This window comes from Floridaenema flaviceps BLCC-F50 (assembly GCF_041929275.2).
GTDB classification, from domain to species: Bacteria; Cyanobacteriota; Cyanobacteriia; order Cyanobacteriales; family Aerosakkonemataceae; genus Floridanema; species Floridanema flaviceps.
In genome coordinates, this window is sequence record NZ_JBHFNR020000001.1 from 2833358 (window position 1) to 3064043 (window position 230686).

General features: G+C 40.6%; 222 protein-coding genes, 1 tRNA gene, 3 pseudogenes and 2 CRISPR repeat arrays (2 of these 228 cut by a window edge). Of the genes and pseudogenes, 127 read left to right on the top strand and 99 right to left on the bottom strand.

Annotated elements, in window-relative coordinates; all coding sequences use genetic code 11:
* Positions 1-1261, bottom strand: partial view of an RNA-guided endonuclease InsQ/TnpB family protein gene (locus tag ACE1CI_RS13635; protein ID WP_413266059.1) — the 5' portion only. It extends 26 nt beyond the left edge of the window; only the first 1261 of its 1287 coding nucleotides appear in the window; its start codon is at positions 1259-1261; the stop codon falls past the left edge of the window.
* Positions 1262-1519: 258 nt separating this feature from the next.
* On the opposite strand from ACE1CI_RS13635, the gene ACE1CI_RS13640 reads away from it, so the two are divergent.
* A complete protein-coding gene (locus ACE1CI_RS13640) occupies positions 1520-1936 on the top strand; it encodes a secondary thiamine-phosphate synthase enzyme YjbQ (protein ID WP_413266060.1) in 417 nt (138 codons plus the stop codon).
* Positions 1937-1948: 12 nt separating this feature from the next.
* Positions 1949-2656, top strand: a complete 708-nt coding sequence (locus tag ACE1CI_RS13645; protein ID WP_413266061.1) for a hypothetical protein — start codon at positions 1949-1951, stop codon at positions 2654-2656.
* Here ACE1CI_RS13645 and ACE1CI_RS13650 read toward each other — a convergent pair whose 3' ends face one another.
* The 8 genes from ACE1CI_RS13650 to ACE1CI_RS13685 form a co-directional block, all read right to left on the bottom strand.
* On the bottom strand, positions 2657-3205 hold the full coding sequence (locus tag ACE1CI_RS13650) for a general stress protein (RefSeq protein WP_413266062.1): 549 nt from the start codon (positions 3203-3205) through the stop codon (positions 2657-2659).
* Between the two features lie 42 nt (positions 3206-3247).
* Positions 3248-3865, bottom strand: coding sequence for a DedA family protein (locus ACE1CI_RS13655; RefSeq protein ID WP_413266063.1), 618 nt, complete (start codon positions 3863-3865; stop codon positions 3248-3250).
* 22 nt (positions 3866-3887) lie between these two features.
* The gene (locus ACE1CI_RS13660; protein ID WP_413266064.1) at positions 3888-4301 is read right to left on the bottom strand and encodes a hypothetical protein; all 414 of its coding nucleotides are present in this window, start codon (positions 4299-4301) and stop codon (positions 3888-3890) included.
* Positions 4302-4328: 27 nt separating this feature from the next.
* Positions 4329-4550: a hypothetical protein gene (locus ACE1CI_RS13665; RefSeq protein ID WP_413266065.1), complete on the bottom strand. Its 222-nt coding sequence runs from the start codon at positions 4548-4550 to the stop codon at positions 4329-4331.
* Positions 4551-4715: 165 nt separating this feature from the next.
* On the bottom strand, positions 4716-5600 hold the full coding sequence (locus ACE1CI_RS13670; RefSeq protein WP_413266066.1) for a sterol desaturase family protein: 885 nt from the start codon (positions 5598-5600) through the stop codon (positions 4716-4718).
* An 11-nt stretch (positions 5601-5611) separates the two neighbouring features.
* Positions 5612-6247: a carboxylesterase family protein gene (locus ACE1CI_RS13675; protein WP_413266067.1), complete on the bottom strand. Its 636-nt coding sequence runs from the start codon at positions 6245-6247 to the stop codon at positions 5612-5614.
* A gap of 17 nt (positions 6248-6264) precedes the next feature.
* Complete coding sequence (locus ACE1CI_RS13680; RefSeq protein ID WP_413266068.1) at positions 6265-6933, bottom strand: dienelactone hydrolase family protein; 669 nt, start codon at positions 6931-6933, stop codon at positions 6265-6267.
* Positions 6934-6968: 35 nt separating this feature from the next.
* On the bottom strand, positions 6969-8315 hold the full coding sequence (locus tag ACE1CI_RS13685) for an erythromycin esterase family protein (protein ID WP_413266069.1): 1347 nt from the start codon (positions 8313-8315) through the stop codon (positions 6969-6971).
* Positions 8316-8668: 353 nt separating this feature from the next.
* Here ACE1CI_RS13685 and ACE1CI_RS13690 point away from each other — a divergent pair, with 353 nt between their 5' ends.
* A complete protein-coding gene (locus ACE1CI_RS13690; RefSeq protein WP_413266070.1) occupies positions 8669-9880 on the top strand; it encodes a GGDEF domain-containing protein in 1212 nt (403 codons plus the stop codon).
* Between the two features lie 27 nt (positions 9881-9907).
* Here ACE1CI_RS13690 and ACE1CI_RS13695 read toward each other — a convergent pair whose 3' ends face one another.
* A complete protein-coding gene (locus ACE1CI_RS13695) occupies positions 9908-10390 on the bottom strand; it encodes a CYTH domain-containing protein (protein ID WP_413266071.1) in 483 nt (160 codons plus the stop codon).
* A gap of 529 nt (positions 10391-10919) precedes the next feature.
* Between ACE1CI_RS13695 and ACE1CI_RS13700 the strand changes: the two genes are divergently transcribed.
* A complete protein-coding gene (locus ACE1CI_RS13700) occupies positions 10920-11189 on the top strand; it encodes a hypothetical protein (RefSeq protein WP_413266072.1) in 270 nt (89 codons plus the stop codon).
* 254 nt (positions 11190-11443) lie between these two features.
* Here the strand turns inward: ACE1CI_RS13700 and ACE1CI_RS13705 are convergent, their stop codons facing one another.
* Together ACE1CI_RS13705 and ACE1CI_RS13710 are read right to left on the bottom strand one after the other, a co-directional pair.
* A complete protein-coding gene (locus ACE1CI_RS13705) occupies positions 11444-12184 on the bottom strand; it encodes a hypothetical protein (RefSeq protein WP_413266073.1) in 741 nt (246 codons plus the stop codon).
* A 70-nt stretch (positions 12185-12254) separates the two neighbouring features.
* The gene (locus tag ACE1CI_RS13710) at positions 12255-13334 is read right to left on the bottom strand and encodes a YihY/virulence factor BrkB family protein (protein WP_413266074.1); all 1080 of its coding nucleotides are present in this window, start codon (positions 13332-13334) and stop codon (positions 12255-12257) included.
* Positions 13335-13589: 255 nt separating this feature from the next.
* Between ACE1CI_RS13710 and ACE1CI_RS13715 the strand changes: the two genes are divergently transcribed.
* Positions 13590-14372, top strand: a complete 783-nt coding sequence (locus ACE1CI_RS13715; protein ID WP_459564104.1) for an SDR family oxidoreductase — start codon at positions 13590-13592, stop codon at positions 14370-14372.
* A 5-nt stretch (positions 14373-14377) separates the two neighbouring features.
* Here ACE1CI_RS13715 and ACE1CI_RS13720 read toward each other — a convergent pair whose 3' ends face one another.
* The 3 genes from ACE1CI_RS13720 to petJ all read right to left on the bottom strand — a co-directional run bounded on the left by ACE1CI_RS13720 (position 14378) and on the right by petJ (position 17800).
* Positions 14378-16171, bottom strand: coding sequence for a sensor histidine kinase (locus ACE1CI_RS13720; RefSeq protein WP_413266076.1), 1794 nt, complete (start codon positions 16169-16171; stop codon positions 14378-14380).
* A 311-nt stretch (positions 16172-16482) separates the two neighbouring features.
* On the bottom strand, positions 16483-17397 hold the full coding sequence (locus ACE1CI_RS13725) for a tetratricopeptide repeat protein (RefSeq protein ID WP_413266077.1): 915 nt from the start codon (positions 17395-17397) through the stop codon (positions 16483-16485).
* Positions 17398-17464: 67 nt separating this feature from the next.
* Positions 17465-17800: a cytochrome c6 PetJ gene (gene petJ / locus ACE1CI_RS13730; protein WP_413266078.1), complete on the bottom strand. Its 336-nt coding sequence runs from the start codon at positions 17798-17800 to the stop codon at positions 17465-17467.
* 198 nt (positions 17801-17998) lie between these two features.
* On the opposite strand from petJ, the gene ACE1CI_RS13735 reads away from it, so the two are divergent.
* A complete protein-coding gene (locus ACE1CI_RS13735) occupies positions 17999-18418 on the top strand; it encodes a BlaI/MecI/CopY family transcriptional regulator (RefSeq protein WP_413266079.1) in 420 nt (139 codons plus the stop codon).
* Entirely contained in the window at positions 18418-19260 is an 843-nt protein-coding gene (locus tag ACE1CI_RS13740; RefSeq protein WP_413266080.1) for a M56 family metallopeptidase, read from the top strand. Before ACE1CI_RS13735 ends, ACE1CI_RS13740 begins: the two co-directional genes overlap by 1 nt.
* 100 nt (positions 19261-19360) lie before the next feature.
* Here ACE1CI_RS13740 and ACE1CI_RS13745 read toward each other — a convergent pair whose 3' ends face one another.
* Both ACE1CI_RS13745 and ACE1CI_RS13750 read right to left on the bottom strand, forming a co-directional pair.
* Entirely contained in the window at positions 19361-19654 is a 294-nt protein-coding gene (locus tag ACE1CI_RS13745; protein ID WP_413266081.1) for a DUF8820 family protein, read from the bottom strand.
* A gap of 58 nt (positions 19655-19712) precedes the next feature.
* The gene (locus tag ACE1CI_RS13750; RefSeq protein ID WP_413266082.1) at positions 19713-20543 is read right to left on the bottom strand and encodes a leucine-rich repeat domain-containing protein; all 831 of its coding nucleotides are present in this window, start codon (positions 20541-20543) and stop codon (positions 19713-19715) included.
* A gap of 230 nt (positions 20544-20773) precedes the next feature.
* On the opposite strand from ACE1CI_RS13750, the gene vapB reads away from it, so the two are divergent.
* Both vapB and ACE1CI_RS13760 read left to right on the top strand, forming a co-directional pair.
* Complete coding sequence (vapB, locus tag ACE1CI_RS13755; protein WP_413266083.1) at positions 20774-21004, top strand: type II toxin-antitoxin system VapB family antitoxin; 231 nt, start codon at positions 20774-20776, stop codon at positions 21002-21004.
* A complete protein-coding gene (locus tag ACE1CI_RS13760; protein WP_413266084.1) occupies positions 21001-21387 on the top strand; it encodes a type II toxin-antitoxin system VapC family toxin in 387 nt (128 codons plus the stop codon). Before vapB ends, ACE1CI_RS13760 begins: the two co-directional genes overlap by 4 nt.
* Positions 21388-21517: 130 nt before the next feature.
* On the opposite strand, the gene ACE1CI_RS13765 is transcribed toward ACE1CI_RS13760, so the two are convergent.
* From ACE1CI_RS13765 to ACE1CI_RS13805, 9 genes are all read right to left on the bottom strand, one after another.
* Positions 21518-22966: a leucine-rich repeat domain-containing protein gene (locus ACE1CI_RS13765; RefSeq protein ID WP_413266085.1), complete on the bottom strand. Its 1449-nt coding sequence runs from the start codon at positions 22964-22966 to the stop codon at positions 21518-21520.
* Positions 22967-23047: 81 nt separating this feature from the next.
* On the bottom strand, positions 23048-24472 hold the full coding sequence (locus tag ACE1CI_RS13770; protein WP_496615456.1) for a leucine-rich repeat domain-containing protein: 1425 nt from the start codon (positions 24470-24472) through the stop codon (positions 23048-23050).
* Between the two features lie 329 nt (positions 24473-24801).
* Positions 24802-26277: a glycogen synthase GlgA gene (glgA, locus tag ACE1CI_RS13775; protein ID WP_413266087.1), complete on the bottom strand. Its 1476-nt coding sequence runs from the start codon at positions 26275-26277 to the stop codon at positions 24802-24804.
* Positions 26278-26550: 273 nt separating this feature from the next.
* On the bottom strand, positions 26551-28272 hold the full coding sequence (locus ACE1CI_RS13780; RefSeq protein ID WP_413266088.1) for a hybrid sensor histidine kinase/response regulator: 1722 nt from the start codon (positions 28270-28272) through the stop codon (positions 26551-26553).
* Between the two features lie 82 nt (positions 28273-28354).
* Positions 28355-28930, bottom strand: a complete 576-nt coding sequence (locus ACE1CI_RS13785) for a chemotaxis protein CheB (RefSeq protein ID WP_413266089.1) — start codon at positions 28928-28930, stop codon at positions 28355-28357.
* On the bottom strand, positions 28930-29763 hold the full coding sequence (locus ACE1CI_RS13790; RefSeq protein ID WP_413266090.1) for a CheR family methyltransferase: 834 nt from the start codon (positions 29761-29763) through the stop codon (positions 28930-28932). The genes ACE1CI_RS13785 and ACE1CI_RS13790 overlap by 1 nt, the downstream gene beginning before the upstream one ends.
* Positions 29764-29836: 73 nt before the next feature.
* Positions 29837-34540, bottom strand: a complete 4704-nt coding sequence (locus ACE1CI_RS13795) for a HAMP domain-containing protein (RefSeq protein ID WP_496615612.1) — start codon at positions 34538-34540, stop codon at positions 29837-29839.
* A 46-nt stretch (positions 34541-34586) separates the two neighbouring features.
* Positions 34587-35957, bottom strand: a complete 1371-nt coding sequence (locus tag ACE1CI_RS13800) for a HAMP domain-containing protein (protein ID WP_496615457.1) — start codon at positions 35955-35957, stop codon at positions 34587-34589.
* Between the two features lie 205 nt (positions 35958-36162).
* On the bottom strand, positions 36163-37266 hold the full coding sequence (locus ACE1CI_RS13805; RefSeq protein WP_413266092.1) for a glycosyltransferase family 9 protein: 1104 nt from the start codon (positions 37264-37266) through the stop codon (positions 36163-36165).
* Between the two features lie 174 nt (positions 37267-37440).
* On the opposite strand from ACE1CI_RS13805, the gene ACE1CI_RS13810 reads away from it, so the two are divergent.
* From ACE1CI_RS13810 to ACE1CI_RS13830, 5 genes are all read left to right on the top strand, one after another.
* Positions 37441-37995, top strand: coding sequence for a general stress protein (locus ACE1CI_RS13810; RefSeq protein ID WP_413266093.1), 555 nt, complete (start codon positions 37441-37443; stop codon positions 37993-37995).
* Between the two features lie 199 nt (positions 37996-38194).
* Positions 38195-38689, top strand: a complete 495-nt coding sequence (locus tag ACE1CI_RS13815) for a GAF domain-containing protein (protein WP_413266094.1) — start codon at positions 38195-38197, stop codon at positions 38687-38689.
* A gap of 133 nt (positions 38690-38822) precedes the next feature.
* Positions 38823-38981, top strand: coding sequence for a hypothetical protein (locus ACE1CI_RS13820; RefSeq protein WP_496615458.1), 159 nt, complete (start codon positions 38823-38825; stop codon positions 38979-38981).
* Between the two features lie 101 nt (positions 38982-39082).
* Positions 39083-40561 carry a WD40 domain-containing protein gene (locus ACE1CI_RS13825; protein WP_413268231.1) on the top strand — a complete coding sequence of 493 codons (1479 nt, stop codon included), beginning with the start codon at positions 39083-39085 and terminating at the stop codon, positions 40559-40561.
* 127 nt (positions 40562-40688) lie between these two features.
* Positions 40689-41147, top strand: coding sequence for a DUF29 domain-containing protein (locus ACE1CI_RS13830; RefSeq protein ID WP_413268232.1), 459 nt, complete (start codon positions 40689-40691; stop codon positions 41145-41147).
* 317 nt (positions 41148-41464) lie between these two features.
* Here the strand turns inward: ACE1CI_RS13830 and ACE1CI_RS13835 are convergent, their stop codons facing one another.
* The 5 genes from ACE1CI_RS13835 to ACE1CI_RS13855 all read right to left on the bottom strand — a co-directional run bounded on the left by ACE1CI_RS13835 (position 41465) and on the right by ACE1CI_RS13855 (position 44834).
* Positions 41465-42016, bottom strand: a complete 552-nt coding sequence (locus ACE1CI_RS13835; protein ID WP_413262688.1) for an REP-associated tyrosine transposase — start codon at positions 42014-42016, stop codon at positions 41465-41467.
* Between the two features lie 463 nt (positions 42017-42479).
* Positions 42480-42953, bottom strand: coding sequence for a DoxX family protein (locus ACE1CI_RS13840; protein ID WP_413262690.1), 474 nt, complete (start codon positions 42951-42953; stop codon positions 42480-42482).
* A gap of 241 nt (positions 42954-43194) precedes the next feature.
* Positions 43195-44037, bottom strand: a complete 843-nt coding sequence (locus tag ACE1CI_RS13845; RefSeq protein WP_413262691.1) for a glycosyltransferase family 2 protein — start codon at positions 44035-44037, stop codon at positions 43195-43197.
* Between the two features lie 19 nt (positions 44038-44056).
* Entirely contained in the window at positions 44057-44665 is a 609-nt protein-coding gene (locus tag ACE1CI_RS13850) for a methyltransferase domain-containing protein (RefSeq protein WP_496615459.1), read from the bottom strand.
* 16 nt (positions 44666-44681) lie between these two features.
* Entirely contained in the window at positions 44682-44834 is a 153-nt protein-coding gene (locus tag ACE1CI_RS13855) for a hypothetical protein (protein WP_496615460.1), read from the bottom strand.
* Positions 44835-45286: 452 nt separating this feature from the next.
* On the opposite strand from ACE1CI_RS13855, the gene ACE1CI_RS13860 reads away from it, so the two are divergent.
* On the top strand, positions 45287-45595 hold the full coding sequence (locus ACE1CI_RS13860) for a cyclic di-GMP-binding domain-containing protein, MshE-related (RefSeq protein ID WP_413262693.1): 309 nt from the start codon (positions 45287-45289) through the stop codon (positions 45593-45595).
* An 18-nt stretch (positions 45596-45613) separates the two neighbouring features.
* Here the strand turns inward: ACE1CI_RS13860 and ACE1CI_RS13865 are convergent, their stop codons facing one another.
* A complete protein-coding gene (locus ACE1CI_RS13865) occupies positions 45614-45910 on the bottom strand; it encodes a type II toxin-antitoxin system Phd/YefM family antitoxin (RefSeq protein WP_413262694.1) in 297 nt (98 codons plus the stop codon).
* A gap of 121 nt (positions 45911-46031) precedes the next feature.
* On the opposite strand from ACE1CI_RS13865, the gene ACE1CI_RS13870 reads away from it, so the two are divergent.
* The gene (locus ACE1CI_RS13870; RefSeq protein ID WP_413262695.1) at positions 46032-46226 is read left to right on the top strand and encodes a hypothetical protein; all 195 of its coding nucleotides are present in this window, start codon (positions 46032-46034) and stop codon (positions 46224-46226) included.
* A 14-nt stretch (positions 46227-46240) separates the two neighbouring features.
* Here the strand turns inward: ACE1CI_RS13870 and ACE1CI_RS13875 are convergent, their stop codons facing one another.
* The 12 genes from ACE1CI_RS13875 to ACE1CI_RS13930 all read right to left on the bottom strand — a co-directional run bounded on the left by ACE1CI_RS13875 (position 46241) and on the right by ACE1CI_RS13930 (position 59187).
* Complete coding sequence (locus ACE1CI_RS13875; protein ID WP_413262696.1) at positions 46241-47239, bottom strand: radical SAM protein; 999 nt, start codon at positions 47237-47239, stop codon at positions 46241-46243.
* A 13-nt stretch (positions 47240-47252) separates the two neighbouring features.
* Entirely contained in the window at positions 47253-47771 is a 519-nt protein-coding gene (locus tag ACE1CI_RS13880; protein ID WP_413262697.1) for a DUF1622 domain-containing protein, read from the bottom strand.
* A 62-nt stretch (positions 47772-47833) separates the two neighbouring features.
* Positions 47834-48826, bottom strand: coding sequence for a glycosyltransferase family 2 protein (locus tag ACE1CI_RS13885; protein WP_413262698.1), 993 nt, complete (start codon positions 48824-48826; stop codon positions 47834-47836).
* A 26-nt stretch (positions 48827-48852) separates the two neighbouring features.
* Positions 48853-50568, bottom strand: coding sequence for a carbamoyltransferase family protein (locus ACE1CI_RS13890; RefSeq protein WP_413262699.1), 1716 nt, complete (start codon positions 50566-50568; stop codon positions 48853-48855).
* Positions 50556-51662, bottom strand: coding sequence for a glycosyltransferase family 9 protein (locus tag ACE1CI_RS13895; RefSeq protein WP_413262700.1), 1107 nt, complete (start codon positions 51660-51662; stop codon positions 50556-50558). Before ACE1CI_RS13895 ends, ACE1CI_RS13890 begins: the two co-directional genes overlap by 13 nt.
* Positions 51659-52849, bottom strand: coding sequence for a lipopolysaccharide heptosyltransferase II (waaF, locus tag ACE1CI_RS13900; protein WP_413262701.1), 1191 nt, complete (start codon positions 52847-52849; stop codon positions 51659-51661). The genes ACE1CI_RS13895 and waaF overlap by 4 nt, the downstream gene beginning before the upstream one ends.
* Complete coding sequence (locus tag ACE1CI_RS13905) at positions 52846-53859, bottom strand: bifunctional heptose 7-phosphate kinase/heptose 1-phosphate adenyltransferase (protein WP_413262702.1); 1014 nt, start codon at positions 53857-53859, stop codon at positions 52846-52848. Before ACE1CI_RS13905 ends, waaF begins: the two co-directional genes overlap by 4 nt.
* Positions 53837-54448 (bottom strand): D-glycero-alpha-D-manno-heptose-1,7-bisphosphate 7-phosphatase, encoded by a 612-nt coding sequence (locus tag ACE1CI_RS13910; protein WP_413262703.1) that lies wholly within the window; start codon positions 54446-54448, stop codon positions 53837-53839. Before ACE1CI_RS13910 ends, ACE1CI_RS13905 begins: the two co-directional genes overlap by 23 nt.
* A gap of 23 nt (positions 54449-54471) precedes the next feature.
* Complete coding sequence (locus tag ACE1CI_RS13915; protein WP_413262704.1) at positions 54472-55197, bottom strand: SDR family oxidoreductase; 726 nt, start codon at positions 55195-55197, stop codon at positions 54472-54474.
* Between the two features lie 15 nt (positions 55198-55212).
* Positions 55213-57126, bottom strand: coding sequence for a D-sedoheptulose 7-phosphate isomerase (gene gmhA, locus ACE1CI_RS13920; RefSeq protein ID WP_496615461.1), 1914 nt, complete (start codon positions 57124-57126; stop codon positions 55213-55215).
* The gene (locus ACE1CI_RS13925; protein ID WP_413262706.1) at positions 57123-58118 is read right to left on the bottom strand and encodes a glycosyltransferase; all 996 of its coding nucleotides are present in this window, start codon (positions 58116-58118) and stop codon (positions 57123-57125) included. The genes gmhA and ACE1CI_RS13925 overlap by 4 nt, the downstream gene beginning before the upstream one ends.
* A gap of 244 nt (positions 58119-58362) precedes the next feature.
* Positions 58363-59187 (bottom strand): hypothetical protein, encoded by an 825-nt coding sequence (locus ACE1CI_RS13930; RefSeq protein ID WP_413262707.1) that lies wholly within the window; start codon positions 59185-59187, stop codon positions 58363-58365.
* Positions 59188-59546: 359 nt separating this feature from the next.
* On the opposite strand from ACE1CI_RS13930, the gene ACE1CI_RS13935 reads away from it, so the two are divergent.
* From ACE1CI_RS13935 to ACE1CI_RS13950, 4 genes are read left to right on the top strand one after another with little or no spacing between them, the layout of a single operon-like run.
* Positions 59547-60290, top strand: a complete 744-nt coding sequence (locus ACE1CI_RS13935; RefSeq protein ID WP_496615462.1) for a hypothetical protein — start codon at positions 59547-59549, stop codon at positions 60288-60290.
* Position 60291: 1 nt separating this feature from the next.
* On the top strand, positions 60292-61740 hold the full coding sequence (locus ACE1CI_RS13940; protein ID WP_496615463.1) for a 7-cyano-7-deazaguanine synthase: 1449 nt from the start codon (positions 60292-60294) through the stop codon (positions 61738-61740).
* Between the two features lie 18 nt (positions 61741-61758).
* A complete protein-coding gene (locus ACE1CI_RS13945; RefSeq protein ID WP_496615464.1) occupies positions 61759-62952 on the top strand; it encodes an ImmA/IrrE family metallo-endopeptidase in 1194 nt (397 codons plus the stop codon).
* A 19-nt stretch (positions 62953-62971) separates the two neighbouring features.
* Positions 62972-63523: a hypothetical protein gene (locus ACE1CI_RS13950; RefSeq protein WP_413262711.1), complete on the top strand. Its 552-nt coding sequence runs from the start codon at positions 62972-62974 to the stop codon at positions 63521-63523.
* Between the two features lie 189 nt (positions 63524-63712).
* Here ACE1CI_RS13950 and ACE1CI_RS13955 read toward each other — a convergent pair whose 3' ends face one another.
* The 8 genes and pseudogenes from ACE1CI_RS13955 to ACE1CI_RS13990 form a co-directional block, all read right to left on the bottom strand.
* A complete protein-coding gene (locus ACE1CI_RS13955; protein ID WP_413262712.1) occupies positions 63713-63997 on the bottom strand; it encodes a hypothetical protein in 285 nt (94 codons plus the stop codon).
* Positions 63987-64283 (bottom strand): BrnT family toxin, encoded by a 297-nt coding sequence (locus tag ACE1CI_RS13960; protein ID WP_413262713.1) that lies wholly within the window; start codon positions 64281-64283, stop codon positions 63987-63989. Before ACE1CI_RS13960 ends, ACE1CI_RS13955 begins: the two co-directional genes overlap by 11 nt.
* A 31-nt stretch (positions 64284-64314) precedes the next feature.
* Positions 64315-64542: pseudogene (locus tag ACE1CI_RS13965) on the bottom strand (hypothetical protein); the annotation flags it as partial.
* Positions 64543-64639: 97 nt separating this feature from the next.
* On the bottom strand, positions 64640-66274 hold the full coding sequence (locus ACE1CI_RS13970) for a lipoxygenase family protein (protein ID WP_413262715.1): 1635 nt from the start codon (positions 66272-66274) through the stop codon (positions 64640-64642).
* A gap of 242 nt (positions 66275-66516) precedes the next feature.
* On the bottom strand, positions 66517-67725 hold the full coding sequence (locus tag ACE1CI_RS13975) for a PucR family transcriptional regulator (protein ID WP_459564013.1): 1209 nt from the start codon (positions 67723-67725) through the stop codon (positions 66517-66519).
* Positions 67726-67754: 29 nt separating this feature from the next.
* Positions 67755-68855: a glycosyltransferase family 9 protein gene (locus tag ACE1CI_RS13980; protein WP_413262717.1), complete on the bottom strand. Its 1101-nt coding sequence runs from the start codon at positions 68853-68855 to the stop codon at positions 67755-67757.
* 37 nt (positions 68856-68892) lie between these two features.
* The gene (locus ACE1CI_RS13985; protein WP_496615465.1) at positions 68893-69969 is read right to left on the bottom strand and encodes a glycosyltransferase family 9 protein; all 1077 of its coding nucleotides are present in this window, start codon (positions 69967-69969) and stop codon (positions 68893-68895) included.
* Positions 69970-70072: 103 nt separating this feature from the next.
* Positions 70073-70243, bottom strand: a complete 171-nt coding sequence (locus ACE1CI_RS13990) for a hypothetical protein (RefSeq protein WP_413262719.1) — start codon at positions 70241-70243, stop codon at positions 70073-70075.
* Between the two features lie 120 nt (positions 70244-70363).
* On the opposite strand from ACE1CI_RS13990, the gene ACE1CI_RS13995 reads away from it, so the two are divergent.
* Together ACE1CI_RS13995 and ACE1CI_RS14000 are read left to right on the top strand one after the other, a co-directional pair.
* Positions 70364-71938 (top strand): metallophosphoesterase family protein, encoded by a 1575-nt coding sequence (locus ACE1CI_RS13995; RefSeq protein ID WP_413262720.1) that lies wholly within the window; start codon positions 70364-70366, stop codon positions 71936-71938.
* 218 nt (positions 71939-72156) lie between these two features.
* On the top strand, positions 72157-72702 hold the full coding sequence (locus tag ACE1CI_RS14000; RefSeq protein ID WP_413262721.1) for a Dps family protein: 546 nt from the start codon (positions 72157-72159) through the stop codon (positions 72700-72702).
* 44 nt (positions 72703-72746) lie between these two features.
* On the opposite strand, the gene ACE1CI_RS14005 is transcribed toward ACE1CI_RS14000, so the two are convergent.
* Positions 72747-73202: a regulatory protein RecX gene (locus tag ACE1CI_RS14005; RefSeq protein WP_413262722.1), complete on the bottom strand. Its 456-nt coding sequence runs from the start codon at positions 73200-73202 to the stop codon at positions 72747-72749.
* A 135-nt stretch (positions 73203-73337) separates the two neighbouring features.
* Between ACE1CI_RS14005 and ACE1CI_RS14010 the strand changes: the two genes are divergently transcribed.
* Complete coding sequence (locus ACE1CI_RS14010; RefSeq protein WP_413262723.1) at positions 73338-74126, top strand: SAM hydrolase/SAM-dependent halogenase family protein; 789 nt, start codon at positions 73338-73340, stop codon at positions 74124-74126.
* Between the two features lie 73 nt (positions 74127-74199).
* On the opposite strand, the gene ACE1CI_RS14015 is transcribed toward ACE1CI_RS14010, so the two are convergent.
* Together ACE1CI_RS14015 and ACE1CI_RS14020 are read right to left on the bottom strand one after the other, a co-directional pair.
* Positions 74200-74562 (bottom strand): DUF5615 family PIN-like protein, encoded by a 363-nt coding sequence (locus ACE1CI_RS14015; RefSeq protein ID WP_413262724.1) that lies wholly within the window; start codon positions 74560-74562, stop codon positions 74200-74202.
* Positions 74537-74890, bottom strand: a complete 354-nt coding sequence (locus ACE1CI_RS14020; RefSeq protein ID WP_413262725.1) for a DUF433 domain-containing protein — start codon at positions 74888-74890, stop codon at positions 74537-74539. Before ACE1CI_RS14020 ends, ACE1CI_RS14015 begins: the two co-directional genes overlap by 26 nt.
* Before the next feature lie 141 nt (positions 74891-75031).
* On the opposite strand from ACE1CI_RS14020, the gene ACE1CI_RS14025 reads away from it, so the two are divergent.
* Positions 75032-75640 carry a hypothetical protein gene (locus tag ACE1CI_RS14025; protein ID WP_413262726.1) on the top strand — a complete coding sequence of 203 codons (609 nt, stop codon included), beginning with the start codon at positions 75032-75034 and terminating at the stop codon, positions 75638-75640.
* Positions 75641-75792: 152 nt separating this feature from the next.
* On the opposite strand, the gene ACE1CI_RS14030 is transcribed toward ACE1CI_RS14025, so the two are convergent.
* Together ACE1CI_RS14030 and ACE1CI_RS14035 are read right to left on the bottom strand one after the other, a co-directional pair.
* On the bottom strand, positions 75793-76800 hold the full coding sequence (locus ACE1CI_RS14030) for an aldo/keto reductase (protein WP_413262727.1): 1008 nt from the start codon (positions 76798-76800) through the stop codon (positions 75793-75795).
* A 15-nt stretch (positions 76801-76815) separates the two neighbouring features.
* Positions 76816-77877: a zinc-binding dehydrogenase gene (locus ACE1CI_RS14035; protein ID WP_496615466.1), complete on the bottom strand. Its 1062-nt coding sequence runs from the start codon at positions 77875-77877 to the stop codon at positions 76816-76818.
* 303 nt (positions 77878-78180) lie between these two features.
* Between ACE1CI_RS14035 and ACE1CI_RS14040 the strand changes: the two genes are divergently transcribed.
* Positions 78181-79158 (top strand): AraC family transcriptional regulator, encoded by a 978-nt coding sequence (locus tag ACE1CI_RS14040; protein WP_413262729.1) that lies wholly within the window; start codon positions 78181-78183, stop codon positions 79156-79158.
* Positions 79159-79417: 259 nt separating this feature from the next.
* Here the strand turns inward: ACE1CI_RS14040 and ACE1CI_RS14045 are convergent, their stop codons facing one another.
* A complete protein-coding gene (locus tag ACE1CI_RS14045; RefSeq protein ID WP_496615467.1) occupies positions 79418-81241 on the bottom strand; it encodes an alpha-amylase family glycosyl hydrolase in 1824 nt (607 codons plus the stop codon).
* A 94-nt stretch (positions 81242-81335) separates the two neighbouring features.
* Here ACE1CI_RS14045 and ACE1CI_RS14050 point away from each other — a divergent pair, with 94 nt between their 5' ends.
* Together ACE1CI_RS14050 and ACE1CI_RS14055 are read left to right on the top strand one after the other, a co-directional pair.
* Positions 81336-83789: a glycoside hydrolase family 31 protein gene (locus tag ACE1CI_RS14050; RefSeq protein ID WP_413262731.1), complete on the top strand. Its 2454-nt coding sequence runs from the start codon at positions 81336-81338 to the stop codon at positions 83787-83789.
* Between the two features lie 105 nt (positions 83790-83894).
* Positions 83895-84749, top strand: a complete 855-nt coding sequence (locus tag ACE1CI_RS14055) for a DUF72 domain-containing protein (protein WP_413262732.1) — start codon at positions 83895-83897, stop codon at positions 84747-84749.
* Positions 84750-84783: 34 nt separating this feature from the next.
* On the opposite strand, the gene ACE1CI_RS14060 is transcribed toward ACE1CI_RS14055, so the two are convergent.
* Entirely contained in the window at positions 84784-85194 is a 411-nt protein-coding gene (locus ACE1CI_RS14060; protein WP_413262733.1) for a DUF6335 family protein, read from the bottom strand.
* 219 nt (positions 85195-85413) lie between these two features.
* Here ACE1CI_RS14060 and ACE1CI_RS14065 point away from each other — a divergent pair, with 219 nt between their 5' ends.
* The 12 genes and pseudogenes from ACE1CI_RS14065 (at position 85414) to ACE1CI_RS14120 (ending at position 96422) form a co-directional block, all read left to right on the top strand.
* On the top strand, positions 85414-85824 hold the full coding sequence (locus ACE1CI_RS14065; RefSeq protein WP_413262734.1) for a DUF2267 domain-containing protein: 411 nt from the start codon (positions 85414-85416) through the stop codon (positions 85822-85824).
* Positions 85825-85860: 36 nt separating this feature from the next.
* Positions 85861-86958 carry a DJ-1/PfpI/YhbO family deglycase/protease gene (locus tag ACE1CI_RS14070; RefSeq protein ID WP_413262735.1) on the top strand — a complete coding sequence of 366 codons (1098 nt, stop codon included), beginning with the start codon at positions 85861-85863 and terminating at the stop codon, positions 86956-86958.
* A 91-nt stretch (positions 86959-87049) separates the two neighbouring features.
* Positions 87050-87928, top strand: coding sequence for an SDR family NAD(P)-dependent oxidoreductase (locus ACE1CI_RS14075; protein WP_413262736.1), 879 nt, complete (start codon positions 87050-87052; stop codon positions 87926-87928).
* Between the two features lie 17 nt (positions 87929-87945).
* Positions 87946-88602 carry a phosphoribosyltransferase gene (locus tag ACE1CI_RS14080; RefSeq protein WP_413262737.1) on the top strand — a complete coding sequence of 219 codons (657 nt, stop codon included), beginning with the start codon at positions 87946-87948 and terminating at the stop codon, positions 88600-88602.
* 21 nt (positions 88603-88623) lie between these two features.
* Positions 88624-88986 (top strand): hypothetical protein, encoded by a 363-nt coding sequence (locus ACE1CI_RS14085; protein WP_413262738.1) that lies wholly within the window; start codon positions 88624-88626, stop codon positions 88984-88986.
* A gap of 49 nt (positions 88987-89035) precedes the next feature.
* Positions 89036-90205 carry a zinc-dependent alcohol dehydrogenase gene (locus ACE1CI_RS14090; protein ID WP_413262739.1) on the top strand — a complete coding sequence of 390 codons (1170 nt, stop codon included), beginning with the start codon at positions 89036-89038 and terminating at the stop codon, positions 90203-90205.
* 13 nt (positions 90206-90218) lie between these two features.
* Positions 90219-90428 (top strand): acetyltransferase, encoded by a 210-nt coding sequence (locus ACE1CI_RS14095; RefSeq protein ID WP_413262740.1) that lies wholly within the window; start codon positions 90219-90221, stop codon positions 90426-90428.
* Between the two features lie 94 nt (positions 90429-90522).
* Positions 90523-90861 (top strand): cupin domain-containing protein, encoded by a 339-nt coding sequence (locus ACE1CI_RS14100; RefSeq protein ID WP_413262741.1) that lies wholly within the window; start codon positions 90523-90525, stop codon positions 90859-90861.
* Positions 90862-91118: 257 nt separating this feature from the next.
* The gene (locus ACE1CI_RS14105) at positions 91119-91976 is read left to right on the top strand and encodes a manganese catalase family protein (RefSeq protein ID WP_413262742.1); all 858 of its coding nucleotides are present in this window, start codon (positions 91119-91121) and stop codon (positions 91974-91976) included.
* A 184-nt stretch (positions 91977-92160) separates the two neighbouring features.
* Positions 92161-94893 carry a tetratricopeptide repeat protein gene (locus tag ACE1CI_RS14110; protein ID WP_496615468.1) on the top strand — a complete coding sequence of 911 codons (2733 nt, stop codon included), beginning with the start codon at positions 92161-92163 and terminating at the stop codon, positions 94891-94893.
* A 149-nt stretch (positions 94894-95042) separates the two neighbouring features.
* A pseudogene (locus tag ACE1CI_RS14115) lies at positions 95043-95627 on the top strand (Uma2 family endonuclease).
* Between the two features lie 48 nt (positions 95628-95675).
* Entirely contained in the window at positions 95676-96422 is a 747-nt protein-coding gene (locus ACE1CI_RS14120) for a metallophosphoesterase (RefSeq protein ID WP_413262744.1), read from the top strand.
* Positions 96423-96510: 88 nt separating this feature from the next.
* On the opposite strand, the gene ACE1CI_RS14125 is transcribed toward ACE1CI_RS14120, so the two are convergent.
* Positions 96511-97317, bottom strand: coding sequence for an alpha/beta fold hydrolase (locus ACE1CI_RS14125; RefSeq protein WP_413262745.1), 807 nt, complete (start codon positions 97315-97317; stop codon positions 96511-96513).
* A gap of 64 nt (positions 97318-97381) precedes the next feature.
* Between ACE1CI_RS14125 and ACE1CI_RS14130 the strand changes: the two genes are divergently transcribed.
* Positions 97382-97654, top strand: a complete 273-nt coding sequence (locus tag ACE1CI_RS14130) for a hypothetical protein (RefSeq protein ID WP_413262746.1) — start codon at positions 97382-97384, stop codon at positions 97652-97654.
* 123 nt (positions 97655-97777) lie between these two features.
* On the top strand, positions 97778-98323 hold the full coding sequence (locus ACE1CI_RS14135; RefSeq protein WP_413262747.1) for a protein-tyrosine phosphatase family protein: 546 nt from the start codon (positions 97778-97780) through the stop codon (positions 98321-98323).
* Here ACE1CI_RS14135 and ACE1CI_RS14140 read toward each other — a convergent pair.
* Positions 98320-99177: an NAD(P)-dependent oxidoreductase gene (locus tag ACE1CI_RS14140; RefSeq protein WP_413262748.1), complete on the bottom strand. Its 858-nt coding sequence runs from the start codon at positions 99175-99177 to the stop codon at positions 98320-98322. The two genes, ACE1CI_RS14135 and ACE1CI_RS14140, sit on opposite strands and share 4 nt — an antisense overlap.
* Positions 99178-99360: 183 nt before the next feature.
* On the opposite strand from ACE1CI_RS14140, the gene ACE1CI_RS14145 reads away from it, so the two are divergent.
* The 4 genes and pseudogenes from ACE1CI_RS14145 to ACE1CI_RS14160 all read left to right on the top strand — a co-directional run bounded on the left by ACE1CI_RS14145 (position 99361) and on the right by ACE1CI_RS14160 (position 104026).
* Complete coding sequence (locus ACE1CI_RS14145) at positions 99361-99672, top strand: DUF5132 domain-containing protein (RefSeq protein WP_413262749.1); 312 nt, start codon at positions 99361-99363, stop codon at positions 99670-99672.
* 36 nt (positions 99673-99708) lie between these two features.
* On the top strand, positions 99709-100224 hold the full coding sequence (locus ACE1CI_RS14150) for an HMA2 domain-containing protein (RefSeq protein WP_413262750.1): 516 nt from the start codon (positions 99709-99711) through the stop codon (positions 100222-100224).
* A gap of 713 nt (positions 100225-100937) precedes the next feature.
* Positions 100938-103178: pseudogene (locus ACE1CI_RS14155) on the top strand (heavy metal translocating P-type ATPase); the annotation flags it as partial.
* Between the two features lie 542 nt (positions 103179-103720).
* Complete coding sequence (locus ACE1CI_RS14160; protein ID WP_496615469.1) at positions 103721-104026, top strand: hypothetical protein; 306 nt, start codon at positions 103721-103723, stop codon at positions 104024-104026.
* A gap of 64 nt (positions 104027-104090) precedes the next feature.
* On the opposite strand, the gene ACE1CI_RS14165 is transcribed toward ACE1CI_RS14160, so the two are convergent.
* The 9 genes from ACE1CI_RS14165 to ACE1CI_RS14205 all read right to left on the bottom strand — a co-directional run bounded on the left by ACE1CI_RS14165 (position 104091) and on the right by ACE1CI_RS14205 (position 114585).
* A complete protein-coding gene (locus ACE1CI_RS14165; protein WP_413262753.1) occupies positions 104091-104675 on the bottom strand; it encodes a nucleotidyltransferase family protein in 585 nt (194 codons plus the stop codon).
* Positions 104654-105802, bottom strand: a complete 1149-nt coding sequence (locus ACE1CI_RS14170) for an XdhC family protein (protein ID WP_413262754.1) — start codon at positions 105800-105802, stop codon at positions 104654-104656. The genes ACE1CI_RS14165 and ACE1CI_RS14170 overlap by 22 nt, the downstream gene beginning before the upstream one ends.
* A gap of 339 nt (positions 105803-106141) precedes the next feature.
* Positions 106142-108265, bottom strand: a complete 2124-nt coding sequence (locus tag ACE1CI_RS14175) for a xanthine dehydrogenase family protein molybdopterin-binding subunit (protein ID WP_413262755.1) — start codon at positions 108263-108265, stop codon at positions 106142-106144.
* Positions 108262-109257 carry an FAD binding domain-containing protein gene (locus ACE1CI_RS14180; protein ID WP_413262756.1) on the bottom strand — a complete coding sequence of 332 codons (996 nt, stop codon included), beginning with the start codon at positions 109255-109257 and terminating at the stop codon, positions 108262-108264. The genes ACE1CI_RS14175 and ACE1CI_RS14180 overlap by 4 nt, the downstream gene beginning before the upstream one ends.
* Entirely contained in the window at positions 109254-109922 is a 669-nt protein-coding gene (locus ACE1CI_RS14185) for a (2Fe-2S)-binding protein (RefSeq protein WP_459564014.1), read from the bottom strand. The genes ACE1CI_RS14180 and ACE1CI_RS14185 overlap by 4 nt, the downstream gene beginning before the upstream one ends.
* Before the next feature lie 117 nt (positions 109923-110039).
* The gene (locus ACE1CI_RS14190; RefSeq protein ID WP_413262758.1) at positions 110040-110651 is read right to left on the bottom strand and encodes a hypothetical protein; all 612 of its coding nucleotides are present in this window, start codon (positions 110649-110651) and stop codon (positions 110040-110042) included.
* 14 nt (positions 110652-110665) lie between these two features.
* Complete coding sequence (locus ACE1CI_RS14195) at positions 110666-113071, bottom strand: WD40 repeat domain-containing protein (protein ID WP_413262759.1); 2406 nt, start codon at positions 113069-113071, stop codon at positions 110666-110668.
* 169 nt (positions 113072-113240) lie between these two features.
* Positions 113241-113690, bottom strand: coding sequence for a hypothetical protein (locus ACE1CI_RS14200; RefSeq protein WP_413262760.1), 450 nt, complete (start codon positions 113688-113690; stop codon positions 113241-113243).
* A 154-nt stretch (positions 113691-113844) separates the two neighbouring features.
* The gene (locus ACE1CI_RS14205; RefSeq protein ID WP_496615470.1) at positions 113845-114585 is read right to left on the bottom strand and encodes a redoxin family protein; all 741 of its coding nucleotides are present in this window, start codon (positions 114583-114585) and stop codon (positions 113845-113847) included.
* Between the two features lie 222 nt (positions 114586-114807).
* Here ACE1CI_RS14205 and ACE1CI_RS14210 point away from each other — a divergent pair, with 222 nt between their 5' ends.
* A complete protein-coding gene (locus tag ACE1CI_RS14210) occupies positions 114808-115491 on the top strand; it encodes a lecithin retinol acyltransferase family protein (RefSeq protein ID WP_413262762.1) in 684 nt (227 codons plus the stop codon).
* A 93-nt stretch (positions 115492-115584) separates the two neighbouring features.
* On the opposite strand, the gene ACE1CI_RS14215 is transcribed toward ACE1CI_RS14210, so the two are convergent.
* The gene (locus tag ACE1CI_RS14215; protein WP_413262763.1) at positions 115585-115947 is read right to left on the bottom strand and encodes an S-adenosylmethionine decarboxylase; all 363 of its coding nucleotides are present in this window, start codon (positions 115945-115947) and stop codon (positions 115585-115587) included.
* A 151-nt stretch (positions 115948-116098) separates the two neighbouring features.
* Entirely contained in the window at positions 116099-117409 is a 1311-nt protein-coding gene (locus ACE1CI_RS14220) for a PQQ-dependent sugar dehydrogenase (RefSeq protein ID WP_459564015.1), read from the bottom strand.
* 112 nt (positions 117410-117521) lie between these two features.
* Here ACE1CI_RS14220 and ACE1CI_RS14225 point away from each other — a divergent pair, with 112 nt between their 5' ends.
* Positions 117522-118631, top strand: coding sequence for an acyltransferase family protein (locus tag ACE1CI_RS14225; RefSeq protein WP_413262765.1), 1110 nt, complete (start codon positions 117522-117524; stop codon positions 118629-118631).
* A 93-nt stretch (positions 118632-118724) separates the two neighbouring features.
* On the opposite strand, the gene ACE1CI_RS14230 is transcribed toward ACE1CI_RS14225, so the two are convergent.
* Both ACE1CI_RS14230 and ACE1CI_RS14235 read right to left on the bottom strand, forming a co-directional pair.
* The gene (locus ACE1CI_RS14230) at positions 118725-120578 is read right to left on the bottom strand and encodes a two-component system response regulator (protein WP_413262766.1); all 1854 of its coding nucleotides are present in this window, start codon (positions 120576-120578) and stop codon (positions 118725-118727) included.
* Positions 120579-120658: 80 nt separating this feature from the next.
* The gene (locus ACE1CI_RS14235) at positions 120659-124021 is read right to left on the bottom strand and encodes a PAS domain S-box protein (protein WP_413262767.1); all 3363 of its coding nucleotides are present in this window, start codon (positions 124019-124021) and stop codon (positions 120659-120661) included.
* A gap of 351 nt (positions 124022-124372) precedes the next feature.
* Here ACE1CI_RS14235 and ACE1CI_RS14240 point away from each other — a divergent pair, with 351 nt between their 5' ends.
* The 5 genes from ACE1CI_RS14240 to ACE1CI_RS14260 all read left to right on the top strand — a co-directional run bounded on the left by ACE1CI_RS14240 (position 124373) and on the right by ACE1CI_RS14260 (position 128847).
* Positions 124373-125239 (top strand): tRNA (5-methylaminomethyl-2-thiouridine)(34)-methyltransferase MnmD, encoded by an 867-nt coding sequence (locus ACE1CI_RS14240; RefSeq protein WP_413262768.1) that lies wholly within the window; start codon positions 124373-124375, stop codon positions 125237-125239.
* A 284-nt stretch (positions 125240-125523) separates the two neighbouring features.
* The gene (locus ACE1CI_RS14245; RefSeq protein WP_459564016.1) at positions 125524-126570 is read left to right on the top strand and encodes an HD-GYP domain-containing protein; all 1047 of its coding nucleotides are present in this window, start codon (positions 125524-125526) and stop codon (positions 126568-126570) included.
* Positions 126571-126649: 79 nt separating this feature from the next.
* Positions 126650-128020 carry a bifunctional UDP-N-acetylglucosamine diphosphorylase/glucosamine-1-phosphate N-acetyltransferase GlmU gene (glmU, locus tag ACE1CI_RS14250; RefSeq protein WP_413262770.1) on the top strand — a complete coding sequence of 457 codons (1371 nt, stop codon included), beginning with the start codon at positions 126650-126652 and terminating at the stop codon, positions 128018-128020.
* Positions 128021-128173: 153 nt separating this feature from the next.
* The gene (locus ACE1CI_RS14255; protein ID WP_413262771.1) at positions 128174-128428 is read left to right on the top strand and encodes a FitA-like ribbon-helix-helix domain-containing protein; all 255 of its coding nucleotides are present in this window, start codon (positions 128174-128176) and stop codon (positions 128426-128428) included.
* Positions 128425-128847 (top strand): type II toxin-antitoxin system VapC family toxin, encoded by a 423-nt coding sequence (locus ACE1CI_RS14260; RefSeq protein ID WP_413262772.1) that lies wholly within the window; start codon positions 128425-128427, stop codon positions 128845-128847. Before ACE1CI_RS14255 ends, ACE1CI_RS14260 begins: the two co-directional genes overlap by 4 nt.
* A 57-nt stretch (positions 128848-128904) precedes the next feature.
* Here ACE1CI_RS14260 and ACE1CI_RS14265 read toward each other — a convergent pair whose 3' ends face one another.
* Together ACE1CI_RS14265 and ACE1CI_RS14270 are read right to left on the bottom strand one after the other, a co-directional pair.
* The gene (locus ACE1CI_RS14265) at positions 128905-129861 is read right to left on the bottom strand and encodes an isoaspartyl peptidase/L-asparaginase (RefSeq protein ID WP_413262773.1); all 957 of its coding nucleotides are present in this window, start codon (positions 129859-129861) and stop codon (positions 128905-128907) included.
* A gap of 59 nt (positions 129862-129920) precedes the next feature.
* Positions 129921-130073, bottom strand: coding sequence for a DUF2256 domain-containing protein (locus ACE1CI_RS14270; protein WP_413262774.1), 153 nt, complete (start codon positions 130071-130073; stop codon positions 129921-129923).
* A 137-nt stretch (positions 130074-130210) separates the two neighbouring features.
* On the opposite strand from ACE1CI_RS14270, the gene ACE1CI_RS14275 reads away from it, so the two are divergent.
* Positions 130211-131014: an RNA methyltransferase gene (locus ACE1CI_RS14275; RefSeq protein WP_413262775.1), complete on the top strand. Its 804-nt coding sequence runs from the start codon at positions 130211-130213 to the stop codon at positions 131012-131014.
* 448 nt (positions 131015-131462) lie between these two features.
* A complete protein-coding gene (locus ACE1CI_RS14280; RefSeq protein ID WP_413262776.1) occupies positions 131463-133067 on the top strand; it encodes a serine hydrolase in 1605 nt (534 codons plus the stop codon).
* A gap of 212 nt (positions 133068-133279) precedes the next feature.
* Here the strand turns inward: ACE1CI_RS14280 and ACE1CI_RS14285 are convergent, their stop codons facing one another.
* Positions 133280-133483 (bottom strand): hypothetical protein, encoded by a 204-nt coding sequence (locus ACE1CI_RS14285; RefSeq protein WP_413262777.1) that lies wholly within the window; start codon positions 133481-133483, stop codon positions 133280-133282.
* A 139-nt stretch (positions 133484-133622) separates the two neighbouring features.
* Between ACE1CI_RS14285 and ACE1CI_RS14290 the strand changes: the two genes are divergently transcribed.
* The 5 genes from ACE1CI_RS14290 (at position 133623) to ACE1CI_RS14310 (ending at position 141786) form a co-directional block, all read left to right on the top strand.
* Positions 133623-133754: a hypothetical protein gene (locus tag ACE1CI_RS14290; RefSeq protein ID WP_413262778.1), complete on the top strand. Its 132-nt coding sequence runs from the start codon at positions 133623-133625 to the stop codon at positions 133752-133754.
* Between the two features lie 229 nt (positions 133755-133983).
* A complete protein-coding gene (locus ACE1CI_RS14295; protein ID WP_413262779.1) occupies positions 133984-135753 on the top strand; it encodes an ABC transporter ATP-binding protein in 1770 nt (589 codons plus the stop codon).
* Positions 135754-135804: 51 nt separating this feature from the next.
* Positions 135805-137613 (top strand): ABC transporter ATP-binding protein, encoded by a 1809-nt coding sequence (locus ACE1CI_RS14300; RefSeq protein WP_413262780.1) that lies wholly within the window; start codon positions 135805-135807, stop codon positions 137611-137613.
* A 283-nt stretch (positions 137614-137896) separates the two neighbouring features.
* Positions 137897-140845, top strand: a complete 2949-nt coding sequence (locus tag ACE1CI_RS14305; protein ID WP_413262781.1) for an ATP-binding protein — start codon at positions 137897-137899, stop codon at positions 140843-140845.
* Positions 140846-140991: 146 nt separating this feature from the next.
* Positions 140992-141786: a class I SAM-dependent methyltransferase gene (locus ACE1CI_RS14310; RefSeq protein ID WP_413262782.1), complete on the top strand. Its 795-nt coding sequence runs from the start codon at positions 140992-140994 to the stop codon at positions 141784-141786.
* A 126-nt stretch (positions 141787-141912) separates the two neighbouring features.
* Here the strand turns inward: ACE1CI_RS14310 and ACE1CI_RS14315 are convergent, their stop codons facing one another.
* The 3 genes from ACE1CI_RS14315 to ACE1CI_RS14325 all read right to left on the bottom strand — a co-directional run bounded on the left by ACE1CI_RS14315 (position 141913) and on the right by ACE1CI_RS14325 (position 144688).
* On the bottom strand, positions 141913-142878 hold the full coding sequence (locus tag ACE1CI_RS14315; RefSeq protein WP_413262783.1) for a protochlorophyllide reductase: 966 nt from the start codon (positions 142876-142878) through the stop codon (positions 141913-141915).
* A 287-nt stretch (positions 142879-143165) separates the two neighbouring features.
* Entirely contained in the window at positions 143166-143681 is a 516-nt protein-coding gene (locus ACE1CI_RS14320) for a hypothetical protein (RefSeq protein ID WP_413262784.1), read from the bottom strand.
* Positions 143682-143824: 143 nt separating this feature from the next.
* Entirely contained in the window at positions 143825-144688 is an 864-nt protein-coding gene (locus tag ACE1CI_RS14325; RefSeq protein ID WP_496615471.1) for a Uma2 family endonuclease, read from the bottom strand.
* A gap of 101 nt (positions 144689-144789) precedes the next feature.
* On the opposite strand from ACE1CI_RS14325, the gene ACE1CI_RS14330 reads away from it, so the two are divergent.
* On the top strand, positions 144790-145338 hold the full coding sequence (locus ACE1CI_RS14330) for a pentapeptide repeat-containing protein (protein WP_413267680.1): 549 nt from the start codon (positions 144790-144792) through the stop codon (positions 145336-145338).
* Here ACE1CI_RS14330 and ACE1CI_RS14335 read toward each other — a convergent pair.
* Positions 145309-146019 carry a GDSL-type esterase/lipase family protein gene (locus ACE1CI_RS14335; protein ID WP_413267681.1) on the bottom strand — a complete coding sequence of 237 codons (711 nt, stop codon included), beginning with the start codon at positions 146017-146019 and terminating at the stop codon, positions 145309-145311. The two genes, ACE1CI_RS14330 and ACE1CI_RS14335, sit on opposite strands and share 30 nt — an antisense overlap.
* 316 nt (positions 146020-146335) lie before the next feature.
* Here ACE1CI_RS14335 and ACE1CI_RS14340 point away from each other — a divergent pair, with 316 nt between their 5' ends.
* The 5 genes from ACE1CI_RS14340 (at position 146336) to ACE1CI_RS14360 (ending at position 149041) form a co-directional block, all read left to right on the top strand.
* Positions 146336-146569 carry a DNA-directed RNA polymerase subunit omega gene (locus tag ACE1CI_RS14340; protein ID WP_073592500.1) on the top strand — a complete coding sequence of 78 codons (234 nt, stop codon included), beginning with the start codon at positions 146336-146338 and terminating at the stop codon, positions 146567-146569.
* 75 nt (positions 146570-146644) lie between these two features.
* The gene (locus ACE1CI_RS14345) at positions 146645-147274 is read left to right on the top strand and encodes a hypothetical protein (protein WP_413267009.1); all 630 of its coding nucleotides are present in this window, start codon (positions 146645-146647) and stop codon (positions 147272-147274) included.
* A gap of 23 nt (positions 147275-147297) precedes the next feature.
* Positions 147298-147669: a DUF1818 family protein gene (locus ACE1CI_RS14350; protein ID WP_413267010.1), complete on the top strand. Its 372-nt coding sequence runs from the start codon at positions 147298-147300 to the stop codon at positions 147667-147669.
* 46 nt (positions 147670-147715) lie between these two features.
* Positions 147716-147789 (top strand) — tRNA-Pro (locus ACE1CI_RS14355).
* A 148-nt stretch (positions 147790-147937) separates the two neighbouring features.
* Positions 147938-149041 (top strand): tyrosine-type recombinase/integrase, encoded by a 1104-nt coding sequence (locus tag ACE1CI_RS14360; RefSeq protein ID WP_413267011.1) that lies wholly within the window; start codon positions 147938-147940, stop codon positions 149039-149041.
* Here ACE1CI_RS14360 and ACE1CI_RS14365 read toward each other — a convergent pair.
* The gene (locus ACE1CI_RS14365; protein ID WP_413267012.1) at positions 149007-149279 is read right to left on the bottom strand and encodes a helix-turn-helix domain-containing protein; all 273 of its coding nucleotides are present in this window, start codon (positions 149277-149279) and stop codon (positions 149007-149009) included. The genes ACE1CI_RS14360 and ACE1CI_RS14365 overlap by 35 nt on opposite strands.
* A 30-nt stretch (positions 149280-149309) precedes the next feature.
* Complete coding sequence (locus ACE1CI_RS14370; RefSeq protein WP_413267013.1) at positions 149310-149477, bottom strand: hypothetical protein; 168 nt, start codon at positions 149475-149477, stop codon at positions 149310-149312.
* Between the two features lie 74 nt (positions 149478-149551).
* Between ACE1CI_RS14370 and ACE1CI_RS14375 the strand changes: the two genes are divergently transcribed.
* Positions 149552-150040: a hypothetical protein gene (locus ACE1CI_RS14375; protein WP_413267014.1), complete on the top strand. Its 489-nt coding sequence runs from the start codon at positions 149552-149554 to the stop codon at positions 150038-150040.
* Between the two features lie 94 nt (positions 150041-150134).
* A complete protein-coding gene (locus ACE1CI_RS14380; RefSeq protein ID WP_413267015.1) occupies positions 150135-150473 on the top strand; it encodes a hypothetical protein in 339 nt (112 codons plus the stop codon).
* Between the two features lie 303 nt (positions 150474-150776).
* Here ACE1CI_RS14380 and ACE1CI_RS14385 read toward each other — a convergent pair whose 3' ends face one another.
* Positions 150777-153068 carry a PriCT-2 domain-containing protein gene (locus ACE1CI_RS14385; RefSeq protein WP_413267016.1) on the bottom strand — a complete coding sequence of 764 codons (2292 nt, stop codon included), beginning with the start codon at positions 153066-153068 and terminating at the stop codon, positions 150777-150779.
* Between the two features lie 209 nt (positions 153069-153277).
* On the opposite strand from ACE1CI_RS14385, the gene ACE1CI_RS14390 reads away from it, so the two are divergent.
* The 7 genes from ACE1CI_RS14390 to ACE1CI_RS14420 all read left to right on the top strand — a co-directional run bounded on the left by ACE1CI_RS14390 (position 153278) and on the right by ACE1CI_RS14420 (position 162739).
* On the top strand, positions 153278-153805 hold the full coding sequence (locus ACE1CI_RS14390) for a hypothetical protein (protein ID WP_413267017.1): 528 nt from the start codon (positions 153278-153280) through the stop codon (positions 153803-153805).
* A gap of 97 nt (positions 153806-153902) precedes the next feature.
* Positions 153903-154358: a pentapeptide repeat-containing protein gene (locus tag ACE1CI_RS14395; protein ID WP_413267018.1), complete on the top strand. Its 456-nt coding sequence runs from the start codon at positions 153903-153905 to the stop codon at positions 154356-154358.
* A gap of 44 nt (positions 154359-154402) precedes the next feature.
* Positions 154403-157369 carry a tetratricopeptide repeat protein gene (locus ACE1CI_RS14400; RefSeq protein WP_496615472.1) on the top strand — a complete coding sequence of 989 codons (2967 nt, stop codon included), beginning with the start codon at positions 154403-154405 and terminating at the stop codon, positions 157367-157369.
* A gap of 214 nt (positions 157370-157583) precedes the next feature.
* Positions 157584-158537: a competence protein CoiA family protein gene (locus ACE1CI_RS14405; protein ID WP_496615473.1), complete on the top strand. Its 954-nt coding sequence runs from the start codon at positions 157584-157586 to the stop codon at positions 158535-158537.
* Positions 158538-158625: 88 nt separating this feature from the next.
* Positions 158626-158874, top strand: a complete 249-nt coding sequence (locus ACE1CI_RS14410; RefSeq protein WP_413267021.1) for a DUF4926 domain-containing protein — start codon at positions 158626-158628, stop codon at positions 158872-158874.
* Positions 158875-159468: 594 nt separating this feature from the next.
* Positions 159469-159708 carry a hypothetical protein gene (locus ACE1CI_RS14415; protein ID WP_413267022.1) on the top strand — a complete coding sequence of 80 codons (240 nt, stop codon included), beginning with the start codon at positions 159469-159471 and terminating at the stop codon, positions 159706-159708.
* Positions 159709-159760: 52 nt separating this feature from the next.
* Positions 159761-162739, top strand: coding sequence for a DNA cytosine methyltransferase (locus ACE1CI_RS14420; RefSeq protein WP_496615474.1), 2979 nt, complete (start codon positions 159761-159763; stop codon positions 162737-162739).
* A gap of 67 nt (positions 162740-162806) precedes the next feature.
* Here ACE1CI_RS14420 and ACE1CI_RS14425 read toward each other — a convergent pair whose 3' ends face one another.
* Positions 162807-163157, bottom strand: a complete 351-nt coding sequence (locus ACE1CI_RS14425; protein WP_413267024.1) for a hypothetical protein — start codon at positions 163155-163157, stop codon at positions 162807-162809.
* A 997-nt stretch (positions 163158-164154) separates the two neighbouring features.
* Here ACE1CI_RS14425 and ACE1CI_RS14430 point away from each other — a divergent pair.
* From ACE1CI_RS14430 to ACE1CI_RS14485, 12 genes are all read left to right on the top strand, one after another.
* On the top strand, positions 164155-166464 hold the full coding sequence (locus ACE1CI_RS14430) for a PAS domain S-box protein (RefSeq protein WP_413267025.1): 2310 nt from the start codon (positions 164155-164157) through the stop codon (positions 166462-166464).
* A gap of 491 nt (positions 166465-166955) precedes the next feature.
* Positions 166956-170243 carry a GAF domain-containing protein gene (locus ACE1CI_RS14435; RefSeq protein WP_413267044.1) on the top strand — a complete coding sequence of 1096 codons (3288 nt, stop codon included), beginning with the start codon at positions 166956-166958 and terminating at the stop codon, positions 170241-170243.
* Between the two features lie 12 nt (positions 170244-170255).
* Positions 170256-171236: a hybrid sensor histidine kinase/response regulator gene (locus ACE1CI_RS14440; RefSeq protein WP_413267026.1), complete on the top strand. Its 981-nt coding sequence runs from the start codon at positions 170256-170258 to the stop codon at positions 171234-171236.
* Positions 171237-171435: 199 nt separating this feature from the next.
* On the top strand, positions 171436-175635 hold the full coding sequence (locus ACE1CI_RS14445) for a PAS domain-containing protein (protein ID WP_413267027.1): 4200 nt from the start codon (positions 171436-171438) through the stop codon (positions 175633-175635).
* A gap of 692 nt (positions 175636-176327) precedes the next feature.
* On the top strand, positions 176328-177146 hold the full coding sequence (locus tag ACE1CI_RS14450) for a glycosyltransferase family 2 protein (RefSeq protein ID WP_413267029.1): 819 nt from the start codon (positions 176328-176330) through the stop codon (positions 177144-177146).
* Between the two features lie 111 nt (positions 177147-177257).
* Complete coding sequence (locus ACE1CI_RS14455; protein WP_413267030.1) at positions 177258-178508, top strand: glycosyltransferase family 4 protein; 1251 nt, start codon at positions 177258-177260, stop codon at positions 178506-178508.
* The gene (locus ACE1CI_RS14460; protein ID WP_413267031.1) at positions 178495-180054 is read left to right on the top strand and encodes an efflux RND transporter periplasmic adaptor subunit; all 1560 of its coding nucleotides are present in this window, start codon (positions 178495-178497) and stop codon (positions 180052-180054) included. Before ACE1CI_RS14455 ends, ACE1CI_RS14460 begins: the two co-directional genes overlap by 14 nt.
* Positions 180055-180060: 6 nt before the next feature.
* Entirely contained in the window at positions 180061-181413 is a 1353-nt protein-coding gene (locus ACE1CI_RS14465; RefSeq protein WP_413267032.1) for a tetratricopeptide repeat protein, read from the top strand.
* Complete coding sequence (locus ACE1CI_RS14470) at positions 181410-182393, top strand: FkbM family methyltransferase (RefSeq protein ID WP_413267033.1); 984 nt, start codon at positions 181410-181412, stop codon at positions 182391-182393. The genes ACE1CI_RS14465 and ACE1CI_RS14470 overlap by 4 nt, the downstream gene beginning before the upstream one ends.
* 36 nt (positions 182394-182429) lie before the next feature.
* Positions 182430-185699: an ArnT family glycosyltransferase gene (locus tag ACE1CI_RS14475; protein WP_413267034.1), complete on the top strand. Its 3270-nt coding sequence runs from the start codon at positions 182430-182432 to the stop codon at positions 185697-185699.
* 36 nt (positions 185700-185735) lie between these two features.
* On the top strand, positions 185736-186704 hold the full coding sequence (locus ACE1CI_RS14480) for a flippase-like domain-containing protein (RefSeq protein WP_496615475.1): 969 nt from the start codon (positions 185736-185738) through the stop codon (positions 186702-186704).
* Positions 186705-186716: 12 nt separating this feature from the next.
* Complete coding sequence (locus ACE1CI_RS14485; RefSeq protein ID WP_413267036.1) at positions 186717-187811, top strand: hypothetical protein; 1095 nt, start codon at positions 186717-186719, stop codon at positions 187809-187811.
* Here the strand turns inward: ACE1CI_RS14485 and ACE1CI_RS14490 are convergent.
* From ACE1CI_RS14490 to cas6, 8 genes are all read right to left on the bottom strand, one after another.
* Entirely contained in the window at positions 187796-187969 is a 174-nt protein-coding gene (locus ACE1CI_RS14490) for a hypothetical protein (protein WP_413267037.1), read from the bottom strand. The genes ACE1CI_RS14485 and ACE1CI_RS14490 overlap by 16 nt on opposite strands.
* A gap of 489 nt (positions 187970-188458) precedes the next feature.
* Positions 188459-193287: direct repeats of the CRISPR family, unit length 36 nt; unit sequence GTGATCAACGCCTAATGGCATCAAAGGTTATTAAAT.
* A 261-nt stretch (positions 193288-193548) separates the two neighbouring features.
* The gene (cas2, locus tag ACE1CI_RS14495) at positions 193549-193842 is read right to left on the bottom strand and encodes a CRISPR-associated endonuclease Cas2 (protein ID WP_413261675.1); all 294 of its coding nucleotides are present in this window, start codon (positions 193840-193842) and stop codon (positions 193549-193551) included.
* Between the two features lie 9 nt (positions 193843-193851).
* The gene (cas1, locus tag ACE1CI_RS14500) at positions 193852-195540 is read right to left on the bottom strand and encodes a type I-MYXAN CRISPR-associated endonuclease Cas1 (protein WP_413261674.1); all 1689 of its coding nucleotides are present in this window, start codon (positions 195538-195540) and stop codon (positions 193852-193854) included.
* A 320-nt stretch (positions 195541-195860) separates the two neighbouring features.
* Positions 195861-196454, bottom strand: a complete 594-nt coding sequence (gene cas5 / locus ACE1CI_RS14505; RefSeq protein WP_413261673.1) for a type I-MYXAN CRISPR-associated protein Cas5/Cmx5/DevS — start codon at positions 196452-196454, stop codon at positions 195861-195863.
* 67 nt (positions 196455-196521) lie between these two features.
* Positions 196522-197439 carry a type I-B CRISPR-associated protein Cas7/Cst2/DevR gene (cas7i, locus tag ACE1CI_RS14510; protein WP_413261672.1) on the bottom strand — a complete coding sequence of 306 codons (918 nt, stop codon included), beginning with the start codon at positions 197437-197439 and terminating at the stop codon, positions 196522-196524.
* A 59-nt stretch (positions 197440-197498) separates the two neighbouring features.
* On the bottom strand, positions 197499-199133 hold the full coding sequence (gene cas8a1, locus ACE1CI_RS14515; RefSeq protein ID WP_413261671.1) for a type I-MYXAN CRISPR-associated Cas8a1/Cmx1: 1635 nt from the start codon (positions 199131-199133) through the stop codon (positions 197499-197501).
* Between the two features lie 126 nt (positions 199134-199259).
* Entirely contained in the window at positions 199260-201683 is a 2424-nt protein-coding gene (gene cas3, locus ACE1CI_RS14520) for a CRISPR-associated helicase Cas3' (protein ID WP_413261670.1), read from the bottom strand.
* Positions 201676-202341: a type I-MYXAN CRISPR-associated protein Cas6/Cmx6 gene (cas6, locus tag ACE1CI_RS14525; RefSeq protein WP_496615476.1), complete on the bottom strand. Its 666-nt coding sequence runs from the start codon at positions 202339-202341 to the stop codon at positions 201676-201678. The genes cas3 and cas6 overlap by 8 nt, the downstream gene beginning before the upstream one ends.
* A 479-nt stretch (positions 202342-202820) precedes the next feature.
* A CRISPR array of direct repeats spans positions 202821-204217; the repeat unit is 36 nt; unit sequence ATTCCTAAACCTTAGATGCCATCAGGCGTTGATCAC.
* 69 nt (positions 204218-204286) lie between these two features.
* Here cas6 and ACE1CI_RS14530 point away from each other — a divergent pair.
* The 15 genes from ACE1CI_RS14530 (at position 204287) to ACE1CI_RS14600 (ending at position 210870) form a co-directional block, all read left to right on the top strand.
* Positions 204287-204487, top strand: a complete 201-nt coding sequence (locus tag ACE1CI_RS14530; protein ID WP_413261668.1) for a hypothetical protein — start codon at positions 204287-204289, stop codon at positions 204485-204487.
* A 416-nt stretch (positions 204488-204903) separates the two neighbouring features.
* Positions 204904-205317, top strand: coding sequence for a hypothetical protein (locus ACE1CI_RS14535; RefSeq protein ID WP_413261667.1), 414 nt, complete (start codon positions 204904-204906; stop codon positions 205315-205317).
* 59 nt (positions 205318-205376) lie between these two features.
* Positions 205377-205781, top strand: a complete 405-nt coding sequence (locus ACE1CI_RS14540) for a DUF7694 domain-containing protein (RefSeq protein ID WP_413261666.1) — start codon at positions 205377-205379, stop codon at positions 205779-205781.
* Positions 205782-205821: 40 nt separating this feature from the next.
* A complete protein-coding gene (locus tag ACE1CI_RS14545; protein WP_413261665.1) occupies positions 205822-205986 on the top strand; it encodes a hypothetical protein in 165 nt (54 codons plus the stop codon).
* Between the two features lie 62 nt (positions 205987-206048).
* Entirely contained in the window at positions 206049-206228 is a 180-nt protein-coding gene (locus tag ACE1CI_RS14550; protein ID WP_413261664.1) for a hypothetical protein, read from the top strand.
* A 49-nt stretch (positions 206229-206277) separates the two neighbouring features.
* Entirely contained in the window at positions 206278-206910 is a 633-nt protein-coding gene (locus ACE1CI_RS14555) for an MT-A70 family methyltransferase (protein WP_413261663.1), read from the top strand.
* A 37-nt stretch (positions 206911-206947) separates the two neighbouring features.
* Positions 206948-207115: a hypothetical protein gene (locus ACE1CI_RS14560; protein WP_413261662.1), complete on the top strand. Its 168-nt coding sequence runs from the start codon at positions 206948-206950 to the stop codon at positions 207113-207115.
* A 60-nt stretch (positions 207116-207175) separates the two neighbouring features.
* The gene (locus ACE1CI_RS14565) at positions 207176-207448 is read left to right on the top strand and encodes a helix-turn-helix domain-containing protein (RefSeq protein ID WP_413261661.1); all 273 of its coding nucleotides are present in this window, start codon (positions 207176-207178) and stop codon (positions 207446-207448) included.
* 58 nt (positions 207449-207506) lie between these two features.
* Positions 207507-207794, top strand: coding sequence for a hypothetical protein (locus tag ACE1CI_RS14570; RefSeq protein WP_413261660.1), 288 nt, complete (start codon positions 207507-207509; stop codon positions 207792-207794).
* Between the two features lie 38 nt (positions 207795-207832).
* Positions 207833-208015: a hypothetical protein gene (locus ACE1CI_RS14575; protein ID WP_413261659.1), complete on the top strand. Its 183-nt coding sequence runs from the start codon at positions 207833-207835 to the stop codon at positions 208013-208015.
* Positions 208016-208282: 267 nt separating this feature from the next.
* Positions 208283-208636 carry a helix-turn-helix domain-containing protein gene (locus ACE1CI_RS14580; RefSeq protein WP_413261657.1) on the top strand — a complete coding sequence of 118 codons (354 nt, stop codon included), beginning with the start codon at positions 208283-208285 and terminating at the stop codon, positions 208634-208636.
* A 6-nt stretch (positions 208637-208642) separates the two neighbouring features.
* Positions 208643-208924: a hypothetical protein gene (locus tag ACE1CI_RS14585; protein WP_413261656.1), complete on the top strand. Its 282-nt coding sequence runs from the start codon at positions 208643-208645 to the stop codon at positions 208922-208924.
* A 39-nt stretch (positions 208925-208963) separates the two neighbouring features.
* Positions 208964-209632 carry a GIY-YIG nuclease family protein gene (locus ACE1CI_RS14590; protein WP_413261655.1) on the top strand — a complete coding sequence of 223 codons (669 nt, stop codon included), beginning with the start codon at positions 208964-208966 and terminating at the stop codon, positions 209630-209632.
* Positions 209599-210000 carry a DUF6876 family protein gene (locus ACE1CI_RS14595; protein ID WP_413261654.1) on the top strand — a complete coding sequence of 134 codons (402 nt, stop codon included), beginning with the start codon at positions 209599-209601 and terminating at the stop codon, positions 209998-210000. Before ACE1CI_RS14590 ends, ACE1CI_RS14595 begins: the two co-directional genes overlap by 34 nt.
* 366 nt (positions 210001-210366) lie before the next feature.
* On the top strand, positions 210367-210870 hold the full coding sequence (locus ACE1CI_RS14600; protein WP_413261653.1) for a hypothetical protein: 504 nt from the start codon (positions 210367-210369) through the stop codon (positions 210868-210870).
* Between the two features lie 166 nt (positions 210871-211036).
* Here ACE1CI_RS14600 and ACE1CI_RS14605 read toward each other — a convergent pair whose 3' ends face one another.
* The 6 genes from ACE1CI_RS14605 to ACE1CI_RS14630 all read right to left on the bottom strand — a co-directional run bounded on the left by ACE1CI_RS14605 (position 211037) and on the right by ACE1CI_RS14630 (position 217804).
* A complete protein-coding gene (locus tag ACE1CI_RS14605; protein ID WP_413261652.1) occupies positions 211037-211570 on the bottom strand; it encodes an HU family DNA-binding protein in 534 nt (177 codons plus the stop codon).
* 110 nt (positions 211571-211680) lie between these two features.
* A complete protein-coding gene (locus ACE1CI_RS14610) occupies positions 211681-214374 on the bottom strand; it encodes a hypothetical protein (protein ID WP_413261651.1) in 2694 nt (897 codons plus the stop codon).
* Positions 214371-215723: a hypothetical protein gene (locus ACE1CI_RS14615; RefSeq protein WP_413261650.1), complete on the bottom strand. Its 1353-nt coding sequence runs from the start codon at positions 215721-215723 to the stop codon at positions 214371-214373. The genes ACE1CI_RS14610 and ACE1CI_RS14615 overlap by 4 nt, the downstream gene beginning before the upstream one ends.
* Positions 215724-215840: 117 nt before the next feature.
* The gene (locus ACE1CI_RS14620) at positions 215841-216044 is read right to left on the bottom strand and encodes a hypothetical protein (RefSeq protein WP_413261649.1); all 204 of its coding nucleotides are present in this window, start codon (positions 216042-216044) and stop codon (positions 215841-215843) included.
* 9 nt (positions 216045-216053) lie between these two features.
* Positions 216054-216836 (bottom strand): hypothetical protein, encoded by a 783-nt coding sequence (locus tag ACE1CI_RS14625; RefSeq protein WP_413261648.1) that lies wholly within the window; start codon positions 216834-216836, stop codon positions 216054-216056.
* Between the two features lie 53 nt (positions 216837-216889).
* Complete coding sequence (locus tag ACE1CI_RS14630; protein ID WP_496615477.1) at positions 216890-217804, bottom strand: hypothetical protein; 915 nt, start codon at positions 217802-217804, stop codon at positions 216890-216892.
* Positions 217805-217886: 82 nt separating this feature from the next.
* On the opposite strand from ACE1CI_RS14630, the gene ACE1CI_RS14635 reads away from it, so the two are divergent.
* The 26 genes from ACE1CI_RS14635 to ACE1CI_RS14760 all read left to right on the top strand — a co-directional run.
* A complete protein-coding gene (locus tag ACE1CI_RS14635; RefSeq protein WP_496615478.1) occupies positions 217887-218261 on the top strand; it encodes a Calx-beta domain-containing protein in 375 nt (124 codons plus the stop codon).
* A gap of 119 nt (positions 218262-218380) precedes the next feature.
* A complete protein-coding gene (locus ACE1CI_RS14640) occupies positions 218381-218974 on the top strand; it encodes a hypothetical protein (RefSeq protein ID WP_496615479.1) in 594 nt (197 codons plus the stop codon).
* Positions 218975-219024: 50 nt separating this feature from the next.
* Entirely contained in the window at positions 219025-219219 is a 195-nt protein-coding gene (locus ACE1CI_RS14645; protein WP_413261645.1) for a hypothetical protein, read from the top strand.
* A gap of 64 nt (positions 219220-219283) precedes the next feature.
* Positions 219284-219643 (top strand): hypothetical protein, encoded by a 360-nt coding sequence (locus ACE1CI_RS14650; protein WP_413261644.1) that lies wholly within the window; start codon positions 219284-219286, stop codon positions 219641-219643.
* A 120-nt stretch (positions 219644-219763) separates the two neighbouring features.
* On the top strand, positions 219764-220147 hold the full coding sequence (locus tag ACE1CI_RS14655; RefSeq protein ID WP_413261643.1) for a hypothetical protein: 384 nt from the start codon (positions 219764-219766) through the stop codon (positions 220145-220147).
* 115 nt (positions 220148-220262) lie between these two features.
* On the top strand, positions 220263-220502 hold the full coding sequence (locus ACE1CI_RS14660) for a hypothetical protein (protein ID WP_413261642.1): 240 nt from the start codon (positions 220263-220265) through the stop codon (positions 220500-220502).
* Positions 220503-220606: 104 nt separating this feature from the next.
* The gene (locus tag ACE1CI_RS14665) at positions 220607-220861 is read left to right on the top strand and encodes a hypothetical protein (RefSeq protein ID WP_413261641.1); all 255 of its coding nucleotides are present in this window, start codon (positions 220607-220609) and stop codon (positions 220859-220861) included.
* Positions 220862-220952: 91 nt separating this feature from the next.
* Positions 220953-221222, top strand: coding sequence for a hypothetical protein (locus tag ACE1CI_RS14670; protein WP_413261640.1), 270 nt, complete (start codon positions 220953-220955; stop codon positions 221220-221222).
* Between the two features lie 94 nt (positions 221223-221316).
* Entirely contained in the window at positions 221317-221976 is a 660-nt protein-coding gene (locus ACE1CI_RS14675) for a hypothetical protein (protein WP_413261639.1), read from the top strand.
* 116 nt (positions 221977-222092) lie between these two features.
* Positions 222093-222287 (top strand): hypothetical protein, encoded by a 195-nt coding sequence (locus ACE1CI_RS14680; RefSeq protein WP_413261638.1) that lies wholly within the window; start codon positions 222093-222095, stop codon positions 222285-222287.
* 97 nt (positions 222288-222384) lie between these two features.
* Complete coding sequence (locus ACE1CI_RS14685; RefSeq protein WP_413261637.1) at positions 222385-222744, top strand: DUF4326 domain-containing protein; 360 nt, start codon at positions 222385-222387, stop codon at positions 222742-222744.
* A gap of 165 nt (positions 222745-222909) precedes the next feature.
* Complete coding sequence (locus ACE1CI_RS14690; RefSeq protein ID WP_413261636.1) at positions 222910-223323, top strand: hypothetical protein; 414 nt, start codon at positions 222910-222912, stop codon at positions 223321-223323.
* A gap of 128 nt (positions 223324-223451) precedes the next feature.
* Entirely contained in the window at positions 223452-223709 is a 258-nt protein-coding gene (locus tag ACE1CI_RS14695) for a hypothetical protein (RefSeq protein ID WP_413261635.1), read from the top strand.
* 140 nt (positions 223710-223849) lie between these two features.
* On the top strand, positions 223850-224389 hold the full coding sequence (locus ACE1CI_RS14700; protein WP_413261634.1) for a hypothetical protein: 540 nt from the start codon (positions 223850-223852) through the stop codon (positions 224387-224389).
* A 134-nt stretch (positions 224390-224523) separates the two neighbouring features.
* Complete coding sequence (locus ACE1CI_RS14705; protein WP_413261633.1) at positions 224524-224901, top strand: hypothetical protein; 378 nt, start codon at positions 224524-224526, stop codon at positions 224899-224901.
* A gap of 41 nt (positions 224902-224942) precedes the next feature.
* Complete coding sequence (locus tag ACE1CI_RS14710; protein WP_496615480.1) at positions 224943-225257, top strand: hypothetical protein; 315 nt, start codon at positions 224943-224945, stop codon at positions 225255-225257.
* Positions 225258-225330: 73 nt separating this feature from the next.
* On the top strand, positions 225331-225828 hold the full coding sequence (locus ACE1CI_RS14715) for an SLOG family protein (protein WP_496615481.1): 498 nt from the start codon (positions 225331-225333) through the stop codon (positions 225826-225828).
* 40 nt (positions 225829-225868) lie between these two features.
* Positions 225869-226234, top strand: coding sequence for a DUF6943 family protein (locus tag ACE1CI_RS14720; RefSeq protein WP_413261630.1), 366 nt, complete (start codon positions 225869-225871; stop codon positions 226232-226234).
* Positions 226212-226631, top strand: coding sequence for a hypothetical protein (locus ACE1CI_RS14725; protein WP_413261629.1), 420 nt, complete (start codon positions 226212-226214; stop codon positions 226629-226631). Before ACE1CI_RS14720 ends, ACE1CI_RS14725 begins: the two co-directional genes overlap by 23 nt.
* A 94-nt stretch (positions 226632-226725) precedes the next feature.
* Positions 226726-226926 (top strand): hypothetical protein, encoded by a 201-nt coding sequence (locus tag ACE1CI_RS14730; protein WP_413261628.1) that lies wholly within the window; start codon positions 226726-226728, stop codon positions 226924-226926.
* 74 nt (positions 226927-227000) lie between these two features.
* Positions 227001-227453, top strand: a complete 453-nt coding sequence (locus ACE1CI_RS14735) for a hypothetical protein (protein WP_413261627.1) — start codon at positions 227001-227003, stop codon at positions 227451-227453.
* An 88-nt stretch (positions 227454-227541) separates the two neighbouring features.
* Complete coding sequence (locus ACE1CI_RS14740) at positions 227542-228003, top strand: hypothetical protein (RefSeq protein ID WP_413261626.1); 462 nt, start codon at positions 227542-227544, stop codon at positions 228001-228003.
* Between the two features lie 121 nt (positions 228004-228124).
* Complete coding sequence (locus tag ACE1CI_RS14745; protein ID WP_413261625.1) at positions 228125-229087, top strand: DUF5895 domain-containing protein; 963 nt, start codon at positions 228125-228127, stop codon at positions 229085-229087.
* Positions 229088-229134: 47 nt separating this feature from the next.
* On the top strand, positions 229135-229473 hold the full coding sequence (locus tag ACE1CI_RS14750) for a hypothetical protein (RefSeq protein WP_413261624.1): 339 nt from the start codon (positions 229135-229137) through the stop codon (positions 229471-229473).
* Between the two features lie 9 nt (positions 229474-229482).
* On the top strand, positions 229483-229725 hold the full coding sequence (locus ACE1CI_RS14755; RefSeq protein WP_413261623.1) for a hypothetical protein: 243 nt from the start codon (positions 229483-229485) through the stop codon (positions 229723-229725).
* Between the two features lie 60 nt (positions 229726-229785).
* Positions 229786-230686, top strand: the 5' portion of a protein-coding gene (locus tag ACE1CI_RS14760; protein ID WP_413261622.1) for an AcrVA2 family anti-CRISPR protein. The gene runs 89 nt beyond the window's last position; the window shows 901 of its 990 coding nt (coding positions 1-901); it begins with the start codon at positions 229786-229788; its stop codon lies beyond the right edge, outside the window.

A 230686-nucleotide genomic window follows, 5' to 3' on the forward strand; every position in this document is an offset into this window, starting at 1 on the left:
TCCCAGAATCACTTCTTGAGATTACTGGCTCAACGAGACGACTTAAATCATCAACATCTCTGTTGATGATCCAGAGGCCGGACTCTCCCCAGTCGTTTGGGTCGGTTCCTGTTTGCCCAGCAGTACCGTTGAGATATTCTCCCAAATATTTCAACCCTTTTTTAAGAATGTTAATCGCTGCGTTAAAGTCACGATCTAAAACTGTTTTACAGTGGGGACATTGGTGAGTTCTAGTACTCAATGTCTTGTGAACTTTTGCCCCACAAACCGAACAATCAATAGTCGTGAATTGTGGCGGTACAGCAATGCAAGTTATCTTGTGAATCTTGGCAAAATAATTCACCCATTGCGTGAATTGATACCAAGAAGCATCGCTAATACTTTTCGCCAACTTATGGTTTTTTACTAAGTTAGACACCTTCAAAGCTTCGTAGACTACCAAATCGTGAGATTGGACTAACGCCAGAGCATCTTTAATGGCTCTGTCTTTACGTTGTCGCGAAACTTTTAGATGCAATAAGCCAACTTTCCGCCGTTGTTTGTGATAGTTGGCTGATTGTTTTTGACCTCTTTTATGGCGCAAAGAAAGTCTCCTTTGAGCTTTTCTTAAGCGCCTTTCTGTTTTTCTGAGGAAACACGGATTTTCTACTGTCTTGCCGTTGGAATCGGTGTAGAATTCTTTTAATCCTAAGTCTATTCCAACTACAGAGCCAGTGAATTTATGCTTCTCTTCCCGTTCATAGTCAATTATAAATTGACAGTAGTAGCCATCGGCGCGTCTAACTATTCTTACTCGCTTGATTTGCTCAGAAGAGTAGTATACTAAAGTTTTTTGACTGCACCACAGGTCAAAAGTACCTGCTTTGAATCCATCAGTAAAGGTGATTTGTTTCCTGTCGTCGGAAAGTTTATATCCAGTGATCTTATATTCCACTGACCGACTATACTTTTTGAACTTAGGAAAGCCTTTCTTCTTGACTGATGAATCTCGGCAGTGAGCATAAAACAGAGCAATGGACTGCCACGCTCGGTCTGCACTTGATTGTCGCGCTTGCGAATTTAATTTGTCTACCCAAGGTGTTGTAGAGTCTTTCGCTAAAACGGCACAAAGTTTCTGCAAGTCATTTCTTGTAGTTCCTTTGTTATCCATCCAATATCTGACGCATTTGTTTCTCACAAACTGCGCTGTTCTGATGGCTTCATCTAGCTTTTGATATTGTTCTGGAGTGCCGTTTTTCAACTTGGCTTCTACAACTAACATAATTTTCCCTCGACCTGGGGTTGGTTTCAGTTTAACATATTTTACCCACGAAAGTTACAATTAAATCGTTGCTGCGCTTTTGGAGGGGTGGGTTTATCCAAATGCTTTGCTAATATGCTTTTGTTAGATTATGAAAAACTCGCCCCTACAGTCGGATTTCATCCCCTAACGGGGGCATTCATCCGACATTATCATTGAGAACTGCTATCTAATATGTATAAATTATAAGTATAAAATCAAAATGTTTGAGGTTAATCTATGGTTCATCAAGAGCAAATCAATATTTCAACTAAGGGAAATGGCGATATGCACGACTTGACGGAAAAAGTAAATCAGGTTGTGAAAAATTCGGGAATTCAACAGGGAATTGTCAATGTATTTAATGTTGGTAGTACGGGGGCAATTGGGGCAATTGAATTTGAACCGGGATTGCAAAGAGATTTACCAGAAATTCTTAATAAATTGATTCCTCCCAGTCGAGATTATTTTCACGAACAAACGTGGCATGATGGCAATGGACATTCTCATTTACAAGCAACTTGGCTTGGCCCTTCTTTGACTGTGCCGATCGCTAATGGTAAATTAGTTTTGGGAACTTGGCAACAAATTTTTCACATTGATTGTGATAATAAAGCACGTCAACGAAAGGTTATGATTACTGTTTATGGAGAATAATTTGTATTTAAAATGAATTTAACAGAGCGATATCAACAAATAAAAAGCAGATTGGATGTTTTGACTGATTTTCCCGAAGAGGAATTGGCTAAGTCGCGATCGCTTTTTCACTTAGATCGAGTTCCACTAATTCCTAAACATTTTGTTGTCTGGACTTGTTTGGTAGGGTTGCCTTTACCGGAAGTTTTGACTAATAAATTCCAACAAATTGTTGAAACTGTAGCCGAAATATTACCACCGAAAACAAGATTTTACAAAGTGATTCCGGCGAATTATCATTGGGAAGTTTTCATTATTAAACGACCTAATGAATCGGTAGATATTGACCAACTTAACGAAGCCGCAATCCTGTTTCGCCAAATATTCAGTCAACATCCACCTTTTACGATTAAATACCAAGGTTTTTTGGTAACAACTGAGGGGACAATCATAGTTAAAGGTTTCGGTAATTTTGACCATTTGCGTCAGGAATTAAAAGAAAAGATCCCCTTCGCTTCTAGCCAACAATCACCGTTAGGTCATGTGTCTCTTGGTCGCATACTTGATCCAGTTGGAAAAGACAATTTTGCCAAATTAAAACAGCTAGTTGATAGCAGCCAGAATCAATTTTTTGGAGAGTTAAAGGTCAGTGAAGCAAAGTATGTTCATGAAACACAATGGTACATGGAAGAAAGAGAAGTTGTTGCCACACTGCCTTTTTTGAAAAGTAGTTTGTTATAGTTAATCTTTTGGCGTGTTGTAAACACCCCAATCTTCGATTCCTTGAGATTTTAGGATTGACTCGGCGCGATCGATCTCCGACAAATCGCCATCTAATACAACCAAATAGTTGTCTTGGGAAAGGCGATCGCTATAAATATTCGCTTGTTCGTTAGAAACTCCATTTCCCAATACACCGCCAATAATTGTACCACCAACAGCACCGTAAAAGCTGCCAGCTAATGTGCCAAAAATTGCCGCTTGAGAACCTGCAAAAAATATTGGCCCAAATCCGGGAATTACCAAAGTACTTAAGCCTAATAATAAACCACCAAGACCACCTACAGCAGCACCAGTAAGGGCACCTTTTCCAACACCTTCAGTCGTTTTATCGCGTACATATTTATTGGGATCTTCCGTCAGTTCTTGACCTTCGCTAGAATCACGTCCGATGACAGAAATTTTCTCGATCGGGAAGTCAGCTTTTTTTAATTCGTTAAGTGCTGCTTCGACCTTTTCTCGATTAGGAAATACCCCAACAGCACGCTTTTCTTCTGTACTTACAGCCATGTTTTTTGCTCCTTGCTTTACTTACTTGGTTGTTATTTATGATTAATGATTTTTAGCTTTGAAACGTTTTCTTTTACGCTTCACGAGCCAGAAGACAAATGCCACAATTAAGGCAATTAATACGAAGCTCGAAATCGGACTAAGATATTTCTCGATTAACTGATAGTTTTGCCCCAGAAAATATCCAGCAAATGTTAACAAAGCTACCCACAAAGCACTGCCAATAGTTGAGTAAAATAAAAATGGTACAATAGGCATATTATTTAGACCAGCAGGCACCGAAATAAAAGTGCGAATTCCTGGTATAATCCGACCTAACAATACAGCTAATCCGCCATATTTGTAGAACCATTTTTTTGATTTATCAATATCCTCGCTGGATATACTCAACCACTTTCCATATCTATCAGCTAATCTTTTTAAACGTTTTTCCCCAACAGTTATACCGATGTAATACCAGAACAAAGCACCTAGCAAAGAACCTAGCGTTCCCGCTAATATTACAAAAGTAATATTTAGCTTTCCTTGGGTAGTTGTAAACCCTGCCAAAGGCATGATTACTTCTGAAGGGATAGGAGGGAATAAGTTCTCTAAAAACATTAAGAAAACTATTCCCCAATATCCTAAATAGTTGATGCTACTTACAATCCAATCGAGCATTTATTAAGTGATGAAGAGTTAGTTATGACTCGTTTGCTTTGTCTAAACGTTCTGGGTTTTCCACACCGATCAATTTGTTCCAAAGTGGATAGGCAACCTCTGTTTTGGGAACGTAATAATTATCAGTTCCAGCCTCCATATTAGCCATAGCTGTAAACTCTTCCCATACTGGATCGTTGAGGTCAATATATTTCGCACCTTGTTGCAAACGAGTACCAGGTTCCAGCACAATTATTTGTTTTAATTCATTGCTGGAAAAATCTTGCATTCTGTTATGCAATTCTTTAATTTCAAAAGCATTCAAAGCTGATGTTACTGGTGGGTGTGCCCCAGCCATTCCGTGATTTTTACCCGCTTCTCTGTTGGGATGTAAATCTTTATCCCACTCATCTGCTTTGGCATCATTTGGTGTGCCGACTTTCTGTTGTTGTGCCATTTTTGTTTCTCCCAATTTTTAGAGTTTTTATCCCTGTTCACCTTCGATCGCAGTTTTCTCTTGAGGACGTTCCAGTGCAGGCGGAAAATCTACATATTCTTCGGCTCTATGCACTTCACTATTAAGAACTTCTTCCCGTAAAATATCTTCAGGATCTACTGAATCGTCAGCAGCAGAAACAAACACATCATTTGCATTGGTGTTGGGTTTATTACTACTGCCTTTATGACTTGCATGACCACCGGGCATAATTTTTACCTCTACTAGTGATAAGTGAATATACGATCACGGTAAAGATAAAAATTGTGCGATTAAACTATCTTAGGGTGTAGGGAATAGTAATTTTTTAAACCGCTCCAGGCGCTCCAGGACGCTCCAGGGAAGAGAAGCAGGGATTTACTAAGTTAAAAAACTTTAATTTGTGGTTAAAGTTAGCTTTTCTGTATCTACCATAAGGGTTAAATTTTCGCCTAAGTCGGAAGGGTTTCTTTTGACTGGTGTTTCGTCAGGTTTGCGCCAGTAATTTCGCTGTTTTTGAAACGGCATGGAGAGGATGTTTAGTATTTTGTTATCTTCAGGTTTGGTGTAAGCAGGAACTCCGATCGCAATTTCTGAAGCAGGCACATTTAACCGTAATGTTTGATGCAGTCGATCCCACCAAGGAAATACTACCGAGTAATTAGAATTGGTTTCTTCTTGCACTTGGGAATGATGGATTCCGTGCATTCTAGGAGTAACTAAAATCATGTTTAACCAGCGTTCTAATTGCAGTGGTAGTTGTACATTACTATGGTGAAATAAAGTATTTGCCTGAAAAATTAACTCATAAATGGCAAATGTTGTGAAAGAAACCCCAATTAAACCAACTTGGACAATGCGGAAAATTGCGGAGAAAGCTATTTCGACAAAGTGAAAGCGAAACCCAGTGGAAACGTCCAAATCTGGGTCTATATGATGGGCATTGTGGAACCGCCAAAGCAAGGGAAATCTGTGATTGGCGCGATGCCAATAATAGAAGGTTAAATCTAGTAGTAAAAAAGCGATCGCAAACTTTACCAAACTCGGCAATTCTACCAAATGCACTAAACCGAAAGATTGCTGCTTTGTCCAATGCAACATAAACTTTGCCGCAGGTTGCACTAAAGCTGCATTTGCAGCAAAAGCCAAAGCAGTTACACAAAAATTTATTGTCAATCTTCCCATCAGCGAATCTGTTCTTTCTCTTAAAGGGAAAAACTTTTCCAACAGTAAGAGAAGGAGAAAAATTCCTAAGACGATCGCCGGAGTATAAGCCAACATTTCCTCAACCTTTAATGCACTAACGCAGCCCGCTGATGTTGTAAAAACCACTCATATAAAGCGGGATTATTATAAGTTTCTGTCCAAGAATCATGCCCAGCTTCCGGGTAAACAGTAAACTTAACATCGCCCCCAAATTTTCTGACAGCCTCTACCATTTTTTCCGATTCACTAAGGGCAACTATGTTATCTTTTGCTCCATGAAATGCCCACACAGGTAGATTTTTGAAATAAAAAGCTGCACCTACATCTCCACCACCACAAATGGGTGCAATGGCAGCAAAAAGATCGGGTTTAGCAGCTGCTAAATGCCAAGTACCATAACCGCCCATACTTAAACCAGTTAAGTAAATTCTTTCGGGGTCAATTTTGTAATTGGCGATCGCCTCATCCAGTAATCTAATCAATAACGGTATTGCCCAATATTGCTGATGAGGACATTGGGGCGAAATCACAATAAAAGGAAAATCTGGCTGTTCTTCTACTACTCTGGGAACGCCATTTCTTTTTAGGAATTCCAGGTTACTTCCCAGTTCACCCGCCCCATGTAAAAACAGAATAAACGGCCATTTTTCTTGGTTTTCGTAACCTTTAGGTAGAAACAGTAAATAGTTGTAAGTTCGATTGCCAATTATTTGTTGTTGCATCACTTCCACTCTAAAATTTAACTTTTTACTAAATATTGCTCAAACCACTGACGCGACATTTTTGCTACTTCTTCCAGCGCCCCAGGTTCTTCAAAAAGATGGCTTGCACCGGGAACAATTTCTAACTTTTTCTCTCCTGATAATTGCGCCAATGCTTGCTCGTTCATTTCAATTATAGCACTATCTTTTCCTCCTACAATTAGTAAAGTTGGTGCTTGTACATTTGCTAGCGATGATTGGGCTAAATCAGGTCTGCCACCCCGCGAAACTACGGCACCCACAGCATCAGGAAATTGAGCCGCTGCGACTAATGCTGCTGCTGCGCCAGTACTAGCCCCAAAATAACCAATTTTGAGATTTTGTATATGCAAATTTTGGGCAACCCATTGCGTTGCACCTATCAATCTTTCCGCTAAAAAAGTAATATTAAAACGGTGTTTCGCGTCTTCTCGATCGCTTGCTTCTTCATCTGGTGTTAATAAGTCAAATAGCAGTGTAGAAAACCCCGCCTTATTTAACTCTTCTGCCACATATTGATTGCGGGGACTATTACGACTGCTACTGCTACCATGAGCAAATAAAATGATGCCACGAGGAGTTTCCGGTTGAGTTAAATTACCTTCTAAATTAAAGGCACCTGATGCAATCCAAACTTTTTGATTGTTGTATTCCAGTGTTTTATTCATATTTATTCCTGTTCATCTGAGGTAAAGAAATTGATTTAAAAACCAGAAGGAAAAGTTTCTGGCGCTTCGCTAGTTTCCCCTTGGGCGGTACGTTCTAAAGGTTCTACTGCCCTGGTTTGGTCAATATGAATTACGGCATCAAATTGTTGGGGTAATTGGGCGAAAAAGTAATGGATCGATCGCTCAGTATTCGGGCGATAAATTACGCCGATCGCTCTTTCCAAACGCCTTGTATTTAACTCGGTCAAACTATCATCAATATCTTGCAAAGTTAACAGAAAACTGGGCAAACCTACTTCATGAAATAAAGCTTCGTAACTATCAGGTAAAGCGGGGCGAACTTGCTTTAATTCCGCTGGTGCATCCCATCGAGAAGCAGCTGTCACTGTGCCACTATAAGTAGTAAAACCAATTAATACAGCGTTGCGATCGTACTTTTGGCGCACTAATTGTCCCACGTTCCATTCTCCCTCATCCCCCATATCCGTCGCCCTGGCATCGCCCAAATGGGAATTATGTTCCCAAACCACAACTTTAGTACCTCCTTCTTGACGATCTAAATGATTAACTAAACTGTCTAAAGTTTCTGCCATGTGGCGATCGCGCAAATTCCACGACGACACGCGATCGCTAAACATAGAACGATAATATTCCTCAGCATTTTTCACCAAACGGGCATTTTGTTCCGCATAGAAAAACTCATCTTCCGCTACTCTTCCATCTCTTTGGGCATATTCGGAAGCGCGACGTTGTAATTCAATTAATTGATTAACTACTTCACCTTCACAAGATTCAGTTAATCCAAAATTAGCCGCATAACCATAAGATTGAGAATCTTCGCCAAAATGTTCTAAGCAACTATAGCGATAACGCGCCCTTTTTGCTGCTTCTGGATCGATTTTTTCTAGATAGCCTAAAACTGCATCGATCGACTGGTACAAACTGTAAAGATCGAGTCCATAAAAACCCGTTTTTTTTACATTTTTTGGCTGTGATTCATTGTAGTTCCGTAACCAATTTATAAACTCAACTACTACCGTATTTCGCCACATCCAAGTCGGAAATCTTTGAAAACCCGAAAGTGCCTCTAAACTATCAGCATCATCATTAATACCTCTAACATAACGATTAACTCGATAAGCATCAGGCCAATCAGCCTCAACTGCAACCGCAGAAAAACCTTTTTCTTGAATTAATCGTTTCGTAATTTCGGCTCTTTCTCGGTAAAATTCATGGGTGCCATGAGTTGCTTCTCCTATTAACACAAACCTAGCATCGCCAATAAATTCTATTAAAGTGTCATAGTCGGAAGCTTCACCCGTTAAAGGATGAGCAAGCTCCCGAATATTATCAGTTAACCGATTTGTGGTGAAGTTGGGCATAATTTTACCCTGCCTTTTCTGCGTCTTGTTTCCAAAAATGGGAAACAGTTCTCAAACAGCAACAAGCTTTAACGGATGGGTTTTTCCGCTAGGTTGCTGTTATCTCCAAGCTATCGACTACGATTTTTTTACTCTTCTATCTAATGAGAGGGATCGACAGGGGGGCAGACAGGCAAGAGGGGCTGCGGCTACTTTTTTCAATTAAGGTAAGCTACTTAAAATACAGGGACGAGGTTGTTAAGACTTGGTAATGAAACGGTAGATATACGGTGGTATTGTTAATTTGTTTCGGTGTAGTCTGATAGATACGATGTCTTTTGGCAGTATTAACTATTACCTAATTCAAGTAATTGATGGTTGAGCTTGCTGCTAAATCTGGGAAGGTGGCTTTTGTGGTAACTGTACAATCTGAAAATTTGGTAATTCCATGTAAATTAAGCAATTGCGTTGTTATTTCTACAGACAGTGCAGATACTACTATTGAACATAATCGGGCGATGGAACAATTGATTTTGGTAGTGCAAGAATTATCTTTAGCCCGAAATTTAGAAGCTATTATGGCGATCGTCCGGGTAGCTGCACGTTTGCTCACGGGTGCGGATGGTGCTAACTTTGTATTAAGGGATGAAGAGCAATGTTTTTATGCTGATGAAGATTCAATTGCTCCTCTTTGGAAAGGGCAAAGATTCCCCATGAAAACTTGTCTTGGGGGTTGGGTAATGAACAATCGTCAGCCAGCTATTATTGCAGATATTTATAAAGATGGGCGAATTTCTGAAGTTGCTTATCAACCAACTTTTGTCAAAAGTTTGGCAATGGTACCCATTCGGAAGTTAGATCCGATCGGTGCAATTGGTGTTTATTGGGCAAAGTTACATCAACCGACAGTTCAAGAGGTGAAGTTTTTACAAGCATTGGCGGATACAGCAGCTGTAGCAATAGAAAATGTTCAACTTTACACGCAATTGGAAGTAAGAGTGCAACAACGCACGGCAGAGTTAGAAGCTATTAATGCTAAATTGCGACAAGAGGTTCAAGAACGGCAACAAGCGGAAGCACGAGTATGGCAATTATCGTTAACGGATGAATTAACAAATTTGCATAATCGGCGAGGATTTTTTGTCTTTGCAGAACAGCAATTAAAAGTAGTACATCGTTTAAATAGTCGTTATTGTTTGTTGTTTATTGATTTGGATGAATTGAAGCAAATTAATGATAATTTTGGTCATAAAATGGGCGATCGCGCAATTGTAGATGCCGCCCGAATTTTACAACAATCTTTTCGGGAAGCAGATGTTGTGGCGCGTCTTGGTGGCGATGAATTTGTGATTCTTGCCACAAGTGATTTAGATAATGCAGAAAAAATTCACGATCGCTTACAAACTAATATTGCCCTGTTTAACCAAAAGAGCGATCGCCCTTATCAAGTTTCAATGAGTATTGGCATTCAGTGCTGTTTACCCCAAGATAATGTTGCCTTGGAAACTTTACTCGCTCAAGCTGACGAAGTAATGTATACCCAAAAGCGCCATAAAAAAGTTACTAATTCTTTATCAAATGCTTGATTTACAAGAAATCCCAGTCCCCAGTCCCTAGTCCCCAGTCCCTAATGTCCATTTACTAAACGGATATTTAATCAAGTTGGCGTTGAAGTATCTCGGATCGTGGGAAACTTCCATGCCTACCCATTCTGGCAATTCTATCTCTTGATCTTCTGCTTTCAGTTCTACCTCAGCAATAATTAATCCGGCATTCTCCCCAAAAAATTCGTCTACTTCCCAGGTTAATTCCCCATGTTTAATTAAGTATCGAGTTTTTTCAATCAATGGCTGTTCACACATTGTTTCTATCATGGTTTGAGCGTCGCTCAGTGGAATTTGGTATTCAAACTCGGCTCTAGAATTACCAATACTTAAACCCTTAATTGTTATGTAACCTCGATCGCCTGCAACCCGTACCCTAACCACAGCTTCTTTCTTAGTACAAATATATCCTTGGCGGTAGGTGATGCCCTCAGCAAGCGATCGCCATTTGTCGCCATTTACAAGGAATTTTCGCTCAATTTCAATAGCCATGACTGATAAATTTAATCAAACCTTAATGGCAGTAACTTTTACTTAATTGTAGCGGTTTATATCTGTAAAACATTAAACCTCTAGTTAAATACTCATAAATGGCAAAAGTTATGAAAAGTTGACAAAATTAACCAATAATGTATACTGAATAACTGATTTTCCAGTAGATTCAACATAGTGGTTTAGAAAAATCATGCTAGAATATAGAAATAAAGTAAACGGCTATACATTTATACTGGTTTAAATAAGTTGTATCTTTGTCTAATTGGAAATGGATACAGACCGCATCTGCGAGTTAATCTTTAGCAAATACGATCGAAGAGGACACCGACTTGAAAAGATTATAAAAACGCTCTGGCTGAAAGTAAAAGATAGCATTCTTTCTAAAATAATGGGCAAACCTAACCTCTGTAACTCTGTCTAAATGCAGAATGGCAGAGTTGCCAAATTTTACCTCCTTGAGGGAATGTGTATCAGTCTAAATTTTCCTATTTTTATAGTGTTACTATTCTATCATTGTTGAATTTTTATGGGCGCAAACATTTCTCAACATTACCGAAAATCCTTACAACCCTTCGTCGATCCAGAAATCCTAGAAGGAGTAGATTATCTACCCGAAATACCGGAAACTACAGTAAACGCACCGGGCGCTGCTGCAAGTAAAGATCGGCAAGGAGAAAAGTTTTTGGTTTTAGTATTAGCAGGCTTGTGCTTATTTGGAGTAACCTACAATCACGCAGTTAACTGGGTACAAAACCTGCCTTTGTTTCCGATAATGAGTCATTCGGCTAGCGAGTAAGCAATTGAGAATTAATGCAAAATTTTAAATTGAATCGAGAGGATATCCTGGGATAGCAAGATCTGAGAAAGTGGGGCAAAATAGAGCGGCGCAATAGTTTTGAGTCGCTGAGTGACAGGGAATTTTTGAGCATAGAGAATCCTGATGTAATTAAGTTTTTAGAACTAATAGTAAAGACGATCGCGGCTTGCATAATTTTAGGCACTTTAAATATAAAGCCGTCGATCATCCGATAAAGTTTTAAGTTTTTTAAGTTATTGAAATTGGACTTGTCCAGCTTGTAAATAAAGGGCTTGGTTTTGCAATGTTTTGGCTTCAGCAGGACTCAACCCCCATTGTTGCTGTGCTTGTTGCGTGCTAGGTACTGGTCTTAATACACCAGTTAAATTAAGGGTTTGTCCGCGTTTAATTACAATTTTATTTTCTGCACTTCCGTTATCTAATTTTGGTTCAAGAACGACAAAAACTGGCTGACCATTTGGTTGTCCGATCCAAAAAGTGCGATCGCCATTCACATTTTGAACTCTTACATTTGTTAACTGAACTTGCCTATTTAGAATCGATTGTCTATCTGATGTATTAGCAATTACAGCTACATCAGTAATTGGTTCACTGGGAGCAGCAGCCGGGTTAGCAGTAGGTGAAATTTGGGTATCAGGAGTAGTAACAGCACTGCGAGAAGCAGCTGTTGGCGACTGAGGTACGGGAGTAGCAACAATTGTGTTAGCGGGAACGGGAGAGGGAGTAACAACCACAGTTGTGGGTGCGGGAGTTGGGCTAACAACTACAGTTGGTGTTGCGGTTGGGGTAACAACTACAGTTGGTGTTGGGGTTGGGGTAACAACTACTGTGGGAGTTGCTTGGGGAGTGGCATTAACGTTGGGATTTTCCGCAGTTCGATTTTCGCAAGCAGCGATCGTACTTGTTAAGAGTAATAAACAAGTTGCTTTACCGAGCCAATTGCTTTTTTGTCTTAAACTATTATTGACTTGCATCTTCGTTAACATCCTCCAAATTATGTTTTTTTGAAATCAGAATTAATCAGATAATAGGCAGAAAAGCTGACTAACGACTTCTTCTTTTACCACCTAAACGTCTGATAAAACCTTGTAATCCTGATTTTCTCGAACGCCGTCGATCCACCCTGTTACTACCTTCTGATTGAACAGCTGCATCTACATCTTCTTGGCGGGGAATTCCTTGCTGAATACGAGCCTTATCAGTAAGAGGAACAGCATATTCATCAGGCATAATTTGCGAACCATATTGTCTGGCATAAACTTGGGTAAACTCTGCGCCAAAAAATAATATTTGAGCCGCATAATAAACCCAAGCCAGGATAATGATTAGTGAACCTGCTGCACCATAAGTTGAACCAAAGCTGCCATTTCCCAAATACCAACCCAGTAAAAATCTGCCAATACTGAATAGTAGAGAAGTAATTACCGCCCCAATCAAAACATCTCCCCAAGTGATGTGTACATTTGGGAGAAATTTGAAAATCATGGCAAACAAAAAGGTAGTTATGCCAAAAGAAATGAGAAAATTAACTACTTGCCAAAGTACGTCAAAACCTGGTACTAAGTGACTAAAATAACTACTAATTGCTGATAAAGTAGCGCTAATAATCAGAGATACCAGCAATAAAAACCCAATCCCTAACACCATTGTAAAAGATAAAACGTTGCGCCGGACAAAACCTTTAACAGGACGATCGGGTTTTGGTTGCACTTCCCAAATAGTATTTAAAGCATCTTGGAGTTGAGCAAATACCCCAATAGCACCAAATAATAAAGCACCGATACTAATAATAGAAGCGATAGTTCCTGTGGCTGGTTGATTAGCATTTTGAATTGCGGTTTCAATTACTTCTGCACCACTTCTGCCAACTAAACCTTGAATTTGGTTAACAATTTCCCCTCTGGCGGCTTCTTCTCCGAATACAAGACCTGCGATCGCAATTGCAATTACCAATAAAGGTGCTAAAGAAAAAATCGTATAATAAGCTAAAGCCGCTGCCAAACGCGAAGCTTTATCTTCATTCCATTCATCAAAAGTTTGTTTCAGTAATTGCCAAATCGTCCGTAAATTTAGCGGCTTTAATTTAGACCTCGAACGTGGTTTTTCATTAACAGTTTGTGACATTCTAAATAGATAATTTATGGGATTAACTACATTAATCTATATTAAGTAGCTATTCAGAGGAGCTTGCATCTATCCAACGAGTTAAATTACTTTTAAATTTATAGTGGGATGGTGCGTTACGTTAGCACTAACGCACCCTACAAAAAAGACTGCGGAACCTCTGCTCCTTCTGCCTTCTTTTCGGCTTCTATCTTTAGGCTGAGTGACAATATTATGAGTTTGGAGTTTACTAAAAATAGAGCTAAAAATGGGAATATGCAACTTACAGAAAGAGTGGCGCTAATTACAGGCGCGGGATCAGGAATTGGTAAAGCTGCCGCCCATTTGCTGGCAAAAGAAGGCGCTAAAATTGCCGCATTAGGTGTAACTGAAGAAGAGGTAGCCGAAACTGTTAGCAAAATCCAAAGCAATGGTGGGGAAGCAATTAGTTTAATTGCTGATATTTCTCAACCTGAACCAATGCAAAAAGCAATTCAACAAATTGGGGATAAATGGGGGAGAATTGATATTGTTTTTGCCAATGCGGGGATTAATGGAGTTTGGGCACCAATTGAAGAATTAGAACCGGAAGAGTGGGATAAAACTTTAAATGTTAATTTGAAAGGAACTTTTTTAACAGTTAAATATGCTGTTCCTTATTTAAAAAAACAAGGCGGTTCTGTAATTATTACTTCCTCTGTTAATGGTACAAGAATTTTTAGTAATACTGGTGCAACGGCTTATTCTTGTTCTAAAGCGGCGCAAGTTGCCTTTACTAAAATGATCGCTTTGGAATTAGCAGAACAGCGCGTGCGGGTAAATGTAATTTGTCCGGGAGCAATTGAAACTAACATTAATGAAAGCACCCAAAAACGTCATTTAGAACAGGTGAAAGAACCTGTAGAATTTCCTGAAGGAGAGATTCCTTTAACCGATGGCGCACCTGGAAAATCAGAACAAGTAGCGCAGTTGGTGTTATTTTTAGCTAGTGATGCTTCTAACCATATTAGCGGCACAGAAATTTGGATTGATGGAGCACAATCTTTGTTACAAGGGTAGTTGAGTTACACTTTTACTGCTTGTTTGATAGGAATTTCAATTATAAATTTAGTACCTTTACCAGCAATGGAGTCAAAGTATAATTTCCCTCCATGTTTTTCGGTGATAATTTGATAGCTAATTGACATTACCATGCCAGTACCTTTGCCAGTGGGTTTGGTAGTGAAGAATGGATCGAATATGCGAGTTTGAAAGGCTTCTGGAATACCATTACCATTATCTGCAATTATTATTCTTACCGACTGAGGGTTAATTAATTCAGTTATAATGCAGATTTGTCCAACAGAGGAAGTGGCTATTTCTTCTAAGGCATCAATAGCATTGCTGAGAATGTTCATCAAGACTTGATTTAGTTGTCCTGCGTAGCATTCAATAAGGGGAATTTTGCCGTATTCTTTTACTATGTCGATCGCAGGTCGATCGCTCTTTGCTTTCAATCGATGCTGCAAAATTACTAAGGTACTATCAATACCTTCATGAATATCAACAGTTTTAATTTCTGCTTCATCCAAACGAGAAAAGTTACGCAAGGATAAAACTATTTGACGAATGCGATCGGTTCCTAATCGCATTGAGCAAACAATCTTATTGATATCTTCGGTAATAAAGTCAATTTCCACGTCTTCTAATAGTTCTTTTAAAGTTTGTGGCGGATGCGGATAATGTTGTTGATATGTTTGAATAACAGTTACTAAATCTTGACTGTATTGATTCAAGTGGCTAAGATTACCGTAAATAAAATTGACAGGATTATTGATTTCGTGAGCAATGCCCGCTACTAGTTGTCCTAAGCTGGACATTTTTTCCGATTGCAGCATTTGTTGTTGAGTTTTTTGCAATTTTTGCAACGCCTTTGTTAATTCAAAAGTTCGTTCTTCGACTCGATCTTCTAGTTCTTCATTTGCTTGTTTAAGTTGCGATGTCGCTTGTCGATTTTCGTGCAATACTGCTGACAAAACAAGACTGGTAAGGGCGATAACTCCTACGAAAGATTGCAGAAGTACGAGTGATTCACTCGAAGACGATCGAACAAATGAACCAAATCCATTTTTAGTTCCCCAAATGGCGATCGCACTGACAATTAAAATTAGCAAAGTTGTTTCCCGCAAACTAAACCGAAATACTGACCAAACGAGTAGAGGTAATAGAAGATATTCCAGGGGATAGCCGCCCGTAAAAGCGATCGCAGCGATCGCTAATATTAATAGTAGAAGTAATGTTAATTCAAAAATCCAGTAATGCGGACGGATTGGGGGTGGCGAAAATTTTGGACTCCAAACTAATAAGGCAGGAGTGGCAATGAGTAAACCAATGAAAATTGATAGCCACCAAGATTCCCAAGCTTCTGCATAAGCACTCCAAGGCGTTACTCCACCTAAGCAAAAGGCAGTTACGCCAAGGGTACTGGTTAACACTGGTTCAACTAAAATTATCCCCATGAATTTGAAGACATTTTGCGATCGTAAAAACAAAGATGAGCCTTTGCACATACGATGAATCAAAAAAGCTACTAATAGTGGATCGATTAGGTCTACGAATGATATGACTATGCTCAGCCAATTAAATCCAAAAATTGTGCTGTTGCCAATCAGTTCACTCAACAATATCGCAGGCCAAACACGATAACCAAACACTAACACGGTTGCCAAGTAAATCCCTACTGAAGGCCAAACGACAATGACAGCATTTTCAAATGACAGCGATTGTGCAACTTTGATTACACAAAGGTGAATTACAGGCAGAGTCACTATTAAGAAGAGAACGATCGGTTGTAAAGACAAAGAGAGTTTTTTGAACATATCCTAATCAAAATTCCCACTATCTGGCATTGTCTATTAAATTATTCCCTTTGACAGATGTTTTCTCTCTATTTGGTTACTAAATTCGGATATATTTAGCTGTATCTACCTAAAGATAGATTTTTTAATTTTTTCTATAAGTTTAATTTATATTTTTATATCTTAGAAAACAATGTACCTATCTTTAGATATATTTTTAAGAAACGATCTAAATTATCAGGACTTACGCAAGTGTCACAAGACTTAAGAAACGTACCTATTTGAATGTGCCAATTGTGTAAGTCCTGTTATGCTAAAGTTCTCTCGGTTAATTAAGCAATCACCGTTTCTTCTCCTTTTAACTGTTTGAGTAAATCTAATGTTTGCTGATAAGCAGTGATGTTATCTTGAAAAAGGAAGTTATGCGCGGCTTTTCGTAAGTCGAATAATGCTTGCCGTTCATTTCCTAAGTTATAGTAAGCTATACCTCGGTTAGCGTAAGCTTCGGCATAATTTGGGTTAAGTTTTAAGGCTACAGTTAGGTCTGCAATAGCTGCGATATAATTTGAAATACGTTGATTGGCACAAGCCCGATTAAAGTAAGTTCGGTAGTCTTGTTGATTTAAGTGAATAGCTTGGTTAAAATCTGCGATCGCTCCCAGATTATCATTTAACATTAAGCGAGTTGTACCGCGATCGTTATAAACTTGTGCTAATTGGAAGGTGTCTTGTACAGGCATTAAACTTAAAGTTTGATTATAATCGCTAATCGCTTCTTGATAATGCTGTAAATCACTTTTAGCTAAAGCGCGATTGTAATAAGCGCGAAAATCTATTGGTTTTAATTTTATTACTTGGTTATAATCTGCGATCGCACCCTGATAATTTCCTTGTTTATAATAAGCCAAACCTCGATTCAAAAAAGATTCTGTATTTTGCGAATTTAAATCTACTGCTTGCGTACAATCTTGAATTGCACTTTCATATTCTTCTAATTGTAAATAAGCCAAACAGCGATTACTCAAAGCCGCTGAAAAATCATGCTTTAACTCAATTGCCTTGGTAAAATCTTGCACAGCTTCCGAGTAATTTTGGCTTTGCATTTGCTCAACACCTGCGCGAAAAAACTCCTGTGCGCTCATCTGCACAGAAGAATTTGCTAGACTGAGCGCTGTAGCAGGAGGTGAGTAAATTATTAGAGCTAAAGTGATGCACAAGCTGACCAATAATTGAACTAAGTAACTCATAATTCCGATCTCCTTGAGCATCTCTCTTAGCAAAATTTACAGCAAAAGTTTTTCCCGAAGGTTAAACTTATTTTTTCCAACCTTTTTCGGAACTTTCTAACACATAAGTAGCAACATCTGCGATTTGTTGATCGGTGAGTTGACCTTTAAAAGCAGGCATAGCACCTTTACCTTTTGTTACCTGAGTGGTAATCGCTTCCAGGGAATTCATGCCATACTTTTCTAAATCAGCCTTTGCCAAAGTTTTCTGAGGATTAACTAGATTTTTTCCCCCAGCATGACAAGCAGCACACTTGGCGCTAAAAATTTTCGCACCGCTAGCAACATCAGCGAGAACGGGACGGACAAATGTAAAATTGAATACTATACTCAACAGCAAAACGATAGACAAAATTTTTCTCACAGTGTTCTCCTCTTCTAGGTTCTTGCATTTAGCAGACATATTCCGACAATTGTGAAGAAAGCCGCTTTCTTTGTCAAAAGACAGGCTGTAAAACTTCCCAGAAAACACTTATAATCAGCAAAACTGGAATTTTACGACGTTAGTCAAAACTCCAGATGTATCTGTGGTATCAATCCAAAATCTAAAATCTAAAATCAAATGACAGCTTTACCAAATTATCGTCCTAAACATTTATCCCTTGGCCCTTTAGAAAGGGAAATTTTGCAGATTATTTGGGAATTAGGAGAAGTTACTGTTAAGGATGTCCACGATCGCATTTTAGCCGATCCCGATCGAGAGTTAGCTTATGCTTCGGTGACGACTGTGTTACGTCGTTTAACCGAAAAAGGTTGGTTAACTTGTGATAAACAAGGCAAAATATACTTGTGGCAACCTTTAGTTTCCCAATCTCAGGCTCAGGCGATCGAAGCTTACGAAAAATTACAAGGTTTTTTAGCAGTAGGAAATCCCGATATTGTGGCAGCATTTGCTGATAGCTTAGATACTGCCAGTGTAGAACAATTAAAAGCGATCGCCCAAAGAATTCAAGCAGCACGTCGCGCCAGGGAGGAAAAATAATGCACTTAATTATGATTTTATTAGTCTTAGCTTTTGCTTGGTTGCTGCGAACAATTGACCTACCAAAAACCGGAAGTTGGACAACTCGCACCTACCAAACTTTACTATTATTTTTGTTTCCTCCCTTACTCTTGCTAACTACCTCATTCGCCCTTATTTGTATGGGTTCATCAGGACAAATGATGGGGTTACAAGTTGGCTGGTTGGGTTATTTGTTAGCGTTAAGTTTTTTGGTTTTTTCTGGGTTAAAATTTTGGCAGTTAGTTGGCGAAGGTTTGCATACTATAAGTCAGATTCGCAGCTATCCTGTGCAAAAACTCAAAGGGAAAAATTGCCGGATTTTTGATACTGATATTCCTTACAGTGCCTTAATCGGTTTTTGGCAACCGGAATTAGTAATAAGTCAGGGTTTATTAGATAGTTTGGAACCGGAGCAATTAGATGCGGTAATTGCTCATGAAGAGGCACATTATTATTATCGAGATACTTTTTGGTTTTTTTGGTTGGGGTGGTTGCGATCGATCGCCTTTTGGTTGCCCAACACCGAAAAATTGTGGCAAGAATTGTTAATCTTGCGCGAACTCCGGGCGGATAATTGGGCAGCGAAAATTGTCGATCCTTTAACCTTAGCTGAATCTTTATTACTAGTAGTCAGTCAGCCTGTTTTTTCCCTGAATAGTTTCGCCGCAGAATTCAGCGCCATAGCACCTTTAAATCGTTTAAATGAGCGAATTGAAGCATTGTTAACCACCGAGCAAATCAAATATAAAATTAATTGGTGGTCTTGGACTTGGTTAGTTTTTGTGTTGCTACCTTTAGCAGTAATTCCTTTGCATAATTGATGGATTGGGGACTGGGGATTGGGTACTGGGTACTAGGTACTGGGAAGAGAGTTTTAAATTCTCTCCTCTGCCCCTGGAACCCCTGGAGCCCCCTGCCTCCTCAATCCGTGACGTAGCGCCACCCTTCTGGCTCATATTCGCGTTGAATGCGAATCACCCAATTACCTTGAGGAATAGCGATTTGTTTGTGTTCTTCATGAGTTAGCAATGCTGTGGGTGACAATACTTTTAAGTACAGTGTTCCATCCCGTTCATATAATTCTGCTTCCCCTTCGCTAATGCGGTGTTTGTGTCCGGTGACTTCTCCTTCTGCAAGCGTCAAGTGAGGCAGTTGGTTTCCTTCAATAGATTGAGTAGGAATTAAAATTACATCGCCTTGTCTGATTGGTTGCATAGCAAATTTCCTCCTTATAAATATCTCTAAACTACAGTTATTTTTCGTTCAATTCCAGCTAAGTCTCCACCGCAAAAGCTTCTGGGTCAATATCCCAGTTTACCCAGCGAATCGCCTCTCTTGCAGAAGTGAGATTAGGTGGTACGCGCAAGACGTGAATGTTTCCAGTACTCGGACAAGTCATTGAGAGCAAATGGATCGGTTCGATGTCGATATTTGCATCTATCTTTAGTAGGGTGTATTCGCGGTAATGATCGATCGCACTTGCCCCCAACTCTTGGATAATGCGATCGTACCCAATCTGTTGAATCAATAATCGCCGCACTTCTGCATTTTCTTGTGTCAGTAACCATTCGGTTTTCCACTGATTCAAATGTGTCCAATAACGTCGCGGAAGTATAATGCCAAAACAGTAAACCTTCAAATTCTGATTGGGATGATTGGCTAACATCGATAAATCTTGAATCGGATTGTTGCTCAGATCGAGGTGTGTCAAAGAATGCAGTTGTCCAATGAATGCTGGCAGATTTGTCAGTTGGTTGTCGTCCAGAACGAGCGATGTCAAAGAATGCAGTTGTACTATCTGAGCTGGCAAATTTGTTAGTTGGTTCCTGCTCAGATAGAGGTGTGTCAAAGAATGCAGTTGTCCGATCTCTGCTGGTAAACTTGTCAGTCGGTTGTTTCTCAGATCGAGCCATGTCAAAGAATGTAGTTGTCCGATCTCTGCTGGTAAACTTGTCAGTCGGTTGCCCCTCAGATAGAGGTCTGTCAAAGAATGCAGTTGTCCGATCTCTGCTGGCAGACTTGTCAGTTGGTTGCCGTTCAGATAGAGCGATGTTTCTCCTAGTGAATTGAGAATTTCCTGTCGCACTTGTTTAAAGTTTAACATCGTTTCTTCCTTTGCCTCTTGCAGACTGGGGAAGTTTTAGCAGCGATCGCCAAACAACCCAAACATTTATGTAATACTAATATACTACATTTGCAGTATGGATCTGGGATCGATCGCCCCCAAAACACCACAAACTAACAACCGTTCAAGTCTCGACAGCAAAAGCTTCTGGGTCAACTATCAAAAAATTAATATACAATCAGAAAATTGAGCAAATATGTATACACTCTATGACTTCTAAATCTTCATATTCAGCCAGAAACTTTCTCATCAAGCTACAAACCCTGCCACCAGAGCAACAACAGCAAGTAGCTGATTTTGTGGAATTTCTCGTCCAAAAGTATAACTATACTCCTCAACAAAAATCAGGTCGTGTGCTGGGCTTACACAAGGATATGGGTTGGATGAGCGAGGACTTCAATGCTCCCTTAGCAGACGAATTTTGGCTTGGGGAACCATGAATCTGCTATTAGACACGCACGTTTTTATCTGGCTGTCGCTCACTCCAGAGCGGCTTTCAGAACGAGTTACAGATTTGTTGATGGATGAAACGAACCTCTGGTTTTTGAGTCTTGTCAGTGTCTGGGAAATGCAAATCAAACGACAACTGGGTAAGTTATCGCTCAATCTTCCACTTCCAGAACTGATTGCAAGTCAACAACAAACAAATAGCTTGCAGCTTCTTCCAATCGAGTTAAATCACATCTTTACCCTAGAAAATCTTCCTCAATTTCATCGAGACCCTTTCGATCGATTGCTCATTGCTCAAGCAATCACTGAACAGATACCCCTCTTGAGTATTGATACAATCTTTGACCATTACCCCGTCCAGAGACTTTGGTAAGCAATACAAGCGAACACCTCTGATAGTTCGTCGCCAAACTACCCAAAACTTCACATAATACTAATATACTACATTTGAAGTATGGATGTCGAATCGATCGCCCCCCAAAACACCACAAACTAACAACCTTTCAAGTCTCGACAGCAAAAGCTTCCGGGTCAACATCCCAATTTACCCAGCGAATCGCATCTCTGGCAGATGTGAAATTAGGTGGTACGCGCAAGACGTGAATGTTTCTAGTACTCGGACAAGTCATTGAGAGCAAATGGATCGGTTCGATGTCGATATCTGCATCTATCTTTAGTAAGGTGTATTCGCGGTAGTGATCGATCGCACTTGCCCCCAACTCTTGGATAATGCGATCGTACCCAATCTGTTGAATCAATAATCGTCGAATCTCTGCATTTTCTTCTGTGAGTAACCATTCGGCTTTCCACTGACTAAAGTCTGTCCAATAGCGGCGCGGAAGGTAAACTCCGAAACATTCAACTGTCAGATTTTCATTAGGATGATTGGCTAAAGCAGATAAGTCTTGAATCGGATTATCGTTCAGATAAATTCCTTTCAATGAGCTTAGTTGTGCCATTTCTACTGGCAGACTTTTCAGTTGGTTATGTTCCAGAGAGAGTTGTGTCAAAGAGTGTAATTGTCCCATCTCTGCTGGCAGATTTGTCAATTTGTTGTTATTCACATAGAATTCAATCAAAGAATGCAGTTGCCCAATTTCTGTTGGCAGACTTGTCAGGTTATTGTTGTTTAGAGAAAGTTTTTTCAAAGAACGCAATCCCCCAATTTCTGAGGGCAACCTTTTCAGTTTATTATTGTAAAGATTGAGTTCTGTCAAAGAATTTAATTGTCCAATTTGTGCGGGCAAATATCTCAATCTATTATTGTATAGAGTGAGTTTTTCCAAAGAATGCAAATCCCCAATCTCTGCGGGTAAACTTCTCAGTTTGTTTTTGCTCAGATCGAGCCATTTTAAAGAATGCAGTTGCCCAATCTCTGCGGGCAGACTTGTTAAACTACCGCACAAATCAAGCCTTGTCAAGGAATGCAGTTTTCCAATTTCTGCGGGCAAAAATCTCAATTTATTGTTGTACAGATTGAGTTCTGTCAAGGAGTGCAGTTGTCCAATGGATGCTGGCAAACTTCTCAGCTTATTGTTGAATAGATAAAGTTCTGTTAAAGAATGCAAGTTTCCAATTTCTGCTGGCAAACTTGTCAGGTTATTAGTGCTTATATCGAGCCATTGCAAAGAATGAAGTTGTCCAATTTCTGCTGGCAAACTTGTCAGTTTATTATCGCTCAGATTGAGGAATATCAAAGAATGAAGTTGTCCAATTTCTGCTGGCAAACTTGTCAGTTCGTTGTTGTATAGAGAGAGTACTTGCAAAGAATGTAGTTGCCCAATCTCTGTTGGCAAATCTGTCAAGTAGTTGATGTAAAGGTCGAGTTCAGTTAAAGATTGTAGTTGCCCAATCTCTGCTGGTAAAACTGTTATTTGGCTATCAGTTAGATCGAGTTTTGTCGCATCTAAGGAATTAAGAATGTACTTTCGCAATTCTTCAATATCTGACATCTTTTCTTCCTTTGCTTTAGCAGATTGGGTGAGTTTTTGATATTAGCGATCGCCCTTTCCAAACCACAAACTAACAACCGTTCAAGTCTCGACAGCAAAAGCTTCCGGGTCAACATCCCAGTTTACCCAGCGAATCGCATCTCTGGCAGAAGTGAGATCGGGTGGTACGCGCAAGACGTGAATGTGTCCAGTACTCGGACAAGTCATTGAGAGCAAATGGATCGGTTCGATGTCGATATCTGCATCTATCTTTAGTAAGGTGTATTCGCGATATCGATCGATCGCACTCGCCCCCAACTCTTGGATAATGCGATCGTACCCAATTTGCTCAATCAAAACTCGCCGCACTTCCGCATTTTCTTCCGTCAATAACCATTCAGCTTTCCACTGACTCAAATGTCTCCAATAACGGCGCGGAAGTTCAATTGCAAAACAATAAACCTGCAAATTTTGATTAGGATGGTTGGCTAAAGCAGATAAATCTTGAATCGGATTGCCGTTCAGATTGAGATCTGTCAAAGAAAGCAAATTCCCAATCTCTGCTGGCAGATTTGTCAGTTTGTTGCCGCTCAGATAGAGTTCTGTCAAAGAAAGCAAATTCCCAATCTCTGCTGGCAGATTTGTCAGTTTGTTGCCGCTCAGATAGAGCTTTGTCAAAGAAAGCAAATTCCCAATCTCTGCTGGCAGATTTGTCAGTTTGTTGCCGCTCAGATAGAGTTCTGTCAAAGAAAGCAAATTCCCAATCTCTGCTGGCAGATTTGTCAGTTTGTTGCCGCTCAGATAGAGCTTTGTCAAAGAATGTAGTTGTCCAATCTCTGCTGGCAGATTTGTCAGTTTGTTGCCGCTCAAATATAGTTGTCCAATCTCTGCTGGCTTTGTCAGGTTGTTGAAATTTAGTTCTGTCAAAGAAAGTAAATTCCCAATCTCTGCTGGCAGATTTGTCAGTTGGTTGTGGCTCAGATCGAGACTTGTCAAAGAAAGCAAATTCCCAATCTCTGCTGGCAGATTTGTCAGTTTGTTGTTGAACAGATCGAGACTTGTCAAAGAAAGCAAATTCCCAATCTCTGCTGGCAGATTTGTCAGTTTGTTGTTCCTCGGATAGAGTTCTGTCAAAGAATGCAGTTGTCCGATCTCTGCTGGCAGATTTGTCAGTATGTTGTGGCTCAGATTGAGCTTTGTCAAAGAATGTAGTTGTCCGATCTCTGCTGGCAGATTTGTCAGGTTGTTGAGGCTCAGATTGAGTGATGTCAAAGAATGTAGTTGTCCAATCTCTGCTGGCAGATTTGTCAGTTTGTTGCCGTTCAGCTGGAGCGATGTCAAAGAAAGCAAATTCCCAATCTCTGCTGGTAAACTTGTCAGTTTGTTGCGGCTCAGATTGAGCGATGTCAAAGAATGTAGTTGTCCAATCTCTGCTGGCAAACTTGTCAGTTGGTTGCCGCTCAGATTGAGTTCTTTCGCATTTAGCGAATTAAGAATTTTCTGTCGCACTTTTTCAATGTCTGACATCGTTTCTTCCTTTGCCTGAGCAGATTGGGAAGGAGAAAAGGACACAAGAGGAAATTGATGTGGGAGCGGGTTTAACAGATAACCTTTGTCACTTACAAACAATCTCTGGACAAAACCCGTCCTTATCTCTGCAAGAATTAGTTTTGTTATTAATTCTACTGTAATTACAGAATTAGCTGCGATCGCCAATTCTCACAAACTCTGGAAGGGCGGGTTTTGTTGTTAATTATTCTGCTGTGATTTCAGAATTATCTGCTAAACCCGCCCCTAGAAACTCAAAACTTTCCCAGTCCCCAGTCCCCAGTCCCCAGTCCCCAGTCCCCAGTCCCCTACTTATGCCGAATATGATCGTAAATCCCTACATATTGAGCGCCGGGATGATTCCATGAGTAGTCACATTCCATGCCTTGAATCATCAATTGGCGGAACAATTTTGGAGATTTATACCATAAGTCAATAGCGCGATCGATCGCAGATTCGATCGCGCTATTGTCTGTCTGATAAAACACAAAACCATTGCGTTCTTCTTGGGGTTTATTTTCATCATAATCCCAATCAAAAACTGTGTTTACCAATCCGCCAACGCCGCGAACAATCGGCACTGTGCCATATTTTAAACCAATCATTTGCGTTAGTCCGCAGGGTTCGTAATTGCTAGGCACGACAATCATATCCGCACCAGCATAAATTAAATGGGATAATTCCTCATTAAAACCCAGTTCTATGTGACAATCGGGATTAGTATTGAGGTGATTTTTTTCGTGAGAAAACCAAGAATTAATTCCCGGTTCTGTAGCTGCTCCCAGTAACACGAATTGCGCCTTTTTATGCAAAGCGTAATAAATCGCATGATGGACTAAATGCACGCCTTTTTGGTCGTCTAATCTGCCGATGTAACAAATAATTGGTTTGTCACTATGATTGAGCCAAAGTCTTTCCCGGAGGGCTTTTTTATTCAGGCTTTTGCTTTTCAAATCATCGCTGCTGTAGTGATAGGGGATGTAGCGATCGACCACCGGATTCCACACCTCATAATCAATCCCATTGAGCACCCCACCAAATTTATGTTGATGATCGTACAAAGTTTTACCTAAACCGCAACCAACCTCAGTAAATCTTGCTTCCCAAGCATGGTGTGGCGAAACTGTATTCACAAAATTGGAGTAAACAATTCCCCCTTTCATAAAATTGATTGCCGTTGGATGGGTATTATCCATTAAGCGATCTTCAGTAAAATAGTAAGGCTCATTATTTAATCCCGTTGCCCAAAGAACATTAGCACCTGCTACTCCTTGATGTTTAAAATTGTGAATTGTGTAGGATACTCGTTGATTTTCCATCCCATGATATTTGTAAATTTCAAATAGCATGACTGGCACTAAACCAGTTTGCCAATCGTGGCAATGAATCACATCGGGGCGTTTATTAGTCATTAAGAGAAATTCTAAAGCCGCCTTGCTGAAAAAGGCAAAGCGCAAATGATCGTCTAAACAGCCGTAATAGCAACCCCGGTTAAAGAAATTATCCTCAGAGAGAGGTTCGATAAAGAAGCATAACCGCCCATGTACCCAACCACAATCGACATTGCAGCGAATAGCGCCATCAAACCAAGGCACCATTAGATCGCGGTAGGCTTCATGGAGTCCCCAAATATGGTCATACCGCATACAATCGTACTTTGGCAGAATTAATTCTACCCCATGCCCCCGAATCTCTAGCTCTCGACTGAGCCCATAAACTACATCGCCCAAACCTCCTGCTTTAATTACAGGAGCGCATTCAGAGGCAATTTGTACAATGTACATCGTTAATCCTCACAGACTACAATCCCCGTCCTTAGAAAAGGATAATCTGTTTTGAGTGCAGGAGAAAGTTTATAGGACTTACGCACTGAAGCTTGAAACCTAGATCCCCCCTAGCCCCCCTTAAAAAAGGGGGGAACCTCTAAAGCCCCCTTTTTAAGGGGGTTGGGGGATCTGAGTGCGTAAGTCCTAGTTTAGTGAGTTTTGAGTTTTGAGTTGAGTTAATCAACATCCCCCCATCTCCCCATCCCCCCATCTCCCCATCTCCTCTACAGCTTATTCGCTACTGCTGGCATGATTTTCCACTAATAAAAGTTGAGTACGATCGCGCTTTACCTGACAATCTAATTCTTCATTTTCATATTCATTAGTCGGAGGTTTCATTATTTTTTTTTGATCTATTTCAGTTTCAGGAGTGCAACCGATCAAGGGTAGATCGATCGTAAAAGTTGCGCCTCTCCCTTCGCCTTCGCTTTCGGCTCTAATAGTTCCGCCATGTAATTCTACTAGGTGACGAGCGATCGCTAATCCTAAACCTAATCCTCCGTAAGGTCGGTTAATACTGCTATTTCCTTGCCGGAAGCTATCAAAAACATGAGGTAAAAAATCTGGATTTATGCCAATACCTTGGTCAATTACTTGTAACTGAGCGTATTGATTACCTATTGATGTTTCTGTAGTTTCTCGTAATTTCAACCAGATTTCTATTAGTCCTGATTCGGGAGTAAATTTAATCGCATTAGAAAGCAAATTTGTCAAAATTTGTTTTAATCGTTCGGCATCTCCAGTAACTCTAAGTGCATCTGGATATAAATATGTTTTAATCTCGATTGATTTTTCTTCAGCTTGGGGACGTGCTGTTTCTACAGTTACTTCAATTAAATTCTGTAAATTAACTGGTTGAATACTTAACCGTAAGTTGCCTTGTATAATTTGCGAAACATCGAGAATATCATTAACTAATCTAGCTTGCGATCGCGCATTGCGTTCAATTGTTTCTAAAGCTTTTGTTCTGGTTTTCTCATCAAATTTTTTCGTAACTAACAACCGCGACCAACCTAAAATTGAGTTTAATGGTGTCCGCAGTTCATGAGAAAGAATTGCTAAAAATTCGTCTTTCATCCGGTTAGCTTCTTCCGCTTGCTGTCTCGCAGCGTGTTCCCGGATAAATTGTTCCCGTACTGCTTCCGCTTGTTTGCGTTCTGTAATGTCTTCAATTGTGCCAACATGACCTAACAAGGTGCCATTATCGGAAAGCATTGGTGCGGTGCGAATGTGTACCCAACGCAGGGATTTATCGTGTTGATAAATGCGAAATTCCCCAGAATAAGGTTGTCCTTGGTGAATGGAATTAGGCCATTCAATTAATAATAGATCCCGGTCTTCTGGTAAAGTCAGCTTGGCAAATTCCCCGTACCAACTTTCCGCAGTAATAAAACCACAAATTGCTTGAAATCGAGGGTTAGTATAAGTACATCTCCCGAAGGTATCGGTGAGAAATATGCCTACTGGAGAACAAGCACTCAAGGTACGAAATCTTTCTTCGCTTTGTTTAAGTTCGGCATTCATTGCTGCTAGTTGTGCAGCTTGGTGTTGGACTTCTAGATTTTTTTTGAATAGGTCAACAAATACGGATACTTTGGAATTTAATATAACTGGATCGATCGGCTTTAATAAATAATCTACTGCGCCTAAAGAATAACCTTTAAACATTAAGTTATCGCTAGTACTAAAAGCTGTCAGAAAAATAATTGGTGTGTTGCGTGACCTTTCCCTTTGGCGAATCAAAGTAGCAGTTTCAAACCCATCCATTCCGGGCATTTGCACGTCTAATAAAATTACTGCAAAATCTTGATTTAGTAAACATCGTAAAGCTTCTGCTCCCGAACCTGCTTTGACTAAATTTTGTCCAAGTCCATCTAAAATTGCTTCTAAAGCAATTAAGTTTTCTGGGTGATCGTCTACTAACAGGACATTAACTTTGGGTTGAGATTGCATATACTTATTTCAACTTGGTAGAGATGGCATAAATTATCACTGGAAAAGACGAAATTTGAGCGATCGGCAATTAATTTCCCATTCAAATTAAAACCTGACATTTGATCTGGGAAGTCAGAAAAGGAACTATTTCAGCCAAAGGTAAAATTTGCGGTTTTTTAACTGCTTTAATTGCTGCTTCCGGCATGACTGGACATTCGGCTGTATCTGGTTTTTGGACAATTGCTGTTCCTCCATAAGCTTGAATTTTGGCTAATCCTTTAGCACCATCATTGCTAGCTCCTGTTAGAATTATACCGATAACTTGCTCCTCATAAGCATCAGCAGCCGACTCAAATAAAACATCAATTGATGGTCTTGCATAAGTGACGGGTGCATCTTTAGAAAGAGCAAAATACCCTGGTTCTATTAATAAATGATAGTCGGCTGGTGCCAAGAAAACTATTCCGGGAATTATGGGTTGTTTGTCTTCTGCTTCTCTCACTGGTAATGTACTTGTTTCTTGTAAGTAGTTAATTAATTCACCATCGGAAGATCTATGACGATGTTGGGCGATCGCAACTGCCACAGGCAAATTTTTTGGTAATTGTGCTAAAATTACCTGCAAAGCATTAAATCCGCCCAAAGATGCACCTATAACTACTATTTTAAAATCCATTAAGCAATCCTCCGATAAATTTTTTCCTGACTATCCAACTCTTCATAATAGTTTTCGTAAGCGGTTATTTTCAGTGTTTCATGTTTCCCCAGTCCTAAAATACCAAACATTCGTAAGCTTTCATATAGTAACTTATGGACTCGTTCTTGGAGCGTGCGATCGAAGTAAATTAAAACATTCCGACAGAGAATCACATTGAATTCATTAAAAGAGGCATCTGTCACTAAGTTATGGGGAGAAAAGATAATGTTTTCTCTCAGGAAAGAGCGAATAATTGCGCCATTATAAGCTGCGGTATAATACTCGGAAAACTCACTTTTGCCACCTGCCTGAAGATAGAGTTGGGTGTATTCTTGCATTAAATCCAAGGGGAAAATACCCGCTTTAGCTTGACGCAGCACAGCTTCATTGATGTCTGTAGCGTAAAAGCGACAACGATGATATAAACCTTCTTCAAACATCAGTATTGCGAGAGAATAAACCTCCTCACCTGTAGAACAACCAGCGTGCCAAATCCGAATAAAAGGATAGGTACGTAGTAAAGGAATTGCTTTATCTCTAAAGGCGACATAAAAACTCGGATCGCGGAACATTGAGGTCACATTTACCGACAAACCTAATAGAAACCGTTCCATACAAGCGGGATCGTGTAACACCTTTTCTTGTAATCCTGAGACGGTGTTAAGGTTTTCAGCCTGAATTATGTTCCAGATTCGACGTTTTAAGGATGCCATAGCGTAGTTACGAAAATCAAAACCATAGTAGAGATAAATGCCTTCGAGTAGTAATTTAATTTCGATTTCTTCCAATTCATTTCGGTGTCTAGAGGACATAAAACTGGGGCAAGAGATAAAGTATGAAATTTTCTATCTACTTTTCATACTTTATCTTCATTTTTCCCGGTTTCTATCGATACAACCAAACCCGTAATAATGAGATTAATTGATCGTTATCGACGGGTTTGGTAATGTAATCTGAAGCACCTGCTTCGATACATTTTTCGCGATCGCCTTTCATTGCTTTAGCAGTTAAAGCAATCATTGGCAGATGTTGGAATTGGGGATTTTGCCTGATTGCTTGCATGGTTTCATAACCATCCATTTCTGGCATCATGATATCCATCAACACTAAATCAATGTCTGGGTGATTTTGTAAAACAGAAATGCCATCTCTGCCGTTTTCAGCATAAAGTACCTGCATTTGATGACTTTCCAGCATACTGGTGAGGGCGAAAATATTCCGCACATCATCATCAACAATTAAAACTTTTTTACCTGTTAAAATTGGTTCGTTTTGGTGTAATTGTTCCAACATCAAACGTTTGGGTGCAGGTAAATTAGCTTGAACTCGATGCAGGAATAAAGCTGTTTCATCTAACAACCGTTCTGGCGATCGCACTCCCTTGACAATAATTGTGTCAGAAATGCGGCGCAATTCGGTTTCTTCTTGGGTTGAAAGTTCTTTTCCGGTATAAACAATGATCGGTAAATAACCTAAATTTGGTTCTAATTTGATTTGTTCAATTAGTTGTAAACCAGTCATATCTGGTAATCCCAAATCTAGCACCACACAATCAAATCGCCCCGATTTAAGTGTAGCTAAAGCTGCTGCACCCGTAGCGACACCAGTGCTAACGACATCACTATTACCGATTAATTCGATAATGCTTTGACGTTGAACTTCGTCATCTTCTACGATTAGTAAGTTCTTAACCGGACGTTCTACAAATTCCTTAATTTTGGCAAAAGCATTACCCAATGCTTCGCTACTAATTGGTTTTTGTAAATAAGCGAGTGCGCCTTGTTGTAAACTCCGCTGTTTCCCTTCTTCCACTGACATAATGTGAACGGGAATATGGCGGGTAGTTGGGTCATGTTTTAAGCGATCGAGCACCGTCCAACCATCCATAATTGGCAGACGAATATCGAGGATAACCGCAGTTGGTTTAAATTCCCTCGCCATCGCTAAACCTTGATCGCCTCTGGTTGCTACTAATGCTTTAAAACCTTGTTCTTTGACCATATCTCGTAAAATTTTGGCAAATTTTTGGTCATCTTCAACAATTAGCAGAGTGCGATCTCCAGGTTGGATTTCGTCGCGATCGTCCTCAATTTCTCGCACCTGTATACTGACAACTGGAGGTTGAGAAGCACTCACTTTTTCTCCGGTTCCATTATTTTTGGGATTGACAGTAAGTAAGGAAGTAGTTTCTTCCTTATTCTTTCGATCTTCACTATCTCGTCGATTTTTTACTCCGTCTTGAGATAGGTATGTTTGCGGCAGATAAAGTGTGAAGGTGCTACCCTTGCCAACTTCACTGATCAGCTTGATTTCGCCACCCAATAACCGGGCAATTTCTCGACTAATAGATAATCCTAAACCCGTTCCGCCATACTTCCGACTGGTAGTGCCATCTGCTTGTTGAAATGCTTCAAAAATGATTTGTTGTTTTTCTGGGGGAATGCCAATTCCGGTGTCTATCACCGCGAAAGCAATTACCATGTTGGCATGGTTAAGATTTGACTGTTCGGGACTCCAACCTTCTGTTGCTACTCTTACATTTAAGCTAACTTGACCTCTTTCGGTAAACTTAAAGGCGTTAGCTAAGAGGTTTTTCAATATTTGTTGGAGTCGCTTAGAATCGGTATAAATTGCTCTCGGTAATCCTGAGTCAAATTGCAGTTTGAAGTCGAGTTTTTTATCAACAGCTACTTGGCGGAAATTTCTTTCAACGTGACTTTGTAAATCGATGAATAAAGTCTGGTCTACTTCAACGGACATTGTGCCAGACTCAATTTTGGCTAAGTCGAGAATATCGTTAATTAATCCCAACAAGTCGTTACCAGCTGAATAAATTGTCCGCGCATATTCAACTTGTTTTTCCGAAAGATTCCGTTCGCTGTTGTCTGTTAAGAGTCGGGCTAGAATTAACAAACTGTTCAACGGTGTCCGTAATTCGTGAGACATATTTGCCAAGAATTCGGACTTGTAACGAGAAGTTAAAGCTAATTGTTCGGCTTTTTCTTCTAAAGAGATTCTCGCTTGTTCAATTTCCCGGTTCTTCCGTTCCACTTCCCGTTTTTGGACTGCTAACAACTCGGCTTTTTCTTCTAATTCTTCATTAGTTTGTTGCAGTTGTTCTTGCTGGCGTTTGAGTAACTCTTCGGAAGCTTGGAGAGTTTTCGCTTGTTGTTCGAGACGTTGGTTAGTTTCGGTGAGTTCTTTCTGCTGACTGCGTAGTTCTTCCGCCAAAGATTGCGATTGTTTCAGCAATTCTTCTGTCCGCATACTGGCGGCGATCGTATTCAAAACTATAGCAATACTTTCCGTCAGTTGGTCGAAGAAAGTTAAGTGAATTTCGCTAAAGCGGCGGAAAGATGCCAGTTCAATTACTGCGGTAACTTGTCCCTCAAACAACACTGGTAAAACTACGGCATTTAACGGAGGTGATTCACCCAAACCGGAACTTATCTTAATATAATCTCCGGGAACTTCCGTGATTAAAATCCGTTCTTTTTCCAGCGCACATTGTCCAACTAAACCTTCGCCTAAATGGAAACGGTTAGCTAAATGTTTGCGTTCCCGATAAGCGTAAGTGCTGAGTAATTTTAAGAATGTGTTGTGGTTGTCGTTATTTTCCATCAAGTAGAATACGCCATGTTGGGCGGAAACTAACGGGGCGAGTTCCGATAAAATCAGTTTGGAAACTGTTTCCAAATCTCGCTGACCTTGCAACATTCTGGTAAATTTGGCGAGATTAGTTTTCAACCAGTCTTGTTCGGTATTCTTTTGGGTAGTTTCGCGCAAGTTGGCGATCATTTGGTTGATGTTATCTTTCAAGGCGGCGACTTCACCTTGCGCTTCCACTGCAATAGAACGAGTCAAGTCACCTTTTGTTACAGCAGTTGCAACTTCTGCGATCGCTCTCACCTGCGTGGTAAGATTAGCTGCAAGTTCGTTCACGTTGTCCGTTAACGCCCGCCACGTTCCCGAAGCGCCAGGTACTTTCGCCTGTCCTCCCAGTTTTCCTTCAATTCCGACTTCTCGCGCAACTGTAGTAACCTGATCTGCAAAAGTCGCCAACGTATCGATCATTTCGTTGATCGTATCTGCCAGAGTTTCAATTTCTCCCTTCGCCTCCAGCATCAACTTGCGTTTCAAGTCGCCATTCGCCACCGCCGTCACGACTTTGGCGATACCCCGAACTTGGGCGGTTAAATTTCCCGCCATCGAGTTGACGCTATCCGTTAAATCTTTCCAAGTTCCCGCAACTCCTTTAACATCCGCTTGTCCGCCCAAAATTCCGTCCGTTCCCACTTCCCTCGCTACCCGCGTTACCTCCGACGCAAAGGAGTTAAGTTGATCCACCATCACGTTGATCGTGTTTTTCAGATCGAGAATTTCCCCTTTCACATCAACGGTAATTTTCTTCGACAAGTCGCCATTCGCCACCGCCTTTGTCACTTCCGCGATGTTCCGAACTTGGGCGGTTAAATTTCCTGCCATCGAGTTTACATTGTCCGTGAGGTCTTTCCAAATTCCCGCCACCCCTCGCACATAAGCTTGAACTCCCAGTTTTCCTTCGCTTCCCACCTCTCTGGCGACTCTTGTTACTTCCGACGCAAAGGCAGAAAGTTGATCCACCATCGTATTAATAGTGTTTTTCAACTCTAAAATTTCGCCTTTCACATCTACAGTAATTTTCTTCGACAAGTCACCATTCGCTACCGCCGTCGTTACTTCCGCGATGTTTCGCACTTGGGCGGTTAAACTACTTGCCATGAAGTTCACGCTATCCGTTAAATCTTTCCAAGTTCCCGCAACTCCGCGAACTTCTGCTTGTACACCCAGTTTTCCTTCCGTTCCCACTTCCCTCGCTACCCTTGTTACTTCCGAAGCAAAGGAGTTGAGTTGATCCACCATTGTATTGACGGTGTTTTTCAACTCTAAAATTTCGCCTTTCACATCAACGGTAATTTTCTTGGATAAGTCGCCGTTCGCTACCGCCGTTGTCACCGCTGCGATGTTCCGAACTTGGGCGGTTAAACTTCCCGCCATAAAGTTTACGCTATCGGTTAAGTCTTTCCAAGATCCCGCAACGCCGCGAACATCTGCTTGTACACCGAGTTTTCCTTCGCTTCCCACTTCCCTGGCAACTTTGGTGACTTCGGAAACAAATCCCGAAAGTTGATCGACCATTGTATTAACGGTGTTTTTCAACTCCAGAATTTCGCCTTTAACTGCTACAGTAATTTTCTTAGAAAGGTCGCCTTTTGCGATCGCAGTCGCTACCTCAGCAATGTTCCTCACTTGCGCGGTTAAATTTCCCGCCATCGAGTTCACGTTATCCGTTAAGTCTTTCCAAGTTCCCGCAACTCCCTTAACTTCCGCTTGAACTCCCAGTTTTCCTTCCGTTCCCACTTCCCTCGCTACCCTTGTTACCTCCGATGCAAAGGAACTTAACTGATCCACCATTGTATTTATGGTGTTTTTCAATTCGAGAATTTCACCTTTAACATCTACAGTAATTTTCTTCGATAAGTCGCCACCTGCGATCGCAGTCGCAACTTCCGCGATGTTCCTCACTTGCGCGGTTAAATTATCCGCCATCGAGTTCACATTATCCGTCAAGTCTTTCCAAGTTCCCGCAACTCCCTTAACTTCCGCTTGAACTCCCAGTTTTCCTTCCGTTCCCACTTCCCTCGCTACCCGCGTTACCTCCGAAAGCAAAGGAGTTAAGTTGATCCACCATTACGTTAATAGTGTTCTTCAACTCCAAAATTTCGCCTTTCACATCAACAGTAATTTTCTTCGACAAGTCGCCATTCGCTACTGCCGTTGTCACTTCCGCAATGTTCCGAACTTGGGCGGTTAAACTTCCCGCCATAAAGTTCACGCTGTCTGTTAAATCTTTCCAAGTTCCCGCAACTCCCGGAACTTGCGCTTGTCCTCCAAGTTTCCCTTCTGCGCCAACTTCCCTCGCCACCCGCGTTACTTCCGAAGCAAAGGAGTTAAGCTGATCCACCATTATATTAATAGTGCTCTTTAACTCGAAAATTTCCCCTTTAACATCAACTGTAATTTTCTTAGAAAGGTCGCCGTTTGCTACCGCCGTTGTCACTTCTGCAATGTTCCTCACTTGGGCGGTTAAATTTCCCGCCATCGAGTTTACCGAGTCCGTCAAATCTTTCCAAGTTCCCGCAACTCCCTTAACTTCCGCTTGAACTCCCAGTTTTCCTTCCGTTCCCACTTCCCTCGCAACTCTGGTAACTTCACTCGCAAAGGAGTTAAGCTGATCCACCATTACGTTGATCGTGTTTTTTAGTTCTAAAATCTCGCCCTTAACATTTACTGTAATTTTCTTAGAAAGGTCGCCGTTTGCTACCGCCGTTGTCACTTCCGCAATGTTCCTCACTTGGGCGGTTAAATTTCCCGCCATCGAGTTGACGCTATCCGTCAAATCTTTCCAAGTTCCCGCAACTCCTTTAACTTCCGCTTGAACTCCCAGTTTTCCTTCCGTTCCCACTTCCCTGGCAACTCTGGTAACTTCACCCGCAAAGGAGTTAAGCTGGTCTACCATTGTGTTAACGATTTGGGCAGTTTGGAGAAACTCGCCGCGCAAAGGTCGATTTTCGATTTCTGTAGGAATTGTTTGAGATAAGTCGCCGTTCGCAACTGCCCGAATTACCCTAGCAGTTTCAGCTGTCGGTTGTACTAAATCAGTAATTAAAGTATTGAGTGATTCGATCGAACTTTTCCAAGCACCTTTAACACTTCCACCCAAAGAGGCGCGTTCGTAAATTTTCCCATCTTTGCCGACGACATTGCTAATGCGATCGAGTTCCGCCGCCATGCGTTCGTTCATATCAATAATATCATTGAGGGTGTCGGCAATTTTCCCCGCCATGCCTGTTTGATCGATCGGCATTCGCGCCCCAAAATTCCCCTTTTTGACTTCGGTTAAAGTTCTTAACAGTTGTTTGAGGTCAAGTTCATCGCTATCTATAGTTGCTTGTGCCGTTGCCATAGTCTTTATCTTTAATCTGTGCTTTTATTTATGGTTATTCCTTGAGACTTCCGCCTTCTTGCAGTAGCGAAAGCGCCAAAGTTACATCTGGCACAATTATCCAGCGCAATCCGGGATCAATGCTCTCTATCGCAGGGTAGATGTAGGAGCAATTCTTAAATTTTTATTACTAAAGGTGGCAATTGTAACTAAAAATGTAACTAGCTTACGGCAGGAAACTCTTCAGTTTGTTTCCGCTGATGGGTACTTTCTGGATGAGTGTCTTTGCTGTTTCTAAAACTTGTGTAACTGTTGTACCTTCTAAACAGAGATAACCTACGGAACAAGTGGCGCGATCGCAAGGATGGCATGGTACTTTGTGTAATAAAGTTTTGTGAATATCCGTATTTAAAGAACCCCAAACTTGCGGATCGGTCCCGCCAAATATAGTAATTGTCGGCGTAGAAAGGGCGTAAGCAATATGTGCGGGTCCCGAATCATTAGTAATTAATAGTGCTAGTCGTGCCAAAATAGCACCTAATTCTGGCAGAGAAGTTTTCCCCGCTAAATTCAACGTTTCTTGACCAATCTTGCGGGCAATTAACTCAGCTATTTCTTTTTCCTCTTCCCCACCTAATAATATAATTGTGCCGCCGAATTCCTTTTGTAGTGCCTTTCCCACCGCAATAAACTTATCTGCTGACCATCGTTTAGTAGCTTCCCTCGCCCCTGGATGCAGTCCAATTAAAGGTTTTGTAGCTGTAGTAGTCAGCATATCTGCTGCGTCTAAATCTTCTATCCAAAGAGGGAATTCTGTTGTTTCGCCCTGTGGTTCAATACCTAAAAATCTAACCAAAGATAGAACTCTGTGGACTTCATTTTCTGTTGCAGAGATCGGCAAAGCAGCATCTAATTTCCCTGCCGGATCTCCAGGTCTAACAAACCCAGCATTTACCTTAGCTCCTAACATTAAAGTAAATGGATTAGAATAAACTCCAGAACCGTGCATTTGGATCGCTAAATCGAATTGTTCTGCTTGCATTTCTTGGAAAAATGCCACCACTTTTCCAGGGTCAAAAAACTGTTCTGCCATCCCTAAAAAGCCGGGGAAAGGAATGAAGCGATCGATCTGTGGCGATCGATGAACTAACTCTGCCACAAAAGGCATCGCAATTAAACTAATCTCAGCCAAAGGAAAAGCATTTCTAATAGCCCGAAAAGCCGGAGTAGCACAAACAAAATCACCAATTCGAGAAGCCCGAACTATAGCAACTTTGCGCGGAGTTTCCGGTAAACGAAATAGTAGCCCAGGTAAAAAAGGATCGAACATTGCAATTTTAAATGTTAGGTTGATCTATATGCCTCTTCAGATCCCCGACTTCTTGAAGAAGTCGGGGATCTGAAGATAATTTTCCCCCTCTTTGGGTTGATGAAAAATGTAACTACAATCACAAAAATGGGAATAGAAATTAACCAAAAGATTTAAATTAAAGCGAGGGAAAAAATGGCTATTAGCGCTAAAACTCGTGCTTTCGGAGTATTTTCTAACCGAAAAGCAGCAGAAATAGGACTTACTGAATTAAAAAAATCCGGCTTTCCAATGGAAAATGTTTCTATAATTGCTAAAGATTTGGATAAAGGCGATCGCGTAGGTGGTGCAAAAACCACCCATAGCGTAGGCGAACAAAACGTAAATTCTCCTACAGCAGTTGTTTCCGACCTTGCCACAGGTAGCACATGGGGAACATTATTAGTAGGACTTAGCGGTTTAGCATTGCCTGGTATTGGTCCCGTTTTAGCAGCAGGAAGCTTAGGAGTAGCCTTGCTGACTACCTTGGGAGGCGTGGCAATGGGAACAGTCGCCAATAATAATTTAGTAACATCTCTAATTGATTTAGGCATTCCCGAAGAACAGGCGAGAGTGTATAGCGATCGACTGCTTGCAGGTAATTATTTTGTAATAATTGATGGTTCGGAAGAAGAGATCGATCGCGCTCAAGGCATCTTGAGTAAGCAGGATATTGAATATTGGGGAATTTATCCTCCCTCTAATGGTTGATAGTTAGTGAATCATTAGATATCCTAAAGAAAATAGCAACCTAAGCAGGAGGGAAAAACCATTCTTTTTCTCCTGTTTTCGTAGTAAAAAGTACAGAATTATAGCTAGAACTGAGCCAACCAAAATTTATTTAAGCTAAAATTAAGCCGAGAAAGTTTAAATCTATGGTTAAACTATTTGAGGAGTTAGAAAAAATATTATGTTCGAGCAAGGTTTACAAAGAGTAGTTAATCGTCTCAATACTAATTTATCTCGCGACTCATTAGTACAGAAAACCACAAATGAATTAAGAGAATTTCTTCAGGTCGATCGAGTAGTTTTGTATTACTTCGTGCGCCAATGGGAAGGAAGAGTAACATTTGAATCCTTAAGTTCCAGCGAATTTTCGATTTTTGGCGAAACCGGGCCAGATGAATGTTTTAATGGTGAATATGCCGCTAAATATGAAACCGGAAGAATCAGAGCAATTCCTGACATTGAAACCGAAGAAATTAGTGAATGTCACCGAAACTTTCTTCGTAAACATAAAGTGCGTGCTAACTTAGTTGTACCAGTTTTAAATAATGAGAAACTATGGGGATTATTAATTGCCCATCATTGTAGAGAAACCCGTTTTTGGACAGAATCAGATATTGAAGTAATGCAAAAAGCAGCCAAAGATTTAGAAATGTCTCCAGCAATTAGAGAAAGTTAATTATAAATTTCTCGCCCATCCCATAAAAGCATAGCAATCAGATGAATGAAAAACTGATTACTGCCTTTGCTGAATTACTCAGTGAAAACTAAGGCGGGCAGGATGCCCACCCCACAAGAAAGCTGTAACTTTTGTGGGGTGGGCATCCTGCCCGCCCCATCCTCATATAACTATTATCACTTTATTTATTTACACCTACTTAAAGTCGATAGTTTTCAGCCCTGATGGGCAAATGCTAATTAGCGGTAGCGATGACAAAACGATTAGATTTGGCGGTGCGATTAATAAGTGATGTAAAATATAGGATGTATCAAATTATCAACAGACGATAGCTATTCAGCTTATCACCTTGATGGTTAAGGTGTTTTTTGCCATGTTCAGGGTTAAATTGATATGAATAATATTAATGAATGCTACGAAATACTTGGGCTGAAACAGAATGCTTCGGAGCAGGAAGTAAAGCAAGCTTATCGCAATTTAGCTAAAATTTGGCATCCAGATCGGATTATTGATGATCCAGAAAAGAAAAAAGAGGCTGAGGAGAAAATCAAAGAACTTAATCAAGCTTACAAACTGCTAAAGTCTTATCATTCTGGTGAATTAGTCGATACTTTTTTGACAGGGGTTTATTCAGTTAGTCGTTCTAAACCAGAAGCTTTTTACAATGAAGGCGTGGCAAATGCAAATGCAGAGAAATATCAGGAAGCTATAGAGTGTTTTAATAATGCTATTCGTCTCAATCCTAACTATATTGAAGCATATAAATATCGTGGTCTTGTCTGCGAAAAATTAGGATATAATAACAGAGCAACTTCTGACTTTCGCAAAGCTTTAGAGTTAGAGTTGGATCGAAAACAGAAAAAAACCGAGCCTCCAGAAGTAAAAAAACCAACTTCTTCCTCAGCTACAGCGAAGGAAGCAAAAGAGCGATCGCAACCAGAAACACCTCCTACACCTGCATCCGCATCATCAAAACCTCTGTGGAAATGTGTATTCACCTTTGCTAAACATTTAAACTCAGTTAGTTCTGTTGCTATTAGTCAAGATTGCAGAACAATTGCTAGCGGCAGCTTTGATGGTACAGTTAAACTTTGGCGACTCAATAATGGCGAAATAATTCGCACTCTTAGTGGACATTCAGATCGAGTTTTGTGCATTGCTTTTACTCGTAATGGAATTAATCTTGCTAGTGGTAGTGCTGATAAAACGATCAAGTTGTGGCAAACAACAACGGGAAAAGAAATTCGCACGCTTGGCAGTTTATTTTCGGGACATTCAGACAAGGTTTCGGCAGTTACATTTAGCCCAGATGGGCAAATTTTAGCGAGTGGAAGTGCTGATAAAACTATCAAATTGTGGCAAACAAGTACGGGAAAAGAAATTTCCAGTTTTAGTGGGCATACAGGACAAATTACAACAATTGCTATGAGCCTAGATGGAAAAACTTTTGCTAGCGGTGGTTTAGAAAAACCTGTCAGAATTAGACAAATAGATAATGGTAAAATAATTCGCTCTATTCCTGTTTTAAGCGGCTATGTTTTGTCTGCAACTTTCAGTCCAGATGGAGAAATATTAGCTATAGCTACTGCGGAAGAAATTAAACTTTTGCAGACAGCGACGGGCAAAGAAATCTGTACCCTCAAGGGACATTCAGGTAGAGTTTATTCTGTTGTTATCAGCCCCGATGGAAAGACTCTAATTAGCGGTAGTGATGACAAAACTATCAAACTATGGGAGTTAAGTAGTGGTAAAGAAATTTGTACTCTCACGGGACATTCAGGAGCAGTTTATTCTGTTGCTATTAGTAGAGATGGTAAAACTATTGTGAGTGGTAGCAATGACAAAACTATTAAAGTTTGGCGGTGTAATTAATAGGTGATGTCAAATTTACTAACGCAAATTATAAGTTAATGTATTTAACAGACAGTTTGTATAATATTTATTGTCATCTGTTAGATACTTTGAGAAACGTTGAGCAGTTGTTTAGAGGCGATCGGCAATGGAAAATTTTTGCGTAACTGACCAACCCTCTATGCTGTACTACCTAGATTTTTATGGATGGACTCAGGAACAAGCAAAGTTACTTCAAGAGGGAAAGTGGGATTGCTTAGACATTCCAAATTTGGTGGAGGAAATTGAATCTTTGGGTAGGCGCGAGAGACAAGAATTAGAAAATCGCTTAGGAGTTTTGCTAGGACATTTATTAAAGTGGGAATTTCAACCTGAGAACCGATCGAAAAGTTGGGTTGCCACAATCAGAGAACAGCGCCGTCGAATTCTCAGACTACTTAAAGAAAGTCTTAGCTTAAAACCCTTTATACCTGAAGCTTTGGAAAACGCTTATAAAGATGGTTTAGACTTAGCTGTTAGAGAAACTTCTCTCGACTATGAAAACTTTCCCGAAGAATGTTCCTACCTTTTAGAGCAAGTACTAGACAATAATTTCTTCCCAGAATAGCCTGTGGGATTTATGAAAAGCGATTGTAAACACAAAACTTTCTATGGAGGTGGTGCGTTACGCTGCGCTAACGCACCCTACGCATAATCTAGCTATATACATTTGTAAAAGTTGCGATCGAAGAAAGCATTGTGAACAGTTAAATTTAGTGTAGGGTGCGTTAGCGACAGCGTAACGCACCGCTTGTGCAAATTACCAAGCTAATCATGGAGTGCGTATAGGCTACGGTATTTAAGAAAAGCGATTGCAAACACACAACTTTCTATGGAGACGGTGCGTTACGCTGCGCTAACGCACCCTACGGAATTATACAGATATTATTCATATCCAACATCATTGGGAATATCTGGTATTATGTCTACTCCCCAATCTTCTGAATAAATACTATCAGCAACAAAGCGATGAAAACTGGAATAAGGCCATTCTTTTACTGCTTTGCATAAACCATGTTTAACAGGATTGTAATGTATATAATCGCAATGGTTAGCAAAATCTAGATCATCTCGGATCAAATGTTCCCAAAACCTACGTTGCCAAAGGTTTCCTTCTTGCCGTTTTTGCCGAGAGTTGCTGATTTCGCTATCAATTTCTAGTTCTTTGGCACAATGTTTAGTAACAAAGGTTTTAATCAGTCGCCAACGAGTTGCATAATCACTGTCGCCAGATGGTAGTGTCCAAATACAGTGAATGTGATTGGGTAATAAAACTAAAGCATCTATAATAAAAGGATATTTTTGCCGTACATTATTGATAGCTGTTCGTAATGTTTGACGTGCAATTTCACTACATAACCAGTTACGCCGCTGATAAGTTACTTGGGTGAAAAAGTAAGTACCATTTGCGATCGTAAGTCGTTTATAATTAGGCATTGGGTTGGGTTATTTAGCGATCGATCAATAATATAAAGTAATTTTGGAAATCAGACGTTACCGATTTACTAAATTGACGCATTAAATTTGGCGTAGGCGTAGGGTGCGTTAGCGGTAGCGTAACGCAGCGCTTCCGATGGAGATGGTGCAATGGTAGATGCGATGGGTAGCGTATGATGCCTATAGCCAGTGGCATTTCCGAAAAGCGATCGTTTCACGCAGCGCTTCCGATGGAGATGGTGCAATGGTAGATGCGATCGGTAGCGTATGATGCGTATAGCCAGTGGTATTTCCGAAAAGCGATCGTTTCACGCAGCGCTTCCGATGGAGATGGTGCAATGGTAGATGCGATCGGTAGCGTATGATGCGTATAGCCAGTGGCATTTCCGAAAAGCGATCGTTTCACGCAGCGCTTCCTACAGAGATGGTGCGTTAGCGCAGCGTAACGCACCCTACGCATAATCTAGCTATCTTTGGTTGTTGCTACTTCACTTATTAATGTTCCAGTTTGCTTGATAACTTGTTTAGCTCCCGGTTGTTGCTCCGGTTTTTTCGTGTACCACCAAGCCCAGGCAATCAAAACAGCTTGGAAGGGAAGTCTAGCCCAATAAAATGCTTGATTATGGGGAATGCCATCGATCGCAATATTATTCAAAGTCATATTGATATTAGCAGGAAACACGGCAATAAACAGTGCAATTAATCCCCAAGCTGCGGCTACACTAACGAGCGGAATTAATAACCCAATTCCACCTAAAATTTCAAAAAAACCACTGATATAAACCAACTCAAATGGATAAGGCAATTGAGGAGGTACTATGCGAGCATATTGTTCGGGTCTAACAAAGTGGGTAATGCCTGCCACTAACATCGATATAGCTAGGAAAACGCGCAGGAATTCTTTCTGCCAAGGGGATTTTTTACTAGATTGATTCATCAGTTTTGGGAAATCGTTTACCCAAAACATAGCAATAGAAAATGGGAACTTTGTTCTACCTGCGGCTAGTTTCTAGTAGAGTAGGGTGCGTTAGCGATAGCGTAACGCACCGCTTCCTACCGAGATGGTGCGTTACGCTGCGCTAACGCACCGCTTCCTACCGAGATGGTGCGTTACGCTGCGCTAACGCACCGCTTCCTACCGAGATGGTGCGTTACGCTGCGCTAACGCACCCTACGTTTCATACAAGAATAGTTTGTGGGGCATATTTTTCAATCATTTCGGGTAACAGATCTAAAGCGTGTCCGTCAACTGTTCCCTGATGATTAAGTACTGTTGATGGTACTTCTGCGTGATAGGTTCCAGAAGGAATAATGGCACATCCGCCCCATTTTCGCATTAAAATATTCTGCACTAATACTTCTTCTCCCGAATGGTATCTTGGCAACTTTGTCCAAAAGGAAAAACCGCCAATTTCTAAAAGTTTTTCTCTATCATAAAGAATGCAAGAAGCAATCCAAGCGACTTTATAAAGCCGAGTTTCTCCTGCTGGTAAAGTCTGACTAACATGATATAAATTTGCTGCCCGATGTAACTGCCATCTTTCCCATTGTGCAGAACCGGGATTAACAATTTCTGGCTGTACGAAACCTTCCCAAAATTCAATGATTTGTTGTTGAGGACGCACATCTTCACGATAAGATAACCCAGTGGGAAAAGCGCCAACAAAACCGCATTTTTGAGCTTTCAAAGTTTGCCAAAGTTGCTCGACTACCCAAGGTTCCATAAATACATCATCGTCGAGATATAAAACGCTGTCAGCAGTGGCGCGATCGAGCAAAAAATCGCGTTGTTCGGTAATTCCTTGGGAAGGAAAGCGATAATGATATTCTACAGAACCGCCTCTATTTTCTATTAGGCGCAATAAGGTTTTAACTAATGGTGAATTTTCAACAGTTTGGAAACTTTGATCGGCAATAATTACATGAATATCTGTTAATGTTTGCGATGCAATACCGGATAAGGTAAAAATTAGGGATTCTAAGCGGTTACAAGTTGGAAGCAGAATATCGACAGTTGCCATGATTCAGAGATTGGGAAATTCAAAGGTTAATATCAATCTTTCTGGCTACAATTAAACGACCTCCACCAATTGTAGAGGTGGCAAGATCTAAGTGAGAAAACCACTCTGCCATTTGATCGATCGCAGATAATGGAATGCGTCGCCAAACAACTCCAAAAACCCGTTTTTTAGCAATCCAAATTTGCTGCAAAAGTTCTAAACCATCCCAAATACTAACTAATTCCCGATTTAAAATTGGTTGGACTATTTCCACTTTTAAACCTACTTTTTCTAATTGGTTTGTCCAGGTTTCTACAGACCATAAATTTAGGTGTTGTAGTTGACGGTTGCGCCAATTGGAGTAGGGTTTAATGGGTAGGGCAAGCCATTGGCTGAAGGCTTCTGTGGGTGTGGTTAAAATTAATTTTCCACCTGGTTTTAAGATGCGGGCAACTGTCTGAAGGATGAGATCTAATTCGGGTATGTGTTCTAATACGGAGTTACTAATAATTGTGCTGATACTGGCATCAGGAATATTTGCTTTTTCTAAAGGGAGGGGGATTAGGCGATCGTATATTTTTCGACTTTCTGCTTGAATTAATGCGGTTTCGTTAGGATCAATTCCGATTTCAACTTGTGGCAATACCATTGAGGTTACTAAACCATCACCGCAACCTAAGTCTAGGATAGGGCGATCGTATTTTTGTTGCCGTAAAACTGCTATTTCTGCCGCCCGCCATAAAACCTAATGATGGCCCTTGTAATTGTAGTAATTTGCGGAAAGTTGCGGTGTCTAAGTGAAGGGGAGAAGAGGTCATATTTAAATTAAAAATTATCTCGTGAAACTTCAACCAGAAATGTTATGTTTTGCCAGTATTTCTTCTTTCAAATTTAATTCAAGTGAAGTGAAGCTTGCATTAGTTATAGCAGCTTTACAGGGAAACGATCTAATTCTTTGTGATGATTATCAGTGTTCAGTACCCAATTGCAATTCAAAACCTCATTAAGATATCAAATGGGTTTAAAGTATTTTTACTCAATATTTGTGTAAGTCCGTAAAGTTCATCTCTTCTGTTTGGCGTGGAAGTATTCGGAAAACTGAAGTCCGCCCTCGTAGTAATCAATAGGCGTTATGGAGTCAAATAGTTAATGCTTTTGAGCCATTTTGTCCGCGCAATTAAAGCTGTTGGGTGCATAGCGAACTTGCTCTCAGAACTATAACGGAGCAAGGAATTAGGTAGATAATAACTAAAAAAAGTTAAGGAATTAGATGATGGTGATTAACTATACTCTAACTACTGAAACAAATGTACCCAAAAAACAACCTACTTCTCCTGTGAAAAGTGCGGTCGCGAAGCGTTGCGTTAGCAGTATCGTTCATTCAGTCAAACTAGGTTGGATCTTAGTCAATAAAAAAATTATTTCCCAAGCACAGTTAGAATCCGTCTTGACTATTCAATTTCGTTGTGAGAAAAAATTAGGTGAATTGTTACTTGAGCAAAAGCTAATTTCTCATCAACAGTTAGAGCAAGCTTTGAAAGAACAATATTGGCGCAGGAATGGATATTGGGTAATTTAATTTTAGAAGTACTCAAGCTTAATTAGCTAAAAAGCCGATGTCATGTTTTGCCCGTAGTTCCTCTAAAGCTTCTCGTGCAGGTCGCCCTTTTCCGCTTTCAAATTCTTCTATTCCCTTGCGTATTGCTGCGACTGATTCAGCATATTCAAGACGTTCTAAAAGCTTTTGATATGCGTCAGCATCCTGCACAACAACCTCAGCTTTACCATTAACTGTCAGTACAAGGGGTTTTTGAGTTTCCTTAATATGCTTGAGGTACTCTTTGGTATTGCGCTGAAATTCGGTTAGCGATCGAATATCTTTGAGATTAATCATTCAGTTCGTTCCATAAAACATGAAATAAAATGTTATTTTCATGTTGCTATATTTAAACAGATTTGTCAAGATGTACTAAATTCAGCTTAAAATATTTCTAAATCTAATTCAGTAAAGAGTGATGAGTGCAAAAGACTTAATTATTCAGGAAGTTGAAAATATGCCTGACTTTCTTTTAGATGAAGTTTTGGATTTTCTCCAGTTTATTAAAGCGAAATATCAACAAGAAAAGTTAGAAACCACCTTTTTGGGTGAAATTTATCTGCAAAAAGATTGGTTAACACCTGAAGAGGATGCAGCATGGCAAGATTTGTAAAAGAAAAATTTTTATCAAAACGTACCTGAATAAATGGAACAAGAACGACAAATCTCTGGTGGTTCATCTGAAGCTAATTTATCTCGAAATGACTCGTAATCTTTGCCGTTCCAAGTGTTATCAACTCCTTGTTCTATTATGTTGCCAAAATTTATGCGATCGGGTGTTGAAACCATACAACAAGGCATGGCATAACCCTGATAACTAATATAAGCACCTCTCCAAGGCCAATCACATCTTTTTTGTCCAGGTGTTCCAGGTGGATGCAAGCGTGGTTTTGTTCGAGGTAAACGTAAATTTACACCCAAGTTTTGCGCTAAAGTTCGGGCTTCATTAAAGTAATATTCTACTCTTTGGCTATCTTCTTCCAGTAACGTTTGTGACTGGACAAAATCTCGCATTGGTTGATAATTAGCTGGTAAACTTGACTCGCCGAAATCATGACATAAGTGCTGCACAAAAAACTGTTCTACTGACCATTTATGTGCTAACTTCACTAAATCTGGTAATTCATGTAAGTTTTGCCGCATGATTACCATTACTAGGTGAATATGGGGAGTTTTACTAGCAAGTTTTTGCCGCTTTTCTAAGACTAATTCTAAGTTCTTAACTACCTGTTCAAAATTGGAACCTACGCGAATTTTGTTATAGGTTTCTGCGATCGCACCATCAATGGAAATATGGAGGCGATCGAGACCGCTAGTAACACATTGTTCAGCACGTTTTTGATTTAAAAGCGTCAAATTAGAGTTAGTTGTTACCCGAATTCCTTTGTTAGCAGCGTAAGTAACCATATCAAAAAATTGGGGGTGCATCATCGGTTCACCTAAACCTTGAAGATGCAATTCTTGTAATGTATTAAATTGGTCAATAATCTGAGTAAAAACCTCAAATATCATGAAAGCTGGTGGGCCAAAAGGAGGGCCATCTTTACGAAATTGAATTGCACACATTTGACAGCGTAAATTACATTGTCCAACGGGTTCAATTTGTAAATAAGTAGGTAGTTGCATAGTTTTCACCTAATTAAATATCTATTGATTTATTGAGAGGTTCATTATCTTCTGTACTTGATTGACGGCGTTGTTCTACTTGCTGAATTTCTTGTTCTAAAAAGTAGTTAAGTAAAGTTCGCAAAAAAACAATGGTAGCTAAGTTTAAAATATCTGGTCTAGTGGGAGCAACAACTGTACGCAAAATGTCAGCTGCTACGGTAAATTCTAGTCCTAAAACTAGGGTGCGACCTAATCGCAATCTAATGGATTCAGTGCTGTCCAAGCGTTTTTTTGAACGGGAAAATAAAGTGCCAATATAAGCAAAAACACTGCGAAAAACTCCAAATCCAATAATTGCTGCGGCAGATATTTCCGCACCAACAGCTAAGTAACTAACTATTGGATTGACCCAAATTTCAATAGGATTTACTGCTACAGGTTCTTTTGTTGGTTGTTCTATGTCGAGGTTAAGTAATAGAACTAAACCTAGAATTAAGGATAATGGTACTACAATATTCAACCATGAATTAGGGGAAGAGTTTCGTTGCATTTTTTTTAGAAATGATAGTTTTGCATTAGCAAGTATAAACTATCAAATACCCATTAGTGAAGTTAAAGAAAAAACACGCGAAATTTAATGGCACCGAAAATGCGCCAAAATAACGAGAGAAAGGGTATTAGTAAGGATGTGAAAATCATTTCGGCAATATGTTTTGGGGTATGAGATGTTTGCTGTAATCTTTGCATACAAAAACGCCCAGTCATTATTGACCATATCATCAAAGCAATAACAGCGGCATATAGATGTTCAGTTAAACTTGTTAAGAGAAATATAATAAGAGAATTGACTATTAAGTAATAATGCCAAGGTGTAACAGGTGACAGTTTTTCTTTATATAAATTGGGATGTTTTTTATAAAGCAAAGCGTTAAACATACTTTTACGTTGCTGACTTAAACTAATTCCCCAAGGTGCGGGTCTAATTGGATGAACAACGATCGCATCTGGTGCATAAACAAATTCGCCACCTTGTTTTAAAAGGGTAAAAAATAAGTCGCTATCTTCACGCCAAGCTGTAGTAAAACGTTCGTCAAAACCGTTTATGGATGCGATCGCTTCCCGGCGATAAAAACAATTAGCTGTGACAAATTCCGCTTTTTCTAAACCAGCAGTATTTAATTCATAATCAGTTGGCGGGTTTGGCAAAGGCACAATTATTCGTCCTCTAACTCCAACAATTTCATCTTTAAAAGCACTAATTCCGGCTTTTAACCAATTAAAATCGGGTATACAATCATCATCGGTAAAAGCAATAATTTCCCCAAAAGCTGCACGCCAACCAACATTTCGCGCCGCCGCAGGGCCATGTTTTTCTGTTACTGAAATGTAGCGCAATAAAGGTGTATTTTTCGTCTCTCCAGGGACATAACCAATGCGTTCTAACCAATATTCAACTAATCTTTTTGTTTCCTCAGTTGCGGCATCGTCAGCGATAATTATTTCGTAGGCAGTGCGATCGAAGTTTTGCTGAGTAAGTGCAGCTAAACAGTGATTTAAAAGTTCAGGACGTTTAAAAGTTGGAATGACGACAGAAACAAGGATCATTTTATTGGTTGATAGGGAAATTTTGACTACTTTTCTAACAGAAATGAACCGATGATTAAAGCATCTAGGGGTGATGTCCAAAAACATTCGATCGCATCTCGTGGCGAACAAACAATTGGTTCACCTCTAGTATTAAAAGAAGTATTCACTAAAACAGGAACACCAGTTCGCATTTGAAACGCTTTAATTAAGTCATAATAAAGGGAATTTTGTTGACGGTTAATAGTTTGAATTCTGGCAGTACCATCTACGTGACGAACTGCGGGGATTTTCTCAGCTTTTTCGGGCAGAACATCGTAAATAAACAACATAAATGGAGAGGTTTTTGCATTAGCAAACCAATTTGCTGCTTCTTCTTCTAAAACTACAGGTGCAACGGGTCGAAAATCTTCTCTATCTTTAATTTCATTCAATTTTGCTTGCATTTCTGCATCAATTGGTGAGGCTAAAATTGAACGTCCTCCTAATGCCCTTGGGCCAAACTCCATGCGACCTTGAAACCAACCAATAATTTTATTTTGTGCTAAAATTTCTGCTGTTTCTTCAGCAATGTTTGTCAATTTACGATAGGGAAGTTTCGACCATTGTAGGAATTTTTCGATTTCATCATCGCTGTAACTAGGGCCAAGGAAAACATGATTCATTTGGTAAGAACGGTGATTATTTCCACCTTTTTTAGCATCAATCCAAAGGGCTGCACCTAAAGCAGTTCCCGCATCTCCCGCAGCAGGTTGTACCCAAATGTTTTTGAATGGACTATGATCGCGGATTCGCGCATTCATCACACAATTAAGGGCGACACCTCCAGCCATACAAAGGTTATCTGATTTAGTAATTTCATGCAAGCAATTAGCAATTTGTAAAACCGTTTCTTCTAATACTAATTGTAAGGAATGAGCGAGATCATAATGATATTGTTCTAAAGGTTCTCCTTTTTGGCGTGGTGTTCCGAAATGCTCTTTTAATTGGGGTGGTTTAATACTATATTGACCATCGGTTTTTAAAGCGATTAGTTCTCGAAAATAATCTACATATTTAGGTTTACCAAAAGATGCTAATGCCATTACTTTGTACTCATCAGAAGAGTGGAGAAAACCCAAATATTCTGTAACTTGTTCGTAGAGAATTCCCAGAGAATGAGGCATATTTACTTGCCCTAAAAGTTCCAGCTGATTACCCTTACCAACAGCATAGTTTGTAGTGGCTTTTTCTCCTCTTCCATCGAGAGTTAAAACAGCAGATTCTTCATAAGGTGAAGGGTAAAAAGCACTAGCTACATGGGCTAAATGATGAGGGACAAAATTCCAGGATAAATTATTTAATGAAATGCCTTGAAACCGAGCTTTTAAATGATGGGGAACTCCGCCTACTAAATGCCTGGGTGCATTGACAATATAGGACAAAAATAGCGGTTCCCAAACTGATTCCCAATCGGCGGGTATGGGGTGGGCGCTTGGTTCTAAAGGTAAAGTAATCGTTGTTTCATTACTGTATTTTCCTAGCGAAATAAATGGGTCGTAAGAGTAGGCAATATGGTCAACTTCTGTGAGAACTATTCCCGCTTCTTGCAAACAATAATTAATTGCATGAAACGGCAATTCATAAGTTGAAAAAGGTATGGGGCGTTTAGCGTGTTTGATATGAGTAAAACGTTCTTCTTCTGCTGCGGCAATTACTTGTCCATCTTTTACTAAACAAGCAGCGGAGTCATGATAAACTGCGTTAATTCCTAATGTGTACATGATTCAATTTTGTTTAAATGAATGGGTGTTTTTAATAAATCTAAAGCTGAAGTAATTACCTGTTCAGTTGATACTTCATCAACAAAAGAAACTCGATGTTTACAAGCAGCTTCGGTAGTGCAATTTACGCCGCAAATCGGGCAATTTAAACGCCAAGAAATCGCCGGACGATGACGAGTGCGAGTAATTTGACCAGCAGTAATTAAATTGCCACACCAATAAATTCCAACTGTTGCTGTACCTACTGCTGCTGCAACGTGCAAAGGGCCTGAATCATTGGAAATTAACAGGCTACATCGAGATAGTAAACCTGTTAAACCATTAAGGGATAAACGATCGCAAAGATTTTCTGCTTTGGCTTTCATATTGTTAATTACTCCCTCGACAATATCTCGTTCTGATTCTATTCCGGTAACAACAATTTCAGCCCCAGCCTCAGCTAAAGTATCTCCTACAATTGCAAAGTTTTCTATTGACCAACGACGACGAGGATCGCCCGCACCAGGATGTAAAGCTACGAGAGGTTTATGAGTTTTAGGAACAACTTTTTCGGCTTCTAATAAATCGGATTTGGTGACAATTAAAGATGGTTCTAATTCGGAAGTTTTGGCACCAACTAAGGCGACAACTTCTAAGTAACGTAAGATTTCTGGTTGATAGTAAATGTAAGGTATCCAGCGATCTAAAATAGGTGCGTCTGGGGTACGCAAACCTATGGTCATTTTCGCACCTAATTGCAAAGTAAAGGGGTTAGAATTGCGTCCGCCACCATGTAATTGAATCGCTAAATCGAAGTGTTCTTTTTGCATTGCCTCGAAGAACATTTTTAACTCAGTTGGGTCTTGTTTGATTTCTGATTCGTTACCAATACCTCCTTCGGGGATTACAATTACACGGTCGATCGCACCCGGTCTATTTGCTAAAAATTCTTTGTGCCAACTTCTAGCTAACAGGACAATTTCTGCTTGGGGATAGGTCGATCGCAAAGCATTTAAAGCAGGTAAAGCAAAAATGAAATCTCCTAAGGCATTAGCCCTAAGAACAGCAATTTTATAAATGTTTGGTAATGGATAATAAATCATTGGTTCTGTCATTTCCAAATTTCTTTAGCAGAACTTAGAGGATTAGTAACTAGCGATTGAGAGAAGTTTTGCCCATTCATTAATGCTGTAACTGAAGTTTTTTGTACTTCTTCAACACCAGTTTTATTATTTTCATAAAGTTCCCAAGCAGCACGCACAATTTCATCAGGAGTCACTAATTTCAAACAATTATTATGTCCTTCTGGGCAGACACTTTTATAACAAAATTTGCAGGAAACATCGTGAAATAAAACTCGATTGGGAACTGCCCAAGGTGTATGCTGAGGATTAGTCAAAGCGTAAAGGTCAACAACCGGAGTACCCACAGCAGCAGCAATGTGAACCGGGCCAGTATTATTAGAAATTAATAAAGTTGAGAGTTGAATTAATGCTGCCATTTCTGTTAAATTAAGACAGCCTACAAGGGAATAAGAGGTAACATTAATTGCCTTTTGGATACTTTCAATTAACTGCCTTTCAGGTTCAGTTCCAGTTAACAATACTTGAAAGTTTCTATCTAAAATTAAACTGCGTGCAACTTCGGCAAAACCTTCTGGTGGATAACGTCTTGATGCAGCAGTAGCACCAGGATGAATCACTACCCAAGGTTTTTCTAAGTCAATATCCAGCGATTTTAAAATATTAAAAATTCGGTAACGTGCTGCTTCGGGAACTTGCAATGACATTCGCTGATTATTTGTGCTACAACCAACAGTTGCTACTAAGTCAATTTGTCGTTGAACTTCATGGCGAATACCGTTAGATGGTTCGGGATCTAAAACCCAATTTGTGAGTAATTGATAGGGGTTTTCATGACAATGAGCGAGTCTTAAAGGGATATCTGCTAAATAACATAAAAAAGCTGAAGGTAAAGGATTTTGACTAAAAACTGTGAAGATAACCGCAGCATCAAATTTACTTTCTCCCAGTCGTTCTACCATTGCAAATTCGGGGCTACTATTCGCCCTTAATGCAGTGGCTTTCATCCAAGGTGCATCGTAAACAATTACATCATTAATTTCGGGGATAAGAGAGGCAATTTCTTTACCGGATGGCGATGTTAAAAGGGTAATTTTTCTGCCTGGAAGCGATTCTTTTAAGGCGCGAATAGCGGGAGTTGTCATTAATACATCGCCGATCGCATCAAGTCTAACACAGAGAATATTTTCTGCTGTATCCCAGTTATTTTCGGTAATCATGCTACCTCCAGAGGAGTTTTTTTCATCCTATTTAAGTTACTGGATAAATGCTGTTGTAATTCGGCAAAAGAACAGGTTGCAGTGCCTTGTTTAGCAACAACAATTGCGGCAGCCATTGATGCTATTTCTGCCGCTACATTTACAGCATTACCTGATGCTAAAGCTAGGGATAATGCGCTGATAAAAGTGTCGCCTGCACCTGTAACATTGGCGTGATTTATTGGTTGTGCAAAGGTGCGATAAGGTGAGTTACCTTGTGCAAATATTAAAGCGCCATCACTATCAAGGGTAACAGCGGCAATTTTGGCACCTGTAATATCTAAAATTTGTTTTCTGTTTTGCAGAATGTAGGAAATGCGGCTTTGGTTTTCTGGTAATTCACTTTCTCCTAATAAACGCATTGTTTCTTGATAGTTTGGTTTGACTGCGGTAACGCCAACTTTGCGGTAAGCAGCGAGATTTTTTGAGTCAACTACTAAAGTTTTGGGGAAGTTTTGTTGTAGATTTGCGATCGCCTCAATCAAATTAGGTGTTAAAATTCCATATCCATAATCGGAAATAATCACTACATCAGATTGAGGAAATAGTTTATGCAAATCTTTAATCAATCTTTGTTCAACTTCTAAATCAATAGCGTTAGTGCTACCTTGGTCAAACCTTACTAATATTTGCCCAGCAGAAATTACTCGATGCTTTGCTAAAGTGCGGCGTAATCTTTGGCGCAAAATATATTCTTGGCTAACACCATGTTCTAATAAAGCCCGCAGCAAAATTTTCCCTTCTAAGTCATCACCAATCACCGAAAGAAACCTGACATTAGCGCCAAGAGTACGCGCATTCAACGCAGTATTAGCAGCACCGCCCGGAACATTTTGACGATGAGTTAAAGTTACAATTGGAACAGGTGCTTCTTGACATAAACGTTCGGAAAATCCTTCTAAGTAACTATCAAGAATAGCCTCACCAATTACGAGTACATTTAGTTTGTTAAAGGCATTGATGAGAGACATAGTTGATCATTTTTGATTGGGGAAAGGCAAAAGTTTTTTTGATGATTTTCTTAGCCGCATCGTTAATATTGGTAGCAACATAGTCGGGCATTCTCCTTGATGTAAATACCCATTCAGTTTCATTTCCGTTGTTTATTAAGATGCTTTGGCAACCTGCACGATGTCCGGCTTCTACATCATTAAGAATGTCGCCAATAAACCAAGAATTTGCTAAATCGATGTGATTTTCTTTAGCAGCACGCAAAATTAAACCAGGTTCAGGTTTGCGACAGGAACAGCTAATTTTGTATTCGGGGATTTTTCCCTCTGGATGATGGGGACAATAGTAAAAAGCAGTTAGCTTTACGCCAAATTCTGCTAATAATTGAGTTAATTTCAATCGCACTGGTAGCAGCATTTCTTCGGTAAAATAACCTAAAGCTACCCCAGATTGATTGGAAATTACTATTAGTTTGTAACCTGCTGCTTGGAGCGATCGCAATCCCTCCACCGCACCCGAACTTAACTCGATTAAATCGGGATTTACGTTATATGGCACATCTTTAATTAAAGTGCCATCTTTATCTAAAAACACGGCTCGATTCATCATTTTTCTCACCACACTCCGCCACTTTAAGGCCAAGAAGTTTCTCGCATTGGTAATACCGTAACTTCAGGAATTACTGTTTCTTTTGGTTGCATTAAAACGTAACGAATGGTATCAGCAACATTCTTTGGATCTTGTAAATTGTTAATATCAATATCGGGAAATCTATCTAACAAAAATGGTGTTTGCATACCCCCTGCAACTACAGCCGTTACCTTAACATTGTGTGGGCGTGCTTCGACGTGCAAAGCATGACTAAAACCTAATAATCCCCACTTACTTGCGTGGTAAGCAGAAGCATTTGCCCAAGCACGTTTAGAAGCAGTAGAAGCGATATTAACAATGTGTCCTTTGCCTTGTTGTTTCATCTGAGGAAGAATGAATTTAGACATGATGAAAGGGCCATTTAAATTAACAGCAATAATCCTTTCCCAGTCAGTTACATTTAATTCTTCAATTGGCAAAGTAACATCGATTCCAGCATTGTTAATTAAAATGTCTAAATGTCCGTATTCAGAAACAATTTTACTAATAGCTGATTCAACTTGTTTTGCATCGGAAATATCTAAACGTAAAGCTTGAGCTTTACCGCCATCACTTTGAATTTCTAAAGCAACTTTTTCAGCTAATTCTTCTCGGATATCCGCAACAATGGTAATTACTCCATCTGCACCTAACATCCGACAAATTGCTTCGCCTAATCCTCGACCGCCACCAGTAACAATGGCAACTTTTCCTGTTAATTCTTGCATGATTTCTCCTCTTTTTTAGTTGGTAATAGGTAGTTGGTAGTGGGTAGTTGGTATTTGGAATTCGCTGCTTTTAATGACTTCTGATATACTACTTTCTCCCAGCATCATTTTCTCTTCTACTAATTCGCAAATTAGATGAATTACCACGATTTGCACTTCTTGAATGTGTTGGGTATCGTTTTCGGGTACAATGATAGAAATATCGGCTAATTGATGTAAATCTCCGCCATCTTTACCCAAAATTGCAATACAATTTAACCCTTGCTTTTTCGCTGTTTCAAAAGCTTTAATGATGTTGCGAGAATTACCACTGGTACTAATACCAATGAGTACATCTCCCGCACGTCCAAATGCTTCAACTTGTCGGGAAAAAGCATTTTCGTAGCCAACATCGTTCGACCAAGCTGTTAGAACTGCGGTATCGGCGTTGAGTGCTAAAGCGGGAAGTCCGGGACGAGTTTTAGATTTGAAATGACCGACAAATTCGGCGGCAAAATGTTGAGCTTCAGCTGCACTTCCGCCATTACCACAAATTAAAACTTTGCCACCTTGGGAAAAACAATTGCTGATTATGTCGGCTACATCAAGGATAGAATTTCGTAAACTGCGCCGTGATTTTTGGATAGCGTTAATTGCATTGTTGAAACCTCGATCGACAATTTCTTGCCAAGATACTTGATGAAATGTTGCAGAGTTTTTGGCGATTACTTTTTCATAAAGATCGGCAATAGAATCAGTGACTCTTTGCCAGGTAAATAAATCATTGGCGCGTTGAATTGCTTGCTGACGTAACACATTCATTAGTTTGGGATGTTGGTACAGATAAGTAATGCGTTCTGCGATCGCATCAGGATTATTTGCTGCTACTAAATAACCCGTTTCTCCATCCCTAACAGTAAATTTAATTCCCCCCACATTAGAACCAATTACCGGAGTACCACAAACCATCGCTTCTACAGGCGTAATCCCAAAAGGTTCATACCAAGGAGTAGTAACAAATAGATCGGCAGCACTGTAATATAATTTGAGTGCTTCTCTACCTCTGCGACCGACAAAAGTAACTTTTTCTTCGATATTTTCGGATTTTGCGATCGCCTTTAACCGACCAATTTCCGGTGTAAAATTTGGATCTGGATCGTCAGATTCACCACCAACAATCAGCAATCTTGCCGAAAAATTATTGGTTTTTAAAAGCTGTGCGAAGCCATAAATCACCGCATCAACACCCTTGCGAGGAACCATTCTTCCTAATTGCAAAATCACCCTTTCATTCGGATCGAGTCCTAATGCTACCCTTGCCAAAACTTTACCAATAGGCCAAAATTGACCGGGATCGAAACCACCGGGAATGATGGTAATTTTGGCAGGATCGGCATTATAAAATCGAATTAAATCTTCTTCTTCTTGGGGACATTCGGCAATAATGCGATCGGCTTCATTAATGATTCTTTCTTCAATAGCAAATCTTTGATTAGGAAATTGATCCGCATCACCTTGATAAAAGCGACGCACTTTACCCAAAGCATGAAAAGTAATGACAAACGGAATACCCAGAACCTTTTTAATATTAGCAGCAACTAAACCAGACATCCAGAAATTAGCATGAATTAAATCATACATTTGCCCTTCTTGTTGGCAGAAATTCACCATAAATGAGGTAAAATTCGCCATAAAAGGTAGTAAATCTTCCTTTCGCAAATACTCAGGATAACCAGCCGGAACATGAATAATTCTTACTCCATTCACCCACTCAGCTGCTTCCGGTAAAAGTTCGCTATCCCGACGAGTAAAAACATCAACTTCGTAACCAAGAACAGTTAAATTTTTGGCAATTTCCCCCACATAAACATTTTGACCACCACTATCAACACCACCCAACATTGCCAACGGTGAAGCGTGTTCGCTAATTAATGCGATCCGTTTTTTCATAAGTTTCTACCTGCTACTAAAGGAGTGAGAGGAAGAGAAAAAGAAGGATTTCCAGTAACTAAAGCAAATGCCTCATCCCAATCATTAATAAATCGCTGAATATGAAATCTCTCTTGCGCGTAGCGTTTAGCATTTTCGCTTAAACGATGAGCTTCCGCAGGGTCTTTTAATAATTCCTGCATTCGTTCTATTAAATGATTAATATTCGTGTCTACATAACCAGAAAAACCGTTTTCTACTACTGTTACTAATTCGGTAGTTGCTAAACCAATAATCGGCATTCCGATCGCCATCGCTTCACACACAGCTAACCCTAAACTGGTGTAGCGAATTGGATTAAAAAAGAAGCGATAATGTGACTCAAATTCTAATAGTTTATCATGTTTAATTTCACCTAAACCACCCAACTTTTCCGAACCCATACCTACAAGTTCTAAAGGAATTTGGGTGCGAACTTCTTCAAATACATCAACACCTAAACGACGACCTCTACTAGGTAAACCATTAACGACAACAACTCCACAATTTAATTCACCTTGGTAACAAAGATTTTCTGGCACTATTACCCCATGTTCAATAACGCGAGTAGGAGTATTATTGCTATTCCACATTAAATCGTTGAAGTCAGTCACATGAACTAAAAGTACATTTGGATCATCGACTGGATGGCGCGTATCAGTAGGATTTTGGCGTGGAGGATCGTGTTCTAAATAAATTCGCGGAAGTTGACGTTGAGTTTCCGAAAGTATTTCATATTGATCTTCTAAATAGTTTTTTTGCGATTGAAAAAGGATACAATCAAATTCGAGATTTTTTACTTCTTCCGCAGGTACATCATGAACATTATCAGGCCAAGGAAAACCACTTAAACGACCGCCATAACCTTCTGGTTTACCTGGTTTAATTGGCAAGTAAAATTCGTGACTTGATTGCACTAAGTAGTAAAGATAATTACCATGAACGTGCCAAGTTAGAATGCGTAAACGTCTCATAAAAATTAGGGATGAAAAATAAAAATGATTGGGGTTTGTGAAGATTCCTCATTTTTAATTTTCCGTCCCGCTTCTGCATCGGACATTTGCCTAAGAAGTTTGCGATCGCCCACACACCCTTTTGTGCATTTGCACAATTCAAAAAAAATCACAACTTATCCAAAATTTCTGTTGTGTGCATCACAGAGAAAGCTGGAAATCCTAAAGAAAGTTTTAATAATTGTTTTATCTATTGACCAAGGTTTTATACAAGCCCTTTTTTCAGCCTGGGAACCGAATAAACAGAATCTTCTTTTGCAGTTCTACCAACCGCAAGAAAGTTATATTTAGAGAAATCTTCAGGAAACTTGGAGTGTTTCATGGGACGTAAATTGATTTGGAGATTTCTTTTATCACCTGGCAGAAGCTGATTAAATTGGTGGAGGCTAGACAAACCCTCATAACTTGCAAGTTGGTGTGTGACTAGAAAAGCAAGCGGATAAAACTTAATCAGATTAAAAAAACCAAAATCTTGAAATTTGCCTCTGACGGCTGGCATACAAAAATCTCTCAAAATCACTGTCTCTTCGTAAGGATAAACCCAATAGAAGATATGGATGTCATCATGGATTGGCTGCGAAGAATCTATTACACAAGGTCTGATTAGTCCATCTACAACTACTTCATCTGTCTCGGTTTTGGCGGCAAGAAGATGTCCTAAAACAGAACGCATTACTGCATTAGGTTGGCACTCGACCTCAAAAGAATCTGGCAAGCTTAAATTGCTTTCGACAAAATTCTCAATTTTTCGGGAGAACTCTCCCAAAGCCCAGTCATACCTTGAACCCAGCAAGTTGTTGCAATCATTACATATCGTTTTAAAAGTCACACCATTTTGAGAGTATCGTGGGCGAAAAGATGTATCACCGATTATTTGATACAGCAACTTGGAAGTTACCCTACTTTTGACTGGAGGGCAAGTTTGAGGTGGTACATGATCAATCGATAACTCTTTTTCCTGCTGACAAATGTTACAAATTCTGTCTTTCTTATGAAACTTCTCAATCTTAGTTTTTTTGGTAGTTGTCATAATCTGCAATAGGGTTTCAGTTGAACAAACTTCATCTTGTGGGAAATAGGCAGAATACAATAGTATTACACTTGTAGCATGATTTCGATATCAGTACCACACCGACGCTTTTAACTCATTCCCCACTCGCCTCACATAAGTAGTGCTACTGATTAAAATAATTCGCTTCGCCTCCTCCGAGAGGTTGCTCTATTCCTCTTCAACTTCTCCATCAAACTCTGTAAGTGAATCCTCTTCAATTTTATAGCCTGCTCAACTAAACTGACATTTTTCGTAAAAAATTAGCTTAAGCATTGACAATGTTAAAAACAATGTTTACCATCATAGTAGAAAAAACTCCAATGGTGGGAGGTCACATTATGGCTGATGGAGATATTGTCCACAGTAGGCTTAGACGCTGTTATCAGAAGCCATACGAGCGGCTTTGTGGGGGAAAAGCATCCATTGATGAATGTGTTCACGTTCTGATGCAAACCATTAGGCGAGATATTGTCCACAAAGGTAATCTTCCTGTTAAACTTGCCCAAATTATGGGGGAGATTCTAGATCGATGTATCAGTACTACTGGTGAAAATAATTCTGTAAACTGGGCAGCTTTAAATGTACAATTCGATAGATTAGTCCAGCAGTTTGATGGGCAACATTACCTTAAAGAGCTTTCTCTTCGTGCTAGTAAAAGTCTTATTAACGAGCTCAGATATGAAAGAGTAGATGAAGTTGATAATGCTTCAGTAGAAATTTTTAAGCGATATATTAATGAAGTTTATGAATCTGAGTTTAAGGAGAGAATTCCACTCAACCCTGAAGATAATGCTGGGATTGATGAAGCGACCCTTAAGAAGCGAATGGAGGAGATGGAGCCATATATTAACCAGGAGATCAACTTATTGGCTGAAAAGGCAATGAGAAATATGAGTGTTGAAAACCTGGGACAGCAGCCACGTCGGAAGATAAAATCTCTCGAAGAAGACGAGGACTTAATGGCAGAACATAATCATAATAATCGAATAAAAATTGGAAAGCTTTTGAGTGAGGAAAGCATTAAACCATTACAAATCACAACTCAAGATTGGAAACAGTGTCTGTCATCAAGGAAGCAATAGAATGAAATACAACCTTCCTCCAGAACAAAGATATCAGATGCACAATAGTGATTACACACTACATTTTGATTCCATCCTAAACAGTAATGGAAAGGTTCGATTTGTCGATCGCTCTAGCAATAACGAAAGCACTATAGGAATTACTGTAGATGACGAGGATTTTAAATTTCGTATTTGGCAGGAGTTTCCATCAGTCATTGCCGATCTAATTGATCTTGCAGTTGCAATTTATGCCACCGATCGTCTGATCTCTCATCCTCTAGACAAAGAGCAAATTTGCATTTCTGTTGTTCTCCCAGTGCGTCATCCAGAATTATTAAACACAGTATCATTTCAAAACAAACTAGAAAGTCTCCTTGAATGGACTACCGGAAGGCGATGGTTTTTTGATTTTCAAAGGCGAACTGCATCGGAGCGAATAGTTGAAAATCAGCAGATTTTGCGAATGGTTCCTCAAGGATGTGAGGTAGCATTATGGAGTGGCGGACTTGATGCTCTTGCAGGTCTTTACACTAGGCTTCAAGGAAGTGATCCAAAACCGTTCATGCTGTTTGGAACTGGCAGTAATAATAGTGTCTATGCTCGTCAAAAACGGGTATTCAAAGCAATTGAACCGTCATTTCCTAATCGTCTCAATCTCTGCCGAGTTCCAATCAATTTCTCTGATAGTAACCAATATCAAAAGAACAAGATTTCCCGTGCGCGAGGTGTAGTATTTACAATGCTTGGTGCGGTTTGTGCCTACTTGATGGGTCAGAAAGAGCTTTTTGTTTACGAAAACGGAATTGGTGCAATTAATCTTCCATACCGTAAGTCTGCTGTAGGGCTAGATCATACCCGATCTGTTAATCCCTTAACTTTGCTAAGGGTAAGTGATATAGTATCAGAGCTTTTAGGAGAGGAATTTCGAGTACAAAACCCGTTCCTTTTTTGGACTAAAGCTCAAATGTGTAAGGCATTAGCTGAACATAGGAGGAACGACTTGCCACCATTAACAATGTCATGCGATAGTCCACATCGCCAGAAACCTGTTCAATGTGGATATTGCTCCTCTTGTCTTTTGAGACGGCAAGCTCTAGCTGCTTCAAATATGGAAGATAAAACCCGTTATGTAGTACTTCATGGAAAACGACCAGTAGCAGATCCAAGCTTGTATCTGCGAAATATGCTCGCGCAAGTTTCTACCATCCGAAGCTTATTTAATGTTTCAGATAACCCTAACCTTCGCTGGGAAAATCTCACCCGAAGATTCTTTGAACTAGATAACATTGTGGATCAAACTGCTGGAACAGAAAAGCTACTACCTGTTGAAATGCAGCATCGTTTGATTCAGCTTTACGAAACATACATTGCTGAATGGGATGCTGTAGAATCGCAAATTTCTGTAGGTTTATTGGATTGGGAAAATAATCGAAATACATCGGATAAACGTTTATTTGCCGTTCAGTAAAGTTGAAGGAAAAATATTATGACTATCAACATTCTGGACAATATTGATCTGCGGAAACTGGGGGAACTTCTGCAACAAGCGCGGAAGAAATGCGGCATGACTCAGGCTGATGCGGCTGAAGTTATTGATGCGGCACGGACTACGATTGTTGCTATTGAAAAAGGAGAACGTCGCCTTAAACCAAAAGAGTTAATTAAACTCGCTCGTGCTTATGGGCGGGCTGTTAGTGACTTTGTTAGACCTAGCCCTGTAGTTGAGCCTTTTGAGGTTCAATTTCGAGCAGTTTATCGGCGAACTGATGAGGAAGAAGCGCAGATTAATCCGATTATTTTGCGTTTAGAGGAGTTGTGCCGAAACTATTTGGAACTTGAGAAAATTATGGACGCTCCTCTTCCGCGAAATTACCCTCAAGAGTATGAGGTAACGAATATGCCGATCGAGGTTGCCGCAGAAAGTATTGCTATTGCAGAACGTCAACGTTTAGGGCTTGGTGATGGGCCGATTCCGGTTCTGCGCGACGTTTTAGAACAAAGTGTTGGACTGCGTATTTTTTACTTAGAAATGCCATCTAAATATTCGGGAATATACAGTTACGATGAACAAATTGGCGGCTGTATAGCTATTAATGCCAACCATCCAGAGGAGCGACGACGTTGGTCGCTGGCTCATGAATATCTTCACTTTCTTGCCCATCGCCGTAAGCCAGTATTTGACTATGAAAATCAGTACCAAAGAAAGCCAGAAAGTGAGAAATTAGCTGACAGTTTTCCTGACTATTTTCTAATGCCAACCAGTGGTTTGTTAAAACGTTTTAATGATATGTACCAAACTCATAATAAGTTTACTCCGACTAATTTATTTACCTTGGCTCATTACTATGGTGTGTCTATTGAAGCCCTGAGCAATCGATTAGAATCTATCCAGCTTATACCATCTGGAACTTTGGATCGGTTGCGCGATCGCGGTTTGAAAGTGAGAAAAGTACAACAAGAACTCGGTTTAAAAGAAATTCCCCAGCGCAGCGATCTGGTTCCTACTCACTATCAACATTTGGCGATCGAAGCTTTGGATCAAGGATTGATCACCGAAGGACGTTTTGCAGATTTTCTTGGTGTCGATCGTTTGAAAGCTCGCCGTATTGCAGAAATACTCCGCGAATATTCAAGCGGAATCATGGAGGAAACTGCTCATTTAGATCTGCGTCAAGCGTAGAATTTTGGGAGATTTGTTAATGATTATTAATCACTCCCATGTAGTTCTTGATGCTTGCTGCATTCTGAACTTTTGCGCTTCGGGAAATTTCATCGCCATCTTAAAGGCTATTCCGGCTCAAGTTGTAGTTACTGAAGTTGTCAAAAGCCAAGAATTGCTCACACTCCAGCGTCTTGAAAATGAGGAAAATGAGGGTGCAATTCAGTTTGAAACAGCTATTGAACAAGGTCTACTTTCAGTAGTGGATTTTGAATCTGAAGCAGAGGAAGAAACTTTTGTGAACTACGCTTTTGAACTGGGAGATGATGGAGAGTCTGCTACTTGTGCGATCGCCTTTCACCGAGGTTGGGCGATCGCCACTGATGACAGAAAAGCAATCTCATTTTTTCAAAAAGAGGCTCCACATTTACAGATTTTGTCAACCTTGGAAGTCATAAAGTATTGGTCGGAAGAAGTAAATCTTGATGTAGCAGAATTGCGCCTTGCTCTTGATACTATGCGAATCAAAGGACGATATATACCGCATAGAAATCATCCTTTGCTTACTTGGTGGCAAAGTTATATCAAATGATGTTAACCCTTAAGAAGCAGTTAAACAAAGAGTTTGACCTTAATTATATCCCGAACATCCTAATAATAAAGCTAAACGAATTTGCTGGTTAGATCGATCGCTAATGTATCAGTATCAGAAAAATATTGAATCATCATTGTGGTTCTTCCCCTGTTCATTGTCGTTTGTAAAAGTTACTCAGGCTAACAACTAACTATTAACAAGTTCACTCAATGCTTCATTAATGATTTCATCACTGACACCCCGACGCTTTAAACTGGCAATCAATGCTGTTACTGTTTCGTTCTCAAATCGCTCTAAATCGTTACGCAATCCCTGACCAATATAAGCGCGAATCAAAGGTTCATATCCTGAAAATCCTAACAATGGTGCAAGCCGTTTAAGGTCTTCTACAACATCTTCAGGAATGCGAATCGTTACGCTAGTCATGGGACGATTTCGTTCTAACCGCTTTTTTAATGTCTCAATTTTCATACATTTCTCGCTCCTGACGAGTTGCTTTACGCGCTGAAATAATCCGAATCATATTCTCCTCACGTTCGATGTGAACTACATACAGCAGATTCCATCGAGTATCTAACCCAATTACAGCATCTCTCTGTTCATCATTGCGGCTAGCATCAACAACTACGAGAAAGGGATCGAAAAATGCCTCAGCAGCTTGCTGGAAAGTAATTCCGTCATGCTTCTGGGGATTGCGACTTGCCTTTTCGCTGTTCCAAACAAAGGTAATGCCATTGAGTACGAAATATACATCCATGTTTGACAGTTTAGGCAATATATTTATATTGTCAATTCGACCTTCCCTCTACAATAGCAATCTCATCCTCAGTTAATCCATAGAGTTTATAAACAATTTGATCTATTAGTTTATCGCACTGCGTCAGTTGCATTTTGATTGGCAGTAAAGTATCTAAACTTGCCTGATATTCCTTTTCTAAAGTTTGCTGATCTTTTCGCCCAACCGGATCGATTTTGAGTTTCCTTCTGTTTTTCTTCAGCACTTCGATTAACTCATCTGTTAATTCGTTGCTTATAACTTAATTTTAGATTCTAGATTACCATCATTATCAAAGGTATATTCTGGTAACAATGATAATCTACAATCTCCTATTATCAAATGCTGATGCTGTTAGGAATTAGGTAAGGTTTGAGGTAGATGTACGGCACTAAACGACTCTTGTTATTGAGGTCTATCTGTCGCTCCACTGCGTTCAAATCCTGCTTAAATTGCTCGACAACAGCCTGGGCTTTAGGGTCTGGAAAATCATTATCATAGTAACCCAATCTGTCATAGCGGTAAGCAGAAAGGATATATACTATTGTTAGTTGGTCAGCCGCTTGCTTCGGTGGTGGAAGAAAAGACATCAAACTTTTTTCGTCGGCAATGGAAAGATCTTCTGTAAGTTGTTGATAGGCAGCAAGAGGCATATTAGGAACGAAAGCCATGTATTCGTATTGGGGGAAGTTCACGGCTGCGTGTTGGGGGCCACAAGTAAAAATAATTGTGGTGACAATATCTATTAATTGATCTACGGTTTCGATGCGATCGCGCATACCCTTGATCTTCCCACCTTCAGGCGATGCCAATTCCTGCGCCCAAGCTTGTAATTCCCCGTCATTGCTAATATCTTCCGGCGTTTTGTAGTAAATTTTCAGATAATTAGAAACGAATTTTTTCAGTGCATTCCACACCAGCATTCCATCATCCCGATAGGGATAATGCGGCAATCTTTTCGGATCGTCCATACCGCGATTTTTGATTTCCGTCGGTAAGGCAGACCCATCCAAACTCCATTCTTGATAAGAATTTTCCACAATTTTCAGCGACTCTTGTAAAGTTCCGCCTAGCAAATCATCAACATAGCCACCTCTATTAATCAAGCGTTTGCGAGCTAAATCATTATTAGCCAGCATAAATTGGAAGTGAGGTCTTAACAGTAAACCCAAGGGATGATTTGACGCTAATTGTCTGGCAGTAACAACGGCAAATGGTTCCATAACCAAGTGAGTGCGGCACAAATGGCTGCTCATTTCATGGTGATTTCCATCAGCAATTTGAACGCAAATCTTGGCTTTAAACCAAGTTAAAGGGTTATCAAAAGGGGTAATGATATTGGTAGTTTTGCCATTTTCCAGGGTAAGCTGGATGCCTACGGGTACGAGTTGTCCGCGATCGCTATAACCAGAACTTCGCCAGCAAAATAATGCCTTTGGCTTCGGCAGATAACTCTTACCCCGTTCGTAAGTGCCTCCTTGCACAAAGGAAAGCTTTGTGTAATCAGCTACATACAGATTGCCATTATCCAGTTCTTGCCGTAAATTCAACGATGACCCAAACTTGGTTTGCAAGCTTTCCAAAGTTTGCGGCGCGAGTTCTTTGATACTGCGTAAGACCAAAGGATTGACTCCGCATAACCTCTGTTCGCAGAACGAATCGTCAGTTTGGTAGGTCTTGATCGTCTGCGGTCTGCGTAGGACTGGGAAAAAGTCTTCGTAGTCTTGCAGTTCATCCAAGGGGTCCCAGAGCGATCGCAATCGCACTGCCAAGGTATTTGCGGGAAGTTCGGATGTAGCTAATAGCCGTTCGGAGAGATATTTGCTAGAAAAGTTTTCTCTCTGGGGCAAATTCTTGAGTAGCGACAGGGGAGATAAATAATTTAAGTCAAATTCATACTCTGCACGATTGCGCTGCAACCAATCAAGGCGTTTTTGGGGATCGGGGTCATTTTGTGGGAGGTATGTTGTCATAATGCCAAATGAATAAAACTAGTGAGTGGGAACTTTCATTAGTAGGCTTAATATATACTCGCTCAGTCTGCGCTTCATTCAGCGTTGGCAACAAAATTTTTTTACATAAATAAAAGTTTTTTAACTTTTGATGACAACCCAGAAACCCGGTTTCTTCAAGAAACCGGGTTTCTTTGTACCTCTTTTACCGGAAAAGTGCTGTAAAAATCGCCCCTTTGATGCCAAATTTTTGTCATTGTACTTCAAGATGCTTTTGCCATTGTGCCTTTGCACATTTGTTCAGAACTCTCTCCCAAACATCCTAACAACAAAGCTAGACGAATTTGCATTGCTTCATCAAATTTTCGGGCATCGAGTCCAGTTAAAGAAGTGATTTTTTCTAAGCGATAACTAAGAGTATTGCGATGAATACAAAGTCGCTTCGCTGTTGAGGAAGGACAACAATTTTCTAAGAAGAAAGCATCTAAGGTTTTGATTAATTCTGTTTCTTGTTCCAAAGGACTCAGTAAATGTCTTGCTAAATCAATTTTAGTATTTTCATCAGCGATTCCGATAAAAGCTGCTATTCCCAATTCATCTAAACAATGCACTTTGTTTTTGCCCTGAAACCGCCGCCCCAGGGAAAGTGCTGCACAGGCATCTTGATAAGATTTAGCTAATCCTTGAATTCCGGGATGATGGCGACCAATACCAATACTAATTGCTGTTTTTGTATCGGATTTTAATCTTGATATTAAAGCTGAACCTGCCCTTTTTAAGGCAGTTAAATTTGCCCAAGAAGGATTTAACTCGTCTTCGGAATTAGCCCAAAGTACTAAATCTTGGGTGCTGCTTGCTTTTAAAACTGCTACTTCGCCATTCCCAATGTAAGCGCAAATTGTATCATTGGGAAGGTGGAAAAAACTGACAATACTATTAATAATGTGTTGGGCTTTTTGCCAAATCCATTTATCATTAATTTCCTGACTCCTAATTGAAGGTAAAAGGTAATCTGCGGCATCAATTAAAATTACCGCACGGGGACGGGTGAAGTCCATTCCTAATATTTGACCTTGGCGCAAAATGTCTGTTTCGTTAATATTTGCACCGCTAAGTAGGTCGTGAATAAACTTATTTTTTAATTCATGTTGAGCAGGTAATTGAGCGGTAGCTACTGTTTGATTGAGGATCATTTCTACCAGCATTTGTGCTAATCGTGGGGAAATGTTTTCGCCTTCTTCCGTTTTGGCAATAATTACTTCGCCTGTATCATTAGCAATTTGAATTGGGATGCGAATTAAAGGAGTTGCTGTGGGAAATGGGGAATAAAGTGTGTTGTTGGGAGTTGGCGCGATCGCATCTCCCCCCGCATCCACCACTAACACCGAAGCACACAAAAGTTCCGCAACTCTTTCTGCTAAAATATTCGCAATCCGTTGGAATTGTTTAGTTACTGTCTTCAAGCAATTCACCCCCTTAATTACTCTATTCGTAGGGTGCGTTAGTAACGCACCATCTCACTGCTTAAATTCTCAACTAATAATGATTCTTCCAACAATTTCACCGCTTCCCTAACAACTTCATCAGGCGAAATATCTAAACACTCCATTTGATAAGGACATTGAAATCCATAACAAGGAGAACATTCTGTAAAACGGCGTAAAAGCTTAGTTGGTGCATTTCTAGGTTGCCATTGACTTTCTAATTCTGTACCAGAATATAAAACTACCATTGGCTTTAATAAAGCATCAGCTATGTGCATTGTTCCCGAATTATTAGCTATAACTAAACTGCTACGTTTCACGATCGCCGCCAGTTCAGGTACAGAAGTTTTTCCGACTAAAGAAACAATATTTGAATTATTTAGAACAGGTGCAACTAATTCCGTTTCCCGATCGCTTCCCACCACCACAACTTTTAACTTAGTTTCCGCAGCTAACATTGACGCGACAGCAGCGAAACGATCGATATCATAGCGACGAGCCGCACAACTAGCACCGGGAGCTAACATAATAAAAGGCTGATTTGGGGCAATACCTGTACTTAATAGTAAGCGATCGCCATTATTTTGCATTTCCTCAGTTACAGTTAATTCCAAATGGCGACCTTCAGCTTTAAAACCAGCAGATTCTAACAGGAATAAATTGCGATCGACTTGATGAAAATCATCTGATAACGGCTTCACCCATTGCGAAAGCACACTACCGCCAAACTCTTTTGATTGACCAATTCTCAGCCCAATTCCAGCCAAATAACAAATATAAGCTGGCGGATAAGGTGACTGAGAAAAACTTGTAAAAATTAGCGCCGCATCAAAATTTTCTGCCTTAATTTTGGCAATTAAACTTTCTTCCCTAGCGGGATCTAAAGGCATCACCCAACTAGCATCTTGCCAAACAACTCGCTGGACAATTACCCGATCGACCCCAGGTAATAAAGGCGCAACTTGACTGCCAGCGGGAGATGCCATTAAAGTAATTGACGCATTTGGTAAATGAGAATGTATTGTCCGTAAAGCCGGACTCAGCATCACCACATCACCGATATTATCTAAGCGAATTACCAGAATACGTCGGACATTTTGCCACTCAATTGGTAACATTGGCATCTCCTTTGGCGAGACTGGAAATTAAAGGAATTTAGATTTTTGATTGGAGATTTTTCAGCGAAATTTGCTCCTCTTCCTTTCCTCCCATAACTAAATCAAAAGCTTGAGCAATTACCATCTCTGATGAAACTCCTGAAGTATCGTAAATGGCGCGATGGAGAACATCATTTAATGGTGCCCAGCGATCGGGATCTGAGATCGTAAACACCACCACACTAGGAACTTTTAAAGCCGCTGCTAAATGAGAAACTCCAGTATCATTGCAAACTACCAACCGGGCGCGGGTTAACAAAGTTGCCAAAGCACCCAAATTAGTACGACCTGCTAAATTCAAACTATCAGCTTGCATCTTAGCGGCTACTGATTTGGTTAACTCAATTTCGTGCTGCGAACCTGTGAACACCACCTGCAAACCTAAACTCGCCAACTCATCTGCCACCTGTGCAAAACCAGCAGGCGACCAACAACGTAGCGGTGTACTTGCACCTGGATGAATGCAGACAAATTCGCCTGTTCGTAATTGTTGTGCTTCGGGAATTTCTTGCAGTGCTTGTGCGTCTTCCTCCCACAAGGGAAACTCTAACTCCTCCCCTTGGGAAGGCACCCCGATATATTCTAAAAACCTTAAGTAACGCCGCACTTCTGATTCATGGGCGAGGTAAGGCAAAAAGGAACTTTCATCTGGGCAATATTCCCCTGGTGCGAAAAATCCTGCACAGACACGCGCAGCAAACAGTTTAATCAGTGGATTAGTGACAGTACCGCTGCCGTGCATTTGCATTGCCAAGTCAAAATGCTGACTTTGGACATATTGCAAAAACAGGGGAATTTGTTCGAGTTGGGGTGTTAACTCTGGTAATCCCGGAAAACCGGGAAATTCCCAGAGTTCATCGAGATAATGACGGAAGCGATCGAACAATGGTTTAATCTGCGACGATCCAATCAGAATAATTTGTGCTTCTGGAAAGGCAGCACGTAGCGATCGCCAAGTCGGGACAGCGCAAAGAAAATCACCCAGTCCTACCAAAGCACGTAAAACCACTATCCGCTGGGGACGAAACTGTAAGGTTTTAGCAGAATGGAAGAAACGTTCAGGAATCTGATTCACACTTAACAGCTGGTAAAAACATCAATAGGACAAAGTTAACCCAAGAGGCTATGGAACGACAAAGCCTAAATACCTTTGAGTAACCCAGTGAAATTCTTTGCTGTTAAGTAAAATAGCCTCTTAACACCGCTTCTACTTCTACCCCAAGAGTTAACTTTTCGCAATAACTCAAAGTAATTTTTGGTTTAAACGTATTGTAAATCACACAAGAGAGGGAGTTAGGAAGAGTTGAAGCAGTAATTCCATTATCTCTTCCATCTCCCCAACTCCCCATCCCCCCATCTCCTCACCTCCCCATCCCTCTTTCTCTGGGATCTGTACCAGTGAATGCAAAGGTTTTAAGCTGATAATTGGTTTAATCGCCAAGTAAATTAAAGTTACCTAGATAACAATTATGGAATTTGTATCCGATCCTCCCGTTTGGATGAAAATCCAAAAAATGAAACAAAGAGTCAGATGGCAAGAACCAATAATTGTGAAACGGGGAATAGATCAAACTCAGTTAGTAATAGATGATGGTCAAGAAGATCAGCCGGAATTCTCTTTTTTAGTAATAGGAGATAGCGGTTCAGGAGCCCACCGAGAACATCACCCACAACGCAAAATTGCCGAACAAATGTTGTTGCATCGAGATGATTGTCGATTTGTACTCCATACAGGGGATGTAGTTTATTTAGTCGGTTCTAGCGAGTACTATCACAAAAATTTTATTGAACCATATCGAGAGTTTTTAGTGAATGGGGAAAAGCCCAAAAACATTAAATATGACCAAATGCTGTTCAATTATCCGTTTCTGCCTGTACTGGGAAATCACGATTATTATGATTTGCCATTTGTTTATGGATTATTAGCACAAACAGCTTTACCTTTGCGTCGTCTTTTCCGTTCCCAAATTGATTTTGATGCTGGTTGGCATGGTTCATTTCAAGGAGAAGCTTACGCCAAAGCTTTTTTAGATTATTTATTAGATATTAATAATAGACAACAATTAGAAGAACATCTCGATCGCTTTTACAACGCCAATACCAATAATGGTCGTTGTTTGCGTTATCAACCTAAAGAATTCACTCGATTACCGAATCGTTATTACACTTTTCGTTCTGGCGGTATTGATTTCTTTGCTTTAGATTCTAATACTTTCAATTCGCCCTTACCTTTGTCTGAAGATGCTGAGGGAGATGCAAATCGCCGCATTTTAGAAAAACGGCGTGCTGATGCAAGGCAAGAACAACAAGAAATTATGCAAACTATGAATTCTCTAAATCCCGATCGCCCAGAAGAAGCGGAAAGATTTGATGATTTACGCACTAAACTGGAGCAATTAGAAGAAATTGAAAAAGATGTAGATAAACATTTAAATGCTACCGGAGAAGTTACCGTTGATTGGGAACAATTAAACTGGTTACAACAAAGGTTAATCGAGTCTTGGCATACCGATTCAGTGAGGGGTAGAGTAATTTATTTGCATCATCCTCCTTACGTTACAGAAGCAACAAAGTGGTATCAATCCCAAACTCTAGCAGTGCGTTATCGCCTGCGTGAGGTGTTAGATGAAGTAGCAAAAGCTGTGGGAAATTTAGCTGGCGATCGCCCTTTAGTAGATTTAGTTTTGACTGGTCATGCTCACTGTTTAGAATATCTCCGCACGACTAATACAGGACATGGCGATTCTCATATTAATTGGATTGTTTGTGGCGGAAGTGGTTATAGTTTGCGTCGCCAAAGAGAGGAAGGTTTAGAAATAACTCAACATTTAGCAAATTTATCTGGTAAAGAGACTCGGACTGTGGCGCGATCGCTACTTTTTATCGGTCGTAGTGGTCAAGGTTATCACAAACGTAGACCTTATTCGTTTTTGCGGATTGATGTGCGATCGGGAACACCTCCTAAATTTGTAATTCGTCCCTTTGTCGTTGAAAGATACCAACAGCAATGGCACGAAAATCAAGTCAAACCCTTCGAGATTTGAATAAGTAACTAAATTAGTTAACCCTGCCACTTTTAAAATGTTATTGCATCCACTAAAAGACATAAAAACTGTAGACATCTAAACTGAATAAGTTATACTTAGTCGCTCTTAATACTGAGGGATAAAATACATTTTCTCTCCCATTTGGTTGATGCGACTCCCAACCTAAATTTGTTGCAATAAATATTTAGGAAACAGTGTAGGAAAACATTAAGATTATGCGTCCATTGAACATAGGCTTGTCCCAAGAACAACGTCAAGGTGTAATCGATTTATTAAATCGTGACTTGTCAGATGCTTATTTACTGCTAATCAAAACCAAAAAATATCACTGGGATGTAGTTGGCCCACAATTCCGTTCTCTACATACACTGTGGGAAGAACATTACACAGCTTTGACAGCTAACATTGATGCACTCGCGGAACGAGTTCGTGCTTTAGGTGGCTATCCTATTGGTACAGCTAAAGGTTTTCTGGAAAACTCTTCCATTAAAGAAGAAGCTGGAACTCTACCTAATGCTTATGGCATGGTAGAAAATTTAGTATCAGATCATGAATTAATTATCCGCAATTTGCGCGATCACGTAGACCAATGCGGAGATAATTTCCACGATCAAGGTACCGCCGATTTCCTCACAGGATTGATGGAACAACATGAAGAAATGGCATGGATGTTGCGTTCCTTTATTGAAGGAGAGCAAATTACCCCAGATGGTAAACTCTCCTCTGATTTAAGAGTTCCTGTAGAAGCAAATAGCAGATAGAGTGAGATCCCCGACTTCTTGAAGAAGTCGGGGATCTATGGATCTCATTCATCTTCTTCTTTTTGCCATTGCGCTAAAGTTTGCCAAGCATTAAACCCGCGATACTGAAGATAATTAACTAACTTACTCTTAGTTTTTGGGTCAATATTGCCAAAGTCTGTAATGTGATATTTCCGCATTATCTTCGCTTTTAAGTCAGCCAAATCGTCCGTTTCTTCATTCTCTTCTTGTGCTGACCACACTTCCTCAAATACATCGCTAGAAATGCCTTTTTCAAAACACTTACGTTTGATCATAGACTTGCCGTATTTACCTTGAGATGAAGAAATTAAACTTTCGACCAAACGAGCGTCTGACTGATAACCAAGCTCTTGTAAATGATTAATAGCTGCGACGATTTCAGCTTCTTCAAAGCCTTTTTCTTTACCTTTTTTTTCCAACTCACGAGTGCTATATTCTCGACGTGCCAAAAGCAGATAAAAGTAATCAATGCAAGTCATATATAACCTTCATTAATTAAAGAATAGTTATGAAAAGATTATTTCCTTGTTAATATTGTAACACCTTAAAGATTTATGCAATGGCTAAAATATACTAGATATATTTCAAGTAATAATTTTAGTGGTAAAAAAACTATGTTGCTCAATTTAATTGCAGATTACGGGAATGGCGATCCAGCTTTTGCAGAAGTAATTCAACGTCTGATGGCAGAAATACCGGAAGCGCAGATTCACTGTCTTTCAGTACCGCCTTTTAGTACTTTAGCAACGGGTTTTTGGGTAGCGCAATTGGGTTTAAATAAAGGGCCTAAAAATCGGTTAATTTATCATAACTGTGCGCCGCGACAAGACAACCCAGAAGCGAGACAAAATAACGAGGGGGAAGGGTTGACTTATGCTTTGTTACCTAATGATGTGAAAGTTGTCGGAGTTTTTGCCGGATACACCCTTTCTTTTATTAAGAATCATGCTCAAGTTTTGCATACAATCAAAGTTTCTAGGGGAGGTTCGCAGTTTCGATCGCGTGACGTTTTCCCTGCTGCTGTAGGTGCGATCGCCAAAGGAGATCTCAGCCTTTTAGGAGAACAATTACACCCCGAACAAATACCCGACGCACCAACAGATAGAGTAGCTTGGATTGATGGCTATGGTAACATCAAAACCACCATTCCTGCACATACAATCAACCTAAAACCAGAAGAAAAAGTAGTAATTCGAGTCGGAGATGTGGTCAGCGATGCCATATATTCCGATGGCAGTTTTCGCGTTCCTGAAGGTACTTTAGCATTTTCGCCCGGAAGTTCAGGATGGGAAACAGCAACCGGAGAAACTATTCGTTGGATGGAACTGTTTTTGCGCGGTGGTAATGCTTGGGATCGTTTTGGTAGACCTCGCTTAAATCAAACCGTAACTCGCCTTTCCTAAATTAGACATCTCTAGAAATGAACGGTGCGTTATCTTGTAGAGACGTTGTATACAACGTCTCTACGAATGAAGTCTATGGCAGAGGTAAATAAACAATCCGATCCTGATACTCATCGTTTTCCGAAGCAAGAGCAGCTAAAATTAACTCTTCGAGATTTCCACCAATGCCTAAATCGGAATTGAGAATAAAAATACCAGGTATATGGCGATTTTGAGCAAGATGATCGGCTAAATGTACAGGCATAGAAGCACGATTATTAGTCACCAAAACAAACCCATTGACTTCACACCAGCATAAAATTTCTGGATCTGGCGTGCTTTTAGGAGGATTACCAGGATCTCCTACCATAAGAACAACTAATTCAGGATATTGCCGCAAAAGTTGAGTTTGATAAACTCGATCGACATTCTCATCTAAAAGATACTTCAGTGCCACTTGCTTTCCTCATTGCTTCCCTTTCTGCTCTCAGTTTCCGCAGTTTTTCAGAAACAGGAGGAGGATTGCGTTTTTGTTCTTCTCGCATCCTGCGACCATGCTCAATCCAATTAGCGAGGTAAGTACTGACTGCTTCTTTGTTGTGCAGATAGTACAGAATCGTAGCGTAGACTTGTTCTAAATCTAGGGTTCGATAACTCTGGGCAATTTCCTCTGGGGTACGACACCGATGGATAAAATCGTATAAAACAGTTTCAATCCCTACTCTTGTGCCTTTTATCCGAATCTCATCAGGACTGAGGAAATCAAAATAATCTTCTAATTGCATTTTTCCAGGCTTATAGATTCATTTGGGATAATACTAAGGTAGCGTTTGCTAAAACATATTTATAGCTGCCTTGTTAAATATTTTCAGTACAATTTCTAATAATACTATTTATTCAGTTAGCGTTGGCGATCGAGCAAAATCATGACCAAAGCCAGGATTCTTGACCCATCCGAGAGCTACACTTTTAGTAAATATGCCGAATTAGCCTACGATAGTGCCGATATCCTAGCTGAATTCGGAGTTACCCTCAACAATACTTCACTCGAACTCCCACAGCAGTTGCCGATCGATCCACAACCACTGAGAATAGAACTGCAAGAAAATCTTACTTTAGTAGATCCAGTTTCCGAGATAGCTAGACGTGAAGCGCTAATCTTTCCTATTCTCAAGACGATTTGTAAGTTCATTCAAGTACCACTCAAAATTGAATATCCTGTGCGAGTCAGCAATTGGCTCAAAGGCACTTTTGATTATTTTATTCCTACTCAACACAATTTATTAGTAATTGAAGCGAAAAATGCCGATTTAGCAAGAGGTTTTACTCAGTTGGCGGTAGAATTAATTGCCCTAGATCAATGGACTGATTCAACAGTTCCAATGCTTTATGGCACTGTCACAACAGGAGATGTCTGGAAATTTGGTATGTTTCAGCGTCAAGAAAAAATCGTTCACAAAGATATCAACACATACGCCGTTCCTAGCGATCTAAATTTGGTGCTTTCTGTTCTGTTTGGTATAAGTTTGAGTTAGGTGGAAATTGCTGAAACCAAATCCGCTTTAGCTAGACTACTTACCTAAAAATCAAAACCTTTGTTTAAAGCGGATTTGATTAAGGTGCGAAAGTAGCCTTTAATCTACATTCCGCACCTAGAATGCAACCAGAGAACACATTTTTTTGCCACTCAGCGCCCAGTCAAAAGCTCCAGTTTTTCGGGATACCGATCGCCTTGCACTGCGATTTTGGATGCCGCATCATTGATGTCCCGCAGATCGTTGGGCGTAAGTTCGACTGAAACTGCCCCGATGTTTTCCTCCAAGCGATGCAGTTTCGTGGTGCCTGGAATCGGCACGATCCAAGGCTTTTGAGCTAACAACCAGGCGATCGCGATCTGAGCAGGTGTCGCCTGCTTCCTTTGGGCGATGCTGGCAAGCAGATCGATCAGAGCCTGATTCGCCTTGAGAGCTTCCGGCGTGAAGCGAGGCAGAGTGCTGCGGAAGTCAGAGCGATCGAAGGTTGCGTTTTCGTCGATCTTGCCAGTGAGAAAGCCTTTACCCAGAGGACTGTACGGGACAAAGCCGATTCCGAGTTCTTCAAGAGTCGGTATCACTTCCGCTTCCGGCTTTCTCCACCACAGCGAGTATTCGCTCTGGAGTGCCGTCACGGGCTGAACTGCGTGGGCGCGACGGATTGTTTGCACACCTGCTTCCGAGAGTCCGAAGTGCTTAACCTTACCTTCCTCAATCAGTTCCTTTACCGCTCCCGCTACGTCTTCGATCGGCACATTTGGATCGACTCGATGCTGATAGAGTAGATCGATCGCCTCAACCTTAAGTCTCTTGAGCGATCCCTCCACAGCTTCCTTAATATGCTCCGGTCGGCTATTCAGTCCGGGCGAACCCTTCATCCCGCGAGGATCGGAATTCGGACTGATGTCGAACCCGAATTTGGTAGCAATTACCACTTGCTCGCGGAAGGGAGCAAGAGCTTCACCCACAAGCTCTTCGTTTAGGAACGGGCCATAAACCTCGGCGGTGTCAAAGAAGGTGATACCACGTTCCACTGCTGCTCCCAAAAGAGCGGTCATCTCCTGTATGTCTTTAGGTGGGCCGTATGAAAAGCTCATTCCCATGCAGCCAAGTCCGATCGCCGAAACTTCTAAGTTGCTGTTGCCAAGTTTGCGCGTTTGCATTGTTACTCCTTCGAGTTATTCAGATTTCAGGGATGCCATATCAATTACGAAGCGGTACTTCACATCGGACTTGAGCAGTCGATCGTAGGCTTCATTGACCTTCTGGATGGGGATAACTTCCACATCTGCGGTGATGTTGTGCTCTCCGCAAAAGTCGAGCATCTCCTGAGTTTCGGCAATGCCGCCAATGCTAGAGCCGGAGAGACTGCGGCGAGCCATGATCAAGCTAAATGCTGCAATATCCAGGGGCTTTTCGGGTGCGCCGACAAGGGTGATGTTACCGTCGCGACCCAGCAGGTTGAGATAAGCGTTGATGTCGTGCTTAGCAGAGACGGTATCAAGAATGAAATCGAAGCTGTCAGCGTGCTTCTGCATCTCGTCAGCATTGCGGGAGACAACCACTTCATCAGCACCAAGGCGGAGCGCGTCTTCCGTCTTGTCGGGGGAGGTAGTGAAGACGACGACATGGGCATCAAACGCACGAGCAAACTTCACGCCCATGTGACCCAATCCGCCCAGACCGACCACACCAACTTTCTTGCCCTTGGTGACTCCCCAGTGGCGCAGGGGTGAATAGGTTGTAATCCCGGCGCAGAGGAGCGGTGCGACTCCAGCGAGTTCGAGGTTGGAGGGGACGCGCAGAACGAAGCGTTCATCGGCGACAATACTATCGGAGTACCCCCCGTATGTGACTGGGGCGGTCTTGTGCTTGTCCGGGGAGTTGTAGGTGAGAGTCAGGTTCGAGCAGAACTGCTCAAGACCATCTTTGCAATGGGGGCAGGTACCGTCAGAATCGACCATGCAGCCGATCGCCGCAAGGTCTCCGGGCTTGTACTTGGTCACTGCCGAGCCGACTTTAGTGACGCGACCGACCATCTCGTGACCGGGGACGATCGGATAAGTCGTGGACATGAAATCGCTCCACTCGTTACGCACTGAATGGAGGTCGGAGTGGCAGATGCCGCAGAAGAGGATTTCGATCTGTACGTCGTGTTCGGTTGGATCGCGCCTGGGAATCGTATCGGAAACCAGCGGCGATGTTGCACTGGCAGCGGAGTAAGCCTTCGCGTTATACATGGATTTATGCTCCTATAGGAAAAATACTCTGGTTTCAATCCTAGAGATGGAAAACTTATTGCCCCCTCTATCGGTAGAGATGGGAATTTTTTAAGAAGCAAGGTTAGCCTTGATGCAATTTTGGCGATCGCTAGGCGAATCTCTTGCCGGATCAAAACTGGAGTTTTCTCTTGTATAAAAGTCCAGAATGTTTACAACAAGCCGAAATCTTTTTTCAATGCTTTAGCTTCATTCTACGAAGCATAAAGGGCAAGCAATAGAACGATCGTCTAAGATTGTTGTACAATCCTGCAAAATTTAGAAATGAACGCTGCAAAAACGAGTGAAATCTCCGATCGGGATTTAATGAACAACCCCCAGGCAAAGCGCGAAACAGAGAGAGCGCAAGCCAACCGAGACGAACTGAAAGAGCGGATTGCCCAGGCGATTCGTCATGATGGAACGATCGAGCCATTGAAAGGATTGCACTTCCACCGTTCCTCTTCGCCTTCAGAATGCGTTCATGGTGTCTCTTTCCCTGCCTTTTGTGCGATCGCGCAGGGCAGCAAAGAAGTTCTTCTGGGTAGCGATCGCTATCAGTATGACCCAATGCACTATCTGCTGGCGACAGTCGAACTGCCCATTGTCAGCCAAGTTCTGGAAGCGTCCAAAGCGCAACCGTACCTTAGCCTTCGCCTGGATCTCGACCCCACTCTTGTCGGTTCAGTCATGGTTGAGGCGGGCTATGGCTCATCGCGTAGCCGTGCTGATGTGAAAGCGATCGATGTAAGTCCCTTAGATGCAAATCTGTTAGACGCTGTAGTGCGGCTCGTCAGGCTCATAGATTCCCCAGCTGAAGCTCCTGTTCTCGCACCACTGATTAAACGGGAAATCATTTACCGACTCCTGATGGGAGAGCAAGGTAATCGGCTGGGCCATATTGTCGTTCTGGGGGGCTACACTCACCACATCGCTAGAGCGGTCGATCGACTGCGTAAAGACTTCAACCAGCCGCTGCGGATTGAAAGCATCGCACGAGAGCTTGGCATGAGTGTATCGGGCTTCCACCATCACTTCAAGTCTGTCACTGCCATGAGTCCCTTGCAGTTCCAGAAACAACTGCGGCTCCAAGAGGCTCGCCGTCTGATGCTGGGAGAAAACCTTGACGCTACCACTGCTGCTTATCGAGTGGGGTATGACGATCCCTCGCACTTCAACCGGGAGTATAAGAGGCTTTTTGGTGCTCCACCGATGCGCGATGTGGAGCGGCTGCGAGAAGCTGCTAGGAAGACTGCTAGTTAAACACGATCTCCTCAACAAGCCTTAATCTTGCCAGAAATCGCTAAAATTAATACCAATTCTCTATAAAGATGCGCTTAATTCACAAGAACCCCAAACCCCTCCCCGTCTACAGTCCCGGTTCTATGAAGGAGCGCAATTTTACAGAGAATTGGTAGCCAGATTTTGCACCAAGAGGCAGAGCCTCCATTTTCGTTCCCAGGTTGAACGAGTATCTGGGAGGTAGAACCTCCCCTGGTGCAAGAGCTAAGTAAAACGTTGGCTACTGGGAAACAAAAACTTTAGCTTCATGTTCGCTCAAATCAACTATGAACCTATTATCCTTCGCTTCTACACCGTTACCTTCTAACCAATCATACCAATTATTATGATCTGGGAAGTGGTTAATTTGGTATTTATCGAAGTTTTTGTCTGAAAAGTTTGCGACTACAACTACTCGCGCTCCATCTTCATTCCAACGCTGATAAGCTAATACCTTATTATCTGCATCTTGATGGAATAAATCTACATTTTCGCTGTGGAGTGCGGGATTTTGTTTTCGCAAAGTAATCAATTTGTGGTAATACTCAAATAAATCATGATTGAGTTGATTTTCTAACAACTTCCAGCGAATTGGATTTGGCTTATCTGTAGTTTCGGTTTTAGGTTTGCATTCGCCAAATTCCTCACCCATCCAAATTAGCGGTACTCCCACTGCTGTCATTAACAAGACTGCTCCTAATTTCGCTATTTTAAAAGCAGCTTCGTCAAAAATCCCAATCTTACCCAGTTGTTCTAAAACCCGTTCTTGGTCATGAGTTGCTAAGTAATTTATTAATTTATTAGTGGTGCCATAATTTTGCTGTTTTGGATTGAAAACTTCGGTCAATTTATCTAAATTAAAGTGATCGCTGCATAAATGCTCTAAGACAAATTGATGATAACTTTCATGCCATAAACCATCCATCGGCCCAGCAGGAGCGATAATACTTGGTTCTTCAGGAATGCACTCAGCAATGTTATAAAAAGGTTTATTTACGGCAACTTTTTTCGCTTCTTGAGTAATCCAATTCAGAAAATCCAAATTCGGCTTTTCAATATCCAGGCTAGTTAGTTGAGAAACCGCATCAAAACGAATACCATCAAGGTGATATTCTTGAATCCAAAACCGCACGACATCGCCAATAAACTTCCAAGCCGGACGAATATCTAATTTTTCATCAAAGTATTCATAATTAAATTCAGGTCCCCAATAATCAGATGCTTTTTTGTGTTCTTTCTTAGAAGCATAGTACCAATAGTTGCGATCGATCTTCAGTAAAGGCGTGTCCTCAGCAGAGTGATTAAAAATCCCATCCATAATCACTCGAATACCTCTAGCATGGCACTCATCAACAAACCTTTTTAAATCTTCTGGGGAACCATAACTATTTTCTAAAGCAAAGAAATGGCTAACTAAATAACCCCAGCGATAATCACCTGGATGCTCATTTAATGGCATCACTTCGATCGCATTAACTCCTAATTCTTGCAGATAATCTAACTTCTCAGTTGCGCGTTTTAATACCTCTGGTTTTTCTCGGTTAGGAACACAACCAGAAAAATCAGCAACGTGCAATTCATACATTACTAATTCATGATTGTCAGGTAATGGTCGATCGTCGTATTGCCAAATATATGTATCAAGAATTCTTTCGCCTTCTTTCACTCGTATTACAGCACCAGAACTATGAGGATCTATTTCTGTGGCGTAAGGATCGGCTATTTCTACCCATTCTCCTAATGCTGATGAATTATTAGTTTTAACTCGAAACTTATACTGATAAATTCCATCTGTTAAGTCTACTGAAGTCCGAAAATAACCATCTTTTCCTTTAGTCATCGGCGTTTCTTGCCAATTGTTAAAAGAGCCAATTAAAGCGGCAGCTTGGTTGTTAGGAGCAAACAAGTTAAATTCGATCGAACTAGCCATGATTACCTTGCAGATGTAATAATTTTTTATTGTGAATATGGTTGCGATCGCACCAAATATCACCTTGCCAAATTTAGTAACTTTTAGGTTAACATTCTTAGCAAAAAAAATACTTCTATCAAAGGAATGAAACAAAGCCTTCAAGATGATACAGAAATCATCCCTAAGAATGATAACTCTCAGCAGTAAATTTGCAAAAACTCAAAATATGCTCTTAGGGAAAGTGATTATGAAAACTTGGAAAGAATTAAAATTAGACCTGAAGTTTTTTTGGGGTTCCTTATTTTACTTAACTTATGCACCGAAAGCATTTATTTACTCCCGATGGCGCGACGCTGTAGAAGCTCAATACTTCACTCCCAGCAGCGAACAAAAGTTCGATAAACCTGGTAAACTACTGCGTGCAGAACCCATTTCTAGCGGCGCTAACTTTTACTTTGAACAAGCAGAATTAGAAATAACTTTTCTCACAGTTGATTTAGTAAGAGTTGATTGGAAACCAGGTATTCCGCCAATTCCTTATGCGATCGCTCGTCATGAATGGTCAGAAGTAGCAACTAATTTAGAAGAAACAAACGAATATTGGATTATATCGAGCACTGCTTTAAAAATCATTATTGGGATAGATGGTAGCCTGAAATTTTACGATAATCAAGGGCAAATTATTCGGGAAGAAATGCCGCCAGAACGCAAAGTTGAGGGTTGGATTCATCAAGCAAAATTGCGAACTGAAGAACGTATTTATGGTTTAGGAGAAAGGTCAACACCCTTAAATCTTCGCACTGCCAAAGAGACAACTGAAAAAGGCGAAATTACCGATCGATCAAAAACTTTTCGGATGTGGAATTATGATGCTGCGGGAATGTATGCACCAGGATCGGACCCAATGTATTTGTGTATTCCCTTGTATTTAGGTTTGCATTCTCTTGGCAGTTATTTGGTTTTTTATGAAAACAGTTTTGAAGCTTTCTTCACATTCTCCGATGTAGCAAAAGCTGATTTTGTCGGCGGTTCGCTGCGTTATTACTTTACTTATGGAACTCCGGCAAAACTATTAGAAACCTATACCGAATTAACTGGACGATCGCCATTACCTCCAAAATGGGCATTAGGTTATCATCAATCGCATTGGGGATATCGTACCGAACAAGCAATTAGAGAAGAAGCACAGGCATTTGAAAAACATGATTTACCTTTAAGTGCGATACATTTAGATATTGATATTCAGGTAGGATATCGGGCATTTACGATCGATCCCGATCGCTTTCCCAAACTTCCCAGTTTTATTAAAGAACTCTTAGATCAAGGAGTAAGATTTATCGCCATAATGAATCCGGGAATTAAGCATAGTCGTCACAGTAACTTATTCCTGGAAGGGCAACTTTTAGAAGCATTTTGTCGCTTACCAAACGGCGAATTAGTGATAGGCCCTGTTTGGCCCGGTTGGTGTGTTTTTCCTGATTTTACAAACCCAGTAGTGCGTAAATGGTGGAGTCGGCAATATGAATATTTATTAGACGTAGGAGTAACAGGTTTTTGGCATGATATGAATGAACCTGCGGCATTTATTTTGTGGGGCGATCGATCGCTTCCCAAACCAACACAACATTACATGGAAGGTAGAGGCGGCGACCATCGAGAAGCGCACAATGTTTATGGATTATTGCAAGCAGAAGCAGGTTATGAAAGTCTGTCCAAACATCGACCAGAACAGCGACCTTTTATCGTTTCGCGTGCAGGTTGGGCGGGACTTCAACGTTATGCTTGGACATGGACAGGCGACATCGAATGTACATGGGCAGCGATGCGAATTACTGTTTCTACAGTCGTCGGTTTAGGATTATCAGGAATACCTTATACTGGGCCTGATATTGGTGGTTTTCAAGGCAATCCTAGCGCCGAACTTTACTTGCGTTGGTTCCAAATGTCCACCTTTTTCACCTTTTACCGCACCCACTCTTCAAACAACGTAGAAAATCGCGCACCTTGGACTTATGGCGAACCTTACTTAAGCATTATTCGGGAATTTATGCAACTACGTTATCGCCTAATTCCTTACTTTTACACCTTATCTTGGGAAGCAACACAAAAAGGTTTTCCTCCCGTCCGTCCTCTGTTTTGGAATGATAGCGAAGACTCGCAACTTTGGGATATTGACGATGCTTTCATGTTAGGTGATGCGTTGTTAGTTTGTCCGGTATTTGAAGAAGGAGAAACCGAAAGAGAAGTTACCTTACCGAAAGGACATTGGTATAGTTTTTGGGATGACCAAATCATCGAAGGTTCCCAACAAGTTAATTTACCAGCACCATTAGAAAAAATTCCTTTATTGGTGAAAGCAGGAAGCATTTTACCAATGGAAGAAGGAGACAAATTAACCCTACATATCTACCCATCTTTGTCAGGAACAAATGAAACGCAATTTTACTTTGATGCAGGTGATGGTTATGGAGAATCGCGCTTAGATAAATTCCGTATGGTACGATTTGAAGACGGAATAGAAATCTTTTGGGAACAACAAGGAGAATATGCTTTTCCTTACCAAACAGTGAAGATTCAACTGCATGGAATGGAAGCAAAAGCAGCTTGGGTAAATGGTAACTCCGTTGACTGCCAAGGTAATTATCTAGTAACTGAACAATTTCCTCAAATGTACGTTGCTGGAGAATTTAAAATACATTAGAAGGTTAAGATTAGGTACGTTGTTGCGCTTTAGCGCTCTTATTACCACTCGCGATGGGAGCGCTGAAGCGCAACAACGTACTCATTTTTTCTGGAAGTAGGAACCATGAACTTTTTTCTAGGTTGTGCCGTGTGGTCATATAAAGGTTGGGTAGGAAACTTCTACCCTGCAAAAAGTCGGCAAAGTGACTTTCTTCGCCTTTACAGTCAGCGACTCACCACCGTTGAAGGTAACACCACATTTTATGCAATTCCTGATAAAAACACTGTCGATCGATGGGCGGAACAAACGCCGCCAGAATTTCAATTCTGCCTCAAATTACCAAAAGATTTAACGCATAACGGACTACTACAACCCTCAATTCCCAGCGCATTAAACTTTCTCGAACAAATGCGCGGTTTAGGCGATCGCCTCGGCCTAATTTTCGCCCAACTACCACCCAGCTACTCACCAGAATTATACGACGACCTGAGCAATTTTTTAACAGCTTGGCCCCGCAGTGAAGCACCATTAGCTTTAGAAGTGCGTCATCGAGATTGGTTTACAGAACCTCATGCCGAAAAACTGACAAATCTCTTACAAAATTTAGGAGTTGGAAGGGTATTATTAGATTCTCGACCAATTTATTCTGGCCCAAACGATCCACAAGTACAATTAGAAAGACGTAAACCTCAGTTACCATTGCAACCAAGTGTCACGACTTCCTTTAGTTTAATTCGGTTTATTAGTCATCCCAACAAAGAAGTTAATCAACCATTTTTAAACGAGTGGGTAACACAAATAAATGAATGGTTGCAGCAAGGTACAAACATTTTTTTCTTTGTACATTGTCCAGTTGAAGAAAACTCGCCACACACAGCGAGATATTTTCAGGAATTATTAGAAAAAAATGGTGTAGCTGTTCCTCCTTTACCTTGGAATGATATTGATGGAACAGCTACACAATTGACTTTATTTTAGGTACGTTGTTGCGCTTCAGCGCTCTTACTAACTTTTATTCTCTACGTTCTTGATAATCTTCGGAAGAAGTGGGGTCTAATTCCCAGCGTCGATCGTCCCGTTGATCTAAAATTTCAGTAGTGCGGAGGAAAGCGCGATCGTCCATTTCCAAACCGACAGCAGCACCCAATTCATCAACAATACTCTGATCGGGAGTAGCGACAGTTCCACCTACAGCTTCTTCACCTTCAGTATCAGCTAGTTCCCAAGCAGCATCTACATCACCACCACTTAATTCGGGACTAGTTGAAGTGTACTGTTTCTCCTCATCCCGCAGTCTGCGCGTGCCAATATTGTATCCCGGTTCTGTATGAATTCCAGTTCCGTAAGACTCGGTGATCTCTTGCGGTAGATCGGAAGTCACCTCTTCATTATTGTTTATGTTGTTATCTGTTTTGTCAGCCATAATACACGCTCCTTATACCTTACCAGGTTACTTTCTCGCCGCGAAATTGAGGTCTGACTTTAGAGCGAAACTGCTCTATAACTTTTGAATGAAGAACACGCAGAAAACCGATCTATCACTTTAGTATGACGAGAATTCAGGGCGAAAATGCCTAACCTGGAAACAGGTCTGAGCTAAAGATTACCACTTTTGTTGAGATGAAAAATATCTGAGGATGCCATGAAACGTGATGAATTTTATAAGCACGTTCAAAGCATAGCTCAGCTTGGCTCTCGTGATGAAGCAGAGCGTGCTGTTCGTGCTACTTTAGAAACGCTTAAAGAACGTCTTGTCGGTGATGAAGCTAAAGATTTAGCTTCTCAATTACCAGCAGAAATTGGGGAGTATCTACGCGGTAGAGAAGGAGAGAATGGGCAAGCCTTTTCTCTACAAGAATTTTATCAAAAGGTTGCCGAAAAAGAAAGTGTAGATCCAGTTACAGCCGCTACTCATGCGCGTGCTGTTTTCTCGGTTTTAAATACTGCCGTTACACCTGGGGAATTTGCAGATGTTAGGGCTAATCTTTCGCCGGATTATTTGGACTTATTACCTTCAGCTAACCCCAGTTCACAAGTAGTTTCTGGAAGTTAAATCGAACAAATTTTACCAACACTTTGAGGAAATAAAATGACACATCATAACGGTCATAGTAATAAACGAGTAGCAATTCTCATTGAAACTGGAGTGGAAGATTCCGAGTTTCAAATACCTTATAAAGCGCTAAAAATGGCGGGATTCGATGTAGTTGTTCTCGGTTCTCGGATGAACAGCACTTATGTAGGAAAGCAAGGCAAAGTTTCCCAGAAACCTGATGCTACAACTACTGAATCTCGCCCGGAAGAATTTGATGCAGTAATCATTCCTGGGGGAATGGCTCCTGACACAATGCGTACTAATCTAAATACAGTTAGATTTGTGCAGCAAGCAATGGAGCAAGGAAAATTAATTGCTGCTGTTTGTCATGGGCCTCAAGTATTAATTGAAGGCGATTTACTCAAAGGTAAAAATGCCACTGGCTATCGCGCAATCCGCAAGGATATGATTAACGCAGGTGCTAATTACCTTGATGAACCTTTGGTAGTTGATGGCAATTTAATTACTTCCAGAAGACCGGGAGATTTAGCAATTTTCACCACTGCAATTTTAAGCCGTTTGGGTTATGGTGGGAAGGAAGTAGACCTGCCTAATGAGAGTGATATTACTGCTGAATGGTGGAAGCTTGCTGATGCTTGGGGCGGTTCTACAAAAGGCGACATTGTTAAAGCTTTGAATACATCTCTTGCAGGTGAGCGTTATTCTCATGAAGAGTTTCAGAAGTATGCAGAAAGAAGCTCAGATCCAGAATTGCGATCGCTCTTACAAGAAATAATCGCTAACAAAGCCAGCCACATTCAAATGATCGAAGCACGCCTGAATGCACTAGGCGAAAAACCCTCTTTACCAGCACAAGCAGCTGATACTTACGCCAAAATAAAAACTGGCTTACAAGGTAGCGACGATCTGTTTATGTTGCGTACTGCTTTAGGTGATATGCAAACAGCAGTTGTGGATACATATCAACTGAGTACTCAACTTACTGACCCAATTTCCACCGCATTATTTATGGAAATTGAAGAAGATTTAGCCAAATACGAACGGCTTTTAGCAGACCTTTATAAAGCACGTTTTGCTGGAGAAATTGCACCAGCAGCTAAACCTTCTACAAGTCCTGCTGTAGGTGTTTAATTTGGGGATGACAGGCAAGATGCCTGTCCTACGGGACTGGGAAATTTAGTTTTTATTTCCCTATCTTTTGGAAAAATTAAGAGGTGAAAAAGTGGAAAGACGTTTAGAAGGAAAAGTTGCCATTGTTACTGGCGCAGGCACAGGAATTGGGGAAGCTATTGCTCACAAATTTGCTAAAGAAGGCGCAAAAGTTGTAGTTAATGGTTTACCCAGCGATCCAGTATCAGAAGTAGTAGAAGCAATTAAAAAATATGGCGGTCAAGCTGTCGCTTATGCGGGTGATATTTCGGAAGAAGATCATGCTCAAGCTTGCGTTCATGCCGCAATTACTGAGTTTGGAAATCTCCACATTTTAATTAACAATGCTGGTGTTTTCTTGACAACATCAGAAATGCAACATTATCCGGTAGAAGACTTCGATCGCACTATCAGAATGAACATTCGTTCCGCATTTCTGATGACAAAATACGCTTTACCACACTTACAAAGAACTAGAGGAAACATCATTTCCGCAGGTTCCGAAGCTGGTTTCAATGGGTTAGCACAAAACGCTCCTTATGGCGGAACAAAAGGCTGGATGCACTCTTTTATGAAAGGAGTTGCTGTTGAACAAGCTAAATATGGCGTGCGAGCAAATTGTGTTTGTCCGGGTGCAATTGATACTGCTTGGACACACAAAGAAACAGGGCCAATGGATTCCAAAATGGAGCAAACTTTAATTACAGCTACACCAATGGCGCGACGGGGTACACCGGAAGAAATTGCCAATGTTTATGCTTTCTTGGCATCAGATGAAGCCAGTTATGTGACGGGTGCATTGTGGTTAGTTGATGGCGGTGTAACTGTTGCTAAAGGTTCAGTTGGTGAAGATACACCAAATTATTTGCGAGAAGAACCTCAAGGTGAGTTGCGCTTAGATCATTCGTTAGAAGGATTAAAAAACAAAGAAACTCACGCTATCAAGAAATAAGCTAGCGAGGGGGAAGTATGACACCATTTCGCGATCGCACAGAAGCAGGTCAATTATTAGGCGAAAAATTGACTAATTACGCTAATCGTCCAGATGTTTTGGTATTAGCATTACCTCGTGGAGGGGTTCCCGTTGCTTTTGAAGTAGCTAAAACTTTAAATGCTTCATTAGATGTATTTATCGTGCGAAAATTGGGAGTTCCTAGCCATACAGAATTGGCGATGGGTGCGATCGCATCAGGTGGTGTCTGCTTCTTGGATGAAGAAACTATCAGAGCATTTGATGTTTCCCCAGAAGCGATCGATCTAGTAATGGAACATGAAAAAAAAGAATTAGAACGGCGGGAAAATTTATACCGAAAAAACCGACCGGAAACTAATTTTCGCGATCGCACAATCATTTTAGTAGATGATGGTTTAGCTACTGGCGCTACAATGCGGGTTGCTGTAATGGCACTAAAACCTCATCAACCAAAGTCTATTGTAGTGGCGGTTCCTGTTGCCGCTACAGAAGGTTTTTCTGAGTTTGGCGCAGAAGTAGACGAAGTGGTAAGTGTAATTTTGCCCGAAAGACTTTGGGCGATCGGACATTGGTACAACAACTTTTCCCAAACCACAGATCGAGAAGTTTGTTCGCTATTGGAACAGGCAACCTGTCAACTTTCAGCAACTTAATTATTTAGGAGTAAGTGAGTAATGAAAACCTTGAATTTCCGCAAATTAATAGTACTTTGCATCGCTACAATTACCCTATTTTTGGGTCAATTTTTAAATTCTGGAAACTCGCTGTTAGCACAATCAAGTTCTATCACTCCAGAAGGCGACTATTACCAAGTTGCACCAGAATATGCAGGTAAAGGCCCCGTTAATTCAGTCAAAGAGACAGTGAAAAACGCTACAGAAAATGTAGTAGAAAAACTGAATTTGAATGAACCGCTACCTCCTGAAACGAAAAAGTTTATCAATCAAGTACAAGATTCAGTTGGTAACACCGCCAAGCCAATCACGGGAAATCAAGAAGGAAACTTCGAGAACGAAAATACCCAAATTAGACGGTGATTAATTAAGCAAAAGTTGTTAGTCATTTAATTTCAGGAGATTCAGATTAATGAAAGCAGTTTGCTGGCATGGTGCTAATGATGTCCGGGTGGAAAATGTACCCGATCCCAAAATTCTTAACCCCCGTGATGCCATTATTAAAATTACTTCGACGGCAATTTGTGGCTCAGATTTGCACATTTATGATGGCTTCATTCCCACAATGGAAAAAGGGGATATTTTGGGTCATGAATTCATGGGAGAAGTAGTTGACTTAGGCAGTGCGGTAAAAAATGTAAAAATTGGCGATCGCGTGGTCGTTCCCTTCACCATTTCTTGTGGCAACTGCTTTTTTTGCAACCGCGATCTATGGTCACTTTGCGACAATTCTAACCCGAATGCTTGGATGGCTGAAAAAATGATGGGTCATTCACCATCGGGATTATTTGGTTACTCCCATTTATTCGGTGGATATGCAGGCGGACAAGCAGAATATGCCCGCGTTCCCTTTGCCGATGTTGGATTATTTAAAATACCTGAAGGACTAACAGATGAACAAGTTTTATTCCTCACAGATATCTTTCCAACTGGTTATATGGCAGCCGAAAATTGCCGAATAGAACCAGGCGATACTGTAGCAGTTTGGGGTTGTGGCCCTGTAGGACAATTTGCCATTAAAAGTGCTTATTTGTTGGGGGCAGATCGGGTAATTGCGATCGACAGAATTCCCGAAAGATTACAAATGGCAAAAGAACAAGGAAAAGCCGAAATAATTAATTACGAAGAAGTCGATGCAGGCGAAGCATTAAAAGAAATGACAGGCGGAAGAGGGCCCGATGCTTGTCTGGATGCCGTAGGAATGGAAGCGCATGGAACAGGTCTAGATGCCTTATACGATAAAGCCAAACAAGCAGTACGTTTAGAAACAGATAGACCCACCGCATTAAGACAAGTAATTGTCGCTTGTCGTAAAGGTGGAAGAGTATCTTTAGCAGGTGTTTATGGCGGCTTTTTAGACAAAATTCCGATGGGTGCAGCCTTCAACAAAGGCTTATCTTTCAAGATGGGACAAACTCATGTTCATCGCTACTTAAAACCGTTATTGGAACATATCCAAAACGGCAAAATAGACCCATCTTTTGTGATTACCCACAAGATGAATATAGAAGACGCACCCAAAGGCTACGAAATTTTCAAACACAAAAAAGATAACTGCATCAAAGTTGTTTTAAAACCGTAAATTAGGAGGTTATATGCTGCTCAAAAGCAAAGAAACTGGCACTCTGATTCAAATTCATGATACTGAATCTCTGATTAATCCTAATCAGCATGAAATCAGCGGACGAGATCAAGCCGGACAAGAAGAACAAAATACAGCTACTTACAGCAAGGAAGAATTAGTTTTCCCATCCGGTGAAAGTCTCCCCCGTTGTTGGCTAGATGCCAATTACACAAAAGCTTAGTCATTAGGTAATAGGTAGTAGGTAGCGGGAATGGCAAATTTTAACCGACTACCAACTACCGACTACCAACTACCAACTACCAAAGGAAAGAACTATGCCCGATACAAGTGTTAAAAAAGTAGATTCTGCCTATTCTCCTAAAGGTGAAATGGGGCAAAAATATCTCGCTTCTGGAAAAAGTCTTGCCATGCGTCTTTGGGAAGATGAACAACCAAGTGATGCTAAACCAGAAGCACAAAGAGAGTATGAAACAGTCGGTTATGTGATTAAAGGTCGTGCAGAATTACACATTGAAGGACAAATGGTTTTACTAGAACCTGGTAGTTCTTGGGTAGTTCCTCAAGGCGCATCTCATACTTACAAAATTCTCGAATCATTCACAGCAGTAGAAGCAACTTCTCCTCCTGCACAGGTTCACGGACGCGATGAGTAATGATGACTGAAGTCATCACAACGAACTTTCTTAGATCCCCGACTTCTTGAAGAAGTCGGGGATCTGGATTCAGACTATATAAATAGATATAAATAAAACTTAAGTTTTGTATAACTTCAGGATGAAGAGCAAAAATAATTAAACAGCTATTTATTAAGTAAGGTTAACATTCAACGAATCGCAAAAAAAACGTGGTTGAGGACAGTTTATCAAAGAATGTTTGCTGAAATGAAACCACGCAATCTTAGGAGCTTTTCATGTTTTTTCATCAGAAAAAATTGCAATATTACAAAAGACCTGAACAACCTGATGCAGTTTACGCAAAGAAAATTCAAGAACTCATCGGCGGTACATTTGGCGAAATGACCGTGATGATGCAATACTTATTTCAAGGTTGGAATTGTCGCGGGCCTGTGAAGTACCGAGATATGCTTTTAGATGTCGGTACTGAAGAGATTGGGCATATTGAAATGTTAGCTACATTGATTGCCCATTTGTTAGATAAAGCGCCTGTTTCTGAACAAGAAGAGGGAGCAAAAGATCCCATTATTGGTGCAGTAATGGGCGGTTCAAATCCCAGAGAAATGATTATGAATAGCATGAATCCGCAACACGCGATCGTCTCTGGTTTAGGTGCGACTCCTAGCGATAGTGTTGGCTATCCTTGGAATGGTCGTTTTATTGTCGCAAGCGGCAATTTATTAGCAGATTTTCGTTCCAATCTTCACGCAGAATCTCAAGGTCGTTTGCAAGCTGTTCGGATGTATGAAATGTCAAACGATCCTGGTGTAAAAGATACTTTGAGTTTCATGATTGCCCGCGATACTATGCACCAAAACTTGTGGTTAGCGGCAATTGAAGAGTTGGAAAAAGACAATTTGGAAACAACTCCTGTGCCCAGTTCTTTCCCATTAGAATTGGAAAAAAGAGAATTTGCCTATCAATTCTGGAATCATTCTGATGGTACGCAAAGTGCTGAAGGACGTTGGGCAAAAGGCAAATCAATGGACGGTAAAGGCGAGTTTGAATATATCGCTAATCCCGAAGGTTTAAGTGCAGAACCAGAACCGCCAATGCCCGATCCTAAATTGCATGGTACTCCCAAAGGTCGTTAAGTAAAAAACTTCAGATCCCCGACTTCTTGAAGAAGTCGGGGATCTAGGGGATTCAGATCCCCGACTTCTTGAAGAAGTCGGGGATCTAGGGGATCTAGCCTTTCTTTCCTTCTGCCCTCTGCCTTCTGCCTTATCCTAGAATAAAGTGAGCATTACACTTGACCGATAGGCAAAGGGAGTCCCGATGAAGCGCAAGAATCCAAAAGTCCTGGTTTTGATACTGCAAAGCAGTGTCGTCCTTTCTACTTTCCTGTTTTCCCTTGGTCTTGCTAGCGCCCAAACTGCTGCACCTACAAGCCCAGCAATTAGCAATTTGGAACGACAGGAGCTCAGACGTTTAAGAGATGAAAGGCGCATTCAACAACAAGTTCAAGCGGAGGCAAATCTTGCTTTCAGTCGGACGACTACGTTATTTAATATTTTGTTGGCTATTTTAGGGTTACTTTTGACTGCTTCTTTGGTGGCAATTTTTCTGTTGCGGCGTTCTGTTTTGCGAGAGGTGGGAGTTGTTGTTAAAGAACATCTTAGTGGGTTGAAAGATTTAGAATTAAAATTGGCTAGTGCTAGTCAAGAAGTGCAAAATATTCTGTTAGTTGCATCAGATTTACAAAAGAAGCTGAACGAACAAGTTGTTGATTTTCAAGCAGAAATTGACGATCGCTATGAGGATGTATCACAAATTACTGGGGAGTTGTCGCAGTCGAAAAAACAAGCTTTAAAGGAATTAGAAACGCAACTTAAAGATGCTCAATTAGCTTTGGTAGAAGTAAGCAATGAGTTTAAGTTGCATTTGGTGGAATTGCGATCGGACGTACAACACCAAAGAAATTCAGCTGTTGAAAGTTTGGAAAGATTAGCTGGGGAATTAACTCCGCATTTAGAAAGAGTGAAAGCTGATACCGAAGAACAAGGTAAAGCGGTAATTCATAATTTGGAAAAATCCAAAGCAGATTTTGGTTCGCAGTTGAATATTTTGTTGGCAGATATTCAGAAACAACGGGATTTGATGATTCAGAATTTGCAAAAGTTGAGTTCTGAGTTTACACCGTTGGTTTCGCAATTGCAAACAGAGGTTAAAGCCCAAAAAGATACCACAATTCAACATCTGAAACAGGCAGAAACAGATTTTGATATTAAGTTAACTGCGCTGCATTCGGATACGGAAAAACAACGCGATCGCATTCTCCAAACCCTGCAACAATTAGAAGCAGAATTTTCTCCCCAACTTTTGGCAATTCAATCTGATACGGAACAAAAAGCCAAGGAACTGCATAATGCAACTATGCAGAAAATGGAAAAATTAAGTGGAGAAATGACCAAGGAATTGAATGATTCTAAATCTCAAATACTTGGCAGAATGAGTGAAAGTCTCCAGAGATTACAAGCTTTAGAAACCGACTTTACTACACAGGTGGAGGGTTGGCGATCGGGAATTGCCACCAGCAAGGAACAAACTTTGCAAAGTCTGCAAGGTTTAGATACAGAAGTGAGAAACCAATTAACTAAGTTACAATCAGGAATTGCCAGCAAACAAGCAGAAACCCAACAAGTTTTAGCTCAGTTGAATGGTGAAATTAAAAACCAAATCGCTCAATTACAAGCGGAAATTCAAAAACAACAAAGTGCTAGCCAATCTAACTTACAAAAGTTAGAAGCAGCAGTAAGAAATCAACTAGCACAACTGGAAACAGAAGTCAAAAAGCAACAAGAAGCCAGCCAAAATCATCTAGAAGAATTAGCCAGAGAAGCGGCGAATTTTGTATCTCAATTCCAGGCAGAAATTCAAGCGAGAAAAGAGCAAGTAATTCAGAGTTTGGGAGAATCACAACATTCTGTTTCGCATAAATTGAGCGAAATTGAATCAGATGCAATATCACAAAAAGCGCATATTTTGCAAAGATTGGCTGATACTTCTTCAGATGCGATCGCCCAAACACTAATCCCCGAAACTCATCACCAACTGCAAACTTTAAACGAACAAATCCAAAAATTGAAAGCTAATCATCCTGACTTGTTCTTATCACCCGATGATTACTTGAATCAAGGTAATGCGTTGTTTGCAGAAGGTGAATATCACGAAGCTATTGCAAAATACGATCGCGCCATAGAATACAAAACTGATAACACCCAAGCTTGGTATCAGAAAGGTTTAGCTTATTGGGAATTGAAGAAGTACGAACAAGCGATCGCTTCCTTTGATAAAGTACTGGAAATTAATCCCGAAGATACCGAAAGTTTGTATCATCGCGGTTTAGCATTGAAGGAATTGAAACGCTTTGAACCTGCATTAGCTATCTTTAATAAAGTAACCCAACTGCAAGAAAATCATTACAAAGCTTGGTTACAAAAAGGGATGGTTTTAGGCAAGTTGAAACGCCATGAAGATGCGATCGCAGCTTATGATATAGCTATTCAAATTAAACCAGATTATCACGAAGCTTGGGTCGATCGCGGAGTCGCTTTAGGAACTTTGCAACAACACGAAGAAGCTTTTCAATCCTTCGAGCAAGCTACCACATTACAACCAGATGATGCTGTAGCTTGGATAAATCAAGGTTTAGCTTTAGGAGTTTTGTCAAGATACGAAGACGCAATTTCGGCTTTTGAAAAAGCCATTGACTTAAATCCAGAATCTCACAAAGCTTGGAATTATAAAGGCGAAATGTTGGTGAAATTAGAGAAAGAGCAAGAAGCAATAGAAAGCTTCGATCGCGCCACCCAAATTGAGCCAAAATATGCGCCAGCTTATTACAACAAAGCCGCCTGTTTTGCACTCCAAGAACAAGTAAAACCAGCCATTGAAAACCTAGAACAAGCGATTAGAATTAATCCTAAATATCGCCAAGAAGCACAAAGCGATCGCGACTTTGAAGCGATATCAGAGGACGATCGTTTCTGGCAATTAATCGAAGGCTAATCCCTGTAGGGTGCGTTAGCGCAGCGTAACGCACCACCAATTCCCGTAGGGTGCGTTAGCGCAGCGTAACGCACCACCACTCTTTTTAATCGGAAAAGAAAGGACTGAAGTCCTTACAACAAACAGATTAATTTAGATATGTGACAGCCATGATTCAGCTATCCCAAAAATCTCTAACTTTTGAAAACTTCATTAGCGAATATGGAGATAATGAGCGATACGAATTGCTTGAGGGAGAACTAATTGAAAAGGAACCAACAGGCCGTCATGAACAAGTTGCGGGATTAATTAATTGTGAACTCAACTTTGAAATTCGTCGTCTCAAATTACCTTATTTAATTCCGTTGCGCTGTTTAATTAAACCTTTGGGAATTGCTTCGGCTTTCCGATCAGATGTGATAGTTTTAGACAGATTAGCTTTAGGAAATGAACCTTTGTGGCAACGAGAGCCGATCGTTACTTTAGGAACAACTATCAAGCTGGTAGTTGAAGTTGTCAGTACAAATTGGCAAAATGACTAGGCTCGGAAACTTGACGATTATCAAGCTTTGGGAATAGCTGAATATTGGATCGTAGATTATTTGGGACTGGGTGGAACTTTCTTTATTGGTTCACCTAAACAGCCTACCATTACGATATGTCAACTAGAGAATGGAAGCTATAAAATGTCTCAGTTTCGTAATAGCCAAACCTTAGTATCTTATACCTTTTCGGAATTAGAATTAACAGCATAAAAAGTTTTCAATGCAGGTAAGATTCAGTAGGAGTTAAAAAAAAAGGAAATGAAGCTGCATATCTTAAGCGATTTACATTTAGAATTTGAGCCATTCAATCCCCTGGTAACTAATGCAGATGTTATTATTTTAGCTGGAGATATTCATGTTGGTAAGAAAGGGATAGATTGGGCTAAATATTACTTTCCAGAACTACCTGTAATTTATGTTTTAGGCAACCATGAGTATTATGGAAAGGCATTTCCCAAGCATATTGACGATCTCAAACGAGCAGTAGAAGGTACGAATATCCACATCTTGGAAAATGACAGTTTGATAATTAACGATATTAAGTTTTTAGGTTGTACGCTATGGACAGATTTTAACTTGTTTGGCGAACCCAAAATTGCTGGGTATGAGGCAACACAAATCATGAATGACTACAGGAAAATTCGAGTCAGTCCTGCTTTTCGCAAACTACGATCTATTGATACAACAATCATTCATAGCAAATCATTACGGTGGTTGAATGAAGAACTGTTGAACAACCAAAATAACAAAATAGTCGTCATTACTCATCATGCGCCGAGTAAACGCTCTGTACGTGAGCGCGATCGAGATAATATTCTCAGAGCTGCTTATGCCTCAGACCTTGACAAATTTGTTGCCGAATCTAATGCTGTTTTATGGATACATGGGCACATTCATTGCCAGCAAGATTATTTGCTTGGAAGCACGCGAGTAATTTGTAATCCTAGAGGTTATCCAGACAAACGAAACGAAAACTTTATTCCTGATTTGGTGATTGAGTTGTAAGAACTAACCGGAAAAACTAATCAGTTATTTATTTACGAATCGCTCATTTGATTCCGATCTGGGTTAAGCTGCTGGCACGAGTTTTTAGTTAGACGGGTGCTAGGCAAGTATCGATCGCACAAGCAAACTCTTCCGGCGCATCAAGCATCAACCAATGTCCCGTATCAGGTAGCGTAGTTGTGGTGAGTGCTGGACGGAGAACGTGAAGGCTGAACGGCAAGTTATTGGACGGCGCAAGAATCGCGTGAGCTTGTGCTCCAGGCGTTGCGAGGTAGCGATCGAGAGCTTCCACCGCTTTAAAAGCAAACAAACCGCGAGAAGTTCCTAGCAGCGCAGCCTTTGGAGTTGCGGCAAGTCGCGCAAGTATTTGATCTTCTGTTGCTGATGTGCCGCCTGTCAGTGCGCCACGAAAAGAGTTTTCTAAGGTCGATCGCCAATCCTCGGTTGCAAGTGCTGCTTGCATTGGGGCGATTTGTGCTTCGTACATCTCTGGGGGAAATTGGGTGCAGTCTATTGGTGGGTCTACTAATATTAATAGTGCGATCGCATTAGGTCTAGCAGCAGCGGCAGCGAGAGCAACGCAAGCACCATAACTATGTCCGACGAGAACGATCCGATCGAGTCCCAAAGCTTCCAATACAGCGAAGATATCAACTGCACAGGCTTCTGGAGAGTAGTCGTCATCTGCTGGGGGTGTAGAAGCACCATGTCCGCGTAGGTCGATCGCGATCGCCCGTCGAGTCCGCGCCACATAAGCCAACTGTGCATCCCAGATATCCGCAGAACAAGCCATCCCATGCACAAACACTACTGGCAACCTCTGGGACTCCACAGGTGCATCAGTTTCCAGGATGTGAATGCTATTGTTCTGATTAGCGATCGTCTTTGAGTTCATACTACCTTTCCTTGAGCGTTAATTGCTGACTATAATTAAAGAGCAAAAAGCAAGTTTAATCATCATGCAGGCTATTTTTTGGAGTGTAGAAGAAGTCGCCCATAGAGCCAAACAATTTTACGAAAATGGTATTCGCCAACAAGTTGAGCATGGCGATAATATTGGCAAAATGATTGTAATTGATGCTGAAACTGGCGAATACGGAATTGATGAATCTGGCGTAGAAACAGCATTGAAGTTGAAGCAGAAAAACCCAAATTCCAGATTGTTTACTATGCGAATTGGTTATGACGTTACATTCAGCTTTGGTGGCGCAATTGAGCGTACTGTCAAATGATGTACGGGAGATCGATCGACAATAAAGCAATAGTTACAGTAATTTTTCGCTTACCCGCACAACCAGACTTTTCCTTGGATTTTGTCATTGATATCGGTCTTTGAACACTTTGATGCACTCATTATGTATAAATTTGCTCCTGCTTCAGAGAATGAAACCATCGTGTTTGGTTCTGCTCGACCGGGATATAGCAACGAGCAAGTGAACGAGTGGATTGAATTTATGCACAATCAAGGTATTGAGCGTGTCTGTTGTTTGCTTCCTGAATCTCAACTAAGGCGCTATTCCAGTCTACTCAACTTTTACCAACAGAGCTTTGGACTCGATCGAGTTTGTTGGACACCGATCGAGGATTTTCACTTTGCTGACCCCGAAATGCTTATCCACCAAATCTTACCTTTCTTGGCTGCTGCTAACCAGAATCATGAGAAGGTTGTTGTTCATTGCTCTGGTGGCATTGGTCGCACAGGACACATTTTAGCAGCTTGGCTTGTGGCTGGACGAGGGTTATCTGGCAAAACTGCGATCGCTGCTGTCAAAAAAACTGGGAGAAATCCATCTGAAGCAGTCATCGCCGCTCCTTTCAAAGGTCGCAATCCTTGGCAAGTCGCTGCGGAACTGAACTCACTGCTCGATAAATGCAGTCATTTTAGGAATCCGCAAAATTAAGGATTTACAGCATTAAATAAAGCCGAGTAATCAGCATCAGCAAGTCCCATTTCTTGAGCAATTTCTAAAATTTGTCGCACCCCTTCCAAACTGTAAGTATTTAAGTTATTTGACTGCGCTTGGTTGAGGAACAAATTTGTATCTTTGAGTAGATGTTTGGTCGGAAAATTGGGATTGGTAAAATCCCTTTCCAACATTCGCTTTAGTTTCTTATCGAAAGTAGGTGCATATAAAGCACTTTGGCGTAAAAGTTCCATGAAAGTTTCTACCTCTACACCTTGTTTTTGGACTAAACTTAAACTCAAAGCAAAGGCAGTAGTTAGGGAAGCAATTAATTGATTTAGTGCTAATTTAACTGCGGCTGCTGTACCTACTGAACCAATTAAACGAGGTTCTGAACCAAAGTTTTGTAAAAGATTTGACCATTTCGCAAATTGTTCGGGAGTTGCGCCTACCATGACGATCAATTTACCAGCTTCGGCTTCAGGAATGCTGCCTAAAACTGGTGCTTCTAAATACTCACCTCCAGCCGCAATTACTTGCTTTTCAATCTCTTGGCTTTCTTGCGGGGAAATAGTTCCCATTTGAATAATCGTCCTTCCTTTAAGTTCAGCTTTGGCACTTTCAGAAAGTAAAACTTCCTCAATGGCTGAAGCGTTGGTCAGCATTAAAATTATACAATCGGAATTGGCGATCGCACTTTCTGGCGAATCAGCTACTTGAGCACCCGCTGCTTTTAATTCTTCCACCTTTGATGCCGTGCGATTGTAAACAACCACAGGTATTTTGGCACACAATAATCTTTGCACCAAAGGCTTACCCATTAACCCAGTTCCCAAAAATCCAACTTTCACAGACTAAAAACTCTATTACAACCACTCAAAACTATACCTTCTTTGACAATTGATTGCATTTGCGATCGTTTAATTAAGTCTTATGTCAACAGAGTGATTGCAAGTTTAAAATATATATCCTAGTATTTAATAATGGTTTTCTTAACCTGTTCTTTACCTTAAGGAGGTTCAGGGATGGCCCTAATGGACGACATACTCAAGGGTTTAGCATTGGATGAAGTAATCTCTGGTGGGGGAGTTCCCGGTGCTGTGGTAGGTATCGGCGCATTGCTGTTAGCACCCATCTTAATTCCAGCGGTAGCTGGCGCAGGTAAACCTGTAGCCAAGGCTGTAATTAAAGAGGGAATTAAACTTTACGAAAAAGGTAAAGAATCTTTTGCAGAAGTGGGAGAAGTTTTTGAAGATTTGATCGCGGAAGCTAAAGCGGAACTCGCAGAAGATGACAAAACTTCTACAAATAATAACCAACCACAACCAATAGTTCTTAGCGACTGAAATCTTCAAGAGGCTCAATAGCATCTATGACTGGAAATGAAACATACCCAAATAGTTAGTAGTACTCCCAATCGAACCAGGGTAAAACTTTCTCAAAAGCGTCGCAATGCTGATGAAATGGCGCGGATTGTCCATGCACTGAAAGAACATCCCCAGATTCATGATATTCGTCCGAATATTAATACTGGCAGCATCGTAATTCATCATGCTGAAAATGATGGAAATGTGGAAGATATCCAAGCTATTTTGCAGGATTTAGGCATCATTTTAGGAGACGTTGTTGATGTACCAATAGTAGAGGGAAAATCGGGAGTAGCAAAGGATTTAACTAATGCTATTTCTGACCTTAACCAAAGAGTTGGTCAAGCAAGCGGCGGTGTAGTCGATTTGCGATTCTTGGTACCCGTTGGACTTGGTACGTTGGCAATTTATCAGTTACTCCAAAAAGGATGGCAGTTTGAAACGGTTCCTTGGTATGTGTTAGCTTGGTACTCTTTTGATAGTTTTATTAAGCTACATTACACCACCGATCCAGAACAAAAAAATAGTTAGTCTGATTTTCCTAAGTCCCTTGATTTAGGGAAAAATTAGACTCAAAATTCGTTGTTGCCGATCGCGCTTTTGTCGATCGCAACTCCTTTTTCATCGAAATTTTCTCCGAAGAAATTTGTCTAGCAATCACCTCTTTAGGGGTTAGGTTCTCATCAACTAAAATTTAATTAACAAAAGGTTAAGAAAGTTGCTTTGATTACAAAAGAAATAAAAATCTGCCATTAAGATTTTTTGAAGTTTAAGTTCTGATCCTTTAAAGATGGAGGAATAACAACTGAGAAAAAATGACCAATCTCACTGCACAAAACACTAACAACGCTCTGCAAATCGTCCATAATGTTCCGGGTCGGGTGCGCCTAAAAGCAACTGACAGCAATCAGGTAAAAGCTTTGGAAAAAGTAGCGCAAAAACTCCGCAAACAAGAGGGAATTTACGAAGTCAGAACAAACTCTGCAACTAAAAGTTTAGTTGCTACCTTTGACAGCAATATTGTATCAATGCCAGAGATTTCTAAAATTATTCAACAGTCTGGATCGACTCAACCTTTAGTGTTAGTTGAAAAAGCTCACAAGCAAGAGTTACAGGAACTTTTGGCATCGGGAGATCTGTCTGAACAATATCCTCGAATTGCGCGATCGATCTTCTCCATAATTGCTGGAATGGCAGTCACGGGAGCATTAGGAGTAACTGGGTTAATGTCCTTGCCAGTATTCATGATTACAGACAGAGTAAGTCATGAATTACTCAAATATATTGAGTCAGAATTTCTGACAGAAAAGCCAGAATCAGAAATTCAAAGTTCAGCCAAAGAATTAAATGGCAAGGTAGCCGATCGCCAAGAGCCAATTTATAGTATAGTGCATGAGACTCCTGGGAGAATTCGCTTTCGGATTCCCCTAGTTGCTAAAGATGCCGATTACGCTCAAAAGCTAACTCAATTAGCTCAATCAGATTCTAGAGTTACTAACATCAAGATTAACAAAGATGCGGCATCAGTAGCAATTTGTTACCAAGCGTCTGACTTGTCACCAGCAGCAATTAAAGCTCATTTAGTGCATTTAATTGAGTTAGCGAATGACCCCAGCACTTTGATTAAAATTGGTTCTTCTACTACAGAAACAGAAGAAGAAACTAACCCTTGGTCTAACTTAAGTTTGCCTGTAGCAACTGCGGTGTTAGCTTTATTAAGTGGGCCGATCGGTTTACCAATTCCGCCGATCGTGACTGGAGGTGCGATCGCTCTTGCCACAATTCCCGTAGCACAACGCGCCTTAGAAAGCATCCTCACCGAAGGCAAATTAAACATCGATTTTCTGGACTTTTCTGCGATCGCAATTACCACATTGCAAGGTCAATTTATCAACCCAGCAATCATGTTAATTTTGATTGAACTTGGGGAAGCAATTAGGGAACAAACGGCACGTTCTTCCAAAAAACACACCTTAGATTTGCTCGATTCATTGAAGCAATTTGTTTGGGTAGAACGCAACGGCGAAAAGCAAGAAATTTCCATTCACGATGTCCAAAAAGGCGACACCGTTATTGTTTATCCCGGCGATCAAATACCAGTAGACGGGCGAATTTTGCGGGGTAAAGCATTAATTGACGAACAAAAACTCACAGGCGAATCAATGCCTGTAATGCGAAGCGAAGGACAAACAGTTTACACCTCTACTTTAGTGCGAGAAGGACAGCTTTACATCCTTGCCGAACACATTGGCATTGAAACTCGCGCCGGACAAATTATTAAAGTGATGCAGGATGCACCTGTTCACGATACCCGGATCGAAAATTACGCCGCAAAAGTAGCAGATCAAGCTGTTATTCCCACCCTATTACTATCAGGAATAGTCTTTGGTTTAACCGGGAATTTAGCTCGTGCTGCTTCTATTTTAACGATCGACTTTGCCACAGGAATTCGCGTTTCTGTACCGACAACTGTATTAGCTGCCTTGACTTATGCCGCCAGAAGAGGCATCTTAATTCGTAGCGGTAGAGCCTTGGAAAAATTAGCTACTGTGGATGCAGTTGTATTTGATAAAACAGGCACATTAACTAAAGGTGAACCCACCGTTGTTAACGTGGAAACTGCCTGCGAATCAATCTCTCGTTTGCAAGTTTTAGAACTCGCCGCAGCTGCCGAACAAAGAATAACTCATCCTGTTGCTGTTGCTGTAGTCAAATATGCCGAAGCTGAAGGTGCAAGAATTTTACAACGTGGGGAATGGCATTACGAAATTGGTTTAGGTATTCGCGCCGAAATTGACGGACAAAATGTGTTAGTTGGCAGTAACACTTTCTTGAAAAAAGAAGGAATTAGCATCGATATATTGCATGAAAAATACCCCTATCTCTTATCAGGAAGTTGTTCTTTAATCTACGTCGCCAGCAATAGCGAATTGCAAGGTGTAATTGCTTATCGCGATCCTTTACGTGCGGAAAGTCGCGATGTAATTAAAGCTTTACGTACTGATGCTGACATGGATATTCACATTTTGACAGGCGATAACAAACGCACAGCAAAAGTAGTTGCTAGTGAGTTAGGAATTGCGCCGAATAATACTCATGCGGAAGCATTTCCTGAAACCAAAGTTGCCGTTGTTAAAGCATTACATGAAGAAGGAAAAACTGTAGCTTTTGTTGGTGATGGGATTAATGATTCTCCGGCACTTGCTTATGCAGATGTTTCTGTTTCCTTCGGTGATGGTTCCGATGTGGCAAGGGAAACGGCAGATGTGGTATTAATGGAAAATAATTTGCGGGGGTTGCCGGAAGCGATCGCGATCGCACGCCAAGCATTAGAATTAATTAACCAAAATACCGCCATTGTCGCCGTACCAAACTTGAGTGCTTTAGTGTTAGCAGTGTTATTTGGAATTCCCCCACTCGCCGCCACTTTAGTTAACAATGGTTCAGCTATTGTTGCCGGATTAAATGGTTTACGTCCATTGCTAATTAGTAACGAAGAAATGGAGCAGTTGGCTAATAATTTAGATAACAACCAACAGCCAACAGTAGAATCAACTAATGGAAATGGCAAATCCTATCACCTGGAAATAATTCCTCCTAACGGCAATGGTAAACCTCACCATTCTGTAGAGATGAAAGATCTGGAAATAATCTCTACTAATGGCAATGGCAACGGTAATGGTAATGGCACTCACCTTCCCAAAGAACTGAGTTTAGTACATTTAAACGGAAAACCTGAGCCTTATAATAATAGGAGTTCCGTTGCAGTAGCCGAAAAAAATGGCAACTCTCACTCTCATGTTGAAGAGGTGAAAACATTAACAGGCAGAGCTTTAGCAGAACGCTTAAAAGTCAGCGCCAGTACTCTGAGTAAAAGAAAGTCACAATCTGAGTTTTCCCAATGGTCTAAAACTAAAGATCCTGAAGGAATCACCTGGAAATATTCAGCTAAATCTCAACTGTTTGTGAGTGTTTAGAAGAAAATAAGTAGGTAGATATAAGTAAAGTGAAAACTCAGGCAGGCAGGATGCCTGCCCCACAAGAGTTAGAGCTTTCTTGTGGGGTGGGCATCCTGCCTGCCCCACAAAAGTTAGAGCTTTCTTGTGGGGTGGGCATCCTGCCTGCCCCACAAAAGTTAGAGCTTTCTTGTGGGGTGGGCATCCTGCCTGCCCCACAAAAGTTAGAGTTTTCTTGTGGGGTGGGCATCCTGCCTGCCCCATCCAAAGATAACTATTATCACTTTATTTATTTACATCGACTTAGAAGAAAAGAAACGACTGAAGTCGCTACAACGAACCTTTTGTTTGTTGTGACGACTTTAGTCGTTTTATGAGAGGAATAGTACGACTGAAGTCGCTACAACGAACCTCTTGTTTGTTGTGACGACTTCAGTCGTTTTATGAGAGAATTTGCAGGTCTTGAGGCGTGTCTAAGTCAATGATTCCCTGGTTAAATGGAATGCTTAAGGAATGGGAGTGATGTTGGCGGATAATTGATTTTGCACCAACATCTCCTTGAAGTGTTAATAGTTCGGGAAAAAATGTTTTGTGAAATAAAGCGGGAACACCCAAAATGCCAGCGTATTCAGAGGCGACAATAGGATAGTTTAAGTCTCGATATCCAGCAATTAATTTGTGAATTAGATCGGGTGAAACAAAGGGTTGATCGCATACCATGAGAACGATCGCATCAAGCTCAACCGAAATTCTCAACATTTCCCGCAGTCCACACTGAATCGAACTTGCCATCCCCGTTGACCAATTTTCGTTATAAAATATGTGAATGTCTAGATTTGATAAATGTGGCTCGATCGCCTCAGCATGAGCTCCCAAAACTACTCCCACAGGTTGACAGTTAGATGCGATCGCCACTTCTGCCATCTGTCGAATCAGCGGTTTGCCTTGATAGGATAAGAGTTGTTTCGGTTGTCCTAAGCGGGTAGAGGCTCCCGCTGCCAAAATTAGGATACCAATTCTAGCCATGCTGGTTTTGTGGGAGAATGAATCGAACCGATGCGATCGCGCAGAAAACCACCAGAACGTCCACCGAGCACCGCTTGAATTTCTGCGACGATGGAAAGGGCTATTTCTTCGGGAGTTTCCGCCCCAATATCCAACCCGATCGGATTATAAAGCTGTTGATTTGGCGCGATACCGTTTTCGGCTAAATCTTGCCATAATTGCTGCATTCGTCTTTTGGGCCCTAATACGCCTAAATAAAGGAGTCCAGACGGAATCAAGGTTTTGAGAAATGCCAAATCGCTAATATATCGATGAGTCATGACAACAGCGACGGTTTGGGGTGTTAGTAAATGGTTATAGGTTTCCGGTTGTTCTGGTTTGCAGTGTAACAGTCGATCGGCTCTTGGAAAGCGATCGCCAGTTAAATATCCCGATCGATAATCAATTACTGTAACCTGCCAGCCTAATTGTTTGGCGAACTGCACCACTGGAATAGCATCATATCCAGCCCCAAAAATTAGCAAGGGAACAGGTGGAGAAATCACTTCCAGCAACACATCAATTTTTCCAGAAGATAGAGTGTAGGATTGTATAAGAGTTTGTTTTTCAATCAGTATTTTGCTAAGGTCTGTGGCAATGGTTTGAGCAATATCTTGGTTAGCGATTTGGTTGATGATTGTGGTGTCTGATTTCATTATTATTCGATCGCCCACTCTAATCCCCGACACATTTTCTACAGCAAACACAGTGGCGATCGCAATCATTTGCTGAGCGTTCAAACAATCTCGAATTAAGGAAAGTTGATTAATCGCAGCATCATCGCTCAATGATTCAATCAAAACATCCACAATGCCATTGCATCCTAATCCAAAACCAAACACAATTTCATCACTGGAAGTTGTGTCATATCTGACTAAGATGGGATTGGCATTATTGGAGAGGAGAGAGTGCGATCGATCCAAAATATCGCTTTCCAAACAGCCACCACTAATCGCACCAAACATCTCTCCATCTTCAGTTAATAACATCCGCGCACCCGGTCTGCGATAAACCGATCCACTTGTTCGCACAACTGTTGCTAAAACTGCGCGTTTTCCAGCCTGTTGGCTTTGTTCAAAGGCTTGTAGAATTCTTTGTAATTCGTTCATGAGCGGTTAAAAACCTTTTTTATAATAAACCGCAGAGACACAGAGGACGCAGAGGAAAGAGGGAGAAGATATTACTCAGATCTTGCACCAGTCCCACAATCCGCCTGCGAATCAATTCGCAGGCTAATAGCTAAAGTCCTCTATCATAGGACTAAAAGCTTAAGATTCAAGGCTTTCAGTCCATTTTAATGGACTTGAGCTATTAGCTAAGGAATTGATTTCCGGGCGGGCTCGCAAGCGCAGGTGCAGGATCTCAGTATTAGTTGGAACCTAAAAAATCCTCCCCCCATCCCCCCATCCCCCCATCTCCCCATCTCCCCATCTCCCCTGCACTCACGACTATGCTATTAATTTGTCAGGAGTAATTGGTAAACTGCGGAACCGTTTGCCTGTTGCGTGGTAGATTGCATTAGCAACAGCAGCAGCAACCCCGGTAATGCCAATTTCACCAGCACCGCGAACGCCCAAGGGATTAAATGTTAGATCCGGTTTACCGACAAATGTTACGTCAATGCGGGGAATGTCGGCATGGCTGGGATAGTGGTAGGTTGCTAAGTCATAGACTACGGGATTTCCTGTATTAGGATCGAAAACGCATTCTTCCATCAGTGCTTCCCCAATGCCCATGATTACGCCGCCTCGAATCTGACTGGCAGCAGCTTTGGCATTGATTACCTGCCCAACGTCCATCACCGATACCCAGCGCGTTACCCGTAGCCGTCCTATTTCTTCATCGATCGCCACTTCACAAAAATGGGCACCCCAAGATTGAAATGCCCACTTTTTCCCCTCTTCATTAGGCGCAGACGATCCGGTAGCTTCCAAGGCGGCTTTTCCAGAGCTTTGTAACTCCTTGAGCGCCTCTGCTGTAGTCGCAAAATTCCCGGACTTGAGCAAGTTCTCACAGGCTTCTTGCACAGCAGGCGCAAGGGAAGCAGTCATTTGCGATCCCCCAGCTAAGCCACCATCAGGGAATAGGGAATCACCAATTTCTACGCTCACTCTGTCGATCGACACCCCCAAAGTTTCCGCAGTCATAATTGCTACGAGGGTATAGGCTCCAGTTCCCATGTCATTGGCTGATGTCAATACATTTACTCGTCCATCGGGTAACAATCTCACCTTAACTGAGGCGTTTCCCCGCAAAGCTGGAAAGGTTGCCGCTGCCATTCCCCATCCTATTAATTTACCTTCGCGGGTGAGAGTGCGGGGTTGAGGACGATTTTCCCAACCGAAGCGTTTGGCTCCCTCTTTGAGGCAGTCGGCAAAATGCTTGGAAGAAAAGGGGAGGTTGTTCCGTAGGTGGGTTTTAGTTTCATTCTGGAGTCGCAGTTCCACTGGATCGAGGTTAAGTTTCCATGCCAGTTCATCCATTGCTGATTCCATTGCCCACATTCCAGGGGTTTCTCCCGGTCCCCGCATAAATGTGGGAGTGCCAAGGTTTAATGCAGCAACGGTCTGGTTCAGCTGCATATTGGGCGTGCTGTACATGACTGGGGTGATGTTGATGCAGGGTTCGCTAAACTCATCGACGGGAGAGGTAACGGACTTAACGGTGTGGACGATCGCTTCTAAGTTCCCATCTTTTGTCGCACTCAGCCTTAAAGTTTGCTCCGTTTCCGATCGATGCCCTGTGTTAGCAGTCATCTGGCGACGGCTCACCACTACCTTGAGCGGACGCTGTATTTGACGTGCAACGGCAGCACACAATATGCTGTGGGGCCAAGGGAATGCTTTACAACCAAATGCGCCACCGATGTAGGGAGTAACAATCCGCACCTTTTCTGCGGGAATGCCAAATAGTTCGGCGTAAGTGCGCTGGGATGCCATCACCCACTGAGAGCCTTCGTATACCGTCAGCGCTTCTTGTCCTTGCCACTGAGCAATAATAGCATGGGGTTCCATAGGAACATGAAGTTCTGTAGAAGTGGTGTAGGTTGCTTCTACAGTTGCTCCTGCGATTTCTGTTCCCTCTGTTCCCCTGGAAAATTCCCCTTTCTCAAACACCATATCTTCGCCAAATATAGCGATCGCAGGCTTATAAGTACCTTTGGCAGCATCAACCAATGGTGTTTCCACCTCATACTCTACTTGCAGCTGTTGGGCGGCATCCCGCGCTCGTTCAAAGGTATCCGCTACTACCAACCCAATAATCTGTCCGGCATAATGTATCTGGTCATCAGAAAGGGGCAGACGGGCTTCGTAGACTTTGCTGTTGATAAAGTTATTGGTAGGTTTGAAGATCTTGGGGGCGTTTTGGTGGGTAAAGACGGCGATCGCTCCTGGGGCTGTTTCGGCTGCTTGGGTGGAGATCGATCGAATCCTTCCTTTAGCGATCGCAGATGTCACCAAATATCCATACACTAACCCTGGAATCTGTTGTTCAGCAGCGTAGGTGGCTTTTCCTGTCACCTTAGCCAGCCCATCTTTACGGTTAACCGCAGTACCGATCACCTTGTTCATGCTACACCTCCGCCCTGTGCTGAAATGGTGAGTGCCCGTTTGATTGCTCGTTTTGCCATGTTTACTTTGAAACTGTTGTGAGTTAGCGGTTTTGCTCCCTGCAACACAATCTCTGCTACTTGTTGGAATGTCTCAACTGTAGCGGGTTTACCTTTGAGGAAAGTTTCGGCTTCGGGAACTCGCCAAGGTTTATGGGCGACTCCACCCAAGGCTAAACGAGCATCCCGGATGGTTTCTCCAGCTAGATCGATCGCAGTTGCCACCGAAATCAAGGCAAAGGAATAGGAAGCTCGATCGCGCAACTTCAAATAAACTCCCGTTTTCCCAAAGGGTAAAGGTGGTAAAATCACAGCCGTAATCAGTTCCCCAGATTCCAAATTACTATCCCGTTCCGGCGCATCACCTGGTAAACGATGAAAATCATTAAACGGAATCTGTCGCCGTCCTTTGCTGCTTTCCACTTCCACCACTGCATCCAACGCTGCCAATGCAACGCACATATCGGAGGGATGAACGGCAATGCAACTATCGCTAGCTCCTAAAATCGCGTGCATTCGATTGATTCCCGGAAGTGCTGCACAACCACTTCCCGGTTGTCTTTTATTACAAGCAAATACGGTGTCGTAGTAGTAGGGACAACGAGTGCGTTGTAATAAATTACCACCGACGGTTGCCATGTTGCGAATTTGTTGGGATGCTCCCGACAAAATGGCGCGAGATAACAGGGGATAATCACGGCGAATCTGAGGATGATCGGCAACAGCTGTATTAGTTGCTAGTGCGCCGATGCGAATGCCTCCCTCTGTTGTAGCTTCGATTTGTTTCAAATCTAAACGAGAGACATCGATCAGTCGATCTGGTCGATCGAGGAATACTTTTAGGCGATCGATCAGGTTAGTTCCCCCGGCAATAAACTGGGTATTTTGCGTAGTTTGCGATCGCTGCACAGCATCTTCAGCCGAGGTAGCCCGAACATAAGCAAAATTCTTCATCCTGCCACCTCCTGCACCAGCATTGTCGCCGCCGGAGAAGGCGGAGTTTGTCCTGCTGCTTGTTGCACAGCTGCCACAATACCGTTATAAGCACTACAGCGACAGAGATTACCGCTGAGTCGTTCTTTAATTTCTGTTTCTGAAAGGTTTGCCAGTTGCGGTGGATTGGTTAAATCAGCTGTCAGAGCACTAGCACAACCGCGATTAACTTCCTCCAGTAGAGCAACCGATGCACAGATTTGCCCCGGTGTACAATATCCACACTGGAAACCATCATTTTCAATAAATGCCGCTTGCACGGGATGCAGTTGTTCGCCTTTCGCCAAACCTTCGATCGTGGTAATCGATCGCCCTTCCTGCATAATGGCAAGGGAAAGACAGGAATAAACTCGATCGCCATCGATCAGCACCGTACAAGCACCACATTGACCATGATCGCAACCTTTTTTCGTGCCTGTCAGTCCTAACCTTTCCCGTAATACATCCAACAACGTAACACGCGGTTCAATCGAAACAGTCTGAGACTGTCCATTGATGGTAAGCGTAACAGGGGTTTCCCCTTGCATGGGAAAATCGCGTTCGGCTTTGCCGTCTTGCAGGGAATCGGTTAACATTTCTTGACCCTCAGCAACATTAACATTATGTAGGATTTTCGGGGCAGCGATCGCTAATCAATTAGACTCTCTATAAACAATAGACATCTCCAATAATTCTTGTGGGGTAGGCATCCTGCCTGCCTTTGAGATTCTTTATTGGAGATATCTAATAACAATCTGAGAGTTTTATTGCTCCCCTGAACCCTTGACCATCCAAACTAAAAACCCTAAAATTTGTTCCACAGGCGGTAAAGGGTAATCGGTAAGATCGATTGTTACCGTCTTTTCCTCTAATTTTAAAAATCGCCATTGTGTACCGCTAGAAACAGTCCCGTAAATCGTTTTTATTGGTTGATTTTTCGCTTGATTAAACTTTTGGGCAGCGATCATTTCCGCAATACATTGTCCTATTCCTGACTTAAGATCGGACTTTTTCGCCTCAACAATAATCACAGCAGGTGCTTCTACCACAAGTTGTTCGGGAGAAAGACTAATCAAAAAGTCGCATACGCCATTAAGTCCAGCAGCAACATCGACATTAAATTCTTCACCGGAAAACAAGCTAATTTTCTGATTCATAATGCGTCGCACTTCCAACAAAACGGGATTAATAATTACTTCAGAACGCGCTTTTTCGGTGTCAACTGCGATCGCCCAAGGTAATTCCTCTAAAATTCCCATCAATCTTGAACTAGGCGGAATTCGTTCAACATCAACAGGGAAAAACCTAGTTCCTTCGACAGTTGACAAATTAAAATCTTCTTTAACCTTACTCAAATTAAATTGACTGTAGGGCATATTTAAATTAAACCTCACAAAGCCCGCCAAATCTTAACGGTTTTATCCTCACTTCCACTAGCAAAAGTCTGTCCATCTGGACTAACAGCCAAGGAATAAACCCATTTTTTATGTCCGGTTAAATTACCTAATAATTTACCTGTTTCTAAATGCCATAATCTAATTGTATTATCCTTACTGCCGCTAATCAAAGTTTGACCATCAGGACTAAAAGCTAAGGACAAAACCCAATCAGAATGACCGATTAAAGTTCGCAAAAGTTTTCCAGTTTGTAAGTTCCAAAGTTTAATAGTATTGTCATCGCTACCACTAGCCAACATCTCACCGTCAGGGCTAATTACTACCGATCGCACCCAATCAAAGTGTCCTTCTAAATTATGAATTAATTCCCCACTTTGCAGATGCCAAACTTTTACCGTTTTATCTCCTCCACTACTAGCAAATTTCTCCCCATCAGGACTAATAGCTAAGGAATAAACACACTTTTTATGTCCGGTAATACTATGTAAAGGTTCCCCAGTTTCTAACTGCCAAGTTTTGATTTTGTGACTACCACTAATCAGCGTTTTTCCATCAGGACTAATAGCTAAAGAATAAATCCATTTATTATGTCCTGTTAAAGTGCGGATTAATTCGCCAGTTTGTAATTGCCAAATTTTGATACAACTGCGATCGCTAGTCCGATGACTACTTGCTAAAATTTGTCCATCAGGACTAACATTAATGGCTAAAACTCTGCCAGAATTACCATTTAAAGTCTGCAATAATTCCCCAGTTCCTAAATGCCACAACTTAATAGTATTATCATCCCCGCCACTCGCCAAAGTACTCCCATCATGACTCACAGCCACCGAAGAAGCTTTTCCCGAATGTCCATTTAAAGTATGAATAATCGAAATGTTATCTACTTTCAAATCATCCCGAATTTTGGTAATTGCACTCAGATTATTGGGAATCTTAATTAAGCTTGTTTGGCTTTTCTCTATTCCTGAAGTTTTGCTGCTTAAATTTTCTAATACCGTTAACAAGCGACATACTTGTTTAAGACAAGATTCATCACCTATTGCTAGTAAGCAAGCTTTAATATTTTCTAAAAAATTGCGGTCTTCGACGGTAATTAACGATCGTACAGTTTCTAAGGAAACATTACTTTCATGTGTAGGTATTTGCTTCTGCTTCAACCAAAATTTGATTGCATAATTAATTTGTTCTGTCGCCCAATATTTATCAGCTAAAACAGTTAAACTCTTAGCCAGGTTTACCGTTGATTCTAAAACGCGATCGGGGTCTTCATCTTCCCATTTACTAAACAGATTATTGTAAAATGAAATACAAAATTTCAGTAATTTTTCTGGAGACTCTTGGCTAAAATCTTGCGTAATTTTTGGCAATAACTCCGGGAATTTGGGCGGAGTTTTATAATTGATTAAATGATGCAAATCGGCAAGACAACCAGCCAAAAAGCAATGATAACTAATTAGCCATTGAAATAAGCTTTGCAAATCTTCTTCATTGTATTGATATTGCAGATTTAAATCTTTAGTAACAATACCAATTTGCTGCCACTTAGACTCTTTTTCTAAAATTTCTAAATTCTTGACATTATCCCCACCCAATTCCTGAATTTCTGCTAAACTAACCCCAGCAGCTAATAATTTACTTGCAGTTTCTCGCCATTGCAAAGCACGTTTTTTAGTCTCCGTATAAACCATTTCCAGATAAGGAAAATGAGAAATAATTGTTTGGTAAGAATATGTAGGTTCAGCAATACCCCAGTAAGCGATCCGCAAATTTAAATGCTTGCCAATGATTTCTAATTCAAAAATCAAAGTTGGTTCAAATTTCAGGACTTCAAATAAAGCTTTGATGCTAGTTTCTTGCTCAAATTCCTGATTTTTCCAGGCTTTAGCGATAAATTCAACAGGTGTTTGTGGACTGGTTAAAGGATAGTTTTGACAAATAAATTCTCTTAAACTTTGCGCCAAATTTATTTCCCAGTTGGCTATTTTTTCCAGTTCAATATCGTTACCTTGAATCTTGATTGGCGCGAGGAAGATGCGTAAAGGCTTCGGTGCATTATTCGGCGGATTAGTTAAAAATTGAGAAGGCAGTAATTTTAAAGGCCAATTATCAATAAATTTCTGGTGTTCCGGGTACTTTTGGGCAATTTCTCGTCCGGCATCTACTAATTGTAAAACTGTTTCTCGATGATAAGCTGCTATTTCCTGTTCTCGTCGCCACTTTTGCAAATTGCGATTTTCGGGAGAGTTTTCCCCTTCTTGCTGAGATTTAAACTGGTTAAATTCTTTAGCTTGTTCGTGCTTAATTACTGCTAATCGTTCCTCTTGTAAGGCTGTGAATATTTGTGCGATCGCTGGTAAACCCTGGACTAGTAACTGTAAACCTAGCTCCAGTTCCATAAATTCCTCTCCAATTTATTGTATAATCAACTTAAAATTATTCCCTATAATCGGGCAAACTTTCTCAATCATAGCTTTTAACTGTACCATCTTGGTTAAGGATAAGTTAACAGGAAAAATTATCGCTTCTTCCTGACTCCAAAGCAATCAAAAAATACTAATTTCCGGTTTACTTGACATTGATTTCTTGAGAAAATGCCAATGCTGCTTCATAGGCATCTTGGTAATCTTTACCACCTAACATCACCTCACCGTAATACTCGTAAGGCATTGCACCATAAACCGGAAGAGGGTTATCTTCTGGATAATCTTCCTTCGCTTCTTCGACTGCGGCTATTAGTTGCTTCACAGTCAAACAATGTGCTGGAAAATAATATAGTTCCTCCGCCTTCTTATCCCAAAGGGTAAAGGATGGATCGACAACATTATTATCCAACTCGATCCAGCTATGTTCGATCGGTGGTAAACCTTCTCCCGCCACAACTAAAAACCCTTGGACATAAGTGCAAGTAGGATGCAGTAGTGCCGCTTTATAAGCATTTTCAAAGGCATTTTTAGCCAACTTCTTCAGAGATTGACCTACTTGGATTGAAAGAGTAGCATCTAACAGTTTATTCATGCCTATTAGCCTAACATTTTTTCTTAAATTATAAACAATAACCAGCAGAAAAACCTAAAAAAATATTGACTGTTGCTAGCATCAATATTTCGCCAACCACAGTCAACATTAAAAGTAAAATTTTCCAACTTATTGTTGCGGCAATTGTTGTAAATTACAGATTTTGAGAGCTTAAATACTCAGCTAAAGCTTCCGATCCACCAATCAATTTTCCGTCAAAAAATACTTGTGGCACAGTTTTTGCACCAGTCACGGTTTGCAAAGAACGGGTAGTTATATCTTTGCCTAAAACAATTTCTTCAAAAGCGATTCCCCTGTCTTTCAAAGCAGCTTTAGCACGAGCACAGAAAGGACAACCAACTTTGGTAAACAGGGAAACTAACTGAGGTTTCGCTGCTTCTGGGTTGATGTATCTCAACATAGTTTCTGCATCAGAAACTTCAAAAGGATCGCCTTCTACTTCCGGTTCAATAAACATCTTTTCGATTACTCCATCTTTGACTAACATAGAGTAACGCCAAGACCTTTTACCAAAACCTAAATCACTTTTATCTACTAACATTCCCATTCCTTCAGTAAATTCTCCATTACCATCGGGAATGAATTTGATATTTTCTGCGCGTTGATCTTTCTGCCACTCTTCCATTACAAATGGGTCATTTACCGAGATACAGATAATATCATCTACCCCATTTTTTTGGAAAGTTGAATACAGTTCATTGTAACCAGGAACGTGAGTGGAAGAACAAGTGGGAGTAAAAGCACCGGGAAGAGCAAAAACCACAACTGTTTTCCCTGCAAATAACTCATCAGTGGTTATATTCAACCATTGACCATCTTTACGAGTTCTAAAAGTTACATTGGGAACTCTTTCCCCTTCTCGGCTTTTCAACATTATTCCTATCTCCTGATTTGGTTAGGTTTTGTTGATAATAACACGATTTGGTCAATGATTATTTGTTAAGAAGACATTAATGCGATCGCGCACAATTACTACAACTCTAAAACAAAAACAGTTGTTGCTCATCACTTTAATTTAAAAAATGCCAAAATCTTTCTGTATAATTAAGGTGAGTTATACTTAGCTGCAATGTGTAAATACTAAAGGCGAAAATCTATGGCGCGAGGCGATCAAATCTATGCCATGAGACACTTTATCAACATTAAAGGCGTTTACGAACATCATGGTATTGACTGCGGCGATGGTACAGCTATTCATTATCGCAAACCTAGCGAAATAATTGAACGCACCTCTTTAGAAACTCTCTCTCAAGGTGGCATAATTTATGTCAAAAAATACGAAGTTTCCTTCATTCCCGATGTGGTTGTGCATCGCGCCGAAAGTCGTTTAGGAGAGAGAAAGTATAACTTACTTTTTAACAACTGCGAACATTTTGCTACTTGGTGTAAAACTGGAATTAGCTTCAGTCAACAGGTAGTAGATTTTATTCCCATGTTACGTTATATCGATGTAGATACTTTATCTGAACCTATGAAACGTTCTTTAAAAGATGCTAATCAAGATGAATCTAGTCGGTTAGTTAATGAAGCTCTTTCTCAAATCCGAACTACTTGGGATAACATACAACCTCAATATACTCAAAATCTTAAAGAAATTAATGATTGGGAAAAAGTAGCTAAAGAAGCTTTAAAGCGAAACCGAGAAGATTTAGCCAGAGCAGCATTACAAAAAAAACAAAAGTATAAACAACAAGCTATGCAACAAGAAGAAATGTTGCAAAAGTTAGCCAAAATGACTCAAGATCTGATTGAAAAGCAGCGAGATAACCAACAAATATAGTTTTAATGGGGTAGCTAACCGGATTTAGTATTAGGCGTTCGGGAAAATGTATAGAACGCCTGTTTATTTCTCGTTTACTCTACCACACAAATATCAGAATGATTGACTAGCTATTTCACCGGATACTGCCAATGATTTGCGGGTAAATTCAATTGCCATCTGTTCATCAAAACCCTTGCAAGTGTAAATCACTATCGAGAAAAACTTAGCACTACTCCAAATATAAGCTGAAATTCCAGAATCAATTAATGGGACGAAGGCATCAAATCCGGCATTTTCATCTCGTCCCATCCCAGATGCAGGGGAAAAAACAATTGGGTTACTGTAGGTGCGAAGATTAAGATGTTCCGCTAAATTAAGAAGATATTTTTCTAAGATTTCTTGGCTCATTTGTATTGTATAAAATCCTTCGATGAGCAATCGCTGTCGAAAGATATGGGGAGCTAAATTTTTCATGAAATTTTTCCTTGAATTCCAGAACAAATTATAGCAACTGCCAAGGCGGTTGCTATAAATTACCTATAATTTACCCTCTATTATTTTGACTACGAATCAGGGAGCAATAAAATAGCCTCTAAAATGTTAATTGACCCAAGTTGAGTGACTATTAACTCCCTCGATATTGCACTCGATAAATACGATTATTCACCTCTTCTGTAAATAGTAAGCTGCCATCAGGAAGCACTAACACTCCTACAGGACGACCCCAAACGGTTGGTACATTTGGATTGAGTAAAAACCCAGTGACAAAATCTTCATAATGACCAACTGGACGACCATTATTAAAAGGAACAAATACTATTTTATAGCCTGTTCCTTGACCGCGATTCCAAGAACCACGAAAAGCTACAAATGCACCGTTGCGATACTTTTGGGGGAAAGTGTTTCCATTATAAAATTTTAGCCCCAAAGCGGCAGAATGAGCTTGAAAAAGTACATCGGGGGTTTGAGTTTTAGCGGCTAAATCAGGTCTTTCGCTTTTACCATTTGTAGTTCTGCGAGGGTCAAGTCTATTGGGTGTCAAATAAGCAAAAGGCCAACCATAAAATTCTCCTTGGCGAATGCGAGTTAAAAAATCTGGAACTAAATCATCACCAATTCCATCTCTTTCATTAACAGTTGTGTAAAGTTCTTTGGTTTGGGGATGAAAATCTAAACCTACAGGATTTCGCAAACCAAAAGCAAAAGTTTGGCGATTTGAACCATCCAAATTCATCACTTGAATTGATGCTCTTGGTAATTCTTCCACATCTACATTAGAACGGGAACCAATAGAAACATACAACTTTTTACCATCAGGAGAAGCAACGACATTGCGAGTCCAATGTTGTCGATAACCTCCGGGAGTTAGGTCGGTAATTTTTTGTCCTTTTCCTTGAATTTCCTGCTGACCTTTTTGATAAGGAAAGCGGAGAACTTCGCCACTATTACCCAGAAAAAAGTTGTTTCCAGCAAAAGCCATGCCAAAGGGTATATTTAATCCATTTTGTGCAGTGGCGAAATTTTTTCGCACATCTGCTACGCCGTCGCCGTTGGTATCTTTTAATAGGAGAATGCGATTTGCGGGAGTTTCTGTTACTAATACTTCGCCGTTGGGAGTTAATGCTAACCAACGAGGCGCGTTGAGATTTTCGGCAAAAACATTGACCACAAAACCATTAGGAACTCGCAAACTTGGATTAGCGGGAATGGCGACTACTTGGGGAGATTTAGAGGCGCTTTGGGTGGCAAAAGGTTTGGGTAAAGAGTTAATGTTAATGCGGATAGGTTGGGGAGAAAAGTTTTGAGTTTGTACTGTTTTGTTAGCTACTGGTTTGGTTTGTTTTGATGAGGGAGTTTCCCCAGAGTTGGCGGAAAAGTTGCAAGCTGTTGTAGTGGTTATTAAAGATGTTAATAGCAAAAGTTTACTGAATTTCATCATATCAAACCTTAATTAATCTAAGTTGCTGAGAAAGAATTTAATTTTTCTAAAAATATCCTAAAGTATGAGAACCTGAAAAAGATTAGCTCAAGAAAGGGAATTGTTACAGATGCGTTTAACCTCTCTGGATGTGTTTCGAGGTATTGCGATCGCAGGTATGATCCTAGTCAACACAGCGAGTCTAGGAAAAGTATATCCTTTTTTAAGTCACACTGACTGGAATGGCTATACTTTAGCAGATTTAGTGTTTCCCTTTTTCTTATTTATCGTCGGTGTGGCGATGTCTTTTTCGCTCTCTAAATACAGCAATGGAAAGCACATCACAGCATCAGTCTATAGGCGGATTTTTCGCCGGAGTATCATCCTTTTTGCTTTAGGTTTATTGCTCAATGGCTTTTGGAATTACGACTTTAGTACAATCAGAATTATGGGCGTGTTACAGCGAATTGCCCTAGCTTATCTATTAGCAGCTTTAGCAATTCTTAAATTACCCAAAAAAGGTTTATGGGTGCTAACAGCAATTTTACTCTTTGGTTATTGGGCAACAATGACTTTAATTCCTGTTCCTAATTATGGTGCAGGTGTGTTAACTAGAGAGGGAAATTTTGGGGCGTGGATCGATCGCCTAATCATCACAACAGCCCATCTTTATAAAGGAGATGGTTACAACTCAATGGGAGATCCAGAAGGATTATTTAGCACTTTACCAGCCGTAGCAACAGTGCTTTCAGGTTACTTGACAGGCAAGTGGTTACGTAAACAAATTCCCAGCACGCGCACCAGCATAAACTTAGCATCGATCGGCATTATTTGTCTGTTCAGTGGTTGGAATTGGGGATTATTATTTCCTATCAATAAAAAGCTATGGACAAGTTCTTATGTGCTGTTTACCTCTGGATGGGCAATAGTATTATTAGCCGCCTGTTACCAATTAATTGAAGTGCGCGAATTACGCCGTTGGGGAAAGCCATTTGAAATTCTAGGATTAAACGCAATTTTCATTTTTGTAGCTTCAGTCTTAGGCTTAAAATTAATGGCAAAAATTCAAATAGGCACAGGCAAAACTGCCATCAGTCTCTACGATTTGATTTACCAAAATTTATTTGCATCTTGGGCAGGCGAAATGAATGGTTCTTTATTATTCGCCTTAATAACTTTATTATTTTGGTGGGCAGTTGCCTATTTAATGTACTATAAAAATTGGTTTTTCAAAGTTTAACAAAAAGCAGAATGCAGCGACAAGGGGACAAGTAAAATTTTTGCCTTCTGCCTTTCTTACCTTCTGCCTTCTGCCTTCTGCCTTCTGCCTTTCTTACCAACAGGGAGAAGCAGCGAGTAGCTCAGTTGCTTCTTTCTTCGGTAAAGGTTTAGCAAAAAGGTATCCTTGCCCAAATTCACAGTTTAACTCGCGCAATTGTGCCAGTTGTTTTTCAGTTTCAATCCCTTCTGCTACTACGCTCATTTTCATAGTTTCGGCAATTTTCTTAATAGCAGGAATTAATCCTAAACTTTCTAAAGTTCCATCTAATTTACTGACAAAAGAGCGGTCTACTTTCAGTGTATCAACTGGGAAATTATGCAGGTAACTTAAAGAAGAATATCCTGTACCAAAGTCATCAATACTTAATTGAATTCTTCTTTGGCGTAACTCTTGCAAAATTGCTTTGGCGGATTGAGCATTATTGATAAATGCACTTTCTGTGATTTCCAATTTAAGATTTTGCGGATTTATTTGAGCTTCCGCCATAATTTGCTCAATTTGTTCCACTATGTCAAGTTGGGCAAATTGTTTAGCAGAAATATTAACACTCATGAAAATAGATTCATCTATAAGTTTTTCCTGATGCCATTGTTGTACTTGATGGCAAGCTTGTGACAATACTATTTTACCAATTGAGTTGATTAAGCCTGTTTCTTCGGCTATGGGAATAAACAAAGCTGGGGGAACTATTCCTCTGGTGGGGTGTTGCCAGCGAACTAAGGCTTCAAATCCGGTAATTTTACCCGTGCAAAGGGAAATTATTGGTTGATAATGCACGACAAATTCTTCTTGTTTAATCGCTTTTCGCAAGTCATTTTCTAACTGTAAAGCTTGCATTGCGGCGGCGTGCATTGTCGGATCGAAAACGTGATATTGTCCTTTGCCTAATGTTTTTGCCCGATACATAGCGGTGTCGGCATCCCTCAGTATATGTTCGGCTTGTTCGTAACTATGATTACCTAAAGCAACACCGATACTAGCATTAATAAAAACTTCGTTTCTTTTTAATTCAAAGGGAAATGAAAAGGCTTTCAGTATTTGATCTGCTACTTGAGTTACATTGTTAATATTATCAATTTCTTTGAGGAGAATAGCGAATTCATCGCCGCCAAATCGTGCGATCGTATTTTCTGAACTTAAAATTCCTCTTAATCTATGAGTTAAAGCGATTAAAAGTTCATCTCCTACTAAATGACCTAGAGAATCATTAATCACTTTAAAGCGATCGCAATCCAAAAACAAGACAGCAAATTGATAATCAGGATTTTCTTGAGCAACATTTAGCAGTTCCACCAGTTGCTCCATAAAAAAAGCTCGATTCGGTAATCCTGTCAGCGCATCATGGAGCGCCATATTCAGCAGTTTTGTTTGCAGCAACTTACGTTCTTGAATTTCGCGTTTTAACTCTTCAATTACTGCTTGTAACTGATAAGTACGTTCTTTTACTCTAGCTTCTAGTTCTGCATTCAGTTTTTGATTTTGCTGCTTTGCCGCTTTTAGGGCTAGTTGAATGCGAACTCTGGCTAAAACTTCTTCAAATTGAAAAGGTTTAGTAATATAATCAGCACCACCTACCGTAAAAGCTTTTACCTTATCAAAAGCATCATTTAAAGCACTTAAAAAAATCACCGGAATTTCCGCAGTTTTCGGATTAGATTTCAGCTTTTCACATACTTCATATCCATCCATCACTGGCATCATAATATCCAGCAAAATCAAGTCTGGTAAAACTGTATCCATCGCCGTTAGCGCCATTTGTCCAGTCAGCGCCTTCCGCACATTATAACCTTCATTTACCAAAAATGATGAAAGTAGACGTAAATTTTCTGCTGTATCGTCAACAATTAATATATCTTCTTTTTGATTTTCTACTGCTTGTTTGGTCAATTCTACGTCAACATTCATGACTTATTGCCTTTTTTCCGAAAAATGCGGATTTACCTTTACTATATCTCTCAATCATTTTACTTTCTCAAGTTACTATTTTAACTCTTGCTAATTTTTAGCATTAACGCCATAATTTGCTCAAATTGAAAGTTTTCTACTAAATTACTCAAGGCATCACTCAAAACAGATATTTCATGAGGAATTTGCTTAATTAATTCCAAAATTAAATTATCACTTCCTTGGGCAGCTGCATAATATAGATTTTCTTTCCACTCAATTGGCATCATTTGCAAGCATGAAATTATAGAATCATCCTTGACTGGTACCACTGCATCCTTGATTCCTTCCTGTTCATAAACATATTTTATACCCAAATGGTTAGATATTTTTTCTAGTAACTCTTGTTCCTGAAAAGGTTTACGGACAAAATCATCACATCCAGTAGATAAAATAACTTTTCGATCCTCTTCAAAAGCACTAGCAGTCAGAGCAATAATCACGGTTGCTTGACCATGCAAATGCTTTTTAATCTGTCTGGTAGCTTCATAGCCATTCATTACAGGCATTCGCATATCCATCAAAATTAAATGTGGTTCCCAAACTTCCCACATAGCCAAAGCTTGTTGACCATTTTCAGCTTCCTGCACTGCAAAACCTAAAGAAGTCAGCAATTTGATTAACAATAATCGATTATTTAATTTATCTTCAACCACTAAAATTCGATAAGTTGGTTGATTTGGAGCTATTCCAATAATTTTTCTCTTGTCTGAATTGATTCTCTGTTTCTGAGTAGATTGAGCAATCTTCACTGGAATCTTAAAGCTAAATTTTGCGCCGAAACCAAGTTCACTGCTAACAACAATTTTACCTCCCATTATTTCCACAAATCTTTGACTAATGGATAAGCCTAAACCTGTTCCTGTACCCGAATTCAAACCACTTGTGGTTTGAGCAAAGGGAGTAAATAATTTAGTTAATTCATTAGCTGCAATACCTGAGCCAGTATCAGAAACTTCAAAGAATAATTGCGCGGTTTCTAATTCTGTAGGAGAATTATTTTCCATCTCTACGCGCAAGGTAACACTGCCAACTTGGGTAAATTTAATCGCATTACTCAGCAAATTAATTAAAACTTGTCGCAGTTTAGCTTCATCAGTTTTAATGTAATGTGGCACTTGGGAATTATACTCAAAGGTAAGTTTTAATTGCTTAGACTCTGCTTTCAATTTAAACATTTCTTCTAAGTTATCAAGCAGACAATGTAAGTCAAAGCTATTTTCATTGAGGGTGACTCGTCCTGCTTCAATTTTGGACATCTCCAGAATTTCGTTAATTAATTCCAGTAAATGTTCTCCACTCCGGCTGATAATTCCCAAAGATTCTTGATGCTCAGTTGCTAAAGTTCGATCGCGGTTCATTACTTGGGTAAACCCAAGAATTGCGTTTAATGGTGTGCGTAATTCGTGACTCATATTAGCCAAAAATTCGCTTTTAGCACGGTTAGCAGCATCAGCAGCTTCTTTGGCTTTCATTAGTTCAACTGACTGTTGTTGAGTTTTGGCTAATAATTCTGCTTGCTGTAAAGCTACTCCTAATTGATTGCCGATTTGCACAACCATTTTAATTTCTGCTTCTTGCCATTGTCGGGGAGCAGAATTTTGGTAAATTGCTAATAATCCCCATAATTGATTACCACAAAATATCGGCACGATAATATATGCTCTGGCTTGCAGTTTCTCTAATAATTCTAAATAACAATCGTCAAAATTAGCGGTGTAAATATCTGTGACACAACGGTAACTAGTGCCACTGCGATAAATTCCTCCTTGGTTTTCTTGCAAGTAAGTATCTTGAATTTGGTTATCAACACTATCTAAAGCTTTTACGGCGCAATCTTCTGTACCAACAGCCGCTTTTGTTAAGACTGGTTGCTGTGATTCAACTAATAAATCCCATCCGGCTGCTACTGATTCGGCAACAAGTTCTCCACTCCAATTAGAATTAAAGCGATAAACAAGTACCCGATCGCACTGCACAGCTTGGCGTAATTCTTGAGTTGTGGCGCTAAAAATTTGTTTAATATCTAGGGTTTGGCGCATTCTTTGAATTACTCTGGCGATCGCTCTTTCTCGATCGGCTATTTCTCGCAAAGTTGACTCTACTTTTTTGCGCTCACTAATATCTCGCACTACACAAACTGATGAGTTTTCATCAATTTTCGTCATACTTTTTTCTTGGGGGAAGAAGCTACCATTTTTACGTCTTCCTGTAGCTTCTATGCGACAATTGCCAGTTTTAGCAAACTCAGAACTAAGCTCTCTTTCTATTCGCTTTAATTCGCTTTTTTCGTAAAGATTCCGCCAATTTGTCCCCAGTAAGTCTCGCTCATTTTCGTAGCCATATATTCGCACATAAGCTTCATTTAAATAAACGTATCTATCCTCGGCATCAACGATCGCAATTCCATCATTTACCGCTGCCATTGCTGCTGCTTGTCGCTGTAAAGCTAATTCGGCACGTTTGCGATCGCTAATATCCCGGATAATTCCCACTAAAACTTGCTCATCTTTCTCATCCCGAAAAGCTATTTTTTTAGTTAAAAGCGTGTGAACATTGCCTAAATTATCAGTTATTTCTTCTTCCGTTTCCTGCTCAGTTCCACTACTAAAAACTAAGTCATCATATTGCCAAAAAACTGTGGCTTCTGCCGGAGATAAAAAATCGTAATCTGACTTTCCGATTAACTCTTCCCGACTATGACCCATTAATTGGCAAAAAGCATCATTCATCATTGTCCAACAATGTTGTTTGTCTTTGACAAAAATCGGATCGGACAATGCGTTAAGTACCCGGTCTAAAAAATCTTTATTTGTCTTTAAACGAGCTTCACTTTCTCTTAAAGCTAACTCAGCCGCAACTCTTTCTTTAATTTCTGTTTCCAGCGCCATATTAGCTGCTGTTAACTCAAATGTCCGTTCTTGGACGCGAATTTCTAACTCTTCATAAGCCTGTCGCAAAGCAAACTCTGCTTTTTGTCGTTCTATAATCTCTCTTTGTAATTCTAAATTCAATGCTTCTAGCTGTTCCGGCGTTTGTAATGCCAAAAACTGCGGTAGCAAATTTACCATTTGCATTGCTGTATAACATGATACAAAAGCTGTTAAAGCATTCTCTATTCCTGTCAGCCAGTAAGCTGGATGCCACAAGGTCCAAACTTCCAGCAAGTGACCTAAACCGCAAAGAATAATAAAGGCGCTAAATAAAAAAAATACTTTAAGGAAGGGAACGTCTTTTCGTTTACAGACAAAGTAAATTAGCAGCGATGGAATAGAAAAATAGGCGATCGCTATCAACAAATCGCTAACTAAGTGTAACCCAACCAGTTGCGGTTTCCACAAATAGCAATGCCCATGAGGAATAAACTGGCTTGGTGAAGTAAAATTCTTAATTATTTCCCACATTTTTTAATTTTTAAACTTTTTCCCAGCTATGAGAGACTGTTCATCGTCACTTTTAATGCACAACTCCATTTTTACCACACCATGCTTAAGACATATTTTATAGACTTTAGCTAATTTCTGTTGTTTAGTTAGTATGTTCCATATTCTAAAACTTTTTTGATTTTTTTCAATCTAAATCTATCTCAGTATATGTGTTATTAAATACCTTCTTCAAAAATAAAATATAGAAAAATTTACTTAACCACACACAGATTTATTTTTTTTAATGTATTTAAAATATCATTTGGTTTATGAAATTAAGATTGCTTATAGATTAATAATTATCCATAGCCATAACTTAACAAATCATCAATGCCAGAGCAAAATTTCTTCCTTCCCCAACTTACAGATGATGGTTCTTTTACCTTTTTTTCAGATGAATTTGGCGAAACCTTTCACAGCCAAAGTGGTGCAATTCAAGAAGCCGAAGCCAAGTTTGTCCAACCATTACAGTTAACACAGCAAGCGGAAAAACCTAAATTGCAATTACTAGACATCTGTTATGGTTTAGGGTATAATACCGCAGCAGCACTAAAAGCAATTTGGCAAATCAATCCCTATTGTCAGGTAGAAATATTCGCCTTGGAATTAGATGCCACAGTCCCCGCAGCTGCTTTTGCTTATGAGTTGATGAATAATTGGCCTGAGCCTATTCCCCAAATTCTCAGTCAACTAGTCAGCCAGCGCCAAATCCAAACCGAAAACCTCAAAGCCACCTTACTAATTGGCGACGCTCGTTCCACTATCCAACAACTACCCCCCCGTTGGCAAGCAGACGCAATCTTTCTTGACCCCTTTTCCCCACCCAATTGTCCCCAACTTTGGACGGTAGAATTTTTAGGAAAAGTAGCCAAACACCTGAAGCCAGAAGGTAAACTTGCCACCTATTCCTGTTCCGCTGCTGTTAGGAGTGCGCTTAATGCAGCTGGATTAAAAATTGGGGCGACAACACCTGTGGGTAGACGTTCCCCAGGTACTCTCGCCAGCGAGAGCGCAAAAGACTTACCCCCCCTATCCCAGCAAGAACAAGAACACCTGCAAACTCGCGCCGCCGTTCCCTACCGAGATCCGAATTTATGCGATCGAGCCGATATAATTTTGCACCGTCGCCACTTAGAACAACAAACTTCCTCCCTAGAACCCACCTCTCACTGGAAAAAACGCTGGCTATTGACTTAAGCTATTGCATCCGTCCCGATCTGCGATCCCCAAGAGCCGAAAATTTGTGACTTAAATCACAAAACCTAAAGTTTTGTCTCACTGCTGGAAATCAGGAAATATATTTTCCTATAGTTATAGTTAGTATTGATAGCGATCCCCATCAAGGAGAAAATCTTCTTTAAGTTATCATTTGTATGAATGGTGACTTGCTCTTAAAGTAAAGTACGTGATAAAAAAATCTGTTTTTACGTAATCCTTATAGATTTAGGAAGGCGAAAGTGGCCGTGAGTCCTCGTTTTGATATAGCTGTTGATTCATTCGGTGCAGTCAGTGCTCTAGACACCACATCCTCAACGGGAAATGGCTTCAATTTAGATCAGCCAAAAGTCCTGGTTGTTGACGATCATGCTGCTAGCCGGATGACAGCAGCCGCCCTTCTCGCAGTAGAAGGCTACGAAGTATTGGAAGCAGAAAATGGCCCAGCAGCATTAATTACAGTAGTGGAAAGACAACCCGATGTAATTTTGCTGGATGTGATGATGCCTGGAATGGATGGGTTCGAGGTTTGTCATAAGTTAAAGCAAGACGAACAAACTCGACTAGTTCCAGTAATTTTTATTACGGCACTTAACGATCGCCGCTCGCGCATTCGGGGCATAGAAGCCGGAGGAGACGACTTTCTCACCAAGCCATTCGATCGCCTAGAACTAGCAGCCCGTGTCAAATCACTAGTACGTCAAAAACGCTTAAACGAAGACTTAGACCACGCCGAACAAGTAGTATTTTCGATCGCTAGAGCCATTGAAAGTCGCGACCCCAACACAGGCGACCACTGCGAAAGACTAGCCGCAATGGGCAAAACCTTCGGGACTTTCCTGGGACTTTCTCGTTCCGAAATTCGCGACTTAATGTGGGGCGGATATCTCCACGATATCGGCAAAGTCGGCATTCCCGATGCTGTATTACTCAAAAAAGGTCAATTCACCGAAGAAGAACGGCTAATCATGAATCAGCACGTTCTGATTGGCGAAAAAATTTGCCAACCCCTGCGAACCATGCACGGCGTTCTTCCCATTATCCGCCATCACCACGAACGCTGGGACGGCAGCGGCTACCCAGACAAGTTATCTGGAAATCAAATTCCCTACCTAGCACAGGTGTTTCAAATCATCGATATCTACGATGCCTTGACTAGCGAACGACCTTATAAAAAAGCATTTTCGATCGAAGAAGCCCTCAAAATTATTCACGAAGAAACAGCTAAAGGTTGGCGAAATCCCCAGTTAGTCGAGCAATTTATCGACTTTATTACTTATACGCAACTGAAAAAAACCTCTTCTCTATCATAAAATCCTTTGGGTAATTCAATATACATAGTGGGTACGAAGCAAGGTATACTGCGGTATTTGTAGACTCTGTGTTCAAACAATGGTAGCAGTAGCAATCTTAGCGGCGGGACGTGGCACGCGGATGAAATCGCAACTACCCAAAGTATTACATCCCTTGGGTGGACGTTCCCTCGTAGAAAGAGTAATTCAAAGTTGTCTGGAAATTAACCCCATCAGGCGCATCGTCATTCTTGGTTACGAAGCAGAGAAAGTAAAAACCGCCCTCAACAATATTCCAGGCTTAGAATTTGTCGAACAAAAAGAACAACTGGGAACAGGTCACGCTATTCAGCAATTATTACCTCAGTTAGAGGATTTCTCAGGGGATTTATTAGTTTTAAATGGCGATGTACCTTTATTGCGCCCCCAAACAATTAAACATTTAATCGAAACTCACAAACAAAATAAAAATTCCGCCACTTTGTTGACTGCCCATTTACCTAATCCCAAGGGGTATGGACGGGTATTTTGTAATGGGCAAAACATCATTCAACAAATAGTGGAAGACCGAGATTGTAGCGCAGCACAAAAGCAAAATAACCGGATTAATGCCGGAGTTTACTGTTTCCATTGGCTCGATCTAGCCAAGATATTACCAAATTTAAAAGCTGACAACAACCAAAACGAATATTATTTAACGGATGCCGTAAATGCACTGATGCCAGTTATGGCAGTCGATGTGGAAGATTATGAGGAAATTATCGGCATTAACGATCGCAAACAATTAGCAGTAGCCCATCAAATTTTGCAAGACAGAGTTAAAGATTTTTGGATGACTGCTGGTGTAACTTTAATAGATCCTGATAGTACAACAATTGACGACACCGTAGAATTACAACCCGACGTAATAATTGAACCCCAAACACATTTACGAGGAAAAACTGTTATAGGAACGGGTAGTAGAATTGGCCCTGGTTGCTTAATTGAAAATAGTCAAATTGGCGAAAATGTGACTGCGCTTTATTCAGTAATTTCAGGTAGTGTAGTCCAATCAGGCACCACAATTGGCCCTTATACTCATTTGCGCGGTAATGTAACTGTCGGGGAAAATTGCCGACTGGGGAACTTTGTGGAATTAAAAAATACCAAGTTGGGAAATAAGACGAATGTGGCTCATTTGTCTTATTTAGGAGATGCCACATTAGGCGAAAGAGTGAATATTGGTGCGGGAACAATTACCGCTAATTATGATGGAGTGAAAAAACATAAAACTGTAATTGGCGATCGCACCAAAACAGGTTCCAACAGCGTATTAGTCGCCCCCATAAATATCGGTTCAGATGTGACTATAGCCGCAGGTTCCACCGTCACCGAAAACGTACCCGATGATAGTTTAGTTATAGCTCGTTCCCGTCAAGTAGTCAAACCAGGTTGGCGGTTAAAAACTAATCAAGACAGCGAAAAAAGTTAATTAATTTTGAGTTTGTAGGGGCGGGTGAGAGCAGATAAGCTTCTAGACAAAATAGAAGAATTAACAACTCTCACCCGCCCTGAAAAAGTTTTAAGCTAAAATAATTAATTACCAACTCAAAATTCAAAACTCATCACTTATTTCGGAGGCAATATGACTCAAATAGTTCTAGACAATATTCATCCAGATGTTTTAGAAAAAATCCGCAATTTAGCGCAAAAGCATAACCGCAGTTTAGAAGATGAAATCAAAACTATTCTCGCCCAAGCAGCAGAAACAGACGCAGTAGAAAAAAGAGAGATTAATATTTCTCAAGCTTGGTCAAAAATTGATGAAGCTCGGCAGCGTTATGCAGGTAAAATTTTTAGTGATAGCGTGGAGCTTTTACGAGAGGATAGAAATCGTTGACAAAAATTGTAGTTGATGCCAATGTTGCCATAAAGTTAGTTTTACCAGAAATTCACTCAGAAGCAGCCTTGCGGTTGCGAAACAGTAATTTTGAATTGTTAGTCCCGGATTTCTTCTTTTCTGAAATAGGTAATATTTTATGGAAACGGGTGCGACGAAATGACATAAGTTTAGAAGAAGCTAAAAATAATTTAGCAGTACTCTCTTTATTACCTTGGCAAGTTTACTCATCGCAGTCTTTAATGCCTTTAGCGTTAGAAATTGCGGTGCGAATTGACCAAGCTGTTTATGATTGTGTTTATCTTGCCTTAGCTGTGACCAATCAATGTCAAATGGTAACAGCAGATGAAAGATTTTATAATTCGCTTTCGAGAGATACACTTTTTTCTCAAGTTTGTTGGATTGAAAATTTGAATTAGCACAAAAAAAGTGGGCAATGCCCACCATTTGTTAATTAATTAGTTAATCAATTAAATTTAGGAAATAGAATCTGTAAGATTAGTTCCAGACCATTCCAAAGTATCACCGATTCTTTCGCCAGTGTGATAGGCAGCTAAGAGAACTTGGCTAGTTTTACCCCAGGCAATTGTACCAGAGCGATCGATCCCGATCGCTCCAAAATCGCGCTTATTCTTTGCACCTTCAGCAAAAGACTTCTCAAACGCCTGAAGCAAAGACAAACCATCAGTTACCCGAATCACAATTTTTGCTGCCAAACATTCATCAATGATATCTTCACCAATACCAGTACAACTAATAGCCGCTTGATTCGTGGCATAATTACCCGCAGGCATAGCCGAATCACTGACTCTTCCGATGCGTTCAAAACCCTTACCACCAGTAGAAGTTCCCGCAGCGACATTTCCCTCACTATCAATAGCTACCACGCCAATAGTGCCACGTCCCGCCTCACTATCAACTAAAGCCTTTTCCGCCACAACTCCCGCAGCTTCCTTGACAAAATTCTCATCCCGTTCTTGCATCCACTCTTGTAAACGGATATCAGTCAAAGGGTTATAAATGGGAAGTTGCAACTCGCGCAGAAGTTCAGCCGAACCAAAATCTGAGAGTACGCGATCGTCAGAAGCTTGTAAAGCCTCAGCCAATAAAACCGGATTCTGCACGCGAGAAACATTAATCACACCGCTAAACCGCTGCATTGCACCATTCATCAAAGACGCACTCATGCGAATTTGACCATCTGATTGTAAAACCGAACCAGTACCAGCATTAAAACGGGGATCATCCTCCAACAAACGACACCCACGAACCACAGCTGCGGTAGCACTTGCGCCCCCCAACAGCATCGGGTAAACTTCCTCCAACACCCTAAAAAGAGACTTGCGGACAACCTCGACTCCTCCCTTACCCTTGAGAGAACTTCCCGCGCCGCCATGAATAATAAGTTTAGGTTGCACCTGCTGTGCTGACATTACAATTAACCTCTCTAAATTCTTCCTCTGTGTTCTCTGTGCCTGGAGCGGTTCAATCTTTACAAAGCTTGTGTGCGACGACGACGACAACGTTCCGAGCAATACTTCACATCATCCCAGCAATCGGCCCATTTTTTACGCCAAGCAAAAGGTCTTTCACACACTGGACAAATTTTTGTTGGTAAGTCAGATTTAGAACGCTGCTTCGCCATATTAATTTAACGATGTTTTATAATACATTGCTCTTCCCAATTTTAAGGAATTCCATTGCTGGCATCTCCCGTACTTTTGCTGAAAAATCCCAACTCCCAATCACCAATCCCTAGTCCCCAAAACCAAAACATTGAATATGGATGAAACAGCCTTAGCCGGAATCAAGATAGTTTTAGTTAGACCCTTGGGAGCATTAAACGTGGGTTCTGTGGCGCGTGTGATGAAAAACATGGGGTTAACTCAGTTAGTACTGGTAGAACCGCAATGTGACCCATTGGGGGAAGAGGCGCGGAAAATGGCATTACACGCTTTGGATGTGCTGGAAGCGGCGAGGATAGTCCAGAGCATACCAGAAGCATTGGTTGGTTGCCTTCGAGCGATCGCCACTTCTGCCCGTTCCCGTCACTTATCCGTCATCCCAGAAAACCCCCGTACAGCCTTACCCTGGTTATTTGGTGCCGACTCATCCGCCTTAATTTTTGGGCCCGAAGACAAAGGCTTATCCAACGAAGATTTAAAATACGCCCAAAGATTTGTGCAAATTCCTTCGAGTCCAGCCTATCCCTCATTAAATTTGGCGCAAGCCGTAGCAGTTTGCTGTTACGAGCTTTACCAAAACTGTTTAGAAAACCAAGAAGTAGCACAGACAGAGGTAGAGGAAAAAACCAAGGGAGACACAGCCGCCTCTTTAGATGCTTTAGATCGCTACTATCAACAATTAGAATCCTTACTCTTAAAAATTGGCTATCTTTACCCCCACACCGCAGAAAGTCGCATGATAAAATTCCGCTTACTATTCAACCGCGCCCAACCCTCTGCTAATGAAGTAGCAATGCTCAAAGGTATTATCAGCCAAATGGAATGGGCATTAGGCAGGGGGGCAGAGGAGCAGGGGAGCAGGGGAGCAGGGGAGCAGGGGAGCAAGGGAATTCTTCCCTAACCCCTACCCCCTACCCCAGGGCTACTTCATTGTCGCCAAAAAATTTTAACAGATGGGGAGATGGGGGGATGGGGAGGCTTCCGTCTTGGTCAGCGTTCGACTGAGCGCTCACGCCGAAGTCCGAACGGTGGGGGGAAAGAGATGCTTGATGATTCTTCCAATGTTCGCCTGACTTCGGTAGATCTCAATCCCGACCAAATTATTTTCTCCTCCGAACATGAAGCTCGCCCTACCCCCTACCCCCTACCCCCTAACCCCCAGTCCCCAGTCTCCTTTCTCCTGACAGAAGTTAAAAAATCAGTAATTATTCTTATCGAGTGGTGGCAATTTTGGTGTAAATTTCCTTTGTATTGATTTTCGGTAGCATCATTCCCAAAGACTTTGTATAGTGGGAGCGATCGCCTGCATTTTCTAGTTCTTGGTGGAATACTTTTAAGAGGTGTCATTAGTGGCAGCTTTCGATAATCGCCCTCAGCGCCGCCAACGGCGACAGCAAACAAAACAACAGCAAGCACCACAACGGCAGCAACCAGCCAAGACACCAAGCAAGCGGTCTGGGTCGTCTGGTGCTAAACAAATCCTGGAAAGGCTATCGCTAAAGGAACAGCGACCAAATCAACCAAGGCAAAGGTCTACTTCTGCTGAGAGTCGGAACTGGTGGGAGAAACTATTTGGTCAAAAAACTAAATCGCCTGCTAGAAAAGCCCAGAAAGGTCGAGGTAATTTAGTGGCAGTGAATACGTCGCCTCCATATTCCTCTGTCACGGAATTAAGACCCAGAAATAACAATAATCCTCAAGAGCGACAACCACGAAATTTAGAGCTAATTAAGCCTGTGGGTAGACAGTCTCCCGTCTCTGGCAATGGTAGTTATGAGTTTCGGGAAAATGGTAACAAGTCCACCCTGCGTCCTATTTCATCTTCTGAGCGTAGCAAACCACGTCCCCAAAAAAAGCCGCTTTCACCTTTGGTGTATGGTGCAAGGTTGCTAATTTTGGGAATTGGTTTGGGTGTGTTTGTGGGTACGCTATTGTCAATTTTAGACCCAGCAACACGCCAACCATCTGGGGCTACTCCTACAGCACAAACGCCAACTACAGGTGCAGTAGTAAGTCCAGCTACCCCAGAGAGTTCTTTACCTAATAGCACTACAACTCCCAACGCTAGCCAAGAAATTGCGCCTTTAAAAACGCAGCTGACTGCTATATCTGCGGAAAATGTCTTGTTTACGCCAGGGGTGTTTGTGATTGATTTAGAAACTGGTAATTATGCACAGGTGAATGGGAATAATGCTATTTCTGCGGCAAGTACAATTAAAGTGCCGATTTTGATTGCTTTTCTGCAAGATGTGGAAGCAGGGAAAATTCAATGGAATGAAAAATTAACTCTCAAATCGGAGTTTCGGGCTTCGGGTAGTGGTAATCTGCGCCGTCAGAAAGTGGGAACTGAATACACAGCTGAGGATGTGGTGACGCGGATGATTACTATTAGCGATAATACGGCTACTAATATGGCGATCGATCGCTTGGGTGGAATGGAAACTTTAAATCGGCGGTTTCAAGAGTGGGGTTTAACTACAACTGTACTGCGTAACCAATTACCAGATGTGCAAGGGACGAATACTAGTAGCCCGAAAGACTTGGCAGTGTTAATGGCGCGAGTGATGCGAGGTGAGTTGGTGTCAGCGGCTTCGCGCTCACGCATGATCGACATTATGCAACAAACCGAAAATGACTCCCTCTTACCTAAAGGAATTGGTGAAGGTGCGAAAATCGCTCATAAAACTGGTAACATCGGTTCCATGTTGGCTGATGTGGGAATAGTCAATTTACCCTCTGGTAAGCGCTATGTAATTGCTGTTATGGTACAACGTCCCCGTCGAGATGTCCGCGCCCAAAAAATTATTCAACAAATCTCTAGCACTACTTATCAGTACTTTAACCAAAATCCCCAAAATCCTTCCCCAGATGCCCAAGTACCAGATCCCAATCAACCTAGTCTGGAACCAAAAACACCTATACCAACTACAGCGAATTGGATCAATAGTAATTAGTAATTAAGAACCTGTTTGTTGTAACGACTTTAGTCGTTTCTTTGCCCCAGAGAAGGACGGACATCCTCACAACGAACCTGTTTGTTGTAGCGACTTTAGTCGTTTCTTTGCCCCAGAGAAGGACGGACATCCTCACAACGAACCTGTTTGTTGTAGCGACTTTAGTCGTTTCTTTGCCCCAGAGAAGGACGGAAGTCCTCACAACGGACTGATTAAATTAACCAAAAACAAGTTACTGTGAGATAGTCGGGCAATTCTGGATCTTGCCAATGTGCGATCGCATGAGTAAAATAAGTCAAAATTGTGGGAATACTCAGCAACAATATAACTATGGGAATTGAAATGAGTAAATGTTCTGAGTCGATCGCTAAATCTGACCATCCTAACGAAGTTAAAATCTTTTCGGCATGGTGCATAAACACGCCTCTTAATAATAGTAATAGTAAGGCTGCTTCCGCGCTATTACCTAAAATTGTTTCGGCTTTAGGTACTGGTTGAATATAAGGTTGCCAAGTTTGTATTCTCGTCTTTTCGTGACAAATTCTTAAGGGAAATGTGTTTAATTCTTCTGCTAAAATAGCGTTAATTGTTTGGGAAATTTCGGGATATTTAGAGGATAATTCCGGGAATTCAGTTAATGATAAAAAGCCGATTTCGCAGTTGGTTAAAGCGATCGCACTACTTTGATAATTTTCTGCACAGTTCTCTGCTAAACTAGCATAACCAAATAGTTCTCCTGGGTGGTGATAGCGGATTATGGCTTGCTTTAGTAAAATATAACTTTAAGATAAGTTGTAAAAGTTTATGAATAAATTTTAATTTAACGAATTATTGCCAGTTCAAAGAAATTATGGCAACATAAATCATTAAAAATGAAATAGCTAACGACAGATTCAACTTCTTGATAAAATCAGCTATGTTACCTAATTTTAGACGTTTTATCACAATTTATCGAGGTTACGAACGACCATTCTGGGTATCGCAGATATTGTTAGCGATCGCCAATATTTTCACACTGTTGATCCCATTAATGACGCAGGAACTAATTGACGAAGGGTTACTAGGTGGCGATCGAAATGCTTTAGGACAGAGTGTTTTATGGATGGTAATATTTGCCTTTTTGAGTGCCATCTTTACAATTGCAAACGCTTGGTATGGAGTGTTATTTGGCGAATTTACTGCTCATGCAGTGCGGCTCAAGTTGTATCGAAAAATTCAACAGTTTTCCTTTGGCAATTTAGATAAATTTCCCACTAGTGATTTGATGGTAAGAATGACTAGTGATGTGGATGCAATTAAAGGAGCCATACAACAGATAGTTTTATCTTTAGCGCAAGCTCCTGTGATGTTTATTGGGGCATTAATTCTAATTTATTTCTACAGCCCCAGCCTTATATGGATCTTATTAGTTGTGATTCCTGCTGTGAGTATTCTGCTAGCATTTTTCATTAACAAAATAGGAGCATTTTTTGAAGTAGTACAGAAAAAGCTTGATAATTTGAACAGTGTTTTGCAAGAAGATTTAGCAGGTGTGAGAGTAGTCAAAGCTTTTGTGCAAAGTGAATATGAAAACCATCGTTACGATCGCGCCAACCGAGAATTTCGCAAAGCATCTCTGCGCCCCATGCAGTACATTTCTTTCTTGCAACCAACACTGTATTTAATTGTCAACTTAGCAATAGCCAGTGTACTTTGGTTTGGTGGAGTTTCCGTCACCCAAGGACAAGTTACAGTCGGTGAAATTCTCGCTTTTACTCAGTACTTAGCAGTTATTTTAACTCCCCTAGTTTTACTAGCAGTACTTACACCGCAAATTACCGCAGCAGAAGCCTCAGCCGAACGAATATTTCAAGTCATAGATTCAATCCCAACGATACCCGATTCACCCCATCCTTTGGGACTCGATATAGCGACTGCTAAAGGACGCATTGTATTTGAAAATGTTAGGTTTAGCTATTTTGCTAATACCAGCCAAAACCCGGAAGAAAATGATTCTAAATTGGTGCTAAAGAATATTAATTTAGTCATCGAACCGGGACAAACAGTTGCTTTTTTAGGGGCTACAGGATCGGGAAAATCTACTTTAGTGAACTTAATTCCTCGCTTTTATGATGTGACGAGTGGGCGAATCACGATCGATGGTGTAGATGTGCGAAATATTCCTTTGGAAACCTTGCATCAACTAGTAGGAATTTCCTTACAAGAGTCAGTTTTATTTAGTGGAAAAGTGCGCGAAAATGTTTGTTACGGCAAACCCGAAGCTACCGAAGATGAGATGATTGCAGCAGCCAAAGCCGCAGATGCTCACGGTTTTGTCAGTGCAATTCCTGAAGGTTACGATGCTAATATAGCGAGAAGGGGAACAAATTTTTCTGGGGGACAAAGACAGCGGTTATCGATCGCCCGCGCCCTAACCATCAAGCCGAAAATTTTGATTTTTGATGATAGTACAAGTGCTTTAGACATGGCAACAGAAGCCAGGGTTCAAGATGCGATTAAAAACTCAATGGGAGATAGCACAATTTTATTTGTAGCTCAACGTATTAGCACCGTAATTACTGCTGATAATATCTTCCTTTTAGAAGCTGGAGAAATTGTCGCTCAAGGCAATCACGAAACCTTACTTCGCACTAGTTCATTGTATCAAGAAATCTACGAATCTCAACTCGGAGGCGTACCCGCTTAATAGGGACAAGCCAATCATTTTGCCAAGCTATTCACACCAAAAATAGAAAACATGACTAAACCTTTTTTGCATCGTAAATTTCCCTCCAAAGCTGGAGAACCTCCAAAAGAATCTACGGGAAAAGTTTTGCCTCGGTTGTTAGGTTATGTAACCCGCTACACTGGGCAAATCTTATTAGTAATACTACTGTTGTTAGTCGGTACAACATTCAATTTGTTAATTCCTTATCTTTTGGGAGAAGGACTCAACAATTTAAGCACTTCACCGAACTTAAAAGTGCTGTTAAATATTGTCATATTAATGGCGATCGCATCAGTCGGAAGCTGGGTAGGATTATTACTACAAGGGCTAATTATAGCTAAAGTAATGCAACGGGCTTTGTATAACCTGCGGCGCGATTTGTTCGAGCATATCCAAACCCTTTCCATTAATTTCTTCGATCGACAACCGATCGGACAATTAATGAGCCGTGTCACCAATGACACAGAAGTAATTGCTACATTCTTTCGCGGTGGTTTAAATCTGTTATTGAGCGAAAGTATCAAACTAGTTTTTATTGTAACCGCCATGTTTTGGCTGAACTGGAAATTAGCAATTACAGCATTGGTAATTTCACCGTTAGTCATGGGATTACTAGGCTTTATTAGTCGAGTATCCGGGCCAATTTTTGATAATTTACAACAACAAATTGGCGAACTCAATGGCTTAATGGAAGAAACAGTAAGCGGTCAAAAAATAGTCATTGCCTACGGTAGACAACAGGAAGCGATCGACAACTTTCAACAAATTAGTTTAGCCGCAATGCAAGCGGGAATTAAAGCCAGATTTATTGCCTTACTCAGTCGTCCAGTTACACTAGTTTTGACTAACTTAGATGTTGCCTTAGTAGCATTAATTGGCGGTATCTTAGTATTAAATAATCAAGCAGATGTGGGTATAGTCGCCACCTTTTTACAATACACAAGACAATTTGGAATTCCCATCACCAACCTGGCTAATACTTTAGATAGTTTGCTAGCATCAATTTCATCTGCCGAAAGAGTCTTTGCAATTTTAGACGAAAAACCATTAATAGTAGACAAACCTAACGCTTTTACCCTGCCACCAATTCAAGGTCATGTGGTGTTTAAAGATGTAGATTTTAGCTATGTTCAAGGTAGACAAATTCTGAAACACAACACCTTTGAAGCTTTACCCGGTCAAAAAATTGGTTTGTGCGGCCCTACAGGTGCAGGCAAAAGTACAATCATCAACTTAATTACTCGTTATTATGACATTGACAAAGGCGACATTATCATCGACGGACACAGCATTTATGATGTGCAACAGGAAAGTTTACGCCGTCAAATTGGCATTGTATTACAGGAAGCTTTCCTATTTTCAGATACCGTAATGAATAACCTGCGTTACGCTAGATTAGACGCAACAGATGAAGAATGTATTAACGCAGCAAAACAAGCAAATGCTCACGAATTTATCTTGCGTTTACCGAACGGTTACGATACAGTTTTAACCGAGCGAGGTAGTAATCTTAGCCAAGGACAAAGGCAATTATTAACGATCGCTAGAATGATGGTAGCAAATCCCCGCATGGTAATTTTAGACGAAGCTACCAGCAACGTAGATACTCGCACCGAAGAAAAGATTCAACAAGCATTAAATCGCTTAATGCAAGGGCGCACCAGTTTTGTAATTGCTCACCGATTAAGTACAATTCGAGATGCTGACCAAATACTAGTAATTAAAGCTGGAGAAATCATCGAAAGAGGTTCTCACGAAGAATTAATGGCAAAACATGAATTCTACTATGACCTTTATATGAGTCAGTTTAAAGGTAAGGTAGCTGCGATCGCATATTAAATCCAGTTCGTTGTAACGACTTTAGTCGTGCTGTTTAAAAAAGAACGACTAAAGTCGTCACTACAAACTTAATTACGTACTTTATTAAAAAGCGTTGTAACAAAATACTTATTAAACTAGTAGTTTTACTGTCTCAAATAAGTTTGAAGAATTGTAACATATTTATTTTGATCCTAATGGGCATACTAATTAGGAAAGAGTTGCACGACTTTCAATACCGCAAGAGATAGGATTAAACAACCTTCGACGAATTTAGAAAAGGTTCAAGGGGAAAGACTCAACCATGATTAGAACTACTAAAAGAATTGTCAAGGAACGGAGAGATTATAACACTTGGGTCGCCACCGAAACCTTAGAAGATTACTCTTTACGTTATGCTCCCAAATCATTTCGTAAATGGTCAGAATTCCTGGTAGCAAACACTGCCATAGGGGGAATTTCTTTTCTAGCTTTAGAAGCCATAGGTGGTTCACTAGTAATTAATTACGGCTTTGCTAATTCCTGCTGGGCAATTCTCGTTGTTGGTGCAATTATTTTTCTCGCAGGTTTACCAATTAGTTACTACGCCGCTAAATACAATATTGATATAGATTTATTAACCAGAGGCGCAGGTTTTGGTTATATTGGCTCAACAATTACCTCTCTAATTTATGCGTCTTTTACTTTTCTTTTCTTTGCTTTAGAAGCAGCAATTATGGCTCAGGCATTGAAACTTTATTTTCATTTGCCTTTGTCACTTGGCTATTTAATTTGTTCTTTGATAATTATTCCCTTGGTTTTTTACGGAGTCACACTCATTAACAAATTGCAGTTGTGGACGCAACCAATTTGGCTTTTGTTAATGATTTCACCCTATATTTTTGTCCTTTACAAAGAACCAAATGCTTTAGAAAACTGGCTAAATTTTGCGGGTAATTCACCAAGCGGCGCTGCTTTTAATCCGTTATTATTTGGCACAGCAGCAACAGTTTCGTTTTCCTTAATTGCTCAATTAGGAGAACAGGTAGACTATCTCAGATTTTTGCCTACTCTGGGTAAAGAGAATCGATTTAAGTGGTGGTTTGCGGTAATTTTAGCGGGTCCAGGATGGATTATTTTAGGATGTGCAAAGCAGTTAGGCGGGGCTTTTTTAGCTACTTTAGCTATTAAACATGGCGTGGAAGTTTCGGTTGCTAAAGAACCAATTCAAATGTATTTGGCGGGTTTTGCGAGTATTTTTTCTGACCCAAAAGTGGTGTTGTCTGTTGCTACTTTTTTTGTAATTGTTTCCCAAATTAAAATCAATGTTACCAATGCTTATGCAGGGTCTTTAGCTTGGTCAAACTTTTTTTCCAGATTAACTCATAGCCATCCCGGAAGAGTAGTTTGGTTAATATTTAATGTAGCGATCGCACTCCTACTAATGGAGTTAGGAGTATTTCAAACATTAGAAGCCGTCTTGGGTTTATACTCTAATATTGCGATCGCTTGGGTAGGCGCAGTAGTTGCAGATTTAATTATCAATAAACCCTTGGGTTTAAGCCCTTCCTATATTGAATTTAAACGAGCTTACCTCTATAATTTTAATCCAGTGGGTTTTGGGGCAATGGCGATCGCTTCTGGAGTTGCAATTGTCGCCTTTATCGGCGCTTTTGGCAATTATGCTCAAGCCTATTCCCCCTTCATCGCCTTGGGTGTAGCCTTTGTTCTCTCACCAATTATTGCCGTTATTACCAAAGGCAAATACTACATTGCTAGGGAAAACACACATTGCCAAATAAACGATATTAATTCTTTAATAACCTGCTGCATTTGCGAACAAGAATATGAACTAGCAGATACAGCATTTTGTCCAGTTTATGATGGGGCAATTTGCTCTTTATGTTGCAGTTTAGATGCCCATTGTCATGATAAATGTAAACCCTCTGACAGCTATATCAAAACCCTGACAAAAAACCTTTATTATCACGTCCTACATGGTAAACTCTCTCCCAAAATGGGAATAAGAGTAATTAGATTTGGCGGCATATTTTCCCTCAGTGCTGGATTAATTGGCACAATTATGGGTTTAGTTTACTATGAAGGAGTGTTAAATTCACCAGAAGTACCAACAGCAATTCATTACCCAATTCTGAAAATATTTATAGTTGTCTATGCTGCTTTGTTAGTTGTAACCGGAATTGTTACTTGGTGGTTAGTTTTGAGTGAAGAAAGTCGGGAATTAGCCGAAGAAGAATTAGATAAACAAAATCAACTTCTGCAACAAGAAATTGCCGATCGCCAACAAGTAGAAGCAGCTTTACAAAAACTGACTCACGAATTAGAAATGCGCGTCGAACAACGTACATCTGAATTGTCACAAGCCTTGAGTAGTTTACAACAAGCACAAACTCAACTTGTGCAGAACGAAAAAATGTCGAGTTTAGGACAATTAGTAGCAGGAATTGCTCACGAAATTAACAACCCAATTAACTTTATACATGGCAACTTAGAACACGCCAGCGAATATGTTACGGGTTTACTTGAACTCGTAGAAACTTATCAAGCAGAAATTCCCAAAGTTCCGCCTAAGATTGAGGAACTAACAGAAGAAATCGAATTAGAGTTTATTCAGGAAGATTTACCTAAATTACTGTCTTCAATGCGAGTAGGTACAGAAAGAATTCGCGCCATAGTATTATCTTTGCGAAGTTTCTCGCGCTTAGATGAAGCAGAAGTGAAAACTGTAGATCTTCATGAGGGAATAGATAGCACTTTAATGATTTTAGGACATCGCTTAAAAGCTAGATCGGAACGTCCAGCAATTCAAGTTATTAAAGAGTACGGAAACTTACCTTTAGTAGAGTGTTATGCTGGGCAACTTAATCAGGTTTTTATGAATATTTTAGTCAATGCGATCGATGCCCTAGAAGAACAAAATGTTAACCGCACTTTTGCCGATATTCAGGCTCATCCTAATCAAATTACGATTCGCACAACTGTTGAAACAGCAGAATTTGTGGTAATTTCAATTCAAGATAATGGCCCAGGAATGTCTCAAGAAGTGCAACAAAAATTGTTTGATTATCAGTTTACTACCAAACCAATTGGTAAAGGCACAGGATTAGGTTTATCAATTTGTCGTCAAATTGTCGTAGAAAAACATGGCGGAACTTTAACTTGTAAATCGGAATTAGGCAAAGGTGCAGAATTTGCGATCGCCATTCCCATACATCAAACTGCTAAATTAACCATTCCTAACGCAGTTGTTTAGAAATAGCCAAAACCGCCCTTCGTGACTGAGTTAATTGATAACCTTTAAAAGGTTGATATCTTCTACTGTTCCGACTTGTAGCGGCAGGCAGGGCTATCTATGCCAAAATAAAACTTACTAAACAATTATTCCATCCATCTAAACTTGTGTTAACTAACTATTACGATAAAATTGCTCACATCTATGACCAAACCCGTTGGCTAACAGAGCCAGTTGCAGAGGAAGTTGCAGATTTTATTCTTGAATTAGTTGATGCAACACCTGAGACATCTTTTTTAGAACCAGGTGTGGGTACTGGCTTGAATGTTATTCCTTTGGTCAGGCGTGGTTATTCTGTAACTGGAGTTGATATATCTCAAGAAATGCTCGAGCAGTTACGCCAAAAATTACATGATATTCCTCAAAATCTAGAACTAATCTGTGCTGATGCCTCACAATTGCCTTTTCCAGATCGGAGTTTTGATGTTGTGTTAACTGTTCACATGGTTCATACTGTTTCAAATTGGAAGAAGTTTTTGGATGATATTGCTCGCGTACTGAAACCGAAAGGTTTTTATCTCAATGCTCAGTGGATTACTCCACCTGCCAGAAGAGAATTTGAACATTATTTTAGAGCTATTTTATCCAAGTACGAAGAGCCGCAAGACTCAAAACAGAGACAAAAAGCAATTCAAGAAATTAATGTGGAGGAATACTTTTGTAAAAAAGGTTATAGGTCAAACTACCTGATTGCTAAGACATGGATGGTAAAGAATAAGGTTGAGGAATTGCTAAGTTTTTTCAAATCACGAGCCTATGGATTATGTTGGCAAGTGCCGGACGAAACTTTCTATAGAATTATGGAAGAGTTTGAAGAGTTTTGTAATGACCATTACGGTTCATTGGAAACAGAGTTATCATCTGAAGCAAAGTTCGAGATTTGGGCGTACACCGCAAGCTAACATTACACTTTTGTTTTCTTTGTTTATGCAATTAATGTGATTAATGGATTAAGGACTTCAGTCCTAATTATGCTGACACAACTAGGACTAAAGTCCTCACAACAAACTTAAATTATGGCGATCGGATTAACTAAAAGATCCGACCAACTTTTGACTGAAAATCCACATCTTTTCAGCCTTTTCATCATCACGCGCTTGGGGAGAAACCTTCTGCACAAAAGACTTACCATCTTTCTTTTGCCGATTTCCCCAACTCCAATAAGCACCAGACTGTTTATATTCAGGATCGGCGACTACCATAGCAACTCTTTCGCCAGCCAAATCCTGAGAAACATAACCTCCGGTAATATTCTTTTGGAACCAAGGGAAAAGTTTTTGGAACAACGGATAATGGTTACGGAACAGCGGCGTATCAGCCACACATCCGGGATATAAAGAAGTGAAAGTAATCCCCGTTGAATCATGATAGCGACGATGCAATTCGCGCATAGTCAGCACATTGCAAACCTTACTATCTTTATAAGCCTTCACGGGTTCAAACTTCTTACCATCAACCATGCTGATCGGATCTTGAAATCCCTGTGCGAAACCCTCAAAATTTCCTAGATCGGGACGTGGGGGAATCTTCCCACCTAACTCATCTGGATTATGGGTTACAGTGCCTAAAATCACCATCCGTTTATCTGGTGCAGGTGATTTTTTCAAATCTTCTAGCATCATATTACAGAGTAGGAAATGACCCAGGTGATTAGTAGTCATGGTTAACTCATAACCTTCTGGGCTTCGCAATGGCTCTTTTATTAAAGGCATATAAATTGCGGCATTGCACACCAAAGCATCTAGCGATCGACCGCTTACCCGGAAGTTTTTCACGAATTGGCGAACACTGTCCAGGGAACCCAGATCGATTTGCATTAAACTGTAGCTATCCGGCGACATCCCCACACTTTTGGCAGCTGCTTCAGCTTTCGCTAAATCCCGACAAGCCATAACTACGTGCCATCCCCGTTTCGCTAATGCCTTAGCAGCATACAAGCCAACTCCAGAAGAGGCACCTGTAATTACAACAGTTGACTTCCGATTTTGTTCCATTGTCTTCCAACTCTTAATGACCATGAGACCATATTCTAGGATCTCATGACAGTGAACTCTTAGAGCCAAGACAAAATTCTTTTTAATCGATCTTAAAAAAAGACTAAACTAAAGCAGGGGAGCAGGGGCACTCTCGGAGCAAGGGGGAAAATCAAAATAGAAAATTCTTTGTTTTGTCATTAATGAAAGTCTATTTGTGGTTGAAGTAACAACATAATGGTTCCAACTAACACAAAAGACAGAGTTACCCACAACAACATTAAATTTAAACGCATGATTTCTTCTCCTTAAGCACCTTTTAGTTCTGCGTATCCTTGAATATTTTCCGGTTCAAACTGACGCAACACGCGAGTTGCTTGACGGGTTAATTCTTCCGTACCTTGGACAATAATTAGATACTTGCCAGCATTCAAGCGATTTCGATATGCCAAAGCATCTCCACTACCCACCGTTAAACCAACGCCACCACCAACAAAGTAAGCACCCAAAGCCCCAGAAGCAGCACCCAAAAGCCCGCCAATAACATGATTGCCGAAGGCATTTAATGTGGAAATAATGGGAATGCCTGTTAAAAGATTAAAGGCGTATCCGGCAACAAATCCAAATGGTACTAGCCAAACAGCGAGTTTAGTTGCACCTTGCCGTGCTTTTTGATTTGGATTAATTAAGCCATACTCATCAGCACTTTTGTAACCATTACCCAAAATGTTTACTTGCTGAGTTGGGATTCCTTGTTTCTCCAGTTCAGTATATGCTTGTTCTACCTGGATGCGATCGGACAAAACTGCCACTAAATAATTCATCGTCAAACTTGTATTTTGAGTATTCCTACTCCCTCAGCAAATCAAAGCCATTGAGTAAATTCATCTCTCTTTAGAAAGTTAAGACTTTCTAGTACGTTGTTGCGCTTCAGCGCTAAAGAAAGCGCTGAAGCGCAACAACGTACCTATTGTAATTGTTCAGGATCGATGCCCATTTCCCGCAGTTTAGCGAGTAAGGATTGGGATCTTTCCCTCTCCTGTGCTAACAAAGCTTGTGCTTCTTCCGCCCGTTGGCGTTCCGCTTCTGCCCGTTGGCGTTCCGCTTCTGCCCGTTGGCGTTCCGCTTCTGCCCGTTGACTTTCGGCTTCTGCCCGTTGGCGTTCCGCTTCTGTCTGTTCTTCTGACCATAGTAAAAGATTTCCTTGGGCATCCCACCACCTTAACCAAAATCCGGTTCTGCCTTCGTGAGTGCCTTCCCAAACTCCCAGAAATAAGTCTAATCCGGGAATTAAATAACGCCCAGATTCATCGGGTTCTTGGGGTTTATAATGTCCCGACTCTAAACTATAAACCTCGATACGTCCGGTGTTTGGGCGGAAAATTACATAGCGAGGAACTTGGATGACTCGTTCGTAAAAGAACCATTTGCCAATATTTTCTGTAGATTCTACGGAGTATTCTTCGCCGTAGGTAGCGGAAAGAAACTCCATTACTACTTGAGGAATAGTTCCTTCGGTGTGCGGTGTGTAACTGCGACGGGGTGGGGCTTTGCGCCAAGGTTCTACAGGGCGCACATACATCCAATCTGGCGCTTTACAAATGATTCTTTCATCAATTGCCGCACATAAGGCAAAATTAGAAACTATTAGTGCATCTTGGCAAAGTTCCGGGAATGAGGTTAATGGCTGACGCAATGCTGCTGCCAGTAATGGCTGGTCGGTGTTTTCCACTGGGTCATCAGGTAAAATAAAGTCTTCTGGTAATAAAGGCCAAGAAATTGCCAGTGTTTCCACTGCTGTTGGCACTGGTGTGGGAACGGTGGTAGTCATGTGCTCACCTTGCGATCGCCTCTTGTAGAATTTTAATTGATGAATATAGGCAAATGTTGTGCGAACATTAATGTGTTGAGTAAAGTTATGAGCAACGCGCTATGGTATTACCTTTTCCCACAATAATTAAATCAATTTGGCTACGTTTGTTGACAGCAATTTTTACGTTGATTTTGGCTTTTCTTTGGGTAATGTTGAGTGCAACTCCTGTGGCTGTAGCCCAAGAAAAGACGGTTAATTACACTAAGACAAATTTAGAAAATCGCGATTTTTCTAATAAAGATTTAGAAGGTGCGGTGTTTGCTGCGGCGGAAATGAAGGGAATTAATTTCCAAAATTCTAATTTGAATTTGGCGATTATGACTCAGGGAATTATGCCAGAAGCTAATTTAGAAGGTGCTAGTTTAGCTGGGGCTTTAGTTGATAGCGTAGTCCTTAATAAAGCAAATTTGAAAAACGCTATTTTCACAGCAGCAATCATGGTTGATAGTAGTTTTACAGATGCAGATATTACAGGCGCTGACTTTACTGATGCAATCATCGATCGCTACGAAGTCAAACGTCTTTGTAAACGCGCTGAAGGTGTTAATCCAGTAACTAAAGTTGCTACCAGAGATAGTTTAGATTGTGAGTATTTTGGGAGAAGTTAACTGGTGTATTGCTTCCCATTTGAGGACATCTTCTAATAAACTTTGATATCCCAAAATATTGGGGTGAAGTCCATCTTCAGTCAGGCGCGATCGCATCCATTGAACACCACGTCCCATCCACAGATCGAAAATATCTAAATAGGGAATCTCTCGCGCCTGACAAGCTTGTTTAGTTGCTTCTTTGTAACGATATTGGTCAGCCAAGTTATAGTAAAAACAATCTAAAAATGGCATTTTCTCTTCATTAATTGGCACCATTCCCACAAATAAAACCGGACATAATTGTTGGGCGCGATCGAGCAAAGCTGCTATTTCCGCTTCAAAAGTAGCAAATTCTGTGTAATTCCTGCCATTAGGTCTAGCTAATCTCGCCGAATCATTCACTCCCACTGACAGAATGATTAAATCTGGAACCCGATTTCGCAGTTCTCCCCGATTGCGAAACTCATCTTCTAAACGTTCGGCAACTTGCTGTGTGCGATCGCCCCGCACCCCCAGATTATACAAAACATGACCCGGATTCGGTGGCATCATCCACTGTCGTCTGAGTCGTTCCACCCATCCCCCACCTTCATGATCGCCGAATCCATAAACTAAACTATCCCCCAGCGCTACCACCTTTAGGGAAGGGTGATTCACTAAGCGTAAATGAAAGGAAGTACTATCTGCTAATGCTGCCATGTAACACAGAGTATAAATACTGAACTATTCTAAAATCTTGACACAACGACAAGAAAATACACAATATCTCACATTAGAAGTGTAGGGATTGGGGACTGGGGACTGGGAGACAAGGGGACAAGGAGACAAGGGGACAAGGAGACAAGGAGACAAGGGGAATTTAATTTTACCTTTCTTTCTCCTCTGCCCCTCTGCCCCTCTGCCCCTCTGCCCCTCTGCCCCCCTGCCCCTCTGCCCCTCTGCCCCTCTGCCCCCCTGCCCCCCTGCCCCCCTGCCCCTCTGCTACACTGGAATATGACCTTTAGAACAGGGTTTTATGTACAAGCGCTCCAAATTTGAGACTAGCCAAACCCAAGTGATGTATCGGGCGGAAGATTTAATTAAAGCAGCTTCCAACCGTTATCGGATTACGGTACAGGTGGCAAATCGCGCCAAACGTCGCCGTTATGAAGATTTTGAAAATATTGACGATCCAATGATGAAACCTGTAATTCGGGCAATCATTGAAATGTCTGATGAGTTAACTCAACCAGAAATTATCGGCGAATAGTGTAATTAGTCATTGGTCTTTTGTCCTTTGTTAGTCAACAATAGCAAATGACCAAGAACCAATGACCAAGAACCAATGACTAAGAAAGCGAGATTTGCACTTGTAGCTTTAACAATTTTGGGTTTAACGGTTTTGCGATCGCACATCCCATCAATCAACCCAAATTTATTCTCTCTCCAACCTGTACAAGCGCAAGATGCGCCAAGTCAAAATCCCCAAAGAATCACAGTGGAGGGTGTTTGGCAAAGAGTTTATGAACTGTTGCCAGATTTTCCGAAAGAAAATCAATATATCAGCAAGGAAAACGGAAAACAGGCAACAAGCAATACATTAGTCGGTCGTTTGATTCGATATCATATGTTCGTTAAAGGTCGTCCACCGATTTACCGCTTAGATTGGAAATTGACGATCGCAGATTATTTAGGCGTGAATGATGTAATGTTTGAAGGTGTGTATCCTGGTGGAGATACGCTGCGACAAAATCCGATGGATAGCGATCGTGCAGTGATTACTCGCCTGACTCGTTCTCAAAGAGATGCTTTAGTCAACACCCTCGTCAGTCTCTTTAACCCCAACGCCGCAGCTGAATCTCAACCCACCCCAAAACCAACTCCCACACCAAACACACCAACTCCAACTCCCAACCCTAGTAGATCTCTTCCTGCTTTACCTCAACCAGGAGACGCACAGCAACTCAAACCTTGACCATGACAAATGACAAATAACCAATGACGAATGACAAACTAATTAAAAGTGGTGTTGGTTGGCGACTTGGTTGGAACCCGAAAGCTGAGAAATTTCAGGGTTTGGTGGGTGGGGATGATTGGGCGATCGAACTCACAGAAGCAGAGTTAAACGACTTTTGCCGATTGTTGGCGCAATTAGCAGCGACAATGGAACAAATGGCGAGTGAATTAATGGATGAGGAAAAAATTGCCACTGAAGCCGAAACTGACTTAATTTGGCTGGAAGTGGAAGGTTATCCGCACTCTTACAGCCTGCATTTAATTGTAAATTGCGATCGGCGTTGCGAAGGCAGCTGGTCAGCCGAAGCAGTCCCCCAATTATTGCAAGCAATTCAAATTTTCAAAGTTTTCTAGTTGCGGATTCTTTTGTTCGTGCTATACTAGACAAGCGAAAAGAAATCGGGGCGTAGCGCAGCTTGGTAGCGCACCACTTTGGGGTAGTGGGGGTCGCACGTTCAAATCGTGTCGCTCCGATTAGCAAAACCCGCTCTAGTAGCGGGTTTTGGCTTTTAAAGTAGCATACTGACCGTTGCCAGACACCATCGATGGCTATGACAAACTATGTCGATTTGAGCCACCTTAAAGGATAAATTTAAGATACGAGTTTTCAAGGGTGTAGGGCATGGCTGGTCAACGGAATCGAAAAGGGACAGTAGCAGTCCAGAGTTTCAAGGGAGTGCTCCGACTGGTATGGAGCTATCAAGGCAAACAGCATTATCTTTATTGCGGACTGGCTGACACCCCCCTGAACCGAATTGTGGCTGAAGGTAAAGCCAAGGTAATTCAAGGAGATTTGGCTACTGGTAACTTTGACCCAAGTTTAGCGAAATATAAACCAGCACCACCAAATCAGATTTCAGTAGTAGCGTTATTTCAACGCTTTATGGAATCCAGACAAAAATTAATTTATTCCCGTTCTCTGGAAAAATACAAGGCGCTTCTCAATAAACTTGAGGCATTTTTTGGTAATAAACCAGCGCAATCTGTTACGGAAACTGACACTTATAAATTTAAGGAAAAACTAGCAACTGAAATATTACCTATTACTTTAAAAGAGCGAATTACTTTACTTAGGTCTTGCTGGAATTGGGGCATCAAAAATAAATTAGTAACCGAAAATCCTTGGGCTGAAGTAATCGTTCGTGTCCCACCTAAACAAAAACCCAAACCTTTTACCAAAGAAGAAATCATCAAGATTGTTACTGCCTTCCGAGAACAATGTCCTCACTACGCTGATTTTGTGGAATTCCTCTTTGGCACTGGTGTCAGGACTGGCGAAGCGATCGCACTTCAATGGAAACATTTAGACGACAATTGTTCATCTGTTTGGATTGGCGAAAGTTTAAGTCGTGGTCGCCGCAAAGAAACTAAGACTGGTCGCGATCGCACCATCAATCTTACCCCTCACCTACAACAAATTCTTTTATCTCGTCGTCCAATTGATTTCCATCCTGAAGATTTGATTTTTATGGCTCCGGCTGGTGGCGCGATCGATGACCATAATTTTCGTAACCGCGCTTGGAAGCCTGTTTTAACTAGTTTAGGCATTCCTTACCGCAAACCTTACACTACACGCCATACTTTAGTTTCTCATGCTCTAGAAAAAGGCATGAATCCAGTTAATGTTGCGGAACTGACTGGTCATGACGTGAAGACTTTGTATCAACATTATGCTGGTGTGGTCAACAAAACTAAGTTACCTGATATTTTTGCCGACGATTTTTAAGCTGATTCCCTAATTTCTGGGATTGATAGTAAGCGATCGCTCTTTGATGATCGGGATGATTTGGGTTCATCCCACAAGTAATTAAATCCTGAAGTAACTCCTCGTTATATAGCCATTCATTTCCTACCCTGGCACAATGAATTCCCTCAATCAAAATTCCTTGTTTACGATATCTAATTAAAGTGCGAGGACTTTTGGAAAGTATTTCACCCGCTGCATTTTTGTCAATAAATTTCATTTGATATCCAGTCTCCAGAACAATTATCTGCTATCTATTAGCTTTGTAATCAGCAATGATAGAGAGTGCATTTTTGGTGTTAATCAGCAGCTTCAAGGAATAACGATGATTCGCTATCTTGGTCAGAAGCTGCTGACATTCGCTCAACAATTTGTCTCTTTCTTGTAGAGCCGTTTCGAGTTTTTCGCTTGCACTCATCTCGTTTTTTCGCCCTAAATAAAAAGTCGTGGTATTCAGGTGTTTCCACAAATCCGCACTTACTACAGGTAAAAATGTGGATGCCAGGAATGGCGATCGCTACTTATCGTTTGGCTTACCAAAATGCTGATACTTCTGTTAGTGGCGATCGCATGAAACAACTAGCTGTAGACAATCAGTTGATGCGTCAACAATTAACTGATTTCCCGAAGTTAGAATTTGAGCTTAATTTCTACAAAGGTGAATGTGAACGCCAACGTGAAGAATTGCGTGAAGCGTACATGAATCTGAATAAACAGAAATTAGCAGAAGCCGAAGAGTTTCGCAGACAAATCGATTCTCTTCATCAGGAACGTAATGATTTAGAAACTAAGTTATCTCTAGCAGAACAACGTTTAACTGAAATTGCTGTACTTGAACAAAAAGTTAAAGACTTAGAGCAGAGTTTAGTTAACGCCCAATCAGAAATTGAAACCAAAAACCAACGCCTGTCTGAACTGGAAACTCAACGCCAATCTACTGCGAAGAAAAATGGCAAAGTTCCCGTAGCAAGTAGCATTTAGTTTTTTGTTATCCCAGTAGCAAATATCATTCTCTGCTATTGGGAATTATTTCTGGCTAAACGATCGCTATCAAATCAAATGCAAAGGATATTTTATGAACAGTGAAAAAACGGAAAACCATGTTCAATTTGAGGGTTGGTGCATTCTAGAAATCATGGGACACCGCAAACTAGGCGGCTATCTCAAAGAAGCCAACATCGCCGGAGCAAGTTTTATCCGATTCGATACTTTTAACGAAACAGGTGTAGTTGCTGCCACCCAGTTCTATAACCCATCTAGTATTTATTGCATCACACCAACAACTCAGGAAATAGCGATCGCTTTCGGGTTAAGAAATCAACCAGCCCCGGTGCAAAAATGGGAACTAAAACCAATACCTGAACCTGTTGTCATTGTTCCATTTGCTGATGAAGATTTTTTTGAGCCGGAGTGATTTGCAATTTTCATGATAGCGGGTCGCGCATCCTATTTTTAGATATCGGGCAGCGACCCGCTCTCCTACTTGACGAAATTAACCAAGACAGACAACTTGAGAGACGATGTAACTATGTAACGCAGGGGATAATTTGAGGAAATTATCAATCCCAAACATATACATGACTTGGCTTTCGACGGTTACATTTTTAGGTTATTTCTCAAAGAATGAAGCTGTAACCTCATGTAACTGACCAAAACCAATAACTCCAAATTTATCTGTGTGGTGTAAATTCTTCAGTCGGGATAAATGTTAGTTACATCAAGTTACGTCGGGTGACGCATTAGCATCTGATTTGTGCAATTCAGACACAGCAACCGTTGTAGACTCTGATAGAGTTGCCGTTACATCAGTTACATCAGCATTTGGATTCAGTTGATTTGGTTGATGCCACAAACTGATGAACTCGGACACAATGTTAATCGGCAGCAGACAGCAACGGCGGGATACCATTTCTGGTTCTTTGGGCAACATCGGATTACCATCAACATCGGTACGTGGTGTAATCAGCAGCCGTTGATAAGTTAAACTCTCATCCTTGGAACGATGGAATTTTTGCACAGATTTGATTCGACCACCAGCTTTGTCGATTAGTGCTTCGATGACTTTGCGGCTGTAGATGGGAGCAAACATTCGATCGAGTAGTTGCCAGACGTTACTCATATTGATGGCTAAAGCTTTCCCAATTTCCGATGTATCCACCACGCGCACGCTCCACATTCCAATCAGTGATTCGGCGTGCAAAGCATTCAGCTTATCCAAAAAGTCAGTCAGTGAATTGGCAACAGAATCCGCATCGTTTGCAGTTTTGCACAGTTGCTCAACTACATACGACTTAATTTCATCACTCTTGAAATTGGCTAATTTAGCAACGGCTTGAGCATACCAAGTAATCAAACCAAGGGAGTCTGCAATTCTGGCATGGGCATAAGGTAAATGCGATCGCAATTGGGAAGCTAAAGCCCGAATTTGTTGAACCGGATAGCCCAATTTAATCAAATCCGGCAATGCGCCAGATGCTAACTGTTGCGCTTGCTGCATTTCATCCCAGGCAGTTTTGTCGCCATCATTAACGCGATAAAAAGGAACTTGAATCAACCGGGATAAAGTTGCAGGTTGGTCATCGCCCACCGCATGATTAGAACAGACAATCAGTGGCGAATGTGGTTCTTGGTAGTTGCCTCGTACCTTGCGCGGAACGGCATTAAACAAACCTTTGAGCAATTCATCTAATTCCCGACTCCGCTGTGGGTCATCTAAACACAATGGCAAGGAACCTGCTAATTTCAGAGTTTCGTAAGTAGCACTCACACTCGCCCGATGTAACACCCCTCTGTTGTTGAGCCAGCCGACTAACGATAAGGCATTATTCGCTGCTACTGATTTGTTGGAACCAGGATCGCCCACCAAGTTAATTAGTGGAAAACACTTTTCGCGCAACATGATCGTGCGGTAATGTACCCCAGCTGCCCAGTGATTCGTCACTTTGTATTCTTTAATGGCAGAAATAGCCTGGACGTGACGGCATTGATTTCTGGAATGGTGGGGATTTTGCCAGCCATCAAGTTTAGCGAAAGTGAACAGAGTGCCGATTCCGACACCCGATCGCCCAAAACTAGCCCATTTGCGCTGACATTCACCTGGTTGATACTTGCTACTTTGCCGACTCCAAGCATCCCAGTCGTCAAGTAAACTTTGGTCAATGCTGTGTAGTGCCATCCCAACTTTGAGCCATTCTTCATAGTTATCGGCTCTGGATGGATGCAATGCTTTTAGGTAGGAGAGCGCCCAATCTACATCAGTCCATTGACTAGTAATTGAGTTGGTTGCACCTTTGGGATAAATGCCGATCGCTTCTAATGATTCCACTTCCACCGGGACGGCACGATTAATTGATTGATATGGATTGCCAGATGGTCCTAGAGTCGGCGCAAGTACCGTGAACCGCCCCGCACCTAACGCTTCTCCGACATGAATACCATCTCTGTGTAGGGCAAAGTTGGTAAATGGTTTGCCGTTGGGCCAATTCTTGACTTTGACACCAATTCGCCAACCACCGGAATGCGATCGCTCCACAAAAGTACCCTGTAATTGGGGCAATTGCAGAATCTTGGCTACTGCTGCATCACATTCATCTTGGGAAGCGAAACATTTGACATCGAAATCTAACCAAGTGGTATTGTTCCAACCACCCAGCGTCCCAACTCCATTTGTGGGATTGGCAAACCATTGTTGAAGTTCTTTGGTGTTGGGCTGACGCTTTTGGTATTGCCGATGGTTGACTAGATGCGGTTTACCTGACTCATCGAGGTAACTGGGATTTTTGCCTGTGTACAACGGTAAAGGCTGCAAGTTTTCGTTAAGTGGACAATGCTCCCAAATATGACGCTCCGGGTCTGCCTTACCTAACTTGTGATGCAGCTGCGGGTCTTGCTGCGGTGCGACTGGTAAAGGCGGATAACCCTCATTTAATAACCAATCGATTACCGCTTGCCGTTGAGCAATGTATTCGTCATCAGCATTGATCTGATATTCCCTGATTTGACTTGTCATAAAGCTCATCAATTCGCTATTAGCAGCGTTTCGTATCACAAACTACAACTTTTTTAATGTAACAGGTATGTAGCATTAGTTAGAAAAAGAATAAAAAACCTTTTTCTGGAGAGCATTTATTTTGTATTATGTTCGTTACAAGGATTTTCCTAATCCTTGAGTCTAAGCATTTGTTGTCAATGCTTGCCGTTAACGAGTTGACTTACCCAATGCCGGAACCACTGTACACAGAATCAGGTTTGCTCAAACTTGCCCAGATCATCAAGCAAGCCAGAGGCTCACGCAGTTATCGTGAGTTTGAGGCAATCAGCGGAGTCAGCCATGCCACGATTCGTCGTTTAGAAATCTGTGATGTGAAAAATCCTGACATTGCGACTTTGGCTAATCTTGCTATCCACACTCCCTACAGTGTGGAGGAATTAATTGCTGTGGCTGAGGAACGGGACAAAGTTGACATTAGACAATACCGTACTGCTGAAGAAGCGATCGGTGTTGTCGATCAACTTAATCATCAGGAAGCTGCCAGGTTAGCCCAAATGATTGTCGGTCGTTTGGCAAAAATGGATGTCAAAATCGAAGAAAATCCTCCTGATGATGGTTTACTGTTGCAAATCCGGTTGATGAGTCCTGAACAAATGGCTGAGGTTTTACGCGCAGTGGCGAATCGTTTGAGTCCTGGTGTTCCACACCAGGAATCGTCAGATGATATCTGTACTGAAAATGATGAGGATGTTTGAATCATAGCGAATCTGGGGAGAAAGCGATCGAACGAAAGCAAGAAAAACTGTGATAAAAATATTTATGGGAACTCATAATGCTTGATAACTCCTACTCATGAAACCATTATTTATTGCTATTACTACATCATTACCTTTGTGCCTCGCCGTTTTCCCAGCTAATGCAGGTAATCCCGAACATCTCAAACAGTTAATCAATACTAATGTATGTCAAGGTTGTGATTTAAGTGGTGTCGATCTGAGAAACGCCAATTTAAGTGGTGCAGACTTAAGTGGTTCTAATTTGAATGGCGCAGACTTAAGTGGTGCTAATTTGAATCGTGCCAACCTATCCAATGCCGACCTAACTAATACCAATTTGAAAGGCGTTAACCTGAAAGAAACTAATTTAACTAATGCAATAGGGCTGAGTGCTAGTACAGTAACTCCTAATGAAGAATCATCTAATAATAATACACAAAACAATACAGGTTCAGTAAAGCCAAGCAATCAACATTATACTCGTCCAGAACCTAATGCACCCCAACCAACAGGAAGTGGTGGTAGTCGTTAATAAATAATAATACTTAATTTAATTCTTGAGCGAGGCAATCCTTAATGAATTTAGATTTATCATCATTTTTGACGACTAGCGTTAGCTTATTCTTTTCACTAATTTTACCTGTACAACCAGCAGAAATTTCTCCTAATAGTATACCTACAGTTCTGGGACAAACACCAATTAGCAAAAATCAGATTCTTTCTCAATTACCAGAGCCAAAATTACAAGCAGACAGCCTTTTTAAGTTAGGTGTTGAAAAACTTTACCAAAGTCAGTTTTCTGAGGCTTTACAAATATTTGAACAAGTACTGAAGATTCGCCAAGGATTAGGCGATCGAGCAGGTGTAGGAATAACACTAAGTAACATGGGGGAAATTTATGGCGAACTAAACCAATATTCAAAAGCATTAGAAATTTTACAACAAGCTTTACTGATTCATCAAGAACTAGGCGATAAAGTTAGTACTGGAGAGACACTTAGACGCTTGGGTATAGTCTACAAAGATCTTGGTCAATATGATAAAGCAATGGCTGTTTTGCAGCAAGCTTTGGCTATCAGTAAACAAGTTGGCGATCGCCTTGGTGAAGGTCGTACACTTCTGAGCATTGGTATTGTTTATCGTCGATTAAGTCAATATGACCAAGCCTTAAAGTTTTACCAGGAGGCGTTAGAAATAGCTCGAATAACTGGCGATCGCATAACCATTGGTCGCGCCCTCAACAATATAGGGTTAGTATATTATAGTAAAGGTCAATATAGTCGCGCTCTTGAGTATTATCAACAAGCTTTAACTATTCGTAAAGATATTAAAGATCGCAGTGGTGAAGCAGTGACTCTTAGTTTTATGGGAACAGTTTACGATAGTCTAGGAGAGTACCAGAAAGCTCTAGATTTCTATCAGCAAGCACTGACAATTAATCAAACAATTGGTAAACTGGTGGATACGGCAAATCTGCACAATGACATTGGCGGAATTTACTACACTTTAGGTCAATATGATCGAGCTTTATTAGCCTATAAAAAAGGTTTAACAATTATTCAACAACTGGGTGCGCGTCCGTCAGAAAGTGCTACTTTAAACAATATTGGATTAGTTTACGACCGCTTAGGTCAGTATACTCAAGCAATAAATTTTTATCAGCAATCTTTAGCTATTAAACAAGAAATTGGCGATCGCGCAGGGGCAGCGAATACTCTGACTAATATTGGCATAGTTTATGATAGAAAAGCTGATTATTCTCAAGCCTTGGAATATTTGCAAAAATCTTTAGCTATTAGACAAAATATTGGCGATCGCTCTGGAGAAGCAATCACTTTTAACAGTATAGCGGTAGTTTATCAAAATAATGGTCAACATCAAAAAGCTTGGGACACTTATCAACGTGCCTTAGCTATTCAAAGAGAAATAGGCGATCGACCAGCCCAAAGAGTAACTTTGAGTAACATTGCTTTCTTACTAGAAAAGCGAAATCAACCCGAATTAGCTATTGTGTTTTACAAACAATCAGTTAATGTTACTGAAGCAATTAGGGAAAACCTCAAACCATTATCACGCGAACAACAAGAATCTTATACTCAAACTGTTGCAGATACTTATCGTTCATTAGCCAATTTATTGCTTTCCCAAGGACGAATTTTAGAAGCGCAACAAATCTTGGAACTTCTGAAAATTCAAGAATTACGCCAGTTCACAGAAAATAGTAGAACCGGAGGGGAAACGAATGGCAGTCAGTTCAACCCAACAGAAGAGAAAATTATCGAAATTTATGGGAGTTTAATTGCTTTTGGACAGCAAGTGGATGAATGCCAGAAAAATCGCTGTAGCCAACTGGGTGAGCTATTAGATAAACGTGATGCTTTAACCCGCCAGTATAATCAATCTGTAGAAAGTTTAGTTAAACAGATTCGATCGCTTCAGACTCAGGATGAAGCTATCCTCAATCCCAAAGATTTAGGTCGTAAAGCTAGAGAAATTATCGCAGCGCAACCAGGTACAGTACTAATTTATCCTTTGGTATTAAAAGAGAAAATCTGGCTATTATGGGCTGCTCCCGGAGGAATTGTTAAGAGCTTAGAAATTCCAGTAAAACAAGAAGAATTGGGGAAAACTGTCTTAAAATTTCGCCTACTGCTACAAACTCCTAATTCCAATATTGCCGAAGTTAAGGTTACTGGAAAACAGCTTTACGATTGGTTAATTAAACCTTTAGAATCTGAACTGAAAACTAACCCAGTTAAAAATTTAGTTTTTTCCCTCGATCGCGTGACACGCTACATTCCCATGAGTGCATTGTTTGACGGGCAAAAATATTTAATAGAGAACTATACAATCTCTACTATACTGTCTGCTGAATTAACTGATGTGCGCGATCGTCTACCTTTTGGTGCTGAAAATATTTCGGTTTTAGCTCTTGGTTTATCGGAGCAAATTTTAAATTTTAATGCTTTACCAAATGTCAAAGATGAAATCAATAGAGTAGTGCGACAGAAAAATCATGAGTCTCAGGGAATTTATCCCGGTCAGGCATTTTTAAATCGAGAATTTGATTTTCGGACGCTCCGAGATAATTTATCAGGAAAAAAGATTTTACATATTGCTACTCATGGACAATTTGTAGCGGGTCGCCCCAAAGATTCTTATTTGTTGCTAGGGACTGGTGAAAAGTTAACAATTCCCCAGATTGAAACTTTGCAAGATTTAGTAGACGTTCATTTAGTGGTGTTATCAGCTTGCGAAACCGCATTAGGTGGACCAGATTCGGAGGGAGTGGAGATTGCCGGAATTAGTTATTATTTTCTGGGTCGCGGTGCAAAAGCTGTGATTGCTTCTTTATGGCAAGTTAGCGATCGCAGTACCAGCGAATTAATGCAAGATTTCTACAGTAATTTAGCCAAGGGAACTAATTGGGTACCTGTTTCAAAAACTGCGGCTCTACAGCAAGCACAACTTAGCCTTTTGAACAAAGGTTTTGTTCATCCTTATTACTGGGCACCGTTTATTTTAATTGGTAATAGTCTGTAGTCGGCTGTAGTCTACAGACTGATTCAGTTTATTTTCGTCACTATTACTGCTCATCTATTACCAACAAAATCAAGCTGTTTTTGATTTTAATTGTTAGCCAATCCCCTATTCCCAAAAACATTAAGAAAATATTAAACTAAAATTAGGGTGCTTTCTTAACTGAACAACACAAGGTAGTTAAAGATTTGCTCACCTAAACAAAGGAACTCAACAGATGACGTGGCTTAAATATGCAGTTGATGAAGACAATAGCTTATTTGAAATTGCTGATGTACCAAGCGGTAAAACTAAATTATTCTGCCCTTATTGTAGCACTCAATTAATAGCCAAAAAAGGAAAAATTAAGCAACATCACTTCGCCCATGCTGATGAAACTTGTTATCCAGTAGCAACAAAAAAGGAATTACCTACTTTACCACTTTACGACAATTTTAATATCAAATTATCAGGAACAGCATTACAATTATTGCAAAAACTCTGGCTATCTTTTGGCGTTTATGATTGGGGAATTCCTCATTTACCGGAACTAAAACCATTGATTAAAGCCAAGGTATTACAGAAAAATGTTTACCTTCAACCACCAGCTTATGAGTTTACTGCTTTAGGAAAAATTCCACTTGGCGCTTTGCCATTGCATGAATTTAATCAAGTTCAAGAACCATTATTGTTAGCTAAATTAGCTGAACTCTCACGTCAAGCAGAATTAACCAAGGTGATTAAATCGTTAAACTTGGCAGAAAGGTTAGTTGATTTACGGTTATATCGTGCTCAATTGGCTAGCATTTTATTGCATAATTTGTATTATCTGCGAATTGAAGCTGATGGGTTAGTTTTGCATAAGATTGGGGTAACTAAGCGATCGATTAACCAAAGAATACCTGAAATTGAGAGAGATTTACGTTGCCATTACCAGAACATTAAGCTTAACGTACTGGGATTATGGTCACATCGGGGAAATGTTGAGTTGTATTTTAAGCATCGGTATAAACAGTTTAATTATCGGATTGGTAACTTAACTGAATACTATTTGTTTAGCGAGACATCGATCGCTGATTCTGTGTTAGATGATTTGAATCAAATGCAACCGAAAGTGCTTAGTCCAGAGGAGCAAACTGTTTTAGCAGAAGCTAGTTTATATCGCAACAAAGAGACGGTGTTAATCAGGTAGTTTTACCAGTGGTTACAATTTGGATGATTGAGAAAGCAACTGGACAAACCAAGTTTATTACTTTATTTCCCGATAAGGAGGTTTAAGCATGAAATTTGAACTGTTTACGCGAGTAGCATTACGGGAAGATTTACCTCAGTACAAACTCTGTCAGGGAGATGTCGCAACCATTGTGGAATATCACCCTGTACCAGATGATGAAGATGGCTATAGTTTAGAGGTGTTTAATGCCGTTGGGGAAACGATCGCAGTGATTACAGTAGCAGAATCGCAGATTGAACCTTTGATGAGTAATGAGGTGTTGCACGTTCGCGTTTTCGATCGGGTGATAGCTTAATATTTTCAAATCAAATCTTCACAACAACAGCACCCAATCTAGACGAAACCGAGTAATTTCCTCTGTTAATTAATACTACTTGGAGAGACACAGAAGAATTAAAATTCAGTTGTCTTACTCCCATTTTTCAGTTGAGGAAATATCAGTTTTCTAGTTGTTGAGTGCTGTTGTTAGTTAACACAATCGTTCTTAGATGAAACAGCTTTTTTCCTCCTTAATTTAATAGTGGACTTTAGCTGTAATCTTTATCTGATGAAGCTATGTAGCTTCACTTATTAAGTTACCATTTCCTTGAACATCTACGTTCAAGATGATAAATAACTTTACTTTTGACAGCAGAGAAATTCATCATTTAAGATATCTATTCCGGTAATTTTGCTTTGCCATCAACTGCGCTTCGGCTTGAGTCCATCGCTCAACTGCTGGTAAATCTGGGACGTTAGTGAATTCCATAACTGCAATACGTAATTAGCCACTACTGAGTGCGATCGCATTTAGGAAACTTAAGTATTAACGTATTTATATTGACGTATGTACGTTAACGTAATAAGCTGTAAACATGGCAGCATCAACGTAGAGGCTTTGGAGTCAAAGATGAAAATTTACGTTGATATCAGCCAATACTGGCCGCAAAACTTATCCCTAAATGCTGTTTATGAAGAATTGTTATTACAAGGTCGGAAAATCGATCGCCGCACCTTGTCTGGGGCAAAAGCTGGAACTTTAACAAAAAGCGAATTCGTAACTTTAGTTAAGCTGCGAGATTGGCTCAGAGAAAGAACCAATAACCCAGATTTAAAAATCGATGACCTATTGAGCCAAAAACCTGATTAAAACCAGCAGCATTGTTGGTTTTCGTTCACTTTCCCTAACTAGGTGTCGATCGATGACTACAAACCCGCCATCGCATCCAAACAACGTTCCTCCAGCCTGGGTTTGTACCCCCAGATTAGTTCTGCCACCGGATGCCCCCACCGCAGGCTACCTTTGTGGTGGTGGTGGCTTAATGACGGCGGGTTTTGAAATTGCTGGTATCCGCAGTTTGTGGAATATCGATCGGGACCCAACCGACCCAAAACTCAGTAGCGCGATCGCGAAAGTCTACGAACAAAATTTCGGTTATGCCGTCATTGGCGAAACTTTACAAAAAGTAGTAAATTCCGGTCAACTCACCGATTTACAACCACCGGATATCCTGGTACTAACTCAACCCTGCAAACACCTATCGCGCAGTAATCCAAAAGCCAAAGAAACCAGCAACGACATCAGCACTGCGGAAGCTGCGGTTACAGCCCTAGAAACTTTTCTTTCACCAGTATTCGTTGTTGAGAATGTACCCGAATACCAACATTCCATCAGTTGGTCAGTCATCAAATCTGCTTTGGCTAAGTTGGGTTACAACTACCACGCCCAGATAGTCAACACTGCTGATTATGGCGTACCCCAGGAACGGCACAGATTTATTGCGATCGCCCTGAAACAAATCTCAGCGTCAACATTAACCATTCCCACTACAGAACACCCGATTGGTTGGTATGAAGCCATCAGCGACCTGCTACCCACCGATAAGGACATCGAACCGACTGCTACCCAACTGCAACGAATCGCTACCCTACCAGCCCACTGTTTAGAAAAACCCTTGCTGATAGAACGAGTAGGTGCTTGGGGTAATCCCAAAGTGCGACTACCCGAAGAACCAAGTTGGACGATACGCAAAAGCATTTGGCTAGACCAACGGCACAACAGCCGAGCGAATGCCATCAACATCCGCCTTCCCGATGGTAGTTGGAAAAACTTAGGCATTCGTGGTGCCGCCCGTTTAATGACCCTACCAGATTGGTTCAAACTACCTGATGCTGCTTGGATTGCAGGTTCGGCATTGGGGAACGGAGTGCCTTGTTTGCTGGCAACTGCAATCGCTAATGCAGTTAAACCTTTACTCATCAAATCCAACCCAGAGGACTTAACTTATGTCTTAGAACAAATGCTTTCATCAGAGAAAGTCGAAGTGGCTCTTGAAACCCAAGAGCGCACTTCAAACATCAAAAAAGCAACTAACACATTAACTCAAAATCAAGTCAATTGGAGCATCACTATGCCATCTACCACAAAATTTGTTGCAACCAACCAACTCCAAGGCTTCACTTTCGCAGATTCCATTACAACTGATACTGTCGAGTTAGCTAAAGAAGTCATCCAACTGGGAAACTCTCACGCCGCAACTTTTGTTCATCTCAAAGAACAAGCATTAGAGCTTGGAGACAAACTCAAGGAATTAGAAGCAGTATTAGGCAAAACTGAATTTCAAAAACTACTCAAACACTGTTTTCCAAAAGAACTGGTACGTTACTTCCGTAATCTAACTGTCCAAGCAAAACTGATAGCGAAATTCCCTAACTTACAACAGCACATTTTGAATTTGCCTCTGTGTCACGCTGCTTTGTTGTTAGCTGGTAGTGAAAGTCAAGTAGAAGCGATCGCAAAGAGTCAAACCAAATGGACTATTTCGCTGATCAAAGAAAGATTAGCGTCAACTAACGAAAGAGCGATCGATCCCACATTAACAGCAGGTTGTCCGGTAGTTTTCCTCAACAAAATTGGATTGTTACTAAATGAAGAGAACGAACTGCTCTCAATTCGCGGTTTTGGGGATGGAGAAATCTATCTACAACCAGTCTCCGAACTCCGGGTTTTAGATAAAGATACCTTCGATGAATTTCTGAATCTGTTAGCCACAATTTCTGGGTTAAATGAGCAGTTAAATGATAATGAACGGACTCGTAACGATATTGAAGGCAAATTAGGGAAACTGAACAAATGTCAACGTTCTTTGATGAATCAGTTAATGTTAACTGATGAGATGATTGATTGTTTAAATTCAGCGATCGACAAAAGTTTATCTTTACGTCAGTTAACTGATGAAGACATCGATCGCGCTTTTCGGATTTATCACATTACCGATACTGATGCGGTGTTAGCCAAAGCCAATTTATTAGCACGTTTGCGAGTTAAAGATGAATTAAATCCTCAACCAACGATTGCTGAATTAATTATTTCTATTGCCACTTACTTACACAAACTAACAACAAAACATGGTGGTGGTGGAATTCCGATTACTACTCGTGAGTATAATGAACTGATTGAACTTGTCCAACAACAAAACCGAACTATTGCTGCACTGAAAACTGAAATCGCAGAAGTTAAAGAAAATTCAGCACCAATCGATAATATTTCCATTGCTTCAGAATTAACTACCTTACAATTAAAATTAAATCAATACCAACAACTAATTAACTCACAAGAACAGCAAATCAAAGCACTTCAAGAACAAGTCGAATCTGCTTCTGTTACAACAATTGATGAAACTGTCACAGGAGAAACTAACAATACCATTGAACCGGGAACAGTAGTTAAGATTGTCAAACATCCAATTCATGCGGGAAAACTTGGATTATTTACTGGCTCAACAACCGTGAATGATTGGCGATTTGATGAACCAGTTGCAGTTGGTAAAGTTGTGTTAAAGCCGGGAACTAAATGGCAGTTTCCGCTAGAAATTAACAATTATACTGACTGTGTGGAACCGAGTAACTTAACGCTAGAACAATATCAGCAATTGGTAGAACTGGAATTGATTGCCGAAGAGTGTAAGAAAGTTAAAGAGGAACTTAGTTTTAGTCAGGATGCGATCGAAGAAGCAGTGTACCAGCTTGGCAAATGTTTAGCCTTAGCGAATGTTCCCGGTTGGGATAATTGCGGGAATTTCACTGATGAAGATGGCACAACTTTAACTGGAACGAAGGCTTTACGAACAGGTGTAACAGCAATTACTGAATTGTTGTCGGAAGTGTTTTGTGAGTTTTAGGTGTGGATTAGTATTAGCGAAAGCATTTGTGGGTGAAGTTAGTTAAATTGTCCTACAGCCGATCGCGTCAGCTTAGCAGGAATTTAATTTGGTAGAAGTCTGCTAATACTGTTCTTAACCAATCATTATATCTCCTGGGTTTTTTAGAAAGCAGTGTGATTTGGGAGCGCCAGAAGAAAAATCTTTTTTGATTGGTTATTGCTTTGAGTACCCAATAGTAACTAGTTCCTCTGGCACCACCCACCTTATATTCCTGAAAGTAGAGAAGTGAATCTCTAGGAATTAAATACGTTCGACTCATTCCCCATAACTGGTACTTCACTATTAATTTTTCCCGGAAAGCTCGATACTCAATAATCCCAAACCAAGTCCAAACTAAATCGGGGATAATCAAACCTGATGGTACAGATAAAAACATGATTATAAACAACAGACTCCCAACAGAGAAACGGTTTTCATCAAAATATACCACCTCTCCGGATCTGGGAAAATGCCAAAAATCCGGCTGCCAAATCCGATTCGGCAGCGCACTTAAAGGCTCTATAGATAGCCAACAAATTACTATAAAAGCCGAGATGGTGAGAAACGTAACAATTATCATTAAAAAGACTTTGATGGGGTATAGCGTAAGTCGCTCGTGGTATTGAATAACCAGAATGGGATACTCGGACAAGATTTTAAATCCCTTTGGGACTTTGTTGCTAGAGAGCATGATAATTTTTATAGATAGAGCATAGATGATTATTTATATCACTACGCTTTATCCTTCAGCTTTTCCCGATGACTTGTGCTTTGAAGCTAACAACTTGTGTTACTAGAAAAGACTGGCAGCAATAGAAACGCGATTCGCTTAACTCGTTAAGCGTATCCCTTCGGGAATCGCACTTCTCAAAAACACACCTAACGCGATCGCTCTTTTTGCTGACAACGAAAATACTCAGGAATTTTTATCGAGCAGATTGTATCAATATTTAACAACTTAAACACCCTGGACAATCCCTCGAAGGCAGGGATTTTTTATTTATGAGGCAGTGGTGCGCTTGCCACTTCTCTGTTTGATTTTTATTGATAAAACTTTTGCTGCCAACCGAATTTTTCAGCGTTCGATGGGAACTATAGGAATAAGTATGTACCCCAGAGCATTTTATGTCTAAGTTTTTACAGTTCGCATTACTGACCTAGCTTTGCAACCCTTACCAGCATTAGCTTAAACTCAATATGGATGGTTCTAATAGTAACGGATAGCTTTATAGGTTTTTTTTGGGGGTAGTTTATGTTATATAATAGTTGTTAAAGAAAATTAATGGAGAAAGTAATGAATTAACCACTTTCTTTAAACAGAGTTTTTATATTTTTATTACGAATTAGCTCTGATAAATTTGTTACTCAAAGAATAAATTAAAGCTTTTCTACTCATGTTCACCCATATCGATGCTCTTTGGCTAGAACTGAAATCTGCCGTAGTTCGGAACCCGTTAGTGGTATCGCCGGAGTTGACGGCGATCGATGCGATACACCTAATGGCAGGTGAAGCGATCGCCCCCACGAGCAGTATAAGATTTCAGTACGAGGAAGATCTAGCCCAAACAGTTGATGAGCAACTGGATAAACTTCATCTTCAGGTGAGGTCAAGTTGTGTAGTGGTAGTGGAAGATGAGCAGGTAGTTGGTATTCTCACTGAGCGGGACATTGTGTTCCTGAGTGTCCAGCAGCAAGATCTCGATCGCTTGACGGTGCGGCAGGTGATGACCCATCCGGTGTCCACCTTGCGTGAGGAAGCCTTAACCGAGCCAAAATTGGTGATGAATCTGCTCCAGCAACAGCACGTTGGCTATTTGCCCATCCTCGACGAGCAGGATCGCTTGGTAGGGATTGTTACGCAGAATAGTTTGCTGCAAGCCCTCAACCCACTAAAGTTATATAAACTAGCCGAGGTTTTAGAAACAAAGGTGGTGAGTCTGGAGGCAGAGAAAGTCGCCTTACTGGAAAGTCCGACCATTGAGCTAGAGCAAGAGGTGGAAGTTCGCACACCTGCGCTTCAAACTAAGGCAGAACGGGAAAAATTAGTCGCGCAGATTGCCAACCGGATTCGTAACTCCCTTAACCTGCAAGAGATTTTGGATGTTTGCGTAGCTGAGGTACGAGCATTTTTGGCGTGCGATCGAGTATTAGTGTATCAGTTTCAACCGGATTGGAGCGGCATCATTATTGCAGAATCTGTTAATAGTGGCTGGTCTTCTACACTGGGCAACCAAATCCAAGATAGTTACTTTGGGCAACAAATTGCTACGCTCTACGACAACGAACGACCCATCATAGTTAATAATATTTACACCGCAGGCTATGCCGACTGCCACATCGAATTGTTGGAAAAGTATCAAATCAAAGCAAATTTGGTAGTTCCGATTCGGGTGACGGGGCAGTTGTGGGGACTATTGATTGGAAATCAATGTGCTGGCTATCGAGATTGGCAGGAGGAAGATATTACCCTGTTGCAGCATATCTCAGTGCAATTGGCGATCGCCATTCAACAAGCCACCACCCACCAAAGATTACAGCAGGAACTCAACGAACGAAGACTCGCAGAGCAACAGTTGCGAGAAAGCGAGCAACGTTATGCTTCCCTGGCAGAAGCAGCTTTGGTAGGTATTTTTCGCGCCGATGCTGCGGGGAACTGCATCTATGGTAACAATCGCTACTTTGAGATTACCGGATTTACAAGAGAAACAGCCTTTGGGAAGGGATGGGAAAAAGCGCTGCACCCGGACGATCTCGACCGGGTAATGGCAGAATGCTATCAATCGGTTGAGGAGAATCGCCCCTTTCAACTGGAATATCGCTTTCAATGTCCCGATGGTACAGTGACCTGGGTGTATGGACAGTCTGTTCCTGAACGAGATGCCAACGGGCAAATAATCGGTCATGTGGGTACGATTACTGACATTACAGACCGCAAACGCGCTGAAACTGCCCTCAAGAAGACCGAACAACAATCACGGGTAGCTCAACGCATTGCCCACCTGGGACACTGGGAAATGGATCTGGTGAAAGGTACCTCATATTGGTCTGATGAAATCTTTCGGATCTTTGAGATCGAACCGCAAACATTTTCACCTAGCTACGAGGGTTTCTTAAACTTTGTACACCCCGACGATCGGGAAATGCTCAATGAAGCTTACACCCTACACCTGCGCGATCGCACTCCCTACAAAATTGTCCATCGTTTGCCACTGCCCGACGGTCGGATCAAGTATTTACAAGAACAGTGCGAAACGCTCTATGCTGAAGACGGCACCCCGCTCCTATCTCAGGGAACGGTGCAAGATATCACGAGTATTAAGTTGGCACAGCTAGAGTTAGAACGACTGAATGCCGACTTAGAAGCTAAAATTGCCGAACGTACCCAGGAACTTTGGCAAGTCAACAATCTGCAACGTGCCATTCTCGATAGTACTAATTACGCCATCATTTCCACTGACGTAACTGGCATTATTCAGACTTTTAATGTTGGTGCTCAACGAATGCTAGGTTACAATGCCTCAGAAGTGGTGGGCAAACTGACCCCATCAATCATCCACGATTCTGAAGAAACCTTACAGCGGGCAGCAGAGCTTTCCGTAGAAATGGGGCGAAATATCTCCCCGGGCTTTGAAGTTTTCGTCGCCAAAGCCCGTCAAGGGATTGTTAGCGAACAAGAATGGACTTACCAAAAAAAATGGGTTTAAAGCCCCGTCCCTTTAGGACGGCTTTTGCAAGGATTTAATGCAATCCCTGAGAACTTCAGACATGGAAATTTGCTTGGATTCGGCATAGTTTTTTAGGGCTTCATACTCCTGCTCGGACAACAAAAGCTGTAATCGTTTTGTTCTTGGCATAACTCTAAAAATGTGTATAATTAGAGTGTAGCGGATAGGGTAATCAACCGCTTTAAAAACCCGATGTTGCCTAGCGGCTCAACGCTGAACCTTGACAACTGAATCTATGGGGTTCTACTTCAATGTTCTAGTTCTACCTGGAAGTAGGTAAAAGATTCACAGGAGCTAGACAAGTCAGTATTAAACTCAAACAAATTTTGGAGTCATCCAACTACGGTAGGGCATACCGAAAGTTAACGCTTGGAGAGAGAACCACCTCTTTGTTAGACACTGCAAGGTATCTAATTTAAGTGGACTCGTTGAACCAAGAATCCTCATGCCTTTAGGCTGAGGAGTGTCAAATCCGTAAAGATGGCATTCGCCTTCCCGTGTTACTATCCATTACCGCTCTCAAAAATGCCCATCAGCAAATTATTGGCTTTTTAGGCATCGCCAAAGACATTAGCGAGCGCAAGCGTACAGAGAATGCCCTGCGCGAATCTCAACAATTCCTGCAAACGGTTCTTGATATCTTTCCTCTATCAGTATTTTGGAAGGATCGAAACTCGGTTTATTTGGGATGCAACCCACAATTTGCCAAAACTTTAGGGTTACAATCCTGCTTAGAAATTGTGGGCAAAACTGACTTTGATTTTTCCTTCACAGAAGCTGAAATTTTAGGCTTTCGAGCCGACGATCGACAAGTGATGGAATCTGGCACGGCGATGCTGGGTAGAGAAGAAACGGTTACTCTGCCTACGGGCGAACAGCGCTGGCTAGAAACCAACAAAGTTCCCTTGCGAGACTGGAAGGGCAATGCGATCGGTATATTGGGGACATATCAGGATATTACCGATCGCAAACAATACCAAGAAAAAATCCTAGATTTTTCCAATCGCTTGACCTTGGCTCTAGAATCTGGGGCGATCGGAACTTGGGATTGGAACTTGCTCAATGAGGTTAACTGGGATGAGCGGATGTATGAAATCTATGGATTGCTAGATCTAGGTCGCCCTGCCATCTATCAAGATTGGTTTGATGCAATACATCCCGACGATCAAAAAAAAGTTGAAACAGCAATCGAAGACGCTATCCAAAGAAAAAGGGATTATAATCTGGAGTTTCGCATTTGGCGAACCGATGGAGTTTGGCGTTGGATTAAAGCGATCGCCCTGATACAACGAGATAAACAAGGTCAACCTCTACGCATGACAGGGATTAACTACGACATTACTGAGCAAAAACAAGCCGAGCAAAGAATGCGCCAACAAGCTGAACGAGAAGCCTTGCTCCGGGAAATCACTCAGAGAATTCGCCATTCCCTAGATTTACAAACCATTTTTGCAACAGCTACCCAGGAAATTCGGCGCTTCCTGCAAGTTAGTCGAGTTGGCATTTTCCAGTTCGATCCTGATTCTAGGTGTAATGATGGTGAGTTCGTCGCTGAATCTGTCGCCCCAGGATTCATGTCAGTGCTAAACATCCGAATTCACGATCGCTGTTTCGGCGAACAGTTTGCCCCTCTCTATCAACAAGGGCTAATTCAAGCCACTGATGACATTAACAAAGCTAGTTTACAAGACTGTCATCGGGAAATTTTATCACAGCTTCAAATCCGGGCAAATCTGATTCTGCCTTTGCTCAACCAAGAGGAATTATGGGGGTTCCTCTGCATTCATCAATGTTTAGAACCTCGGCAATGGCAACCAAGTGAAACTAGCTTCACCCAAGAAATTGCTAATCAATTGTCGATCGCTATCCAGCAAGCCAGCCTCTACAAACAGATGCAATCGGAACTGGCGATCCGCAAGCAAACAGAAGTAGCAATGGCATTACAACTACAACAGCAGCAAATTTTGGGCGCGATCGCTCAACAAGTTCGCCAATCCCTGAATCTCGAAGAGATTTTGGCAAAGGTAACTCAGCAAGTCAAAGATTTGATAAACAGCGATCGTGTCATCATCTTCCGGCTGTTTCCCAATGGCAGAAGTGAAATTGTCGCAGAAGCCGTATCCAATGAATTTGTTGCCCTCAAATATCGTTATTGGGAGAATGAAAAATGGTCGCAAAACGTTCTCGACTACTATTGGCAAGGTTTACCGCGCATCGTCCCCGATGTCATGACAGATACCTGGACAAATTGTATAATGGAATACTCCATTGAAAGTAAAATCCAATCCAAAATGGTGGCTCCCATACTACAAGAAATTCACAGTAGCGAAAACCATCGTTGGGTTGCCCCTGGAGAAAACAACCAGCTTTGGGGGATTTTAGTTGTCCATGCTTGTCAAGAAAAACGAGTTTGGCAAGAGTCGGAGGCGCAAATCTTGCAACAAATAGCTAACCAATTAGCGATCGCCATTCAACAAGCTAACCTCTTTGAACAACTACAACTTGAACTGGTCGAACGACAACAAGCCCAGCAGCAACTAGTCGAACGCAACCAACAACTAGCAATATCCAACGAGGAACTCGCCCGTGCCACCCGCCTCAAAGACGAATTCCTCGCTAACATGAGTCACGAACTCCGCACCCCGCTCAACGCCATCCTGGGCATGACTGAAGGGCTACAAGATGAAGTCTTTGGCAGCGTCAACGAGCAACAAATCAAAGCATTACAAACCATTGAGTCTAGCGGTTCCCATTTGCTGGAGCTAATTAACGACATTCTTGATGTCGCCAAAATTGAATCCGGTCAGCTAGAGTTAGACTGCATCCCCACCGCTGTAGTTCTACTGTGCCAATCAAGTGTAACTTTTATCAAACAACTGGCTCTGAAAAAACACATCCAGTTAGAGATCAAACTGCCACCCCATCTGCCCGACTTATTGGTGGATGAACGGCGCATTCGCCAAGTCTTGATCAACCTGCTCAACAATGCAGTCAAATTCACCCCTGAAGGGGGACACATCACCTTAGAAGTCAGTTGTCAAAAACCTTTTAGGGATTCAGATACTAAAACGGACACACTCCAAAACTACTTGCGAATTGCCATCACTGATACAGGCATCGGTATTGCCCCGGAAAATATGGATAAACTGTTTGAGCCCTTTATCCAAATTGATAGTGCCCTCAACCGTCAATATGCAGGCACAGGTTTGGGACTCGCCTTAGTGAAACGCCTCGTCGAACTTCACGGGGGACAAGTAGGCGTAACCAGCGAGTTGGGAGTAGGAAGTTGCTTTACCATCGACCTTCCCTACATTACTTCTGACTTCTCTTCTGCTGAATTAGAAATCCCATCCGAACCCAGCATCAAACCCTACCAGCTAGAACAAGAGGTATCGCCTTTAATCTTACTGGCAGAAGATAATGAAGCGAATGTCAGTACAATTTCCAACTACTTAAGAGCCAAAGGCTATCGTATAGTTGTGGCGAAAAATGGAGAGCAAGCGATCGCTTGCTGCCAGTCAGAAAACCCTGATTTAATTTTGATGGATATCCAAATGCCAGGAATGGATGGGCTAGAAGCGATCGGACAGATTCGCAGTCATCCAAACTTAGTCAATGTGCCGATTATTGCCCTTACTGCTCTAGCCATGATAGGCGATCGCGATCGTTGCCTCGCGGCTGGAGCCAATGATTACATAACCAAACCCGTTAAACTCAAGCAATTAGTAATTACTATTCAACAACTTTTAGTTTCCTAATCCAGGTAAATCATGAATAATCCATCAATTTTAATCGTTGACGATGAACCCGCTAATTTTGATGTAATTGAAGCTTTCTTAAGTAGTCATAAGTATGATTTACATTATGTTGCTAGTGGCAGAGAAGCGATCGCGCTGCTCGACACTTTTGGGCCTAGTTTAATTTTGCTAGATGTGATGATGCCGGGAATAGACGGCAGGGAAGTTTGTCGGCAAATCAAAGGTATACCAAAATGGCAAGCTGTTCCGATTATTATGGTGACGGCATTAAACTCAAAATCAGATTTGGCTGATTGTTTAGAGGCTGGAGCCGATGATTTTATTAGTAAACCTATCAATGCGATCGAACTACGTGCCCGCGTGCAGTCAATGCTCAGAATTAAGCAACAGTATGACAATATCGAAACCTTATCCAAGATCCAAAAAAATACGATCAATATTTTGCAAAATACCCTTAGTGAAGCCAGAAAGTTCCTTATTTATTTGGAGCTAGAATTATCTGCAAATCGCCAGCAGAGGCTCGAATCCGCTCGAACTCAATTCTCAACTGCTATTGTGGAAGCTACTTTAAGATCTCATGCTCAAAGCTTCAATCGTTATCAAGACCTCGTATTTGCACTTACAGAAGCGGAGATTGCCATTTCCAAGCAATACCTATCAATCATTCTCCATGAATTAGTTGATAATGCCTTGAAATTTTCACCACCAGGGACAAAGATTAAACTTAATAGTCAAGTCGAGGGAGAGAAGTTTAATTTATTTGTCCAAGACTTAGGCTCCGGCATGACAGAAGAGCAAATTGCTCAAATTAATACTTTTACACAGTTGGAACACAGCAAATCCGAACTACAGCGCATCAATATGGGCTTAAAAATTGTTAAGAAAATTGTCGAATTAGCTGGAGGTGAATTCTCAATTACCAGTGTTTATCAACAGGGAACAACGGTAAATATTAAGTTGCCGATCGCTCACAGTACAAGCAATCAGGAGTAAGAACTCGAAAGCTGTCGATCGGGCGATACTCGCGACAGGAAAACTTTGTGAACACTTCTTAAAGATTTGATGAGTCTGTACTCAGTTTTTGTTAGTGATTATACAAAGCTATTCAGTAATTTTTATATTGCTTAGAGAGAAAGAATAAAATTGATAAACTAACTACAACAAAGCCAATTCGTTTTCTGGTATCCTTTCTATGAGCGAAAAACCCACATACAAGATTTTAATTGTGGACGATAATTGTGAAGACAGAACAATTATTGGTCGCTATCTATACCAGGACGACCGCTACAACTATCAGATTCTAGAAGCCGAATTGGTAAGCGAAGCATTAGAAATTTGCGATTCGCTTTACAATCCAATGACGCGCAATCGCACCCCGCTGGATCTGATTCTATTGGATTACTTTTTACCCGATGATGATGGGTTGGTATTTCTTCAGGAATGGCAAAGACGTTACGGTAACACTCTAGCCCCAGTGGTGTTGTTAACCGGACAGGGTAACGACAAAATAGCTGTCGAAGTGATGAAGAATGGCGCACAGGATTATTGCGTTAAAGGAGAGTTAAGCGCTGCCGGACTGCGCCAGACAGTTCATACAGTATTGCAAAAGTTAGAATTAAAACGGCAAATAGCTTGTCAACAAGAACAGCAGACTTTAATCAACAGTATTGCACTGCGAATTCGCCAATCCCTGCGCCCAGAGGAGGTATTGCAAACTACTGTGGTTGAGGTGCGCCAGTTCCTCCATACCGATCGCGTTTTAATCTACAAATTTGCGCCCGATATGAGTGGCACGATCGTAGCAGAAGCAGTATTGCCTGACTACATCCCTTGCTTGGATCGCCAGATTGACGATCCCTGTTTTAAAGAAAGCTATGTGGAAAAATACCGTCAAGGTAGAGTGTTTACAGCCTCAGATATTCAAACGGCTGGACTAACTGATTGCCATCGAAACTTGTTAGAAAGCTTTCAGACGAAGGCTAATTTAGTAGTGCCGATCTTATTAAAAAGCACTCAAAAAAACCAGAATGATTTATGGGGTTTATTGATTGCCCATCAATGCGATCGCCCCCGTCAATGGCAAAATTACGAAGTCGATCTGTTACAGCAGTTAGCGGTACAACTAGCGATTGCGATCCAGCAAGCCGAAATGTACGAACGAGTACAGGCAGAACTCTACGAACGAGTACAGGCAGAATTGCGGGAACGGCAGCGTGTTGCCACCGAATTTCGCGCCTTGGTGGAAAACGCCACTGATATTATTTATCGCATGGATCGCCAGATGCGCTACCTCTACTTCAATCCAGCCATTGAGCAGCTATTACAACAGCCAGCGAGTAGCTTAATCGGCAAAACTGCCCAAGATTTAGGAGTTTGTGCAGAGATTATTGCCTTATGGCGTAGCACCCTCGATCGGATGATCGCGACAAAAGTCCAAGAGACGCTCGAACATCCCTTTCCCAATCTTGATAGCCCGGTTTGGTTTCAGATCCGCATTGCCCCCGAATTAGATGAAACTGGCGAGGTAGATTCATTTTTGTGTATTGCCCGTGACATTAGCGATCGCAAACGGAACGAAAAAACCTTGCAATTTCAAGCTCAGATCCTCGAACAAATCCGTGATGCAGTTATTGTTACTGGAGTTGATGGCAAAATTTCCAGCTGGAATCAAGGAGCAGAAAAACTCTATGGTTATACTGCTGCCGAAGCGATCGGGCAGAATGTTTTTATGCTCTACCTTCCTGAAGATTTGCCCCTAGTTCGATCCCTGGTTTTTGAACCCTTGTTAGCCAAGGAAACCCACGAAGCTGAGTTGCGTAACCGCACCAAATCAGGAGAGATAATTTATATTAGTTTGCGTCTTTCCCTAATTCGGGACAAAGAGGGCGATATTATTAATCTGATTGGTTGCTCTAACGATATTAGCGATCGCAAAAAAATCGAGCAAGAGCTACAACAGCTAAACCAGGAACTAGAAGCCAGAGTAGAACAACGGACAGCTGAACTACAAGAAAGCCAACGTTTTATTCAAAGTATTACCGACAATACACCCAACATTATCTATATTTACGATCTTCTAGAGAAGCGCAACATTTACGCCAACAAAGAGGTATTGGCAATCCTGGGCTATACACCCGAACAGATCCAGATGATGGGAACTTCCTTTTTGACCGAACTCACACACCCCGATGATTTGGAAGAGTTTGTTGCCCATCTTTCCGGCTTAGAGAACCTCAATGATGGCGAGAAGCGAAGCTGCGAGTATCGGATGCGCGATACCAACGGACAATGGCACTGGTTTGTCAGCCGCCATGCCGTCTTCTTGCGTGGCAAAGACGGAAAGGTAAAGCAAATTGTGGGTACTGCCCAAGAGATTAGCGAACGCAAGCAAATGGAAGAGCAACTTCGCAAGAGCGAAACCCATTTGAAAGCGGCGCAACGGATTGCAGGTTTGGGCAGTTGGGAATTTGACCTGCAAAATCAAGAAATCATTTGGTCTAGCGAGATTTTTACCATTTTTGATCGAAATCCTGAAAATGGAACTCCTACCTTAGAGGAATTACAACAAATCATTCATCCTGAAGATTGCGATCTGCATAATCAAGTTATTCAGCAAGCGATCGAACAATGGCAATCTTACGAGATAGAGTTTCGCCTCTATCGCCCCGATGGAACATTGCGTTACTTACAAGCGCGGGGAGAACCGATCTTTAATTCAGAAGGTCAAGTGGTGCGACTCGTTGGCACTGCCATAGACATCACGGAACGCAAAAAAGCTGAAGAACAGTTGCGTAATCTCTCCGATCGATTAACCTTAGCTGTGAAATCAGGACGGTTTGGGATTTGGGAGTGGGATATCCTGCGAAATACCCTAATCTGGGATGATCGAATGTATGAACTCTATGGGCTACAGAAATCAGATTCCCCGGAACCCTATCAAACATGGGCAAAAGGATTGCATCCCGACGATCGAGAACCAACCGAAACAGCCCTGCAAAAAGCTGTCCGGGGCGAGAACGAATATGACCCAGAATTTCGTATCGTTCATCCCAATGGTTCTATCAGAGACATCAAAGCTTATGCTTTAGTCCAGCGCAACGAAAGAGGCGAACCACAGCAGATGGTGGGCGTTAACTTTGATATCACCAGTTCTAAGCAAGCGGAACAAGAACTACGACTGGTGAACGAACGGTTAACCCTTACCAATGCAGAACTCGATCGCGCCACCAGACTCAAAGATGAATTTCTGGCTAACATGAGTCACGAACTGCGAACACCGCTCAACGCTATTCTCGGTATGTCGGAAACATTACTGGATGGAGTATTTGGCAACCTGAACGATCGACAAAAACACGCGGTTAATAATATCGATCGCAGCGGTCATCATCTCCTGACACTAATTAACGACATTCTCGATTTGGCAAAAGTAGAATCTGGCAAATTAGAATTAGAACTTGCGCCAACTTCGATATCTTACCTGTGCGGAAATAGCTTAATTTTTGTCAGACAACAGGCAATAAAGAAAAACATTCAAATTATCACAGACATCCCATCAGAATTACCTGAAATTGCGATCGATGAACTTCGCATTCGCCAAGTTTTGATTAATTTGCTCAGTAATGCAGTTAAATTTACTCCCGATGGAGGTACTGTCAAATTAATGGTGGAGTCTGTACAAAAATCAAACCAAAATTGGTTACAATTTTCGGTCATCGATACTGGTATTGGAATGACCCAAGAAGATACGGGAAAATTATTCAAACCCTTCGTTCAAATTGACAGCCGCCTGAACCGTCAATATAGCGGAACTGGGCTAGGATTGGCTTTAGTGCGTCGTTTGGTAGAACTACACCAGGGAACCGTCGGAGTCAAAAGTGAGTTAGGGCAAGGAAGCTGTTTTACTGTTTGCTTACCCTACATTATGAGTGAGGCTACGACAGTTCAGGCATCTATATCTCAGGCTAAAAGCATTAATGATAAAGAATCTACTATAGTTTCTCCCGGTTCACAAACTGGAGCAAGTACATCAACTATACTGTTGGTTGAGGATAATGAGTTGAATATAGCCACCATTTCCAGTTATTTGGGTAGCAAAGGATATAGGCTATTGGTGGCAAAGAATGGGGAAGATGCGATTAAATTTGCTAAGTCTTTGTGTCCCGATTTGATTCTGATGGATATTCAATTACCAAAAGTAGATGGACTAGAAGCAATACGTCAAATTCGCGCTGAAGAACATTTAGCTAATACCCCCATTATTGCCTTGACAGCACTAGCCATGCCTGGAGATCAAGAAAGATGTTTGGTAGCTGGCGCTAATGCTTATATGTCTAAACCTGTAAAGTTAAAACAACTTGTAGAAAATATTCAATCTTTATTGACAAAGGCTTAATTTCAGCCAGCAGCAATGGGACTGGAACATTGATGGCTGCAAACCCTGAATCATACATAACGCAAGTTGCTAGTTATTAATTTTTTCTTGTTCCCCCCTTCTGCAAGGGGGGCTAGGGGAGATCTAACGCTGTGTTTCCAAGTTTAGATCCCCCCAACCCCCCTTGATAAGGGGGGCTAAGAAAAATCTACACTTGTAACTAGCAACTTGCGTTACATACTAAATCCGGGTGAAAAACCCCTTTTATTAATGAACCGCTCCCGACACAGAGGACGCTCCAGGAAAGAGGGAGAAGATAGAGTAACTAATAAGTAACTAATATCATGTCCGGTTGATTACCTATACTGTAGAGACGTTGTATGCAACGTCTCTACAGGGTTGGCGATCGCAAATACGATGGGTAATCGCTCGGACATCATATAACCCGATTTGGTATCAATTCTCAATTACCATTGCTTATCAAAAAACAAGGGTACATATCAGGCTGCCGATCGCTCACAATACGAACAATCAGGAATAATTGTCCAACTGCTAATTGGTACATCACATAAAAGTTAATTTGTCAATAGTGTTTATACTTGCAGAAAACTTTTTTGCAGTCTCAAACTTACTGATGTCAATTTTTTATTAAGACAGTTATTGTTTGAGAAGACTAATAAAGCAATTGAAAATTTAAGAAATGGAGATAAAAGATGTTCAGATCTCATGCGCGTATCTTGAACGGAAATTTGCTATCCCAACCACTTTCTCCGTTAGTTAGTCGTTCGGTAACGGTAGTCATACCAGCACTTAATGAAGAAGGCAACTTAGAGAAGTTGTTGTTGATGCTAGAGCAAACGTTTCAGGAACTTGGCTTTACTTTACCAGTCTTGATAATTGATGACGGTAGTACAGATAACACTCCGCAAATTTTGGCTAATCTGAGTCAAGAATATTCGTTTTTAACTGTCATTCGCCATTCCCAAAGACGGGGTGTGACTGGAGTTTGGAAAACTGCTTTAGCTCAAGTTCAAACAGATTGGATCTTATGGGGACAAGCAGATTTAGAATCCGATCCTCAAACCGATATTCCTGCACTTTTGGCAGCTTGCAAACCGGGATTAGATGCAGTAGCGGGATGGAGACAAAAGCGCGGCGACGGCAAAATTCTTGCTTCTACAATTGCTAATTCTATGTGCCGACTTGCTTTTGGTTTAAAAATACATGACATGAATTGGATTAAAATCGTGCGTCGCGATTTATTGTTGAATTTACCGATCGAAAGAATTACCCATCGCTACTTACTAGCAGTCTTAGCAGGGCTAGGTTATCACGTTGAAGAAGTGTCAACTCCTTGGCATACCCGACATTCTGGAAAAAGTAAATTTGGCAAGGGACGGCTAATTACTTCAGCAATTGATTTTGCCAAACTTTGGTGGTGGTTCCAAACCGAAGGTCGTTTTATAAAGTACTCGAAAAAGCCGTCTATAAACAGCAATACTTATTATGATATTGCGGCTTCAATTCGGTGAATCAAAAGTAGCTCTCTTGCTAAATTTGGTTATTTAATGCGTCTTTATTATGTGTTTCATCTACCATTTTTTCTTTCTTAACTCTTGACAAATAGTAACAGGAGTAGCATTTTGATAACTAGCAATCTTCAAGATAAACATATTCTAGTTGTAAGTTCTGTCTATCCGCTGACACCTGATGGAAATCACGGCGCTTTTGTCCGAGAAGCAATTTTACGCTTGAAACCAAGCGGGGCTAAATTTACAGTCTTTGCTCCCGCTTATGAAGGTTCTAAATCTTATGTTTTGGAAGACATCGAAGTTTATCGCTTTCGCTACTGTCCAAAACGTTTTGAAAATTTAGTGCGAGATGGTGCTCCTACTAAAATTCAAAGACAGCCACTCTATTTAATTGTTGCTGCTTTATATATTTTCTTAGGAACCATTCAACTGTTTTTACTGTGTTGGAAAAAACGACCCGATTTACTCCATATTCACTGGCCTTTTCCACATGGACTAATGGCTTTACCAGCAAGTAAATTACTCGGTATTCCAATGGTATTCAGTTTTCACGGAGCCGAACTTATACTGGCTAATAAATTCGGTTTTGTTGCTCATATCTTGCGCTGGTTATTATCCTTTTCTTCCGGCGTTACAGCCAATTCTTCCTTTACTTGTGGGTTAATTCGTAAGCTTTATGATGGAGCAGTTACCGTAATTCCTTATGGTCTCACTGTAGAGGCAAAACTTCCTAAAAAACGTTCCCCTGAAGAAGTGCCTCGCTTGCTGTTTGTTGGTAGGTTAGACGAACGCAAAGGTTTACGATATTTACTAGAAGCTTTACCTATAATTCTCAAAAGACAACCCGTGCATTTACGGATTGTAGGAAAAGGGATTTTAGAAACCGAAATTAAAGCACAATGCCAAAAGTTGAATTTGGATTCAGTTGTAGACTTCTTAGGTTTTGTAACTAAAGAAGAACTAGCAGACGAGTACGCATCTTGTGATGTTTTTGTCTTACCTGCGATCGTAGACAGTAAAGGTGATACGGAAGGTTTGGGCATCGTAATAATTGAAGCTTTAGCTCATAAAAAGCCTGTGGTTGCTAGCGCTGTTGGTGGCATTGTTGATGTGATTAATTCGGGTACTACAGGTTTGCTAGTTCCTGAAAAAAACCCTGTCGCTCTGGCAAATGCCATCCTGGAATTTCTCTCTAATTCAACTTTAAGTGAAGCAATGGTAGAACGAGGATTGAAGGATGTACAAACCCGTTTTAGTTGGTTTCGTATTGTACCACTGTGGCAACAAATTTTTGTGCAAGCTCTAGATAAAAATAACTCTAATTCTCTCCCTAATAGCCTAGAAAAAAATGAGTCAAATTAACACTTTTTTTTCCCGAACAATATCAACAACTATAGTTTCATTACCGTTGGTAGTGATGGGAGTGCTGGCAACTAAATTTCTTTTACCAGAACTCAAAAATCCTGAATCAAATTTTTATCAATCGAGCATGGGTTATCCTGCTGTGCAACGCAAGGCAGGTCAACCGATTAAAGTTCAGACAGTAGCAGTACAAACAAAGAGTTTAGCAGATAATTTAGCTGCTCCTGGTGAATCAGTGGCACTGCAAAAGGTTGATGTGCGATCGCAAATATCGGGTGCAGTGGAAAAGGTTTACGTTACAGAGGGGCAGTGGATACGAAAAGGTCAACCTTTGATTGAGTTACAAAAAGCTGTTTTTGAAGCCGAAGTCGATAAAGCTAAAAATGACCTGACAACGGCTGAACAAAACCTTCAAACTTTAGAAAGTTCCGCCCCTGCTAAATTATTAGAACTCAAACAAAATGTCAAACTAGCTCAGGCAAGATTAATAGCGGCTAAAACTAAACAACAACAAATTGATGGGTTAGCCGAAGAGGAATTAAAAAATAATGTAGCGGCGGCGATCGTCCGACTGAAAACGGCTGAACAGAAGTTAAAACAAATTAAGTTACTAGCACAACAGGGTGCAATTCCTAAATTTCAACTTTATGACATGGAAGATACTTATGCAACTCGTAAAAAAGAATTATTAATGGCTCAACAAGGTTCCCTAGAAACACAAAATAAACGGTTTATCAACCAAGATTTCTCTTTTACTCGTCAAAATGAACTGATTGCGGCTGAACAAGAGCTAGAACTAACTCAAAAAAGATTGCAAAAAGAGTTAGCTGATGCACGTTTAACCTTAGAAAACAAAAAAATAGAACTACAGGAGGCACAGAGAAATTTAAATAAAACGGTTATTTATGCCACTACTAATGGCTTAGTAAGTCAGGTTAATATCAATGCAGGAGAAATTGCAGATAGCCGTAGCAGCGAATCTCTAGTTACACTGACTCAAGAGGTTGTTTTTAAGGCTTATATTGACCAAGCACGGCTCAATGCTGTAAAAGTTGGCGACTCAGCAACCGTTCGTTTAATTGCTTACCCCGGACGTACTTTTTCAGGGAGGGTAGTTCAACTTAATCCTACTGTTCAAACCGATGCAGTTAGACCTAGTAAAGTTGGTATTGATCGCCAATTCACCTATTCAGTTTGGGTTGCGGTTGAAGACTTACAAATGCCTCCGGGTTTGCAAGGTTTCGTTCAATTTGAGCAGGGAAAAACTGCTTTAGTTATACCAGAAAGTGCCGTTACCCATTTATCAGGCAGCGAAGGAATGGTGATGGTAGCTTCTTCAGGAATCGCTATTGTCAAAAAAGTTAGGTTAGGTAACTTATTTGATAACCAACGGGAAGTGTTAGAAGGATTAGAATTAGGAGAACAGGTAATCCCCTCTGCTAGAGCATTGTATCCCGGCGATCGCATAGATATTGACACAGCACAATCAGAGGATTCAAAAAACAATATTAGCTCCAATGAATTATTTTTTATTCCAGGGAATTAAGCTATTATGCAAAGTTTTACTCTATTGCTGAAATGGCTTAATCGCGAGAAAATTACCCTTTTAATTAGTTTTCTCCTTTTACTCTTTGGTGCTGTTTATCCCTGGTATCGTTTACCGAAAGAAGCCTTGGAAACGTTTGGCAGTAATCTTTTTTTAGCTAATGTAATGCGCTTTTTACCTGCCTCGTTAGCTTTAATAAGCTTTACTTTCACTATCTTTTTCGGGATAAATCGTGTTCCTCGCTGGCTTTTTTGGGTGGGATTAATGACAGTTTTACTCTTTCCATATAGCATGGTTACTAGTTCTCCTACTGTCAACTTTTTGGCAAAATCTTACTACAATCAAGGAGAAAAAACAAGCTTGCACGTTGAGAGAAATTTTCCCGAAGTACAAGCGCAATGGAAGCAAAATATTTCCTTAGAAAAAGCGATCGCTGTCCCATCAACTTTTGACATTTCAATCCCAGATAGCCGCTTTTTTCAACTACCCTCTTGGGAGTCAGTTTTAGTAAGATGGTTTGGCTACAGCGATAGCTTTTTTCAATTCATCGGTAGAGGTTGGGGTTTTACAGTTATTGGTTTGACGGTTGGTTTATTTGGTTTTTATCTGGGATTGAAAAGCAACAAAATTGATATTTTGCTCGAAGACATGATTCAACTATTACCAGGGTTCGGATTAGTATTAGCTGCGATCGTTGTTTTTTCCATTTCAATTAATGTTGTCAATTATCGGTTAGATACGATGTTTGCTAAAGGCGAGTACGCTAAAGTATTAGCAACCAGTCAAACTTTAGCTTCCTGGTATCCCACATTGCAAGGAGATGAAACGTTTCTTCAACGGTGGGCAGAAGCCGGATTTTACAACAATCAACCTGACACTGCTTTGCTCGACTTTGTGAAAGGATTAGAACTTTATCGATCGAACGATTTCCCAACAGCAGCAGACTATTTTAAAAAGTCTTTATCTACCCAGAATCGCTTTTTAGTCAGGGGTTATCTTGCTAGCGCTATTCTTAACCAAGGGGTTAATTATTTCAACGAGCGAAGTAGCAAAAAACCTGGAACTGCGGCTGATTTGTTTGAAAAGGTTTTGCAGATTTTTCCCAGTAATGTTGAAGCACTTTATGACTTAATGTTGGCGCGAGTTGTGAGTGGAGAATGGCAACAATCAGCCGCAGTTGCTCAAAATTTGATTGATACTCAGCAATATTTTCAGCAACCGAAGCTGGGTTTAATAGCACAAGCTTATGTACATTCAACGTGGGAAAAATACCATGAGGACAATGTTGTAGAAGCATGGAAACGGTATCGGCAATCGATCGATCCTAAAACTTGGAAAAAAAAGGAAGCTGAACAATGAAAACAAACATTAACATGAGCAATTTCGTACAGGAGAAAGTTATGCAGTTTCAAAATCAATCAGTGAAAGATTCTCTGCGATTAAAATTTAGCGAACTTTCAGCTACGCACTTAAAATTTCCGAGACAAACTCTAGGTTACAACCTTTCTTTTATGCTTTGCAAGTCTTTAGACAAGTTACTCGGAGGAGATAATCAAAAAGTTACCAAGAATGTAGGCGAAATTAATTATCAACTTAATACTCGTGATTTAATCGACTTTCGGATGTTCTATTTTGGAGGAAATGAAGTCCATATAGTCAATTATTTAAAGAGTCAGATTGGAACCAAATCTGCTGTTATGTGGGATATTGGGGCGAATACTGGTTCGGTTTCTCTGCCGTTAATTCAATCCTGTTCTAATTTGATAGTTTACGCTTTTGAACCTTCACCAACGGTGTTTGAAAGGCTGAAAAAAAACCTATCACTCAATTCAGTTGATAGGCTAAAAATTAATCAGATGGCAATTAGCGATCGCTGCGGTTCTGTCGATTTTTTTGTCAGTTCTAGATCGGATAATAGTGGCATTGGTTCCCTAGCCAGTACCGCTAATAGTTCTAATAAGCCCATTCCGGTTACTTGTTTTACAGGTGACTATTTAATTGAACACCAAGTTGTACCCGCACCTTCCTTTATCAAAGTAGATGTTGAAGGGTTTGAGTATGAAGTATTCCAGGGTTTGATGTTATTTTTAGAACAACAAACTGACTTGCAAATTATTTTTGAACACGAGCCATATCGGTTACAAGAACGGGGAATGAATCCTAGAAAAATTATTGATTTATTAGAAAATTTAGGATTTGCGATTTATAGAATTTCTCCTGAAAAGTCTTTTTATGGGATTAATTCAGATTCCTTGGAACTTTTTTACTCTTCAATGTTGAAATCTAAGGGTGATTTTGTTGCAATACGCCAAAATACACCTAAATCATCTCTTTTTTAAAACCTAAATCTCATAGCTATCTATTCAGAAATTACTATGCAACTTAGGAACAGTTGGAGCGCATTGGGACTAATTATAACTTTGGGTTTTTTAATCGGAATGTTGGGCTTTTCTCTTTGGTATAAAATACCTGTTCCGGTTGCTCGCGTTACTTGGTCGCCTCAAGTTCAATGGATTACATCTGTCGAGCCAAGTTATCGTTTTTATGCCCGTCGCACATTTAATCTCACCGATACTGTGCAAACAGCTTGGCTGCGTTTAAGTGGTGATAACGATTTTATTCTTTATGTTAATGGGAAGCGAGTTGTTAGAGATCGCAGCGCTTTCAATAATGCTTTCGGATTTAGTAGGGGTGTTAGCGATCGCTTTCAAAATTTTAACGACAATATGAGATACCGTTTGAAGACAGGAGGAAATTATTTAACGGGGAGTACGAGAGACTGGAAGTTAACGGTTTATGTCGATCTAACACCTCTTTTACGTCCTGGCAAAAATGTTGTAGCCCTGGAAGTTCAACAAGGAGGAAAAAAGCCTCGTGCTGTTGTAGAAGGAGCGATTTATTCTGGATCAGATTCTCTTATTTCTCTCACAACTGGGGAAACAAATTGGCGAGTTTTCAGGCTATCAGAAAATCACCAAGGTTTGCAGTGGTTCGATCCAGATTTTTCCGACCAAAATTGGTCGGAAGCGCAAGTTTTAGGTTCAATTAAAGAAGCAACTTACAGTCGAATCAGTCAAAATTTGTTCGAGCGTCCCCTACAAGGAACTTGGATTACGGGAACTCCAACTGAGAAAGGGGAAGTTTGGTTAAGAAATTCATTTCAAGTAACTCAAAAGTATCAGCGTGCGTTTGTTCGTTTTGCCGGAAATGGCGAATATGCACTACTAATTAATGGGTTGTTAGTTAAGCGATACGATACCGAAAATGGCAAAAAATTACATATCTACGAAGTAACGAATTTCCTAAAACCAGGTATTAATACCCTAGCTGTGCGTTTAGCTTCTTCTATTAATTCAGAGGGTGCATTATTAGACAGCAGGACTTTAAGTTCAAGGGGTTTTCTTGGCTTTTTTCTAGATGGTTGGGTGGAAACAGAGCGGAGTAAGGTTACGGATGCGATCGCAACTGATAACACTTGGACATCTCTAACCCATCCTGTCACTAATTGGGACAAAGGTGAAGGTGAAGGACAACCAGCAACTTTGCTAGCACCCCCAAATCCCCAATCATTTCGGCGCACATTTGAAGGGAATGCTTATCTACTTAACTATCCCCATTATTTGTGGCACCAAAGTCTTTGGCAACTAGGTGGAATTGTTTGTGCGTTGGCTTATGCTTGGATGTTAAGTAGGTTTTGGTTGAAAAGCGATCGCCTGCAAGAGGGAGCCGCTCTTTTACTACCTGGAACCTTATTTTTAGTTAGCATTGGATTGCTGAAGCACCGCTATGGAGAATCAGAAATAGGGTTAATTTTTGCCCAACCATCCAGTAATTTGTTCATACTACTTGGCTTCTTATTTATTGTTTTAATAACCTTATTATGGAGCCAAATCAGGCTTAGATTAGCCCCGAAATATTGTTGGAGTTTATGGTTTTTCTTAGGTTTACTTACTTGCATTAGTTTTACCTTACTAATCAAAGTAAATGTTCTTATTGTCTTAGCTATTTTAAGTGGGTTTCTTATACTAGCACTGCTATGGAAATTGCCGCTCAACTTACAGCTATCAAAAGTATATGTAACTCTGCAACTAGCATGGCAAGCATGGGGACAGTGGCTTTTACTTATCTTAATTATCACTATTGGTTTTGGATTGAGAGCCTATAATTTAGGTTTTATAGACTTAGATAACGATGAAAATACCTCTCTAGATACCGCTAGAGGTATTCTTCGCACAGGCGCTCCCTTATTAACATCTGGTATTTGGTATACTCGTGGCCCTTTCTATCACTATTTATTAGCATTTTGGTTGCAAATCTTGGGAGATTCTGTGGTTAATGCTCGCTTTTTATCAGTGCTTTGGGGAACCGCAACTCTAATATTAGTCTATTTCTTCACCCGTAAAGTGACAGGAAAAGTTTGGATTGCTTTAGTTGTTATAGCAATTTTAGCAATCAACCCTTGGGAAATTTGGTATTCGCGCAATATCCGCTTTTATCAAGTTCTGCAATTTCTCTGCTTGTTATCATTTTGGTCGTTTTTTAAAGGGTTTATTGAACGATCGGGAAGAAAATATCAATATTTATTCTTTGTGGCAATCACTTTAATGCTGCTCACCCAAGAAGTAACCGTCACGCTCCTACCCGTTTTTTTAGTTGGGTTTCTTTGGTATTACCGCCCATTTAATTTATTCCGGGAATGGCGCATGGTTTTGAGTGCCTTCATCAGCCTATTAATTTTTACCTATAACATCATTTTCTTCTCTGTCAAATGCCTAACTCCTTGGGTATCACTTTCTGATAGTACAGATTCTTATCTGAAGCCTCATTTGCTAAATGTCACGCAATTTACAGCCAATTTTTTGGTTGGCCCAGACCGAATTCAAACAATATATAGCTGTTTTTTCCTGATTGGATTCGTATACTTTTTAATTCTGAAAGAAAACAAAAAGCTTTTCTTTTTCATTAGTATTATTGTTAACATAATTCTGATTACGATCCTGAGTTATCAAACAGCCGAACGCTATGCCTATACAATATATCCGTTGTTTGTGATGCTGGCAATTTATAGCGCTATTTGTATTACAAATAGCATCGGCAGGTACTTCCAATTTGTGTTAAAAGGGTTACTGCCACTAAAAGCGATCGCAGGAATTTTTCTAGCCTTACTTTTATTTAGTAACTTGCAACCAGGCAGAGTATTAGCAGGATATCAAGAGGCAATTTCGCGAAGAAATACTCAAGTCTCCGAGTACGTTCGCACTCACAGACAACCTGGTGATGTGTATATTTCACCTAATCCTCCTGCTGCATCAATTAGTTTGGGCCGATTAGATTACTTCTTATTCGGAATTGGATTTTTTGATGGTATCTATTGGCGCGATGGTAGAGCGATCGATCGTTGGGCAGGAGGCGTAATTATTAGTAATATAGACCAGTTAAATCGCGTTTTAGAAAAGTCAGAGCGGGTTTGGATTAATGTAGATGAAACCAGAGAAACTAGATTTACTCCTGAGATGAATCAATATATTCAGACTTTAGGAAAACCTGTTTTTGAAACTTTTGGTGTACGACTACGTTTGTGGCAACCTGAAGATGGTTTACTTCCTCGTATTCCTAATGAAGGCAAAGATTTAGGGGCTTACTAGCATTATTTAATCTCTGAGGATGGGTAAGTAGATATTGTGAAAATTAAACCGATCGTCATTCTAAAAATTGTCGTCACTGTAGGTCTTTTGACCTTAGTATTTACTCGTATAGATCTTGTTAAAACCTGGACGCAGTTTCAAGAACTTTCTTGGCTATTCGTCATTTTAACTACCCTTTATTATCTGGGTTTGCAATGGCTGAGTTGCCTACGTTGGCAAATTGTCTTGAAAACCACAAAACATTTCATACCTGTAAATAGTTTGCTCAATAGCTATTTAGCTGGAATGTTTCTCAACCTTTTTCTTCCTGGTGCAGTAGGTGGGGATGTCTACCGAGTTTATCAGGTTTCTAAACATACTAGAGATTCAGAAGTAGCGATCGCATCCGTATTTCTAGAAAGATTTACAGGTTTGGCGGCTCTTTCTGCTTTAGGAGTAATGGGTTTTCTCCCTGCTTTTAAAGTAGTTGGACTTTGGGATATTATCTTGCTATTTCTTGCTTGTGCAGCAGCTTTAGTTGGAGGTGTGTTACTAATTGTTAGCCCTCAATTACTTATTTGGACTGAGCCATTTTTAAACAAGTTACGGTTAAATAGATTAGCCGCTCGCTTGAAAAAAATTCAAGGGCTTTTAAGGCAGTTTGCTCAACATCGTCAAGCCTTAGCTTTATCAATGTCACTTTCGTTTTTAATTCAGTTGGGCATCATTTACTATCACTATTTAGTTGCACAACAGTTGAAAATTGAGATTTCTTATTTGGAACTTTTAGTTTTCATTCCGATTATCGTTGTCATTACTTTATTACCCATCTCTGTAGGTGGATTGGGTTTAAAAGAGGGTTTATGGATTTATTTATTCAGTCGTATTGGGTTAACTGCCGAGCAAGCTTTGTTGCTCTCTTTGACAATGACTTTGCTGAGTTGGCTTTCTTGTTTACCTGGAGGCATAATTTTACTTTTAAATTCCACCGGATTACAGCAAATGAGACGAGAGAAGATTATTTAAAATGAGGTAGCAATGCGTTCGATTAGACAAAATTCAAGCATTTGGAAAGCTTGTAAATTTTTTATCATTAGTGGATTAACGGTTATATTAACCAGTTTACTATTTGCAATTCCGATCGCTGCCACAAGCGAATCCACACTCATTCGACTCTCTCAAACTACAGCTTTTGAACAGGAATCAACCAATGATTTAATTGCCAATCTTCTTTATCAAAAACCCGATCGCTCTTATCGGGCAATGGCAATTAGTGGTGCCATTGGTGTTAACGCAGCTTGGGAAAATAACCAATTTCAGCAATGGTATATAGAAGCACAACGAGCTGGTGAACGTGCAATTATTGGTGGATTAATTAACAACAATGAAGCAGCTATTACGGCAGGATTTAAGATATTTGATTGGGGATTTGCCCGTCAAGCAGCCGATGGCAGTTTTACGGGAACTGGCGATCCTTTTCACAGTACTTCTATGTTTCTCCAAGCAGTATCTCATGCACTATTGATGATTCAACAATCTCCCCAATCACAAAAGTATGCCACTCAGGTAACGCATTACAAACCAATAGTAAATCGTGCTGCTCATTGGATGATCACTCCTCAAGTTTGGAACAATGGAATGCGAAAAAATGAAGCATTAACTCATCGGTTTTATTTAGTAGGAGCAGCTTTAGGATTGACGGGTAAATTAACAGACGATCGCGAATTAATTGACTATGCTCGCCAGTCAATTGAAAAAGGCTTATCCCGACAACGTTCCGATGGAGTTAATCCAGAAAAAGGTGGTCATGATAGCAATTATCAAATGGCTGGTGTGATGTTTGTAGCGCGTTGGATAACTTATTTTCCTAACGATTCTTTAACTCCTAGAGTTATACAAATGATTAACAAAGCTCTAATATGGGAAGAAACCAGAATTTTGCCTTCAGGGGAAATTAGCAGCGAAGGTAATACCCGCACAGCTGGACAAGAAAGGAGAAGGAATGGTCAAATTAAAAAAGTCGATCGCTGGACAGCAATTTGGGGTTTTGCTTATTGGGCATCGGTGACAGGTGAAAATAAATGGGAAGCGATCGCTCGTAAAATTGCTCAGTACTACTATTCAGGATTGTAGTCGGATATATCCACATCATCGAATAAATGATGATGTTCCACGCAAACATAAGGTTTGAAACTGCGAGTCATCAAAACTGCCAAGATATATTCTAAAACAGGCCATTTTGAATAATTGGAGCAATTAGGAACACAGCAATAAACTTTAATTTTCATCATATAGGTAAACTGAAATTCAGATAGTTGGGTAGGATATACCGATGGTCAACTTCCTGCACAGCACAGGCAATCAATAACTGGTTTAGCTGTGTGGCGTTGTAAGTCATAGCGGACAAATATAACATAGCTGGCTATTTCTACAACTGCTTGGGGCGCGTTTCTGGGGAGCTTGGGATAAACAGTTTACAAGATAGGGACAGAGCAGCGATATTATTGAATTAACTCAAAATCAAGTTAGCTTACTATTAATAGGAGTTCGTCTTCTACAATCTAGCAATACCAAGGCTCAGGGAAGTAGCGATCGCCTATCTTCTCTAAAGCTTCACTGCGTCTAGATCGGTAAGCTGAGAAAAACTTTAGGCTATTGGTCTAAGGCGGGACATTTTGGTGGGGAAAGGGAACAGGGAACAGGGAACAGGGAACAAACTTGTCCCGGTTTAGGTTGGTAGCCAAATTTTTAACCAAGAATGAGCAAGACAGAGCGCAGTAGTGATCAACGCCTAATGGCATCAAAGGTTATTAAATTACCTGTTTTTAGTGCGATCGGTTGTTTGCGTTTGTGATCAACGCCTAATGGCATCAAAGGTTATTAAATTATTAGGAGATTAATCAAATGTTACTAGTTTCAAGTGTGATCAACGCCTAATGGCATCAAAGGTTATTAAATTCTTTATATGCCGCAACCATAGAAAAAGCTTGTGTGTGATCAACGCCTAATGGCATCAAAGGTTATTAAATACCTTTGGGATGGAATTCTCCCCAAGTGTAATCCTGTGATCAACGCCTAATGGCATCAAAGGTTATTAAATTTGTCGCGTTAATATTTCTGCTCCATCAAGTTTATTGTGATCAACGCCTAATGGCATCAAAGGTTATTAAATTTTTTGAGCCAGTCAGGATATTGTATTCCAGACTGTGATCAACGCCTAATGGCATCAAAGGTTATTAAATTTTAGTGCTTGCCTAAAATTCCAAATTTGCCAAATGTGATCAACGCCTAATGGCATCAAAGGTTATTAAATTGATTGGGCTGACCAATTTGAAAAGTGTTTTCCGAAGTGATCAACGCCTAATGGCATCAAAGGTTATTAAATTTTAATGATTCGCCACCTTTCCAGTAAAGGCTTTCGTGATCAACGCCTAATGGCATCAAAGGTTATTAAATGAATCAGCTAACAAAAATGTTAAGCAAGTTTTAAGTGATCAACGCCTAATGGCATCAAAGGTTATTAAATTAATAGTCCATCGATAGAACTAAGTAGCAGCACCTCGTGATCAACGCCTAATGGCATCAAAGGTTATTAAATACCTCTAAATCCTGTTCTATTTCATCAAGATAAACGTCGTGATCAACGCCTAATGGCATCAAAGGTTATTAAATGTCATCCAAGGTTGCACACCATTGTTATCGATATTTGGTGATCAACGCCTAATGGCATCAAAGGTTATTAAATCTTCCTGTTAGCGCTCCTGCTTGAGAAGCGATTGGTGATCAACGCCTAATGGCATCAAAGGTTATTAAATTCTGGAAATTATTTCCGCAATTGGGTGGCTAGGGTGTGATCAACGCCTAATGGCATCAAAGGTTATTAAATTCGCCCTCCTCATCATCTTCGCCCTCTTCTATATGTGATCAACGCCTAATGGCATCAAAGGTTATTAAATTACGAATAGGTATTTGTTCTCGCTGAGTTATTTGAAGTGATCAACGCCTAATGGCATCAAAGGTTATTAAATCTCGCTTGCCGATCGCTGCCTTATATTTAAGTTTGTGTGATCAACGCCTAATGGCATCAAAGGTTATTAAATTTAGTTGGGGTGCGTTCAAAAGCATCGGGGTTTTACGTGATCAACGCCTAATGGCATCAAAGGTTATTAAATGACTTAATTGACAAAGGCAAGAAAAAGGAAATCAGGTGATCAACGCCTAATGGCATCAAAGGTTATTAAATGGGATTAGCGAGGCGGCTACCAAGCTAATCCCAGTGTGATCAACGCCTAATGGCATCAAAGGTTATTAAATTTGTCCCGAAGGGTGACGTTTGCTACCCCGCTATCGTGATCAACGCCTAATGGCATCAAAGGTTATTAAATTAAAAATAGACTACCCTAATGAACCTAATCCTGAGTGATCAACGCCTAATGGCATCAAAGGTTATTAAATTTCTTAGGGTGCAAGAAAATCAACCTAATTTTAAGTGATCAACGCCTAATGGCATCAAAGGTTATTAAATTCCTTTAAGTAATACCTGAAAACCCCTGTGCGAGTAGGTGATCAACGCCTAATGGCATCAAAGGTTATTAAATTCCGGTCAAAGAGCGCTGTGCAAAAAGTAGCGATTCCTGTGATCAACGCCTAATGGCATCAAAGGTTATTAAATACTTCCCTCCTAGTAATGGATAGATAGACTGAGAAAGTGATCAACGCCTAATGGCATCAAAGGTTATTAAATTTGGGTGCGCTTACCGTAGTTTTCTTTGTAGATGCCGTGATCAACGCCTAATGGCATCAAAGGTTATTAAATAATGGTGTGGCGTTAGCACAACGGTTTTGCATTCTGTGATCAACGCCTAATGGCATCAAAGGTTATTAAATAGTTGATGCAATAAGTTGAGGAACAATATAAATATGTGATCAACGCCTAATGGCATCAAAGGTTATTAAATTCACAGGCAATGGAATTTTCACGGCCTCTTGACTCTAGTGATCAACGCCTAATGGCATCAAAGGTTATTAAATTCGGTACAAAATCGCAAGAATTCTGGGCTGGAATTGTGATCAACGCCTAATGGCATCAAAGGTTATTAAATATGCGGGAAATGGCGAGGGACGGATTCTCAGGTTTGGTGATCAACGCCTAATGGCATCAAAGGTTATTAAATACCGTGTACACTGCCACGACTGGGATGAGCAAATAGTGATCAACGCCTAATGGCATCAAAGGTTATTAAATTGGCAAACGTAACGGAAAAGAACGAAGCCATCAATGTGATCAACGCCTAATGGCATCAAAGGTTATTAAATACTAGGAAAAATCGCCTCCGACGATTTCCCAAATGAGTGATCAACGCCTAATGGCATCAAAGGTTATTAAATACCGGGAGATAACCTCATGCTGGGAGGAAGATTTTGTGATCAACGCCTAATGGCATCAAAGGTTATTAAATTCCAACGCTCCCGTATAAACTTAACTCTTGGTGCGAGTGATCAACGCCTAATGGCATCAAAGGTTATTAAATGTGTTTAGCTTCCGGCAGTGCAGCAACTACTCTAATGTGATCAACGCCTAATGGCATCAAAGGTTATTAAATTCGTATACCTTGTCTACTTTTTACTGTTTTAATTGGTGATCAACGCCTAATGGCATCAAAGGTTATTAAATGCGATCGCACTGGCTTAGTATTTTGTGCGGGTGTTGTGATCAACGCCTAATGGCATCAAAGGTTATTAAATATTAACGGGGTGTTTCATTCTGGAGCGCTAACAAGTGATCAACGCCTAATGGCATCAAAGGTTATTAAATTACTCCCATGTGCGGGGCTGATTCGGTTCGATCAAGTGATCAACGCCTAATGGCATCAAAGGTTATTAAATTGTAATTGCCATCCAAATATGTTCCATGCTTGCCATGTGATCAACGCCTAATGGCATCAAAGGTTATTAAATCTTAACGCAGGTCAAAAGATAGAACGTGAGGAATTAGTGATCAACGCCTAATGGCATCAAAGGTTATTAAATATTACCAAAAGACTATCAACCTCAGTTGGTAGAATTGTGATCAACGCCTAATGGCATCAAAGGTTATTAAATAATCTAACACGAAACTAACAGCAACGCAATAACTTGTGATCAACGCCTAATGGCATCAAAGGTTATTAAATTTTCGTTTGTAGTTGCCAGCGCTGTCTAGCAGTTGTGATCAACGCCTAATGGCATCAAAGGTTATTAAATAACAACCCAACCAAGGGTGACTTCTGCATAGTATTGTGATCAACGCCTAATGGCATCAAAGGTTATTAAATTGGCTGGTGGGACATTAACGAGCAATTAAATAAAGAGTGATCAACGCCTAATGGCATCAAAGGTTATTAAATTCGTTGAGAGAGTGAATCCCCAAGCAATGAAAAACTGTGATCAACGCCTAATGGCATCAAAGGTTATTAAATTTCTCCCAGGATTACCAAAAATGGTTAAAACTCTCCAGTGATCAACGCCTAATGGCATCAAAGGTTATTAAATAACGAGACAGAAGAACAGGAAGACGCAGGCGTAGAGTGATCAACGCCTAATGGCATCAAAGGTTATTAAATTACTTCCTTGGCAATGGGGAGGTTGACTAAAGGAGGTGATCAACGCCTAATGGCATCAAAGGTTATTAAATTGGAAGCGACGGTAGAGCAAATAAAGCAGCTTGAATGTGATCAACGCCTAATGGCATCAAAGGTTATTAAATTGGATACCGATATCAGCTGCACCAAGCGCACCCAATAGTGATCAACGCCTAATGGCATCAAAGGTTATTAAATTCGATACCGTCCCAAAACCTTTTAATATCTGAAAATTGGTGATCAACGCCTAATGGCATCAAAGGTTATTAAATGTGAGGGTGAAGGCATCCCAATTCGTTGGTTAGGTGTGATCAACGCCTAATGGCATCAAAGGTTATTAAATAGAAACAGCACAAATATTAAGTCAATCTGATAATTTGTGATCAACGCCTAATGGCATCAAAGGTTATTAAATCATCATCACAGAATAGCTTCATCACTGAAACTGTCCGTGATCAACGCCTAATGGCATCAAAGGTTATTAAATTAGTAAGAACACGGACTAGTAGAAACAGCGAGATATGTGATCAACGCCTAATGGCATCAAAGGTTATTAAATGTCTGGGACTACTCTTTTTACTAGCTGTAAATGCTGTGATCAACGCCTAATGGCATCAAAGGTTATTAAATGTTATTGGGTTTAAAACCCTGCTTAAGTTTCTTGAGTTGTGATCAACGCCTAATGGCATCAAAGGTTATTAAATATCTGCATTGTCGCCAGTATTAGAATTTTGGGCTAGTGATCAACGCCTAATGGCATCAAAGGTTATTAAATTGCTCAAGCCTGATCACCAATGCGGCTGATTTTGTGTGATCAACGCCTAATGGCATCAAAGGTTATTAAATCGACTGGATAACCCACCCCCAAACAGGCGCAGGATTGTGATCAACGCCTAATGGCATCAAAGGTTATTAAATTCAAAATTCGTCTTCCTCCTCATTGTCTTCGTGTTGTGATCAACGCCTAATGGCATCAAAGGTTATTAAATAGCGGCGGCTGAAACTATTATAGGACAGGCGCTGCTCACTAATTTTACAAGCACCTCTCGGCAATAAGCAATAAAGCAGCTAAATTTGGCTAAAATCCTTGACCAATTAGTGATGTACTACTTCCAAAAAGCTTATCTAGCCTAGAGTCTAGCATTTTGCAAGCACCTCCTTTAACTTCAAAAAAGCTCTAACCAAATGGTGATAAGGGTTTCGAGGCATGAAAACAATTGTCATTGCTTTCACAGCCACAGATGCTTGCATCAGACAATATGATAGGTTTCTTCTTGCAGAGGCCATGCACCAGGACGGTTGTACATTTGCACACCCTCAACACAGCGGTTGCAGAGTCGAAGTAGCAGCAGCGCATCTTCTGCGGCTAAAATTTGCTCTAATTCCCAGCGTAACTTTTCGCGATCGCGCTGAGTCAACCAACAACGGAAGATAGAGTATTGCAGCCGTTCCCCATATCCCTGCAACAGTTTGTAAGCTTTGCGCCAGCGTTTAGAGCAGCGGATATCATAAGCAACCAAATACCAGTTTTTTGCTTCAGGCATTTGCTCACCTCAGCGCAACACTAACTGACCAAATAAACCACCCTCACCCATCCATTCCTTCTCTAATAGCCGGACTTCCAGTTCCAACAGACGGCGGTAGGTTAGGGAATACCCAGTTACAGGATGTTTCCAACTCTCCTCTTTTCGGGTTTCATATAAACTAACTAGTTTGCGCCGCCCTGAGTCACTTAACCAAACTTGATGCTTGCGGGCATCAAAATCAGCTTGGACATCCCATTGTCCACGATTAATCGAAGCAACGATCGTCATATCCACCAATGGCACCCGAAAGATTTCCATCAAATCCAGTGCTAAAGGTGCAGCTTGGGAACGGGGTTGATGGTAAAAACCTAATGCTGGTTCTAAGCCAACTGTTAGAATCGCGTTCATTACATCTTTGATCAGTAAGGCATAGCCAAAACTCAACAAAGCGTTGAATCGATCGAGCGGTGGGCGACGATTCCGACCATCAAAGTGTAATTCTTTTGGAACTGTCTGAGAAATTAAATTAGGCAAAGCACCAAAATACAATGCTGCCAAATTACCTTCGAGTCCTAAAAGTGATTCCAACGACTGAGCTTTTGGTACTTGTTTGAGTATCCGTTGCATTTGGGCGATCGCTTTTTCCAGTTTCTCTGGCATTTCCTTGATACCCCTAGCCCCACGCATTAAAAATTTACGCTGCCCTTGTCCGCGACAAGTAACCAGCGTTCGTGCCAGTTGCAAACAAGTATCAGAATTACTCAAAGCCTGGTATTGACGAATCCGACGCTGAATACTGCCAACTCTAGTATCAAAACTACCGAGATAGCGCCCACCGCCAGAAATCAGGTGTACTCCAATCCCAGAATCAGCACAAAAATGCAACGCTTGGGTAGAGATTTGCGCGAAGCTGTGCAGCACGACTTGTCCCACCTGACGAACTGGGTAGGTTTCCACTGGTCGATTCTCCTGCAAAGACGCTACGCGAACGCGACGGCTGATTTTAAGTTGTTCTCCGGTGCGACCAACCATTGTCCCTGGTTCTAAAACATGAAGTACCTGCCGTTCGTCATCTTTGGGAAATAAGCGAATTGGTTGCCATTCGCGATCGTGAGCTAATCGTGCTTCTTCTGGTAAACAAACTGGAGCCAGAGAACAACGAGCGCATAATCTTTCGTTATTATGCACCGGAGGACGATGTATCGATTCCTTGAGCGATCGCGCTTTTTGAATCGCGTCTTTGACTGCGGTTCGTCCGGCATCATCCAAAGGAACGTGAACTAGTACATTATCGGCGTGATAACGAATTCTGCCTTCCTTGATGGTGATGCCTAAAGCTGATTCCAGCAGACAAGCGTAGGCTAGGATTTGGATGCGATCGCTTTCCCAAGCTTGCGGTTGATTGTTATCATCACGGTGACAGCGACCTCGTTTATGTTCATAAGGAATAGTTTCTCCATCACGAGTGCGAAGGGCATCAACTCGACCCCGTAATCCTAATTCTTCACTTTCCAGAAATAGGTCTAACCACTCTTCATCCTCCTGTTTTTCAATTTCAACGTGCAGTCTGCGACCAGCAAAAACAGCTGCATCTTGGGTGTAAAGTTCTTCGACTTCTTCTAAATAGAAAAGTCGCGGACAATAGGCAAGAGCGTGGAGGGCAGAAACACGAATTGTATCCTGTTGATTTAATTTGATATCCTCTAAAGTTTGCATGGCAATGATGTCTGTAAGGGTTGTAAATTTTTACGCCTTCAGGCATCACAGGTTTCAGAAGCGCAGCAGACAATCCAATGGGAGCAACTGCGACCTCGGTGTGATCAACGCCTACGGGCATCAAAGGTGTCAGAAGCCGCGCTAAGCCCAATAGGAGCGACTGCAACTTCAGTGTGATCAACGCCTAAAGGCATCAAAGGTTTAGAAAGTACTCACGCCGAAACAACGAGAGATGCTTGTCAACTAATACCACCGTTACCCTTTAGCCCGCGTAGGCGGACTTTGTTTATGTAGCGGCGATTTCAATCGCCCAATTATCGCTAAGGAATCACACAAAAAGCTTCTTCACAAAAATCGCCTAAACAAAACTTTTGCTTCTGAGTTTCCTTACTTCCCAAATAATCAACGACTAAGGGCAGATTATATCTACCTCGATCGTCTTTAACTAACCATCTCGCAGCTGAAGGTAAATTAGGCAAAATCCGCACATCATCAATCAAATCACGGCTTTCCCCTAAACTCCAGCCGCCAAATCGATCAATAGTATCTGGGTGCAACAAAGCTTGGCGCACTCTTGCTTCTAAATTACCTGATTCTTGAGTCGAATCTATCCCTACAACGATATCTAATCCACACAGAATTGATTGATAGTCTGGTCTAGAATTTTCACGAGCGTTGATATCTTTACTTTTCATCCGCCGTACAGTTCTTAACACTGTTGCAACTTGAGGTTCGGATAAAAGTGCGATCGCTAACTTAACTCCTCGATGAACTTGCAAATTAGTTTCACCCACTAAAGATAGCAAACAACCATAAATTGTTGCTGGAGTGGGCAGAGAATAAGTATCGCCATATTCCCGCGAATAAGAGTGTTTAAAGCTAGCAAACGGAGCAGAAATTTGTAAGAAAATCATACTTAACCTCAAATTAATTCCATCTTTCATAAATAACGCCTAAAGGCGTTCAAAGGTTTTTTGAGTTTTAACTTACTTTTCGCTCCGAACTAACAGGTAAATTCAAATCCTGGCGAATTCGATCGAGTAATGCTTTTGTGCCTTTCCGCAAACTTGGATAAACGTGACAGCCCAATTGGGCTAAAGCTTTAGCTTCCTCTGTAAAGGCGTATCCGCCAAAAATCCAAATTTCGTCAGCCGGAATTTCTTCAACTTCTAATAATTGCACCATTTTAGTAGCTGAAAGAATATCCTCATCATTAACTCGGAAGCAATTAAGAAACTGCGGAACTGGGTGATGAGTCCATCGAAAAACTACTGATTCTGGTGAAAAATCATACAAAAAACGAGCGTGATTTCCGCCTACATTGGAGATTTTGGTAACAGATTCCACAACCGAAATAACGCGATCTGGTACAACTAAACGTTGCGGAGTAATTGCTAATCCCCACTGAAAACGAGTGGTGATAGTTTCGGTACTATAAATCGAAGTACGGGCACGTTCCGAATCTTCGTCTTTTTTGCCTTTCTTGCCTTTGTCACCACTTTTAGAATTGAAAGTAATCTGAATTTTATCAGCAGATTCCAAACTAACAGCACGAGTCACTTCTAAAGCACCTCGGCGTTTTTGAACATCACCACCAGCACCAGCACGCGCAATCATATAACCCAAAACATCGTCATCAATATAAGTTTCAGCATTAAATTTTGGGTCTTGAAATTCATTAGTTTGATTTGATTCATCCCAAAGGCGGTTAACATCTAATCCCTCATTTTGCCAGAAATAACGAATAGCCCAGCGAATTGCTTCAGCGGATACAGAAACGTGCAGTTGTCCATTCCAAAAAACTTTAGGTAATGTTGTCCGATTCCCTTCAGTTTCTCCGCGATTATTGGCAGCAACACCTTGAGCAGTAATTAAGTTAGCAAACAAATGGTAAGTCATTTTTCAATCCTTTAAGTAAATTGACAAAATACTCAAAATGAGTCACAGGTTGAATTCTATTAAATGTCTGTAGACATTGGCGCAACTTGGGTTAAGTCTTCTCCCTCATCTTCTTCATCTTCATCCGTAAAATTATCTGACTCTTCACTATTATTTTCCGATTCGCTTAATTGAAACTTTTGCTCATCTTTTGGTGGTGTTAGATCCTTTGCTAGTAAAATTTTGCGAGTTCGTTCAACTTTCCAAGGATTTTTGTAAGTCAAAATTGCCAAAGCTGCTAAACTTAAACATTCTTCCCAATTTTTAACCGCCCATTGATGAAATTCACCTAAATCTGTGTCTTGCCAAAATGGATTATTGCGATTTACAGGTTTACTCACCAATTCGGTTAGCCAACGAACAAATTGCTCTTTAGTTTTTACCGATCGGATCGACATCTGCAATTCTTGGCGCACTCGATCGTAATTAGGCTTCCCGGAAGTGCTGGAGAATGCCTGATAGCAAAGTTGTTTATAAATCCAAGTAATACCATCACAAAATAATGTGGCATTCGGGGAAACATAACCATTCTCAATTGTGACTTCTTTCATTTCTCGTAATAACCTCTTTTCGTAAAGTAAAGCATCGTAATAGTTGGATGATAGGCATAAAACCTGGTATAAATTCGCATACCAAGCTTGTCCTTTTGTCAAGCTTTCTGTAGCAATTTCTCGACCGAATGAGACAGTAATAAATGTACCATTTTTGCCAACTTTGATTCCTCCTTTGAGATAGCGATCGCAAAGCCAATAAAGCTTTCTCAGATTTTGATTAATTTCAATCCGTTGTTTGGCAGTAATTACAATCTGTTTTGACCAAGGACGAGAACCAAAAGCCCAAACTTCACAAGCTTTCACGGTCAGCGAACCGATCGCTTTTTCCCCTGCTAATCTTGTCAATTCTCTTAAAGAAGCATCCGATAAACCCGAAGCGTAGTAGTCATCGAATCTAACTGTTTGAGAACCTGCTTCTAGTTTATTTTGAGTAAATTGCTCTAAATCTTCCACTTCTGGAATTACCAAAGCCCAGAGATATTTATCCTGCTTTAAGCGCGATCGAATTTTGTAATAGCTGCAAACAATAGGCGCAAAAGCCAGAGCAATAATCCCTTCTGGAGGTTCTTCTAGTTTAGTTTTTCCGCTCAAAGCAACGTGCAATTCGCTACCACCAGGATAAAGCCAACCTGCAATCTTGATAGAAGGTTTAAAATTCCCTTTCTTGTCAAAAGCTTTAAGCGAAGTTAAATCTTGATGTGGATAATAATCAAGAGCTTTGTATTTAAACTCTAGAACTTTTTCGTCAATTTCAACTGTTGCAGTTACTATTCCTCTTGAAGACTTAATTACTAAAGGATGAAAAATTAAGGTTCCAGTCATTCCTTGATGAAAGTTAACTCGTTCATCACGGGTTAAATTACCAAGAATGGGAATTTTAATTAATCCTTCAGAGTCGAGTTGATAGGTATGGCTTAAAAGCCACTCCAGCACTTCTTGATCCAAACAGTTACCTTGTAAAGTAACGGAATGTTTTTCAAGTTTCCAGCTAAATAGTTGACCGTTAAATTGTTGCAATTTAGACAGCGCCAGATATAATCCAGCCAGTCCAGCTTGATGCAAAGCTGTGGGTAAATCCCCAAGATTGATGGTGATATTCACTTTCGTTACAAATTTAAGGGAGCAACATCTTACAGATGTCAAAGGTTAGATAGCAAAGGTTGTTCAAGTTTATGGTTGATGGCTGTAGAGTGGTCAACGCTTGTTAGCGTCAAAGGTCTGCCAAATTTAAGGTTGATGCCCGTAAATATCTACTAAATCTTGATGCCTTGTTTCATAAGCTCCTATTTCTGAATGATAATGGATATCTTCAGTAAGTGCAACTCGGTAAAACTTGAAAGCTTTTTCACGTTGCCACTTTTCAATATTTTTCGGACTTCTGACGGAAACAGCCCATTTTTGAGCTTGTTGGGATAGTTTTACATTGGATTGCTCTTTGACTGTCTTAAAAATTTTGGGAACGTCAGATTCAAGAATTACTTGAATTGTGTATCCAGGTGGCATCAATTCTCCTTGTTGAGTCAGCCAAGTTTGCAACCATGTAACTGCTACAGATTCAGATGGAATAATCTGCATTTTTTCCATAGATTCGGCAAGTAAGAGTTGATTAATTTCTTGACCTGCGTATTCTTGTAACAACTGTTTGGATAATTCTATGCCAAGAATGTCTTCTCGACGGCGATCGTATGGCGTTAGTCTATCTCGTTCTCGTTGATAAATTAGAGCATGGCAAACTCTACCTGTTTTTAGTTTGTACTCGTCTTTAATAACATCAACCCAACGATTTAGCCTTCCTAACCTTTGAATTAATGCCCAAAGAGGAGCAATTGCTGATATCAATAATGTGCAGCTAATATCTAGGGACATTTCAGCAATTTGAGTTGTTACAGCAAAGGCTGGTTCATCATTTCTAAATGCTTCTACCAATTCATTTTGTTGATGTATGGAATCCTGATAGCGAAATCTGGAATGAAAACAAATTGGAGTAATTTTTAATCCCGCACTTGCGAATCGCTGTTTAGCTTCTGTATACAGTCTTTGGCAATCATAAACTTCATTTGTTACCCAAAGAACTTTGCCACCTTGTTGGAGTTCTGCGATCGCTTTTTCCCACAACTCCTCCCCTTCACTCGAAACAGCGTGCAACCGATAACGATTCAGCTTTTCTATCTCAGGAGGGCCAAAGATAATCTCTGGTTTTTCACCATCGTTTTTAGCTAATGCGGCTTCGATCGCTTCTTTCCGAGAAGGAGGTAACGAAGCTGTCATTAATACAATATGAGAATTGCGGAAAATTCGCAAAAATTCCAGCAGTGTGCCAAATAATTCTGGTGGGTAAGCGTGAATCTCATCGAAAACAAAGAAGCCTTGAACAATTGCAGGGAAACCGTAGAGTCCTTTACGATAGTTTTGCAGTAATCCCAGAACAGTGTGGGCAGTACAGTAGATTAATTTACTATGCCAAATTCGCAATGCTTCGGCGCGAGTTTGGAATCGCTCTTCTTCTCCTTCCTTATCATCATCATAGATTTCACTGAATCCTCGCAGCTGTTCATCTACCCACTTTCGGCTGTGTTCTAACAAAGCATTTTCAACTTTGTTAGCTGCATAATCTATGAATCCTTGAGTTGTAGTGGATGTAGTCGGGTAGCAGAAAAACAGCTTGGCTTTTAAACCATTAATTGCTAACTCATTTAATCGAGCATAAGCAATTAAAGATTTACCTGCACCACATCCGGCAACCACAATAACTACTCTAGCATTTGATTTTGCTGCATTTTTTTGGAAGTCTAATAATTGGCGATCGCCTAATTTACTTTCAATCACCTCCTGACAAATTTCTACTGTCATTGTTTCGCTGAGGGCTTCTCGAATCCATTGGGTGTAGTTAAGTTTTCCCCGGTGCTTCTCCAAGAGTGCTGATGCTGCTAGATCGCAAGCCATCGTTAACGCTTTGACAGTAGCAATTTTCCGTAGTTTATCGAAATCATTCTGGCATTTGAGATCGACTTGGTTAGCCCACTCTTTAAACTGGCAAATTCCCTGTTTTAACTGCTCTTCCTTATATTCTTGCGGAAGCTTTGGTAAGGTTTCACTTAACCCTAAATGTTTAACTCCTAGCTTCAAAACTTCTTCAAAATCTTTAGCTTGAGTAAATACTTTTAGGGTAATACCTATTTCTAAGTTGAAATAGTCAGAATTTCTTACTTTTAAATGATGCCCCAATACAGCCAGTAGTGCAAGTGGCAGAAATTTAGCGTAAGGTTCTAGCCATTGTAGAACCTTTGGCGATCGCACTAGAATACAACTGAGTAATTCATGACGGATTGCTTGTTTTTCTATGCAAGGAAGAGGTTCATAAATTCTCAACATCTTCAGCAAAGATTTTTTAGACTTCTTCTCTACTAGCGATAAAAAATCTATATTTACTTTGCCCCAATCGTGCAGCCAAATTGCCAACTTGACAGCAGTAATTAGTTCCGAAGGAGTACAGTCTAGTTTAAGAACGTCGCAAATTACGGGTGCGATCGCTTCTAATTCGTTCGCTGCTAATATTCCCTGTTCCAGATGTCCAGGTAATCGCATTGCCCATAAATCAGCTTCGCTGTACTCTTCGGTAATGGACTTAGCCAAAAGCACATTTCTATTCAAACCAACCACCTCCCATTGTTTTCCGACCACCTAATCCAAACTGTTGCAGTTTTAAGGAATCTTCTTCAGAAAGTCCTTTCACCTCAACTGCAAAACCTGTAATAAACTTGCCTTTAATTTTGATGACTTGTCGCTTCGGTTCACCTCGACGCAAGATTAAAGAAAGTTCACCTCGCACACCCATTCCTTGTAACTGACGATTAGCTGCTGCCAAAAATAAATCTGGTGGTGGATTTGACCCTTGGTAATCCCGCAATTTAATTGTGACGAACCGAGAGCGAAGGTTTTTCTTAGAAATTAAAGGTCTAATTGTCGGGGGTTGTAGAGCAATTGACCCCTGGCCTACACTCAACCGCTTTCCCGCTAAAGCATAAAGACGGCTGGTTCTAGAAATCGGCACTCTTAGTTGGAGTTGTGAGTTGCAGTGCGTTTCGATTTGCTTGTTGTGCAGCAATACTCCTGCGATCGAGTTAATCAGGACTGTAGGACATTCTTCTAGCCAAGGTTCTAACGATTTCAACGCTGAGTAGAGGGGGTAACTGTGCAACGAACTAAGCCTATCTCCCACTATCAAGGGAAATTCAACTTGTACCAATGGGTCAGCTGCTAGCAATTCCTCTAGTTCAGCTAACTTTGCTAATTTACAAAATGCAGACATATTATATTAACCTCAAGTTAAAAGTGAGATCCGCAGCACCAATGGGTGTCATCGATTTAGGAGATACAAGATAGTTGTAGCTTGTACTCCCCTACTTTGCTTAATTTTTCTTCCAAAATGCAGATTGAACAACTCCAACAGGGAGTCTCAGGTAAATCAACACTAGCACATTTAACAGTATGTTTGACAAGTGTTTTTGTGAAATAAAATAGTAAAAATGCAAGCACCTCTGTTTGTTGGAAGGCAATTAGGCATCCCATAGCCTAGAATTCTTGAGAAGTGGGCATTTCAGCGTTTATGGCAGGTTAGGAGGTGCTTGCAAAATCGCTCAGTACTAGATTAGGCAAGCATTACAGGCACGGCGTAATTACTTCAAATCTCCTTTTTTAGCTATATTCACCTACTTTATTGCTTTCTATAGTCAGGTGCTTGTAGAATTGAGTACAAGTCGTTGTCTGGTAACAGTTTCAGCGATCGCTATTCCTAAACCTTAGATGCCATCAGGCGTTGATCACGATTAAGGCATGGGATAGTATTTGGTGACGGCAGTAATTCCTAAACCTTAGATGCCATCAGGCGTTGATCACGGTTGGCAAGTTTTAGGAACATTGCCTAACCGAGGTGAATTCCTAAACCTTAGATGCCATCAGGCGTTGATCACAGCGCGAACTTTTTAAATATGCTCTTGCTTGCCGATATTCCTAAACCTTAGATGCCATCAGGCGTTGATCACGTTACAGCTGCTTTTGCTGTGTGTTTAGCTCCGGTTATTCCTAAACCTTAGATGCCATCAGGCGTTGATCACAAGGAACTGTACTAAAACTTGTGATTGATACTGGTTATTCCTAAACCTTAGATGCCATCAGGCGTTGATCACGGTCGCCATGTCTGGTCAGTCCTCTAGCCCCAATCATTCCTAAACCTTAGATGCCATCAGGCGTTGATCACTATAAGTGCCAGCTACCATTAAACGGCAATTCAAATAATTCCTAAACCTTAGATGCCATCAGGCGTTGATCACTACGCCGACTTTTGGATAGCCACCGAAGGAGAAATTCCTAAACCTTAGATGCCATCAGGCGTTGATCACAATGTTGAGCAGTTGGGGGAGGAAATAAAAAAGTTATTCCTAAACCTTAGATGCCATCAGGCGTTGATCACATTGAGCATGGTATTCGGCGTGCTAATCGATATAATTCCTAAACCTTAGATGCCATCAGGCGTTGATCACACATAGAAAGCTGCACTGGCCTGGGATGTAACATTATTCCTAAACCTTAGATGCCATCAGGCGTTGATCACTTGTCTAGCAGGTTTTGAGTAGGGATGAACTGGTTAATTCCTAAACCTTAGATGCCATCAGGCGTTGATCACGGAGAGTAAACAACTTCACAAATTCGCTAACGTTTACAATTCCTAAACCTTAGATGCCATCAGGCGTTGATCACTATGATGCTGAAATGTATTTGGACACAGAATTAATTATTCCTAAACCTTAGATGCCATCAGGCGTTGATCACAATAGGCAACTTTCTCAGAATACTGCCAAGCTTTAATTCCTAAACCTTAGATGCCATCAGGCGTTGATCACCCTGTTGTCCCGTGCTGGTTCCCGTTAATGCTTGATTCCTAAACCTTAGATGCCATCAGGCGTTGATCACGGTAGAATTTACCTTCAATTTTTTTCACTGTTACAATTCCTAAACCTTAGATGCCATCAGGCGTTGATCACCGATCGGATTCGGGTGTCGCTTCCTCTATAGTTCCCATATTCCTAAACCTTAGATGCCATCAGGCGTTGATCACTGGATTAGCCAAGCCGATGTTGATTGACCAATCAATTCCTAAACCTTAGATGCCATCAGGCGTTGATCACTGATTAAGCAGCACTGAGATGGAAGAATAAAGACAATGTTTGAAAATTTTACTGGTTTTAGAATTACTTATGACTGTTCAAGTTATGGTTCATGTATCAACGCCTAATGGAAACCACCCAGCCGGGATAGAAACTTTTTCTAGAGTTCCTAGTGTTGGTGAAAAAATTCAAGTTCCCGAAGGAATTCATCAAGTTATCGATGTTATCCATTTTTCTTTTAGAGGCTTACCCACTAATGCTCCAGTAGCAACCATCTTAGTTCAACAGTAACTTAAAGTAAAAATATTCCAGCGATCGCTTCCTTTCCAAGTAGCCACAAATCACCGATCCGCACAGGCTACTCGATACGTGCTTTTCTGTGCGATCGCTGATGCTATTTTCCACTAATTTGATAATAGCAAAATAGCAAAATCTGTTATTTGAATAGCGCAATTTTGTTCACATCTCATTTGATTTATATTCAATCTATTGAAGTTACGTTTGATTGAAAACGCTGAGTTTTAGATAAGTTAATTTCTGCAAATTCACGGTTAAACTCTGCTAATATACTAATGATTTACGAGTTTGTGTTTTCTTAGCTCAAACTCCACAACAGCAAATCAAAATGGTTAAATCTGCGGCTATGCGTAGCAAGTTGATAGCCTGGATTATCAACCAATGCTGTCGCTTTTAAAAGTTGATTCTTCATGTTAAATTTCGCAGATAATATGCACTATGCAATTTGTGTTGCCAAGCAATCAAGTATTGTTTGGTGGACTGGAAAAAGTTGGTCAACTGATTTGAATGCAGCTAAATTGTTTAAACATAGCTCTCAAGCTAAAAAGAAAATTCAGCACATTTATCATCATCTTGATGGTGTTGCCAGTGTGGTTTTTGTGAATCCCGAACAACCAGTACCAACACCAATCAATGTAGCTAACACCAAATTAGACAGCCTGGGCGATCGAATCAAAAACTTACTTTGCAGAAATGGATTAGATTCCGATCGCAAAGTCCAACAAACGCCAGATTATAAACTCTGGGAAATCAAAGGAATGGGTGAACAATCATTTTATAAGATTCGCTCAGTTCTGCCTTACAGACGCTCTAACAAACGTTAATTGAAGACTGGATGTTGGCTTTTCTGCCAACGTCTTCAAATTTATTCTGTTTCCATAAAATGAAAGCATTCAACAAAGGCTTTGCCAAAACTAATCAATGGGTTTGGATTTCACCGCAGGAAATTGAAGCCAAAAAAGTAGAAGCTACGAGTCTTAATTTCCCAGTTCCCAACTGTCAACGATTTTGCTATAACAATCAATTCCGTGTCATGTTCTTTCATCGTCAGACAGAATGGGGACTTGTTGAACATTTGATGATTACTCAACATAATGGCAAAAAAATTAACGACCATTGGGCTACTTTGCAGCAAATTAAAAATGAATTGATGGGAAGCGATCGCCTTGCCGTTGAAGTTTATCCCCCAACAACAGAACTCACCGATGACATGAATGCGTATCATTTGTGGGTTCTGCCAGTTGGTTTCAAACTGCCTTTTGGGTTAAATGCTGGTTGGACTAAATAAAAGTCTTGCTTTTTGAATGAAATCTACGGAGATAATCAAAATGACTGAACTTAACTACTACGGTAATTTAATCACAGTTACTCAATGTGATGATGGAACTTTTAGCTGGACTATCAACGGACAAACTGTAAGTGGCTTCTCAACTGAAGATGAAGCATTTGATGACGCTTGTTGTCGAATTGATGCAATTAGAGAATCCTGGTAATTAGAAGATAATTGAAAATCATGCGTTCGCTTTAAGAAGTTGGTGTTTCAATTTGAGTCAAAATGGAAGACAAAGATTTTTTGATTGATAATTACCAGCAAGAGATATTGAGATATCAAATCAAAGAGTTGAATCGTAATTACCAGCGATTAACTATAGAAGCCATCAAAATTGGTGTAGTCACAGGTGTAATATCTGGGTTGATTACTGGTGTTATCGTTTTCAAATTTTTGTTGGATTAAAGATTATTTGGTGGGTGCAATTCCCACCACATTTTTTTTTGGGTGAATTATGTACAAACCAGACGACAAAATTGGTCAATTGAAATTATCGATCGAGCTTGAACTAATCCCAGGCTTGCCACCAATTCAAGGAACTGACTACAAGCTAATAGTTGCCGATCCACCTTGGCAGTTTAACTTACGGGAATTTGATTCAACACATCGGGGGCGCTGCCCATATCCGAATATGAGTGATGAGGCTATTTTGAAGTTGCCGATCGGTGCGATCGCTGCATCTGATTCTTACTTGCTTCTGTGGGTCACGAACAACCATTTACCTTTAGGTTTCCGGTGTTTGGAAAAATGGGGTTTTGACTACAAGGCAATCTTTACTTGGGTAAAAGTGACGAAAAAATCTACCGAGGAAAATCCACACCCACATATAGGCATTGGGCATTATGGGCGCAATGCGACTGAGCATTTTTTAGTTGCTACCAAAGGAAATCCAGGTAGTTTCACGACTCACGGATTGACTGATATCCCAAATGTGATTTTTGCACCTCGCTCTGGGCATTCACGAAAACCTGATGAATTTTGGGCGATCGCAAATAGATTAGCTTCATATCTTGATGGTGAAAAGATTGAATTGTTTGCGCGTCAGCAGCGTCCAGGCTGGCAAGTTTGGGGGGCTGAAGTTAATTGACGCTTCGCTTTTAGGTTTTGATGTGTTGAGGGATTTTATGTTTGGCTTATTTGAAATGAATGGAAATTTAATTCAAGATGGATTTTATTCTGCTGAAGATGCAGATTGCTATGCTCAAGCAGAATTAAATTTAATTCCTGGTAATTACATCATTAAACAATTGGAATTTAATGATAGTGAATACTACGATCGCGAATCTTTGTGATTGGGTGAGGTCAGTTAATGCGTAAATCTCCCAGAAATAAATGATACTGAGGTTACATAAATGTCAGACGTTCTTCAACATTTAGACTCGTTGATTCCAGACAACGAAGAAACTCGACAAGTTGAATTATCGGAAATCTTGAAGCACGCCAGAATTTCTGCCAAATTAACTCAAAAACAGTTGGCAGATAAACTGGGTGTTTCTCAATCGTGGGTTGCCAAAATTGAAAATCAAACCCATCAATCCTCATTTGACGACGTGAGCCAATTTCTCAAAGCTTGTGGTGCATCAATTCAAATCAAATTCTCTGATGGTATTGATTATCGGTTTTAAAGATAAGCGTAATCAATACTAATGCTTCGCTTTTAGGTTTTGGTTTTTGGTAGGAAAAATGAGAATTAAAGCAATTGGTGTTAACTACGAACGCAAGTTTAATTTGGGAAACTACAATTCTGTTGTTATTGGTTGTTCGCTCTGGGCAAACATTGATGAAGATGAGGACGAAGATGGTTGTATTCAAATAATGCAAGATAAATGTCGGGAAGCTGTGCGATCGGAATACAGAAAAGCCAAAGATACCAAACCTGTTGAAACCTTTCGCGTCAATGTTGGTCGTCAAGAAGTCGATTCTGAGTTTATCCCAGAAGGCAATCAATACCGGATCGATTATGAAGGTTAGTTAGCGAGATTTGGGCGGTTCGCTACCGCTCTCTTATCATGAAGAAACCGAAATCTTGGCAAAATTCAGTCGGTTCTCAATGTAAGTTCTTTCACACCTATCCTGCCAAAAATGAACATGGTGATGATTATGCTTGGGAATGTTATCACCCGGAAGAATACGGGAAAGATGTTAGCAATCCCTCAAAGATTTGGCAATGCCCTGGTTTTAAATCTAATTAATTGGAGCGATTCACTAACGATGAAATCAGACGATCATTTAGTCGTGTTTGACTATACAGGATTTTTTGAAAGTATTCCTAGATTCACTTGCTACAACGAAGAATGTAATTGCGCTACATTGACTCGTCAGCCTTATATGAATCAAGCAACCTGGAACCAAAAGATAGACGAGTTTAGACTCGCACATCCTTTTTATAAAGCTTTATCCTGGGCTGAATATCAAAACCTTAAATAGCGTATTTGGCGGTTCGCTACCGCCTTTAATTAATGTCAAATCAAATCTGTTCAATAACTTTAGGCAGAATTATCATTGCTGCCAGAAGAAACCAAGGTCTAAGCCAAAGGGAATTAGCGATGTTGTTATCAGCCAAAATTGGCAGCGAGTTTAGTTTTGTTGAATTATCGAAAATCGAGAACGATTCTCCTGCGGAGACGCTACGCGAACGCCTTGATGTACGCGATCGCCACTACGATAAATTTATTCAAAGTTTCTGTGATTTGTTCAATATCGATGTGGACTGGATTGAACAGATTCGCCAACAAACTGAACCACAACCGCTTGATTTGAGTAAGGCTATGTTTCCAGTTTATATTGACTTGAGTGTAACTGATGGAGATTAAACCGAAATGAACGAATCAACTAAACAAATGAATTTGGCAATGCAAGAAATCGCTTTAGCTAACGATAAATTTCAGGAATTGAAAATACATTTGGAACAATCTTACTCACATTTTATCAACAGCCAAAAAAACGCAGTTAACCAACAAGAGAGTTGCTATCAGATTATGTCTCAACAAACTGAAAATAGTTATGCTGAATTAACCAAGGCTATTCAACAACTTGATCGGGCATTCAATGATGAATTGATTTGTCGCATGGTTTATACAGCTATCAACAAAAAACAATAATGCTTTCGCTTTTAGGATTTGCTGCTTTCTGTTGATAAAATGCTACCGCAATCCTGGTATAAATATCTGGTAAGAGTTGATTTAGATGTGGTTTATTGTGACCATCTCGCTTGTTGTTTGTTGTCTGAATTAATCAATAAACAGCAGAATCCAATTCTTACCAGTGTGCGATCGCTTTCTGATTTGGTTAACCACCAAATACCTGAAATCAAACACTCTCTGGAATTACTGAAAAATCTTGAACTCCTCCAAATCACTTATCCCACAGAACCAGAGAAGCTGTTAAGCGGTGCGATCGCTATTCACTTGAATCAGCAACGCATTAATCAAATTACCAACTGTGACTTACCATCACGACCAAGACTTAATGCCCGTGATGGTATTGTTTATGTGATTCGCGCCGGACACAGTAATCTGTACAAGATTGGTCGAACAACTAATATCGATCGCCGTCTCCGTCAACTTCAAAACATGAATAGCCAACCTTTAACAATAGTTACGTTGATTCGTTGTCATGATGCGATCGCTGTTGAAACTTGTCTTCACCAAAAGTTTAAACTGCATCGACGGCAGGGTGAATGGTTTGAATTAACGCCAACCGCTATTGAATTCATCAACAATTTTTCTGGATCAAATGCTTCGCTTTTTGAGATTGATGTTTTCAATCAATTTCAATGCTATCAGCAAAACAACTCAAATCTCAGTTAAGTCACTTCACCGGAACTGATAACTACTACAAACATTGGTTAGGATTTCAATACACAGATGGTATCAAATTCTTAGCTGACAATGCAGAAGCCTACTGGTTACTGGATGCGATCGCATCCTATCAACCAACACTGCGCCAAAATCCCAGACTGCGAGACTTCCAATTGTGGTTACTAGTTGTCGGTAACGAACACAATTTCATCAAACCCAACCCAGAAAACAAAGCGGTTTTAACTTGTTGGGAGGATACACCTTCTCCAGGTGTTAAACCAGCAGTTACTCAGCAGATCGAATACACTGATTTTCCTCTACAATTAATCACACTCTACTTGGAAAACAGAGTTTTACTTTTACCAAGTGAACGTTAATCTTTGAAATAGAGCGATCGCATTTTCAAAAGCGATCGCTAACACAGCACATACATTTATTAGTCACTAGTCAATCACTATTCAATATCGCTCTCAGCATATCTAAAATGCAATAGCGGTATTCTCAATCTCATTACCAGTAGCAAGATAGCAAATTCTGTTATCAAATCTAGATCGAGTTCTCAAGGATAGTTTGAAGTTTTCAGTCAAACAGAATTACTGACTTTTAACTTGAGACAATCCCTCAGTTTACAAATTTATTGAAATCAAATATTGGTTAATTTACGAAAAAGAAAATTTATTTTTATCTCAGGTACACGAGAAATTTAGCTGATATAATTAAATCGGCAAATTCTAGAAAAAATTATGACGACATTAACGGGCAGCGTAGCAACAAAACTGCTAAAAGCAGTGATATCAGACTATAACTATTGGGGCGAAAGTGAATCAGATTCACCATTAGCAATCAAGCGGACAAAAGGAGTGCTTGATGAAAAGAAAATTCTTTCTTTAGATGCGTCAGCCAGAAGAAAGGCAACACAAACAGAAGGATATAAAGCGCCAGAACGAAGAATAGCTACAAAGACATTGGATGAAGTTTTTGGGCCATTGGTAGTCAGAAGTTTAGAAGAACTAACAAATACAGCGCCATCTGTAATGGATGGGACTGCGGCGATCGCTCAACTACTTTTACCAGCCGAAGCAGTTGAATATTATGTCCAACTGTATTCAGCATTTAAGCAACTTTCCGAACCCAAAGTTTGCTATGTAGAAGATGCTGAAGGCGATCCCTACACCGGACTGTTTATTATGGGTACATCAGCCGATGGCGAAACAGTTTATGCTCAAGGTTTATTAACGCAAACTTAGAAGTACTGGTCAGTGTTCTCCAATCGACGAAGTTCATCTCATAATTAGCGGAGCAACGAAATAGAGCGGCTCCGTTTTTTTGTTCAGTAAACAACAGCCCTAACAAATACCTCACCTAATCATGAAAGCAGGTGAGGTGAGAGGGAATTAGCGTCTATTGAGAGAATTAAGCAGCAGTGGCGAATAAATAATTGAGTTCCGGTAAATCTTTGGCTAATTTCCAACCAGTGCTTAAGCTCCATAATGGTGTATTTGGATTTACGCCTTTTGAGATTAGTTCGGACTCGTTCACTTCAATAGATTTGCCGTCAACACTCATAAACCAAGTGCGCTGCTGCTCTGATTTATTGGCAACAGTTTCAGCTAGTAATTCCGGGGGAATTGGTGGTGGTAATTTTGCTGCTTCGGGTTGAGCAGTTGTTAATGGTAATTCTTCTGGTTGAACAGCAGCAATAAAAGATTTGGAAAATTTAAAGTCAGGTCGGCGTTTAGCAGCAATTTCAATTTCTTCACCTGTTCTGGGATTACGACCTGTCCGAGGCGGAGTATCTTTAAAATTAAACTTGCCAAACTTTTCTAAGCGTACTTCTTCTCCCTGACGTAAGGCAACTTCAACAAACTTGAAAAAGGAATCTAATACTCCTGTAATAGTGGGAGCATTGTATCCGGTTGCGTTTTGAATGTACTCAATTTGATTCATTATTTTTACCTCTTATCCTGTAGTTTAATTATTGACCAGGATTAAAGGATTTACAAGATTAATCAGGATTAATTTGGAAAAATATTCTGAAAATTCTCAACTATTTTGAATTAACTAGCAGGCCACTCTTCTTTCCAGAAATTTGTCGCTAGTTGTTCTTGTGCTTCTTCATAAGTGGTATCAACCGAAAAAAGTTTAGCTGATTTATTTTCGCCATCAATAGTGCGATGCGTACACAACCTCATCACACCAGTTTGACCAACCGAGACTTTGCCGATATATTTATCACCGACAATGCCTAATCTGTAGAAATCCATTGCCACTTTTGTACTGCGGATATGAATCGTTAACTTGTAATTACCGGGATTGCCAAAAGAATCTACGTTTAAAGGTTCGTAAATTGCTTGATACTGAACTAATTGCCCAGTCCAACGTTTAGTTTTCCACAAATCAAAAGTAGCAGTTTTCTGAATACTGTAAACTTCAATAACTTCCACATCTTTATCTTCAGCATTTTCCAGTTTTTCAATTATCTCATCAACAAATGTGGAAAACACCAAACCTGCACTACCAGTTTCCGCTTCATGCGCCGCTTTCCAATATGCACTGACCCAGGAAAAGCGATCGTACTTCTGACCATTAGCATCAGGGATTTCAAAAATCGTTTCTTTAATGGCGCGGAAGTTAGCCGAAACTTGTTTCATGTATTGCGATCGCAGTTGACCAGCTAACCCCGCATCACCACCAGCCTGTTTAGCCGCTAAGTTACTGGCTGCTGCCATTTGGGTCCGATACCTGGCACGTTCTTTCATCGCGTGTTCGTACTGTTCCGGGGCATGAGGTGTATCACCAAAAAGCACTGAAAGAAAATCTCTGGGTGAAATGGGCGCACCAAAAGAAGGTTCACGATAATAGCTGTTAACTATCTTGACGATACGTGAAACTGTATCCTGGGCATCTTCGTCTACCGCGCAGGGACGATTTCTGTAACAACTCTCATCCTTAAAATCTTTCAGCCAAGGTGCTTCGGCTTTTATTCCATCCAAGAATTTTTTTACAGCATCTAAACCAGCTTCATTATTTGGGTAGGCAGATTTCAGGGAATCAACAGCGATTTGAAGTTCCTGAGACAGAAACTCAATCACTCGCATTTCCTTTTCGGTTTTCTGTTCGCCACCTGGGGGAATTTTCAGTACTACCTGTTCAGCATTGGCAGCCCTGGCTCTGCCCAGAAGTGACGCGACCACACCAGTTAAGTCAGTCATACTACGCACGGCAATTTGTTGAAGATTTCCAGATAGCGCGACTTTGGGAAACTTGGCAACGGTTGGGGGTTTGTCGAATTGTGCGATCGCATCCCTGATGTTTGGATACTTATCTGATTTGATTAGTTGAATAAAATCACCATCGGTATCACGACCTAAACTAAGTAAAAGTAATTTAGGTGCAGCCATTGTACCGATCGCTCCCTGGTAAATGCCTTCATGTTTGTTTTCCCAAAGTTGAATATCACCCCAATGTCTCATCGGGTTGCAGTAAACAATGTATTCACCTTCCGGTAAACTGCCAGCACAAAAAACTTTGCGACCAACTATGGTGCCATCTGGTTGAACAACATGATAATGAGCTAAATTTTCATCGGGTTGTGCCATCAAACTATAAAAGCGAACACCACAAGATTTAGCTAAATTTAGCCACATTTCTTTGATGCCATCTCTGACTCGTTCTATAACGTAAGGATGTAGCAACAAAACACCTTTTTTATCAGCTTTGATGATTCGTAAAACTGGAGATTTGTAATCATCAGTTTCTACTGGTTCACTAGTTTCTTGTAGCAGTTTATCTTCTTCTTTATGGTCAACTTGTAAGATTTCGGCTAAGTTTTGAATTGAATTAAAAGCAGCACTTAACTTTTGGCATCTTTCATGTAATTTAGAAATAATGCGATCGTCCTCAAGTGTCTTAAAAGCAAACCATTGCCAAATCATCCACCCCAGTTTAGTGCGGCGTTCTTCAGCTTCAAATACTGTACCAATCAATAACTTGCCTTCATAATTCCCTAACTCAGGTTTGTTTCCTTTCAACGAACTTAAAGGGATGACTAAATCGATTCCCTTTTCATCACAATGGGGATTATAAGAAACTGTTCCCTTGCCTACCCAACCTGGCTGACCATTGCGTGAAGGTAACGCTGCTCTGAACTGGATGGGAATTTCACCATCGATCGCACTTCCATCATCATTTCTAGTAATTTCCAGCAAGTTCATCAAAGCGCCACTAGCCTTGGCATGAGAATCACCTGTACGCCAATGAAATTGATTTACTGGGTCATCTTGGGGATTGCCATTCTCGTTTTTGGCTTCATCATCAACAACAATATATTTCATCTGTTTATACACAAGTTTTTTGCAACCAGTGTGCATAATGGAACCGTAAATGATGCGTTTCCATTGGTCTTTATCTGGTTCTCCGTAATAGAGTTTACCGATCGTTGTATCCCTGGCAAATGTAAATCTACCATTAGTTCTAGCACCAGAAGCTAAATCAAGAAACCAGCCTTTATCATCACCTTCTGGTTTAAATGGATTTAACCGACGGTAATCTTTTTCGGTATCTCTGATTTCGCCCATACAAAAATCTTTGTTGGGATACAAACCACAAAGCATAATGTTACGGAAAATTACTGGTGGTTTTTCTGACCATTTTTTTGCGTAACAATCAAATACAGAAAATTCAGATAGGGTTTTGATTTCTCCTATACTGCCATCTTCGACAATGCGAATGTTTTTAAATTCAGTCTTCATAAGGCAAATTCCTCTATAAAGGGAGCGAATCTACTGGCGAAAAGTGCTTTGCCTACTTCAGAATTTTCAGTTTTTGGCTCTCGCTCTAACAAATTTAAACATAATTTAACTTCATTAAATTCATTCAAAGAAAATCCATAAATCTCTCTGTAATTACGCCCAGATTCTTGGGTTAATTCCGAGCGCAAATTAGCGAGAACTTGTTTAATAGTAAATTTCTTGATATCTCTTCTGTGACTAGCAAAAACCATATCAGGTTGGTCGTTGTGACCACAACCAAAAACATAAAGGATTGGGCCGACTTCGGTATTAGTTGATTTAATTGCCAAGATGATAACGATCGCCGCAATTATGATAAATGGTGCATAAGCTGCAAGTACAGTCCAAGCACCACCAAACATCCCGGTGGGATTAAACATAACTGGTAAAACATCTGCGGCGGTTTTGAGGGCGGCTGCTGCTAAATATCGGACGGCTGATGCTCCTGAACTACCAAAGAATTTGAGTACGATCGATGTTGTTGCCTGAACTAAACCACCAAGTAATTGAGCCGGAAAGTCTGTAATTGCTTTGAGGAACATTCCTGAGAGTAAAAATGAGGCGATCGCACTTACAACACCGATCGCACCCCCAACTGTAGCCAAGCCACCTACTGCTATTGGTACAATTGCTGCTGAACTAAATGCAGAAAGTTGGATTGATTGATTATTAGTTCCCGATAGCATCGATTGATTGATTTTAGTTAATTTAGTTAATTTTCGCTGCACTTTAGACCGCGCTGAACCAGTTAAGTTTTCTAATTGCGTCCTTAATTGATTGATGAGATTAGAAATCTGATTAATCATCTGTTCTTGCCAGGAATTTATTTGTTGAATTCCGGTATAAGCAATTTGTCCAACTGCTGCCATTTGAGCGGATATAGCATCAATATTTTGCGATAACATTGGTAAATTTAAAGCTTCATTATGCGCGGTCACTGCTCCGTTATAAAGCGAAATTTCTCGCTCTGTTGTTCGCATTATGGCGATCGCCTGAGCCGCCGCTGCACTTTGAGCATTGGCGTGAACTTTGCTGTTATACCCTTGGTTAATTCCGTAAGCTGTCTCTAAAAATATTAAGCCACAATCTCGAATTATTCCCGGTACATCAGATGCTTCATCCAGAAAATCTTTAAGTTGAGCAAGTGGCGAATTTTCTGATTCTAAAATAAATTTGATTGGGGGTAGATTATAAAACCAATCTCTAGGGCTATTAATTACCGAAAATACTTGGTCAGAAATGTTTAAAACATCTTTTCCTAACCATACATTGTTTTGGATTCTATTTCGTAAATAATCATATTGACTCATAATTTTATTGGCTTAAATAAAAAGCGATAAAAACTTCAGTCGCCTCATTTGGATTTTGAATTTTCGATCGTGATTAAAAATCTAAAATCTAAAATCGAAAATCCAAAATCGATTGGGCTACCTGGGATAAATTTGTCCGTGTGGATATGGATATCTGGTAGCAGTGGAAGTTCCTGGTGGTGAACCAATGGTTTCTCTTAATGGTTGACCCCAGAGAGCTTTATAATCCCAATTATCCCAGTGATTTGATGGTTTTTCGATCGGTGGACTAGCTTTGGTATTGTTCACACCAGAAAAAACAACTTCGGTTTGAAATTCCATGATTTATCCTTAAGCAATTCTAAAAGCGATCGATCTGCCATTGCGAACATTTATCCAGACTTCGCCGTTGATTTCGTGTTGAGCTAATTGACCCATTCCACCTGCGGCTAAAACACCGATATCTGGGCTAGTTTCCGCCGCTACACCGCCGTCTTTACAGATAATGATGCGTTTGATTAAATCCCTAGTGCCGCCAAAATTTACATTGTTGGGGAATCCTTCCGGGAAACAGGAAAAATCTGCGTGTCCTGGGCCATAAGAATTTCCCGGTAAACAGCGCAATCCATTCAGATCGCTATTGGCTGAGGCAAATGCAAATAATGAAGTTTCCGGCCACCACTGACTCTTTTTAGATGGGAAAATAAAACCAGCATTTCCTAAACCCTGAAGGTTATCACTGCGCTGCCACAGAACTGCTTTTACTTCAGGTGATGATAGCGAAACAAATTTAATTGGAAATGATTCTGATGCCCCATATCCAATGTTATTTGTGGTGTTGTGTGGGTCAGTCATCACACTGGCAGGATTTACTAAAGTATTTCCATTAACTCCGTCTCCTTGCCAGACCTGAGTTTTGATATTAGTTCCGCTTGATTGTTCCACCAATACCCGCAAATTAGCTGATTCTTTTGTCGTTGAACTATTGGGAGCTTTCACACTAAATATCAAATCATTTCCGGCTCCCCCTACTTGACTAAATCCCACTGAAATTAATCTTGATACCAAGGCGGCGCGGAATTTATCTGCATTCCATGTATCAGCAATTATTTGTTCCTTAAATTGGATTGGCATACTCTCTCCTTTTGATTAATTTGAATGAATTCTGGTCTAATTCTTTGCTTTAATTATTCTAGACCAACCATTGCTAAATTAAATTTAGCAGGGCTATCAAGATGGTTTTCAATATTGAGAAACAATTTTTGTTTGGAAGCTAGCACTTGAGGACAAAGGCGGAAATCTAAATTTGATTTTCCATTAACGCCTAACACTAAATCGAACAAAATTCCTGGGTTGTTGTATTCACTATTCACTGGTAACAGGTATGTTGGTCTTCCCCGATCGGATTCCCTAGTTTCTGAAGTTAGATATCCTCTAATCCTGGCAGGACTTGACACAGAAATCCTGTGAATTGTTAACAAAGGATTTTCCAAATCTAAGAACCCCGACGTTAATGGTAATAGGGTGGTTTCTGCAAATAAGATTTTTTCACTCCCACTGACACCACTACCACTACCACTATTGCCAGGGTCGCCTCGATCGCCTCGATCGCCTCGATCGCCCTTATCGCCTTTGTCGCCCTTATCGCCTTTCAGGTTGACTAATTCTCCCCAACTCCTGTCAGGGTTTTGGAATTGCAATGATGTTCCCACCCATTGATGAGCAGGTATTGAAGTTAAGGTTTCTTCACTACTTGTTTGGATGATGGCGATCGCTGTTGTAATCGATCCCTTCACGCCATTTGTAATTGTGCCAAAGGATAGATTAATTCTTTCTATACCTTCAATATCATCGCGATCCTGAATTATTTTTAAATCAGCTATTTTTGGCTCTTTATCCCGATCGGCCCAACTAACTGTAACCGATGGCAATTCATAGTCCTTTGATATTGTTGCTCTACCTTTGCGAGTACTGGATGTTAATTTGATTTCTGCTTTTACAGCACCTATCCCTTCACCTTCTCTAATTAAGGTAACTGGATAAGTTATTTTCCCGCTTTCGTGTAGCTCGAAGGTTTCGGAAGCAAAACTTATTTTATCCATATCTATTCCCGAATAACTCCCGTCAATTATACCCGACATTTTTGGCAGATTTATAATAGTTTAATCGATTTAAAAAAACGTCATGGATCAGATTAATTTCACAAGAGAAACCTTTGAAGTAGCAGAAAATGGAACCACCACATTTCCTGTAACTTTAATTCGTTCAGGTAACGGAATTGGTACAGTTACAGTCCAAATAAAATTAGCATCTAGCACAAAAACTGGACGCGCAACTGTAGGTAAAGACTACAAAAATGCAACGGTAACTGTCACCTGGGCTGACGGTGAAACAGGTGAGAAAATTGTTGATATTGGAATCATTGATGATGGAATTGCTGAACCTATCGAACGAGTAAATCTGTCATTCGGTGAAATTATTGGGGCGATTAAGGGTGCGATCGCTACTTGTGTTGTGGCGTTATTCAAGATTCCACAAATGTTACAACCGATCCAATAAATCCAGAACCCAACAAAATTATTAATGTCTGTAGTCAGAGTGATTACGTCAAACGAACACACCAGGACGGACTTTGTTTTAATTTAGAATTTACCAAACCTGGAATTGATTTAAAGCAAATGCACTTTGATTATGACCTTGATGTAACTTTATGGAAATGTGTGATTCCGCAGAATTTTGGTGATGTACATTCTGTATCGATCGCCTTTCCTAGAGGTATACTAGGCGCTAATCCTGGCTTGGAACTTGTGGGATTGGCTTTCAGTTACGATAATGTGTCTGAATTTTACAAAGCCTTAGAAATTCAAGGATTTATCCCTAAACTCAAACCGGAAAACAACAATCTTTATGCTAGACCTGGATATGTAGAAAGTATTAGACTTTATCCATTTGCGGAAATTTCTATCGATGGTGTTGACGTAACCCGAAGATATGTTGTTGATGAAAAGTTAGATGAATCTATCAGATTATCTGACCTAAAGAACTTCCTTGGTCGAGGCCAATTCAATGCTGTCAGTATTCAACAAGGTCAGGAATTTGTTTTAATTCTTGACCAACCTTTGAAAACGGACGATCGCCCACTTTATCTCTATGTCTCAGAAGGTGGTGTCGCAGGTGAAACTTTCTCTGTTTACTTAAATCCAGTCCCCAAAGGTTTCACTTTTCCACCGATTAAACCTGGTACAACTCCTAAATACTGGCTTAACAGATAATTAAACTGATGCTTCGCTTTTGGAATTTGGTGTTTTTCTTTCTTCTAAAAGTGAACAAATCTGCAAACAATCAAATTCCCTTAACTGTGGAACAAATCAATGCCATTAAACTGGAAAAACGCATCAAAGGTGTTCATTCTATGTTTAATGGCAATTTGATTGTGATTTGCCGAGATCGTTTGAAAAGAATGATTAAATTCAACGGCGATCGGATTGAATGGATTGATAGCTACAACGAACAGTAACAATTAATGGTCAGGGAATGGACGTTCTCTGACCACACTCTCAACCTTCTACCTTTAGAATAACATGGAAACTATCAACTTTGCTGGCATCGAAGGTAAGGTAATTCAATCTTCACCTCATGGCAATTACGTTGTTGTAACTTTGAGCGATCGCATCACAATAGTCGGCACTTTTAACAATGCCTTTAATTGGCAGGAATCCGAAGATCAAAGTTCAGGGTTTCTCTCATTCATCACTTACATTGGATTGCGATCGCCTTCCGAAATCAACAAATTCAAACCCTGGCTAATCAACCACAATGGTTACTTTAATCGTGATGAAGATGTTCCACGTAAATCTAAGCGGGTTCAGAAATTCCCACTGGAAATCAAAGTTCGTGGTTTATCTGCTGAATCTGTTGTTGAGTTAATTCAACTCAAATAGCATCAATAACGTTATTTGTTATTGCCAAATAGCAAATAGCGTTATTCTACATCTTTCGTTAAGGAGACAAGAGAATGATTGGAGATTATTACTGGAACTTTAAACAAAAGGAATTAAATCATGCCATCAATTGTAACAACAATATTCGATCCAGATGCAGCAAATCTACTACCAGCTAAATGGGGTAAAGATTATCAAGTAGATGCGATCGCTGATGTTTATTTGAATGGACGAAAGGGATTTCTGTTACATCTGTCTCCTTTAAAAGACCCAAACATTAATACTTTTGTTCAAGGATGCAGACCAATTGAGTTAAGCGTCCGTACAGAATACCCATACTATTATCTGCTGTGTGCTGCTAGCCCAATTCCACCAGCGAACGGTAGTGCTTGGGAAGAATATTATCGGGTTTCTGAATGTCGAAAAGTTTTGAGGAAAACCTACACTGATTTTAACAGTGGTTGCCACGAACATTGGAAAAGAGCGGTTAACTTTAGCCACTAGAAAAGAACCAATTAGTTTACTTCCCCCAGCACAAAAGAAAACAGAATAGCACATCAATTGAAACAATAATCTCGCATTGCAACAACCTCAGCCCTAACAAGCTGGGGTTGATTTTTTGAGATTATTGCCGCTTCGCGGTATGGGATTGATGTTTTTTTGGATTTTGGTCATGCAAGAAATTATCGATCGCTTAAATCCTCCTTACGTGGATACAAGTTATGTTGTATTTGAATCACAATCTTTTTCGGAATTATTGGAAATTGCTCAACTCGCAAGAGTTATAGATTCAACTGTAAAAACTGTTTTTGTTGGACAATTTCTCTATGTAGTTAGTTCTGAAGTTTTGCCGCAGTAAGTCTTAGTTTAAATAACCGATCGCACTTCAATATGTGCGATCGGTTTATTTTTTTAACCACAAAGACGCTACGCGAATTGGGATTGATGAGTTAATGAATAATTATGCTGATTGAATGTAGAGATCTAGTTGCTTTGCTAAACTGCTACTTAGACATCAAATCAACACCAATTACCTTGGATTTGAATCATTTGCCTCTGCTGCAAGAAATTTACAACAGAGCATCTGATTTCTCATCTGATGAACACCGCATCAATCGAATTCACTTTGGAGCAATGCCAGCAAATCGCATCCAACAAATTACTAGTCATGCGATCGAAACAATAGTCAAACATGGCTCTGCTCTATTAATCGATTAATCGCAACAACCTCAGCCCTAACAAGCTGGGGTTAATTTTTTGAGATTAACGCCGCTTCGCGGAATGGAATTGATGTTTTTTAAGGATTGTTATGCCAATCAGAATTTTGCCCAAATATAATTCGGGTAATCCTGAACCCGATCGCAATAAACCCACCGAAAATAGTTTCTCTCGTCTCAACGCTAAACTTAAGTACGAGAGAGAATATATCCAACCAGTTTTAGGTGATTTGTTTCGTCTTTATCGCCATGATTGCATAATCTTCATTTCTGGTAAATATGTAGGGCGTGGCTATGGCTTTTACGAAGATAACAGAGATGAAGATTACGAAAAAGTTGGTCAGCTTCTAGCACAAATTTAATCATAATTAACCTCAGTTTCTTTGACTGGGGTTTAATTTTGTACAACAGATTGTCGCCGCTACGCGAAAAGGAATTGATGAGTTCACTTTAACTATGTCCAAAACAGTAATAATTTCTGGTAGTCGGTCTATCAAAGAATTGCCAGCTTTATCGATCGCATCCATCAACCGCATCATTGAATTAGGATTTAATGTAATCGTTGGTGATGCCCCAGGCGTTGATAGCTTAGTTCTGAATTACTTAAAGTCTCTCAATTACCATTCTGTCAAAGTTTATTATGCTTTATTTGCTGGCAATGGTAAACCGAGAAATACAGCTGGTTATGCTTGTGTTGGCGTTTCAGGTAATTACCGCGATCGAGATAAGTTCATGTGTTCGATCGCAGATTACGGTTTGGCAATTTGGGATGGTAAAAGCATCGGAACTGCTGAAAACATCAGTCGGGTACAGAAAACCAGAGTTATTTATGCTCAATCTGAAGCAATGCACAAATATAGCTGTATGTCAGATGGAATTGAGCAATACTGTAATCCTGAACATGGTTGGGATTACTATCGATGCGAAATCCCAATCTGCAAAGATGGTACACCAATTCAGATAAACCAAAGGTATCTAACAGATGAAGGTGAAGTTTTGGTTTTGGATAAAAAGCTGAAACAACACGGAAATGTTTTCTGTTGGCTTTATGATGTGCAAGATGAAGATGGCGATCGCTGTGAGTTTTTGCCATATCAATTCAAAAAACCAGTTTAGTTGAATTAGCCTCAATAGCAATATTGGGGTTTTTATTTTGGTGGCAAGAACTTGTGCAAGCGATAAATCTGGACGCTATCGCGTAAGAGAATTGATGTTTTTTGAGGATGGCTGCTATGTTAGTTAAGCAAATTCAATTTAGTTCAACTCTTGTCATTGAAATTGATTTGAGAAGAGAAACTGAATATTGTTATTATGTCATTAATACTGATACAAATCAAGTAATAGCAGATGATTCTAATATTCCCAGTTTAGATGAAGCTGAGGATATGTCCATCGATCGCGTCAAAGAAATGTTAGGTATTTCTTGATAGCCGCTAAAATAAACCTGAATCTAAAAAGATTTGGGTTTATTTTTTTAGCCATTGACGCTACGCGAATTGGGATTGATGAGTTTAAGTTTAGTTGATGCTGTTGTTATCTGATGGCAGGAAAACAGGTTTTGTTGGTCAAGACAAAATCTATATTGGTAGACGAAACCATGCTTACAAGTTACCTAAAAGCCCATTAGCTAATCCTTATGTAATTGGCGAATCAACTTTGAAGCGCCATCAAGTCATTGAACTTTATCGTCAGTGGCTTTGGCAACAAATCAAATCTTGGCAACAGATTGGTAATTTGAATCCAGCAGTTGAAGAATTGTTGTGGATTTGCGATCAAATCAAAAAAGGCGATCGCATCACATTAACTTGCTGGTGTCATCCATTGCCATGTCATGGTGATGTGATAATTCGTTGTGTCAAATGGATGATTAGCCAAGGATATTAATGTTTTTACCTCAGCAGAAATTGTTGGGGTTTTATTTTTGAAGCTACTGGTTTGTAGCGATCGCACTTTATACCATTCAACTTATCGCCACGCATTTATTGGTTTTATAGCGATAGATTGTCGCCGCTATCGCGGAAGGGAGATGATGTTTTTCAGAATTTCAATATGACTGCTAACTCTCAAGCTTCTAAACCTGCTGAATCTGCTGAATCTGCTCAACCTGCTCAACCTTCTAAACCTGCTATCACCATTTCTATTCCTACCAAAGAAAATAAGCAAGCATCTCAACTGCGGGATGCGTTGCGGATTATCGCTTGGACACAATTCAAAGTTGAGCATAAAGGTGATGTGAAAGGCTTGAAACTCTATCAAAAGGTATTTGAGCCTGAATGGTTGAAGCATGAAGTTCAGAACATGAACTTTCAACAGTTGATGGAATACATTAAATCCCTCGGCTATGAAGTTCACGAAGTATTGAATCTCCGTAACAACTATTATGCGAATGGTCGTGCAAATAATCGCAACGATCGCAATCAATTCCCTGAAGAGTCTGATTTCAGCGATAATATTGGATTCTAGATAAGAAAGAACCTCGGCAGAAATGCTGGGGTTCTTTTTTTTAAGCTGTTGGTTAATTGCCAAACTTTTATAGCGATAAATTGTCGCAGCTATCGCCAATTGAAGTTGGTGTTTTTGAGAATTTGTTTATGTTGACAATTGAATTAGAATCTATTCCGGTTCATTTCTGGCAAACAACAATCTGGAATGATGACGATACTGAATTAATTCCAGCTTGGCAGTATTGGCTGGAAACTGGATATCAATCGCTTGCATTTCTTGATTTAGGTGAAGCAATCAAAGCAGCTAAACAAGAAGTTACTGAAACAAATGAACATTACGACTGTTTAATTATGTATCCAGACTATAGCGATCGTAGTTGGTTTGTAAGCGATTGTGAATTCTAACATTAATCATCCTCAGCAGAAATGTTGGGGATTATTTTTTGTGCATTACGCGCTACGCGCAGGCTACGCCAACAAACATTAATAGCAATAGCCTTGGGCGCTTCGCGATATGAGATTGATGTGTTTTTGAGGTAAGGTCGATGGGAATCAAGTATGGCTATTCTGACGAAATTAAATTAGTTGGTCAAGTCAGAACCAACATTGAAGATTTACGGCAATGGTGTGGCGATCGCATAAATCAAATGACTCTCGATAAAAGCAGTTATGTTGATGGCAGATATCAACTTTGGTTATTCCATCAGTGTAATTTGAAAACAGGCGAAATAACTAAAGGATATTCTGACGATCGCATTACCAAATTCAGCCAACGAATCTATCCCGGCTGTAATATTGGTTTGCTAACCTTTCATGGCAGCAAATCTGGGATTAGTAGTAATGGCTCTATCAAACCACATCGAGATCATAGTTATGCCATACCGATCTCTAGAAGTGTAAATCTCGGTCGCTGTGTTTTTGGTTATGGTGATGAAGAACAAAACCAATATAAACTTGATGATGGCGATATTATTCAGTTTAATTGTAAGGTTCTTCATTCAGTTCCAAAGATATTAACTGCTGAAAGATTCTCGATCGTATTTTGGAAGCTGAATCAAAGCAAAGGTTACTTACCAATCCATTAAATAATTTCCTCCAAATCTACTCAAGGGGTTTGGGGGATTATTTATTAAATATTCTGCATCATATCGAAGTCATACATAGCGATAGATTGTTGCCGCTTCGCGATTAGGGATTGATGTGTTTTGAGAGATTGACTATGATTACGATTCAACAATTTGATGTAGAACAGTTTAACACCATTGAAAAAGTTTGTTTTCGGATAACTGATACTATATTTCATGTTGATGAGCATTATGGCGATCGCATCTTGTATTCTTCACCTGTTTACAAATACAACAGTAATATAGAGAAAACCAGACTTGAGTTTTGGGCAGAAATCCAGAAATATTTACCCAAGTACAAAGCAGGTGAAATTCAGCTATTTGGCAAAGTTACTGGATATTACTTTACATATCTGATGCAATTAGCTGAAGCTTACAAGAAACATAAATTTGTTACTTTAGTTTATGTAAGCGATCGCCAACATTGTGAGTTAATCAAGCGTTGTATTGAATGGCTTATAACTCAAATCTAAATTAAAAATACCTCATCACTTGATGGGGAATTTTTTATCTAATGCTTCGCTTTTTGAAGTTGGTTGTTTTTAGGTTTTATCAGTATATGCGGATTAGACAATGGGTTGAAGCTCACGGAATTGAACGACCAGAGTATGAGCCTGAACTTGAAGATTTAATGGAAGTTTCGCCTTATGAGAAGCCATCTGAATTACAGAACAAATGTGCGATGCTTTATAATTCACTGCTTTCTGCACAATATCAATTAAATAATCTCAACAATTCAGTTATCGATCAAGAAGCGCGAATCAAATTCACCCAGAAAGTAATTGATTCAGCGCTCAAGTTAGTTCAGGAGATTAAGGAACAAGTTTAAGCAAAGAAATCAGGTAGGAGTGGCTTTTTGTTAACTCCTACTCTGGGAATTAAATTAGTTGGGAGTACAAACAATGTTAACTGCATTCACAGGTCATCGCTACATTGAGAATTTTACAACTCAATGGTATAAAGGCATGAATAATTTGATTGATTTAGCTTTAGAGCAGAAAACAACTGAGTTTTTGGTGGGCATGGTTCTAGGAGCAGATCAATTATTTGCCAAACTTCTCATCAACAGAAAACTTAAATGGACTGCGGTGATTCCTTGCGCTGACCAAACTGAACTTTGGAAGCGATCGCAACAACGTCAATATCATCAATTACTCAGTTTTGCTACCAAGAAAATAGTGCTTTATCCCAAATACTCAAAAGGTGTTATGCAAGCACGAAATCTGTACATGATTAAGCGATCGAGTCTCTGTTTAGCTGTTTACGATGGGCGCAATGATGGCGGAACCAAATTAACTGTTGATATGGCGATCGCTCATTATCGCCCTGTCGTCATTTATAATCCGCAATCACACAAATTCAAACTCATTGAACCTGCTGAACAATTAAGTTTGTTCTAATGCTTCCGCTTTTGGGGTTTGGTTCATTCCCCGAAAGCAAATGGAAAACACATCTTTATTTAACTGGGTTGTCAGAAACAATTTCAAGCAAGCAGATTTTTGGCTGATTAACAAAGGTGACAAAAATATTGGTAAACCAGTTAAAGAATTTCAACCTTACCTAACTGGCATACAATGTCCTGCCAAAATCTTGCCTGATTATGGATTTTATTTGTGTGTACATCTCTACAACACAGGAATTTGGCATCAAAGAGCGATCGGTACAACCAACTTCAAAAACCTCCGAATCAGCGATATTCGCAGTTTCTTTAATCAACTATCTCGCCAACATAGAGAATCATCTCGCTATGTACAAATCAGTAAAACTAACGGAAAATCAATTAATGACACTTTCGTTGATTATTGAATCGCCTGGTATTTCTCTTCAAGAGATCGCTGATTCTTTGGCAGATGTTTTCGGTAAATGTCAAGCTGAATCAGACGTTTCATCCACAATCAAAGTCTTGAAGAATAAAGGTTTTGTAGTTAGCTGTCTTCAACAAATTAATAACCGTAATCGTCGGTTATACTACCCATCCGCATCTATGAAACAACAACGCAAAGTAATTACTAGCCATATCCATTCCCGGATTGCTAATCTCTCACAAAAAGCTCTCCAGCATGGACTCATTGAACAATGCGATCGCACAAGTTCCGACACTTATTTACTGCGCTTACCAAATCAACTCACACCAACTGAATACAATACTGTTTCTACTGGCGTTGTGCTATTGCAATTGTTGAAACAACTAGAAGCACAATAGCGTTATTCAACTGATTCTATCACCAGTAGCAAAGCAAGTTATTTGTTACTGGTGCTTTCGCTTTTGGGTGTTGGTTGTTTTTCAGTGATTAAAGATGCCTGAATTAGAGCAAGTGTTATCAGCGTTAGCTTCAGCTTACTGGAATATGGATTATTCTGAATTTTTGCAGCGTACTGGTTTTGTTGATTCAGAGTACGCGATCGCCAAGTTCAAACTCTTTCAACAAAGCGTTAAAGGTTTGATTGAGTTTGACACAAAAACGATTCAATCATTGCTTTCTGTTAATCACAATTAACCAATAAAAAAGACTGGTGGCTAGCCAGTCTAGTTGTAGTTTTTAAAAAAGACCATTGCTGTTTATAACTTACCATGAATGAAGCACTCAAAAAGTTAGTGGATTTGCGAATTGTGCAGAGTAAATTACAACAGGAAATCGAGATGCTGATGCCCGATGCCATCTGCGAAGCTTTGAAAATTGCTGATTCCTGTACCGTCAATAATCGCATCGTTTACCAAGATTCCCACAATAGAATTGTTTTGGTAATGCGAAAGAAACTCTGCAACCATAAAGATGACGCTACTTTAGCTCGGTTGGATGCAGATATTCAAGCTGCCATTGCTCAACTGGCTCAAAAGTATGCTGTTGAATTAGAACAAATTGATGCAGAAATTGAGCGGCTTAAAGAAGCGATCGCATCCTTGGAGACTAAACGAGAAAAGTTGCTATCGTCTCGTTATGTTTCTAGATTGAAAAAGCAGTACAACACCCAGCTAGAAAAGACAGCTTATTTCTCTCCAAATCTGTCTGTTTATATCAAATAAATTCAGCGATATAATGCCAGAAACGGTTATCTGTTTCTTGGCATTAATGCTTCGCTTTTAGATTTTGGTTATTTACTTGCGCCTGGAAATGAAACTACAAAGATATCGGTTTAACCGAAAAGTTGGAATAATTTACAAAGAATCTCAAACCAATCAATTAATCGAAATTGGTCGCCAGATGCAAGTAATTATTCTCTGGGCATCTGAACCAGTTTTCGGTCAACCATTCCCTCATTTACCTGCCCAGGATTGGATTCAATTAACTTTCCTTGACCACCAAGGAGATTGGTGTTATGCAGTTCTGAATTCAGGAACTACAAATTCACTTTATCCTTGGATTCAATATCGTCGGGAAATATATAAGCGATCGCATCAACTATTTGAAATTCTGACAACTATTAGCTTTGACTCAACGGAATCGGATAATCAATGGTTTGATTACTCATTTTCTGGGAAGAATGGCAAACCAGGGTTGGGTGAACGGATGCGATCGCTAATTAAACAAAGCACATTCCCGTTGGTAGATATCGATTTGAATTTACCAATTTAGAGAAAGAGGTTTTAAGGTAATGGTTGCGCCTATGGCATGAAGAGAGCCAACAACAACTATTACTCTAACTTCACCTGATGCTTCGCTTTTTCACTTTGACTTTTTTTATCAATGAATCAACATGGCAACTAGAAAATCTGAAAACACTGCTCAAACTGAAACGATGAATTCTGAAACTCCTGAAAACACTGCTCAAGCTGAAACGATTAATCCTGAAATTAATGTGGCATCTGAATTTGACATCGATCCAGAATTGCTGGATGAAGAATTCAATTCTCCACGAGTTCCCCGACTCACTTATGGAATTGTCATTAACGACAATCCAGCAGGTCTATTCATTCCCGAAAAGAATCTCAGCAAAGCTGGTTGGATTGGTACACCGGAGTTGGTTGAACTAGACTTAGCTGGCGGCAAAGAGAAAGGTGTATTTTTGACTTCAGCCAAATTTATAGTTCTGGGACGAATTGAGCCTTACATTCGTTACAAGAAAGAAGAAAGTTTGCTCAAACATAAGGCTGATGTGAGTTTGGCATTAACTGCGATCGGTTGGTACGAAGAAAACAAGCATCTGCTTGATAAGAAAATCATGGATGCTGTTAGCGATCATTTGGTGATGTTCCTCTCCGATCGCAATGAATTCTTACATCAGCGACCAATCCGAATTGCATTCAAAAATGTCGCTTTGTGGAGTCTCACAGACGCTCTTGATGAATATTATTCCGCTGCTGAGTTAGCATTCTCTAAATTTACTGGACTGCGGGCTAGTGGCAAGAACGATCGCTGGCGCAGTCTGGTTGTGTTTCAATGCACTTTCAAAGGCATCAAAGAAGGTGAGGGAACTGAAAAATCCTATTGCTGCAAAGTCGAGAAATATGACCAACCTGCGATCGAAAATCTGCAAACTTGGTTTTTGGGAAGCAAAGACAAAAAGACTGCTGTTTGGGAATTGTTCGATATGAATGCGGCTGGATTTGCGTTAAGTGGCATCTCGGAACCTACCAAGTCTGCTTTGCCATCAGATGATGAAGTGGATGCGCCGCAATTACCACCAGCCAAAGTTAATTTGCTGAACAAGAAAGCTTAGTGTTAGAAGACTCAGGAATTTTCCTGGGTCTTTTCGTTGGAGGAACAATGACTAATTTCCCCTGTTGGTTAAGTTCCGATGAATTAGAACAAGCCCAAGCATTACTAGATTTAGGATTTGTCTACTGCGGCGATGCCGATAATTTCTGCGAATTAGAACCTTGTGGAAAAGTTGGTTCTTGGCAATTTGGTACAGCGCCAGGTGAGGTTTGTATGGACGCTGTATGCAATGGTGCGCTTTACAGTTGGTGTCTAGAAATCCATCCAGATTTTGATGATGATGGCTTTTTTAAAAGCAGATTGAAAGAAGCCAAATCTGCCATCCTTCAAGTAATCAAAAAACAGTCTGATGGTGACGACCGCTACGAACAATTATCGTTATTTTGAGGTGAAATAATGACTACAACTTCAAGAATTACTCCGTTTTCCAATGGTACAGAATACCATATTTGGTTAGAATCCAATTGTTATAAATGCTGCAAATATGCCGCCGATTCAATCAGTGTTGAAGATGGTGCTTGCGAGATTGAATTAGCTTTATCTGATGCTTGTATGGATGATGGCACGATCGACAATTCGATTTACTCACGCATGGGAGAACGAACTGGAAAATGCTGTGAATTTCAACAAGTAAATTAATCTATTAACATCTCGATTATCAGTTACAATAAAACTGATAATTGGGATTTTTTTTAGCTTATGCAACCTCAATTAGTGGAATTAGATTTAACAGATTTACTTAACAACCCAGACCAAAAGCAGTTGGTGAACGCATTAAAAAAACTAGCTGGTGAGTCATGGTATTTTCAGGAATTAAACAAGCGAAGTTTCCACAATCCCAAAGGTTATGTGAGTTATACGAGCTTGTTAACTGAGATGGCATTTAATCTAATATCAGCCGATAATGTACCAATCGCTGCTATGGATTACACCACACTAAACGGTAGCATTTTACTCAGAGAAATAGTCGAAAATTGTGCCACAACATTCCCTTGTTATTGGTTAAATAGCAACCTATTATCAGCTTTTTTAAAGACTGATTTACCAGATGTGATGGGGATGAAGCGTTCGCATCAGTACGGCACAATATTTTTCCCATCAGGAATGATTAAGTCACCCGATGGATACTCGGTAAATTGGATAATATTTGCCCATCGGCTCAAAGACGAAGTTTCCACAATTCAACTACAAAAACCACAACGAATATTTAATACTTATCCAGAAGATATGTTACAAATATTCACAGCAGTTGGGGATGCAACGCTGTATTTTTCTGGGTGTTCGTTAGAGAGAACAAACGAGAAAAAGTTGCCTTACCGAGAAAGTTCGCTTTCGGGTTCGGAAGAAGAATTTATTAATAAATTGTTATCGATCGCCATTCAATGTTTACTGTGGTTACAGATTTACACTCCCAAAGAATCAACGCCAAGTGGAGTAGGATTTAAAAGTTTTTCAACCAGTTCTAATCGCGCTCAAAATCCCAGATGGATTGGATGGAATTACCAACCAAAAACAGCAACTATTCCTGAAAAAACCAATAATTCATTTACACATCCAAACCGCAAATCACCAGTGCAACATGAGCGACGAGGGCATTGGA

Coding starts and splice junctions, on each gene's coding strand:
- ACE1CI_RS14610 (WP_413261651.1), bottom strand. CDS start 214,374: ATGAAGACTGAATTTAAAAACATTCGCATTGTCGAAGATGGCAGTATA.
- ACE1CI_RS13760 (WP_413266084.1), top strand. CDS start 21,001: ATGAATCTGCTATTAGACACGCACGTTTTTATCTGGCTGTCGCTCACT.
- cas1 (WP_413261674.1), bottom strand. CDS start 195,540: ATGCAAACTTTAGAGGATATCAAATTAAATCAACAGGATACAATTCGT.
- ACE1CI_RS13660 (WP_413266064.1), bottom strand. CDS start 4,301: ATGGCACAACAACAGAAAGTCGGCACACCAAATGATGCCAAAGCAGAT.
- ACE1CI_RS13855 (WP_496615460.1), bottom strand. CDS start 44,834: ATGACCTCTTCTCCCCTTCACTTAGACACCGCAACTTTCCGCAAATTA.
- ACE1CI_RS13840 (WP_413262690.1), bottom strand. CDS start 42,953: ATGAATCAATCTAGTAAAAAATCCCCTTGGCAGAAAGAATTCCTGCGC.
- ACE1CI_RS13930 (WP_413262707.1), bottom strand. CDS start 59,187: ATGACAACTACCAAAAAAACTAAGATTGAGAAGTTTCATAAGAAAGAC.
- ACE1CI_RS13695 (WP_413266071.1), bottom strand. CDS start 10,390: ATGGCTATTGAAATTGAGCGAAAATTCCTTGTAAATGGCGACAAATGG.
- ACE1CI_RS14620 (WP_413261649.1), bottom strand. CDS start 216,044: ATGGAATTTCAAACCGAAGTTGTTTTTTCTGGTGTGAACAATACCAAA.
- ACE1CI_RS14120 (WP_413262744.1), top strand. CDS start 95,676: ATGAAGCTGCATATCTTAAGCGATTTACATTTAGAATTTGAGCCATTC.
- ACE1CI_RS14230 (WP_413262766.1), bottom strand. CDS start 120,578: ATGAATGTTGACGTAGAATTGACCAAACAAGCAGTAGAAAATCAAAAA.
- ACE1CI_RS14485 (WP_413267036.1), top strand. CDS start 186,717: ATGCGTTCGATTAGACAAAATTCAAGCATTTGGAAAGCTTGTAAATTT.
- ACE1CI_RS14590 (WP_413261655.1), top strand. CDS start 208,964: ATGCTACCGCAATCCTGGTATAAATATCTGGTAAGAGTTGATTTAGAT.
- ACE1CI_RS14160 (WP_496615469.1), top strand. CDS start 103,721: ATGCCTGCCCCACAAGAGTTAGAGCTTTCTTGTGGGGTGGGCATCCTG.
- ACE1CI_RS14100 (WP_413262741.1), top strand. CDS start 90,523: ATGCCCGATACAAGTGTTAAAAAAGTAGATTCTGCCTATTCTCCTAAA.
- ACE1CI_RS14320 (WP_413262784.1), bottom strand. CDS start 143,681: ATGAATTATTTAGTGGCAGTTTTGTCCGATCGCATCCAGGTAGAACAA.
- ACE1CI_RS14605 (WP_413261652.1), bottom strand. CDS start 211,570: ATGAATCAAATTGAGTACATTCAAAACGCAACCGGATACAATGCTCCC.
- ACE1CI_RS14220 (WP_459564015.1), bottom strand. CDS start 117,409: ATGAAATTCAGTAAACTTTTGCTATTAACATCTTTAATAACCACTACA.
- ACE1CI_RS14530 (WP_413261668.1), top strand. CDS start 204,287: ATGACTGTTCAAGTTATGGTTCATGTATCAACGCCTAATGGAAACCAC.
- ACE1CI_RS13815 (WP_413266094.1), top strand. CDS start 38,195: ATGTTCGAGCAAGGTTTACAAAGAGTAGTTAATCGTCTCAATACTAAT.
- ACE1CI_RS13690 (WP_413266070.1), top strand. CDS start 8,669: ATGGTTGAGCTTGCTGCTAAATCTGGGAAGGTGGCTTTTGTGGTAACT.
- ACE1CI_RS14350 (WP_413267010.1), top strand. CDS start 147,298: ATGACGAATGACAAACTAATTAAAAGTGGTGTTGGTTGGCGACTTGGT.
- ACE1CI_RS14665 (WP_413261641.1), top strand. CDS start 220,607: ATGCTGATTGAATGTAGAGATCTAGTTGCTTTGCTAAACTGCTACTTA.
- ACE1CI_RS14670 (WP_413261640.1), top strand. CDS start 220,953: ATGCCAATCAGAATTTTGCCCAAATATAATTCGGGTAATCCTGAACCC.
- ACE1CI_RS14060 (WP_413262733.1), bottom strand. CDS start 85,194: ATGGCTGACAAAACAGATAACAACATAAACAATAATGAAGAGGTGACT.
- ACE1CI_RS13940 (WP_496615463.1), top strand. CDS start 60,292: ATGAAATACAACCTTCCTCCAGAACAAAGATATCAGATGCACAATAGT.
- ACE1CI_RS14080 (WP_413262737.1), top strand. CDS start 87,946: ATGACACCATTTCGCGATCGCACAGAAGCAGGTCAATTATTAGGCGAA.
- ACE1CI_RS13990 (WP_413262719.1), bottom strand. CDS start 70,243: ATGGGGAGTTGGGGAGATGGAAGAGATAATGGAATTACTGCTTCAACT.
- ACE1CI_RS13705 (WP_413266073.1), bottom strand. CDS start 12,184: ATGCAAGTCAATAATAGTTTAAGACAAAAAAGCAATTGGCTCGGTAAA.
- cas7i (WP_413261672.1), bottom strand. CDS start 197,439: ATGACTTACCATTTGTTTGCTAACTTAATTACTGCTCAAGGTGTTGCT.
- ACE1CI_RS13905 (WP_413262702.1), bottom strand. CDS start 53,859: ATGTCTCTCATCAATGCCTTTAACAAACTAAATGTACTCGTAATTGGT.
- ACE1CI_RS13885 (WP_413262698.1), bottom strand. CDS start 48,826: ATGATCCTTGTTTCTGTCGTCATTCCAACTTTTAAACGTCCTGAACTT.
- ACE1CI_RS14395 (WP_413267018.1), top strand. CDS start 153,903: ATGAAACCATTATTTATTGCTATTACTACATCATTACCTTTGTGCCTC.
- ACE1CI_RS13735 (WP_413266079.1), top strand. CDS start 17,999: ATGACAGCTTTACCAAATTATCGTCCTAAACATTTATCCCTTGGCCCT.
- ACE1CI_RS14735 (WP_413261627.1), top strand. CDS start 227,001: ATGAATGAAGCACTCAAAAAGTTAGTGGATTTGCGAATTGTGCAGAGT.
- waaF (WP_413262701.1), bottom strand. CDS start 52,849: ATGATTACCGAAAATAACTGGGATACAGCAGAAAATATTCTCTGTGTT.
- ACE1CI_RS14675 (WP_413261639.1), top strand. CDS start 221,317: ATGTCCAAAACAGTAATAATTTCTGGTAGTCGGTCTATCAAAGAATTG.
- ACE1CI_RS14040 (WP_413262729.1), top strand. CDS start 78,181: ATGAACGCTGCAAAAACGAGTGAAATCTCCGATCGGGATTTAATGAAC.
- ACE1CI_RS14165 (WP_413262753.1), bottom strand. CDS start 104,675: ATGGCTAGAATTGGTATCCTAATTTTGGCAGCGGGAGCCTCTACCCGC.
- ACE1CI_RS13950 (WP_413262711.1), top strand. CDS start 62,972: ATGATTATTAATCACTCCCATGTAGTTCTTGATGCTTGCTGCATTCTG.
- ACE1CI_RS14475 (WP_413267034.1), top strand. CDS start 182,430: ATGCAACTTAGGAACAGTTGGAGCGCATTGGGACTAATTATAACTTTG.
- ACE1CI_RS14400 (WP_496615472.1), top strand. CDS start 154,403: ATGAATTTAGATTTATCATCATTTTTGACGACTAGCGTTAGCTTATTC.
- ACE1CI_RS14470 (WP_413267033.1), top strand. CDS start 181,410: ATGAAAACAAACATTAACATGAGCAATTTCGTACAGGAGAAAGTTATG.
- ACE1CI_RS14410 (WP_413267021.1), top strand. CDS start 158,626: ATGAAATTTGAACTGTTTACGCGAGTAGCATTACGGGAAGATTTACCT.
- ACE1CI_RS14600 (WP_413261653.1), top strand. CDS start 210,367: ATGACGACATTAACGGGCAGCGTAGCAACAAAACTGCTAAAAGCAGTG.
- ACE1CI_RS14685 (WP_413261637.1), top strand. CDS start 222,385: ATGCTGTTGTTATCTGATGGCAGGAAAACAGGTTTTGTTGGTCAAGAC.
- ACE1CI_RS13725 (WP_413266077.1), bottom strand. CDS start 17,397: ATGAGTTACTTAGTTCAATTATTGGTCAGCTTGTGCATCACTTTAGCT.
- ACE1CI_RS13850 (WP_496615459.1), bottom strand. CDS start 44,665: ATGGTATTGCCACAAGTTGAAATCGGAATTGATCCTAACGAAACCGCA.
- ACE1CI_RS14325 (WP_496615471.1), bottom strand. CDS start 144,688: ATGACTACCACCGTTCCCACACCAGTGCCAACAGCAGTGGAAACACTG.
- ACE1CI_RS14335 (WP_413267681.1), bottom strand. CDS start 146,019: ATGGCAGCATTAGCAGATAGTACTTCCTTTCATTTACGCTTAGTGAAT.
- ACE1CI_RS13770 (WP_496615456.1), bottom strand. CDS start 24,472: ATGTCAGACATTGAAAAAGTGCGACAGAAAATTCTTAATTCGCTAAAT.
- ACE1CI_RS14085 (WP_413262738.1), top strand. CDS start 88,624: ATGAAAACCTTGAATTTCCGCAAATTAATAGTACTTTGCATCGCTACA.
- ACE1CI_RS14195 (WP_413262759.1), bottom strand. CDS start 113,071: ATGGAACTGGAGCTAGGTTTACAGTTACTAGTCCAGGGTTTACCAGCG.
- ACE1CI_RS14460 (WP_413267031.1), top strand. CDS start 178,495: ATGAGTCAAATTAACACTTTTTTTTCCCGAACAATATCAACAACTATA.
- ACE1CI_RS13945 (WP_496615464.1), top strand. CDS start 61,759: ATGACTATCAACATTCTGGACAATATTGATCTGCGGAAACTGGGGGAA.
- ACE1CI_RS13805 (WP_413266092.1), bottom strand. CDS start 37,266: ATGTTCGATCCTTTTTTACCTGGGCTACTATTTCGTTTACCGGAAACT.
- ACE1CI_RS14375 (WP_413267014.1), top strand. CDS start 149,552: ATGTGGATGCCAGGAATGGCGATCGCTACTTATCGTTTGGCTTACCAA.
- ACE1CI_RS13875 (WP_413262696.1), bottom strand. CDS start 47,239: ATGCAACTACCTACTTATTTACAAATTGAACCCGTTGGACAATGTAAT.
- ACE1CI_RS14105 (WP_413262742.1), top strand. CDS start 91,119: ATGTTTTTTCATCAGAAAAAATTGCAATATTACAAAAGACCTGAACAA.
- ACE1CI_RS14050 (WP_413262731.1), top strand. CDS start 81,336: ATGAAAACTTGGAAAGAATTAAAATTAGACCTGAAGTTTTTTTGGGGT.
- ACE1CI_RS14345 (WP_413267009.1), top strand. CDS start 146,645: ATGACTAAGAAAGCGAGATTTGCACTTGTAGCTTTAACAATTTTGGGT.
- ACE1CI_RS13640 (WP_413266060.1), top strand. CDS start 1,520: ATGGTTCATCAAGAGCAAATCAATATTTCAACTAAGGGAAATGGCGAT.
- ACE1CI_RS14730 (WP_413261628.1), top strand. CDS start 226,726: ATGCCTGAATTAGAGCAAGTGTTATCAGCGTTAGCTTCAGCTTACTGG.
- ACE1CI_RS14305 (WP_413262781.1), top strand. CDS start 137,897: ATGATTAGAACTACTAAAAGAATTGTCAAGGAACGGAGAGATTATAAC.
- ACE1CI_RS14175 (WP_413262755.1), bottom strand. CDS start 108,265: ATGAACAAGGTGATCGGTACTGCGGTTAACCGTAAAGATGGGCTGGCT.
- ACE1CI_RS14270 (WP_413262774.1), bottom strand. CDS start 130,073: ATGGCGAAGCAGCGTTCTAAATCTGACTTACCAACAAAAATTTGTCCA.
- ACE1CI_RS14340 (WP_073592500.1), top strand. CDS start 146,336: ATGTACAAGCGCTCCAAATTTGAGACTAGCCAAACCCAAGTGATGTAT.
- ACE1CI_RS14145 (WP_413262749.1), top strand. CDS start 99,361: ATGGACGACATACTCAAGGGTTTAGCATTGGATGAAGTAATCTCTGGT.
- ACE1CI_RS13650 (WP_413266062.1), bottom strand. CDS start 3,205: ATGGCTGTAAGTACAGAAGAAAAGCGTGCTGTTGGGGTATTTCCTAAT.
- ACE1CI_RS13745 (WP_413266081.1), bottom strand. CDS start 19,654: ATGCAACCAATCAGACAAGGCGATGTAATTTTAATTCCTACTCAATCT.
- ACE1CI_RS14420 (WP_496615474.1), top strand. CDS start 159,761: ATGACTACAAACCCGCCATCGCATCCAAACAACGTTCCTCCAGCCTGG.
- cas5 (WP_413261673.1), bottom strand. CDS start 196,454: ATGATTTTCTTACAAATTTCTGCTCCGTTTGCTAGCTTTAAACACTCT.
- cas2 (WP_413261675.1), bottom strand. CDS start 193,842: ATGCCTGAAGCAAAAAACTGGTATTTGGTTGCTTATGATATCCGCTGC.
- ACE1CI_RS14425 (WP_413267024.1), bottom strand. CDS start 163,157: ATGTTTTTATCTGTACCATCAGGTTTGATTATCCCCGATTTAGTTTGG.
- ACE1CI_RS13915 (WP_413262704.1), bottom strand. CDS start 55,197: ATGCAAGAATTAACAGGAAAAGTTGCCATTGTTACTGGTGGCGGTCGA.
- ACE1CI_RS13825 (WP_413268231.1), top strand. CDS start 39,083: ATGAATAATATTAATGAATGCTACGAAATACTTGGGCTGAAACAGAAT.
- ACE1CI_RS14650 (WP_413261644.1), top strand. CDS start 219,284: ATGGAAACTATCAACTTTGCTGGCATCGAAGGTAAGGTAATTCAATCT.
- ACE1CI_RS14705 (WP_413261633.1), top strand. CDS start 224,524: ATGATTACGATTCAACAATTTGATGTAGAACAGTTTAACACCATTGAA.
- ACE1CI_RS14680 (WP_413261638.1), top strand. CDS start 222,093: ATGTTAGTTAAGCAAATTCAATTTAGTTCAACTCTTGTCATTGAAATT.
- ACE1CI_RS14370 (WP_413267013.1), bottom strand. CDS start 149,477: ATGAGTGCAAGCGAAAAACTCGAAACGGCTCTACAAGAAAGAGACAAA.
- ACE1CI_RS14640 (WP_496615479.1), top strand. CDS start 218,381: ATGCACTTTGATTATGACCTTGATGTAACTTTATGGAAATGTGTGATT.
- ACE1CI_RS14380 (WP_413267015.1), top strand. CDS start 150,135: ATGAACAGTGAAAAAACGGAAAACCATGTTCAATTTGAGGGTTGGTGC.
- ACE1CI_RS13670 (WP_413266066.1), bottom strand. CDS start 5,600: ATGTTGGCTTATACTCCGGCGATCGTCTTAGGAATTTTTCTCCTTCTC.
- ACE1CI_RS14180 (WP_413262756.1), bottom strand. CDS start 109,257: ATGAAGAATTTTGCTTATGTTCGGGCTACCTCGGCTGAAGATGCTGTG.
- ACE1CI_RS14150 (WP_413262750.1), top strand. CDS start 99,709: ATGAAACATACCCAAATAGTTAGTAGTACTCCCAATCGAACCAGGGTA.
- ACE1CI_RS13980 (WP_413262717.1), bottom strand. CDS start 68,855: ATGTTACCAATTGAGTGGCAAAATGTCCGACGTATTCTGGTAATTCGC.
- ACE1CI_RS14580 (WP_413261657.1), top strand. CDS start 208,283: ATGTCAAATCAAATCTGTTCAATAACTTTAGGCAGAATTATCATTGCT.
- ACE1CI_RS14240 (WP_413262768.1), top strand. CDS start 124,373: ATGCCAGAGCAAAATTTCTTCCTTCCCCAACTTACAGATGATGGTTCT.
- ACE1CI_RS13740 (WP_413266080.1), top strand. CDS start 18,418: ATGCACTTAATTATGATTTTATTAGTCTTAGCTTTTGCTTGGTTGCTG.
- ACE1CI_RS13890 (WP_413262699.1), bottom strand. CDS start 50,568: ATGTACACATTAGGAATTAACGCAGTTTATCATGACTCCGCTGCTTGT.
- glgA (WP_413266087.1), bottom strand. CDS start 26,277: ATGTACATTGTACAAATTGCCTCTGAATGCGCTCCTGTAATTAAAGCA.
- ACE1CI_RS14190 (WP_413262758.1), bottom strand. CDS start 110,651: ATGCCCTACAGTCAATTTAATTTGAGTAAGGTTAAAGAAGATTTTAAT.
- ACE1CI_RS13680 (WP_413266068.1), bottom strand. CDS start 6,933: ATGAATAAAACACTGGAATACAACAATCAAAAAGTTTGGATTGCATCA.
- ACE1CI_RS14545 (WP_413261665.1), top strand. CDS start 205,822: ATGACTGAACTTAACTACTACGGTAATTTAATCACAGTTACTCAATGT.
- ACE1CI_RS14450 (WP_413267029.1), top strand. CDS start 176,328: ATGTTCAGATCTCATGCGCGTATCTTGAACGGAAATTTGCTATCCCAA.
- ACE1CI_RS13655 (WP_413266063.1), bottom strand. CDS start 3,865: ATGCTCGATTGGATTGTAAGTAGCATCAACTATTTAGGATATTGGGGA.
- ACE1CI_RS14360 (WP_413267011.1), top strand. CDS start 147,938: ATGGCTGGTCAACGGAATCGAAAAGGGACAGTAGCAGTCCAGAGTTTC.
- ACE1CI_RS14285 (WP_413262777.1), bottom strand. CDS start 133,483: ATGCACCATGCCGAAAAGATTTTAACTTCGTTAGGATGGTCAGATTTA.
- ACE1CI_RS14265 (WP_413262773.1), bottom strand. CDS start 129,861: ATGTCAGCACAGCAGGTGCAACCTAAACTTATTATTCATGGCGGCGCG.
- ACE1CI_RS13935 (WP_496615462.1), top strand. CDS start 59,547: ATGGCTGATGGAGATATTGTCCACAGTAGGCTTAGACGCTGTTATCAG.
- ACE1CI_RS14005 (WP_413262722.1), bottom strand. CDS start 73,202: ATGACTTGCATTGATTACTTTTATCTGCTTTTGGCACGTCGAGAATAT.
- cas6 (WP_496615476.1), bottom strand. CDS start 202,341: ATGTCTGCATTTTGTAAATTAGCAAAGTTAGCTGAACTAGAGGAATTG.
- ACE1CI_RS14745 (WP_413261625.1), top strand. CDS start 228,125: ATGGCAACTAGAAAATCTGAAAACACTGCTCAAACTGAAACGATGAAT.
- ACE1CI_RS14490 (WP_413267037.1), bottom strand. CDS start 187,969: ATGATGAAAATTAAAGTTTATTGCTGTGTTCCTAATTGCTCCAATTAT.
- ACE1CI_RS13810 (WP_413266093.1), top strand. CDS start 37,441: ATGGCTATTAGCGCTAAAACTCGTGCTTTCGGAGTATTTTCTAACCGA.
- ACE1CI_RS14235 (WP_413262767.1), bottom strand. CDS start 124,021: ATGTGGGAAATAATTAAGAATTTTACTTCACCAAGCCAGTTTATTCCT.
- ACE1CI_RS14440 (WP_413267026.1), top strand. CDS start 170,256: ATGAATAATCCATCAATTTTAATCGTTGACGATGAACCCGCTAATTTT.
- ACE1CI_RS14110 (WP_496615468.1), top strand. CDS start 92,161: ATGAAGCGCAAGAATCCAAAAGTCCTGGTTTTGATACTGCAAAGCAGT.
- ACE1CI_RS14465 (WP_413267032.1), top strand. CDS start 180,061: ATGCAAAGTTTTACTCTATTGCTGAAATGGCTTAATCGCGAGAAAATT.
- ACE1CI_RS13880 (WP_413262697.1), bottom strand. CDS start 47,771: ATGCAACGAAACTCTTCCCCTAATTCATGGTTGAATATTGTAGTACCA.
- ACE1CI_RS13830 (WP_413268232.1), top strand. CDS start 40,689: ATGGAAAATTTTTGCGTAACTGACCAACCCTCTATGCTGTACTACCTA.
- ACE1CI_RS13700 (WP_413266072.1), top strand. CDS start 10,920: ATGGGCGCAAACATTTCTCAACATTACCGAAAATCCTTACAACCCTTC.
- ACE1CI_RS13955 (WP_413262712.1), bottom strand. CDS start 63,997: ATGAAAATTGAGACATTAAAAAAGCGGTTAGAACGAAATCGTCCCATG.
- ACE1CI_RS14210 (WP_413262762.1), top strand. CDS start 114,808: ATGGCGCGAGGCGATCAAATCTATGCCATGAGACACTTTATCAACATT.
- ACE1CI_RS14315 (WP_413262783.1), bottom strand. CDS start 142,878: ATGGAACAAAATCGGAAGTCAACTGTTGTAATTACAGGTGCCTCTTCT.
- ACE1CI_RS14035 (WP_496615466.1), bottom strand. CDS start 77,877: ATGTATAACGCGAAGGCTTACTCCGCTGCCAGTGCAACATCGCCGCTG.
- ACE1CI_RS14330 (WP_413267680.1), top strand. CDS start 144,790: ATGGTATTACCTTTTCCCACAATAATTAAATCAATTTGGCTACGTTTG.
- ACE1CI_RS14390 (WP_413267017.1), top strand. CDS start 153,278: ATGCCGGAACCACTGTACACAGAATCAGGTTTGCTCAAACTTGCCCAG.
- ACE1CI_RS14535 (WP_413261667.1), top strand. CDS start 204,904: ATGTTAAATTTCGCAGATAATATGCACTATGCAATTTGTGTTGCCAAG.
- ACE1CI_RS13800 (WP_496615457.1), bottom strand. CDS start 35,957: ATGGCAACGGCACAAGCAACTATAGATAGCGATGAACTTGACCTCAAA.
- ACE1CI_RS14430 (WP_413267025.1), top strand. CDS start 164,155: ATGTTCACCCATATCGATGCTCTTTGGCTAGAACTGAAATCTGCCGTA.
- ACE1CI_RS14205 (WP_496615470.1), bottom strand. CDS start 114,585: ATGTTGAAAAGCCGAGAAGGGGAAAGAGTTCCCAATGTAACTTTTAGA.
- ACE1CI_RS14715 (WP_496615481.1), top strand. CDS start 225,331: ATGTTAACTGCATTCACAGGTCATCGCTACATTGAGAATTTTACAACT.
- ACE1CI_RS14200 (WP_413262760.1), bottom strand. CDS start 113,690: ATGAATAAACTGTTAGATGCTACTCTTTCAATCCAAGTAGGTCAATCT.
- ACE1CI_RS13765 (WP_413266085.1), bottom strand. CDS start 22,966: ATGTCAGATATTGAAGAATTGCGAAAGTACATTCTTAATTCCTTAGAT.
- ACE1CI_RS13895 (WP_413262700.1), bottom strand. CDS start 51,662: ATGACAGAACCAATGATTTATTATCCATTACCAAACATTTATAAAATT.
- ACE1CI_RS14585 (WP_413261656.1), top strand. CDS start 208,643: ATGAACGAATCAACTAAACAAATGAATTTGGCAATGCAAGAAATCGCT.
- ACE1CI_RS14445 (WP_413267027.1), top strand. CDS start 171,436: ATGAGCGAAAAACCCACATACAAGATTTTAATTGTGGACGATAATTGT.
- ACE1CI_RS14030 (WP_413262727.1), bottom strand. CDS start 76,800: ATGCAAACGCGCAAACTTGGCAACAGCAACTTAGAAGTTTCGGCGATC.
- ACE1CI_RS14750 (WP_413261624.1), top strand. CDS start 229,135: ATGACTAATTTCCCCTGTTGGTTAAGTTCCGATGAATTAGAACAAGCC.
- ACE1CI_RS14130 (WP_413262746.1), top strand. CDS start 97,382: ATGCAGGCTATTTTTTGGAGTGTAGAAGAAGTCGCCCATAGAGCCAAA.
- ACE1CI_RS14125 (WP_413262745.1), bottom strand. CDS start 97,317: ATGAACTCAAAGACGATCGCTAATCAGAACAATAGCATTCACATCCTG.
- ACE1CI_RS14170 (WP_413262754.1), bottom strand. CDS start 105,802: ATGAACGAATTACAAAGAATTCTACAAGCCTTTGAACAAAGCCAACAG.
- ACE1CI_RS14215 (WP_413262763.1), bottom strand. CDS start 115,947: ATGAAAAATTTAGCTCCCCATATCTTTCGACAGCGATTGCTCATCGAA.
- ACE1CI_RS14720 (WP_413261630.1), top strand. CDS start 225,869: ATGGAAAACACATCTTTATTTAACTGGGTTGTCAGAAACAATTTCAAG.
- ACE1CI_RS14755 (WP_413261623.1), top strand. CDS start 229,483: ATGACTACAACTTCAAGAATTACTCCGTTTTCCAATGGTACAGAATAC.
- ACE1CI_RS13845 (WP_413262691.1), bottom strand. CDS start 44,037: ATGGCAACTGTCGATATTCTGCTTCCAACTTGTAACCGCTTAGAATCC.
- ACE1CI_RS14700 (WP_413261634.1), top strand. CDS start 223,850: ATGGGAATCAAGTATGGCTATTCTGACGAAATTAAATTAGTTGGTCAA.
- gmhA (WP_496615461.1), bottom strand. CDS start 57,126: ATGAAAAAACGGATCGCATTAATTAGCGAACACGCTTCACCGTTGGCA.
- ACE1CI_RS14555 (WP_413261663.1), top strand. CDS start 206,278: ATGTACAAACCAGACGACAAAATTGGTCAATTGAAATTATCGATCGAG.
- ACE1CI_RS13865 (WP_413262694.1), bottom strand. CDS start 45,910: ATGATTAATCTCAAAGATATTCGATCGCTAACCGAATTTCAGCGCAAT.
- ACE1CI_RS13645 (WP_413266061.1), top strand. CDS start 1,949: ATGAATTTAACAGAGCGATATCAACAAATAAAAAGCAGATTGGATGTT.
- ACE1CI_RS13715 (WP_459564104.1), top strand. CDS start 13,590: ATGCAACTTACAGAAAGAGTGGCGCTAATTACAGGCGCGGGATCAGGA.
- ACE1CI_RS14740 (WP_413261626.1), top strand. CDS start 227,542: ATGAAACTACAAAGATATCGGTTTAACCGAAAAGTTGGAATAATTTAC.
- ACE1CI_RS13925 (WP_413262706.1), bottom strand. CDS start 58,118: ATGAGACGTTTACGCATTCTAACTTGGCACGTTCATGGTAATTATCTT.
- ACE1CI_RS14000 (WP_413262721.1), top strand. CDS start 72,157: ATGCGTCCATTGAACATAGGCTTGTCCCAAGAACAACGTCAAGGTGTA.
- ACE1CI_RS14655 (WP_413261643.1), top strand. CDS start 219,764: ATGCCATCAATTGTAACAACAATATTCGATCCAGATGCAGCAAATCTA.
- ACE1CI_RS13710 (WP_413266074.1), bottom strand. CDS start 13,334: ATGTCACAAACTGTTAATGAAAAACCACGTTCGAGGTCTAAATTAAAG.
- ACE1CI_RS13910 (WP_413262703.1), bottom strand. CDS start 54,448: ATGATGAATCGAGCCGTGTTTTTAGATAAAGATGGCACTTTAATTAAA.
- vapB (WP_413266083.1), top strand. CDS start 20,774: ATGACTTCTAAATCTTCATATTCAGCCAGAAACTTTCTCATCAAGCTA.
- ACE1CI_RS14560 (WP_413261662.1), top strand. CDS start 206,948: ATGTTTGGCTTATTTGAAATGAATGGAAATTTAATTCAAGATGGATTT.
- ACE1CI_RS13835 (WP_413262688.1), bottom strand. CDS start 42,016: ATGCCTAATTATAAACGACTTACGATCGCAAATGGTACTTACTTTTTC.
- ACE1CI_RS13750 (WP_413266082.1), bottom strand. CDS start 20,543: ATGTTAAACTTTAAACAAGTGCGACAGGAAATTCTCAATTCACTAGGA.
- ACE1CI_RS14630 (WP_496615477.1), bottom strand. CDS start 217,804: ATGGATAAAATAAGTTTTGCTTCCGAAACCTTCGAGCTACACGAAAGC.
- ACE1CI_RS13665 (WP_413266065.1), bottom strand. CDS start 4,550: ATGCCCGGTGGTCATGCAAGTCATAAAGGCAGTAGTAATAAACCCAAC.
- ACE1CI_RS14575 (WP_413261659.1), top strand. CDS start 207,833: ATGAAGAAACCGAAATCTTGGCAAAATTCAGTCGGTTCTCAATGTAAG.
- ACE1CI_RS14255 (WP_413262771.1), top strand. CDS start 128,174: ATGACTCAAATAGTTCTAGACAATATTCATCCAGATGTTTTAGAAAAA.
- ACE1CI_RS14635 (WP_496615478.1), top strand. CDS start 217,887: ATGGATCAGATTAATTTCACAAGAGAAACCTTTGAAGTAGCAGAAAAT.
- ACE1CI_RS14095 (WP_413262740.1), top strand. CDS start 90,219: ATGCTGCTCAAAAGCAAAGAAACTGGCACTCTGATTCAAATTCATGAT.
- ACE1CI_RS13995 (WP_413262720.1), top strand. CDS start 70,364: ATGGAATTTGTATCCGATCCTCCCGTTTGGATGAAAATCCAAAAAATG.
- ACE1CI_RS14010 (WP_413262723.1), top strand. CDS start 73,338: ATGTTGCTCAATTTAATTGCAGATTACGGGAATGGCGATCCAGCTTTT.
- ACE1CI_RS13860 (WP_413262693.1), top strand. CDS start 45,287: ATGATGGTGATTAACTATACTCTAACTACTGAAACAAATGTACCCAAA.
- ACE1CI_RS14135 (WP_413262747.1), top strand. CDS start 97,778: ATGTATAAATTTGCTCCTGCTTCAGAGAATGAAACCATCGTGTTTGGT.
- ACE1CI_RS14615 (WP_413261650.1), bottom strand. CDS start 215,723: ATGAGTCAATATGATTATTTACGAAATAGAATCCAAAACAATGTATGG.
- ACE1CI_RS14570 (WP_413261660.1), top strand. CDS start 207,507: ATGAGAATTAAAGCAATTGGTGTTAACTACGAACGCAAGTTTAATTTG.
- ACE1CI_RS14565 (WP_413261661.1), top strand. CDS start 207,176: ATGTCAGACGTTCTTCAACATTTAGACTCGTTGATTCCAGACAACGAA.
- ACE1CI_RS13870 (WP_413262695.1), top strand. CDS start 46,032: ATGAGTGCAAAAGACTTAATTATTCAGGAAGTTGAAAATATGCCTGAC.
- ACE1CI_RS13685 (WP_413266069.1), bottom strand. CDS start 8,315: ATGCCCAACTTCACCACAAATCGGTTAACTGATAATATTCGGGAGCTT.
- ACE1CI_RS14090 (WP_413262739.1), top strand. CDS start 89,036: ATGAAAGCAGTTTGCTGGCATGGTGCTAATGATGTCCGGGTGGAAAAT.
- ACE1CI_RS13785 (WP_413266089.1), bottom strand. CDS start 28,930: ATGGATTTTAAAATAGTAGTTATAGGTGCATCTTTGGGCGGATTTAAT.
- ACE1CI_RS14025 (WP_413262726.1), top strand. CDS start 75,032: ATGACCAAAGCCAGGATTCTTGACCCATCCGAGAGCTACACTTTTAGT.
- ACE1CI_RS14625 (WP_413261648.1), bottom strand. CDS start 216,836: ATGCCAATCCAATTTAAGGAACAAATAATTGCTGATACATGGAATGCA.
- ACE1CI_RS14055 (WP_413262732.1), top strand. CDS start 83,895: ATGAACTTTTTTCTAGGTTGTGCCGTGTGGTCATATAAAGGTTGGGTA.
- ACE1CI_RS13960 (WP_413262713.1), bottom strand. CDS start 64,283: ATGGATGTATATTTCGTACTCAATGGCATTACCTTTGTTTGGAACAGC.
- ACE1CI_RS14595 (WP_413261654.1), top strand. CDS start 209,599: ATGCTATCAGCAAAACAACTCAAATCTCAGTTAAGTCACTTCACCGGA.
- ACE1CI_RS14690 (WP_413261636.1), top strand. CDS start 222,910: ATGACTGCTAACTCTCAAGCTTCTAAACCTGCTGAATCTGCTGAATCT.
- ACE1CI_RS14725 (WP_413261629.1), top strand. CDS start 226,212: ATGACACTTTCGTTGATTATTGAATCGCCTGGTATTTCTCTTCAAGAG.
- ACE1CI_RS14295 (WP_413262779.1), top strand. CDS start 133,984: ATGTTACCTAATTTTAGACGTTTTATCACAATTTATCGAGGTTACGAA.
- ACE1CI_RS14065 (WP_413262734.1), top strand. CDS start 85,414: ATGAAACGTGATGAATTTTATAAGCACGTTCAAAGCATAGCTCAGCTT.
- glmU (WP_413262770.1), top strand. CDS start 126,650: ATGGTAGCAGTAGCAATCTTAGCGGCGGGACGTGGCACGCGGATGAAA.
- ACE1CI_RS14540 (WP_413261666.1), top strand. CDS start 205,377: ATGAAAGCATTCAACAAAGGCTTTGCCAAAACTAATCAATGGGTTTGG.
- ACE1CI_RS14385 (WP_413267016.1), bottom strand. CDS start 153,068: ATGACAAGTCAAATCAGGGAATATCAGATCAATGCTGATGACGAATAC.
- ACE1CI_RS13720 (WP_413266076.1), bottom strand. CDS start 16,171: ATGTTCAAAAAACTCTCTTTGTCTTTACAACCGATCGTTCTCTTCTTA.
- ACE1CI_RS13780 (WP_413266088.1), bottom strand. CDS start 28,272: ATGCAATCTCAACCCAAAGTTAATGTCCTGTTAGTAGACGATCACCCA.
- ACE1CI_RS13970 (WP_413262715.1), bottom strand. CDS start 66,274: ATGACAACATACCTCCCACAAAATGACCCCGATCCCCAAAAACGCCTT.
- ACE1CI_RS13790 (WP_413266090.1), bottom strand. CDS start 29,763: ATGTCCTCTAGACACCGAAATGAATTGGAAGAAATCGAAATTAAATTA.
- ACE1CI_RS14415 (WP_413267022.1), top strand. CDS start 159,469: ATGAAAATTTACGTTGATATCAGCCAATACTGGCCGCAAAACTTATCC.
- ACE1CI_RS14695 (WP_413261635.1), top strand. CDS start 223,452: ATGTTGACAATTGAATTAGAATCTATTCCGGTTCATTTCTGGCAAACA.
- ACE1CI_RS14225 (WP_413262765.1), top strand. CDS start 117,522: ATGCGTTTAACCTCTCTGGATGTGTTTCGAGGTATTGCGATCGCAGGT.
- ACE1CI_RS14070 (WP_413262735.1), top strand. CDS start 85,861: ATGACACATCATAACGGTCATAGTAATAAACGAGTAGCAATTCTCATT.
- ACE1CI_RS14405 (WP_496615473.1), top strand. CDS start 157,584: ATGACGTGGCTTAAATATGCAGTTGATGAAGACAATAGCTTATTTGAA.
- ACE1CI_RS14365 (WP_413267012.1), bottom strand. CDS start 149,279: ATGAAATTTATTGACAAAAATGCAGCGGGTGAAATACTTTCCAAAAGT.
- ACE1CI_RS14710 (WP_496615480.1), top strand. CDS start 224,943: ATGCTTCGCTTTTTGAAGTTGGTTGTTTTTAGGTTTTATCAGTATATG.
- ACE1CI_RS14550 (WP_413261664.1), top strand. CDS start 206,049: ATGGAAGACAAAGATTTTTTGATTGATAATTACCAGCAAGAGATATTG.
- ACE1CI_RS14020 (WP_413262725.1), bottom strand. CDS start 74,890: ATGCAATTAGAAGATTATTTTGATTTCCTCAGTCCTGATGAGATTCGG.
- ACE1CI_RS13675 (WP_413266067.1), bottom strand. CDS start 6,247: ATGCAACAACAAATAATTGGCAATCGAACTTACAACTATTTACTGTTT.
- ACE1CI_RS14275 (WP_413262775.1), top strand. CDS start 130,211: ATGGATGAAACAGCCTTAGCCGGAATCAAGATAGTTTTAGTTAGACCC.
- ACE1CI_RS14300 (WP_413262780.1), top strand. CDS start 135,805: ATGACTAAACCTTTTTTGCATCGTAAATTTCCCTCCAAAGCTGGAGAA.
- ACE1CI_RS13795 (WP_496615612.1), bottom strand. CDS start 34,540: ATGGCGGATAATTTAACCGCGCAAGTGAGGAACATCGCGGAAGTTGCG.